Genomic DNA, 230,686 nt, shown 5'->3' with positions numbered 1-230,686 from the left:
GCGGAGTGGAAGGCAAAAAATGGAATTCAATTTATTTTGATGCCCGAAAATACCATTCTTTCCATAAATATAAACATCGGGTTTTGGCTTACAGAGCTTTTTATTGGTCAACTTTTGGTGGAAAACCGCATTATTTAGACCTGCCAAGTATTGGCTGGGATCGAGACGGAAGAACAGGACGTGGTTTTACCCGAAACAGATTTCGCAGTAATGCGCTGATTTATTTTGAAACCGAATATAGAACTGATATCTCAAAAAACGGTTTTTGGGGCGCTGTGTTTTTTACTAATGTTTCCTCTGTTTCAAAGTTAGATACGTATCAATTTAAAAAATGGAATCCAGCCGTTGGAACCGGATTACGCATTAAATGGAACAAGAAAAACAACAGTAATTTAGTCCTTGACTACGGAATTAGTAAAAACGATTGGTCATTGCGATTAGGTTTGGCCGAAAATTTCTAACTTTCCCCAAAATCAATTACAAAAATTTCAATGCAATTATCGGTTATCATTCTTAATTATAATGTGCGTTACTTTCTGGAACAATGTGTTTTAAGTGTTCAGGAAGCAATTGTCAATCTTGATGCCGAAATTATTGTTATTGATAATAATTCGTCTGATGACAGCTGTTTGATGATGAAAACCCAATTTCCAAAAGTAAAACTGATTCAAAACCAGGGAAATTTTGGTTTTCCAAAAGGAAATAATATTGGAGTTGAACAAGCCAGCGGAAAATACATCTGCATTTTAAATCCTGACACCGTTGTTGCCGAAGATACTTTTACCAAGATTTTGGCTTTCGCCGAAGAAAAACAAGATTTAGGAATTATTGGCTGTAAATTAATCGACGGAACCGGAAGCTTTCTGCCTGAAAGTAAACGCGGTATTCCGTCGCCATGGGTTGCTTTTACCAAAATTTTTGGTTTGTATAAAATATTTCCAAAATGGAATCTTTTTAATCAATATTATGCACAGCATTTAAATGAAAATCAAACCGGAAAAGTTGAGATTCTTGTAGGTGCTTTTATGTTTTTGGAAAAAGATTTATACCAAAAATTAAATGGCTTTGATGAAAACTGCTTTATGTATGCAGATGATATTGATTTGTCTTACAGGGCACTTTTACTAAAAAAATCTAATTATTATTATCACGAAACAACCGTTTTACACTATAAAGGAGAAAGTACCGTTAAAGATGAATTGTATATGAAACGTTTTCAGGATGCAATGAATTTTTTCTACCAAAAGCATTTTAAAAAATCATGGTTTTTTAGTTTTTTTATTCAGGTTGGAACCTGGTTTTTTTCATTTATAAAAATGTTTCAGGGAAAACCTAAAATAAAACTGCTGCCAGAAAGTTATATTTTATACTCTGAAAATGAGAATTTGTCTGAAAAGTTGGCTTCGATTTTAGAAAATAAAGTTAGTTTTTTAGATTTCAAAAAAGAAAAAATGGTAAATTCGTCGCTGATTTTAAAGGGAAAAAAGGCAGAGATCATTTTGGATAATCACTATGTTTCATTCAAAAAATGTATCAAAATCATAGAAACTCTTAAAGATAAGAACATTACTTTTAAGATTTTCCCCAAAAACACCAATTTTATTATTGGAAGTAATTCAAGAAACGATAGAGGGGAAATTAGAAAAATTCAGTAAAAATTATATTAAGTGTAATTTATATTTAAATTTTTCAGTAATTTCGCAATCAGAAAATCAAAATCACCCTTTAGAATAATAATATGGCAAGATTTGAATTAAAGCTTCCTAAAATGGGAGAGAGCGTCGCTGAAGCAACCATTACTAACTGGTTGAAAGAAGTGGGAGACAAAATTGAAGCTGATGAAGCTGTACTGGAAATTGCAACTGATAAAGTTGACAGCGAAGTACCAAGTGAAGTATCTGGAATTTTAGTTGAACAATTATTTGGCAAAGATGATTTAGTTCAGGTAGGGCAGACTATTGCAATTATCGAAACTGAAGGTGGTGATGCGCCGGCTGCAACTCCAGCTGTTGAAGCTGCTGCTCCTGCAGAAGCTGTAGAAATCGAAAAAACAATTGAAGCAGTAAAAGAAGAAGTTGCTGCTCCACAGGATTTTTCCGGATCAGAAAAATTCCTTTCTCCTTTAGTAAAAAATATTGCAAAAGAAGAAGGTATTTCTCTTGCTGAATTGGATAATATTCAAGGTTCAGGAAAAGATGCCCGCGTAACCAAAGATGATATTTTAAAATATATAGAAGACCGCAAAGCAGGAATTGTTCAAGCTCCAAAAGTAGTTGAGCAAGCACCAAAAGCAGCGGTTGAAACTCCAAAACCAGCTGTTGAAACTGCGAAAGCGCCAGAACCATTAGTTCAAAAAAGCCAGCAGGCAGTTCCGGTTTCTGTAAATGGTGGTGACGAAATCATTGAAATGGACAGAATGCGTAAACTGATTTCTGGTTACATGGTAGCTTCTGTACAGACTTCGGCACACGTTCAATCATTTATTGAAGTTGACGTAACGAACATTGTAAAATGGAGAGATAAAGTTAAAACGGCTTTTGAAAAGAGAGAAGGCGAGAAGCTGACTTTTACTCCAATTATGATGGAAGCGGTTGCAAAAGCGTTAAAAGATTTCCCTGGAATGAATATTTCTGTTGATGGCGAATATATCATCAAAAAGAAAAATATCAATTTAGGAATGGCGGCTGCGTTACCAAACGGAAATTTAATTGTTCCTGTAATTAAAAACGCTGACCAGTTAAACCTTGTTGGAATGGCAAAAGCGGTTAACGATTTAGGAAACCGTGCAAAAGCAGGAAAACTAAAACCAGACGATACACAAGGCGGAACTTATACGGTAACAAATGTTGGAACTTTTGGAAGTGTTTTTGGAACGCCAATTATCAATCAGCCGCAAGTTGGAATTCTAGCTCTTGGAGCAATTCGTAAAGTTCCTGCGGTTATCGAAACTCCAGAAGGAGATTTTATCGGAATTCGCCAAAAAATGTTCTTATCGCACTCTTACGATCACAGAGTTGTTGACGGAGCATTAGGAGGAAGTTTTGTAAAAAGAGTAGCAGAATATTTAGAAGCTTTTGATATAGACAGAGATTTCTAATTGATTCATAAATAAAATTTAAAACCCGAAAAATTGAAAAGTTTTTCGGGTTTTTTCGTTTGTACGAAAAACAGAAAACCGACTTGTTTTGTTTTAATTTTAAACGTAAAATCAACAAAAAAAGCCAATTTTGGTCAAAAAAATAGAAATTTGGGCGGGAACTTTGGCTTTAAAAATTTACATTTGTAATCTTATAAAAATTAAAAATGGAATTAAAACTTAACAAACCAATCTGCTTTTTTGATCTTGAAACAACTGGAATTGACATCGGTAAAGATCGAATAGTAGAAATTTCAATATTTAAAGTTTTTCCAAACGGAAATAAAGAAAGTAAAACCTGGCTGGTTAATCCAACAATTCCAATTCCTCCACAAACAACAGCCGTTCACGGAATTACGGATGAAAAAGTAGCCAATGAACCTACTTTTGCAGAACTGGCACCGCTGGTTCATAATATGATAAAAGACAGTGATTTGGGAGGTTTTAATTCAGATCGTTTTGATATTCCGTTATTAGCAGAAGAATTACTTCGCGCCGGAGTTGATTTTGATATGAAAAATAAAGTTTCGGTAGATGTTCAGACTATTTTCCATAAAATGGAAGAACGTACTTTAAGTGCTGCTTTGAAGTTTTACTGCGGAAAAAGTCTTGAAAATGCCCACTCTGCAGAAGCAGATACGATGGCAACCTACGAGATTTTGAAAGCGCAGTTAGATCGTTATCCTGAACTGGAAAATGACATGAAATCATTATCTGAATTTACAACCCGTAAAAAAATCGCCGATTTTGCCGGAATGATTGCTTTTGATAAAGACGACGAAGAAATTTTTACTTTCGGAAAACATAAAGGTGCAAAAGTTTTAAAAGTACTGGAAACAGAACCAGGCTATTTCAGCTGGATTCAAAACGCCGATTTTCCTTTGTACACCAAAAAAGTTTTGACAGGAATTAAATTGAGAAAATTAAACACAAAATAAAGTATTCAGTGTTCAGTTTTTAGTGTTCAGTTTTTTTTGAGTGCTAAGTTTTCCTGAACACTAAAAACTGAAAACTGAACACTTAAAATAATGAAGATCATTTGTATCGGTAGAAATTATACCAATCATATTGAAGAATTAAAAAATGAACGTCCGGATGAGCCTGTGGTTTTTATGAAACCAGATTCAGCGGTTTTGTTGAAGCAGCATCCGTTTGTAATTCCGGAATTTTCTCAGGAAGTTCATCACGAATTAGAAATAATTGTGAAAATTAATAAGGTTGGAAAATATATTGAGCCTAAGTTTGCGCACAAATATTATGACGATATTAGTGTAGGTATTGATTTTACTGCCAGAGATTTACAAGATAAATTAAAAGCAAAAGGACTGCCTTGGGAAAAAGCAAAAGCATTTGACGGTTCAGCAGTAATTGGAGATTTTTTACCAAAAAGTGATTTTGTTTCGCTAGAAAATCTTACGTTTGAGCTCAAAAATAATTCTGAAACAGTTCAAAAAGGAAATACGAGTTTTATGCTTTGGAAAATTGATGAATTGGTTTCTTATGTTTCTCAGTTTTTTACCTTAAAAATTGGAGATATTATTTTTACAGGAACGCCAGCAGGTGTTGCGCCGGTAAAACCAAATGATGTTTTGGAAGGCTTTTTAGAAGATAAAAAATTATTCAGAATACAAGTAAAATAATGGCTTTAAAGTATAATCTTTCGAAAGTGTATGCGCTTTCAGACAATGACCCCGAATTTGTAAACGAAATTCTAAAATTATTTGTTACAGAGGTTCCCGAGGATTTGAAACAAATCAAAGAAGGAATCAAGAAAAAGGATCATAAATACGCTTATTCGTATGCGCATAAAATTAAACCTACATTAGACTTAATGGGGTTGAATGTTGCATTTGAAGAAATCCTGCAAGTCGAAGCGTGGACAAAAGCAGAAGGAAAGAAAAAAGATATTATCGAGACTTTTAAAAGTATAAAAGTGCAGGTAAAAGATGCAATTAAAGAAATCAAAAAAGATTTTGACGTCTAAAATTCATATAATTCCGCTTTTTAACTGAAAAGCGGAATCATTTTTCTTGTTTTATTTCAATCCATTTTTCAAGGTTTTAACTTCTCGTTAAAAGATAAAAGAAATTATCTTTTAAATTTTTTCTGCCTCAAATCATTTCCGCAATCCTACTTCATAAATAAACTTATACCTTTATAAGTAAAACTTTTAATACTATGAAAGCAACAATAGTTACCATTGGAGATGAGATTTTAATTGGTCAAATTGTAGATACAAATTCAAATTTTATAGCCAAAGAACTGGATCGAATAGGTGTCGAAACTTATGAAATGATTTCTATAAGTGATGATAAACAGCATATTTTAAACACTTTTGCACAACTGCAAAACAAGGTTGATATTGTAATTATTACCGGAGGTTTAGGTCCGACAAAAGACGATATCACCAAAAAGACTTTCTGTGATTATTTTGATGATCAGCTGGTTGTAAATCCCGAAGTTCTGGCTCACGTAACAGAACTTATTGAAGGTTTTTATAAAAGACCCATTTCGCAGTTAAATAAAGATCAGGCTCTTGTTCCTTCAAAATGCACCGTTCTTCATAATAAAATGGGAACAGCACCGGGAATGTGGATGAAAAAAGAAAATACCGTGTTTGTTTCGCTTCCGGGTGTTCCGTATGAAATGAAATATCTGGTAGAAAATGAGATAATTCCAAAAATTGTAAAAGAATATAAACGTCCTTATATTATTCATAAAACCATTTTAACGTACGGTCAAGGAGAAAGTTTAGTCGCAGAACGTATTGAAAACTGGGAAAATAATCTGCCTGATTTTATCAAACTGGCTTATCTGCCAAATCCCGGACGAGTTCGTCTGCGTATGACTGCCCGCGGAGCAGATAAAGAAGAATTAGAAAAAGCAATCGAAGAAAATGTTCAGTCGCTAGATGCTATAATTCATGATATTATAGTGGGTTATGAAGAAAATGAAACGATTGAAACCGTAGTGGGTAAATTGCTGGCTAAAAATAATAAAACGATTTCTACAGCTGAAAGCTGCACTGGAGGAAAAATTGCTTCGCTTTTGTCATCTGTGCAAGGAGCGTCAAGATATTTTAAAGGAAGTGTTGTTTCGTATGCAACAGAAGCAAAGGTCAATGTTTTGGGCGTATCGCAGGATTTAATAGATCAGTTTTCGGTAGTAAGTGCTGAGGTTGCAGCGGCTATGGCTTTGAATGTGAAAGATATACTCAAAACCGACTATGCAATCGCGACAACCGGGAACGCTGGTCCGTCAAAAGGAGACTCAAATGCTGAAATTGGTGCTGTTTTTATCGCCTTGGCTACACCAGAGGGAGTAATCACAGAAGAATTTAACTTTGGCCAACCACGTGAAAAAGTGATAGATAGAGCAACTATTAAGAGTTTAGAAATATTACAAAAAGAAATTTTAAAAATTGTGCAATAATTTTTTGCTACAATGGTTTATTTTTCTTTTCTTTGCACCCTGATTTTGAATAACGATAAAAGATAAGTATAATGTCAAGAGTTTGTGACCTTACAGGTAAAAGAGCGATGGTAGGAAATAACGTTTCTCACGCTATGAACAAAACTAAGAGAAAGTTTTCTGTAAACTTAGTTAAAAAGCGTTTTTATCTTCCAGAAGAAGATAGATGGATTACTCTTAGAGTAGCAGCATCTACGATAAAAACAATTAATAAAAATGGAATCACTGCTGTTTTGAAAAAAGCACAGTCAGAAGGATTTATCAAATAATCTTTTCCTAAATAAATATATAGCAAGATGGCAAAGAAAGGTAATAGAATCCAGGTAATTTTAGAATGTACTGAGCACAAGACTTCTGGTGTTCCGGGAACTTCTAGATATATTACAACTAAGAACAAAAAAAATACTCCAGACAGATTAGAGATTAAAAAATTTAATCCAATCTTGAAACGTGTAACTGTTCACAAAGAAATTAAGTAATAATTAGAGATTTTTGTAAATCTCAAATGGTTTTGCCATTTAGAGTTTTATAAAAAACTTCAAATAACATTTGAATCATGGCAAAGAAAACCGTAGCATCGTTACAAACATCTTCTAAGAGATTATCAAAAGCCATCAAAATGGTAAAATCTCCTAAAACTGGCGCATATACATTCGTAGAATCTATTATGGCTCCTGAAGAAGTTGATGAATTCTTGAAAAAGAAATAATTACAATTACAATATATAGAAAAGCTACTTTCATTCGGAAGTAGCTTTTTTATTTTTTATATTTGTTTAAAATTTTATAGAAACCAATCAATTTGTGTTTTTTTTAAACATTTGTTCCCATCAGACTCTTTATCTTTACTTGTTTAAAAAAGACAAATAGAAGGATATCGTGTAATTGGGGTTAAATTAAAACAAAAGGCATTCTATAAACATTAAGATTGTTTCAAAACTCTTAGAAACAATCTAAAACTAACAATAAATTAAAAAATGAGTTTTTTTAAAAAATTATTCTCTACCGAAAAAAAAGAGACTTTAGATAAAGGTCTTGAAAAAACAAAAACTACTTTTTTCTCTAAGTTAAGCAAAGCTGTTGCAGGAAAATCTAAAGTCGATGATGATGTTTTGGATAATCTTGAAGAAGTTTTGGTAGCTTCAGATGTTGGTGTAAATACAACATTGAAAATCATCGAAAGAATCGAAAAACGGGTATCTGAAGATAAATATTTAGGAACAGAGGAATTAAATCAAATTCTTCGTGACGAAATTGGCGGCTTATTATCTGAAACCAATAGAGGTGAAGCAACCGAATTTGATATTCCAAAAGATAAAAAACCTTACGTTTTAATGGTTGTGGGAGTTAATGGTGTTGGAAAAACTACAACAATTGGTAAACTGGCTTATCAGTTTAAAAAAGCCGGTTATAAAGTGGTTTTAGGTGCTGCTGATACTTTCCGTGCCGCTGCTATCGATCAGTTACAAGTTTGGGCGGATCGTGTAGGCGTTCCAATCGTAAAACAAAATATGGGAAGCGATCCAGCTTCTGTGGCTTTTGATACTTTGCAGTCTGCTGTGGCTCAAAATGCCGATGTTGTTATTATTGATACTGCCGGTCGTTTGCATAATAAAATCAATTTGATGAACGAACTTACGAAAGTAAAACGTGTTATGCAGAAAGTGGTTGCTGATGCGCCGCACGACGTGCTTTTAGTTTTAGACGGTTCAACAGGTCAAAATGCTTTTGAACAAGCGAAACAATTTACAGCTGCGACAGAAGTAACTTCATTAGCAGTAACAAAATTAGACGGAACAGCAAAAGGCGGTGTAGTAATTGGTATTTCAGATCAGTTTCAAATTCCGGTAAAATATATTGGTGTTGGCGAAGGAATTGAAGATTTACAAGTCTTTAATAAATATGAGTTCGTAGACAGTTTCTTTAAATAATTTATAATGAGTTTTTCTTCTTTTAAAAATATATCGGCTGTTGCTTTTTATTTTGCAAGCGTTATATGTTTTGTTTTTGCAAATATTTTGAGAGATAATAGTCTTTCTTTTTATTACGTTTTATTAGTTCTGGGAATAGGTTTCTTCTTTATGGGAGTTCTTAAAAGACTGCGAACTAAACAGTAATTTATTAATACATTTTTGATGATGAAATATTGCTTTTTCGTTTTTCTTTTTATTGCACTTTCTTGTACAAACAGAAAAAACGAAAGTAATAAAAATCAAAAAGTAATTGTTATTCAGCCCTTAGGTAGTTTTAAAACCCAACAGGCTAAAAAGGTTTTTGAAGAAATTAAAGCTATAAATCCAAAAGTAGTTTTAAGATCAAATATTTCGTTTCCTGAAAACTCCTATTATAAACCAAGGAATAGATACCGTGCTGATAGTATAATTAAAAGTCTTAAAGATAATATTGGCAAAGATTCTGTGATAGTTGGATTATCAAATTCGGATATTAGTACAACTAAAAACGGAATTAAAGATTGGGGTGTAATGGGATTAGGTTATAGACCCGGAAAAGCCTGTGTAGTCTCGGATTTTAGATTATCTGCAAAAAATAAAAATCAACAATTTTATAAATTAGTTTTACATGAATTAGGTCATACAGCGGGTTTACCACATTGCGCAGTAAAAACCTGTTTAATGCGTGATGCTGAAGGAGGGAACCCACTGGATGAAGAAAAAGCTTTTTGTAATGATTGCAAAAGCTTTTTAAAATCTAAAGACTGGCAGTTGATTTAAACTTTGTACTGTCTTTTTATTGATACAATGCACTAATTTTTTCCCATAAAACTTTATCGAAATCAGATAAGGCAAGATTTTCATTATCTGCAGCCTCTCCCATTCTGATAACTACCATATTTTTACTTGGTACAACATATATTTTTTGGTCATTTTTTCCTAAAGCCATAAACATATCGCTTGGCCCGGTTGGAATTATGCTTCCCTGAAAAGTAAGCTGCGATTGCGGTAAATGATAGGAACTTTTACCATTTAGCCACCATAAATATCCGTACCCTAAATTAATGTTTTGTGAAGTTGTTGTTGCTTCATTGAAATAGGCTTCATTTAAAATGATATTATTTTCCCATTTCCCTTTATTCAGCATTAATAGCCCAAAACGTGCCATGCTTCGTGAAGTACTTGCATAAACGCTGTTTACATCAATTTTTAGCCATGTACCATTCATCCCGATTTTGTCTCTTAATTTGGCATTGAAATAATTTTCCCAGGTTTGTCCGCTTGCACTTGCAATAACATCTTGCAGTTTTACATAAACATTATGATAAGCCCATCTTGTCCCTGCATCGGCTTTGTAGATTAGATCTGCAGGATCTACATCATCGGTTGAATCATCAAGCCCGGATGTCATAGTTAGTAAATGTTTGCAGGTAATTTTGTTTTCTTGTGCTAACGTTTCGCTTGTCCAGCCAGTGCCTAAATATTGAGAAACTTTATTATTGATGTTTAGTAAGTTTTCCTGTTGTGCAATTCCGGTAACGGTTGAAGTTAACGTTTTTCCGGCGCTTGCCCAATACCAATTTGTTGAAGCGTTATGTCCGTTGAAGTAGTTTTCTAAAACAATTCGGCCATTTACTAAAATGATGAATGATTTAGAATGTTTTAATTCTAAGTAATCTAGAAGCGGCTGTACAGCACTTTGATTCCATTTTAAATCGGCTATGGATTTTGTTTCCCATGTTGTTCCGGTTAATGGAGGGAAATACATACTTTCTGATGGAGTTGGAACAGGATCTGGTTCTGCTGAATCTTTGCTGCAGCTTATCAATAATAAGGCTGTCAGGATTGTGAAAATAGTTTTGGTCATGGCTTTTATTTTTGGTTTGGGGTTTGACCAAAAATATGTAAAATAGTTTAATGGAGAAGAAAACTTATTTCACATGTTTAACCATGAAGTGTTTTATTTAAGTTCCCACTTTGTACCATCTGTAAAAACCACATAATAAGCTCTTACTTTAACAATACGGTTTGCATCTGTAGAAAAGTCTTCCCAGGTTTTTGATTCGATCTTGCCAGGCTTTAGCAAATTTGAGATCTCTCCGGTAGATCTTCCTTTTCCGTAGAAATATCGGCCATTTGCGGGTTCGTCAAATGAATTTTCGCAATACCATTCCAGTTTAATTGCCTGAATACTCTTTTTACTTGAATTTTTAAAAACGATTTTAATGTCTTTATGATCAGAGTACTGCGCTCTCGATAGGCTGGAAGCTACAATTGTAACTGGTGAATTTTTTGAATTTTTGTTTTGTAAAAAATCATCTTTTAGGGAAGGTGAACTATTTTCTTTTTCTTCAGGCTGATGATAATTATTTATTTGAACATACACAGGTTTTGTGAGTGCAATGGTTTTGGGTTTTGCTTTACTACATCCAAAAATTAAGAGCAGGGTGCTTAATGCTATTATGAAATATTTTTTCATTCTATTTTTAATAAAAGGATTTATGTATAAAAATTTAATTGGAATTATCTTCTTTAAAGGAAAATGTAACTGAAATAATTTTGCTGCAAAAGTCTGACAGATTTGCATTAAAATCTACCATGATATGACATAAGATTGTTAGAATAGGCTTTTTTATAGTCTGTAAAGATTTAGGAAATAAAGTCTTAGAAAAATGAGATAATTATTGATTAAAATATTTCTTTTGAAATTTATAAAGTTACCTTTGTAATTCTCTAAATTTTCTTTTGAAAACGGGAGCCCCTAGCCCTGATGGAAGCGACATCCTTTTATGGCCTCGTCTTTTTAACGAGGCCATAAAAGATATAGCGGACAGCAGGAAACAGCTCCTTATTAATATTATATTTTACTATGAAAAATGCTTTTATGATTTTGGTTTTGTCGCTTTTGTTTGTAAGCTGTAAACAGGAAATAAAACCAGCAGATATTGAAAAACTAAATGGTTACTGGGAAATTGAAAAAGTGGTTTTTGATAAAGGGGAGGAAAAGGCTTATGGCATGAATGAAAACTTTGATTTTTTTAAAATTAAAGGAACAAAAGGGACTCGTACTAAAGTAATGGCGCAGCTTGACGGAACTTTTTTAACTACTGATACTTTTGAAAATGTATCGGTAAGATTTACGGATAAGGGAACTTTTCTGGATTATAATACGGATTATGCTAAATGGAGTGAGGAATTAATCTCGATTTCGGATGAAGAGTTTGTGGTGAAAAATGATCAGAAAAAAGAATATTATTATAAAAAAACGGGACCAATAAATATTTTAAACGATGGCAAAAAGACTAAATAACCAAAGTACGATTGGGGCTGTTTTACAACAAATTATTCAGGTTAATAAATTACAGCCCGGAATGGATCAGATTGATGTAAAAGATGCGTGGGGAAACCTAATGGGAAATGGCGTGAAAACGTATACGAGAAATGTTGTTTTGAAAGGAAGCACACTTTATGTAGAACTTGGCTCAGCAGTTTTAAGAGAGGAATTAAGTCACGGAAAATCTAAAATTATTAAAATGATTAATGAAGAACTAGGTCGTGAAGTTGTTAAAGACGTGGTTTTACGCTGATTTTAAATTGTTATTTGAAACTTAAAAATAAATTTTACACTTCCATAATGGAAGTGTTTTTTTTATGATATATTTGAGCATTAAGTGGTTTTTAATAAATGCCTGATTAATAATAAACAAATAAAAAACAAAACCAAAACATGAAAAAAGTATTACTTATTTTAACCGTATTATTTGCCTTAAACAGTTATTCTCAAAAGAAAAAAGTTGCCGTTGTATCTTTTTATACAGATAAAACAATAGATCTTTCTGAGTTGGGTTTAAATGGATTGGCTGCAATAGCTGATTTAGGAAACAACCCAAATTTTAACCTTTCTCCAATTTTAGAGAAATATCACAATGCATTTTTTAATGATTATGCTAAAAAATTTCCGTTTGATTTACTTCCTGAAACTGAAGTGACTCAGAAGCCGGAATACATTGCTTTTACTCCTAAATTTGCAAGAGAAGGCGGAGAAAGCGGTACTATTATTAATTACCCTGGATATAAATATATTTATGAAGGAATGAATGGTTCTGCCAATGAAGTAGCGTCTGCTCAAATGTTTAAAGAAACAGCTGATGGTGTTTTATTTACAGAAATTCATTTTGCTGTAGTAAAAGGATTCGCTGTTGGCGGAACTGGAACAATAAAAATGAAAGCTTATGCCAGAATCGCTTTATACGATAAAACAGGAAAAAAAGTATTTGCTTTTTCTGAAGGGGCAAACTCTAAGAAAACTGGAACAATCGTAGGTGGAGTTCCTGTTTTAAGTCTTGATAAAGTATTGCCTATGTGCGAAAGTGCATTAGAAGAACTTTTAAAAGATCTTGATGAAAAAGTTGAGAAATTGGTTAAAAAAGCAGATAAGCTTTAATCAGTATTCGATATAAAAAAATCCCGTTTCATTTGAAACGGGATTTTTTTTGTTTATTGAGTTCAGCAATCTAAAATCTAAACTCTGAAATCATAAATTAAAACTGCTCTCTACCAGCAAAGTGGAATGCACCTTCGATTGCAGCATTTTCGTCGCTGTCAGAACCGTGAACTGCATTTTCTCCAATAGAAGTTGCGTATGCTTTACGAATAGTTCCTTCAGCAGCTTCAGCTGGATTTGTAGCTCCAATTAAAGTTCTGAAATCTTCTACTGCGTTGTCTTTTTCTAAAATTGCAGCAACAATTGGTCCACGTGACATGAATTCAACTAATTCTCCGTAGAAAGGTCTTTCTGCGTGAACTGCGTAAAATGCTTTTGCATCAGCTACAGTTAATTGAGTTAATTTTAATGAAACGATTTTGAAACCACCATTAGTGATCATTGCTAAGATATTCCCGATGTGTCCGTTTGCAACAGCATCTGGTTTAATCATTGTAAAAGTTCTATTTGTTGCCATTTTATATTTTATTAAATTTTGTGCAAAAGTAGACTTTTTTTGTGAATTGATTTTAATTAATTCGTAATTAAAACATGATAGAATGATGTTTTAACCAAGAAAAGCTTTTTTTAAAACCATATAAGTTATATAAATTCATTTAAATCGTTGCGTTCAGAAATATCCGCAATAAATAGCATCGTAATTCTAAAATGAACTTATATAACTTATATGGTTTAAAAATTATACTTTGAATATTAATTTGTTTCTGTAGAATATCCATAAAATAAAAGTCCAGATGCAAACGTAAACTAATGCACCGGCTAATGAAGCTGTCATAGGATTGCTGAAAAATGGTGCAATCCAAAAGCTGTACAGGTAATTTAATAAATTAATTTTCTCTTCGGTTTTATGTGGATTTTGAAACTCAATCATTACTAATGCCTGCGGAATTATCTGCGAAGTAAAGAAAACGATCATTGGGTTTACACCCCAAATTAAGAAAGGTTTGAATCCTTTTTTATAATCGGCGATATCAATTATGTAATATAAAATTGCTAAAAATGTTGTGGCTAATCCTGTAGTGTATAAAACATAACTGCTTGTCCAAAGTGATTTGTTTATTGGGAAAACAATATTCCAAAGTAAACCAGCAATGATTAAAGCAACTCCTGCAATTGCCATTTTTTGTGCTTTCTTAGTTTTAGGAGAATTTTGCTGTAATAATTGACCAATTAATAAACCAATAATTCCGTTTACGATTGACGGAAGTGTGCTTAAAATTCCTTCCGGATCCCACGTTACGGTTCCACGATACATATGTCCTTTTAGTAAAACGCTGTCCAGCCATGAAGCAAGATTTGTTCCTTTATCCAGATTTGCGTCGCCAATTCCGGGAACAGGGATTAAAGTCATGATTGCCCAATATCCTAATAACAAAACGATTCCGGTTATGATCTGCGTTTTTTGAGAAGTTTTTAAATACAAAAGAGAAACTACAAAATAAACAATTGCAATTCGTTGTAAAACCCCCGGAAGTCTTACATCACTGTAGGCTTGGATACCGCTGTAAGCGAGAAACAGATAAATTATCAGAATTGAAAATGCCAGAATGTTTTTGATTTTTGAACTGAAATTTCCCATTAAAGCATAACCAACTCCAATAGTAATGGCAAGTCGGCCAATTAAAAGCGGAATTCCTTCCAGTCCGAATAATTGGATTTTCCCGAAAAAGTTGAAGAAAATCCCCAAACAAAGCATTCGCAAAGAACGAATTAAAATTTTGTTGAAAGTGGTGCCGTCATAAAATTTATCAGGCATTGCAAGCGGAACGGCAACTCCCATTATAAAAACGAAAAACGGAAATACTAAATCGGTTGGTGTGCAGCCGTGCCATTCGGCGTGTAATAATGGCGGGAAAACATGGCCCCAGTCTCCGGGGTTGTTTACAATGGTCATTAATAAAATTGTTAGTCCACGAAAGACATCTAGCGAAATTAAGCGTTCTTTTACCATTGGTTTTGGGTAAATTGGTTAGTTAATATTTTTAAAAATCGCTATTTGGTTTGAAATAATAATTTTGAGAAGATAGGTGGTTATTTGGTTCTCAAGAATTATTATATTTTATTATTTTTTCTGCCACGAATTTCACGAATTTACACTAATTTCTATCCTTACAAGAAAATAATTTGTGTAAATTCGTGAAATAGTGGCAAACTATTTTAAATTGTTATGATGTTAAAATTCATTTCTAAAGGTTTCAATTTTTGCAGTAAAAGCGGAACTAACTGTTCGCCTTTTTCCAGATAAAATTCTGAAAAATTACTTTGACGTTCTTGTAAACTATTATTTGGGAATAGTTCACATTGTAAGTCTATTACCCGCTGCAATTGATCGCTTAGTTTTCTTTTTTGTGCTTTTAATAAACGTTTTTCTAAATTTTCAAGACCTTTTGTCTGTTTTACTTCCTGAGCTTTTACAGCTCCAGAAAAAGATTTATCAGTTTGATTTGCTAATTCATAAAGATATTGAAATTGGGTTTTCAATATTTCTTTTTGAGGTGTTAAATCAATTGGAAATGCAGAAATTTTATGTGTAATCGCGTTTACTAAATTTTCTTGTTTGGTAAAAAGATCGCTCCAGCTTAAGTTTAATTGATCTGCTTTTTTTCCTTGTTTTTCGGTTGCCAAAAGAACAGAGTTACGAACCAAAATCATTGGAAAAGTAATTTTTACGGCATCAAAAAAAGATTTTAATTCCAGCCAATACGCAATCTCTCCGCCTCCGCCAATATAACATAGATTTGGAAGAATAATTTCCTCATAAAGCGGACGCATGATAACATTTGGGCTGAATTTTTCAGGATGATTTTCTAATTCAGAAAGAATTTGTTCTTTAGAAAAGGAGATTTTTGTGTTGTTTACAATGTATTTATCTTCTTCAAAAATGATTCTTTCGCGCAGATTATCTTCAATATAAAATAAATTAATCTCACGAGGATTTACCTGAACCGTATAGTCTTTCAATTGTTCAATTGTTTCCTGAACCGCTTTGTATGAAGTCTGTTTTTCTAATTCTTCTTTTGCATACGGAATAAAAGCACGTTTTAAATCGGCATCGTCAGCATCTATAATTACTAAACCGTAATTAGCAAATAAACTGTTCGCTAAAAAACGGGTTGCATCGGCCAGATTATCGTGTTTTAAATAAGCATCTTGAAAAAGCTTTTTTAAAGTATTGGCATTTGTGCTTGAACCTAATTCTAATGAATAAATTTCAAAGAATTCATCTAAACCTTCAGTTGAAAGTCGGCCAACGGGACCGTTACTTTCTTTGTTCCATCTGAATTTTTTTCCTTTAAAATTAAAATAGTTTATTTCTTCAAAATCATGATCTTCTGTCGCCATCCAATAAATGGGAACAAAATTGTACGACGGATATTTCGATTTTAATTCTTTGGTAAGATTAATGGTCGAAATGATTTTATATAAGAAATACAAAGGCCCACTAAATAAATTTAACTGATGTCCGGTTGTAATTGTGAAAGTATTTTCGAGTGCTAAAAGCTCAATATTTTGTTTTGTCGAATCAGAAATTTCGATGCTTTGATATTGCTTTTTTAAAGTGGTAACCAAAGGAATTCGGTTGCTGTTATCAAAGTTACCTGCTTTTTCGGCAATTTGTTTTTCGAAATTCTCCAATGTTGGGAAATTGTTGTACAGCGGTTTCAATTCTGATTTCTGATCTAAATAATCTTGTATCAATTTAGAGAAATATCCAGAAGTTTGATAGCTGATACAGTCGGTAGGCATAATTTTAAATTTATTTTTGACAGCTGTAAATTTAATGAAAATATACAGTTAAAATCGGTTTTAACTATTGCTTAAGATTGATTTTTATTTTTTATTTTAAAGTTCCTATAATCAGGTTTTTAATTTTAAGTAAATTAAACATTGTTTAAAATGTTAAATACATGAAATTTGTTAAAAATACAGAAGTGTTTCGAAACTAATTGTCTTAAATGTGAAATATTAATAACGAAACTATATTTTTGTAAACAAAAAAAGATATACCTGATTTTGCATGGAAACAAACCCTAAAAAAAAGAACTCACTAAAACATGTTCTTTTTGGAAGCCTAATTGGCACCACAATTGAATTTTTTGATTTTTATATTTATGCCAATGCTGCAGTATTGGTTTTTCCTCAATTATTTTTTCCCGGTTCAGATTCGACAATGGCGACTCTGGAATCTTTAGCCACTTTTTCAATTGCGTTTTTATCACGCCCGCTTGGTTCAGCTTTTTTTGGACATTATGGAGATAAAATAGGACGTAAATTTACCTTAGTTGCGGCTTTATTGACGATGGGTATTTCGACTGTTACAATAGGATTTTTGCCAAGTTATGCCAGTATTGGTGTTGCTGCTCCGTTATTATTAATGTTATGCCGATTTGGGCAGGGCGTTGGTTTAGGAGGCGAATGGGGAGGAGCTGTTTTATTAGCTATAGAAAATGCACCACCAAATAAACGTGCCTGGTACGGAATGTTTCCGCAATTGGGAGCTCCAATAGGATTGCTGCTTTCTGGTGGAACTTTTCTATTATTAACCGATTCCATGAGTAATGAAGATTTTATGGATTATGGCTGGAGAATTCCATTTATTGCCAGTTCATTACTAGTTGTTGTTGGTTTTTATATCCGAACAAAAATTACAGAAACTCCATCTTTCGAAAATTCTAAAAAAGAACAGGAAGAAGTTAAAATACCTTTTTTAACAATTGTAAAATCGTATAAAAATCAATTGATTTTTGGAACGTTTGCAGCTATTACAACGTTTTTAGTTTTTTATTTGATGACTGTTTTTACATTAAGCTGGGCTACTTCAGACTTAGGAATTGTAAAAAGAAATGGATTATTAATTCAGTTATTTTCAGTATTGTTTTTTGCCATTTTCATTCCGGTTTCGGCTGTAGTTGCAGATAAAATTGGCCGACGTAAAATGCTTATTATAGCTACAGCGGCTATTGCAATTTTCGGATTTTTCTTTTCTTATTTTTTAAGTTCCGGAAACATTGTTTTAGTTACTACTTTCGCTTGTATCGGAATGGCTTTAATGGGATTCACTTATGGGCCTTTAGGAACTTTTCTGTCGGAGTTGTTTCCAACAAATGTTCGTTATTCTGGAGCATCATTAACGTTTAATTTAGCAGGAATTCTGGGAGCAGCTTTTGCGCCTATGATTGCAATTTGGTTAGCCAAAACTTATGATGTAAGTTATGTTGGTTTGTACTTAACGATTGCTGCAGTTATTTCTTTAGTTTCATTTTTGGTAATTAGCAAGGAGGAACATAAATTTTAAATAATAAAATTCTAAATTTCTTGACATAAAAAAAGGCGCAGGTTTTTAATCTGTGCCTTTTTATTTGAAATTATCTTTTTAAACTAAAATGTCCTCTAAATTCTGTTCCGTTTAATCTTGTAACAGTAAACCAATAATCGGATGCTGGTTCTTGGTGACCCAGATAATTTCCATCCCAAGAAGTATTTGGAGCTAATTCTTTTATTAATTTTCCATAGCGGTCAAATATTCTAATTGCTGTGTTTGGAGCTAAATAAGCAGAATCAATTGTCCAGTGATCATTAAAGTTGTCATTATTTGGTGTAAAGAATTTTGGAAAAGGCAGTTCATCAACAAAATTTATACAATCTGCGGTTGTGGCTCCCAAAATATTTATCACAACAGGAATTCTGTCACTTTCACAATTGCTGATTGTTTGCGAAGCATAATAAATATGTCCGTTTTCAAGTAATGTTGATTCGGATAAAGTACTATTTGAAGAAATACTTTCAAACCATTTTATATTTTGTCCTGTAATATCAATGTCATTAATAGATGCATTTTTTTGGATGCAAAATGTTTGTGGTGAATCTGCAATTGGAATTTGAGTATCCTGAATTTTTACAGTAACGGCAAATCTTTCACTTTCACAATTATTTAGAGTTTGTGTTACATAATAAATGCCGTTTTGCAGTAAAGTTGTTTCTGATAAACTGTTTCCATTTGTTGCTGCATCATACCATTTAAGAGATGTTCCTGTTATAGCAATATTTTCAATTGTAGCAATTTCATCAATACAAAATTGTTTATTATTGTCTCCGGCTGGCAGCGGAGTATCATAAACCCGAACTAAAACAGGAGTTCTATCACCTTCACATCCAATTGTTTGTGAAGCATAGTATGTTCTATTATCTTCTAATAAAGTGGTATTTGGTAAACTGGCAGCAGAGAAATTAGTATCGTACCATTTTATATTTTGCCCAGACATTTGGATGTCGGATAATTTTGCATTTTCTTTCTTGCAGAATTCTGTATTTCCATTTAAGACTGGTGCAGAAGGTGTATTTACTATTGAAACAGTAACTGCAAGTCTCTGGCTTTCACAACTGTTTTCTGTTTGTGATGCATAATAAGTTTGTCCGTTGACAAGATTTGTAGTTTCTGCTAATAAAGAACCGTTACTTACTGCATCATACCATTTTATGGTAGTTCCTGTAACCTGAATATCTGCAATTGTTGGATTTTGTCCGGAACAAAATGGTTGATTTGCATTTCCTGTTGGAGGAAATGTAACCTGAATATTAATTGTAACAGGTACCCTTTCACTTTCGCAGCCATTTATAGTTTGTGAAGCATAATATGTTGCTTTATCCTGAGCTACAGTTGTTGTAGGCACAAGTGTTCCTCCTGTTAGATTACTGTACCATTTTATATTTTGTCCTGTAATTTGGATATCGTTTACTGTAGCATTTTTGTCAACACAGAAAGTTTGTGGAGAATTTGCAATTGGCAATGGCTGGCTTGTAATTGTAACAGTTTGATTTTGAATTGATGTATTTCCGTTTCCGTCGCTGTAATTCCATACAATTGTATAAGTTCCAGGTAAGCTATAAGATAATGGACTTGTAGTTGTTCCTGTAATTTGTCCTGCACAAGCGTCTGTGGCAGTTGGGATTGTTGTAACTGTAGTATGGCAATCTCCAGTTATTATTGGCAGATTGGTAATATCAGGAACTGGTGCCAGAATATCTCCAATTATTACTTCAATATCATAATTCTTTTGACAACCACAGTCATCACTTGCAACTAATTTGTAAGTCCCTTTATTTGCATTTGATACATTATTGATCGTTGGGTTTTGTAAATTACTTGTAAAACCATTAGGTCCTGTCCATGCATAATTATATCCTGAATCAGCATTAAGATTTAATGTACCGCCTATACAAACAGGAGAATTACTGCTTGGGTTCGCATTAATATTACAATTGTTTTCTTCTGAAAACTTCATTAGAAAGAAATTTTTACGACCTAAAATTTCAGGCTGATATGAATTTAAGTCAGCTATTCCATCATTCATTGATGATGTTCCACCAACTACTATTTCTTTATTTTTAACAGTTATTTCTGTTTGAGAATATTGGTCAAATCCTCCAGTGTAGCTTCCCCATATTAAGCTTCCTAATTTAGAGAATTTTCCAATGTATCCACCAGCCATACCAGTTCGTTTATATGCACATAAAGTTGTTATTGAATTATCAATTCCTCCATTACCACCAACATAGATTGAATTATTTGTAAAAGCAAGAGAGTAGATTATTGTATCATAGCCTAAATAGGTTCCCCATAATCTTTGCCCGTTTTGATCCAATTTTGCAAGAAAACCTGTCCAAGAATATGAATTATAATCATCAAAAGAACTTGGTGAGGCAATATTATTAGAACTAGTAGTTTCTCCACCTACATATATATTGTTTTCGTCATCAATTTCGATTGCATGAATTTTTTCTCCAGATTCCCCTCCATAATAGGTACTCCATATTCGATCTCCATTTAAATTTAATTTAAATACTATGCCATCGTCAGATAGATTATTTGTGTAATAAAGATTTTCTTGAAATACTCCCGGTGTAGAAATATTATCTGTACTGTATGAAAGTCCACCAACTGCAATAAAGTTTTCTCCAACTTTAACCGATCTAAATTCATCTGTACCTTTGCCTCCATATAATTTATTCCAAACTATAGTTCCATTAGGGTTAAATTTGGTTATGAAACCATCTCCTATTGGGGTATCAAAAATATTTGTTGAGTGATTTATTGAAAAATATCCCACCATAAAAATATTACCATTTTTATCAATATCAACGCCATAAGCTCCGTCCTCATCTCTTCCTCCATAATATGTACCCCAAAGTCTAACACCTGAAGAGTTAAATTTTACCAAAAAAGCATCATCATATCCACTAAATGAACTTTGGTATGAACCTAATGTGCTAATTTTGGTTGTACTATTTGTTTGGCCTACAATGACCACATTATTTTGAGAATCTGTTCTTACAGCTTTTATTCGATCATATCCTTCTCCTCCATAATAAGAACTCCATAGCCTAAGTCCACTAGAAGAAAATTTTACAATTATTCCGTCTGGAGCCATGCTTTGAGGGTTTCCAATTGTAGTTTGGTGTGCACCCGATGTAGCATATGAAGAATTAGGAACAGAAGTTGATCCTACTAAGTAATTATTACCTAATAAATCAGTCGTACTTCCTCCAAATTCATTACTTCCATAATTTTCGTCATCCCCATAAAATGTTCCCCAAAGTCTTGTTGGTATCGGATCAATCACAATAGTTTTTCCACTTACGTTATCAGAAGAAGAAAACCCATAAACATCCTTCTTAATTTTAGTATATCCAACCTCAATTTCCTTTTTACTCCCTCCATCTTCAATCCAACTCGCAGGAAGTGTTTCCTCCATTTTTCCAAAACGGACATTCATCTGGATTTTATTATCAACCAAATCAGTTTCTGCGCCATTAAATTTTAATTGAATGTCAGAAATTTTTCCATGAGGGTGAATTACAAAATTATATTCAACTGTTTTTTTAGGGTCGTTTGGAATTATAAAAACTACATCAATATTTGGGTAAATATTTTTATAGGTAATTTGTTTAAATTGATAAACACCAATAATGCCTTCTGGTTTATTTGGAATATTGTAATAGTTGTCAAAATCAACAGATTTTTGCTCTGGAATTAATTCAACTTTTGAGTTTGAATTTACAAAGTCAATGTCGATGCGATGGAAAGTATATTCTAATTTGAACTCCTCTTTATCTTTTTCCTGATTATCATGAAAATGGGATTGTTCTTCTCTAGGATTGCGTGGATGATGTTGTATTGGCGTTTTTTTTACTTCATAAACGTCATATGAAAATCCATTTTTTCTTAATTGAACATTAAGTCCGTTAGTATTCAGCAAATATTTAACAGCAGTATTTGGTTTTCCTTTTTGGTCAATAATCTGGCCTTTGTTCTCTTTAAAACCAATTGATTGGTTTTTATTTTGAGAAAATAAATGAATAGTTATTATAAAGAAAACGAAAAGTAATTTATGCTTCATCTGATTAATTTGACTGTCGCAAATGTAATTAAATATCTACAAAACAAAATCAAAAGATCAAAACATAAACCAATAAAATCTTTTCCTAAAAAGTCTCCAAATATCCCGTATTTTTGCAAAAAAATAAATTCTTTTGAAAACGAAACTTTTTGTAATTACACCGCCATTTACCCAACTGAATACTCCGTATCCGGCGACGGCGTATATAAAAGGTTTTCTGAATACAAAAAATATAGAATCGGTTCAGGCAGACTTGGGAATTGATGTGATTTTAGAATTGTTTTCGAAGAAAGGACTTTCTGATTTGTTTCAGATTTCAAGTTCAAAGTTTCAAGTTTTAGGTTCTGAGATCTCAGACAACTCCAAGCGTATTTTTGCTTTGCAGGATGAATATATCAAAACAATTGACCCTGTAATTCAGTTTTTGCAAGGAAAAAATCCAACATTAGCGTTGCAGATTTGTCAGGAAGATTTTCTGCCTGAGGCTTCTCGTTTTGCACAATTAGAAGAACTCGACTGGGCTTTCGGAACAATGGGAACTCAGGATAAAGCAAAACATTTGGCTACTTTGTATCTGGAAGATATTTCGGATTATATTGTAGAATGTGTAGATGAAAATTTTGGCTTTAGCCGATATGCCGAACGTTTAGGCCGAAGTGCTAATTCTTTTGATGAATTATACAATGCTCTGCAGCAAGAACCAACATATATTGATTCGATTTTAATTTCACTTTTAAAAGAAAAGATAGAAGCTGTAAAACCTACATTGTTTTTAATTTCTGTTCCATTTCCTGGAAATTTATACAGCGCATTTAGATCTGCACAATGGGTAAAACAAAATCATCCCGAAATTAAAATTTCAATGGGTGGTGGTTTTCCAAATACTGAATTACGTTCACTTTCGGATAAACGAGTTTTTAAGTTTTTTGATTTTATCACTTTAGATGATGGAGAAGTTCCAATCGAAGAATTAATTTTCAATTTAGAAAACGCAGATTCTGTCACTTCGAGCGAAGCCGAGAAGCGTTTCAAAAGAACCTTTTTATTAGAAAATGGAGAAGTTGTCTACAAAAACAATTCCTTAAAACACGACTACAAACAAGCCTATGTAGGAACGCCGGATTATTCAGATCTTCCTTTGGATAAATACATTTCGGTTATCGAAATTGTAAATCCGATGCATAGAATGTGGAGCGACGGACGTTGGAATAAGCTTACAATGGCTCATGGCTGTTATTGGGGAAAATGTACATTTTGTGACATTTCACTTGATTATATTAAAGTTTACGAGCCCGTTGCGGCAAGTTTACTTTGCAACCGAATGGAAGAATTGATTCTGCAAACGGGTCAAAACGGATTTCATTTTGTTGATGAAGCTGCACCGCCGGCTTTAATGCGTGCATTGGCACTCGAAATCTTAAAACGAAAACTGGCAGTAACCTGGTGGACAAATATTCGATTTGAAAAAAGCTTTTCTAAAGATTTATGTTTATTACTAAAAGCTTCCGGCTGTATTGCCGTTTCCGGTGGTTTAGAAGTGGCTTCAGATAGATTATTGAAATTAATCGACAAAGGTGTAACGGTAGAACAAGTTGCAAAAGTAACCCGAAATTTTACTGAAGCCGGAATTATGGTTCATGCATATTTAATGTACGGATATCCTACGCAAACCATTCAGGAAACGATTGACAGTCTTGAAATGGTTCGCCAATTATTTGAAGCCGGAGTTTTGCAATCAGGATTTTGGCATCAGTTTGCCTTAACTGCTCATAGTCCGGTTGGATTATATCCGGAGCAATTTGGTGTTACTAAAAAAACAGAGGTTATTGGAACTTTTGCCAATAACGATATTGAATATACCGATTCAACAGGAATCAATCACGATAAATTCAGCTTCGGCTTAAAGAAATCTCTTTTCAATTTTATGCATGGAATTTGTTTTGATTACGAACTGCAAGATTGGTTCGATTTCAAGATTCCGAAAACAAAAATTCATCCCGATTTTATTTTTAATGCACTCGAAGAACAAAATGATTTCAATACAAAACCAAATGCGAAAGTTGTTTGGCTTGGCGGAAAACCTTCGGCAGAAATCTTTACAAAATCAAAAAAAGGAAGAAGCTGGGAAATGATGTCGCTGACTTTTCATGGTAAAAAAGAAAGTTTTACCATTCAAACCAGTAAAGAAGAAGGCGATTGGTTAATTGATATTTTGACAAGAATTTCAATTTCGAATACTAAAAATTATACTTTTCAGGAAGTCAAAAATGATTTCGAAATTTCATTAGAAGATTTCGAATTATTTTGGTATTCAAAACCAATCAATACTTTGCGAGAGTTTGGATTGTTAGTTTTATAATAAAAAAATTGAACTAGTTTTTTGTTACCCAATAGTGAAAATCTCTTTCTAAATCATAAGCCATTCTATTTACACTTCTTCTAATTATAAAGTAAGGAATGCCTAACATAATTGACATATGTATAAATAGAAAAGGTAAAAAAATAAAAGTAACATTATCACCTACTGATATCATTCCTGCAATAGATATGAGATAGAAAAAAATTATAAATCCAAAAAAGATAATCATTCTTTTTCTGAAGCCTATAATTTCAACATCAATAGTCAATTTATCATTTTCCTGAATTAAATTTCCGTTTACTTTGGCAAAAGAATGATTCATGTCAAATATTTTTTTTCTCTTTTTCAGCTCAAATGAATTATTTTCAATATTTCCTTTGTATTCATTTTTACTGGATTGAAAAACTTCAAAAGGCACATAACCTAAATCAGATTCATCAACATTGTTTCTAAATTTTTGAATAAAATCTAGTTTTGAAACGGGTAATTGTATTGTAATATCTTTAATTAAGTTTATTTTTCTTAAAAAATTATTCATCTGTTTTTGGTTGGATTAAGAGCCAAATATAGTATAATACTGAAATAGAAAATAGCAAAACAAAACTATTTTTCAGTAAAAACAGAATGTATTTAAGATCAATAATCTATACTAGTTCCGTCACTCGGAATAGCAACTTTATACAAAAGATTGTTCTCAGTCAATGCTTTTCTTAATTCTTCGCGAGTTGTTGGGCAGTGGTTTAAAGCTTCAAGGTGATTGGCAAAAACTTTTCCTGGTGCAAGAGCGGTAAACTTCAAAATATCATTCATTCGCATTAACAAAGGCTGTCCAATATCTAGTCTTGCAGTTCCGCAGGCAACCGTTGCAATATCAGGTTTGAGTTCGATTAATGCTTTTTGAACATCATCTGTAAAAATAGTGTCAGAACTTATATAAACCGATTTTTCGTTTGCAAGTTCAATGTAAAATCCCATTACATTTCCCATCAATTTTGCAATCCAACCGTAACCATGAAGAGCGGGAATTCCAATAATTCTTCCATCTAAAAAAGGCTGAGGTTCCCAATAATTTAAAGTCTGCACAATATTAAGGCCTCTTTGCAAAAGAGTTTTTTCATCTTTAGCGCTGCAGATTACAGGAATGCTTTTTCTTCTTAAAAATACTTCTCCGGCCTTATCAATATGATCCGGATGTAAATGCGTAATTAAACAATGCGTAACATTGCTCAAAATTTCCCTGCTGTTTTTAGGCAGAGCCACTAGAGGATTGCGTTTTGGATTGTAACGAAAAATAGTGAAAGGAGCAATTGTTTTTCTCTTTCCTAACATCGGATCTACAAGAATAACATGCTTTTCTGTCTCAATAACCAATGTGGCATTTCGCAAATGATGTATTTTCATATCTGGAAAATTAGAACTTAAAAATACAAAGATTTTTCAAAATCTATTTACAGATTATTCTTTATTTTTAACAGAATTGTGATTATTTGAAAGAATACACTTTACAATTACGCTATAGAAAATCTAAAACCAATTCCGTGCAGGTTTTCTATCGAAATGCCTTTTTCGTTTGATAAAATTTTACGCAGGCGCGAAATAAAAACATCAAGACTTCTTCCCATAAAATAATCATCAGTTCCCCAAAGTGCAGTTAAAATCTGCTCTCTTTTTAAAACTAAATTTTTATTGTCAAGAAACAGTTTAAGTAATTCGGCTTCACGCTGTGTAAGACCGACTTTTTCTTCTTCATTAAAAAGAATAAAATTTTTGGTATCAAATTGATATTTCCCAATCTCATAAACCGATTTTTCGACTTTATTATTTTTCTGAGAACGTTTCAGGAAAACCTCAATTTTCAAAATTAATTCTTCAATGCTGAAAGGCTTTACCAAATAATCATCGGCACCAAGGCGAAGTCCTTTTATACGATCTTCTTTCAAAGTTTTAGCCGAAAGAAAAATAATCGGAACATCAGTATCAATTTTCCGGACTTCTTCAGCCAGTTCAAAACCGTCCATTTTCGGCATCATAATATCAAAAATACAAATATCAAAATCTTCATTTTTGAAAGTTTCCAAACCAGATTTTCCATTCGTACAATGAACCACTTCATAATTATTTTGTTCCAAATTATCTTTGGTCAAAAACGCCAGCGTTTCGTCATCTTCGGTATAAAGTATCTTGAAATTTTTCATTTCTTATAAGGAATAGACAAAGTTATAGTAACTCCGTTTTCAGTATTATTTTCAGCTTTTATTTTCCAGTTTTGCAAACTGCATATTTCTTTTACGTAATATAAACCAAGTCCAAAACCATTTACTTCATTACTCTTTTCGTTTTGAATTCGGTAAAACTTATCAAATATATAAGATAATTTTTTAGTAGAAATTCCAATCCCGTTATCGACAAACTCCAATTTTAAAATGGAATTCTCCTCATAAATTCTAATCGTAATTTCAGGCTTTTTATTGCAGTATTTTACCGCATTATCTAAAAGGTTGTAAATTAGATTGCCAAAATGAAAAACATCTGTTTCTAATAAATATTCCTGAGAAGGACTTTCAATAGTAATAATCGCTTCAGGATATTTTAACTGAATATTTTCAATCGCCTCTTCAATAATCGGAATAATTAAAACAGGTTCTTTTTTTAATTCCCAAGGCGCATAATCTGATTTGGCAATATTTAAAATCTTCTCAATATGATGATTCAGTTTATTGCTTTGATTAATAATAATCTCCGTATAAGTATGCAGTTTTTTATCGTCCTTAATAGGATTTTGTTCGCTTAAGTATTTCGAAGCAATTAAAATAGAAGACAAAGGTGTTTTAAATTCATGCGTCATATTATTGATAAAATCACGCTGCAATTCAGAATATTTTTTTTGCTGCAAAAGCGTAAAAATCGAATAAACGTAAATCAATAAAATCAAAATCAGCATAATCGAAAGCACAAACCAAAAGCGCATCGAACTAAATAAATAAGTCGTTTCATTCGGGAAACGAACCGCAAAATAGTAGACTAAATTTTTATGCTTCGGGAAATAAACCGTCTTTTTACATTCCGATTTTTTTTTCGATAAAGAAATATAATCGCCATAAATCATTTCATCACTCTGGCAATTATACATCGCATATTCAAAATCAGTCGTAATATTCATTTTTTTGAATTCTGTTTTTAGATAAAATTCTAAAATATCAGGTTCAAAGTCATTGTCGACATTTACAATATAATAATCATTTGAAATTTTCTGCACAGGACTTTGAGCCGGAAGTTCGTGACTGGTCCCTTCATATAGTTTTTTAGCAACCTCAAGAAGAGCGATATGCGCTTTTTGACTCAGCTTTTTCTGCTCTATCGTAAAAGCCTCTTTTGTCCAAAGCAATTGCGCCACCAAAATACTAATAATGGCGACCAATCCCAGAACAATAATACTATTGAGTTTATTAATTTTCAAGAAAACAGACTTTTGAGAGTGTAATATTAATCAAAAATATAGTTAAAAACAGCGATTAACAAGTCATTAACAAACATTTGAAACCGCTTAACAGCGATTTCTTTTTGTCTGAAATATCTTTGTAATGTAAAAATCGAACTATAAACCATTAATATATTTAACTATGAAAATCATCAAAATTTCTATGCTGGTTTTGGCTTTAAGCCTAATGTCTTTTTCAGCAATTGCTCCGGTAAAATCTTTAACAGCTGAAACAAAAATTACAGAAACAGCTTCGACAATTGTTTGGAAAACAGAAACAATCGATGTTGGAGAAATTCCACAAGGAACTCCAAAAGCAATTGTTTATGAATTTAAAAACACAGGGAAAACTGCCGTTGTAATTACACAAGTTCAGGGTTCATGCGGTTGTACAGCAACAGACTACACAAAAGAGCCAATTTTACCTGGTAAATCTGCAAAAGTAACAGCAACTTACAATGCAGCAAACAAAGGCGCTTTTACAAAAACAGTTACCGTAACAACAAGTGCAGAAACTGCTCCAAAAATACTTACGTTAAAAGGAACGGTTATTTAAAAATAAAGGTTAGTTATAAAGTGGAAGCTCCAAATATGTCATGTATTTGGAGTTTTTTTATTTAGAAATTACATCAATACATTTATAAAAACGATTGGTGTAATGTTCAGTAGCAAGTGAAGTGATTGTAACCTGCTGCGCTTTTCCGGAAGAAGCATGAATAAATTTAGACTGCATTCCGTCTGCCTCGCAAATTATGCCAAGATGACCAATTACCGTTTTGTCTTTATACCCATAAAAAACCAAAATATCCCCAACTTTAAAATCTTCAGGCTTTAGCGCCGTTCCTAAATTTTTATAACCGCTTGAACTTCTTGGTAAAGTTATACCAAAATTGCCAAAAACATAACTCACAAAACCAGAACAGTCAAATCCTTTTTCAGGATTACTGCTCGCATATAAATAAGGTGTCCCTAAATATTTTTTGGCAAAAACTATTATAGAATCCCGATCGATTGCTGATTGCTCTTTTTGAATAATATTTTTATTTTTCTCTTTTGCAGTACAAAAAGAAAATAAGATGACGGAAAATATGATGGTGAAAAAGTTGAGTTTCATTTTTTTTAAATAAGAAAAGGTTTAATTGCTAAAGATAGAACGTTATTTTTCAAAATGCAGTATAGATTGTAAGAATTAGCAATTAAATGATGTGTTTACGTGGTGTTTTTTTATTACTTTTTGATGTTTTAGTATCTTTATGTTTATTAAGTTTCAAATATATTTGTGAATCGTATTTATATTTTAACAAATAAATTATGTTTCCAAAAAAAAACGCACTTTTAATTCTGTTTTTGCTGATTTCAATTGTTTCGACATCACAAAACCAGAATACTTTTCTTTATGCCGGAAGAGTTGATAAACTTCAAAATAATCAAGTAATCTTAATAGGAACTGCATCTTCTGTATCTTTTAATTTTGCAGGAAATGAATGTTCAATTTCACTTCAAAGTGTAGATTCTTATGGACATCATAATTATGTTCAGCTGGTTTTAGATGGAAAATATATTGGAAAAATCAGAATCGAAAAAGGAGCTGTTCAGTCATTTCCAATAAAAATAACTTCCAATAAAAAAGAACATCATTTAGAAATCTATAAAAATACCGAAGCTCAAAGTGGCAACATTCTGTTTGCGGGAACAACCGCAAAACTGACTTCAATTTCATCTAAAAAGAAAAAGAAAATCGAATTTATAGGCGATTCAATTACTTGCGGAGCGGCGAGTGACCCGTCAGATATTCCGTGTGATAAAGGCGAATATATGGATCATCATAACGGTTATTATGCTTACGGGCCAAGAATTTCGAGAGAAATAGATGTTGATTATTTAATGAGCTGTGTTTCGGGAATTGGAATTTACAGAAACTGGAACGACGAAAACAAAGACGAATCCATAATGCCAGATGTTTATCCTAATTTATATTTGACAAAAGATCCTTCAAAACCTAAATATGATTTTGCTTTTCAGCCGGATATTATAAGTATTGCTTTAGGAACAAATGATTTTTCTGGTGGAGATGGAAAAAAAGAACGGCTGCCTTTTAATCCCGAAAAATATGTTTCGAATTACATCAATTTTATAAAAATGCTTTACGAACACAATCCAAATGTGCAGATTGTAATTACAAACAGCCCGATGGTAGGTGGAGAAAGAGCCGTTGTTTTTGAAGATTGTCTGAATAAAGTAAAAAACGCTTTCGCGGAAGACAAAACACATAAGCCAATTCAGATTTTCAAATTTAAACCAATGACTCCAAAAGGCTGTTCAGGACATCCTGATGTGGCTGATCATAAAGTTTTGGCAGACGAATATGCTCCATTTTTAAAAAAGCTGTTAAATGAAAAATAATATAATTAAGCTTATTTTCTTTTTTATGATTGCAAATAGCATAACAGCAAATGTTACGCTCCCGAATATTTTTGGAGATAATATGGTTTTACAGCGAAATTCAGAAGTGAAAATTTGGGGTTGGGCAAATCCAAAAGAAGAAATTAAATTAGTTTCGAGCTGGAACAATCAGGAATATAAAGCAGTTACAAATAATCAGGCAAAATGGGAACTTATAATCAAAACCCCTGAAGCCGGCGGACCTTACACGATTTCTATAAAAGGATATACCGAAGTTGTTTTAAAAAATATTTTAATTGGCGAAGTATGGATATGTTCCGGGCAATCAAACATGGAAATGTCGGCAAGTTGGGGAATCGATAACGGCGATGAAGAAGTTAAAAATGCCGCAAATCCGAATATTCGATTTTTTACCGTTTCAAAATCCACGGCAATAACTCCGCAGAATAATGTATTAGGAAATTGGGTTGAATCGACTCCTGAAACAATGAAATATTTCAGTGCCGTTGGTTACTTTTTTGCTAAACGCTTACGCGAAGATTTAAAAAATGTTCCCATCGGATTAATTTCTTCCAACTGGGGTGGAACTCCGGCTGAAATCTGGATGCCGGAAGAAGTGATTCAAAACGATCCGGTTTTATTAGAAAATGCCAAAAAATTATACGAACAAGAATATGGCCCACACCAACCCGGACGTGCCTATAACGCCATGATTGCTCCAATTGTTGGATTTAAAATTGCAGGAACAATTTGGTATCAGGGAGAATCAAATGTTGGTTCTTTGGTTTACGATAAAACGCTTTCGGCTTTGATTACTTCGTGGAGAAAAAACTGGAACGACGAGTTTCCTTTTTATTTCGTTCAGATAGCACCTTACAAAACAGGAACAAATAATTTCTCGAATGTTACGGTTAGAAATTCTCAAAGAAAAATTTTAAAAGAAGTCCCGAAAACAGGAATGGTTATAACTTCAGACATTTCAGATACAATTGATATTCATCCAAAGAATAAAAAATCAGTTGGAATTCGTTTAGCAAATCTGGCTTTAGCCGAAGTTTATAAAGTCAATTCAAATTTGGTAAATGGTCCGCTTTTCAAGGAAATTAAAATCGATAAAAACAAAGTCACAGTTTCTTTTGATTATGCTGAAGTGTTGTATTTTAAAAACAAAATTTCAAATCAATTTGAAGTGGCTGGAACTGATGGAGTTTTCTATCCAGCCGAAGCTTCAATTAAAAATAATCAGGTGATTTTGACAAGCAAAAAAGTAGCTTCTCCAGCAAAAGTGAGATTTGCATGGGGAAATACAATTCAGTCAGATTTGTTTAATAAAGCAAATTTGCCGGCTTCTTGTTTTATTACAGAACTTTAGAGTTTAGATTGTAGATTTTAGATTTTTTTGCCCACGGATTTTACTGATTCAACTGACTTGCGCAGATGTTTTTGCTCGCTTTTGTCAGGCTGAGCGAAGTCGAAGCCACACAATGTATAATTTGAATCTCGCAAAGACGCAAAGGCGCAAAGTTTTAGAAAAAAAGCTTAGAATCTTAGCATCTCAGTCCCGATAGCTATCGGGATAGCACCTTGAAAAAAAACTAAACCACATATGAAAAATAAAAAAATAATAATTATTGGGGTTTTGTCCCTGTTTACTGTTGGAAATATGAATGCACAAAAAAAGCTGTATCTGGATAAAAATAAAACTATTGAGCAAAGAATTGACTTGCTTTTGCCCTTGATGACATTGGAGGAAAAAGTGGGGCAGATGAACCAATACAATGGTTTTTGGGATGTTACGGGACCAGCTCCAAAAGGCGGAACGGCTGAATTAAAATACGAACATTTAAGAAAAGGATTAGTGGGTTCGATGCTTACGGTTCGTGGTGTAAAAGAAGTTCGTGCCGTACAGAAAATTGCAGTTGAAGAAACAAGATTAGGGATTCCGTTAATTATTGGTTTTGACGTAATACATGGCTATAAAACGTTAAGTCCGATTCCGCTGGCAGAAGCGGCGAGTTGGGATTTAGAAGCCATTAAGAAATCGGCGGCAATTGCGGCAGATGAAGCTTCGGCATCTGGAATCAACTGGACGTTTGGACCAAATGTAGATGTGGCAAATGATGCACGTTGGGGACGTGTGATGGAAGGCGCGGGAGAAGATTCATATTTAGGAAGTAAAGTGGGTTACGCCAGAGTAAAAGGTTTTCAAGGGGAAACCATTGCCGATTTAGCCAAAGTAAATACGATTGCAGCTTGTGCAAAACACTTTGCGGCTTACGGTTATGTTGAAGCAGGATTAGAATATAACATTGTGGACATTAGTAATTCTAAATTGTATAATTCAGTTTTGCCTCCTTTTAAAGCGACCGTTGATGCGGGAGTTAGAACATTTATGAATTCGTTTAATACTTTAAATGGTGTTCCCGCAACCGGAAATGCCTTTTTACAAAGAGATATTTTAAAAGGAAAATGGAAGTTCGATGGATTTGTAATTTCAGATTATGCTTCGATTCGTGAAATGATTGCGCACGGATATGCAAAAGATGAAGCCGATGCAACTGCAAAAGCCGTAATTGCCGGTTCTGATATGGATATGGAATCGTATTTGTATGTCGCAAAATTAGTTGATTTAGTAAAATCAGGAAAAGTAAAAGAATCTTTGGTTGACGATGCGGTTCGACGAATTCTTCGTGTAAAATTTGAATTAGGATTATTTGATGATCCGTACAGATATTGCGATGAAAAACGTGAAAAAGCAGTAGTTGGAAGCAAAGCCAATAATGATGGCGTTTTAGATATGGCAAAAAAATCTATCGTATTATTAAAGAACGAAAAGAATTTATTGCCGCTAAAAAAAGCAGGAAAAAAAATTGCTTTGATTGGAGCTTTGGCAAACGATAAAAACAGTCCGCTGGGAAGTTGGAGAATTGCTGCTGATGATAATACAGCGGTTTCGGTTTTAGAAGGAATGCAGCAATATAAAGACAATCAATTGGTTTTTGAAAAAGGAGTTGATTTATTGAAGCAAAAAGCAACTTTCTTAACGGAGACTGTTTTCAATACAACTGACAAAAGCGGATTTGAAGCTGCAAAAATAGCGGCAAAAAATGCTGATGTTGTAGTAATGGTTTTAGGTGAATACGGTTTTCAAAGCGGAGAGGGAAGAAGTAGAACTGATTTGAATTTGCCAGGTTTACAGCAAGAATTATTAGAAGAAATTTATAAAGTAAATCCAAATATAGTTTTGGTTTTAAATAACGGACGTCCGTTGAGTATTCCGTGGGCGGCAGAAAATGTTCCGGCAATTGTAGAAGCGTGGCAATTAGGAACGCAAACCGGAAATGCTGTTGCGCAGGTTTTATACGGAGATTATAACCCAAGTGGAAAACTGCCAATGTCGTTTCCAAGAAATGTAGGTCAGGTTCCAATTTATTATAATAAATACAGTACAGGAAGACCAACAGACAGTGACAAAAATGTTTTCTGGTCGCATTATATGGATGTAGAGAAAACGCCTCAATTTCCGTTTGGTTTTGGTTTGAGTTATACGAAATTCGAATATAAAAACCTGAAATTGAATAAAACTGCTTTTGCAAAAGGAGAAAATGTAGAACTAAGCGTTGAGGTTACAAACACTGGGAATTATGATGGAAAAGAAGTAGTTCAGTTATATATTCATGATGAATATGCGAGTATCGTTCGCCCGATAAAAGAATTAAAAGGATTTGAATTGGTAAGCCTGAAAAGAGGTGAAACTAAAACGGTAACTTTTACTTTAACAGAGAAAGAGCTTGGTTTTTATGATAATGAAGGAAATTATTTAGTTGAACCTGGAACTTTTAAAATTATGGTTGGAGGAAGTTCTGATCAAGGTTTGCAAGACGGTTTTGAGATAAAAGAATAAAAGTTTTTGCCACAAAGGCGCTAAGGCGTGAAGTTTTTTTTCGCCACGAATTCACGAATTAATTGTTTAAAAATTCGTGAATTCGTGGCGAATTATTTTTAACTAATAAATTTCTAAAATCATTAATTCATCATTTAAAATAAATGATATAATAATTTCCTTTTTTGAAATTAAAAGTTCAGCTATTTGTTTTGTATTTTTATTGAAAGTCTTTAATATAATGACTTTTGGAGGAGCACCTTTTAGAAGTAATAATTTTTCAAAATCATCATCATGTGTTAGAATAATAAAATTGTTTTTTCTGGCATACTCCCAAATTTCTAAATCTTTTGCAGGTTGATTTACAGGAATATCTTTAGAGTGAAAACAATCAGGAAAATCATTCTCGATAAGTTTGATTATTCTCCAGGAAATATTGGCATCCAAAAGTAATTTCATTATGCTGCAATTATTTTTGTAATATTTTCTCTATTAGCTGCAAAAGCTAAAGCGGCGAGAATATGTTCTTTATTTAATTCAGGAAAATCTTCAATAATTTCTTCGAAAGACATTCCTGTAGAAAGCCAAGAAAGAATATCTGAAACACAAATTCTGGTTCCTGTAATTACAGGCTTGCCAAATCTTATATCAGGATTTATTGAAATCAAATTTTGCCAGTTATTATTCATAATTTTATAATTTAAACAAATTTACAAAATTAAAGTCAATTATTATTTCAGCTTATTTGGCCAAAGCCCTTTTGATTGTGTTAATATTTTCATCCAGCTAAAGCTGGACGCAACTCACCTTATATTAAAATTAAACTTTGCGACTCTGCGACTTTGCGAGATTAATTCATAATATAAAATTTTCTCTCGCAGATTTAGCAAATTAGGCAGATTTTTTATCTCCCAAATCAGCAAAATCTGCGGGAGTTTTTTTGTATTTTTAAATTCTATTAAAACTCCAACCTTTAAACTAAAACAATGAAATATAACAGATGCGGAAGAAGCGGTTTATTACTTCCAGAAATTTCCTTAGGATTATGGCATAACTTCGGTTCAGTAGATAATTTTGAAAATGCTGAAAGTATCGCTGTAGAAGCTTTTGATAAAGGAATTACCCATTTTGATTTAGCTAATAATTACGGTCCGGTTCCGGGTTCTGCCGAGGAAAATTTCGGTAAAATATTATGGCATAATTTTCAGGGAAATCTGCGTGATGAGATCGTGATTTCTACAAAAGCAGGTTATACGATGTGGAATGGACCTTACGGAGACTGGGGTTCCAGAAAGTATTTATTGTCAAGTTTAGATCAGAGTTTGAAAAGAATGAACGTTGATTATGTAGATATTTTTTATTCGCACCGTCCCGATCCTGAAACACCGATTGAAGAAACCATGATGGCGCTTGATCATGCTGTTAGAAGTGGAAAAGCCTTGTATGTTGGAATCAGTAATTATTCGGCAGAGCAGACTCGTGTTGCGGTTGATGTTTTAAAACAACTGGGAACGCCTTGCTTAATTCATCAGGCTAAATATTCAATGCTGGAACGCTGGGTAGAAAATGGTTTATTAGATGTTTTAGAAGAAAAAGGAGTGGGCTGTATTGCATTTTCGCCTTTGGCACAAGGACTTTTAACAGATAAATATTTAAACGGAATTCCGGAAAATTCAAGAGCGCATAATCCAAACGGGCATTTGAAAGAAAATGAAGTTACACAAGAAAGAATTCAGAAATTAATTCAGCTGAATGAAATTGCTCAAAACAGAAACCAATCTTTAGCACAATTGGCTTTGGCCTGGCTTCAAAAAGACAAACGAATTACTTCTGTTTTAATTGGTGCGAGTTCTGTAAAACAATTGTGTAATAATATTGATTGTTTGCAAAATACAGTGTTTGCAGAAGATGAATTGAATGCAATTGAAAAGATTTTAGCATAGCAATAATTCTAGACAAAGATAATCGTAGAGACGCACAGCAGTGCGTCTAACGTCCGGTTTACGTCGCTTATATTCGTTGCGCATAAGACGCACTGCTGTGCGTCTCTACGGAAGATAGGGATGAATAATATTTTTATTTTTTCAATTGTAAACGTCGCGTATATTCGTTGCGCATAAGACGCACTGCTGTGCGTCTCTACGTAAAATAGGGGATGAATAATATGTTGTTTATATTTTACAATAATATTGACACAGGCTTTTATATGTTCTTAAATTACTTATATGGTTTAAGATTCCTTTATTTTTTCAATTTTAAATTATAATCTTTTACAATTTTCAATGTCGATTTGTCCGAAGAAAAAACAGAATTCAAACCTTGTGGTTCTTGCGGTGGATCTGTAGTTAACGGATCGCCGGGATTCCATTTTCCGTCTTTATTAATTGCTTTTCCTTTACCGCCAAATCCCCAGAAATTTGCGGCTTGCAGCGGACCATTATTTTTTACACTTTCGGCAACTCGACTAAAAATATAATTGTAGAAAATATCCCGATTTGCAACAGAAGATGCTGCACTTAAATTCTCATTTTCTCTCGGCAGACCAAATTCTTCAATAATTATCGGGCGTTTTAGATTATTAGCCACTTTTATGTGGTCATCAATATATTTTCCGGCATTTTCTAAAGTTGTCGGAAGTGTTTTTTCGGCATTATCTGCTTTAAACCAATTCCAGTTTTTTGGCCAAATATGCATCGTCAAATAATCGATATTCGGATTCTGATGCGTACGTTCAAAAATTTCCATGCTGTCATTTGAACTGTTTTTACCTTCAGAACCAGTCGAGATTAAGTGGTTTTTGTCTAAGCTGTCAATTAAATCGACAATGTTATTTAGCCAAACTGTGAATTTTGTTTCGTTTTCTGGCGTAAAAGTTCGCGGTTCATTTCCAACCTGCCACGCCATAATGGTATTATCTTCGATATATTTCTTTTTAGAATAGGAATTTGTTCTTCCAATAATAAATTTCACATGATTTTCTAAACCTTTCATACAAGGTTCGCAGCTATGAAATTGTTCTGTATACGACATAAATTGCGTCCACGTATTAGGCGGAATAGCCGGAACCGGAATTGGACCTTTTCCATTCCATTCTAAATACTGTGACATTCCGCCAGACCATTCCCAGTTGTTTGTCAAATACAAAACGGCATAAATTTTACGTTTGCTCATTTCACTGATTAAGAAATCAAGTCCGTCGAGTAAATCTTCATCATATTTTCCCTGCTCGTATTGTAATGCCGGACGAACAGTAAAATCGTATTTCCCTCCATCACCGCCGACTAAAATTCTTAGATTATCGATTCCGTTTTTTTGCAGTAAATCAAGTTCGCGAAGTAACCTTTTTCGGTCACCCACTTTTTTTGAAGCCAATAAACTTCCGTACCAATAATTGGTTCCAATATAAGCATATGGTTTATCACCTTTATAAAATTGGTTTCCTTTTACCGTAATTCGTTCCTGCGCCTGACAAGCGATTGCGGAGAAAATTAAAGCAAAGCTGAGGTGTTTTAGAAATCTGTTTTTCATTGTTTATTTTTTAGTTGTGTGTTAGATGGTACACTGATTTTACTGATTTGAACAGGTGAAAGCAGATTTTTTATTATTTACATTGTTTATAAAATAACCGTGAAAATCCGTTTCATATGTGTAATCCGTGTGCCATCTAAACAAAAGTATTATTTCGGCATTTCATACATTTTTGGCAGGGAATTCAATAACGCCGATTTTGTTTTGGTACTAAAAGTTTTAAAATCTGCAGCATTTGAAACTGAACCATTCGGAACATAATATCCATCGCTGTTATTGTTCCAAAACATTACATAACTTACCTGAATATCATTTGCTGTTAAAGCATCATATAAATAAGTTGAAAACCAGTTTGTAACTGGCGGAATTGAACTCGTCACTCTGTAACCCGTTTCGGTTAAAGCAGCGATTTTTACTTTCGTTTTAGCAATGTCAGAGATCATTTTCAGTTTTGCATTGGCTTTACTGGAACCTGTTGCACCTTGATTATTGAAATCTCCGTAATTGTCCATTCCTAGAATATCTACATATTTATCGCCGGGATATCGGCTTAAATAACTGGTTTCTGTTGTATATGAATTGTCTGGAGAAAAAGCATATAAAATGTTATGAACGCCTTTTGTGTTTTTTAAATAATCAACTGTAAATTGATACGCTTGTTTGTATTCGTCGGCAGTGCAATAATTTGCGCCCCACCAAAACCAGCTTCCGTCAAATTCATGAAAAGGTCTGAAAATTATCGGAATCAATTCGCCGTTTGAGCCTTTTAAGTTTAAAACTACGCTGGCTACTTTATCTAGTTTTTTCTTGTACCATTCGTTATTGGTTCCGCCCGGTAAAATACTTTTAAAAGCGGTTGCTTTTTCCTGTGCAGACATATCGGCGGCATAGAAAGATTCGTCTTTAAAAGGTTCTCTAATATGCCAGCTGAAGGTATTGATTATGCCTTTCGCGTAAGCGGCTATAACATCGTTTGTAATTTTTATTTCTTGCTGATAAAACCAGTTATCTGCCTGATTATTATTGTTTTTATCGGTAATAAACATAAAATCTGAACCTAAAATAGCAGGATCAAAACCTGTATTTTTTTTGATATCAGAATCTCCGACTGCATCTTGATAAAAGCCATTAAAAGCATCTTGCTGACCAATGGCCACTTTAGTTTGTGCCAGTCTTTTTAAGTTGTAAAATAAAGCTGTGGTTTCTTTAGTTGCATTTGCATCAACCATATAAGTTGGTGCGTTTTGTGTTGTTAAAGGATCGCTTTGCGTTGGAGGATCTACTATAATTATCGTTTCGTCCTCTGTTTCGTTATCTGAAGAACAGCTTGCAAATGCTAAAATCGATAAGCTTATGCAGGCTATTTTTAATATTGTTTTTTTCATCTTTTATTTTTCGGGAGTTACTGAGTTTTGTTTTAAATACTCTTCTTCTAAAAGAGTGGTAACTTTTACATCATCAAAATAAATGGTGCCGTTGGTTTGTGCGAGCGCAAGCATAATGCGGACTTTTTTTGCGTCGGCTGGAATTTTTACCGTTTTTTTATAATTCGTCCATTCGGTTGTTCCTTTTACCTGGGCAAAAGTTTCGGATGTAATTTTTTTATCGCTTAAGGTTGTAAACTCAGCAATTGCTGCACCAGCTTTGTAGGCTTCTTTTTGCTCTTCGATACTTTCAGATTTAATCCAAACGCTGAATTCCAGTGCATAAATATTTTTTGGGATGTTTATCGTTTGGTCAACGGCTTTCCATTCGGCACCAACAAACTGATTGATTGCGGCGCAGCTTTTTCCTGATTTTTTATCATAAGGAGTAATATAGGCCGCGTCGCTGCCGTTCCAGTTGACAAACTCATATTCGAAACCGGGATTTTTGACAAGGCTGCCTTGTGCATTTGTTATTGTAGTTAGAAATAATAAACTAAAAAGAAAAAGTGTTTTCATAAGCAATATTTTTAATGCAATTAGTTGATTATTAGTCTAATTTGTAAAATAAGTTTTAACATATAGGAACATAGATTTATACTTAACTTAAAAAAGATTAAAGAAAGAAACAAGTTTCTCACACATAGCCTATATGTATTAATGCAAGTGAAACGTCTTTGAAGACAAAGAGAAGCTATGTTTCTATGTGTTCAAATTAATTTCACTCAACGATTTTAAAGTTTTTAATCTTTAATTCTCTGAATCAATTCCATACAAGCGCGGCTGTTATGATAAGGGCATTTCCAGAATCCGGCTTTGTCTTTTTCTATTAAAGAATAATCTCTGTAAACTCCCCAAAACCATTCGCCATTTTTCAGGTCAAGAATGTATTTTTTTATGAATTTCCAGTTTTTAAAAACGATTTCCAGATAATTTTCATTTCCGGTTAATTGATAAGCGTTGTAAAAACCAATTAAAGCTTCGGCCTGAACCCACCAATGTTTTTCGGCAATTAATTCGTCTTTTTCAGGATCAAATTCATACCATAAACCTCCGTCAGCATCTAATCCTTCTTTGGTAACTTCGGCAATTTGAACGGCGTGTTTTCTATAATTGGCAACTAAATTTTCTTTTTCTAAAATCTCGGCACATTGTAATAAAAGCCAAGCCGCTTCGATATCGTGTCCGTATGAAATTACGTCTGGTTTTTCGATCCAGTTTTCATCAAAAAATAAACGAAGATGCCCGGTTTCGGTATTTATAAAATGCTTTTCTATTGTTTCTAATAATTCGATGCTGTTTTTTCGAAGCGTTTCATCTTTCCATACTTTATACAAATTGGCATACGCTTCAATAATATGTAAATGCGTGTTCATTGTCTTTTTTTCGTTGGCATCTTTATCGCTCAAACGCAAATCTTCAATAGGCTGCCAATTTCTTGTAAAAGCTTCGAGATACCCTTTATTTACAGGATCATAACTATGTTCCTGAATTTTGAAATATAAATTTTTGGCTATTTCTAAAGCTTTTTCATCTTTAGAAATAGCATAATATTCGGTTAAACCATAAATCGCAAATGCTAGGGCATAGATTTGATTTTTGGTATCTTTCGGTGTTTTATCAACATTAATACTCCAAAATAAACCTCCAAATTCAGCGTCATAAAAATATTTTGAAAGAAAATCAAAAGCTCTTTCGGCAATCTTTTTATGACTTTCTTTTTTGGTAACTTGGTAACTTGACGAAAAAGTCCAAAGAATTCTCGAATTTAAAACAGCGCCTTTTTCTGCATTGGCAATTAGGTGATCGTTAAAATCAATCTGACCAATAAAACCTTCGTTTTGAGTATCAAGTGTATATTTTATCCAATAATTTAAAATAGAATCGAGTTCTGTTGTTAGTTCTGTTTTTAGCTGTTTTACAGTTGTACACACGATACTTAAATTGCGTTATTTTTTTCAATTTGATTGATGATAGTTTCTACTGAACCTGCAGAAATAAATGTGTCTGCGGGAGTATTGATCACATAATCAACTAATTTTTCTACAGAAGAAACGGCAACGTGCATTCTTGTATCTGATGATGCATAATAAACGTAAACGGTTCCGTCGGTATCTTCGATCCATCCATTTGAAAATAAAACATTCGATACATCGCCAACTCTTTCAATTCCTTCCGGGCCCATAAAATGTCCGGCCGGAACGTGTGTTACTTTCGAAATATCATTCAAATCGGTCATGAACATATACAAGGTGTAGCGCAATCCTGCAGCGGTATTACGAACGCCGTGAGCCAGATGCAACCATCCTTTTTCTGTTTTGATTGGGGCAGGGCCAAGACCATTTTTTAATTCGTAAATGGTGTGGTATTGTTTTCCGAAGATAATTCTTTCTTCCTTTACAGCCGGATTTGTCATATCGTCAACATATCCTAAACCAATTCCGCCTCCGCTTCCAACGTCAATAAATCCGTCTTGCGGACGTGTGTATAAGGCGTATTTTCCGTTTACGAATTCCGGATGCAAAACAACATTTCGCTGTTGTCCGGTATTTGAAATTAAGTCCGGTAATCTTTCCCAATTTACTAAATCTTTTGAACGTACAATTCCTGCATTGGCTACAGCCGAACTTGTATCGCTTTTTGGTGCTTTTGGATCTTTTCTTTCGGTACAAAAAATACCGTAAACCCAGCCGTCTTCATGGTTGATTAAACGCATGTCGTAGACGTTTGTGTCTGGTTCTTCGGTTTGCGGAATTACGCAGGGTTTGTCCCAAAATTTGAAATTATCTACTCCGTTTGGACTTTCGGCAATGGCAAAAAATGATTTTCTGTCAATTCCTTCTACACGAACTGCCAAAAGATATTTTCCGTTCCATTTCATTGCTCCGGCATTGAAAGCGGCGTTTACGCCAATTCGTTCCTGTAAAAACGGATTTGTTTTTTCGTTTAAATCAAAACGCCAGTTCAACGGAACGTGAGATGCGGTAACAACAGGGTTTTTATAGCGTTGATAAATCCCGTTTCCAGCATTTTCTTCCGGAGTATTTTTTCGTTCGATTAGTGCTTTATGTTCTTTTTCTAATGCTGCTTTTCGATCCAGAAAAGTAGTCGAAGAGGTTATTGTTGTCATTTTTGATTCGGTATCTGATTTATTTTTATTTTGTTTGGTCTCTTTTTTCGTTTAAATCTTGTTCTATCGTTTGCAGTTTTTCTTCAGATAAAGGATAGAATAATATAAAAGCGACTGATATTGCGGCTGCGATTGCAGGGAGTATACTTAACATTAATTGAATTCCGTTTTGGGTTACGGCAGTTTGTTCCACATTGGCCTGAAAACCATAATAACCTAAAAGCCATCCGGTTCCGGCTCCGCCAATGGTCCACCCAAATTTTTGTGACATGGATGAGGCTGAGAAAACCAATCCGGTTGCTCTGCGGCCTTGTTTCCATTCTGAATAATCGGCACTGTCTGCATACATTGACCAGATTAATGGGAAAATGCAGCCTGCACAAATACTGATTAAAACCTGAAAACTCATAATTAGAAGAACGTCTTCTTTTCCGAAGAAATAGAAGGCTAAACTTAAAATGGAAGCGATTGCCATTGCACCAAAAAAGGTGTTCTTTTTACCCATTTTATTGGCGATAGGAGTAGCGATAATTACACCGATGATATTCGCCGCTTGTCCCAAAACCAAATAAATGGAAGTTGGCGTCATGTGGAAATCTGTTCCAAAAAGCGAAAAGTCGAAATTTACAGAACTGCTTACATAATATTTAAAATAATAAACTGCAGCGCCGTCTCTGATCGAGTTAAAAACTAAAGTTCCAATTCCGGCTCCTAGTAGAATCCACCACGGTTTATTTTTTAATAGATCTTTTAAATCTTCTTTTAAGTTAGATTGTTCGTTTTCGATAGGTTTTACTCTTTCTTTTGTAAAGAAAAAACAAGCCCAGAAAAATGCTGTTGTAATTACTCCAAATACAATAATTGTTGCCAGCCAGCCTGTTTTAGAATTTAGGCTTCCGCCGAAATAATTTACAAGTGGTTCAATTAACCAAAGCGCCAAAAGACTTCCGCCAAAAGCGAAAACCATTCTGTAGGATGATAATGTGTTTCTGTCTTTTCGGTCAGATGACATTACGCCTAAAAGTGAGGCGTACGGAACGTTGATTAAGGAATAAATCATCATCATTAAGGAATAGGTTACGTAGGCGTAAATTATTTTTCCTTTTTCGTCAAAATCCGGTGTGTAAAAAGTTAAAACTCCAATTACAGCAAAAGGAATTGCAACCCATAAAAGATAAGGTCTGAATTTTCCCCATTTAGTTTTTGTTCTGTCGGCAATGATTCCAACAATTGGATCAAAGCAAGAATCCCATATTCTGGTAATCAAGAACATGGTTCCTACAACGGCAGGTGCCAATCCGAAAACGTCGGTATAGAAAAACAGAAGATACATGCTAAAGATTTTCCAGAACATTGATGACGCAGCGTCTCCAAGTCCGTAACCGATTTTTTCTTTTAAACTAATTTTGTCGTGCATTGGTTATTTTTTAAAGGTTGTAAAGTTTAATTTGGGGCAATTATTTTAATGTTTCGTTGTGTTGTTTTTTGACGCGGATAAAACGGATTTACTTCGTAAAAACGCGGATAAAAACAGATTTTATTTTTGAATTCTTTGGCACGCAGATGACGCGGATTTTTAATTTTTAATTCTCAATTTTTAATTTTTTTTAAGTCTTTTTCAAATAAGGTTTTGTCGAGATTGTAATATTCTATAAAATCTTTTTCGCTTGTCTGACCTTTGAATGGTGCGTAATAATGCATTTTTTGTTCTTTTTCCTGCCAGCCGTGATTTCTCCATAATAAAACATAGGATATTTTATAATCACCAATGGCTTTTGAAAAAGTTTCTGTCCACCATTTTGGGTCTGGAATTGCTTCGTAACCCGCTTCGGCAACGGCAATTAATTTGTGTTTTTCTAAACCAATTTCATTTAAAATTTTAAGCTGATTTTGAACTTCTTGTATAAATTTTGTTCCTTCTTTGTCATTGTTGTTTTGATACGAATCGAAGCTTAAAATATCGGCAAAATCATCTCCGGGATAATTGGTTAAAAAATCTTCTTTTGAGCTGAAACTTCCTGTGTTGTAAACATAAATTAAATTATGTACACCTTTTTTCTGCAGGTATTCAAATGTAAATTTCCATGCGTTTTTGAATTCTTCAGGAGTGCAATTTCCTTTTCCCCACCAAAACCAGCCTCCGGAAAGTTCGTGATATGGTCTAAACAGAATTGGAATATTTTTTCCTTTTTTATCTTTTAAGGATAGAAGAAAATTTGCCGCTTTGTCTAACCATGCAATAAATTTTTGATGATTTTCTCCGCCTGGTAGAATCGTTTTTAAGGAGTTTGGCGTATTATCCCACGCACTTTTTCCGGTTGCAGGATTATCAAAATGCCAGCTTATAGTTGAGATTCCGCCTCTTTCGTTGGCCTCAATAATATATTGTTTCATTTTAGCGAAAGGAATTCCGTCTATATTATTGGCATCGTCTTTTTCTAAACCTGCAATGTCCCAGCCGTAAAGAGCTGGATAATCTCCCACAACATCTTTTATGTCGCTTCTTCCGTTTTCATATTTCCAGTTTACGCCGTATGCTAAATCATCCTGATGTCCAAAAAGATAACCGCTTTGTGTAAGCTGATTCAGTTTTTTATACAGAGAAATGGTTTCAGGTGTTGCTTTTTTATCTGAAAGTGACAAATTCGTATTACTATTAATAGACTGTGCAGAACAAGAAGTTCCTAGTAATGCAGTGGCTAAAAGATTAAAAAAGTATTTTTTCATTTTTGAAAATATTGTTTTTCAGTGCGTTCTCAATTTCTGATTTGAAATTGTCAACTTGTTTCTGAAACTGAATTTGTCTATTTGTAATTCGATATTGTTTTACTTATAAAATTATTAAAACTATAAAAAGTTTGAGTATTAAAAATGATTAATGTTTATTATTAATACTGATTTTGTAAAGTTGATAATTCTATTTTTCAAAGATAAATGTATGTTTATAGCGTAATTAATATTATTTTATCAATTATATATCATATTATTGCAGGAAAAAATCAACTGATATCATTTAAAAACAGTTTTAAGAGATGAGTACTGCTAAAAATTTTTATAGAGAAATCGCTCCGCTTTCTGCCGGAGATAGTTTTTTGGTGTTTGACAGAGTTAAAGATAGTTTTGATTTTCCGGTTCATTATCATCCTGAATTTGAGATCAATTTTATTTTAAACGGAAAAGGGGTAAGGCGTGTTGTAGGTGATAATATTGAAGAAATTGATAATGTTGAATTGGTTTTGATTGGACCAAATTTATACCACGGCTGGGAATTAAATAAATGTACCAATAAAAAAATACACGAAATTACGATTCAGTTTCATAATGATTTATTTCATGAATCTTTGCTGGCCAGACGTATTATGAATCCAATTCGGGATATGTTTAACAGATCTATTCACGGAATTTTATTTTCTAAAAAAACTGCCGAAGAATTAACTCCAAGATTGGTAAGGCTTTCTAAATTAGACGGTATGGACTATTTCCTGGAAATTACTTCCTTATTATATGATCTTGCCAATTCGAGAAACCAGCGTTTACTTTCTACTTATACTGTTGATTATGATAAGTTTGATGATTATGATAAAATGAAATTGGTTTACGAATATGTGCAAAAACATTTTGCTGATAAAATTACTTTAGATGATGTGGCAAGTGTTGCGAGTATGTCAATAATTTCTTTTAATCGTTTTATTAAAAAGCGTACGGGGAAAACTTTTGTCAATTATATTAATGATATCCGGATAGGATATGCTGCCCGCTGGCTTGTTGAAAAAGATATGAGCGTTTCTGAAGTGGCTTTTAAATCTGGCTTTAATAATATTGCGAACTTCAATCGTAGCTTTAAGGCTATTAAAAACTGCACACCTAGTCAATATCGTGAGGATTTTTCTGGATTAAAACGTATTTTGTAGTGATACTTTTTTTGCACAAATAAATATTATTTTTAACGAAAACGTTTGATTTTTACGATTTCGTTAACTTTTCTTTATAGATTATGGTTGTTAAGGGTAGCTTCATTGCGAATAATTCAATATTTATATGGTTTTATTTTATTATGTGTTTTTTTAAGGAGATATAGTAAAAATATTATCATTAAATGATGTAATACTATCGATTTGATAATCTCATCTGTTATAGATTTGTTAAATAATTTCGAAGTAAAAGATACCCTTACTGCTGAATTATGAATTGAACAAATTTAAACTAACCAAACACTTATTATGAAAAAACTAATGACTAACTTTATTCATTGGAACGCTAACCACAGAGCGGTTCCTCTGATTTTATTTTTGTTACTGACAAGTAATTATATTGCTGCTCAGGTTAAAGTATCGGGAACGGTATCTGATGAAAAAGGTTTATCGATTCCTGGTGCCAATATTTCGATAGCAGGATCAAAGACAACTACTTCAACTGATTTTGACGGAAAATATTCTATTGATGTTCCTGCAAATGGAACTTTAGTATATTCCTTTATCGGATTTAATACGCAAAGAGTTGCAGTTGATGGTAAAAAAACAATCAATGTAATTTTAAAATCAAGTGCTGAAGACTTAAAAGATGTAGTTGTAATTGGTTACGGTACACAAAAGAGAAAAGATGTAAACAGTGCTATTTCCAGTATTAGTTCAAAAGATATTGAAAACCTAAAAGTTGCTTCGTTTGATCAAATGATGCAGGGTAAAGCAGCGGGGGTTGTTGTAAATAGTAACTCTGGTGAGCCTGGAAGTAACGTTTCGGTAAGAATTAGAGGGGTTTCGTCTTTAACAGGAACAAACGAACCTTTGTATGTAATTGATGGTGTGCCAATTTCGGGAGATGCAAGAAACTCATCTACTTCTGGAAGAAATGCTCAGGGAAATTCTAACTTTTCTAATAATGGTAATATCACGCAAAGCCCTTTAGCGCTAATTAATCCAAGTGATATTGAATCTATTGATATTTTAAAAGATGCTTCGGCAACAGCTATTTACGGTTCTCGTGGTGCAAATGGTGTTGTAATTGTAACTACAAAATCTGGTAAAAAAGGTACTGGTAAATTATCTTTCGAGAATTCTTATACTATAAGTAACCTTCCAAAGAAACTTCATTCAATGAATTTGCAGCAATATGCGGCGCATCAAAATGCTTTATCTTCAGTTTATGATCCAACTTCTTACAGACCAGAATTTGCTCATCCTGAACTTTTAGGAAAAGGTACTGACTGGCAGGATGCTATTTATGAAACAGGATTTATGAGTTCAAATCAGCTTTCTTTTTCAGGTGGTAAAGAAGGAGTGAATTATTATATCTCAGGAGGAGTTTTAAATCAGGAAGGAATTGTTATTGAATCTGGATTTAAAAGATACAATTTTAGAGCAAACATTGATGCTAAAGTAAATTCATTTATAAAAGTTGGAGTTAATGTTAGCGGTGCAATTACAGATGAAAAATTAACGCTAAACGGACAGTTTAACGGAGTTGTGGCAACTTCATTATTAGCAACTCCGGATGTTGCGGTTAGAGAACTTTCGGGAGCTTTTGCCGGACCGCCTGCTGGTGGAGCAACATCATTTGTTAACCCGGTTGCGACTTCTTTATTAGGATCAAATACTTTGGTTAGAAAAAACTACTCAGGAAATTTCTATACTCAGGTTGATATCGTAAAAGGTTTGGATTATCGTTTTGAAGCAGGTGGTTATATATATGACAATTTAGGAGAAAGATTTGATCCAATGTATTCTTTGGGGAATGCAGTAAAAAGTTTTGCTAATTTATATCACAATCCTTCTACGGGTAATTCATGGAACTTAAAAAACATGCTTACGTATAGAAACACTATTGGCAGACATAATTTTACGATTCTTGCGGTTCAGGAGTCAAACAGAGCGCACTGGGAAGGATATACAATAACAGGTTATGGTTATAAAGATAATAATGATAAATCATTAGCGGCTTCTGATTTATCAAAAGCGGTTACAAGTGGAGTTTATTCAGGAACTCAGACTTTGGCTTCTTATTTAGGAAGGGTGGTTTATGACTTTGGTGATAAATACAGTGTTACCGGAGCAGTTAGAACAGATGGATCTTCAAAATTTTTCGTAGGAAATAAATGGGGTGTTTTTAGTTCTGCGAGCGGTTCATGGAAACTTTCTCATGAGGATTTTATGGAAAGTACCAGAAAATATGTTGACAATATTAAATTGAGAGTAGGCTGGGGACAAACTGGTAATAACCAGATTGGTAATAATCTATACGATTCTAACCTGCATTTAATTAATAGTACAATGGGAACGTCTTACCTGCCATCAAATACAGCTAATAAAGATTTGAAATGGGAAACTCAGGAGCAGACGAATTTAGGATTAGATTTTACAATGTTTGACTCTAAACTTTCTGCAACGATCGATGTGTATCAAAAAGTTTCTAAAGATTTCTTGTATCAGGTTCCTTTGCCAAACTTCCTTTCTGGAGGTGGTGATTATGAAGGTGGTGTAAATCCTCCATCTTTTAACCTTGGAAGTATGAAAAACAGAGGTATTGAGGTTACACTTAATTATACACAGCAATTCACGCCAAACTTTTCATGGAATGCAAGTGCAAACTTTACAAAATATGAAAATGAGGTTACGAATATGGCGGGCTTAAACATTGTAAAAACAATGGGAACATTAGCTTATAATACAGTAACAGTATCAAGAACTCAGGAAGGTTTGCCAATAGGTTCATTTATAGGTTATCAAGCAACAGGAATTTACAGAACAGACGAAGATTTATTGACTTATGGTCACGAAACTGCAGGTGGAACAAGAGTGGTGCTGAAAAACGGAACCAATTCATTATTGCCAAACTTTGTAAAAGGAGATGTTATTTATAAAGATCAAAACAATGATGGTATTATTGACACTAAAGATTTAGTTACGATTGGAAATCCAAATCCAAAATTCACTTACGGATTTACAAACAACTTTAAATACAAAAATGTTGATTTGTCTATTTTCCTTCAGGGAACTGCCGGAAACAAACTGATGAATTTAACTCGTATGTCTGGTACTTTGAATAGTAATTTAGGGACTAATTATTTAACTGATGCTGCTGATTTTTATTCTGCAGATAATTTAGATGCTTCACTGCCTAGACCTTCTGCTTACAATGATATCAACAATGCAGTTTCGTCAAGAATTATCGAAGACGGTTCTTACTTAAGAATTCAGAATGTAACTTTAGGGTATTCACTTCCTTCTGACATCATCTCAAAAATAAAATTAACAAGATTGAGAGTTTACGCTTCTGGACAAAACTTATACACTTTTACCAAATATAAAGGATACGATCCTGAAGTTGGTTCTTATAATCAGGATGCATTATTATCTGGTGTTGATAATGGTCGTTATCCTGTGCCTAGACAAATATCTTTTGGTTTTAATGTTGAATTTTAATACGAAATTAATATGAAAAATATAATAAAAAGAGGTGGTGCCGTAGCTTTGACACTACTGATGTTAATATCTTCTTCTTGCTCTCAGGACTTTTTAGATGTGCCTGCAGAAGGAGTGCCAACAATAGGAAACTATTACGATTCTGATGTAAAACTGGACAATGCAAGTAACGGACTTTACGGCATTGTTTGGTTTAATATGAACAAGGAAGGCTTTTATGGTATTACAGATGTTATATCTGGTAATATGTATGCAGGACCTTATAACGAGTTTGGTAAATTCACAGATTTAAGTTTTACAAATTCACAGTCTTTTATTGGAGATTCATGGAGATCTTGTTTTGGGGCTGTTGCAAATTGTAACACCTATATAGGTTTACTGCCTCAAAGTGTTGGGCCGGATGTAAGCAGTGAAGCGTTAAACAATGCTTTAGGTGAAATGCACTTTATCAGAGCTTTTTCATATTTCTTTTTGGTAAGATTATGGGGAAATGTACCTATTATTGAAAACAATGCCGATTATTCTAAGAATTTTGTGATTCCAAGTAATCCTGTAGCAGATGTTTATACGTTTATAGAGAACGATTTAAAATTTGCCATTGCTAATTTAAGATCTAAAAACAGAGGATCTGACTATGCCTCAAATGCACACGTTTCAAGCGGTTCTGCAAAAGCACTATTGGCAAAAGTATATTTATATCAAAAGAAATATGAATTGGCAAGAGCTTTGGCTCAGGAAGTAATCAACAGCGGAGAATTTAAATTATTAGGCGGAGATGAACTTCCAACTAAATCTTTTGCTGACTTATGGCTTCAAAAAAATAATAATAATGAAGAGTCTATCTTTTCATGGCAATGGACTGGTGCAGGAACGTACTTTGAAGGAAACTTTTCAAACACATTATTTGCTCCGGAGAACAGATTGGTTGAAACTTCCTATTCAGGACAAATTGCACCGTCTCAGGATTTAATTCATAATGTTTATGAGCCGGGCGATAAAAGAAGAGCAGAAACATTCATGCTTCCTGGAGATTATTATCCAAACTTAACATATGCACAAACACTTGCAGTAGATTCTCCAAAACTTTTAGGATATACTTTTGAAGAAGAAAACGAAGCTCAGAATTCTGGAGCTGGTTTGAAAAAATATGTAATCGGAAAAGAAAATTTACCAATAACAGGACCATTCAACGCACCATTTAACGGAGAAAGCAGTATGAATAGTTATATGATGCGTTATGCTGAATTATTATTGATTCATGCCGAGGCTATTTTAGGTTCGCAAACCGGAAGCACTTCAGATCCTGCAGCCTTAAAATCATTTAATGCAGTTCGTAAAAGAGCGGGTCTGCCAATAAAAGCGTCTATTTCATTTGATGATATCTTTAAAGAAAGACGTGCAGAATTAGCTTGCGAAGGAGATTATTATTTTGATTTAGGACGTTTGCCATTTGCAAAAGCAAAAGCAATTTTAGAAGCTCAAAACAGAGGAGATAAAGAAACGCCAAAACACATTACAATTTCGGCAACAAATCTTTTACTGCCTTATCCGGCAGATGATTTAATTAAAAATCCAAAATTAACAGAAGTAGCACCGTATACTTTTAAATAATTTTTAAAAATAAAAATATGAAAAATATAAAAATTGTTTCGTTAGCAGCATGCATGGCATGGATGTTATCTTTAATGCTTTTTACTTCATGCTCAAGTGATGACAGCAGTGCTGAGGCTTCTACTGGTGCGCCTGTAATAGAATCTGTTATGCCTTCAGGTTATAATGCAGATGGAACCCTTAAACCTTTAACTCCGGTAACATTAGTAGATCCAAAAAACTATTATGTAATTCACGGAAAAGGATTGCTTACCACAAAAAAAGTATACTTTAATGACTTCGATACTTATTTCAGACCAACGTTTGTAACCGATACAGATATCATTATATTGGTAGATGAAGATACGCCTTATGCGAATGCTTCTAATCAGTTAAAAGTGGTTACAGATAGAGGAACTGTTGTTTATAATTTGACAGTTGCGCCTCCGGTACCTACATTTAGTGGTTTTAATTCTATCAATTGTGCAGAGGGTGATCAGGTAATAATAAAAGGTAAATATTTCTTAAATCCTGTAGTTACTTTGGCAGAAACAGCAACACAGCCTGCAGTTCCTGTTACCGTAGTATCTTCAACTTTAGAGCAAATCGTAGTTAAAATCCCGGCAAATGCAAATCACAGATATCTTTCTGTAGCCAATATATCTGGAGCAGCCGTATCAAAAGAAGCGATAGGAACAGCCTTGTATGATGATATGTTATATGGTATGCAATGGGGAGGCCCGTGGGCAGGCAAAGGAGTTAATTTTGCTTATGACAAAGATTCTTATCAGGGCGAAAAATCATGGCAGTGGGAATTTGGTCAATGGGATGGAGGAAACTGGGGCTTCAATGTCGATTTAACTCCATACAAAGCATTGCGTATCGCTATAAAAGGAACAAAAACCGGACGCGTTAATTTTAGTGTAAACGGCGGTGTAAATTATGTTTTACCTGTTACAAGCACATGGGTTTATCTGGAAATTCCTTTTAGCGATTTAGGAAACCCGACAAGTCTTACAATGCTTACATTCCAGGAATCAAATAATGATGGAGGTAATACGGTATTATTTGATGATATAGGATTCGTATTAAAATAAATAAAATTGCTTTTTTGAGTTAGTTTAAGATATTCCCTAATTGAAAAGTTAGGGAATATCTTTTTATAATGTCTTTTTAAATTTTATAAAATGAAGAAAATTATTTTAGGATTAGCTTTATGTGCTTCAATTTTCGGCTTCAGCCAAGGGAATACACATACACAGGCAGCAGGAAAATTTGAAGGTTTAGCCATGACGCCGCCAATGGGATGGAATTCGTGGAATACTTTTGCAACCAATATTGATGAAAAGTTAGTAAAAGAAACAGCAGATATAATGGTTTCATCAGGATTAGCGGCAGCGGGTTACAATTATATTGTATTAGACGACGGCTGGATGACCAGAGAACGCGATGCAAATGGAGATTTAGTTCCTGATCCCGTTAAATTTCCAAGCGGAATGAAAGCGCTGATTGATTACGTACACAGCAAAGGCTTAAAATTTGGCTTGTACAATTGTGCGGGAACGCAAACCTGCGCAGGATATCCGGGAACGCGCGGCTACGAATATCAGGATGCCCGTTTTTATGCTAAATTAGGAATCGACTTTTTAAAATACGATTGGTGTAACACGAAAGGAATAACTGCTCCAGAAGCATATACAACAATGAGCAGCGCATTAAAAACTGCCGGAAGACCAATTGTTTTCAGTCTTTGCGAATGGGGAGACAATCAGCCGTGGGAGTGGGGAAAACCTGTTGGAAATCTTTGGAGAATTTCCGGAGATATTTATCCTTGTTTTGACTGCGAATTTAAACATCCTGAAAATTGGTCGTCTTGGGGATTTATGAAAATAGCCGAAATGCGAAAAGACATTCGTAAATATTCCGGTCCAGATCATTGGAATGATTTTGATATGATGGAAGTTGGAAACGAAATGAACGATACCGAAGATAAATCGCATTTTGCTATGTGGTGTATGTTATCATCGCCATTATTTACTGGAAATGATTATAGAAAAATGTCTAAAGAAACATTGGCTATTTTAACCAATAAAGAATTAATCGCTGTAAATCAGGATAAATTAGGAATTCAGGGTTTCAAACATTCTGCAGAAGATGGTTTAGAAGTTTGGGTTAAACCTCTTTCAGATGGAAATTGGGCCGTTACTTTTTTAAACAGAAGTGAGGCTACTAAAAAAATTAATTTCGATTGGAAAAAGAATGCAATAAAAGATGTAGATTTCGGCTATGAAGCTGATTTTAATAAAACTACATTCAAATTAAAGAATCTTTGGACAAATAAAGATTCAGGAAATACGAAAAAGAATTTTACAGCAGAATTAGCTTCACATGATTGCATAACATTAAAATTGTCTCTTTAAAATTGTCTCTTTAAAATTTAAATTTATGATGAGGTTTAAAAAATCAACTACGATTTTATTCTTATTAGTATGCTGCTTAGCACAAGCGCAATTTGTGAAAAAACATGGTCAATTAAGTCTTCAGGGAACTCAGTTAGTAGATAAAAACAATGAACCCATTGTTTTGCGAGGATTAAGTTTCGGGTGGCATAGTATGTGGCCGAGATTTTATAACGAAAAAGCTGTAAGCTGGCTTAAAAAGGATTTCAACTGCAATGTCGTACGTGCCGCAATGGGAATCGAACTCGGAGATTACTCCTATACTAATGATCCTCAGTTTTCAAAAGAAAAAATAGAAGCCGTAATTAATGGTGCTATAAAATCTGATATCTATGTAATTATCGATTGGCACAGTCATAATGTTAATTTAAAACAAGCAAAAGCATTTTTTGCAGAAATGTCCCAAAAGTACTCCAAGTACCCTAACATTATATATGAGATATTTAACGAACCCGATTATGAAACCTGGTGGGAAGTAAAAACCTATGCTGAAGAAGTAATACAGGTAATTAGAGAAAATGACCCAAACAATATTATATTAGTAGGATCGCCGCATTGGGATCAGGATGTTGACCTTCCGGCAGAAGATCCAATTTTAGGATACAATAATATAATGTATACCATGCATTTTTATGCCGCAACGCACGGCAAGGAATTAAGAGACCGAACAGATCAGGCATTAAAAAGAGGTACTCCTATTTTTATCTCTGAATCTGCCGGGATGGAGGCTTCTGGCGACGGACCTTTAAATGTAAAAGCATGGCAGGAATATATTGACTGGATGGAATCAAAAAAGTTAAGCTGGATAACATGGTCAGTTTCAGATAAAGATGAAACTTGTTCCATTTTACAAAAAACAGCAAAATCTGATGGAAAGTGGAAAGATGAAGATTTAAAAGAATCCGGAATTAAGGTTCGGGAATTTTTAAGAAAATATAATACGCAAGAATAAAAAAACTCTTTTATATAATAAGGAAGCCTGTTCAAATTTGAACAGGCTTTTTTATTTTATGAACCATTTTTTGAGCCTTGAATTACATCTTCAATAGTTGTTTTTAGCGATTTGTTTTTGTAGGAATTTTTCATTAAGCTTTGATGTTGTTGGTTTTTGGAAGATTAATGTCTTTATTTTTAGTTTTATGTTTTGTTTTTAAACATACCCCTAAAAAAATATGGGGTAATACTTTTTAAAAGTATTTTTAAGATGATTTTAAGTCTTTTTTTGGTGTGTTAATTTAGTTTAACCCTTGTTTTTTGGTTTAAAACATCAAAAATGTGTTGTTGAATTTTCAAAAACAAAACGCTATAAATGTCAAATAACGATTATTGGCAGTTTAATTTTTGTAATCCATAATTCTTCGCTATAAAAGCCAAAAAAGTACTTTCCAATTATTCTACTCATACAAAAGTTAATAAATTCGCTAATGAAAATGAAGAGGTTTTAGGGGGAGATTCAAGGTTTTAAAAAATGACTTATACTATTAAATAGATATATAAACGATTAACTAACCAAAATCAAATTAATAACTAAAAACCAATTAACACATGAAAAAAGTATTTTACATTTTAACTGCCACTTTAACGAGTTCTTTTGCTTTTGCACAAGAGGATGAAAAAGCAACTTCACCAGCAACTACATGGGGAGGGTCTGCGGACGCTTACTATAAATATGATTTTTCTAAACAAATGAACGGATTAACGAGCTTTACCAACTCTCAGGATTCGTTTGAATTAGGAATGGCTTCGATTGAAGCTAGTCATACTTTCGGAAAAGCTTCTGTTTTTGTAGACTTAGGTTTCGGAAAAAGAGCAGGAGAGTTCTCATACAATGAAACAACAGATAAAGATATAAACGCTAAATTTTTAATTAAACAATTATATTTCACTTACCAAATTACTGAAGAATTTAAAGTTGTTGCCGGTAGCTTTGGTACACATATAGGTTATGAAGTATTAGATGCCGTAGACAATAAAAACTACAGTATGTCTTATGCTTTCTCTTATGGACCATTTTTTAATACTGGGGTTAAAGCACAATATACAGCTGGTAAATTCACTGCTATGTTTGGTATAACTAACCCAACAGATTTTAAATCGGCAATGGATGCTGGTTCTACTCAAAAAACGTATATCGGACAAGTAGGTTTTGTGGGTGATACAGGAAGTGCTTATTTAAACTTTACATCTGGAAGTACAAATCCAATTCCTGGAAGTACAATACCAGTATCAAACGAAAATAAAACTCAGTTCGATTTGACTGCTTCTAAAACAATAAGCGACAGTTTCGGACTTGGATTTAATGCAACTTACGCTAAAACGAAACATGATTTCGATAGTACTTTAGATGGTGAGTGGTTCTCATTAGTAGGATATGCAAATTATTCATTCAGCCCATCTTTGCTTTTAGCATACAGAGTTGAATATTTTGATGCAAAAGATGCTGCTCCAAGTTTAGGAACATTAACTGGATCTAATGTATTTGCAAACACAGTTTCATTAAACTATAAAGTTGGAAAACTAACAATAATTCCTGAGTTAAGATACGATGCTGCTTCTGAAGATATTTTCTTAGACAGCGATGCTGCTCCAACTGGAGGATCATTCTTCGCTTTGCTTGCTACAACATACTCTTTCTAGAGATAAAGATTGATATTTTTTTTTTTTTTGGAGCTGTCGAAACATACTAATGTTTTGGCAGCTTTTTTATTTGTTTTTTTGCCACAGATTAAAAGGATTAAAAGGATTTTTTTCTGCCACGAATTTCACTAATTTTCACGAATTAAATTTTGCTTAACTTTTAGATCATTACACAAAGTATCGTTAATGAAATTTCTTAACAGAAACCTTGAAATTCATTTCTTGCAAACAGTTTACACCACAAATAATTAGTGAAAATTCGTGAAATTCGTGGCAAAAAAAACATCAACCCAAAGAGTAAAAAATCTTTTTAATCTTTTTAATCTGTGGCAAAACTTAAATTACCAGCATAAAAAAAGCGCATTTCTAAACCTTTAGAAATGCACTTTTTATGTCTTTTAAAAAACTATTTATTGCAGTTGTTTTTTGTATATAGAATATATCGTGTCAATTGTTTTGCGGTCAAGCGTTGCAGTTGCATCTGTTTGGATATAGTGCAATTTAAAAGCCTGAATGGCTGCAGAAAGATTCTTAGTGTTATAACCAATAATTCTCAAGGCAGGTTCGATTTTAAAGTCGAACGGCGCTTCTTCTAGAACTTCATCCGGCCAGATTCCAAAACCTTTTTCTGCTAATGTTTTCCACGGAAATAAAGCACTAGGATCTTGTTTTCTTCCCGGAGCAATATCAGCATGACCTAAAAAGTTTTGAGTCGGAATATTGTAATCCTTTTTAAGTTTTGTCAATAATGCCACTAAACTGTTGATTTGTGCTTCAGTAAAAGGTTTGAAACCATTATTGTCTAATTCAATTCCTATAGAAGAAGAATTTAAATCAGTATTTTTTCCCCAGGTTGATGCTCCCGCATGCCAAGCTCTTAAATAATCGTTCAGCATTTGAACCACTTTTCCATTCTCAGAAATCACATAATGAGCGCTAACCTGAGTTTTGGTTTTAGTAAAAGTGTTTATAGTCTGCTGAACAGAATCCTGAGCAGTATGATGAATGATAACAAAACTTGGTTTTCTTAAGTTGAAGTTTACAGTTCCAATCCATTCTGTGCTAATTCCGTTTAATAAGGCAGTTGAACCTGTTTTAGACAATGTATCTTTTATAATACCTAATTGAGAAGCATAAGTAGTGTCAATAATCAACGGACTTACCGGAGGAATTGTTTGTGCTTCTTTGCTTGTAATTTGATTCTCTAAGGTCTTTAATTGCTGGTCATAAGCTTTTTCAGTATGCTTATATGGATTTGTTGAGCAAGAAGTAATGATAATTGCTAAAAACAAATAACAAAAATGTTTTTTTGCCATGGTTGGTTACATTTTATAATAGAATTAGAACAATTATTCCTGAACTTTTTCAGCTGGTTTTTCTTCTTCCTTATTATCTTTTGAATCTTTATCTTTTTTCTTTTTTGATTTTGACTTTTTAATTTCTTTAAAGTCAGCCATAAAGTTTTTGTACTTCTCGATTTGATCAGGATTTAAAAAAGCAGTTATTTTTTTGTCCATGCTTTCTTTTAGAGCTTTTAGCTGCTCCATTTTCTCGTCCTGGCTGCTGCTTTCATTTTTTATAAGAATTCCTTGTTCTCTCAAACTTTCAGAAAAAACATTTGTAATCGCAATTACCTGGAGTTCATCAAGATTTACAACAGGTTTCATTTGTTCAACGATCTTACCGGCAGTTTCCTCAACAGGTATTTCTTTAGGTTTGCTGGTATTGCCTTGCGGACCTCCCATCATGCTTCTGTCCATGCCCATTCCGCCGCCTCTTCCGTAGCCGCCTCCACCATAGCCATTGCCGTAACCATTACCATATCCGTTTCCGTATTGAGCCGAAGCAAAATTGAAACAGAATAATGTAAAAACTAATAGAATTAAGTTTTGAGTAGCTTTCATAAAGTTGTTTTGTCTAAGGTTAGCACTAGTTTTACGGTAAATTTAAGCAGGTTCTCCGTATAAATCAAATTCTGTTGCTTCAATTATCTTGATATTAACAAATTCGCCTGTTTTTACGTAATGTTTAGACGCATCTATTAAAACTTCGTTATCAACATCCGGACTGTCAAACTCCGTTCTTCCCACAAAATGAGCACCTTCTTTTCTGTCAATAATACATCTAAAAACTTGTCCAACTTTCTCTTGGTTCAAATCCCATGAAATCTGCGATTGTAATTCCATGATTTCATTTGCTCTTGCTTGTTTTACATCATCCGGAACATTATCCTCTAATAAATAAGCATGTGTATTTTCTTCATGAGAATAAGCAAAACAGCCCATTCTGTCAAACTTCATTTCCTGAACAAAATCTTTTAAGATTTCGAAATCTTCCTGCGTTTCACCAGGATATCCAACAATTAAAGTAGTTCTAATTGCCATTCCGGGAACAGCAGCACGGAAATCTTTTAATAATTGTGTTGTTTTAGCCTGAGTTGTACCGCGACGCATCGATTTCAAAATTGAATCTGAAATATGCTGCAACGGAATATCAATATAATTACAAATCTTAGGTTCTCGCTTCATTAATTCCAAAACATCCATTGGGAAACCAGTAGGATAAGCATAATGCAAACGAATCCACTCAATTCCTTCAACAGCTGCTAAAGCTTCTAACAATTCTGCCAGATTTCTCTTTTTATAAAGATCTAAACCGTAATACGTTAAATCCTGAGCAATTAGTATTAATTCTTTAACGCCATTTTTAGCTAAACCTTGTGCTTCCTTAACTAATTTTTCAATTGGCTGCGAAACGTGAGAACCACGCATCAACGGAATTGCACAAAAACTGCAAGGTCTGTCGCATCCTTCAGCTATTTTTAAGTAAGCATAGTTTTTAGGAGTCGTAGTCAATCTTTCTCCTAATAATTCATGTTTATAATCAGCTCCTAAAGCTTTCAATAATTGAGGTAATTCAGTAGTACCAAAATATTGATCAACATTTGGGATTTCTTTTTCTAAATCAGGTCTGTAACGCTCAGATAAACATCCGGTTACAAAAACTTTATCAACTAATCCTTTGTCTTTTTTGTCTGCATATTCCAAAATCATGTTTACTGATTCCGCTTTCGCATTATCAATAAAGCCACAAGTGTTAATTACAATAATGTTTCCTTCATCCTTAGTAGCCTCATGAGTTACTTCTTTTCCGTTTGCACGAAGCTGACCCATAAGTACTTCACTATCATATACATTTTTTGAACACCCAAGAGTGATTACGTTAATTTTGTTCTTTTTTAAAGACTTGGTTCTCATACTTTTATAAATTGGAGTGCAAAATTACACTTTTTTATTCAAACACCGCTTGTTTCGGTTTCTTTTAGGTGTTTTTTATGAAGGGCTTTTTGATATTTTGTGTCAAAAAAAATCCGCCAAGTAAAAACCTGACGGAAATTTCCATTCATCTATTTAATTTTAATTACAATTCAAATAATAAAGTCAAAGAAACATTATTCAGTGTTGAGGTAATGTTTGCTCCATCAGTAAATCCTTGAGAAAAGAACCCTTGGTTAGATTTTCTTTCCGCATAAGCATAAGCTAAGTCTAATTTAGTTGCTCCAAAGTTATACCCTAAACCTGCAGAAAAGCTGTTCAGGTCTCCCACTGTTGTTCCGTTTTTATAAGGACTTCCTTCAAAACGATATCCTCCTCTAAGGCTTAATTGTTTTATTTTAAATTCGGCACCAACTCTTAATTCGCCATTAGTGGTTAATTCATCGCTTATGTAGCCATTTGTAGTTCTAAAATCTGGATCATTTGTTGGTTTGAATTTTGCATTACTGTAGTCTTTGATAGAGTAGTCAACACTAATTAAACCTGATTTACCAAATATGTAGGCTCCACTAAAAGTAAATTTCCCTGGAGTTTGTAAAGTGTAAGGTTCGTAAACGTTTATTGTATTAGGATTTAAATTATAAAAATTCTGTACCCCGCCTGTAGCCTCTGTGGTAGTATAAACGCTTTGAGATAATTCATCATATAATTCGTACCAAGTATTTGATTCGTATGCTAATCCAAGTCTAAAAGCTTCAGTAACCTTAGCGATTGCTCCTAGTTGAAAAGAGAATCCATTACCATAAGTGTATAATTCATTGTTGAATGTTACATCAGAAATAGTTGGTGTTCCGGTAAGGGGAGCATTGTTGAACTCATAAAAACTACTTGATCTTCTGTAATCAGTCACATGTACATTTAAGTTTGCACCGAAATAAATACGATCATTATATGATGTTGCAATGTTGAAGCTTACTTTACTATTGTAGCCTCTTTCGTAAATATTATTTTCCTGATAATAACTTTGCCCAGGTTGTAATCCTGGTACATTACTTGTGTACTGCGTGTTTTCGTCGTCATTCGGATTTACAGGTAGTATAATTTTTCCATTAACTCCAAATCCGGTTTGCTGTTCATAGTAAAATTGATCAGCGTATGGAATTTTCGTTGCATCACCTAAAGCAGTTCCATTTGCATAGGATAAGAAATAATTAGCTATAGAATTATTAGGGTTTCTTCCCGCAGAAAAAGTATTGTTGTTAAAATTATTTGTGTTTTCATAGCTGGCTCCAATTGCAATTTTATTCCATCCTTTATTGTTAGGGTTTCTGTCTTTGAAAACAAAAACTCCGCCAGCCTGATTTAGTATGAAAGAATTGTCTTTGTCTTGGGTTTCCCCATCGTTAAAATATTTCGAGCCATTATTAATGTTTTGATTACTCAATGTAATTCCAACTTGATTGTTGTTGAAAATTGCAGATCCCGCCGGATTCACTGTTGTAGCAGATAAATCACCGCCCACAGCTCCAAAAGCACCACTCATTGCTCTAAATCTTGCAGTTCCGGTTATGTTATCTTGTGAATATCGTAAAGCATCAGAAACATCCTGAGAATGTGAGACGCTGACAGTTAGTCCTGTAATTAAAAGGAATAATATTTTTTTCATTTGGGTAGATTTTTAAATATATAAACTAGATGTGGAAAAGGAGGAAAATGTTACCTTCTTCCACCTCCGCCTCCGCCGTATGATCTTCCGCCGCCACCGCCGCCAGATGATCTCATGCTTCCGCCACCGCCACTGTTCATTGAGCGTGATGGGCTAGGAGAGTAGGTTCTCGAAGTGCTTCCGTTGTTACCATTGCTGTAACTTCTTGTGTTAGTAGTTGTGCCAGATCTTCTGTTAGAATAATCGTAGCTGTTACTTTGACCTTGAGAATAACTTCTTCTGTTTGTAAATGTTGGACTGCCAGAATTATAAGTTCTTCCGTTTACAGCAGAGCTTCTTCTGTAATCAGAATAACCGTTAGATCTGTTAGTGTAGTTTCTGTTTGTTGTATAGCTTCCTCTGTTAGTATAGTTTCTGCTGTTTACAAAGTTTCTGTTTGTAGCATAACTTCTGTTTGAAGCATAGTTTCTGCCTCCGTAGTAAGCTGCAGATCCTCTTCTTCCGTAGCTGTAAGAGTAGTTACCGTAGTAACCGCCGCCCCAGTATCCAGGATAGCCCCATCCAGGTCCCCAATATCCAGGGTATCCCCAAGCGTAACCAGGATATCCCCAGTAGCCGCCCCAATAACCGCCATATCCCCATCCGTATCCGTAATAAGGGTATCCCCATCCAAATCCGAATGACCATGTTGGGTCAGAGTAAACGTTTACTGAAACATCAGAATTACTGCTTCCCCAAGCCGGATAAGAAGCTACAGCAGCTGTTTGTGTACTGTCGCTTTCAGAATAATTACCATAATTGTCTACATCTGTAAAAATTTCTGTAGGCTGGTTGTCGTCTTGCAGAGACTTGAAGTAGTCTTTATATTGATTGTTTGTGTTTGTGGTATTTGTTTGAGCATATCTGTTGGTAGAATTACCATATACTCCATCATTATCATTATATGAAGTGTTTTGGTAAGAACCACAGGATACTGCTAGAAAACTCAGTAATCCAATTAAGTAAAAAGAACTTGAGTTTTGGCGGAGAGTAATATAAGTTTTCATATCTGTGGTGTTTTTTATTGTTGCACATTACAAAAATAGTTAGTTTTGTCAAACTATTTAGTTAAAATTATTAAAACAAAATTTGTGCCAAACTATATAATATGAGTAAGAACCTTACTACGCGATCAGAAGATTATTCTAAATGGTATAATGAGCTGGTTGTCAAAGCAGATTTAGCTGAAAATTCAGGAGTTAGAGGGTGTATGGTGATCAAACCGTACGGATATGCAATTTGGGAAAAAATGCAGGCAGAGTTAGATAGAATGTTTAAAGAAACAGGACATCAAAATGCTTACTTTCCTTTATTTGTTCCTAAAAGCATGTTTGAAGCTGAGGAGAAGAATGCAGAAGGATTTGCAAAAGAGTGTGCTGTTGTAACACACTATAGATTAAAGAATGATCCGGATAAACCAGGGAAATTAATAGTTGACCCTAATGCAAAATTAGAAGAAGAACTTATTGTTCGTCCTACGAGTGAGGCAATTATCTGGTCTACATATAAAGGATGGGTTCAGTCTTATAGAGATTTACCTTTATTAATTAACCAATGGGCAAATGTGGTTCGTTGGGAAATGCGTACGCGTTTGTTTTTAAGAACTGCTGAATTTTTATGGCAGGAAGGACATACGGCTCATGCTACAAAAGCAGAAGCAATAGAAGAATCTGAGAAAATGATGAATGTATATGCTGATTTTGCAGAAAACTTCATGGCGATTCCGGTTATAAAAGGTTTTAAAACCGAAACAGAACGTTTTGCCGGTGCAGATGAAACGTATTGTATTGAGGCATTAATGCAGGACGGGAAGGCGTTACAGGCTGGAACTTCTCACTTTTTAGGTCAGAACTTTGCAAAAGCTTTTGATGTAAAATTTGCTAACTCAGAAGGAAAACAAGAATATGTTTGGGGAACTTCTTGGGGAGTTTCTACCCGTTTAATGGGAGCTTTAGTAATGACACATTCTGATGATCAGGGATTGGTGCTTCCTCCAAACTTAGCACCGATACAAGTTGTGATTGTTCCTATTCATAAAACAGATGAACAGCTGGCTGAAATTACGACAGCGGTTAATGAATTGACTGCTAAATTGAGAAAACTGAAGATTTCAGTTAAATATGATGACAGAACAACGCAAAAACCAGGATTCAAATTTGCTGAATGGGAATTAAAAGGTGTTCCTGTTAGAATTGCTGTTGGACCAAAAGATCTGCAAAACGGAACTTTTGAGGTGGCGAGACGTGATACATTGACAAAAGAAGTTGTTTCTGGAGACGGAATCGTAAATTATATTAATGACTTGTTAGAGCAAATTCAAACGGATTTATTTAACAAAGCATTAGACTATCGTAATACACATATTACGGAAGTGAATAATTTTGAGGAATTTAAAGAAATTTTAGAAGGTAAAGGCGGCTTTGTTTCGGCTCATTGGGACGGAACTGCAGCAACCGAAGAAAAAATAAAAGATTTGACAAAAGCGACGATTCGCTGCATCCCTTTAGATGCTGTAGAAGAGGCGGGAACCTGTGTGTTTACTGGGAATCCTTCTTCAAAAAGAGTGCTTTTTGCTAAGGCTTATTAAAAATTTTTAATTTTTTTTACATCAGGTATTGTACATCTTAAAAATAGTTGTATTTTTGCATCCGCATTAGAGAAACACGGTCCGTTCGTCTATCGGTTAGGACGCCAGGTTTTCATCCTGGTAAGGGGGGTTCGATTCCCCCACGGACTACTTTTTTTTTCTGCAAAATAAGTTATTATACTTGATGTTAATGGTCCGTTCGTCTATCGGTTAGGACGCCAGGTTTTCATCCTGGTAAGGGGGGTTCGATTCCCCCACGGACTACAATTTCAATTTTATTTAAATTGAAGAAAACTTAGAATGAAACTGGTCTGTTCGTCTAGGGGTTAGGACTCCAGGCTTTCGTCCTGGTAACAGGGGTTCGATTCCCTTACAGACTACAAAATTAGTTGTAAATAAGTTTTGTAAAATAAAAATTGGTGTCTCGGTTTTTGTTTTATTAGTTAAAACCAAAGTGATTGTTTTACAATTGTGGGAGGTTTTTCTTTTTTAACTAGTATTTATAATTATTATTACATCTAAAATTAAAAGAAAATGGCAAATCATAAGTCAGCATTAAAAAGAATCAGAAGTAACGAAAAAAGAAGAGTTCTTAACAGATATCAACACAAAACTACTCGTAATGCTATTAAAGCATTAAGAATAGCTACTGATAAAGCTGATGCAGCTGCAAAATTATCAACTGTAATCTCTATGATTGATAAATTAGCTAAAAAGAACATCATTCATGATAATAAAGCTTCTAACTTGAAGTCTAAATTAACTAAGCATGTTGCTAAATTGTAATTAATTACAATTTCCTAAATATACAAAAAGTCCTCTTTTAGAGGACTTTTTTTGTTTTCATCATATTGAAAATTCCAATTAAAAAATTCCAAATTCCAATATTTTGAAATTCCAATCTGGAGTTTAATTTTAAAATAAGAAAAATCCAAATTTCAATACTTTTTTAAAGTTGAAATTTGGATTTTTTATATAGTAGGTTTATTTTGTTTGGAATTTGGAATTTCAAATATTGGAATTTACCAATCTATGTGATTTTCTTTTTAAGATATTCAAGCATAGCCTGAGTAATAGGTTTTGAAAGAAAGTCTATTATGATTGGATATTTTTTTGCTTTCGCTAAATCATCGGGATCAATTGTAGAAGATAATACAATGACTTTTGCAGTGTTGAATTCGGCATAATCAGCAGAAGTAAAATGATCCAGAAATTCCCAGCCTCCCATTACAGGCATATTTAAATCCAAAAAAATTAATTCCGGCTTTTTATTTACTTTGTTTTTATTGTTGGTGTATTTTAAAGTATTAAAATGGTGTAATGCTTCTTCGCCATTTTGAGCAGTAATAATTTCATGCGAAAATGAAGATTTTGAAATTACTTTTTTGCATAACATCAACGTAATTGGATCGTCGTCAATGCATAAAATTTGCTCAAGCATAATGTATTAATTTTTAAATGTTATAGTAAATGTGGTGCCTTTATTGACTTCACTATCAATACTAATTGTTCCTCCCATAGTCTCTACCTGAGATTTTACAAGATACAAACCTAATCCTTTACTGTCAGGATAATTATGAAATCTTTGATAAAGTCCAAAAACTTTGTCGCGGTTTCTTTCCAGATCAATTCCAATTCCGTTATCCTTAAAGGTTAAAATGGCATGATGATCTATTTGATCTGCTGTAATTGATATTTTTAATTTTCTGTTTTCAGATTTGTATTTTATAGAATTGGTAAGCAGATTCAATAAAATGCTCTCAATATAAGCTTTATTGGTAATTAAAAGCGGAACTCTGTCAAATTTTAATTTGATAATTGGTTTATGTAATTCAATTTGAAAAGACAGCTGGCTAAAAACATTTTCAAAAACTTCTTTTAAAGAAACCTCTTCTTTTTGCATAGAAGGGTTGTCTTTTATGATAATCACTTTTACTAAATCATTTATGGTTTCATTTAATAAATGAGTTGATTTTGTAAAACCAGCCAAAATTTCTTCCAGTTCTTCATTTTCGATTGGAATATCTTCAATAAGATTTAAAAGTCCGATTAAATTAGATAATGGCGCACGAAGGTTATGTGATGTTATATAAGAGAATTGTTTTAAGTCTTTATTGTTTTGTGTAAGTTCTCTAATAAGATGCTCTTTTTCTGTTTCCAGTTTCTTTTCGTCTGTAATATCTCTCTGGATTGAAATCCAGTGTGTGATTGCTCCTTCATTATTAAAAATAGGAATCATTGCAAAACGTACCCAATATTCTTCTTGAGTTTTGGTATACGTTATGGTTTCAATTACACATTCTTCTTCATCTTTTATTGCCCGCAAAAGTTTTTTTAATTCTTCCGAATCAGATTTTGGACCTTTAAATATATTGGTTGATTTCCCGATAATTTCATTAGACTGATAGCCGGACATTTGTGAAAATGCAGGATTTACGTAAACAATTTTCGGTATTTTGCGATCTTGTGAGTTGGCTTCGGTAATTAAAATCGAATCTTTAGATTGTGTAATTACGGTTTCTAAAAGTTTTAATCGCTGTTCTTCTTCTTTTTGTTTGGTAATATCCTGGATTGCTCCAATCATTCTAATAGCTCTTCCGTTTTCATCTTTTAGTAAAAAACCTCGGTCTAAAACATATTTATAAGTTCCGTCGGCACATCTAAATCGGTATTGATCCTGCCATTTTTCTGTTTTTTGTTCGATAAAAGAATATAATTTGATCGACATTCGAATGCTGTCTTCAGGATGAATTTTATCAAACCACCATTTTGAAGTCTTTCCAACTTCTTCCGGATTATAGCCAAAAACGCTCTCAATTCCCTTGTTCCAATTTATGGTATCTTCCTGAATTTTCCAGTCCCAAATAGTGTCACTTGTCGCTTTTGCAACAATATCATATTTTTCGTTTGACTCTTTAATTTCCTCGTTTGTGCTTTTTAATTTCTGAAAAACAGAAATATTTTTAGTCTCATTTGTTGAGAGTATATATTTGAAAATGAATGCGGTAGATATTATAAAAAAGACGTCCTTTGCAAAAAAGAAGTAAGAGTATTTTGCTTCAAAAAAGTAGTCTATGAGTAAATTATGACAGACTATTGCCATAATTAGCGATATGATAACGTAAACGAGAGTAATTTGGAGAGTTTTACTTTTCATTACTCAAATATAGTTAAATTAACTATAATTAAACAATAACTAAAGTTCATTTTAGGGTGCAAATTAACACTAGATTAATGAACTAATTACTTGTATATACGCAAACTATCGCAGAAACGTTTTTTTTATCAAAATAAAGTGTACTTTTGCACCCATTAAAAATCACAAATGGAATCTATTAGAAATATTGCAATTATTGCCCACGTCGATCACGGTAAAACCACTTTGGTTGATAAAATTATGTATCACTGTCAATTATTTCGTGACAACGAAAATACAGGTGATTTAATTCTTGATAATAACGATTTAGAGCGTGAGAGAGGTATTACTATTACTTCTAAAAACGTTTCTGTTCAATACAAAGGAACAAAAATCAATATTATCGATACTCCTGGCCACGCGGATTTTGGAGGTGAAGTAGAACGTGTATTGAACATGGCCGATGGTGTATGTTTACTAGTGGATGCCTTTGAAGGTCCTATGCCGCAAACTCGTTTTGTATTACAAAAAGCTATTGACTTAGGTTTGAAGCCTTGTGTAGTTATCAATAAAGTTGATAAAGAGAACTGTACTCCGGAAGAAGTTCATGAGAAAGTTTTTGATTTAATGTTTGAATTAGGTGCTACAGAAGAGCAATTAGATTTCCCAACTGTTTATGGTTCTGCTAAAAACAACTGGATGTCTGATGATTGGAGAAACCAAACTGAAAACATTGAGCCTTTATTAGACATGGTTATTGCTAATGTACCTGCTCCTAAAGTATCAGAAGGAACACCGCAAATGTTAATTACATCTTTGGATTTCTCTGCTTTTACCGGACGTATCGCTATTGGTCGTTTAGAAAGAGGTATCTTGAAAGAAGGTATGGCAATATCTTTAGTAAAAAGAGACGGTACTGTAACGAAATCAAGAATCAAAGAATTACATACTTTTGAAGGTCTTGGACGTAAAAAAGTTACAGAAGTTATTGCAGGTGATATTTGTGCTGTAGTTGGTATTGAAGGTTTTGAAATTGGAGATACTATTGCAGATAACGAAAACCCTGAAGGTTTAGCTTCTATCGCTATTGATGAGCCTACAATGAGTATGTTGTTTACAATCAATGACTCACCTTTCTTTGGTAAAGAAGGTAAATTTGTAACTTCTCGTCATATTAGAGAAAGATTGACAAAAGAATTAGAGAAAAACTTAGCTATGAAGTTAGGTGAAACTGATTCTGCAGATAAATTCATGGTTTTTGGCCGTGGAGTACTTCACTTATCTGTTCTTATTGAAACAATGAGAAGAGAAGGTTATGAGTTACAAATTGGTCAGCCTCAAGTTATCATCAAAGAAATTGATGGTAAAAAATGTGAGCCAATTGAGGAATTAACAATCGATTTACCAGAAAACCTTTCAGGTAGAGCAGTTGAATTCGTAACAGTTCGTAAAGGTGAAATGTTAAGTATGGAAACTAAAGGTGAGCGTATGATTATTAAATTTAATATTCCATCTCGTGGAATTATTGGTTTAAGAAATCAATTGCTTACAGCTACTGCTGGTGAGGCTATTATGTCACACCGTTTCATTGGATATGAGCCTTTCAAAGGAGAAATTTCAGGACGTAACAAAGGGTCATTAATTTCTATGGAAAAAGGAAAAGCAATTCCTTATTCTATCGATAAATTACAAGATCGTGGTAAGTTTTTCGTTGAACCAAATGCTGAAATTTACGAAGGTCAGGTAATTGGAGAAAACTCTCGTGGAGATGATATGTGTGTAAACGTAACGAAAGAGAAAAAACAATCTAACGTTCGTTCTTCTGGAAATGATGAAAAAGCGAGAATCATCCCGCCAATTATTTTCTCTCTTGAAGAAGCTTTAGAGTACATTCAAAAAGATGAATACGTAGAGGTTACACCAAAATCTATTCGTTTGAGAAAAATCTATTTGACAGAAACTGATAGAAAAAGATTTAAAATCTAATTAGATTTAATTTCAATATAAAAATCCCAAATTCCATTAGGAGTTTGGGATTTTTTTTATGGTTCAAATTCGAATCTTTTATAAATTGGAATTTGGAATTTAAGTATTGGAATTTTTAAAACCGATATTATTGGAATTTGGAATTTAAATATTGGAATTTAAAAAAAAATTATCTTTTCAAACTAAAATGTCCTTTCACATTTTTGCCGTCTGCAAAAATTAAAGTAAACCAATAATCATCAGAAGGAAGCGGCTGTCCGTTAAAAATACCGTTCCATCCCGGACTGTTTTGGTTCATTTGTTTTAAAAGTTTTCCGTAGCGGTCAAAAATATTTAAAGTATAATTTGGTAACAAATTAGAATCTCCAATAAGCCATAAGTCATTGAAAGTATCGCCGTTTGGAGTAAAAAATCTAGGATAATCTAAAACATAAACCACAAAAGCATTAGATAATCCGCAGCCGTTTTTATCTCTTGCCACTGCCGTGTAAGTTCCTGCAGGTACGCTTGTAAATAACGGTTCGTTTTGAAAAGTTGTTCCGTCTAATGAAAATTCATAATTTCCAACTCCGGTATATTCGATAGAAACAGAGTTTTCATTTCCTGAAAAATCTTTTACAACTGCATTCGTTATAATAGCAGGTTCAGATAAAATAACCTTAAAGTCTTTTGTTTTTTCGCAACCATTTGCATCTGTTACCGTTACAGAGTAATCGCCGGGAGTAGTAACTACCAAAGTATTAGTATTATTTGTTGGTGCAGTATTCCATGAATAACTCCTAAAACCAGCTGCTACAGACAAAGTTGTATTTCCGTTTTGACATAAAAACGCAGTTTCATCTTGAAAATTTGGCGGATCAAAAGTATTAACCACGAGATTGACTGGTACAACATCATAACAATCTGGACCATTTACGACTCTTGCATATATTCTTTGATTAAAAGCCGTTGTATTTTTAAAGATATTTGGTAATGGATTTATTTCAACCAAAGCATCATTTGCATTTAAATAATAACTAGCAATCAATCCGCTTGGAAGTCCGGCAGTTAGTACTGGTGTAACTTCTGTATTTAAATCAAATTGATAAAGTCCGTCCTGAATTTCGTCTCGGTCACAAGTAGCTATCGGACTCGGATCTGGAATTGAGGTAGGTGCAATTTTTAAAGTTACTTCGGCAATTTTAAAACAGCCAAATTCATTTTCTAATCTCGCATACACAATTTGATCTGCATATTTATTGATATACATTTCTGGCTTTACAATTTTACTTGTTTTAGCCTGTGCCTGTGCTAATGTTTCATAATAGCCTTCATTAATAATGTAAGCCGCATTATTTTTAACAATATTGTTGGCTTTATCTAAGTTAAAAATTGAAATTCCATCTGTATTGTCATCGCATTGAAATAAAGAAGTATTGGAGGAAAGAATTTCCGGTGCGTAATCAATTTTTATTTCACCTGAAAGTACACACGTTGTACCAATAACAGTAGCTTCAACTCTATAATTTCCTGCACTTGTAACTTTATATGTTGAGTTTGTACCAAGAATATTAGTCGGGTCATTTTTTCTGAACCATTTAAAAGTATAAGTGGCAGGATCAAGATTGCTGTTTAGATCGATTTCTTCTCCAAAACAAGCAGGATTATTTGTGGCAGTTGTACGATCTTGCCCCAATAAAATTTTTGATGCAAAACTTCCCGCTTCAAGGAAAATGGCAGATTCCAGATATCGATATGTATCATCTGCCACTACTAATTTTACATGATATGTTTTTCCTGTTGTTACGGTAGTCTGCGCGGTCATAACAGTTGTTTGTCCGGCATAATTTACCGGACTTGTATTGTTATTTAAACCATGAAAATAATTTTCATTTGAAGCCGCACAGCCTTGATAGTTAATTCCGCCGGGTCTTGTTCCGGGTTCAATTTTCGGACGAATATTTATAGACGAAACAGGCGTAGTAGTATTAGGTAATACAGCCAAATTTTTATATGGATCAGTTGTTCCGACTTCTTTAATTAAAAAAGCAAATCCATCTGAAAACTCACAAGGATAATCGTACTGATATTCATTTGAAGCAAAAATATAATTAAAGCTCAATGCACTTGTATAAGCAATAAAATCAAATTCTAATACTGTTGAATTTATAGAATGAATACCTAATATTTGATCAAGGTCGCTGTCACCAAGCCAGTTAGGGCTATCACTGCTTGTTAAGTCACTAACAAAAGGCCCAACAGCACTTTCGGCAGTTGATGTTGCCAAAACTATTCCTTCAGCAAAAGGAAAATTACTTCCGTTGCTGTTAAAATAACCAAAACTCTGTTTTCCAGGCCTGAAAGTATCTCCGTTACCGGTTGAATTTGTAGCAGCAGCACATGAATTATTCACTAGAATATCTTCAATAAGCTGCTGCGGTGTTTTTTGATCATCAACAGTAATAAACTGCGCATTTACCTTCGTAGATAAACAGCATAAAAATAAAATAATTAAAAAACTTTTTGCCTGATTCATAGTATAACAAATATACTATAAATCCCGATTTTTTAATAATTTGTAAGAAAAATATACAAATAAAAATGTCCAGATTAATACAATTAGAATTGCAAAGTAGCTTACGCTATAATCGATATCAGTATTAATTCCCATTTGTGTTCCAATATTCTTAACGATAGATAATCTTGGACCAGGATTAACAATTAAATTAGCCATTGATTCTAACGGAAGAAACTGTGTAATTTTCTCATCGGTATTGCTATCCGGGAAAACAGTAAAGGCAAGATAACCTCTAATTATGGCTTCGATTATATTCCAAACTAAAAGAAAACCTAATGCAAAAGCCGATCTTTTTACCAAAATTCCAAGAAATAAACAGAATGAAAAGAATCCGGTTAACTTTACAAAAAAGGCCAGAAGATAATCTAAATCACTAAAAATAATATCAAGTTCAGTATAGGAAGAAAAAATTAAACCTAATATCAAACTCATCACAAATATAAAGACAGTTGAAGCAGCTGAAAATAAAACTACAGTTAGGAATTTCGAGAGAATAAATTCTTTTTTACTCAAGCCATCAATTAAATTTTGTTTAAGTGTTCCATAGCTGTATTCGTTAGCCATCATGGAAACAATTACAATAGCAAGAAATAATTTCAAGATAGCGGCAACATAAGTATTAAAGTGCCATATAAAAGGGAAGTTAAAAATTCCCATTTCGGCCAAGTGAAATTTAAGCGGACCAAGATTAAACTTTATTGAAGCAATTAAGGCTATAAAGGAAAGTAAAATAAAATAAGTTAAAGTAAGAATACGGCTGGCTTTATTCATCCAGATTTTTTGTAATTCTATAGAGATAAGTCTTTTCATGGCTTAGTTAGATTTTTGGATTGGTATTTTTGGTTAATTCTAAAAATTGGGCTTCCAAACTATTTTTACGTTTGACCAAATGACTTAAAATAATATTTTTTGAAAATAAAAACTGATTCAATTCTTGAGCAGATAAATCGGCTTTTAAGTAAACCAAAACTTTTCCATCTTCGTCCTTAACTTCTGCAACCGCCTGATGGCTGTGTAAAGCAGATTTCAGCGCCAGATTATCATCTGAAGAAATTTCAAAGAAACCTTCATTTGCAGACATTCCATCTACAGAACCAGAATATAAAACTTCGCCTTTTCTTAAAACAACAACGTGCGAACAAACTTTTTCGACTTCGTCTAATAAATGTGAAGCCAGTAAAATGGTAGTTCCCTGCGATGCAATTTCTTTAATAATATCTCTAATTTGATGAATTCCCTGCGGATCTAACCCATTCGTTGGTTCATCTAAAATCAAAATTTCAGGATCGTTTAAAAGTGCCGATGCAATTGCTAAGCGCTGTTTCATTCCCAAAGAAAAAGTACTGAATTTGCTGTTTTTTCTTTCAGATAAACCAACAAGATCAAGCTTTTCTCCAATTTTAGAATAATTGATGCTTTTAATTTTGCAGACTAATTTTAGGTTTTCTTCGGCGGTCATGTACGGATAAAAGTTCGGACGCTCGATAATAGCGCCTACTTTTTTCAAAGCTTCATGCGTTTGTACATTTCCGTCAAACCATTTATAATCGCCTGATGTTTTGTTGACAACATTTAAAACAATTCCTAAAGTGGTTGATTTTCCACTTCCGTTAGGGCCCAGGATTCCGTAGACGTGGCCTTTTTGTATGCTAAAAGATACATTTTTAAGCGCCTGAATGCGCCCGTATCTTTTACTGAGATTCTGAATAGTAAGGATGGTTTCCAAATTTATTTCGGTTTTAGTTTTTAGTATGACGATTCAAATTCTATATTGTTACGCCAAATTTATTTTTATCATCTTATTGATGTAAATTTGTAATAAAGATATTCAAAATGAGCGAACCGTTGATGGTGTTAAAGAAACCTTCTTTTCCTTTAACACAGCCACTTTTAAGTTATTTAGACAGATACGAGCGTATATCGAAAGTATCTGTGTTTTATGATGACTTATTGCGATTTTCAGGTTCGGTTAATGTTTACGATAAAAACGAAACTGATACTTTATGGATTCGGGTTTATTACAATGAATTTGAACGAAATGAAATTGACCTCAATTTAAAGAAAATCTATTCCCTTTTGCATTCTGATGGAAACAGCGAAATTATTCAGTTTCTAAATATTGATGCCATCGACTATTGTACATTCGGAAATTCAAAACCTTTTAGAATTAAAGTCCGTAATATTCTCAACGATAACTACGTTCACTTTTATATTAAAAAAGCCGATGCTTCAAGAATTTACGGCTTAGAATTAGAAGATATTCTTTCGCCGGATAAAATCAACTTTTTGGTTTATAACGACACTTTAATTGAAGAACATATCATTGGGATTCCCGGAGATGTTTTTATGGATACGCTGCTTGATAAATGTACCGAAATGGAAAAAGCACAAATCGCCAAAGAATTCGTTAAGTTTAACGAACGTTGTATGATCAGGCTTTTGGGCGATATGAGAGCGTATAATTATGTAATTGTACCAATTCACGATTTTGATCAGGTCGTTTATAAAATTCGTCCTATCGATTTTGACCAGCAATGTTACGAAGGAAATTTCAAAGTATATCGTCCGCAGTTTTTTAAAGAAAACTCTCCGATGATTCAGCTGATTAAAGAGAAGTTAGAAGAACGTTCTATCATTCAATATAAAGATGAAGAAAGAGCGATTTTGGCAAAACGAATCCATTCTGCCGAAAACAGAATTAAGAAATTATTGAATATTATGTGTCACGATACCATTTCGACAGAGGAACATCTAAACCAATTAAAAATGGAATTGTACCGATACACAAACGATATGAAGTTTAAAAACGCAAGATCAATGGGACACATCATGCAGGCCGCTTTTGAATTCATCATTCGTAATTTTAAAAACACAAACTTAGTTTAAAGGATTAAACCATATAAGTTATATAAGTTCATTAAAGCAAAACCTGAATTTCTTGTATTTCTTATTACTTATATGATTTAAAAAAGTCAATTCAAGTCCATAAGTAAAAACTTAAATTTTCTTATATAACTTATATGGTTCAAAAAAAATCAAATCTTATGAAAAAATCTTTTTTAATAGCCGTTTCTATTGTTTTATTAGCTTGTCAGCAGCAATCTGGTGATGATTTGAAAACGCTTTATTCGCTTCCGAAGAAATTAAAAGAAGTTTCTGGAATTACGTATTTCCCGGAAACAAATGTGATTTATACTTTGGAAGACAGCGGAAATAAAAATGCCATTTATGCCATTAATTCGAAAGGGAAATTAGAAAAGACAATTACGATTTCAAATGCCGAAAATGTGGATTGGGAAGATATTACCAAAGATAAAACAGGAAATATTTACATTGGCGATTTCGGAAACAACGATAACGAACGCAGAGATTTGTGCATTTATAAAGTAGCCAAAAATCAACTGAATAAAGAGCAGGCTTCCGCCGAATATAAAATCTCATTCTCGTATCCGGAACAAACTGAATTTCCTCCAAAGAAAAAAGAAATGTTTTATGATGTTGAAGGTTTCTTTGAGCACAACGGTTATTTTTATCTTTTCACCAAAAACCGAAGCAAAGGTTTTGACGGAACTGCTTTTATCTATAAAATCAAAAATGCAAAAGGAACTCAAAAAGCAGTTAAAATAGGAGAGTTTAAAACCTGCAGTAATTATAATCATTGTGTTTTAACAAGCGCCACGATAAGTCCCGACGGCAAAAAAGTAGTTTTATTAAGCCACGATAAAATAGTTTTATTTAAAGGTTTTAAAGGAGATTTATTCCACAAAGGAACCCAAACCGAAATAAGCCTAAACCACTTCTCTCAAAAAGAAGCCATCGTTTTTAAAGACAACAACACCTTACTCGTAGCCGACGAAAAAACAAACAAAATAGGAGGAAACGTTTATGAATTTAGACTCTAAGTTACTAAGATTCTAAGATGCTAAGAAAAAAAAGTTTGCCACGAATTACACAAATTTTCACTAATTTTTTATTTAAAATTAATTCGTGAAAATTTGTGTAATTCGTGGCAAAAAAACCTTTGAACCTTTGTCGCTCTGAACCTTTTTTTAAAAACTATACGCTGCTCCAAAAATAACCCTTCCAACTTCATCGGGAGATTTAAAATAAGAGATTCTGGCAGTTAAAACATTAATAGCATTCAGCCAAAGTCCGCCGCCGTAATCCTGATGCCATTTTTTAGAATCTTCACCGTCAAGCCAAACTCTTCCGTAGTCAAAACCACCTAAAATTCCGTACGTAAACGGAGCAATCGTTTTACGGATTTTACCCAGACTCAAACGCAAATCAGAGCTTTGAGAGAAATAAGAGCTTCCTAAAAAGCGCTCATTTCTAAAACCTCTTAAATCAGTATCACCCCCCAAAGCAGCTCCCTGATAAAATTCGTAGTTATTGTTAAAAATGGCTTTTCCTTTTACATAAGTTGCTAAAACCAGTTTTCCGTTATGATCCAATTTATGTGTAAATCCTAAAAAACTTTCCAGCGTTGGGAAATTTTTCTTCGTGTCATCTAAATCTGTTGTCCAGGTTGCAGCAATCATGAAAGCCATTCCCAGAGTTGGTTTAGCAGCAAAATCAGAATTTTTGAAAAGATATTTCACTTTTAAACTTCCGTAATTTTGACTGTTAAATACATCAGGGTTTACAATATTCGGAATATCGATAAATCTGTTTTCTGTTTCTTCAACCGTCATTCTCTGGAAAATAGGCTGAATGCTGAACTCACTTCCATATCTTCCTACGTGGCGAATGGCAGTTGAGGCATTAAATTTACGAATACGAACACGATTATAATCCATACTAAGATTATCATCATATTGAGATTCATTTCCGTAACCAAAATAATTCATCGCAAAATTTGGTGTCGTATAAAGAGATTCAACATCAATAACCCATTTACCTAATAATCCGGGGAAATGTGCCACATAATTAAACTCTAAACCTCCGGTTGCGAAATAGTAAAAAGCATTTAAAACATGTCTCTGCGTATACGGATTTTGCTTAAAGTTATTTACTGTATAATTTAAGTTAATACCTAATTTTACACCATCATCCGGATTAAAACCAATATTTGGTAAACCGGAAACAACATTATATTTAGGTTTTTGAAAATTGTACAAGTTAACATCGTAATCGTCTGTTAACTGAGTTTGGGTTTTAGAATCAAGGTTATACGTGTTTTCTTTTGATTTGAAATCGTAAACAATAACCTTTCTTCCGTTTTCAATATTGTAAGTATCATTGTTTTGACCACCAATTAAACGGACTTTAATTCTCGATTTTTGATCGCCTTTTACTTCAAAAACATCATTATCATCTAAACCATAAATCCATAAATTTTTAGTTTTAGCGTCATGTACTGTTTTAGTATAAACTAATTCATCGCCTTCTTTTTTCACTCTGAAAACCTGAATTTCAATGCTTTTTCGGGCATTATGATTTAAAACAAACTTGTCTTTTTTATCTGTTCCGGCAATCATAACCGTTTTACTTAAAACATCAGAATATTTTACGGCATATTCCTGAAGCTCTCTTTTTCTGTTTTTCAATTTTCGAATGATTTCATCAACCGTTCCATCCTGAACCTCTTTTGGCATAGCTTTAAAAGCATTTTCTATATCGCTGTCAGATAAACTTTCCTGAATAAATTTAGCCTGTTCAATCCAGTCTTTTTCTTCTGCCGTTTTTAAAAAAGCCAAATCCATAGGATAAGGTTCCCTGCTCAGCCATTTTACATTACCAATTTTGTCTTTAAAAGTACGCATATGGCGTAATGCGGGAATGTTCATTAAAATAGAAAGCAGCGCACCGTCATATTTTGCAAAAGCCTGATCTCTGTCTCTGGGAATTGGTCTGTAAATAACTTTACCATCTTTTTTAAACTCTGCCCAGCGCCATTGATCAGCGTGACGATCCCAATCGCCAATAAGCATATCAAACAAACGGGCTTTAATATATTCTTTTTCGTCAACCGAATATTTTTCATCTTTATGAAGATTCATCATCATATCATCTGTACTGATAATATTACTCGGATTTCCAAAGTTTTTAGCGTCTAAATGATTATCAGCAGGTCTTTCCTCAATCATATACAATTGATCTCCATAACCTGCGTTAAATTCGCCTAAACCTTTTTGTTTGGGAATATAATATAAAACCGGATTGGTATGCAAAAGACCAATTTTGTCTGACATACTGCCAGTTACAAATGGAGCATATGGATGTGAGGTCGTATAAAAATCAAATAAGAAACTTTCTGTATAAGTATCTTCAAAATCATTAACAATGTATTGATCTTTAAAAGCTACAGATTGTAAAAATACCGATGCACTTTTTTTCATGCCGCGCATTACATATTCACGGTTTTTTGAATCAGACATTCTTAAAGAAACAGATTGATGTCCGCCGCCTTCGCGAATAGGTTTTAATCCGCCTTTTAAAGTATCTAAAGTGGCTACTTTTATATCAATAGGCATGCTGTAATATTTTCTGTAATGCTGCCCGAATAAAAATCTGTGAAACATACTTTTATCTGTCATTTTTGCTGAATAGATAGAAGTTGTAATTCTTGGAGGAAAATTATTAGAGATATCTGATGCCCAGTTAATTTCTTTTGCTTTTATAATTTCTTTTTCAAAAAGCAGTTTTTCTTTATTGTTTTCATTTCCGTAAAAAGAAACTTTCGCGTCACCGCTTTTATATAAAGTTAAAGCTGCATAACCGTTTCCGCCATACGAAAAATCAAATGGATTTATGGCTCTTGCAGCTTCCGATTTTGATCCTGCACCGCTGATAATCTGCTGAATATTTTCTTTGCTGATATACTGCAGGTTATGATCGTGACCAGAAACTACAATTACATTTCGCTGTTTTTGCAAAAGTGTTTTTATTCGTTTTGCATAAATGGTATATTGTTTATTTTGAAGATCCTGCGGACTTACTCCGGACGTTTTCCTCAATAAATTAATAAAAGATCCAATTACCGGAAGCGGGATTTTTTTCTCTAGCGGAAATAATTGTTTTTCCCAGGAATATTGACCGCCGTGACTTCCGTTACTCAATAAAGGATGGTGAATGGCTAAAACAACTGTTTTTTCCTGATTTTTGTTTAAGATACTTTCCAGTTCCTTAAAAAAATCTTCTCTCGTTTTTATGTCACAATTATCGTTTATTGTGGGGTGATTATCCCAATCTTCCAGAAACCATTCGCTGTCAATAGTTACTAAAGTTGTAATGCTGTCAATTTTTACATCTTCGATTGGGCAGGATTTTCTTGGCAGAAAAGCCTTTTTATCATTTAAATTTTTTGTCACAAAATCGGCCTGCAATTCTAAACCTTTTATGCCACTGTACCAATCGTGGTTTCCGGGAATAAAAATTGTTTTTCCTTTAAATCCCTTAGCTAATTTTAACTGGTTCGTCAATTTTGTTTCTGCCAAAGCTTTGTTATCAGTATTGTCAGTAGGAAAACCTTTAGGATAAATATTGTCTCCTAAAAAAAGTAAAGTCGATTTTTTACTCGCTTTTTTTAGCTTTTGGTGTAAAAGCTCAAGTGTTTGCTGTGCCTGCTCTTGATCAGCATTTCCGGCATCTCCAACAAGATAAAAAGTATTGGCAATTTTTATAGTATCTGTTGCGTTTTCTGTTTCGTTAGCACTAACATCTTTTCCGTACTGCGCCTTATGTGTGGCACAAGAATAAATAAATGTTAAAGTTATAATTGCTAATGAAAATTTTTTAACCTTAGCAATAAAATGATTATCCAAAAACAATTTCATAATTTAGTGGTATAAAAATATTCTTTTATGAACCTAATAGAACAATCCGAGGATTTCGTCGGTAATTTACTCAAAGATAAACTTTCTAATTTATATTCTTACCATAATTTTAACCATACTTTCACAGTAGTTTCAGCCGTAAAAGAGCTTTGCAAAAAGGAAGATGTAGAAAGTGATGACAAAGAGGCACTTTTAGTTGCAGCCTGGTTTCATGATACAGGATATATTCAAGGTTATGAAGATCATGAAGCTAAGAGCGTAAAGATTGCTGTTGATTTTTTAAAAGAAAAAGGAAAATCTGAAAAGTTTATCGAATTGGTTTCCAGTTTGATTTTGGCTACAGCCAAAGATTACTATCCAAAAACGCATTTGGAAAAAATAATTAAAGATGCTGATTATGCCCATTTAATGGGAACAGAATATGTTACAACCTGCGAATTACTACGTTTAGAATTGAAAAATACAGGAATTGTAAATTTTTCTAATGCTGAATGGACAAAGGAAAACCTGAATTTTTTACTGAATAAACATAGATTCTACACGGATTATGCTTTAAAAAAATGGCAGCCTTTAAAAGAAAAGAACCTTATTTTGATTCAGAAAAAAATAAATAAGCAGGAATTGAAAGCGGCGGAAGAACTTGAAAAAGAAACCAAAAAAAGCGAAAAAGTAGAAAAACCAGATCGCGGTGTTGATACCTTATTTCGCGTTACGCTTGGAAATCATACCCGTTTAAGCGGAATTGCGGATAGTAAAGCGAATATTTTATTATCTGTAAATGCAATTATTATTTCGATTGCACTTTCGTCTATTATTCCAAAATTAGACAGTCCGAAAAATGCACATTTAGTTATCCCGACATTTATTATGCTGATGTCAAGCGTAATCACTATTATTTTTGCGATTCTTTCCACACGACCAAAAGTAACTTCGGGTGTTTTTACAAGAGAAGATATCGAGAATAAAAAGATTAATTTATTGTTTTTTGGAAATTTCTACAAAATGCCTTTAGAAGAATACGACTGGGCAATGAACGAAATGATGAAAGACCGCGATTATCTTTATTCGAACATGATTAAAGATTTATATTATCTGGGATTGGTTTTACAGCGAAAATATAACTTGCTTCGTATTGCTTATAACCTATTTATGTTTGGAATTATTGTTACTGTAATTGCGTTTGTAATTGCTTTTAAATCAATTTAAATTTTATAATGCGTAAAAATTAGACGCGGATGAAACGGATTCGCTTCGCGAAAACGCGGATAAAAACAGATTTTTTTCTGTTATTATCCGCGTTAAATATTTATCCGTATAATCTGCGTCTTCGCGAAGCGAATCCGTTTCATCCGCGTTCTTTGTCTATAAAATTTAAACACATAGAAACATAGGTTTTTATGGGGAATGAAAAAGATATAAAAAGAAAACAAGTTTTCTAACACATAGCTATGTTTGTTTAGACAAGTGAAACGCCTTTTTTAAGTTTCAAAAGTCTATGTTTTTATGTGTTAAATTATAAATTCAAAGAAAAAGCCCAACTTTTAGTTGAGCTCATCTAATAAATCCTGATAAGTAATTTTCTTTATTTTTGAATTATTTACGTTATTAATCACTTTTACACGAATTGCTTTTAAACCAGAAACTCCCTGAAGATCTTCGACTTCAAATTGTTCTATTGACGGTTCTAAAACTTTTTTGTGCTGCAAATATTTGATGTATTTTAAATATTCAGCTTCTTCACTGTTTTGAGAATATACAATTGTAATTTTCTCTTTTTCGGTAATTCTTTCGTTTGTTCCCTTAATGTTCGATTTATCGATACGTTTTTTAACGACCTCATATCTTGCATTATAAGTTCCGTCAACATCAAAACGTTTTTCATCCATTCTAAAACGAATAGAAAGCGGCGAACTAAAAACCAAAATCAGCGAAGTAACATCTAACTCATACGGAAGCGATTCCTTAAGCTGATGATGCTCTAATTCCATTTCGCATAAAGTCTGTAACTGCCACAAACGTAAATTGTGCAGGTACATAATATCAAACGGTTTTGTTGGCGAAATCGAAGCTCCAATATATAAGTTATGCTCAACACCATCCGTTTTAAAACGTTCGTAATAATGCGGATAAATTTGCTGTGCTTCAACCTGTTTTTTATCTAATACAGAAGCCAGTCTTTTGTTGATAATCGACATCGCATTGTCAAACTTCTTTCTTTCCTGATAAAACATTCCGGTTTTTTCGTCCAGACTTTCAAAGTACAATTCTTCTAACTGTTTATTTTTAGCATTGTCTTTGGTGTTTTTCAGTATCGGATGAATTTCGTCTTCGATATAACGCTGAATATGTTGCTCCATATCTGCTTTTAGCGGAAAATCCAATTCACTTCGAAGTGATTCCAATTCGAATTTTCTTTGCTCTAAAAGTACCAGGTTTGAATTTGGCTTTTGATTATCGAAAATTTCCAAAAGAGCCGTAAGCTGATTTTTCAAGTCAATTTTAACCGTTTCATTTCGGTGTTCAGAGGAACCTTTAATATCAATTTGTCCGTATAATGGGAATACATTTTTAAATACAATTTCCTTAAAAATATAATCTTTCGTGTGATTTATATTTTGGAAATAGTTTTGAGATTCTTTTCTGAATTTCCAGTAAACGCTTGGGTGAATCGTAGTATATTCACGTTGAATAATAGCTTCAACCTGATGCTGCATATCTGTATTATAACGATCAATAGTATCTGTTAAATACGGTAAAACCAATTCTAGTTTTGTTGCATTTACGCTGTTTAACTCACGAATATTATCAGAAACCAATTCAACAACGCCTAATAAATGATCGTCTTTTATAACCGGTGCAAAAACACAGCTTTGAATTCCCTGACTTAATAAATGCTCGCCAAGTTTTGGGTTTGAAGATTCTTCGATAAACTTTTTCACATTTGAAATTACAAACGGTTCCTTTTTATCTAAAAGATTTTCAAATGAACATCCAAAAAAAGCATTTTTACAATCTACTTCCTGTGTAGATGAAAGTAAAAAACTCTGCATTTGGTTGTCAAACTTTATTGGTCGTACAAATTTTTCTTCTTCAGGATTATAGATAATAAAACCAACTTTTAAACTCGGAATTTTAAAAATAGACCTGAAGATGTTTTCTATAATATCTGTAGAAGCAACTCTTGAAGTTTCCGGTTTTAAAAGATTACTTTTTAAATTGGAAATTGCACTTTCTGTAGTTGCATCAAATAAAGAAACAATCCCGAAACCTTTTAAAATCCAGCTTCTTGGCGGGAATTTAGATTTCCATAAATCGATATCATTATAGTTATCAATCAAAATATCAATATCGTCCTGTGTAAGCTGCGGTGCATTTTCTGTTGGAGTGATTTCCATGAAATCGGCATTATAGAGAATACGATAATGTTTTTCTACACCTTCTTCATCTGGAATATCATAGAAAAAAGGTTTATTAAAATCAATATTTTGATGATAATAAGCGCTTAAAATCAAACAGCAATTATTAATATAGAATTGGTGATCATCAAAATCACGAATTTCCATGTAAAATTCATCACCGGCATTACGCAATATTTTCTTGAAACGTTCTGTATAATTAAATGATATATTTTGAAAAGGTATTGTTATGGCTTTTATTTCATTGTTTGTTAAAGAAGTAGGGAATAAGTCAGCAGCAATGTTTTTAATTAATGCTTCATTATCCTTAATAGTACTGTAATCGCGAATTCCTGTTCTGAATTCCGGGTACGCTTCAATTTCTTTTAAAATCGCTTTGGCGTAGTTAGATCGGTAATCAACATTAGATAAAGCAATCTGCTCAAAAGATTCAATTAGTTTATGAAATGAGATTATCGTTTCGAAAGGACTTTCGGCTGGTAAAAGACGATCCATCTGTTTTTTTGTTTTTAGAAATACAAAATTAAGCATAAATTAAGAATTGGCGACATTTTACGATTTGTTTCCTTTATGGTTACATAGATATAAACCCTTATAAAATGGCACTTTCAGAAGTGAATAATTATTTTAACAAAAAATTAACTTTAATAATAACGGAACGATCGTTCCGTTATTATATCTTTGTACCATAATAATTGAATAATCAATAACTTAAATAACAAATAAAATGAAAAATTTAGAAAACAAAGTAGCTATTGTAACAGGTGGAAATAGTGGAATTGGATACGCAGCAGCAGCTGATTTAGTATCAAAAGGGGCAAAAGTAATTGTAACAGGAAGAAACAAAGAAGCTTTGGCAAAAGCCGAAACAGAATTAAACGTTACCGGAATCGTTGCAGATCAATCTGATTTAAAATCTATTGACAGTTTAGTAGAACAAGTAAAAGCACAATTTGGAAAAGTAGATATTCTGTTTTTAAATGCTGGAATCGCAGCTTTTGCTCCAGTAGATTCAGCTTCTGAAGATCATTATGACAGTATTATGAACGTGAATGTAAAAGGAGTTTATTTTACAGTTCAAAAAGTATTGCCAATTTTAAACGATGGCGGATCTATTATTTTTAATACTTCTGTAAATGCTCAATTAGGAATGCCGGGTTCAAGTGTATATGGAGCAAGTAAAGCAGCAGTTTTATCATTAAACAGAATATTTGCAGCAGAATTAGCACCAAGAAAAATCAGAGTAAATGCAGTTTCTCCTGGTCCAATCGAAACACCTTTGTATGGTAAAGTTGGTTTAGAAAAAGAAGAAGTGGAAGGTTTAGGAGCTGCTTTAGGTCAAAAAATCTTATTGAAACGTTTTGGACAAGCTTCTGAGGTTGCAAAAACAATTAGTTTCCTTGCTTCTGCTGATTCTTCTTTCATTACAGGAACAGAAATTGTGGTTGACGGCGGACTTACTGTAAACACAGTATTATAATTTTTTTGACTTATTCAGGAACGATTGTTCCGTTTAATTCTTATATTTGTAAAGAAATTTAATTTTGATGTAATGGCTAGAACGAAGGAATTTAATGAAGATCAGGCTTTAGATAAAGCAATTGAAATTTTTTGGCACAAAGGTTACAACGGAACATCTGCTCAGGATTTGGTAACACATTTAGGTTTAAGCCGCTCTAGTTTGTATGATACTTTTGGCGACAAACAAAAGTTATTTTCAAAATCTTTGCAGCGCTATCAACAGCAGAATCAAGATGCTGTAAAAGAGCTTTTGGATAAATCTGAAAATGTCAAAGAAACATTGCATGCTATTTTTAAACAAGCAGTTATAGAAAGCCTCGAAGACAGAATTACAAAAGGCTGTTTTATGGTAAATTCTTCTGTAGAATTAGCCATGCACGATGAAGACATTGCAAAAATTGTAAAAAGCAACAGCCACACAATGGAAGAAGTTTTTACAAATGCAGTGAAAAAAGGGCAGGAGGCAGGACATATTTCCAAACAGTTAGATGCGAAAATTTTAGCCCGATTCATCTTTAATAATTATTCCGGAATTAGGGTTTTGGCCCGCGCCGGAGAAAGAGATAAACAAGTTTATGATGATATTGTAAAAGCAGTTTTTTCCCTTTTATAATATCGAAAATAAGAACAATAAAAAAATGGCAATTACATTTTGTAACTGCCATTTTTTGTTTTAAGTAAGTAATAGAAAATGAAAACTTCTTAGCTTTTTTCTTCTTTATTGAAATACACTAAGTAGTAATACATTTGTTTTTCTTCATCCCAGCCTTTTTCAACAAATTTTTCTGCACTTTCAGGATTGATAAAATCCATTTTAATCTGAATGTGTGTATCCAGGTTAATTACGTTTTTAATCGATTTTCTGGCGTCAGAAACTGCTGCGTTAGCAATTGGGAATGAGGTTACATCTTCGATGCTGTATTTTTCTCCTTTATCAACTTTATAATTTTTGAATTCAGGAATCAAGTCTGGATTGTCTAATACTTCATTCAGGAAATTTTGCTCTTCAAACTGATCATTTTTAGCGAAATAATTCACAGATCGGTTCATAAACATAACTTCTTCTTTTTTGTCTTCTGCTGGTAAAACCACATCTTTTGCGAAGTTTTGGCAGAATTTTAAATATTTCTTAGTGATGAAGTTTTCGTCTTCAAAAGCGTCTACAGATAAAAAGTGCTCTAACCAGTAACGCGCGTCGTAACGGTTGCTATCTACAGTTAGAATTTTGTATCCTTCTTCTTTTTTATAGTTAAAAATCAAACATCCTTTATCTAATTTGCTCAGGTTGATTCCTTGCTGCAAAATCATTTCCAGGTTGCTGTTTTTTTCTTCAAATTGTAAAAAGTCTGCTTGCAATTCGCTTTTAAAAATCCCGATTGCGTCAACTACATTATTATCAATACTTAAGTTTGTTAAGTACGTTACATAAACCTCTCCGTTTTTAATATGCGGATGATTCGACTGTTCAAATAAATGCGTCGTGATTTTTTTTGAAATCTCTTGTAAATTAGAAGGATTAGCAAAAATCTCCGTTGCATATTTAAACATGTCGTTGTAATCCAAGTCCACTTCGTGCGCAAACTGATAATAGTTTTCTTCTTTCTCTCTAAAAGGTTTAAAGAAGTACTCTTTTATCAAAGGCACAATTTCATCATTTAGATTAAATGGCTGCTCTGATAAAAAAATAGCTTCGTTACGGCTTTTGTTCCCTACGCGGTGTATCGCAAGCGTCTCGATGTGGGTGTTGAATAAATTTATCATGTGTTATTTAGGTTCAGAGTTACAGAGGTTCAAAGGGACAAAGGTTATTTTCTGTCTTTTATTTTTCTGATAAAAGAGCTTAACATTCGTTCTATTTCTCTGCTTTCTCCATTTATTTTATTGAATTGATACTCGGTTATATATTTTAAATTGAATGAAATTTCAAGCTGAGTCTGCATTTCAAACAATGATGAAATTGAAATATTTAAGAATCTCAAATAATCATTATTTCCATCTCTTCCATATCCCTCAGCAATATTACTCGGTATTGATATAGAACATCTCCTAATTTGTGAAGATAGTCCATAAATTTCTTCTTTCGGGAATGAATTTGTTAATTGGTAAATTTCGGTAACTAAGTTCATTGATTTTTGCCAAATCAGAAGGTCTCTAAAAGTATTCATATTTTGTATTTAAAAATAAAACACAAAAATAAAAATATTCATACAATAAAGAATCGAAGACTCTAAGAAAACCTCTGAACCTTTGCCTCTCTGAACCTCTGTCCCTTAAAAAATCAATTCCAATTTTCCTCAAATCCATAATCTTCAAAGCTGTCATCGCCTTCGAACATATCAAGATCATCTTCGTCTAAATCATCTTCAAATTCTCCGTAGATGTCGTTGTGCATATCATCTGCTTCGAAGTTTTTTTCAAGCGCTTCGTCCGGCATTTCTCCGTGAGAGAATAAAGTTTCAGGATACGTTGCTCCAACTGCTTCATCTTCAACTGCAGCTAGTTCAACTAAGAAAGTCCACATACTGATGAAATCATAAACGTAGATAATCTTAGTATTTTCTTTATCTAAAATACTAGATAGCGGATAATCGTTCATGGTTCTTTGTTCACCCGGAACATCGCCAGTATCAAAAAGAGGAATTTCATCTTCCTGATTCCAAGTCTCGTCACAAGTATAAAATGAAGCAACTTCTGATCCGTCAAAACCAAAAGCGTTGAAGATCGCATTGTGTAAATCCTCAAGCGTATCGTCTTCAAGAATAGCAATGTCTCTAAAAATATCTTCTTCGGCGTCTAGAATTACTCTAAATTTATAAACCATAATCTTTGTTTTTATTGAGAGGTCAAAGGTAAAATATAAAAAACGAAATACGAATTGTGAATTACGATTTGTTGAAAAGATTTTTTCAGCTTTCTGATTATATGGCGTCGATTGTCAGGCTGAGCGAAGTCGAAGCCTCGATCCAATAGGAGCGCCCTTCGACTTCGCTCAGGGGCGACAATCGTTATACTTCACATTCCTGCAAGGTTTTCAAAACCTTGTAGGTTTCAGGTATTGCTCAAGTTATACCTACAAGGTTTTGAAAACCTTGCAGGAGCAGACAAGAGTATTACTTCCCAGTCAATCTCTTTCTAATTTTATGATAATGTTTGTGGTACGTACTATGGCTAGGATAACTTCTGCTTGAAGTCATATTATTAAAAATCAACGCCGTTAAAAGTAAAATAAGTACGCCGCTTAAAACAGGAGAAAGCACATACATATATCCCAAGGCTTTTACTTTTTCTGTTCCAATAACAGCAATTAAAGCCGTTGCGCCTCCCGGCGGATGAAGTGTTTTAGTAATCTGCATTAAAATTATAGCAATAGAAACTGCCAGCGGAGCAGCAATATACATAATATCCGGAACGAGTTTATGGACAGTTACACCTACAAGAGCAGAAATTACATGTCCGCCAACTAAATTTCGAGGCTGAGAAAACGGACTTTGAATAATTCCATAAACCAAAACGCTCGAAGCTCCAAAAGAACCAATTAAATAAACAGCATCGCTACCGGAAAAGTGAATCGATTGTACGTAAGCCAGAATTCCAATTCCAACAAACGATCCTAAAAAAGACCAAAAATGTTCCTTGTAATCAATTAAAGTTTCTTTATAAAGAATGTAACGTGTTTTGCGATAGCTTCTTTTAATTTTAGGAGTGGGCATAATGATATAATTTGTGGTATTTTTTGCCACAGATTTATAATCCTTTTAATCTGTGAAATCTGTGGCCTAAAAAAAATATTTATTTCGTTAAGCTTGGGGCATAACTATATACTGTATAAGGATAAAGTGTTTTTGCTGTGTATTTTGAAATTAAACAAACAACAAGAATCGGTAAAAACAACGTATAATCGTTCGTTAATCCGCATACTAAAAATATTGCTGTAAACGGAGCATGAATACTGGCGCTCAAAACAGCCGCCATTCCAATAATCATAAAGTTAACCGGAATTACATTGACATGGAAAAAGCTGTTTAAAACCGAAGCCAGTAATAATCCTAAGAAAGCCCCAATAAACAGACTCGGAGCAAAAACGCCGCCGTCGCCGCCAGAAGCTAATGTTATAGAAGTTACAATTGGTTTTAGAATTAAAATTCCGATGAATGTTAAAGCTAATGTTATCGTTAGTGGAATTTGTGCAGTATTTCCAAAAATGCCTTTTATAGCGTGATAACCTTCACCATATAATTGAGGAAAAAGAAATAACGAAATACTTAAAACTGCAGAGCCTATAATGATTTTATAATAATGCGTTCCGATTTTCCCAAATTGAGATTTAAAAAACAAAACACATTTGGTTAAGTAAACCGAATTCATTCCGGCTAAAATTCCTAAAAGAATAAAATACGGAATGGCTTTTAAATGCCAGGTTTCAATAGAAACGGCAAACAAAGGTTCTTCTTTTAAAATAGAAAGTAGACCAAAGGCAACTGAAACCGCAATTACATTTGAAATGATAAAAGCTCGTGTCACTTTTCTGGAAATAACTTCAAGAGCAAATAAAATTCCCGCAATTGGACTGCTGAAAAGTGCAGTTACTCCGGCAGCAACTCCGGCGCAGATTAATTCTGTTTTGTACTGACGGAAAACATTTTCTTTTTCGTGTGCAACGGAACCAATTGTGGCTGTGGCAACTACGGTAGAAACTTCGATTCCGGTTGAACCTCCAAAAACAACAGTCAATAATCCGTTGATAAAGTGTGATGGGATTTTATAGGATGGAAGATTTTTTGTGGTTTGTGTACTTTCAAATACTTCTTTGATTCCCTTGTTTTCTTTTTTCTTAAAAAGATATTGCCTCAAAAAATAAATTACAGACAATCCGAAAACCGGAAAAAGGATATAAAATAATGGGTTTACGGAAACTTGATGAAAGAAAATTTCTTCGTAATATTCCGTAATTTTTTTAAGTGAAATTCCGAGGAAAGCTGAAAGGAAGCCAATTAAAATAGAAACAATAACTAATTTTCGGAATTTAATGAATTGATGATTTTTTTTGATTTGCGCCGTTTTATTCATCAGAAGTGATTTTGTAGTCGCAGGATTTTATTTGCGATTTCACAAAATTAGGTAATCAAATCTGTTTTTTAATAATAATCGTTCCTTATTATATGTTAAAATTATTAAAATAAGAAAATTCTTTCAGTTTGTTTTTGCGAATATAACGGTATAAAAGAATCTCGCAAAGTCGCAGAGTCGCAAAGTTTTTTAAGTTTTCTTTGCGACTTCGCGACTTTGCGAGATTAAATATTTTCTACTTACCTTTCATAAAACTCTATCGGCAGTAAATCAGGATCTGCGATAAAAGTAAAACGTTTTTCAGTCGTTTCATCAATTCGTATTGGTTCAGATTCTATGTTTTTTGAAGTCAAAAAAGCAACGGTTTCATTTAGGTTAATTACTTCAAATGCTAAATGACGTAAACCAACTGCTTCTGGTCTTGAAGGTCTTTTTGGCGGATCTGGAAATGAAAACAATTCAATTACATAAATTCCATTTAAAGCTAAGTCTAATTTATACGACTGGCGTTCTTCTCTGTAAATTTCTCTGATAACTGTTAAACCTAAAATTTCGGTGTAAAAGGTTTTTGATTTTTGATAATCAGAGCATAAAATGGCAATATGGTGAACTTTATTTAGGGTAAGCATTAAAATATTATTTAAATTAAAATCTATGAAGTAATAATATCAATTTTTGAATCTAATTCTTGAAAATCTTTATCATTAGTAACAATTTTATAATTGTTTAATTTTGATAATTCAAAAATGTAAGCATCATTGAAGTCTATAGATTTAAAATTTTCTAATACGCTATTAATATTAATGCAGTGAAAACTATCAGGTATTGATTGTACATTTGGAAGGCTTAGAATCTTGCTAACTGATTTTGTTATGACATCTACAGAGTTTTTGTATTCTTTACTTCCTACGAAATTAACTTTGAATTTTGCATTCGCAATTTTTTCAATAGATAACCATTGATTGTAATTTCTTCGTAGTAAGACATTTGCATATTCAGATATTATAATTGAAGAAATAAAAATAGGATTATCTTTTGTTATTAAATCTTCTAAAAGTTTAGAGTATTTTTTTTGATCACTACTTTGAAAATCTGCAATAGTTCCAAAAAGTAAAAGCCAAACATTTGTATCAAAAAAAAATTGGTCAGTGAAACCAATTTTAAAATCTTGAATTTTAATCGTCGCCATAAATTGCATTATTAGAATTTTTTTCAAAATTTTCTTTGTTCGCAAAATATTCTTTGGCTCTTTGAATTACATCTTTAAATAAACTTCGATCTTCTAATTCTACATTTTTAAGCTTTAAATATTCATTTAGAAAATCAGGTGTATATTCTTTTTTACCGTATAATTTCCCTATCGCAGCATTCAAAAATGCCGTGATCATTATTGTTATTCCAGCAAAATCTAATTCTACTTTTTCTTTTTTTTGCAGACATAAATCGATCATTTTGAATATCTTTTCTCCATTTTCAGTTGATACTGCAAGCTCCGAATTAATTATATCTTTAATAATTAGACGCTTCATAGTAATATAATTATTTCATTAATAATTGTGCGCAAAGTTACACCTTTTAAAATATATTTTCAAAATCCTCTTCTTCACTTTTTAAAGAGTAATAATTAGAATCATTTAGATTAAATTTAATATTTACAATTGTTCCTTCAAAAATAGATGCCAATTTCTTTTTTGTAACATTTTCATTCTTATATTCATAAAATCCATCAGATGAAATTACTTGAATTTTCCCTTTGTTATACTTTATAAATTCAAAAATTACTGCAAGGCCTAATCCTCCTGAAGTATCACCACTTTTAGTTGTATTACCTTTTTTCATTGCCCACTCAATTGCATCTGCAGCATTTAGATCTTCATTATGGAATGCAGAAACATTCTGTTTAATGTTTACACCTTTATCAACTATTGTGAAATGTAATGGTTTGTCAGGCTTCCTAGGATAAAATTGTCCGCAACTATGTATATAATCGCATTGTCCATGAGTCCTAGCATTCTCATAAATTTCAAATATATTCCTAGTAATCTCTTTTCCCAATTTTTCACTATGAGAAGGGAATTGTTGTTTTTTTAAAAGTTCTTCTTGTATATATTTATTGAATCCAATATCATCATTTGGAGTAAATTTTTGATATTTTAAAACAGTATTGTTGAAATCTGATATTTTTTGAAATCCAAAAGGAAGTAAAAATTCATTTTTTCTTAAAATTGTTTCTACTTGTGGTTGAATGTTTATTATTTTAATGATATTTCTTTTGGCCTCTAGCATTTCAAAAATTGTTCCAATTAAAGCACATAAATTTGCTTCAAGGAAAGTAACTCTACTAAAGTCAAAGGTAATCTCAGTATTTTTAACATAGTTATATTTGTTTAGCCAACTTATTATATAATTATAACCTTCAAATTCACTTCTAATGTCATTCGGAATTGTTATAGTCATTGTTCCACTATTTAAATCAAATATAACTAAATTACAATTTAAAAAATTATAATTTAATGATATAAGTGTTTATTTGTCTTTTATATGAAGATTTAAAGTGTTAAAGATTGATTTAATTTTCGGATTACTTTTGCCGGATTTCCAACGGCTAATGAATTGTCTGGAATGTCTTTTGTTACAATAGACCCTGCACCGATAACACAGCCTTTTCCAATTGTAACACCTGGACAAATAACAGAATTTCCGCCAATCCAGCAATCGTCGCCAATTGTAACCGGATATGCATTTTCCAGTGATTTTCTCAATTCAGCGTCAAGCGGATGTGATGCGGTATATATTTGAACATTTGGCGCAATAAATACATTTGATCCAATATTTACTGGAGCACAATCTAAAACAACGCAATTCACATTAAAATAAACGTTTTCTCCGCAAAAAATATTATAACCATAATCACAATGAAAAGGCGGTTCGATGTAAAAACCAGCTCCAGTATTGGGAATCAGTTCTTTTAAAATTTCTTTTGCTTTTTTGGTAACTCTGTATTCTTTTACATTTAAACTGTGTAAAAGATTTTTTGCAGTTCGGCGGCCTTTTACTAATTCCGAGTCAAAAGCGTTGTAATATTCACCCGAAATCATTTTTTCTTTTTCTGTTTTCATATACAGTATTACATTTTCGTCTTAGCGATTTTCTCATGAATTTTTACAGTTTCCTGCAAAGCGGCGGTGCAGTACCAAGGCGTTAATTCGGCTTCAAGTAAATTGGCTTTTATGGCAGGATCTGTTGCCACGAGCGCTTTGGCTTCGTCAACAGTTTCTACGTTAAAAACATAAATGCCTCTATAATTTCTGTCGTTTTTCATGAAAGGCCCAGCAACAACTAGTTTTCCTTCTTTTGCGAGTTTATTAATGTTTGCCATATGTCCTTCAAACAATTTTTTGGTTTCTTCTTTTGAAGCCGTCGTATTTGTTCCCGATTTTAAAAGACAGAAGACATACTTTTTCATTCCGTATTCATCGGCATTCAGGGATTTTGCCAAATTTTCATCGAATTTAACTTCGGTTTCTTGTGAAAAACCGATTGTATTCATCAATAAAAAACCGATGATAAAAAGTGAGTTTTTCATATGATATTTATTTAAAATGGCTCTCAATTTTGTCATTCCGAGGAACGAGGAATCTTCACAAGTAGCTCGACAAGGATTGGCGATTTTGAGTATGGAGTTTCTTACGAAGATTCCTCGTTCCTCGGAATGACAAGATTGCCAAAAAAGCAAAATCTATGTTTCTATGTGTTTAATAATTTTTTCAAAATAACAATCTGTCCCAAATGATAAACGTCATGCTGGATAATTCCGTGAATATCTTCATAAAAATTATGATTATTATTTTGATCTATTTTCTCGAAATCCGCATCATTAAAATTACTCAAACAATCATTCCACATTTCCTGAGATTTTGCCAGACTTTGCAGTGATTGTTCCCAGGCCGGCTCTGATGAATCTAAAATGGGTACAAAATAATTATGATCGGGAGTTGTGATTATTTCACCCTGAACACGTTTTAATATGTTTCTTCTCCATTGAATTAAGTGATTGACAATTTCCCAAATTGTGTTTAAATTTGGATTGATTTTTTTATAAGCCTGAGCTGCAGTTACATCTTTTAGAGTATCTGCTAAGGTAACTTCAAGCCACGGATTTCCATTATAAATGGATTGATACAAGTTTGAAACTCTTTTACTTTCTGACATGATTAACGATGTTTTTCAATTTCTAGCTAAGATACAAATTAGTATTTTACAACTCATCCTTAAAATTCTACAATTGGGTTATTATATATTTTTTAACAGGAAATGTTAAAATACATTTGCCTCATCAAAAACCAATATCATGAAAACCAGAATTACTTTTATTTTATTATTACTAAGCACTTTTACTTTTGCACAAAATGTTATCTCAGGAAAAGTTTTGGATCAAAAAGGAAAACCAGTTGCCGGAGCGAATATTTATATAGACGGAACTTATGACGGAGCAACAAGTTCTGAAACTGGAGATTTCTCTTTTGAAACTTCTGCAGCAGGAAATCAGTTTTTAGTAGTAAGCTTTTTACTTTTCGAAACTTTCAAAAAAGAAATTGATGTTGCCAACTACAAAGATCAAATTGTAAAACTAAGAGAAAATGTAAATGCTCTGGATGCTGTTGTGATTACAGCCGGAACTTTAGAATCTGGCGATAAAGCAAGAGTTTCGGTTTTAAAGCCTTTAGATATTGTAACAACAGCAGGTTCGGCAGGAAATATTGTTGCCGCTTTGCAGACTTTGCCGGGAACACAAAGTGTGGGCGAGGACGGACGTTTGTTTGTACGTGGAGGTGAAGCCAGCGAAACTCAGACTTTTGTTGACGGAATTCGCGTGGCACAGCCGTACGGAGCAACAACTAATAATTTACCAACAAGAAGCCGTTTTTCTCCTTTTTTATTCAGCGGAATTGCTTTTTCTACAGGAGGTTACTCTGCAGAATATGGTGAAGCTTTATCGAGTGTTTTACTTTTAAATACGCAGGACGAACCAGATCATAATAAAACAGATATTGGTTTAATGACGGTTGGTTTGAGTTTAGGAAATACTCAAAAATGGACAAAAAGTTCGTTAAGTGTAAATATGGCTTATATTAATTTAGCGCCTTATCAAGCTGTAATTCCACAGAATGTTGACTGGAATAATCCGTATCAATCTCTTGGAGGTGAAACAGTTTATCGATACAATTTTACAAACGGAATCTTTAAATTATATGCTGCTTTTGATTCTGAAAAATTCGATTTGAATCAGAAAAATATCAACTTCGAAAATCCTATCAGAACAGATTTAAACAATAATAACTTCTATTTAAATTCTTCTTATAAAGGAACTTTTGGAACGGGATGGCAGTTAACTTCTGGAATTAGTTACGGTTACAGCAAAAACAAAACGAAATACGATATCAACGATATTAATACAGATGAAAATGCAGCGCAGTTGAAATTGAAACTTGGAAAAAAAGTTTCAAACTATTTCAAATTGTCTTTTGGAGCGGATTATTTCATTACCAAATTCAATGAAAATTTTGATGACAATATTTCTATTGATGTTAAAAACGGATATGATTCTAACATTTTTGCAGCTTATACCGAAGCAGATATTTTATTCTCTAAAAAACTGGCAATGAAAGTTGGTTTGAGATATTCGAACAACAGTTTATTAAACGAAAATAATATTGCGCCGAGAGCTTCATTGGCATATAAAGTTTCAAAAAGCAGTCAATTTTCATTTGCCTACGGAGATTTTTCTCAAACACCTGTTGTAGATTATATTAAGTATTCAAAATACCATCAATTTGAAAGTGAAAAAGCACAGCATTATATTTTAAATTATCAGTTTACACAGCCGGGACAAACTTTTAGAGCCGAAGCTTATTATAAAGATTACACCAATTTAGTGCAATACGATACGAGAGATATTCAGTACAATTCGGTTTTCAATAATAACGGAAAAGGGTATGCAAAAGGATTGGATTTATTTTGGAGAGACAGTAATTTGTATAAAAACTTAGAATATTGGATTTCCTATTCTTACATCGATTCTGAAAGACAATACAAGAATTTCCCAACAATGGCAACGCCAAGTTTTATTGCAAATCACACATTGTCTGTAGTAACCAAATATTTCATTACCGATTGGAAATCACAAATTGGATTCACAAACAGTTACAGTTCAGGTCGTCCGTATAACGATCCAAACCAAACGCAATTCATGAACGGAAAAACAAAATCATATAATAGTTTGAGCTTTAACTGGGCGTATTTATTGACAACACAAAAAATCCTTTATTTCTCAGTTTCAAACCTTTTAGGAACGCAGAATATTTTTGGATACGATTACGCAAAATTACCAGATCCAAACGGAGTGTATAACAGACAAGCAATTACACCAACCGCAGATAGATTTTTCTTCGTAGGTTTCTTCTGGACGATCAGTCAAAATAAGAGCGAGAATCAGTTGAAGAATCTTTAGTTTGAGGTACAGAGGTTCAAAGTGACAAAGGTTCAGAGGTTTTTGAAATGATAATTTTTTAAGTTTTTAGAATAAAAACCTTTGTCGCTTTGCACCTCTGAACCTTTGCATCTTAAAAAGAAACAATTCAGCAGCAAAAATCAACAACTCAGTATTATTTAATTTTAAAAGAGTAAAATCAGATATACTTTTGAAGTATAAAATTAAAGGTTCAGAGGGACAAAGGAACTAAGGTTCAAAGTCTCTTCAAAACTAAAAAGGATAAAACCTTTGCTGCTTTGAACCTCTGCACCTTTGAACCTTAAAAAAAAAGAGTTTTAATCATCAACAAAAAAACTTAGAATCTCAGTCACTTAGAATCTTAGAAACTTAAAAAAAAGAGAAATCATGACCAAAATTATTACACTAATCACGTTATTTATCTGCAGCTTAATGTCTGCTCAAAATGTAAAATTAACTGTTGCTGTTTCAGGTATAAAAAACAATACAGGAATTGTAAAAGTAGGTTTGTACAACTCAGACGGTACATTTCTAAAAACGACGTACAAAAGCCTTTCTTCTGAAATTAAAAATAATGAAGCGGTTGTGACATTTGACAATCTTCCGGCAGGAGAATACGCAATTTCAACGTATCACGATGAAAATAATAACGGGAAACTGGATAGAAACGCTATGGGAATTCCGTCTGAAGATTATGCAGCTTCAAACAATGCAAAAGGATTTATGGGGCCGCCTGCCTATAAAGATGCTAAATTTGTTATAGCAAAAGATTCAAAAATTGAAATTGTATTATAAATTAGTAACTAACAAACAAATCAAAATAACCATTTAAATACTTATAAAATGAAAAAAATCATCACTTTAATCGCATTATTTGTTGTAGTAATAAGTTCAGCTCAAACTCAATTTGAACAAGGAATGACTAAGGCTTTCGCACTTTGGAAAGAAGGAAAAACTACAGAAGCTTCGGCATTATTTGAAAGAATTGCTTCTGCTGATAAAACCAGTTATCTGCCAAATTATTATATTGCTTTAATGAATGCAACAGCGGTTTTTACTGAAAAGGATAAAACAAAAATTGATCTTCTTTTAACTAAAGCGCAAGATGCATTAGATGTAGAATTTATAAAAGATCAAAACAATGCTGAACTTTATGCTTTGCAAGCTTTAATTTATACAGGATATGTTGTGGCTGACCCAATGACAAACGGAATGAAATATTCGGCTAAAGTAATGGAAGCTTACGCAAAAGGAAAAGCGATCGACCCAAACAACCCAAGAATTGTTTTTGGTGAAGCTGATTACCAAATAGGAGGTGCAAAATGGACAGGTGTTGATACAAAACCACTTTGTGCTCAGGTTGATAAAGCTGTAGAACTTTTTGCTACTTTTAAACCAGAAACTCCTTTTTCTCCTAAATGGGGATTAGACAGAGCTTTGGAAACTCAAAAAAATTGTAAATAATTTATAAAAAAATAAAAGAATGACCTTAAAACCAAATCTATTAAAAGCGTTTTTAATTGGCGGAGTAGTATTTTTATTTTCCTTCCTGATTCGCTTTGCATCATTTGGAACTGCAGTTTTTACCAAAGATTTGTACATCTATTTTTTGTACTGCATGTTGTACAGCGTTGTTTTGTACGTGGTAAATGCTTCTCTATTTGTGTATTTAGATAAGGTTTTTGAAGGAGCAAACAGATTTTCTGCCAGAAGAATTTTTATAGGGTTTATAAGTTCATTTTTCATTTCGCTTTTCGTCATTTTTATACTACGCATTTTCACGCAGGTTGTTATAGAAAGACGCCCGTTATTAAGCTTTTTGGCAAATGAAGATCCGGCAAATTACATAGAATCTTCGGTCATTACTTTTATCGTTTTGCTGATATTTCACGCATTACATTTTTACAAATTATATCAGGAAAATAAGGTTATACAGCAAAAGATAATTGCGGGAACGGCAAACGCCAAATTCGAAAGTTTAAAAAATCAAATCGACCCGCATTTTCTTTTTAACAGTTTAAATGTTCTTAGTTCTTTAATTGAAGAAAATCCGGATAATGCACAGCGGTTCACCACTTCTTTATCTAAAATTTACAGATATGTTTTAGAACAAAAAGATAAAGAACTGGTTTCTGTAGAAGATGAATTATCATTTGCAAAAACTTATATGAATCTGCTGAAAATGCGTTTCGAAAACAGTTTGTTTTACGAACTGCCAGCAGGAAATATAAATCCGGATGCCAAAGTGGTTCCGCTTTCTTTACAGCTTTTACTGGAAAATACAGTAAAACACAATGTGGTAAGCGAACAGAAACCATTACATATTAGAATTTTTATTGACAAAGATTATTTGGTTATTCAAAATGATCTACAGAAAAAAGAAGTTCTGCAGGACAGGCAAGGCGTTGGATTGCAGAATATTGTAAACCGTTACGGAATTATAACCGACAGAAAAGTGCTGATTGAGCAGGATGAAAAGAACTTCTCGGTTAAGATTCCAATTTTAACTAAACAAATTGCAGTTATGGACATTAGTACAGAATATAATGATGAAGCAAAAGCGTATTACAGAGCTAAAAAGAGAGTAGAAGAGTTGAAAGGATTTTATGGAAACGTAATTTCATATTTATGTGTGATTCCATTTTTAGTTTTCATCAATTTAAAATTTTCACCAGGATTTCAATGGTTTTGGTTCTCGGCTTTAGGATGGGGATTTGGAGTTGCGATGCATGCTTTTAAAGTTTTTGGTTACAGCTCTGATTGGGAAGAACGAAAAATCAGAGAGATTTTAGAGAAAGAAAATAATCAAAAAACCTGGAAATAATGACGGAAAAGAATTATGCCGAAGGTGAAAGATATTATCAGGCTCAAAAAAGAGTAAAAGAACTAAGAGAATTTTATGAACATCTCACAGTATATGTACTTGTAAATCCAATTGTAATTGTGGTTAATCTTATGACTTCACCGGGATATTTATGGTTTATATGGTGTTTAATGGGATGGGGAATAGGAGTTGTTTTACACGGATTAAAGGTTTTTAACCTTCCGCCTTTTTTTAATAAAAAATGGGAGGAAAGAAAAATCAGGGAAATTTTAGAGAAAGAACGCAATCAAAAAACTTGGGAATAATGGAAACAAATTCTAATAATAGTTCAGAAGAAAATGTTTTGAAAGAGCTGGCAAGTAAAAAAGTGCTGAAACTAAAATCATTTTACAAACACACTTTTCTGTATGCCGCTGCAATGATTCTTTATGTATTGAAAGAATATACAGAATTACCATTAAACTTCTTTCCGATACATTTTTTAAACGGAGTTGTAGTAATTATTTGGTCTGCTGTATATGTAGGTTCCGCAATTGATATGTTTGTTTCTTTCAAAATATTCGGCAAGGAATGGGAAGAAAGAAAATTGAGAAGCCTTTTAGAAAAGAAAAATAGAACACAAAAATGGGAGTAATCATGGAAATGAATTTTAATGAAGATGATAAATACTTTTTAGCAAAAAAGAAAGTAGAAAGTATTAAAGGATTTTACGGAAATCTTGTTGCTTATATTTTAGTAAACGCAATTTTGATTTTCATTAATCTATATACTTCACCAAAATATTTATGGTTTTTCTGGCCGTTAATGTGGTGGGGAATTGGAGTTGTTTTTCATGGATTAAAGGTTTTTGAAGTATTTCCGGTTTTAGGAAAAGACTGGGAAGAAAGAAAAATCAAAGAGTTTATGGAAAAGGAAAAAGAGAATAAAAATAAATGGAAATAATTTTAAAGAAATAAATATTATGGGACGTTTTAGAAGACGCATGTACGAAGAATATGCACACGAATTCAGCACAGACGAAAATTATAATAATGCTTATAGAAAAGTTAAAAGGTTAAAAGGTTTTTACTCGCATTTAAGAGTTTATCTTATTGTGAATGTAATCATTATAATCGCAAATTTAAACCGGGATATTTTTAGCGAAAATATTCATGAAAGCGGATTAATGGACTGGCAGACTTATTCAACAGCATTTTTCTGGGGAATTGGTTTATTGGCGCACGCAATGTCTGTTTTTGGACGTGATCTTTTCTTTAGCGACGATTGGGAGCAAAAGAAAATCCAAAAATATATGGAGAAAGAAGCCGCGAATACAAATAAATGGGAGTAACTTTGAAATACTATTTTTTCTAAATTTTGTATATAGTAAATGATCACATTAATTATAGAAGACGAAAAACCAGCGGCAAGATTGCTGCAAAGAAAACTTGAAAAGTTAGACGTTACCGTAGAAACGATGCTTCATTCGGTTGAAGAATCAGTTCATTGGTTTAGCAATAACCAGCATCCGGATTTAATTTTTCTGGATATACAATTATCAGATGGATTGTCGTTTGAAATTTTTGAAAAAATAGATATTAAAAGCGCTATCATTTTTACTACAGCTTATGATGAATATGCATTAAAAGCGTTTAAACTAAATAGCATAGATTATCTTCTAAAACCAATTGACGAAGATGATCTCGAAGCAGCGGTTTCAAAATTTAAATCCCGACTTCCGAAAACAGCTTCTGAAACTTCAAACGTGCAGCTTGATTTTGAACAGATTCGCCAAATGCTGTCAAATCCTTTTGAAAAAACATACAAAAAGAGATTCACAGTTAAAATCGGCCAGCACTTAAAAGTAATTACTACAGAAGAAATTGAATGTTTTTTTAGTGAAAATAAAGGAACATACATCCATACTTATGACAATCGAAATTATTTAATCGATTCGACTTTAGAGATTCTGGAGCAGGAATTAGACAAAAAGGATTTCTTCCGCGTAAGCAGAAAATTTATTGTTCCGCTTCAGGCCATTAAAGAAATTCAGGTGTATACCAATTCACGTTTAAAAGTAATTTTACCAACTTACAAAGAAGATGAGGTTATTGTAAGTCGTGAAAAAGTGCAGGATTTTAAAACCTGGCTGGGGTAAAATAGATTTGTTTAAATGATGAACACATACGTCTCTACGGAACGTATGTGTTCATCATTATTATTTCTGACGGATTGAAATCCGTCTCTACACTATTGACCGTTCCTTCGGAACTTTTACGATCTATGATTGTCATTTTATCGGAATCTTTTAAATTATCCCAATAAAGAGCCAGAGGCTCGATTTATATTGTAGGGCCGGATTTCAATCCGGTTAACGAAACGTAATTTTTTTATTTTATTCAAACATTATTTGCTCAATCGGTGCAATGTATATGTCATGGCACTCAAAAGGAAAAACGCCATAATTTGGTGAATTAATCCTAAAGCCAAAGGCACGCTGTATAATAAAGTAAAAACACCAAGAAGGAATTGTATAAAAACAAAAACTACCAAAGTGTTGATTCCGTTTGCCTGTGTATTAGTAAGTGTATATTTTTTGCTTTTGAAGAAAAGAAAAAGAATAATCCCAACTACAAAATAAGCAAAAGTTCTGTGTACAAACTGAACACCGCTTTTCCCTTCAATTAAATTTTTAATCAAACTAGATTGCTCAATAAAAACCGATTCGTGAATAAATTCTCCATCACTCATTAAAGGCCAGTGATTATGGATTAATCCGGCGTTTAGTCCAGCAACAAATCCGCCATAGATAATTTGAATTAATAAAGCAACTAAAGCATATCTGGCGATTTTGCGAAGCGGTAATATTTTATTAATATTTCTTTCAGGATAAATCAAATCCAGCGCCACCCAAAGCGTATATGCAAAAGTTATAAAAGCAAAAGTTAAGTGTAAGGAAAGTCTAAAATGACTCACATCCGGATTATCAATTAATCCGCTTCGAACCATAAACCATCCCAAAAATCCTTGAAAAGCTCCCATTGCTAAAAGAACAATACATTTTTTTATTGTTGGGGTGTCTAATTTTTTTCTGATTAAGAAATAAACAAAAGGTACAAAGAAAACCAATCCAATTATACGCCCAATGAAACGGTGAAACCATTCCCAGAAATAAATGAATTTATAATCTGCTAATTGAAAATTGTTGTGAATATTGATTTTTTGATACTCAGGAAACTTTTTATATTCGTCAAAAGCGGCTTGCCATTTTGCATCAGTTAATGGTGGAAATGTGTCGGTTACCAAATGCCAGTCCGTCATTGATAAACCTGAATTGGTCAAACGTGTGATTCCGCCCACGACAACCATTAAAAATAATAAAACACAACCTGATAGTAACCAAATGATTACTGATTTATTCTCTTTTTTCATTCTTTTCCGATTAATTCGATTTCGTTTGTTTTGTTTATTTTTCTTAAGTAGATTCTTGAAATAAATATATTTAGAATACTATTTAGCAGAATAATTATTAATAATGTAATGACCCTTCCTCCGTTTGTAATATCATCAATATCAAGATGCATTAAATCTATTAAAACAGCATTTTGAAAAAATAAATAGAATGTTATTACTAGTGCTAATAAAAGAAGACTAATAAATACAAATATTAGTTTGTGTCTTATTTGATTTTTATTGTTGTTTTTTAACTTCTTAATGAAAAGAAGATTTAGAATTGTAATCATTATCAAAAGCACAATTAAAAAAACAAAACCTAAAATATCCATTATTTTTTTAGAGTTAAATTTAACTTCGCAGCTCTTTTAATCACAAAATCATACGCAGCCTGATATTCATTTGGAATATCACCTTCTAAAATAGCTTCTTTTACAGCTTCTTTTAAAACTCCAATTTCACGAGAAGGTTTCAAATCAAACATTTCCATAATTTCTTCGCCGGAAATTGGCGGTTGAAAATTACGAACATGATCGCGTTCTTCGACTTCAACAATTTTCTTGCGAACAATTTCAAAGTTTTTATGATATTTCTTAAACTTTGCTGGATTTTTGGTTGTGATATCAGCTTCGCATAAAGTCATTAAATCCTCAACATCTTCACCGGCATCAAAAACCAAACGACGAACTGCGCTGTCGGTTACAATATCCTGCGCCAAAACAATTGGACGTGAACTCATAATCACCATTTTTTGCACAAATTTCATTTTGTGATTCAACGGCATGTGTAAACGCTCGAATATTTTTTTTGCCATTTTTCCACCCAAAAATTCATGTCCGTGAAAAGTCCAGCCTTGTTTTTTGTTGAAACGTTTTGTTGGCGCTTTTCCAATATCGTGCAATAAAGCGGACCAGCGTAACCAAACATCATCTGTATTTGGACAAATATTGTCAACCACTTCAAGCGTATGGTAAAAGTTGTTTTTATGTGTATAACCTTCGATTTCTTCTACTTGATTCAATGCCGTCAATTCAGGTAAGATTAAATCTAAAAGTCCGGTTTTATATAAAAGTAAAAATCCTGTTGACGGTTTTGGTGTAGAAAGAATTTTGTTTAATTCGTCTACAATTCTTTCACCTGAAATAATCTTGATACGATCTGCATTTTTGGTAATCGCATTCAAAGAATTTTCTTCAATTTCGAAATTCAACTGCGTTGCAAAACGAATAGCACGAAGCATTCGCAGCGGATCATCAGAATAAGTAATATCCGGATCCAAAGGCGTTTTGATGGTTTTACTTTCTAAATGCGCCAATCCATTAAACGGATCTAAAAGATCTCCGAAGTTGTTTTTATTTAAAGATAAAGCCAAAGCGTTGATCGTAAAATCACGACGGTTTTGGTCATCCTGAAGTGTTCCGTTTTCTACAATCGGATTTCGGCTGTCGAAATTATAAGATTCTTTTCGGGCACCAACAAATTCAATATCAGTATCTTCAAAACGAAGCATTGCTGTTCCGTAAGTTTTAAAAACCTGAACTTTTGGTTTGTTCGGAAGTAAGTCTGAAACTTTAAGCGCTAATTCGATGCCGCTTCCAACTGCTACAACATCGATGTCTTTTTTAGAACCTCGGTTTAAAAGCAAATCACGAACGAAACCTCCTATCACATAAGAGTCTACATTTAATTCCTGAGAAGCTTTCGAAATAATATCGAAGATTTTGTTTTGTAAAGCAGTTTTATAATTTGTTTGTATAGCCACGAATTCACTAATTTTTGAATAAAGATGATTTCAATTTTCGAAGAAAAGAAATGCATGCAAATTTACAACATAGAAAATCCCTATTATAATCTATAGCTCACTTTTTTGAACAATTTCATATTTTGATGCGTTGATTTTTATGAATTGAGAAAGGGCTGCCACGAATTACACGAATTTTCACGAATTAATTTTTTTTTCTGCCACAGATTATAAGGATGAAAAGGATTAAAAAAATCTGTGGAAATCACTTTAATTTGTTGCTAAAAATCTTCGCAATCTGCATTAAAAAATAATTCGTGAAAATTCGTGGCAGAAAAATATAGCCACAGATTAAAAGGATTAAAAAGATTAAAAAATCTGTGGAAATCTTTTTAATCTGTGGCAAAAATCTTCGCAATCTATGTGAAAGAATAATTCGTGAAAATTCGTGTAATTCGTGGCAGAAAAAATTATACAACAATAAAACAAATCAATTGCAATAACATATTTTTAAAAATTCAATTTGTATTTTTGAATCATATAAAAATGCACAAATGAAAATTGTTATATCGCCGGCGAAATCACTGAATTTCGAAAAAGAATTACCTACAACTCAACATACTGAACCTTCATTTTTAAAAGAAGCGCGTCAGGTTCATAAAATACTAAAAGGAAAAAAGCCTGCTGAATTATCCCATTTAATGTCAATTTCAGACAAACTTGCCGATTTAAACTGGAAACGAAACCAAGACTGGAAAACACCATTTACGGTTGAAAATGCCCGTCCAGCAGTTTATACTTTTGATGGAGATGTTTATACAGGTTTAGATGCTTATTCAATTCCGTTAGAAAAATTAGATGTCCTTCAGGATAAACTTAGAATTTTATCCGGACTTTACGGCGTTTTAAAACCGCTTGATTTAATGCAGGCATATCGTTTAGAAATGGGAACAAAATTACCTGTTGGCGATTATAAAAACCTGCATGAATTTTGGAAACCTGTTGTTACAAAAGCTCTAAATAAAGAATTGGTAAAAGGAGAATTATTCGTGAATTTAGCCAGTAACGAATATTTTTCGGCAGTTGATGTAAAAGCTTTAAAAGTTCCTGTAATCACTCCGGATTTTAAAGATTACAAAGATGGAAAATTAAAAATGATCAGCTTCTTTGCAAAGAAGGCGAGAGGTATGATGGTTCGTTATATTATTGATACAAATGCTGAAACTATTGATGACTTAAAAGGTTTTAACTACGAAGGTTATCATTTTGATGCAAATCTTTCAAAAGGAAATCATTTGGTTTTCACGAGGTAAATTTTGAGGGACAAAGGTTCAAAGTTACAAAGGTTCGGAGGTTTTTAAGGGTTCTGAGTTATTAAGATGCTAAGGTTCTAAAATTTTTTGCAAGAGAGCCGAAGGCTCGGAACATATTGTAGGCAGGGATTTCAATCCCTGAAGATTTCAACAATATTGATGAAGATTTTAATCTCTGAATATTTTGTGAATGCAAATAACAACAAAAAAATAAACGCCGAATTCTAAATTGAATTCGGCGTTTCTGCGTATTATAAAATTATTATTATTAGTGCATTGCGTCGCCTGCGCTAATCTTGTTCTTCCCTTTTTTGATAAAGAGAATAATCGGTATACAACATAAAAACATAATTCCCAAGTACATAAAAATATCCATGTAAGCTAAAACAGTACTTTGTTTTAAGACTGAATATTCTATTCCCTGATAAGCTTTTTTAAGTGCAACATCTGCGCTATATCCTTTGGACATAAAAGCGTGCTGCATTCCTGCGATACGCTGTTGAACATCATATCTTGCAGGATCTAAATTGTTAATTAAATCAACTCTGTGTTCCTGGCTAAAACGTGTGATGAAAGTGGTAATAATTGCAATACCAAATGAACCTCCTAACTGACGCATCATTCCGGTAAAAGCAGCTCCTTCACCAATTTGTTTTCCTTTTAAAGTTGAAAGCGAAAGTGTTGTAATTGGAACGAAAAGTAATCCAAGACCAATTCCTCTCAATATCAATGGCCAATACATATGTTCTACACCAGTATCTGGCGTCATGCGAGTCTGCATCATAAAGGTAAAGAAGAAGAAAACTAAAAATCCAACTCCAACCATATAACCTTGCGGAACACCTTTTTGAATCATATTTCCAACAAATGGCATCATAATCGCCGTTGTAATCGATCCCGGTATTAATAATAATCCTGCATCAGTTGCTGTCCATCCTAAAATCGACTGCGTATAAATCGGGATAATTAAAGTTGAACCATATAATCCGAAACCCAGAATGAAACACATTACAGTTCCAATTCTTAAATTTCCATCTTTTAAAACACTTAAGTTTACAATTGGATGTTTGTAAGTCAGCTCTCTCCAAATAAAAAGAACTAATCCTAAAACAGTCACAACACTTAAAGTTACAATAAGTGAATCGTTAAACCAGTCGTCCTGCTGTCCGTGTTCAAGAACGAATTGTAAAGAACCAATAAAGGCGCTCAACAAGAAAATCCCCCACCAGTCAACCTGATTTGCTTTTAATTTCTCACCATATTTCGGACTTCTTACGAAAGTTAAAGCCAAAATAGTAGCGATAATTCCAAGCGGAATATTAATGTAAAAGATATAAGGCCAAGAATAATTATCTACTAAATATCCTCCCAAAGGCGGACCCAAAGTTGGACCTACAATTACACCCATTCCGTAAATTGCCTGTGCCATACCACGTTTTGCAACCGGATAACTCTCTGTAATAATCGTTTGGGCTGTTACAAGTAACGCTCCACCACCCATACCTTGTACGAATCGAAAGGCTACAAGTTCCCAAATATTACTGGCATTTCCACACAAAAAGGAACAAACTGTAAATATAATGATAGAAGCCACAAAATAATTACGTCTTCCAAATTGCTGTGATAACCAGCTCGTCATTGGTATTACAATAACATTCGCAATTGCGTATGCTGTAATAACCCACGCCACATCGGTCAAGGTAGCACCAAGACTTCCGCGCATGTCTGTTAGAGCTACGTTTACAATCGTCGTATCTACAATTTCCAGCAAAGCACAAAGTACTGCCGTAATGGTAATAATAACGCGTCGGTAACCGTATTCTACTAAATCGTCGTCTGCTTGTACTGCTGTTGCCATTTATTTATTTTAAATGTACGTCTACGTCAACATTCATTCCCGGTCTTAAAAGTTTTACTTTTTCAGGATCGTTTGCTTGATCTAAACTAATTTTTACTGGTAATCTCTGAATTGTTTTTACGAAGTTTCCTGTAGCATTATCAGGAGGTAATAATGAAAAACGTGATCCTGTTGCTGGAGAAAATGAAGTTACAGTACCTTTAAACTCATAGTTAGGATAAGCATCAACTTTTAAACTTACTTTTTGCCCCACAACCATTTTGTTTAATTGTGTTTCTTTAAAATTAGCTACAACCCAAGCTTCAGTATTGTTGATGATGTAGAATAAAGATTGTCCCGGCTGAACTAATTGTCCCGGCTGAATATCAACTTTAGAAACCTGACCATCAATAGCCGCTGTAACTACTGTATAGCTTAAGTTTAAGTGCGCAACATCAAGCATTGTTTTCGCTTTTTTGATGTTTGCTGCAGCAACTTCTGTTTGTTTATCAGAAACTTTAGATTTTGACTGAATAACCGATTTTTGATAAGAAGTCGCTCTTTGTTGTTGTTCTAAAACACGTACTTGATTTTCAGCTTCATCTTTTGCAGTTTGAGCTTGTTCAAATTGTTGTTTTGTAATAGTATGTGTTTTGTATAAATTGCTGTAACGGTTAAAATCGTTTGTAAGCTGTCTCAATCTAATTTTAGCACTTTCGATAGAACCACCTGCAGATCTCATTTGAGCGTCTGAAACAGAGATGCTTGCATAAGCACTTCCAATATCAGCTTTTGCAGCTTCGTATTGACCTTCAGCTCCTAATAATGCAGCATTTGCTTCATCGATTTTTAACTGATAATCTCTTTTATCGATAGTAAATAAAGTATCTCCTTTTTTTACATAGTCATTATCTTTCACATACACTTTGCTGATATATCCTGATACTCTCGGAATAATTGGGTTCATTTTTTTCTCAATTTGAGCATCATCCGTTTCTTCGTGAGCCAATGAGTGTAAGTATTTTGATATTCCGTAAGTTCCTCCCACTAAAACCAAAACGGTTAGTATGATGATGAATTTTTTATTTGTCTTTTTCTTTTCCATGAGAGCTTCGATTATATTTTAGAAAGATTGAATGATTGTGATAATTGTCCTGATACTGAAAGTAATTCGTAATATTTTTGAATAATAGTTGCTTTTGCTACAGCAGTATTGATTTTTGCACTTAACTGCTCAACATCGGCTTCAACAAGATCATTGGTATCTGCAAGACCATTGTCGAATTTATCTTTTACAAGTCTGTAGTTTTCTGTAGCTTGTTGAAATGCTTCTTCATAAACCACACTTTGATTGATCGCTAAGTCATAATCTTCAATAGATTTTTGAACTTCAACTTTAATGCGGTCCGTCATAATAGCTTCAGTATTTTTTACTTCAAGAGCTTTACTTTCTGCTTCTTTTACGTGTGCGCTGTTTTTCAGAATTCCAGATAAATCATAAGATAAACCTAAACCAAAATTCATAGCATATTTCACCGTAATAATGTCTTTAAGGTCTAAAGCGGTATAACCTCCTAGCAATGAAATTGTTGGATAATATCCTGCTTTTGCAATCTTAACATTAGCCTCTGAAGCTTTTTGCTGTAAACGAATAGCCTCTAAATCTTTTCTGCTTTCAAGTGCCAAAGCATCAGATGTTGGAGCACCAGTTGTTTTTAAGTTAAAGAAATCATCTTCGTTAACCTGAATTTTTACAGATGGCTCTAATTTAAGTAAGGTCGTTAAATAAAAGTTGATATTGTTGATGTTGTTATTTGCTTCATCAATAGATAATTGCGTTTTTGAAACCAGTAACTGTGCTTTCAATAAATCATTTCTTGGAATGATTCCGTTTTTCTCTAATTCGATAAAATCAGTAACACGCTGTTTAGCACTTTTTTGATTCTCTGTTAAAACATCTAAAGTTTTTTGTGCTTTGTATAATGCGGTGTAATAAGTAATTACTTTTAAAGCAACATCTTCTTTTGTTTTAGCAGCAGTAACGCTTTCCGCTTCATATAAGCTTTCGTAAGCGTCAATACTATTCTGGATTTTAAATCCTGCAAAAAGAGGTAAACTTAAATTTGCCATTCCAAGCATTGCACGATCCGGAGAAGCTAAAGAAGCACTTTCTCCCTGATTTGGCAGATCGATCGAAGCTTTTGTTAATCGCTGATACTGACCTGAAATTTTTAAATCTGGATATTGGTTATTCTTAACCGTTTGTAATTCATATTTCTTTGAGTTTACCTTAGTGTTGGCAAGCGTAACTTCGTTACTCTTTTCCCAGGCCATTTTTACGGCTTCATCTAAAGTTAAACTTGTTTTTTCTTGTGCTTCTATTGAAGAGATTCCTATAAAGAAAACTCCAAAGAGCATTAATTGACTAATTTTCATAAACAAGTAGCGCTTTTATAGTTTGTTGAATGTGCTTTGTAAGACTGTTTTTAATGTAATCGTTGTATAACGTTTCTGTTTTTAGATTTAAGAGTTCTTCAAAAAATGATTTGTTCATGTGAAAATGAAAAAAAGTTCCCATAATCGTTGGCGTAATCAACGGAATAATGACATCTTTTCTAAAAATCCCTTTTGACTGGCCTTCTTTGATAATCATTTCCAAAGATTTTAGATTTCCCTTTTTCAGCTCTGTAAAAGCGGCAAGACTTTCTTCTCTTTTTTTAGAATTAAGTTCGAAATGTAAAACTCTGAAAATCCCTCTGTTACAATTAATTCGATTGATATAAATTTCGACTAATTTATTGACTTTATCAAGAGGATGAAGATCTTCGTGTTGTAAACTTTCGATTTGCAGTTTTAAATCGGCTGTTTTATGAATGATTAAAGATTCCAGTAATTTATCTTTTGAACCGAAATAATAGGAAACCATGGCAATATTAATTTTTGCATGTTTCGAAATATCCCGTATAGACGTCCCCTCAAATCCTTTCTCAGAAAATAGCTTTTCAGCAACATTAAGAATCTGAATTTTTTTATCGTTTAGTTCGATGTGTGACATGGTATTGTTTCTAATCGGATACAAAATTAAACACTTGTTTAATTTAAACACTTGTTTAATTTTGTTTTAACATAATATTAACATAAAACGGTTTCGTTTTTTTGAGCAAAAAAAAAGCTGAAACACTTAGTATTTCAGCTTTGTTAGTTTTTTTGTCATTCCGAGGAACGAGGAATCGCACTCGTAATTCGACAAAGATTGGCGACTTTGTTTGTGGAGTTTCTAGTGTGATTCCTCGTTCCTCGGAATGACAAGCTAGACTTTATTGTATATGTTTATCGAATCTCTCCAACAAATTCCTCAATTTTCCCACTTCCACTTTCGCTTAAATGTTTTATAAAAGCACTTCCAATAATAGCACCTTTTGCATATTTAGTGGCCTGATTGAAAGTTTCTTTATTTGAAATCCCGAAACCAACGATTTGAGGATTTTTTAAATTTAAATTTGAAATTCTTTCGAAATAACTTTCTTGAACATTTCCAAAACCAGACTGAGATCCCGTAACACTTGCAGAACTTACCATATAAATAAATCCGTTTGAAACGCTGTCAATAAAACGAATACGTTCATCTGAAGTTTGCGGCGTAATCAGGAACACATTAATTAATCCGTATTTTTCGAAAATCGCTTTATACTCTTCAGCATAAACATCAACCGGAAGATCTGGAATAATTAGCCCGTCGATTCCAATTTCAGCACATTTTTGACAAAAAGCTTCAACTCCGTATTGTAACATCGGATTAAAATATCCCATAATAATTAACGGAATTTTTACGCTTTCGCGGATGTTTTTCAACTGATCGAAAAGAATTTCAGTAGTCATTCCGTTATGAAGCGCCTGTGTAGAACTCGCCTGAATTGTTGGTCCGTCTGCCAAAGGATCACTAAACGGAAGTCCAATTTCGATTAAATCAACACCATTTTTTTCTAAATCCTGAATAATCTGCACGGTATCATTTAAGTTAGGATATCCCGCAGAAAAATAGATCGAAAGTATCTTTTTATCTTCTTGTAATTTTTGAGTTATTCTGTTCATCTTTAATATCTTTTTTCTCCTGCAAGGTTTTTAAAACCTTGTAGGTGTTTATATTTTTAAGTAATTTATTTATACCTACAAGGTTTTAAAAACCTTGCAGGAGTCTTTGCTAGTCAATAATGATTTGAGTTGTCCAACTATCATTTTGGTTTTCGACCAATAATAATCCGGAATCTGAATCATTCATCTGACCAATTAATTCTCCTTTATTATTCCAAAATGCACTTTGACCTGCCGAAGGAGAGCCCCAGGATTCACCGCTGAAATTTGACATCAAAACATTCATTTGATGCTTTTCGGCGTAATTTTGCAAGTCTCGATACGCATTCGGAATTCCGTTTGGTGAAAAGAAAATGCTGGCAATATAAATATCAGTTTCTCTCTTTTTTGCATTTTCCGGATGCAGCGGATTATCAATATCAGCGCAAATGGCAAATGAAATCTTTTGATTTTCAATTGAAATAATTGGATTGTTATCAAAAGAAGATTGAAAATATTCATCTTCGCCTTCGTGTAAAAACTGCTTCGTATAAATGGAAACCGAATTATCCGGAGAAATTACAAATTCGCCAATAAATAAATTGGAGCCAATTTGAATAGGTGCTCCGGCAATAATTATAATATTATTTTCTACAGCTAATTGTTGCAAATACTCCAAACGCGAATCGTTTTTTTGGAAAGCTAATTTTTGTGCATGTTCTCTTTCATAGCCTGTAATAGACATTTCAGGAAATGCAATTAATTGTGCTTTATTTTTTACAGCCAATTCGATAAGGCGATAATGATCTGATAAATTAGCATTGATATCTCCTCGGGTTGGTTTTGTTTGCGCGGCTGCTAGAATCATGTTAATTATTAATTTTCTGTATAAATCCAAGCCTGTATTCCAGACTTTAATCTTACCTGAACTCTTTTATACGAGTTCGATTCAAATATATCTACTTTAGCCAGATCTGTATTTGAAATTGTATAAACAACCCCATATATAATATCTGAAAGATCATCACTGGGAACCGCTACTACATAATCAGCCATTCCAAATTCTTCTTCTATTTGAAGGCTTTTTAATTTATAGCCAAGAAGCTGGTCTGCAGTGCCCGTTAATACTTTATTGAAGATCTGCATTTGAATTTGTTTTGATCGTAATGTTCCGTAAGAGAATAACTTTTCCATATCTAATTTTTTCTCGTTATTTATTTGCGTTAGCGAATGCCCAAATTACGATTTTTATTACAATTTAAAATAGTCAATATAATTATCTAAATCTTTATCACCGCGGCCAGAAAGACTAATAACGACAACATCTGTAGGTTTAAATTTCTTTTGGTCTAAAACTGCAAATGCGTGCGCACTTTCAATCGCTGGAATAATTCCTTCTAATTTTGTCAATTGCAAACCAGCATTCATAGCATCATCGTCGGTTACAGAGAAAAATTCGCCGCGTCCGGTTTGTGCTAAATGCGCATGTAAAGGCCCAACTCCGGGATAATCTAATCCTGCCGAAATGGAATACGGTTCAGTAATTTGCCCGTCTGGAGTTTGCATTAAAAGCGTTTTACAACCGTGAATAACGCCCACTTTTCCTAATTTGCTGGTTGCAGCGCTATGGCCGCTGTCAACACCTTTTCCGGCAGCTTCAACAGCAATAATTCCAACTTCTGGTTCATGTAAAAAATGATAATACGTTCCTGCAGCGTTACTTCCGCCGCCAATACAAGCAACCACATAATCAGGATTTTCACGTCCTTCTTTTTCTTTTAACTGCCATTTTATTTCTTCTGAAATAATACTCTGAAAACGTGTCACCATATCAGGATAAGGATGAGGTCCAATCGCCGATCCGATAATATAATGTGTGTCAACCGGATTATTAATCCAATCGCGAATCGCCTCGTTTGTAGCATCTTTTAAAGTTCGTGAACCCGAAAGTGCCGGACGAACTTCTGCGCCTAACATTTTCATACGAGCCACGTTTGGTGCCTGACGCGCAATGTCAATTTCACCCATATAAACGATACATTCAATTCCCATTAAAGCGCAAACTGTTGCTGTTGCTACGCCGTGTTGACCCGCTCCGGTTTCGGCAATAATTCTTTTTTTACCCAAACGTTTTGCTAATAAAATCTGCCCAATTGTATTGTTGACTTTGTGCGCTCCGGTGTGATTTAAATCTTCTCTTTTTAGATAGACTTTTGTGTTGTATTTTTCAGATAATCGCTTTGCAAAATACAACGGACTTGGGCGTCCTACATAATCTTTCAGCAATTGGTTGAACTCAGCTTTAAAATCTGGTTCATCCATTATGCTTAGGTATTTTTGACGTAGTTCTTCTACATTTGGATAGAGCATTTCAGGAATGTAAGCTCCTCCAAATTCTCCGTAATATCCTTTTTCGTTGACGTTAAAACTCATTTTGTTTAAAGTTTAAAAGTTGGCAACATCAAATTTTCGTTTGAAATTGCTAAATAAATTTCTGTTTTTCAGCCCTGGTTCGATTTCAAATTTACTATTTACATCGATAGCATAAATAGGCAAATTGCTTTTTGAAATTTCTTCAATGGCTTTTAATTCGTTAATTCCGATTCCGCCACTCAAAAAGAACGGTTTATCCGAATTGTATTTTTTTAATATCGTCCAGTCAAATGTTGTTCCGTTTCCGCCCGGTAGTTTCCCTTTTGTGTCAAATAGAAAATAATCGCAGACTGATTCAAAAGGTTTTATCACTTCAAAATCAAATTTTTCATCGGCAGAAAATGCTTTAATGATTTCGATTTTTTTTGGCAAATTATTTTTCAGTTCCGATACAAATTCAACGGATTCATTTCCATGTAACTGAACGGCTTGCAAATTGTATTTTATTACTTTTTCCAGAATTTCTTCCTGACTTTGGTTTACAAAAACGCCCACTTTTTTGATTGTTTTTATAAGTTCAGGAATGGTTCCGTTAAAATATCGTGCGGATTTTTCCCAGAAAATAAATCCCATATAATCGGGTAGGAGCGCTCCTACTTCGAGAATGTTTTCGGGATATTTCATGCCGCATATTTTGAGTTTCATTTCGTTGTGGTTTTTTAACGCAAAGAGCGCTAAGTTTTTTTTCTTTTGTATTGTGTTTAAAATGCGAAAAAGTTCGCAAAGCTTTGTGTTTGTTTTTTGCCACGAAGGCACTAAGCCACAATGGTTTTATTTTCTGCCACGAATTTCACTAATTTTCACTAATTCAATTCGTGCTAATTTGTGTAATTCGTGGCGAACTATTTAAGCTTTTAAATTATTTATAAATTCCGTTGCGGCTTGTCCGGCGTTATCGGTTTTCATGAAGTTTTCTCCAATTAGGAAACCTTTGTAGCCGTAAGGTTTTAATTCTTGGATGGCTTCAATTGATGAAATTCCGCTTTCGGAAACTTTTACAAAATCATCTGGAATTTGCGATGCCAATTGTTTACTGAAATCTAAGCTTACTTCAAATGTTTTTAGGTTTCTGTTGTTTACACCAATCATGTCTAAAGTAGGCATAATCGATTTTTCCAGTTCTTCCTGATTGTGAACTTCTAACAGAACTTCTAAATCTAACTTTTTTGCAAATTCAGATAATGATCTGATTTCTTCGCGGGTTAAAACTGCGGCGATTAGAAGAATCAAATCAGCTCCGTGTGCTTTTGCTTCTAAAATTTGGTATTCATCGACAATAAATTCTTTTCGCAAAAGCGGAATATTTACACTTGCTCTTGCCAAAAGTAAATCGTCAAGAGAACCTCCAAAATATTTTCCATCCGTTAAAACCGAAATTCCGCAAGCTCCGGCATTTTCGTAGCCTTTAACTACTTCTTCAACTGTAAAATTGTGATTGATAACTGATTTTGAAGGAGAACGACGTTTGTGTTCTGCAATAATTCCAGTCGAACTTGCTTTTAGTTTCTGACTTAATGAAATCGTTTCTTTTCCAAAAAATACCGAAGCTTCTAATTGAGAAACCGGAATGATTGATTTTTTGAGAACGACTTCTCGTTTTTTATCAAATATTATTTTATCTAAAATATTCATTGTTGTTGTTTTGCCACAAAGTCACAAAGACGCAAATTTATTAGTGCTAATTCGTGAAATTTGTGTTTGTTTTTTATTTACTTAATTCCTGTAACGTTTGTAATGCTTTTAATCCTTTTCCAGACAATAAACTTTCTTTTGCTAGTTCAAATCCTTCAAGTGGAGAACATTTTGTAACGGTTGCAATTGCCATTGCAGCATTGGCACAAACTACATTGTTTTGTGCTTCGTTTCCTTTTCCAGAAATGATATTCGTAAATATTTCAGCCGATTCTTCGATGGTGTTTCCGCCTTCAATTTCAGTTTGAGATAAAAGTCTAACGCCAAAATCTTCCGGTTTTAGCATTCCTTCCATATGCGATGTTATCGTTTTGGTTGGACCTGTTAAAGAGATTTCATCATATCCGTCAAGCGAATGCAAAATAGTAAAATTGATATCGGTATTTTGATATAAATAAGCATACATTCTGGCTAATTCAAGATTGAAAACCCCAACCAATTGATTTTGTGGAAACGATGGATTTACCATTGGCCCCAACATATTGAAGAATGTTTTTACTGCTAATTCTTTACGGATTGGGCCAACATTTTTCATTGCCGGGTGAAATAGGGGAGCGTGTAAAACGCAAATTCCTGCTTTATCAATACATTTTTCTAAAAACGAAGGATCGTTGCTGAATTTAATTCCCATTTTTTCCATTACGTTACTCGATCCAGAAATGGATGAAACACCATAATTTCCATGTTTGGCAACTTTAATTCCCGCTCCAGCCGAAACAAAAGAAGCTAAAGTCGAGATATTGAAAGTGTCTTTTCCGTCACCGCCCGTTCCGCATAAATCGATTGTATTGTAAGCTGATAAATCAACGCGAACACATAATTCTAATAAAGCTTCACGAAATCCCGAAAGTTCATCGATCGTAATGCTTCGCATCATAAATACAGTCAAAAATGCCGAAATCTGACTCGGATTGTATTGACCTGTTGATATATTAATCAAAACATCTTTTGCTTCTTCTTTAGAAAGCACTTCGTGATTGATTAATTTGTTTAATATAGTTTTCATTTTTTCTTTTAAGTTGCTAAGGTTCTAAGATGCTAAGTTTCTGAGTTTTTTTACTGTGACTGTAAACTGCGACTGAATACTGTAAACTAGCTTTTAATCCAATTCTCTAAAATCCTTTTTCCTTTTGGCGTAAGCACACTTTCAGGGTGAAACTGAACGCCTCTTACGTCAAATTTTTTGTGTCTTAATGACATGATCTGTCCGTTTTCGTCAATTGAAGTTGCTTCTAAAACTTCTGGTAAATTGCTGTCTACAACCCATGAATGATATCTTCCGACTTCGAATTCATTTCCTAAACCTTCAAATAAAGTTTCATCTGAAACTACTGTTTTTACATGTGTCGAAACGCCGTGATATACTTTATCAAGGTTAGAAAGTGTTCCGCCAAAAACTTCTCCAATTGCCTGTTGTCCTAAACAAACGCCAAGAATGCTTTTGGTTGGTGCATATTTTTCGATTACTGCTTTTAATAAACCTGCTTCATCAGGAATTCCAGGTCCTGGCGAAAGTAATATTTTATCGAAAGAAGCGATTTCGTCAATTTCGAATTCGTCGTTTCTATAAACCGTTACTTCGCAGTTTAAATCTTCGAGATAGTGTACTAAATTATAAGTGAAACTATCGTAATTGTCTATAACTAATATTTTTTTCATTTTTTCTAAGGTTCTAAGTTGCTAAGATTCTAAGACACTAAGTTTTCAAACCGTTACTGAAAACTGGGACTGAGACTGACAACTATTTTTTATTTATTTTTCTCGAACGTACTTCTCAGTAATAATTCTATCGATTCCTAATTTTTCTACTTTTTCAACTCCTTTTTGAGTTAAGGTGTCGTTTTTGATTTTTATTACAAACTCAAATTTTCCATTTTCCCATTGACGGTTGTTGAAGTACTCCAGATTCTCAGTATAAATACTATCCTTTAAAGTATATTTTCCGCCTCCGCCAAAGAATACTGCATTTGTTGAATCTTTACCATTATTTAAATCATGATTGAAAAAAGCAAAATGTGTATCGTTTATAATTTTAATCATTTTTGTTTTTGAATTGAAAGTTGAAAAAGTTGAATCTTTTTCAGTCGTTTCTGCAGATATCAGACGCCAGGTTCCTTTAATTGGATTCTCCTTTTTTTCAAAATTACAAGAGGTTATAGTAATGATTAAAACTAGAATTGATAATGCTTTTTTCATGGTTTTTATGGTTTTATTCTTTGTTTGTTAATTGTTTTAGGTTTTACCAATCTTTGTCTCCAACGGTTGAAACCGTTGGCTATGTTTATATAGTATTCCTTTTATAGTTTGCTTTTCAAACATTGCCCGAGGTTTCAACCTCGGGAGACATTGCTGATCATTCTGTGTTACTGTGACAGAAAACTGCGACTGAAAACTATATTTTCTCCGCCATTTCCAGCGCTGTATTCAATGCTCTTAATTTATTATAAACTTCCTGCATTTCACTTTCTTCATCAGAACTTGCTACGATTCCGGCGCCGGCTTGACAATGCAATTGGTGATTTTTTGAAAGGAAAGTTCGAATCATAATGGCGTGATTAAAGTTTCCGTTAAAATCCATGAAACCAATTGCGCCGCCGTAGAAATTACGATTTGTTTTTTCATAATCTTCGATCAATTGCATGGCTCTGTGTTTCGGTGCGCCGCTCAAAGTTCCGGCTGGGAAAGTATCGGCAACAACCTGCATTGTCGTCGCTTTTTCGTGTAAATGCCCGGTTACTTTAGAAACCAAGTGGATTACGTGGGAGAAAAACTGAACTTCTCTGTATTTCTCTACATTTACATCGTGACCATTTCGGCTTAAATCGTTTCTTGCCAAATCGACAAGCATTACGTGTTCGCTGTTTTCTTTTTTATCTTCTGAAAGTTCTTTGGCTAAAAGCGCATCACGTTCGTCATTTCCAGTTCTTTTGAAAGTTCCGGCAATTGGATGAATTTCGGCTTTTCTGTTTTTTACGATAATTTGTGCTTCGGGCGAAGACCCAAATATTTTGAAATCTCCATAATCAAAAAAGAATAGGTAGGGAGATGGGTTGATGCTTCTTAAGGCTCTGTAAACATTGAATTCGTCACCTTTAAAACCTTGTGTAAAACGACGAGATAAAACTAACTGAAAAACGTCTCCACGGAAACAGTGTTTTTTTGCTAAAGCAACATTGTGTTTAAATTCTTCATCAGTTAAGTTTGAGAAACCTTCGCCTTCTTTTGAAAATTTATATGAAGCAATATTTCTTGATTGCAGTAATTGTTCGATTACAGCAATGTTGTTTGTTCCATCAACGCTGTGGCAGAAAATATACGCTTCGTTTTTAAAGTGATTGATAGCGATGATGTTTTGATAAACGGCATAAAAAACGTCCGGAATTGAGGTTGCATTGTCTTTTTTGGCTATTGAAACTTTCTCAAAATAACGAACGGCATCGTAAGAAATGTATCCGAATAATCCGTTATTGATGAATTTAAAATCGTTTTTCTCCGATTGAAATTTGCTTGAGAATTCCTGAATTACTTCTGGAATATTTGTTGAAGCATCAATTTTAATTTGTTCCGAAGTTCCGTCAGGAAAAGTTTTTGAAATCGTTTCGTTTTCGATTTTAATCGTTGCAATCGGGTTGCAGCAAACGTAAGAGAAACTGTTGTCATTTCCGTGATAATCACTACTTTCTAATAATAAACTATTAGGAAATTTATCTCTTATTTTAAAATATATACTAACCGGCGTGATGGTGTCTGCCAGAATTTGTTTGTAATGTGTGTTGAGTATAAAAGGTTTCAAAGTATGTTGTTTTTTAGTTTTTAATATTTCTCTGCTAAAGTTTCGACCAAAAAAAAGGGCTTGTCGTGATGACAAGCCCTTTTTGTTTATAGTTTTGAAAATACCATAGGAAGCTTAGTTCACGACGTTTGACGTAAATTGTTCCACCACCAAGTATTGTTCATTAATGTTTTCATTTCTTTATTTTGATGTGACAAAGATATAAATGTAATTTGAATTAGAATACATAAAATTTCAAAAAAAACTTTTCTAATTTTCGAAATTTGTTAAATTTTAAATTCTAAAACCTGCTTAAGGCCTTAATTTCCAATCGCAATCGTATTGTTTACATTTGCTCTAAAATCTGGATTTCCTTTGATATTTGGCATTGTAAACAACTCACTATTCTTCCATTTTGAGTATTCTATCCCGGAATTTGGGTTATAATAATTTTGAATTGCGGAATCAGAACTAGATGATTCACTTGTAATTCCGCCGTTGCAATTGTTTACAATTATGTTTTTGAAACTCATTTTTGATAAGTTTTCATTTCCATCTCCAATATTGCTTTCTAATAAAACAAAAGGAGAAAAACCAGAAACAATACTGTTGGTTAAACTAAAAAAAGTATTTTCTCTAATATGAACAGATTCTCTAACCAAACCTTGGTTGTTTTCTTCAAGATTAACTAAAGTGATATTAGTTGCAGTGATTTTTGTCATTTTTTTACTCATATCCGTATTTTGAATCTTGTCGTACGAATCGACTTCAAAACATCTTGAACCAGAGATATCTGATGAAAAAGGATGACGAATAGCAATACTGTTGCTGATGCTGATTTGTGCGCCTTGCGTAAAATCGAAATCATCATCAGTAGTTCTATATGAAATTAAGTTGTTCATATTTAAATCTCCGCCATAACATTCAAAAGAATCATCGTTTGAAAAACTGATCTGAATATTGCTTAAAATTGTTTTTCTTCCAATTCCAGCCAGTGAAAGTCCGTTAAGTTCTTTTTCTGAACTCAATTTTCTACCAGCAAATTCTATTCTGACATATTTTAAAATACCTGAATTATCTTCGGCATCCTGACCTCCATAATGATTTATTATTGGATCTAAAGTAAAAGGAAGTGTGTGAAGCCCGCCAAGAAAATTAATTGGCGCTTTTCCTAAAATGATAATTCCGCCCCAGTCACCCGGACGTCTGTCTGCAATTTCTTTGTTTGAAGTAAAAATGATTGGATCTGTTTCTAGACCTTCGGCCACAATTTTTGCACCATTTGAAATAACAAGAGTTCCACAGGTTTTATCATCGCCTCGTATTACAGTTCCGGGTTCGATAGTTAAAGTTGCATTGTTTGTCACGTAAACAATCCCTACTAATTGATATGTATTTCGTTTTACTAATCTGGTATCTTTATCAATTGTTCCTGCAATTATGTTGGTCGCTTCGCTATATTCCATTTTTGCCGGATTAAAATTGGTCCAATTGTTCATCCAGTTATTAGTACCAATTATTCCTTTTGTTTGTTGTTGAGCTTGAAGTAAAAAAGTGCTTAGAAGTGTAATTATTATAACACGTATTTTTGTTTTCATAACTATAATTTTAATTTCTAGTTTTGGATTTTTAATTTCCTCAAAATTAGACCCCGAATGTTAATCAATACGGGGATAGTTATTATGAAAGTGTTATTTTATGGTTAAGAATGTTATGCTTTTGAAAAGAAATAAAAAAGAAAAACCCCAATAGAATCAACTATTGGGGTTTTTCTTATATATGAATTAGGTAAGCCTAAAATTAGAATTTTAAAGCTACTGTTAATTCGAAATCATCGCTGATAGTTTTGTCTCCTAAACCTTCGAAGAAACTTCCAGAACCGTATTTAATATCATATTTAGTTCTGTCAACTTTAAATGCAGTTGTAGCAGTGTTTCCGCTTACAGTGATATCAAAAGTTACTGGTTTAGTAATTCCTTTAATAGTTAAATCAGCAGTTACTGTGTAAACGTCAGCAGATTTAGCACCAATAGTTTTGAAAACTAATTTTGAAGTTGGGAATTTTTCAGTTCCAAAGAAATCGTCAGCTTTTAAGTGACCGTTTAATTTACCTTGGTATTCTCCAGTTAAATCTGTAGAAGTTAATGAAGTCATATCAACTGTAAAGCTTCCTCCAACTAATTTTTTTCCTTTGAAAACTACAGCACCTTCTTTAAAGTTTACTGTTCCAGAGTGCTCTCCAGTTACTTTTTTACCTACCCATTTGATAGTAGACGCTTTTACGTCGATTTTTTTAGTTTGTGCGTTTACTGAGATACCAGCTGCTGCTACGAATAATGCAATTGCAATTGTCTTTAAATTTTTCATGTTGTAAAATTGAATTTGATTAATAATAATTATATAGTGATAAATAATTCCTCGTGAGATTTTCTAACTTTTTTGAAATGCTGAGTATCATCCTCATCATGTCTGTAACCTACAGCAGCAATTACTGTAGCACTTAGGCCAAGTTTGTCAAAACCTAAGATTTTGTTGAATTCTGCCGCATTAAAACCTTCCATTGGAGTAGCATCAATTTTTAGTTCTGAAGCTGCAGCTAATAAAGTTCCTAAAGCAATATAAGTTTGTTTTGCTGTCCATGTATTTTTAGCATCGTCAGATAAGTTTGCCACTGTACCTTTCATCATATCGCCAAATCCAGCCAATGCATCAGCAGGAATACCTCTTGTTTCGCTGATATTGTTTATATAACTGTCTACAGAATGTGCTCCAAGATTTACATCATTTGCAAATACAAATATTTGCGATGCATCTGTAAGCTGTGTTTGTCCGTAAGCAGCAGCTTTTAATTGTTCTCTAATTTCCGGATTTTCTACAATAACAACTCTGTAAGGCTGTAGTCCGTATGAAGAAGCACTTAATCTAACGGCTTCTTTAATAGTATTTAAATCTGCTGAAGAAACTTTTTTAGATGCATCATATTTTTTAGTTGCATATCTCCAGTTTAAATTATCTAATAGTGTACTCATAATTTTAATTTTGTTGGGTTCGGTATTTTTCTAATAATGTGTTTAATAATTCTAATTCTTCTGGGCTTATATTCTTGGCAAACAAACGCTCGTGCTCATCTACCTTTGGGTCTAATTCTTTTAAAATATCTAATCCTTTCTGTGTAATCAAAACCTCAATTTTGCGTCGGTTTCCCGGACAGACATTTCTTGTTACTAAATCTTTCAGCAATAATTTATCTACTAATCGGGTTGTATTACTTGTTTTAGCCAGCATACGTTCCTGTATCACACACATATTAGCAGGTTTTCCTTTTTGTCCTCTTAATATACGCAATACATTATATTGCTCTCCAGATAAATCATACGGTTTCATCAACTCGCTGAAATGATCCTGAATCACATTTTGTGTGTACATGATATTCAGAATAACTTTTTTCGCATTATCCATCTTAACTGTACTTTTAATAACCTCTTCAATTGTCATAGTCGTAAGTGTATAATTTGTATATACAAATGTAGAAGTTTTAATAGTTGTATATACAAATGTCATGTTAATTTTTTGTTAATTCAAAATGACATCAATTTTGAATGAAAAAAGTTAGAATAAAAATAGTTTATTTTTTAGTTTTAAAATGTTGATTTTTAAATATTTAACTAAAAATTAAAATTGTCGGTATAAATTCTATCAAAGTTGTCAAACTTTGAAAAGACTTATTGAAATTCGGACAAAAGAAAGCCCTTTGTAGTTTTTTTGAAATTTAAAACTTCGTTATTTATCCAGTTTTCGTCATGTCCAAATTCTTTAGCAAGAAGTTTTGCTACTTTTTCTGAAGATTGAATCGCTGCTCTTGCATCTAAAAACAATAAACGAACACGTCTCGCTAAAATATCATCTACAGTTCTTGCCATTTCATATCGAATCGCCCAAAGCACTTCTGCCATAGTAAATTCGTGATCAGGATGTACTTTTTCCTTTAATTCAGGATTGTTTTGTTGTAATTCGATTATGCTAGGAATATCAGAACCATAGATATACAAATGATTTTCTCTGTCTAAAGTCGTCGTAGTTTTATTTCCATGAATGGGAAGGTGTTCTGTAACACATGATTTTTTAGGCAGTTTACCAATAGTAATTGCTTTGTTTATAATATCCTCAGCGATTTTTCTGTACGTTGTCCATTTTCCTCCCGTAATCGTTATTAAACCCGTTTCGGATACAATAATTTTATGGCTTCGGGAAACTTCCTTGGTTTTTTTGCCTTCTTCTTCGGGCGCTGCCAAAGGACGTAAACCTGCAAAAACAGATAAAACATCTGCTCTGGTAGGTTTTTTTGCTAAAAAGTGTTGGGCTGTTTCTAGCACAAATTTGATTTCGCTTTCTAAAGCAACAGGTTCTAAACTTTGTTTTTTAATTAAAGTATCTGTTGTGCCTACTACAATTCGGTTATGCCAGGGCACAGCAAATAAAACTCGTCCGTCACTTGTTTTTGGAATCATCAAAGCATGATCTCCGGGTAAAAAAGATTTATCAAACACAAGATGAATTCCCTGACTGGGAACGATATATTTTTTATAAACAGTATCGTTTAGTTTCATTATGGCATTTGTAAATACTCCGGTAGCATTTATAATTGCAGCGCCTTTTAAGTTGTATTTATCTCCAGTTTCCTGATCTTCTACTTCAACACCAATAACCTGATTTTTAACGTCTTTAATTAAATTTACAACTTTTGTATAGTTTAAAATGCAAGCTCCTTTTTCTACAGCAGTTTGAGCGATATTAATGGCTAAACGTGAATCATCAAATTGTCCGTCATGATAAATAACACCATTTAGCAAACCAGCTTCTTCTACGTTAGGAAGCATTTCGATTGTTTTTTTCCTAGAAATATATTTTGAACGTCCTAAACTTAATCGTCCCGCCAATAAATCATAAACAGTTAATCCAATAGTATAAATGAAAGTGCTCCACCAATTGTAATTCGGAATCACAAAAGATTGGTTTTTTACTAAGTGACCCGCATTTTTAGCTATTAAACCTCTTTCTTTCAGCGCTTCAATCACCAAGTGAATATTTCCCTGTTCCAGATAACGCACGCCGCCATGAATCAGTTTAGTACTTCTGCTCGAAGTTCCTTTTGCAAAATCAACCGCTTCAAGTAAAATTGTTTTGTATCCTCTGCTTGCGGCATCAAGAGCAGTTCCTAAACCGCTGGCACCGCCTCCAATTACAATTACATCCCATTTTTCAGTGTTCTTTAATATCAATAGCTGTTCTGAACGGTTCATAAATTAGGTTCTATTTTGGGATTTATTGTTTAAAGCAAACTTAACGAAACGAAATTAGATTTAGATGAAGAAATATCTTAGTTGTTAAAATTTGTTTCAAGTTTCAGGTTTCAAGTTGATTTACTAGGCTTTAAAAATAAACCCGACAGGTTTTTAAAACCTGTCGGGTTTGACGTAGATTATATTTTCGTTTAAGTTAATCTAAAGACAATTTTTAATATTCCGTTAGGAATATTTCGTCGGTAGAAAAAAAATAGAATTGTTTTGCATTGTGTCCTGTAGGGGACACTTGTTTCAACAGAATAAACGCTTGGCTCGTTAATCAAACGTTCCTACGGAACGTATAACGCAACTCAAATTTAATTCTACCAACCAGACATTCCTACGGAATGAATAGGGCTTATTTCTTTTAAGTTTCGTTAAGCAACTTGAAACTTTAAACAAATTTTAATGAGGAAGTTTGTCTTTTATCAAACCATAAAACCAGGTTCCTGCAATGGCACTTAATAAAGTAACAAAAATCACAGTTGCGCCAGTTCCAATTTGAGCGAAAAGCGGCCCCGGACAAGCTCCGGTAATTGCCCATCCAAAACCAAATAACAATCCGCCATAGATTTGTCCTTTATTGAAAGTCTTTGGCTGAATTTCTATTTTCTCGCCTTGAAGCGTTTTAATATTGAATTTTTTTATGATGAAAACCGAGATAACGCCAACAGCAACTGCGCTCCCAATTACACCATACATAAAGAATGACTGTAAGTGGAACATTTCCTGAATGCGAAACCAGCTGATGATTTCAGCCTTTACAAATACAATCCCGAAAAAGATTCCAACAATTAAATATTTAAGATTTGAAAATCCTGATTCTTTTTTATGACTTGCGTTTATTCCTTCTCCGTCAATATTTTTATTTTCTAAATTGCTCATTTTTGAAATTTTAAAGTGAAAGAATATAAGGTAAAATCAAAAGTGACATTACAAAACCACCAATCATAAAACAGATTGTAGCTACTAATGAAGGCCATTGTAAATTTGATAATCCCATAATAGCGTGTCCGCTCGTGCATCCGCCAGCATAACGTGTTCCGAAACCAACTAAAAATCCACCCACAACAATCATAATGAATCCGCGAAGCGTTAATAAACTTTCCCATGAAAATAACTGCGAAGGAACCAAACCAGAATGATCTGTGATTCCGTAAGATGATAATTGCTGTGAAAGTTCTGGAGTAATTTGAACGTCATTTGGGTTTGAAAGAAAGTAAGTCGCAATAACACCGCCAAGAAATATTCCCAAAACAAAGAATAAATTCCAGCTTTCTTTTTTCCAGTCGTATTTAAAAAACGAAATATTTGCCGGAATACAAGCCGCGCAAATATGACGAAGGGAAGAACTAATCCCGAAAGATTTATTTCCGATAATCAATAAAATAGGAACAGTCAGACCAATCAACGGGCCCGCAACGTACCAAGGCCAAGGTTCTTGAATAATTTCTAATATACTCATAATTAAAATTAAGTGTTTTGTTTTTTTACCATTAAGATATTAAGTTAATTAAGTTGGAATGCTTAATTTTTCCTAACCTTCTTTGAAAAGTTTCATTAAGCTCAAAAACTTAATTAACTTAATATCTTAATGGTAAAACTTTTATTTATGCTTTTAAAACCTTACTCTGACAAACGAAATCTGATTTTGGGATTTCAGTTTTTGCGATGGCTCCAAAACCGCCGTCAATTTCGCTAAAATTTCTGAAACCGCGAGCCTGCAAAATCGAAGCTGCAATCATACTGCGGTAACCACCTGCGCAATGTAAATAAAAATGTTCATTTGGATTAATGTCTTTTACCCAGTCATTAATATAAGCAAGAGGTTTGCTGTACGCATCTTCAATATGTTCTGCTTCGTATTCCGTTTCTTTACGAACGTCAATAACTTTATCTTCTTTGATATTAAATTGAGTTGCAAATTGTTCTGCAGAAATTCGGTTAACGGTATCAATTTCAAAACCGGCTTTTTCCCAAGCTTCAAAACCGCCTTCTAAATGTCCGATAATTGAATCAAAACCAACACGGCTTAAGCGTGTAACGGTTTCTTCTTCAAGACCTAATTCGGTTACTAATATAATAGGTTGTTTTACATCGCCCACTAAAGTTCCAACCCACGGAGCAAAATCTCCGTTGATTCCAATATTAATAGACTGCGGAATAAATCCTTTGGCAAAATCGCCGCTTTTTCGGGTATCTAAAATCAAGGCTCCAGTTTCTTCGGCGACAGCCTCAAAATCTTTTGCATCAATTGCTTTCATTCCGTTATGTAAAACCGTTTCAAAACTTTCGTAACCTTGTTTGTTCATGGCAACGTTCATGCTGAAATAAGCTGGTGGAGGTAATAACCCGTCTGTTACTTCTTCAATAAATTCAGCTTCCGTCATATCCGAACGCAAAGCATAATTCGTAGCTTTTTGATTTCCAATAGTTGAAACTGTTTCTTTGCTCATGTTTTTTCCGCAGGCACTTCCGGCACCGTGCGCAGGATAAACGATTACGTCATCATTCAGCGTCATAATTTTATCTCTTAAAGAATGAAATAAAATCCCGGCTAATTGATCCTGAGTCATTCCTGCTGCTTTTTGAGCCAAATCCGGACGACCAACATCGCCTATGAATAAAGTGTCACCAGAAAAAATCGCATAATCTTTTCCGTCCTGGTCAATCAATAAATAAGTAGTGCTTTCCATGGTATGACCCGGAGTATGCAATGCTTTTATGGTCACATTTCCAAGTTTAAATTCCTGTCCGTCTTTTGCAGAAATACAGTCAAATTCGCAGACAGCATTTGGTCCGTAAACAATTGGAGCTTCTGTTTCCTTGCTTAAATCAATATGTCCCGAAACGAAATCAGCGTGAAAATGCGTTTCAAAAATGTATTTCAGTTTAACATTGTCGCGTTCTAAACGATCTAAATAAGGCTGGATTTCTCTTAACGGATCAATAATAGCTGCTTCTCCGTTTGAAGTTATATAGTATGCACCTTGTGCGAGGCATCCGGTGTAAATTTGTTCTATTTTCATGATATGAATTGAAAAATATTGGGAATACAAAGATAACTCTGTTTTCTTTTAAAATAGGTGACTAATGTTACAGAAATTTGATTTTTGTGTAAAAAGAAGAAATTTAACCATATAAGTGATATAAGCAAATTTAAGGTGCCGCGTAATTTTCGTTTTGCTAAAATGAACTTATATAACTTATATGGTGCAAAAAAAAATCTACGTAATTTTACAACTAATGAAAATTATTGATATGAATACAGCAGACTTATTAGATCAAATTGCCTTTATAAAAGAAATTGATAAAGTAAAATATATCCAGCGTAAAACGAAGCTGTTTAACAGCGACCGATGTGAAAATGATGCCGAACACAGCTGGCATTTGGCTTTAATGGCTATTGTTTTGGCAGAACACTCCAATCAACCCATCGATGTTTTAAAAGTGGTAAAAATGGTTTTGATTCATGATATTGTAGAAATAGATGCCGGAGATGTTTTTATGTATGATACGCTGAAAAATCATGATAATACAGATGAAGAACGATTAGCCGCGAATCGTATTTTTGGTTTACTGCCTAAAAAACAAGCTGAAGACTTTATAACTATTTGGGAAGAATTTGAAGCCGGAGAAACCAACGAAGCCAAATTTGCAAGATCTATGGACAGATTAGAACCTTTACTGCAAAATACTTCTAACAACGGCGGAACATGGAAAGAGTTTGACGTAAAGTATAATAAAGTTTACGAGAAAAAGAGCGTTATAAAAAATGGTTCAACATCTTTATGGAATTATGCCGAAGGTTTGATAAACGAAAGTGTAGAAAAAGGAATTTTAAAAAAATAATCAAATTAATCCGCGTAATTAAATATAGCCTGCGGTTTTAACCGCAGGAAACGTATGGGAATATGCATCGTGTTCCCACGGTTGAAACCGCGGGCTATGTTTAAATGCGTATAGCTATACATAATCTTGTCATTTCGACCGAAGGGAGAAATCGCACACGATGATCTACAAAGATTGGCGATTTTGTTTGTGGAGTTTCAAGTGCGATTTCTCCCTTCGGTCGAAATGACAAACTTTGGCTTCAAATATTAAGTGTCATTTATACTTTTAAATTGTTGAAAAGTTTAACAAATATCAAGCGATAAACTTTTTTTAAAGAGGCATAATTCGGGTAGTAATGGTTAAATTTGTGAAACCTCATAAAACAATACCACTTTATGGAAGAAATGCTCTTTTATGATCGAATGCAATTCGCGTTCACCATTACTTTTCATTATCTTTTTCCACAACTTACAATGGGTCTTTCGCTCATTATTGTTTACTTCAAATGGAAATACTTAAAAACTAACGACGAACAATACAATCACGCCACTCATTTTTGGATGAAAATCTTCGCTCTCAATTTTGCAATGGGCGTTGTAACCGGAATTCCAATGGAATTTCAATTTGGGACGAACTGGGCAAAATTCTCCGAATTAACAGGCGGAATCATTGGGCAAACGCTTGCAATGGAAGGAATGTTTTCCTTCTTTCTCGAATCTTCTTTTCTTGGAATATTTTTATTTGGAGAAAAACTCCTCGGACATAAATGGCATTTTGTAACCGGATTATTAATCATGATTGGTTCCTGGGCCAGCGGATTTTTAATTATTGCAACACATTCGTGGATGCAGAATCCGGTGGGTTATGAAATTCTCGAAAACGGAAAATTTGTTCTGAATAATTTTCAGGCTTTATTTTTAAATCCGTGGCTTTGGCCTTCTTATTTGCACAATCAGGCTGCATCTTTAGTAACAAGTTCGTTTGTTGTGGCCGGAATTGGCGCTTTCTATATTTTAAGTCAGAAGAATGTTTCTTTTGGAAAATTGTTCCTAAAAACGGGAGTTATCTTCGGATTGATTTCTAGTGTTATTGTGGCAGTACCAACGGGAGATTTACTGGCCAAAAATGTTGTGAAATATCAACCTGTAACTTTCGCCGGAATGGAAGGAATTTTCCATACCGAAGAAAGAGGCTCTGAAATTGTTTTAATTGGTCAGCCCGATGTAAAAGACAAAAAACTCGATAATAAAATTGCCGTTCCTAATATTTTGAGTTTCCTGACTTACGGAAACTGGGATCAGGAAATTAAAGGTTTAGATCAGTTTGAAGAAGATTTACACCCAACCAATATTTCGGGATTGTATTATGCCTATCATATTATGGTGGGACTCGGAACGGTTTTTATTGGGTTAATGGTGCTTTCACTTTTTCAATTAATAAGAGGGAAATTATTTGAAACCAAATGGATTTTATGGTCGCTTATGTTTATGATGCCGTTTCCGTATATCGCAAATACAACAGGCTGGTACACGGCCGAATTAGGAAGACAGCCCTGGCTGGTTTATAATTTACTGCGAACGGCCGCCGGAGCTTCACCAACGGTTTCATCAGGGAATACCTTGTTTACATTACTTGGATTTATTGGTTTATACCTTTTACTGGGAATGTTGTTTTTACTTTTGATTGGAAAAATTATCAATAAAGGGCCGCACCATGTGGAACTTTCAACAGAAAAAATATAAGTATGGAATTTTTTTGGTACGTAGTTTTAATGGGAATTCTGGCTGTTTATCTGGTTTTAGACGGTTATGATTTTGGGGCAGGAATTATTCATTTATTTTTTGCCGATACAGAAAAAGATAAAAAAGCAATTACGAGTGCAATTGGGCCGTTTTGGGACGCTAACGAAGTTTGGCTGATTGCGGCCGGAGGGGTTTTGTTTTTTGCTTTTCCAACTTTATACGCTTCTTCTTTCAGCGGATTTTATTTGCCTTTGATTATGATTTTGTGGCTTTTGATTTTCCGTGCTATCGGATTGGAAATGCGCGGACAGATTCATAACGCCATGTGGGAAACCATTTGGGATAAAGCTTTCGGGATTGCGAGTTTACTTTTAGCGTTGTTTTTTGGAATTGCTTTGGGAAATATTGTTCGCGGCGTCAATCTCGGAATGGTGCAAAATGGAGTTTCTACTCAAGAAGCACATTATTTCTTTCTTCCTTTGTGGAATCCAACTTTTAGTCCGCAGGCAAATGAATTGGGAATTATTGACTGGTTTACGCTTTTCCTTGGAATTGTGAGTACTGTTGCTTTAACAATTCACGGTGCGAACTGGATTATTTATAAAACGAATTCATCTCTAAACCCGAAGCTTAAAAAAGTTGTTTTTGCATTGAATATTGTTCTGTTGGTTTTAGTTTGTATTTCATTGCAGGTTTGGCATTTTATTGAACCAAAACCGTTTCATAATTTCGTTGAAAATCCTATTCTTTGGTTTTTCCCGCTTTTGACTTTTGTTGGAATTCTGGGATTATTCAAAGTGCGTTCGTTTCAAAAAGACGGTTACGGATTTATGTTTTCTACTTTCTTTTTAGTTGGTGGATTTGCTTCGACAGCAGTTTCGATTTTTCCGAATGTTCTGCCTTCAACAAATAAAGTAAATCCGTCGTTAACGATTTATAATACTGCCGCCGGAGAATACGGATTAAACGCCGGAATGAGCTGGTTTTTTGTGGCTTTGTTTCTTGTGATAATTTATTTTATTATTCAGTATCGCGTTTTTAGCGGGAAAATGGATGATGTTGGGTATGGGGAACATTGATTTTTTTTAGCCACGAATTGCACAAATTTTCACGAATTATTCTATCTCTTTTAAAATGAAAAATCTAGCTCTGACAGCGTTGACTTTAACTTGTGCTTTATTGATAAGTTGCGAAAAACAAAATGGAAATTTACTTGAAAAACAAAATGCATTATTGCAGAAAAAAAATGATTCTTTAAGTCGAAAACTAGAAATTGCAGAGGAAGCAATTGTTATTTTACAAGATAAAAATTATTGGTATGATCCTGAGTATGATAATGCTGAATTTAAAAAGAAAGGCATTGCTGATCCAGAAAAATTTATAGTTGATGAATTAGAGAAAAAAACAGAACTAATTCCGTTACAACCGGCTTTAGGAGGAAATATGTCTTTTGGAAAAATTAACCTCTTAGGAAATAAATTCTTAATTGCAGAATATTGAGATGGACATGTTCAAGGAAAAAGTATTTATAATTATAAATTAAATGATTCTGGAAATTTAGAATTTAAGCTTATAGGATCTGAAGAAAATTAGATAATTGTTTTTATATAATTTAATTGCCTCCAGTTTTAACTGGAGGTTTTTTTATTGATACTCAGAAAAGGCTTTAGCCAAAATCGTAAAGTTTGGCTAAAGCCTTTTATTTATTTAGATTTGTTTACCTCCAGCTAAAGCTGGAGGCAATTGAAAATAGTATGGAAATTGTAAAGTTTAAAAATTGGAAATTTGGAGTTGATAAAGCTTTAACAATTGGGAATTATTCCAATATTATTGCAGGTGGAGCTGAATCATGCCTATGTAGTGATTGCAAAAATTACATTCAAAATCGTGAAAATGTTTTTCCTGAAGAAGTTAAAACCTTGTTTTTAAATCTAGGAGTTGACTATAATAAAGAAGTTGAAATTTTATCATATCAAATTTTACCAAATGGATTTCATCATATAGCAGGATGGTTTCATTTTAAAGGCAAAATTATTAATGGTAAAGATTGCAAAAAAGATATTGAAAATGGAAGTTTTCAAATTGAGCTAACTCATATTGATAATAATTTTTCAATAGGTTTTTGCGAGCAAGACAGCCTTACGTTTTTTAAAAATAAAGATGGATTGATTCAGATCGAATTTGAAACCTATATTCCTTGGGTTATTGATAAAAATTTAGAAATTTAATATTGATATGAAATCAATTGTCTCCAGTTTTAACTGGAGGTTTTTTTATTGATACTCAGAAAAGGCTTTAGTCAAAATCGTAAAGTTTGGCTAAAGCCTTTTATTTATATAGATTTGTTTATATCCAGTTTAAGCTGGAGGCAATTAATAAAACTACTTACATCTATTCTAAATCGTAACTTAAACTTCATGGAAGACCTGACATCATTTATTGAAAATATTAATCAGAAAGTCGTTTTGTTGCCAGACGAAATGGATGCTTTATTGTCTGAGTTTAAAGTGCGAAAAATAAAGAAAAGGCAGTTTATTGTACAACCGGAATTTGTAAATAAACAGAGGACTTATGTGCTCGAAGGAGCTTTTCGCGCTTATGTTGTAGATGAAAAAGGAAACGAGCATACAATTCAGTTTGCTATCGAAGACTGGTGGATAGCGGATTATAATAGTTATATATACCAAACTCCGGCAACGATGTTTATAGTCGCCTTAGAAGACAGCGTGATTCTGCAAATAAATCATGAAGCAGAACAGAAACTAAAATCTTTATCTCATAATCTTGAAACATTATTTCGTATAATGGCCGAAAAGTCGGCGGCATTTTTTGCGCGTCGTATTATTGCAACGCTTACGCAAAATGCAGAAGAACGTTATACGGAGTTTCTGGAAAAGTTTCCAAAAGTTGCGCAAAGACTGCCGCAATACGCCCTCGCGTCTTATCTTAATATGACTACAGAGTTTTTATCGAAAATACGTAATGAAAAAGTAAAGAAAAAAGGTTGAACTAGTTCAACCTTTTTTCCTAAGATACTTCAACTTTTCAGCTTCACTTAATACCCAACTTTGCTTTATCAATTAACAACGTATAATTAATAAAGTTAAAATGGAAAATTCACAAAAATTAAAAGGTAAAGTAGCCTTAATAACAGGCGCATCAAAAGGTATAGGTGCCGGAATCGCTAAAGCATATGCAAATCAGGGCGCAACAGTAGTTGTCAATTACGCTAGTAATAAGAATGATGCCGACAGAGTTGTTGAAGAAATAACGACTAATGGCGGAAAAGCAATTGCAATACAAGGTAATGTTGAAAAAGCGGCTGATGTAAAACGCATTTTTGAAGAAATTGTAAAATCATTTGGTAAGCTTGATATTTTGGTAAATAATGCCGGTGTTTACAGTTTTGCAGGTATTGATGATATTACTGAAGAATCTTTTCATCGTATGTTTAACATTAATGTTTTGGGAAGTATATTGACGATTCAGCAAGCGGCGAAATTATTTGGAGATAACGGCGGTGCTATTATTAATGTTGGTTCGATTGTTTCAACGCTTGACATGCCAACTACATTGGTTTACACTCAAACGAAATATGCTGTTGATGCCATGACGCGTATTCTTGCGAAAGAATTTGGACCAAAGAAAATACGTGTCAATTCTATTAATCCCGGACTGATCGAAACGGAAGGTTCTCATAGTTCTGGAGTTATGAACGGAGATGCAGAAAAATGGCACGTGTCTGAAACACCTCTGGCTCGTGTAGGGAAACCTGAGGATATTGCAAAAGTTGCTGTATTTCTTGCTTCTGAAGATTCATATTGGATTACTGGCGAAACTATCGCTGTTTCTGGCGGACAACGCTAAGTAAATTTTAGTATAAGATTAATTGCCTCCAGCTTTAGCTGGAGGTTTTTTATTGATATTGAGAAGGCTTTAGCCCAAATCGTAAAGTTTGGCTAAAGCCTTTATTTATATAGATTTGTTTATCTCCAGCTAATTTATTGAAAAACTATAAGTTATTTATCCTGGTTTGCGTTAGGGATAGAAGCGGTATCCTTTTTGTTTTTTCTTTAAAAACAAAAAGATACAAGCGGATAGCCCGGCCGAAGGTAACGCCCAAAAACTTCTCATTATTTTTTAAATGTATTTTAGACTTCACGTTAAAAATTTTTTAATATAATTTTTACAAATATTGTATTTGGTTGGGATTTTCTTAGTTTTGTTAGAAGAGAAATAATTAAAATTTTAGAAAATGTATAATTGTTTTGATATAGCGAAGTACTTCATAGAATTGGCAAAAGCAGAAGGGCAAGGACTTGACCCAATGAAATTGCTAAAGCTTACTTATATTTCGGATGGATGGCATTTGGGAATTACCGGAAAGCCGCTTTTTGATAATGAAATTCAGGCGTGGAAATATGGCGCCGTTATTCCAGATTTATATTATGCCATACGAATGTTTGGGAAAGATCCTGTTGATCCGTTTTTGTTAAATATTTCTGCAAAAACTCCATTAAAAGAGGAGGATAAAGAATTCCTGAAAAAAATCTGGGATAATTACAAAGGTTTATCGGGATTGCAGCTTTCGGCATTAACGCATGAAGAGGGAAGTCCGTGGTGGCAAACCTGGGACGGATCGCATGATGTTGTAATTGGGAATGATTTAATTAAAGAATATTATCAGCAAAAATTGAATAGTTAATGGAAAAGACTTTAGCAGAAAAATTACCCGAAAGTGCTTTAGGAAATGATATTATTAATGTTCCAAAAGATGTAACGAAAGAGGCTGAAAAAGAAGCTCATTTAATGAGACCTTACGATCCAAAAAGCCATTCTGAATATATTGAACTTAAAAGATTTGAAATAGAACAGGCAAACGAAAGTCTGGAACGAAAGCTGAGACAGGAAAATGCTAAAAAAGCTTTTATTTTTTCGTCAAGATGGGCTATTTTTATTGCTCTTGTTATTTTATTGCACGGAGCTGGAACATCGTATAAATTCTTTATTTTATCGCAAACCGAATTTTTATTTGTTGTAGGAACTTTAACGACTTCAATATTTACTTTTTATACTTTGGTTTTGAGGTATTTGTTTTATAGAAAACCAGCTAAAACTGCCGAGAAGAAAATAGCTTAAATAATTCAAGTTCCTAGTTAATAAAGTGTAGTCCCTACGGGACAAAAATTGACATGAATAAATTGATTTCTACCAATATGTAATCTCTCCGAGATATTTTTTTGTTACTCGTTAGGAGTTAAATATTGGTAGAATAAATTGATTTCTACCAATATGTAATCTCTCCGAGATATTTTTTTGTTACTCCGTTAGGAGTTAAATATTGGTAGAATAAATTGATTTCTACCAATATATAATCTCTCCGAGATATTTTTTTTGTTACTCCGTTAGGAGTTAAATATTGGTAGTAGAATAATAAAATCTACCAGAAAAAATATCCCGTAGGGATTAAACTTTTTTAGAGCCAATTTATTTATTGAATTATTAGACTAGCAACTTGAATTAAATAGTTTCATCTTTGTCAAAGTTTAAAACTTTGACAAAGATTATCTAAAAGTAAAAAAGATACTATTTTTATTTAGTATTATTTTTTTTGTCAGAAAAATTATATTTTTGTTTGGATTAAAAGACACGAAATTGTATCGTACATAAGACAAATGTGTATTTTACCAAACCAATAATTTTTTCGGGAAATTTTAAATATCTTTGAATTATGAGCACAGAAACCAGACCCAGAAATATAGGACGTAACATAAGCCGAATAAGAGAGCTTCGTGGAATGAAACAAGGAGCACTTGCGGATGCCATTGGCACAAGCCAGCAGACTATTTCCAGTATTGAAACCAGCGAAACTGTTGATTTTGAAAAATTGGTACAAATTGCAAAAGCACTTGGCGTGACAGTAGAAGCTATTGAAAATTTTACAGAAGAATCTGTTTTTAATTTTTTTAATAATTTTTACGATAATAGTTCAAGTCAGGGAAATAGTTTTAATCAAGGCATGTATGCTACTTTTAATCCTTTAGATAAAGTGGTTGAACTTTATGAACGTTTAGTTCAGGCCGAAAAAGAAAAGGTGGAATACTTAGAAAAGCTTTTGAAAAAATAACCATTATCATTGTCATTTCGACCGAAGGGAGAAATCGCAAGCGGGATTCGACAAAGATTGACGACATTCTTTACGGATCTTCTTGTGCGATTTCTCCCTTCAGTCGAAATGACAAAAATCAACTTAAACCTGAGTTTTTATCAAAATTATTTAAAGAAAAAAATCTGCTAATCTGCCAAATCTGCGAGAGAAAATAATCTCTAAAACAAAACCTCTTTAGCAATTATATAAAATCCCATTACGAGAACAAACCAGCCAAAAAGCGGTTTTAGTTTAGTTCCGTCGATTTTTTTAGAAAGCTGACTTCCAATTAACATTCCGAGAAGTGCCATTCCCGAAACGCCTAATAAAAAAGTATAATCTATTGGAGTTCCTATATATAAATCTCCTCCAAAACCTATTGAAGAATTGATTGTAATAATCAATAATGAAGTTCCAACGGCTTGTTTCATAGGTAATTTTGCAAAAAACAAAAGTGCAGGAATAATCAAAAATCCGCCGCCAGCACCAAGAAATCCGGTTACAATTCCCACTAAAAATCCAATGAAACTTAATTGAATATAATTGGTTTCGGTGCTTTTTGCTTCCGAAAGGTTTTTCCGAATCATCGAAATCGCCGCTGTTATCATTAAAACCGAAAAGACAATCATAATTAGAAAATCTTTTGAAACGGTATAAGACGCTACAGAAAAAAGTGTCGCAGCAATTTGAGGAAATATAACTTCGCGAATAATTAAAATAGAAATAACAGAAGGAATCGCAAAATACAAAGCTGATTTCAGTTTAAGATTTCCCATTTTATAATGGCTGTAACTTCCGAATAAAGCGGTTAAGCCAACAATAAATAAGGAATAAGAAGTGGCCTGATCTGGATTTACCTTAAATAAATACACCAAAATAGGAATTGTCAATATCGATCCACCACCGCCAATTAAACCCAGCGAAACCCCGATAATGATTGAAGCAAAATATCCTAAATATTCCATTGCATTTATTTTTATGCAAAGTTGCTTCGTTAATTATGAATCTACAGTAACATTTATCACATAGGGATTTTTTTTAGCCCACGGGTTTTACGGATTAAACGGGTTTTCGCTGATGTTTTGTCACATTGAGCGAAGTCGAAATGCTTTGCGGGTTCTCGACTTCGCTCGAACTGACACTCTTAAATAATTAATCTGTGTAAACCCGTTTCATCCGTAAAATCTGTGGGCAATATCACTTTAATAACTCAATCTGGTTTCGGTTTAGTTTGACCAAACCTCGTTGTTCCATTTTTTTTAGTAATCTGGAAACAACTTCTCTTGAAGTATTTAATTCGGTGGCGATTTCTTGGTGTGAAAGTTTTACTTCAGAACATCCGCAAGCATCAGAATGTCTTTTTAGATAAAATTCCAAACGTTCGTCCATAGAACGGAAAGCGATATTATCGACAACTTCCAGAACTTCTTCAAAACGGCTTCGATACGTTTCAATAACAAATTCATACCATGAACGGTGTTCCATCATCCATTTGTCCATCATTTGCAGCGGAATCATCATTACCGAAACATCTTCAACAACTTTTGCCATGATTTGGCTTTTCTCACTTTTTGCGGTACAGATCATCGAAATGGCGCAGGCTTGTCCGGGCTGCAGGTAATACATTAAAAATTCGCCGCCATCTTCGCCTTCACGATAAATTTTGATTTTTCCTTTTGTAATCAAAACCGTGTTTTTAATATACTGTCCGGTGCGCATTAAAATAGTTCCGGCCTCAAAATCCTGATGGCTTCCGTTTTCTTCAATAGTAGCAATAAGTTCGCTGGAGAAATTAGGAAAGATGGTTTTTAATGAATTTTGCATTTATTATATTTTTTTTGCCACGAATTTCACGAATTTTCACGAATTCATTTAGTGATTATTTTTGAATTGATGACGAATGTTTTTTTTGAAATATTGGATGTCTTTTTTATATGTTGAAAAATATTTTTTTTGGCGCGAATTTTATAAAATTCCAAAAATTAATTCGTGAAAATTCGTGTAATTCGTGGCAAACCATTTTATCAAAAAGAGATTAAATACTATAATTTTTTACAAAGATAATAGATTCAGCTGTCATTAATTGTCAGAAAACTATATTTAAAGGTATTCTGGGCAAATGAAAAAATCCTATTTTCTATCGATTTTCTAGGGTGTATTTTTAAAAATAGTAAGTAAATTTGTGTTTCACTGATTATAATACTTTCTCTAAAACGTTTTCTGAGAATAATAATCGAAATCGCATTTGGTACGTTTTTAATTAATAGAAACGTCGTAATTTTACAAAAACACATTTATTATGAATTTATCACAAGAAGATTGGGTTAATCAGCTTGCTGCTGACGAGAATGCAGTTATACTGGACGTAAGAACTGAAGACGAATTTAATGATGGCTATATTGAAAATGCTTTAAACATTGATATCAATAAAGGTCAGGGTTTTATTTATGAAATCGAAGAATTAGATAAAAACAAAAACTACTACGTGTATTGTCGTTCTGGAGCCAGAAGTGCGAAAGCATGCCAGGTTATGAATGAGTTAGGCATCGAAAATGCCTATAATCTGCTAGGCGGAATCCTGGACTGGGAAGGCGAAACCGTACAACCATAAAATGAAAAAGAGGCATACAAAAGCCTCTTTTTTCATTAAACCGCTATTAATAACCAAATAAAAATTACCAGATTATGAGTTTAATTCCAGAAGAGTTTGAAATTAAAAGCCTTATAAATCAAGACACTTATCTTGTAAATGGAGAATTAAAACAATGGACAGGACAAACCACACCTGTTTTTTCGACTATTTCTTCTACAGAAAAATATACGCCGACATTATTAGGATCTATTCCGTTTATGGCAGAAGCAGAAGCTGCCGAAGTTGTTGAAGCTGCAAATGCGGCCTACAATAAAGGGCAGGGATTATGGCCAACTATGAAAGTAGCGGACCGTATTAAATGCATGGAGAATTTCGTTAGCCAAATGAAAGAAACCCGCGAAGAAGTTGTGAAACTTTTAATGTGGGAAATTGGAAAAAACCTTGGCGATTCTCAAAAAGAATTTGACAGAACTGTCGAATATATTTATGATACGATTGCCAGCTACAAAGAATTAAAAGGACGAAGTGCACATTTTGAAAAAGTGCAGGGTGTAAACGCCATGATTCGCCGCGGACCTCTTGGAGTGGTTTTATGTCTTGGCCCATACAATTATCCTTTAAACGAAACTTTCTCTTTATTGATTCCGGCTTTAATTATGGGTAACACCGTAATCTTTAAACCGGCTAAACATGGTGTATTATGTATTTCGCCATTGTTAGAAGCTTTTAGAAGCAGTTTTCCAAAAGGTGTTATCAATATTGTTTACGGTAGAGGTAGAGAAGTAGCTTCTCCAATTATGAAATCGGGTAAAATTGATGTTTTGGCATTAATTGGAAACAGTAAATCGGCGATTGCTTTACAAGATCAGCATCCTAATAAAAACAGACTTCGTTTAATTTTAGGATTAGAAGCTAAAAACCCGGCGATTATTCTTCCAGATGCCGATTTAGATTTGGCAATTCAGGAATGTATTACAGGAACTTTGTCTTTCAACGGACAGCGTTGTACGGCATTAAAAGTTTTATATGTTCACGAATCAATTATAGAAGAGTTTAACAAAAGATTCTCTGAAAAAGTAGACGCATTACAATTTGGAAATCCGTGGGAAAAAGGAGCTGCGTTGACACCGCTTCCAGAAACAGATAAACCAAAATATATTCAGGGATTAATTGACGATGCAACGAGTAAAGGAGCAAAAATCCTGAATGAAAAAGGAGGAAAACATACCGATAATTTTATTTTCCCAGCCGTTTTATATCCGGTAAACAGCAAAATGCGTGTGTATCACGAAGAGCAATTTGGCCCCATAGTTCCGGTTATTTCTTTTAAAGATATTCAGCAGCCGTTAGAAGATATGGCCGAATCTAATTACGGACAGCAGGTAAGTTTGTTCGGAAAAGATATTAAAACCCTTGCACCGCTTATCGATGCTTTGGTAAACTTAGTATGCCGCGTGAACTTAAACAGTTCTTGCCAAAGAGGTCCGGATGCTTTCCCATTTACAGGTCGTAAAGATTCTGCTGTTGGTACTTTAAGTATTCCAGATGCTTTGCGTTCTTTCTCAATTCGTACGTTTGTCGCTTCAAAAGATATCGCTTATAACAATGAAATTTTGCAGGAATTGCTAAACAGCAAGGAATCAAACTTCATTAATACCGACTATATTTTGTAGTATCAAGGTTATATATTAATTGTAGATACCGTCTTTTTCTTCTTGAATTAGGCGGTTTTTCTTTTTTTAAGTTGCTGAGATTCTGAGTTTGATTTTTATAACTTGGAAGATAAATTTTATCAATTTTGTAACTTTATTTTAAAAACGCGGTCTTATATAAAACACTTAAATTTTATAAAACCAAAAACCAGCTTATGAAAAAAACATTATTTCAATTTGCATTTATAGCTTTTTTGTTTTTGGCACAAACGGGCTTTGCACAAGAGCTTTATATGCCAAGAAATATTAAAGAGGCTTACGCCAAAGGAACTCGCTCTAAAGACGGGAAACCCGGAAAAAACTACTGGCAGAACCACGGAAAATATACAATGGATATTACCGTTGATGCCAAAACAAAATTGGTGAGCGGAACAGAAACAATCGTTTACGAAAACAATAGTAACGATAGTTTAAGAAATCTTGCGATTCGGTTTGTAAATAATCTTCATAAACCTTCTTCACCAAGAGGAGGAAGCGTAAGTGACGATTTTTTAAGTAACGGATTAACAATTACGTCTCTAAAAGTAGCCGACGTAGTCTATAAAGAAGATGCCAGAAGCTGGGGAACTGTGGGGAATGTGAAATTGAAAAAAGCAATTGCACCACATTCTAAAATCACCATTAATATTGACTGGAATTATCCTTTATCAAAAGAAAGCGGAAGAGAAGGACAAATTGACGAAACTACATTTTTTGTAGCGTATAGTTATCCTAGAGTTTCTGTTTTTGATGATTATAACGGCTGGGACAGAATATCACATACAGATCGTCAGGAATTCTACAATGATTTCAACGATTATGTTTACTCTGTAAAAGCACCAAAAAATTATGTGGTTTATGCAACCGGAGATTTCTTAAATCCAGATGAGGTTTTACAGCCTGAGTTTGCAGCACGTTTGAAAAAATCATACGTAACAGATGAAATCATGCATATTGCAAACGAACAGGAAATGAAAAACGGTGTCGTAACCAAACAAAACGAATGGAATATCTGGAAATTTGAAGTTAAAAATATTTCAGATGTATGTTTTGGTTTAAGCGATCATTATTTATGGGATGCGAGCAGCGTTGTGGTAGATAAAAAAACAAATCGCCGCGCCAGTGTACAGGCAGCTTATGATGTAAAAGGAACTGATTTTGTAAATTCAATAAAAAACAATCAATATGCTTTAGACTGGTTTTCTAATAACTGGCCTGGAGTTCCGTATCCGTTTTCTAAAATGACAGCTTTTCAGGGTTTTGCAGATATGGAATACCCAATGATGTGTAACGATTCACAAATGAATGATCCAAAATTTGCTCAATTAGTTCAGGATCATGAAGTAGCACATACTTATTTTCCTTTTTATATGGGAATCAACGAAACGCGTTATGCTTTTATGGACGAAGGCTGGGCAACCACTTTTGAATATTTAATTGGAATTGCAGAACACGGAAAAGAAGCTGCAGATAAATTTTATAAAGAATTTAGAGTTGAGCAATACATTAACGATAAATCAACAGAAGAAGATCAGCCAATCATTTCAATGTCTACACAAGTTTCTGGCCCGGGTTATGGAAACAACTCATACGGAAAAGCTTCTCTTTCTTATATAGCTTTAAAAGATTTACTTGGAGATGATTTATTCAAAAAATCACTGCACCATTATATGGATACGTGGAATGGAAAACATCCAATTCCGTGGGATTATTTTAATTCGATGAACACAGGTTCAGGAAAAAACCTGAATTGGTTTTTCAATAACTGGTTTTTTACAAATAATTATATTGATCTTTCTGTTAAAGACGTTTCAAAAAATACAGTTGCTATAGAAAACAAAGGAGGTTTTGCCATTCCGTTTGATGTAAATATTGTTTATACTGATGATTCAACAGAAACGGTTCATCAAACTCCGGCAGTTTGGGAGAAAAATCAAAATTCAGTTTCAGTTGCTTTAAGCAGTAAAAAGCAAATTAAAAAAGTTACGCTTGATGGCGGGATCTTTATGGATGCTACGCCTGACAATAATATCTGGGCAGCCAAATAAAAAACTTAAAAGCCGTCTTTTTCTAATGATTAAGGCGGTTTTTTTTTAAATAAAATATAAAAATGTCAGGAGAAAAAAATCTTCAAAAATTACTTAAAACAATGAAACCTGAACACAAACAAGGCGATTATGTTTTTTGTAAAATTGATACATTAGAGAATTTCAACCTAGATGAAGTTGAAATGTTTTTTAGGGAAAAAGAGGCTATAACTATTATTTTAAAAGAAGAAATAGCAGTAAAGCTGAAACTGAATTACTTTGTAGTAATGTCGTGGATAACGCTTACGGTACATTCTTCGCTGGAAGCTGTGGGCTTAACAGCCGCATTTTCAAAAGCACTTTCAGACCATAATATAAGCTGTAATGTTGTTGCAGCATTTTATCACGACCATATTTTTGTCAATAAAAAAGATGTCACAAAAGCAATGCAAATTTTAATTTCATTTTCAAATTAAATTTAAATCAGATTAAACTTATTTTTTATTTCACTTTGTAAGAAAAATATTCTAATATTGCAAAATAAAAATAAAGTTTAAACAGATGAAAAATTATTTGATTCTTGTCATTTTGCTTTTTTCAGTAAAAGGTATAGCGCAAAATGCTTCAAAGGAAACATTTCAGAAAAATAAATACGAATTAGCCCTTTCTTATTTAAAGAAATCAGAGTATGTAAAAGCTCTTGATTTGTTTTCATTGGCATCTAAAATTAAACCGGAAAGCGAAATTGGGCAGGAATCATTAAAAGAGATAGATACCTTAAAAGAAATTTTAAGGAAAGATGTTTTAGAAAAAATAAGCGGAACATGGTTAGTTACAGGCGATAAACCAATTTGGACTCTTAAAGCTAATGAAGATTTTAAAAAACAAAAAGTTGATAAATTAGTAGAAGTAGCGCAGGATAAAATCTTATTTTATGAACAGGATCGTAAATCAAAGGTAAAAACACTAGTCAAAACGGAGGATTTACTTTACTTTAATGATGATAGATCAGATTCTTTATATTCGGCATTTATTTTATCAGACGGAAGGGTTTGGGATTGTCTTTTAAATGATGATAATAAAGTAATGCGTGCCATTAACATAGGGAAATACGGAAAAAAAGGAGTCAAGAAAATAACCGAAAATAATTCTGAAGTTTATTTTATAAGAGAGAAGTAATTCAAAAAATCAATATAATTGAAAAAGGAATCTGTTTTAAGATTCCCTTTTTATTTTAAAATTGATGTAATTTTGAACTTTCAGAAATAAACATAAAATGGAAATTAAATCAATTCAAGCTTCAGATACCTGGCAGATAAGACACGAAGTAATGTGGCCGGATCAGCCTTTTGAATTTGTACAATTAGAAGAAGACAATTCAGGATTTCATTTTGGAGTTTTTGAAGATCATCAATTAGTTTCTATAATTTCCTGTTTTATTGAAGGTAAAGAAATGCAGTTTCGAAAATTAGCTACTTTATCAGCATTTCAGGGAAAAGGAATTGCTTCTCATCTTTTAGAATATATTTTACAATTTGCTAAAGAAAGGGATTTAGAAAAAGTTTGGTGCAATGCCAGAACCAATAAAAAGTCTTTTTATGAAAAATTTGGAATGAAAGATACTTTTAAAACTTTCACCAAAGCCGGACAGGAATATACCATTATGGAAATCAATTTCTTAAAATAGATTCCTACATTCTGCTAACAATTTAATAGTAAGATGTTTATTGTCTTAAAATACTTTAAAAAACGTCGTTTTTGAATGTAATTTTAATGTAATAAAAAAATGAAAACGTTTTCGTTTTATATAACTGTTAAACCTTGTTAAAAATTCTTTTTTTGTTTTGATAGTTTTACTACTTTCGCACCCAAATGAGAAAGTTAATAGTATTTTTAGTATTCATGAATTTGCTTCTGCTGGGCGGAGGCCAATATCTTAATGCAAATACTTTTTCTCATCATCATAATCTTTCACAGAAACACAGAGTTAAATTCACGAGCCAGGATCGTGGAACTTCTATAATTGAAGATGCCGATGTTGATCTTGAAGAAGATCTGTTAGGAAATGATGATGCTTTACTTACGAATAAGCTTTTTGCTGCTTCGTACAGCTTAGTAGACAATTTGTATCTGGCACTTTCAGATCAGTCTGCTGCGAATGATTCCAATCGTTTTAAAATTTTTGCGCCTTCTTTAGGGCATTCAAATCCTATCTACATTACTCAACGAGTATTAAGAATTTGATTTTACAGTATACATCGGTTACCTAAGTCGTGATCTCCATATCTCGTTGATGTATATTTTTTTTTTACTTCTGCTTATATGAAAATTAAGTTCTGACTTCAGGCTGGCTGATGCATTTTATCATTTAAGAAATCATTATTCCAAGCATTCAATCGCTTAATTTCCAAACTAAATCATGAAAAAAATTATCGTGTTCACGGGCTTGTTTGCCCTAGTGTGCCTAACTAGCTGTACATCTAAAAAGGAAGAAAAAGAAGAAGTAGAAAAATTCACGGTTACAAATCCGGTAAGAATTGATACTTCATTTACAAAACAATACGTTTCGCAGATTAAGTCTGTTCGAAATATCGAAATTCGCGCCCAGGAAAAAGGGTTTTTACAAAACATTTATGTTGATGAAGGACAGTTTGTAAAAGCGGGTCAGCTGTTGTTCAGAATTATGCCAAACATGTATCAGGCAGAATTATTGAAAGCACAAGCTGAACAAAAATCAGTAGAAATCGAACTGCAAAATTCTAAGTTACTTGCAGATAAAAATATCGTTTCTAAAAACGAATTGAGCGTTGCTCAGGCAAAATTGCAATCTGCAAAAGCAGAAGTTGCATTAGCAAAACTTCATTTATCATTCACAGAAATCAGAGCTCCGTTTGACGGAACAATCGACAGAATTCCTTTAAAATTAGGAAGTCTTATCGACGAAGGTGAATTATTGACAAGCCTTTCAGACAACAGTCAAATGTTTGCTTACTTCAATGTTTCTGAGCCAGAATATCTTCAGTATCAGACAAATGTTAAAGATCGTGCCGAAAACAAAGTGAATTTGGTTTTAGCTAATGGAGATACTTTTAAAGAAAAAGGTAATGTAGAAGTTATCGAAAGTGAATTTGACAATGAAACTGGAAATATTGCTTTTAGAGCAAGATTCCCAAATTCGGCAAAATTGCTTAGAAACGGAGAAACAGGACAAGTTCAAATGATGGTTCCTCTTAAAAATGCAATCGTAATTCCGCAAAAAGCAACTTACGAAATTCAGGATAAAAAATATGTTTTTATAGTTGACAAAAATGATAAAGTAAGTTCAAAAGAGATCACTATTACAGGAGAAATCCCTGATTTGTATGTGATTAAAACGGGACTTAATGAAAATGATAAAATCTTACTTGAAGGTGTTCAGAAAGTAAAAGAAAATGACAAAATCAAATACGAATTTGAGTCTCCTAAAAAGGTAATTAATAACCTGCGCTTAAAAGCAGAATAGTTATTTGTTTTTATAGTTTCATCCCGATAGCTATCGGGACAGGTTTCAAGTTCGCACTGAAAACCTGAAACCTTAAACTTGAAACCTGAAACCCTTTTTTAAACTTCAAATAAGTTTAATCATTAAAAAAATATAAAAATGTTTAATAAATTTATTCAAAGACCCGTATTGTCGATAGTAATATCGCTGATTATTGTCTTTTTGGGAGTATTGTCGGTATTGAATTTACCAATTACCCAATTCCCTTCGATTTCTCCTCCTATGGTAAACGTTACTGCGGATTACCCTGGATCGAATGGAGAGCTTATGATTAAATCTGTTGTAATTCCGTTGGAAAGAGCCTTAAACGGTGTTCCGGGAATGAAATATATGACTTCTGATGCCGGAAATGATGGTGAAGCAAGTATTCAGGTTGTATTTAACTTAGGAACAGATCCTAATCAGGCAGCGATTAACGTTCAAAACCGTGTGGCTTCGGTTACTAATAAACTTCCACCTTTAGTAATTAGAGAAGGTATTAAGATTACACGAGAAGTTCCGAGTATGTTGATGTACGTGAACCTTTATAGTACGGACAAAAATACCGACATGAAGTTCTTGTACAACTATGCTGATATCAACGTATTATCTGAATTAAAAAGGGTAAATGGAGTTGGTTCAGGAGATATCTTAGGAACACGTGAATATGCCATGCGTATTTGGTTGAAACCAGATCGTATGTTAGCGTATAAAATTTCTGCTGATGAGGTAATGGAAGCATTATCAAGTCAGAGTTTGGAAGCTTCTCCGGGTAAAACGGGAGAAAGTTCTGGTAAACGTTCTCAGGCATTTGAATATGTATTGAAATATTCTGGACGTTTTACAACAAAAGAGCAATATGGAAATATTGTGGTAAGATCGAATGCTAACGGAGAACTTTTGCGTTTGAAAGATATTGCAAATGTTGAATTTGGAAGCTCGATGTATGATATCTATTCTAACTTGAACGGAAAACCTTCTGCAGCGATTGTATTAAAACAATCTTTTGGAAGTAATGCGAATCAGGTTATTGAAGATGTAAAAGCTAAACTGGAAAAAATCAAGCAAAAATTCCCAAAAGGAATGAATTATGAAATCTCTTATGACGTTTCTAAATTCCTTGATGCTTCTATCGAAAAAGTAATTCATACTCTTATTGAAGCTTTTATTTTAGTTGGTATAGTAGTTTTCCTTTTCTTAGGAGACTGGCGTTCTACGGTAATTCCGGCAATTGCGGTACCCGTTTCATTGGTTGGAACATTTGTGTTCATGACATTCTTTGATATTTCATTGAACTTAATTACGTTGTTTGCTTTAGTATTAGCAATTGGGGTCGTCGTCGATGATGCGATTGTGGTAATCGAAGCCGTTCACGCCAAGATGGAAGAAGAACATCTTTCACCATTAAAAGCGACTAAAAAAGCAATGCACGAAATCGCAGGAGCAATTATTGCGATTACGTTCCTGATGGCGGCGGTATTTATTCCGGTTGCGTTTATGTCTGGTCCTGTTGGAGTTTTCTACAGACAGTTCTCGATTACAATGGCAACAGCGATTATTCTTTCTGGTATTGTGGCTTTGACTTTAACGCCTGCACTTTGTGCGATGATGTTAAAAAATAATCACGGTAAACCTAAAAAGAGAACTCCAGTAAACATATTTATTGATGGTTTTAACAACAAGTTTAACCTTGCACAAGGTAAATACCAAAATGTATTAGGCAAAATTGTAAACAGAAGAGCTGTTACAATTATCGCACTTCTTGGTTTCTGTGCCGGAACATGGTTAATCAGCAGCACGGTTCCTTCTGGATTTATCCCGAATGAGGATCAGGGAATGTTTTACGCTATTATTCAAACACCTCCGGGTTCATCATTAGAAAGAACAAATGATGTTGCCTTGAAGCTTCAAAAAATATCAGAAACTGTAGAAGGAGTAAAATCAGTATCTGCATTAGCGGGTTATGAAATTTTGACAGAAGGTACAGGATCAAACGCGGGAACATGTTTGATCAACTTAGAAGACTGGAATGATCGTAAACAATCGGTTCAGGAAATTATGACGGAACTGGAAGAAAAGTCAAAAGATATTGCAGGCGCAAATATTGAGTTTTTCCAACCGCCGGCGGTACCAGGATATGGAGCTGCGGGAGGATTTGAGCTTCGTTTATTAGATAAAACAGGTACTACAGATTTCAAAAAACTGGAAGAAGTTAATAAGGAGTTTGTTGAAGAATTGAACAAACGTCCAGAGTTATCTAACGTATTCAGTTTCTTTAGTGCGAGTTTCCCTCAGTATATGATGAAAGTTGATAATGATTTGGCACAGCAAAAAGGAGTTTCTATTGAAAACGCCATGAACACTTTGTCAACTCTTGTGGGAAGTAACTACGAGATCAGTTTCATTAAATACGGTATTAACTATAAAGTAATCGTTCAGGCTGCTCCGGAATATCGTGCACAGCCAGATGATATTCTGAAATTATACGTGAAAAATAATCGTGATGAAATGGTTCCTTTCTCTGCTTTTATGAAGTTAGAAAAAGTATACGGACTTTCGGAAATTACGAGACATAACATGTACACTTCTACAGAGATTAGTGGTGGACCTGCTCCGGGATACAGTTCTGGTACAGCTATTAAAATCATTCAGGAAATAGCAGCTAAAAAATTACCTAGAGGTTATGATATTGACTGGGCAGGTATTTCTGCCGATGAGGTTGCACAAGGTAATCAGGCAATTTGGGTATTCTTAATCTGTTTAGGATTCGTTTATTTGGTATTAGCAGCTCAGTATGAAAGTTTTATTTTACCATTATCTGTAATTCTTTCTTTACCTGCGGGTATTTTTGGAGCTTTCCTTTTATTGAAAGTTGCAGGATTAGAAAACAATATTTATGCGCAGGTTGCCATGGTAATGCTTATTGGTTTATTAGGTAAAAATGCCGTATTGATTGTAGAGTTTGCGATACAAAGGCACGCAGCCGGAAGAACCGTTTTAGAAGCTGCAATGGAAGGAGCAAAAGCAAGGTTCCGTCCTATTTTGATGACTTCATTTGCGTTTATTGCGGGATTATTACCGCTTGCATTTGCAACTGGTCCGGGTAAAATTGGTAACAGAACTATTGGTACTGCGGCCGCTGGAGGTATGCTTATAGGAACTATTTGCGGAGTATTTGTAATTCCGGGCTTGTATTACATATTTGCCAAAATTGCTGAGAAACACAAACTGGTAAAACATGAAGAAGAAAATCCATTAACAGAAGAAATTGATAACAATCATGTATAAAGTTAAATTATATCAATACAGTATTGCATTGGGTTTATGTCTTGCCGTGGCAGGATGTAAAGCCCCTGCAGCTGAAACAGCAAGTACAAGCGCTCCGGTTCCGGAAGCATTTGGAAGCGTAAAATCGCAGGACACAACAAATACATCGACTTTAAAATGGAAAGATTTCTTTAAGGATCAAAACCTTGTAGAGTTGATTGATGTTGCCTTAAAAAACAATCAGGAACTGAATATGACTTTGCAGGAAATTGAAATTGCAAAGAATGATATCAGAGTTCGTAAAGGGGCGCTATTGCCAACTGTCGGCGTTCGTGCCGGTGCAGGAATCGAAAAAGTAGGACGTTACACAAGCCAGGGTGCGGGTGATGCAACAACAGAAATTAAACCGGGAATCGAAACTCCAGATCCGTTACCGGATTATACCATTGCAGCTTATGCAAACTGGGAAGTAGATATCTGGAAAAAACTGCGTAATTCTAAAAAAGCAGCTGTAAACCGTTATTTAGCTACAGTTGAAGGTAAAAATTTTGTGATTACAAACCTTATTGCTGAGATTGCTGATAATTATTATGAATTATTAGCTTTAGACAGCCAATTAGAGATTGTAAAACAAACGATTACTTTACAGACAAACGCTTTAGAAATTGTAAAAATTCAAAAACAAGCGGCGAGAGCAACTGAACTTGGAGTTCAGAAATTTCAGGCTGAGGTTTTAACTTCAAAAAGTCTGGAGTTTGATATTTTGCAGAAAATAAAAGAGAACGAAAACAAAATCAACTTTTTGTTAGGACGATATCCACAGGATATTAAAAGAGACAAAACCAATTTTACAGATTTGCTTCCGGCAGCTGTAAACTCTGGAATTCCATCTCAATTATTAACAAATCGTCCAGATGTTAAACAAGCAGAATTAGAATTGGTTGCTGCAAAATTAGATGTAAAAGTCGCTCGTGCAGAATTTTATCCTTCATTAGATATTTCAGTAGCTTTTGGAGTTCAGGCTTTTAAACCATCTTATTTGTTTACATTCCCTGAATCGATTTTATATTCATTAGCCGGAGATATTGCTGCGCCGTTAATTAACAGAAATGCGATTAAAGCAGAATTTTCTAGTGCTAATGCAAGACAGCTTCAGGCGTTGTACAATTACGATCGTACCATCCTGAATGCATATTTAGAAGTTTCAACCCAGCTTTCTAAAATTGATAATCTTCAAAAAGGTTACGATTTAAAATCACAGCAAGTTGACGCTTTAAATAAATCAATTGATGTTTCAAACGATTTGTTTAAATCAGCAAGAGTAGATTATTTTGAGGTTTTAATGACGCAAAGAGATGCATTAGAAGCTAAATTAGAATTAATAGATACTAAAAAAGAACAATTAAATGCTGCAGTTCATGTTTACAGAGACCTGGGCGGCGGATGGAAATAATATTGCCTGTTAATTTGTAGAGAAAAAGCCTTTCGGAAATTAAATTCTGAAAGGCTTTTTTATTTGTTATTTAAAGAATAGTCAAACCTATCTCTTTATATGTTTTTAAAATTTCATCTTCAGGAGAAATGTTGGTAACCAAAACGTCGATATCTGTAATTGGAGAAATATAATAAGCTTCTGCCGTTCCTACTTTTTCAATAGAACTCAGTGCAATAACAAAATTAGAATTCTGAATCATGCTTTTTTTAATTTGAGAATCATCATATAAAACGCCTGTAATACCACGCTCGTGATGAATACTGCAAATTCCCAGAATACAAACATCTGCTCTAAAATTTCGTAAAAAATCGATTGTGTCGATTCCAGAAGTTGTAAAAGAGGTTTTACTCATTAATCCTCCGGCAAAAATTAATTCGATATTTGGTAAATCTTCCACTAATAAAGCAACGGGAAAACTGTTTGTAACAACGGTTAATTTTAAATCATAAGGAAAACTTGAAACCAAAGCTACAGAAGTTGTTCCGCCATCAATAAAAACAACTTGTCCGTCTTTTAGATAGGAAATCGCTTTTTCGGCAATAATCTTTTTATTTTCAACATCATGTTTTTCTCTTTTTCTATAATGCAAAGGAATTGGAGAAGGAGCAACCGCGCCTCCGCGAACGGCTTTTAAAAGTCCCTGATCTGAAAGTTCTTTTAAATCACGTCGAATAGTATCTTCTGAAACACTTAAATATTCACTTAATTCTATAGATGTTACCCGATGTTCTTTAGATAAATATTCTAATATAACCTGTTGACGCTCTTCCTTTTTCATTTTAATTGCGGTTTTATATTGCAAAAATAAGTTAAAAATTGCAATATATTGCAATTTTTGCATAATTTTACCGCAAAATAAATTTACAATGAGAAAGAAAACAATTGCAATAGATATGGATGGTGTACTTGCCGACATTGACGCACAATTAATTGACCATTACAATAAAGCTCACGGAACTACTTTATCAAAGGAAAGTATGAAAGGATTATCTTCTGATGTTGCTTTTAAAGAAAGAGATTTTATTCATAAACTTTTGCATTCAGAAAACTTCTTTAGAACATTGCCTGTAATGCCCGATGCTGTTGAAAGTTTACTTGAATTGGATAAAGATTTTGAAATCTTTATTGTGTCTGCCGCAACAGAATTTCCTATTTCACTTTCAGAAAAAATGGCCTGGCTTGCGGAGCATTTTCCTTTTATTAAATGGGATAATATTATTTTATGCGGCAGCAAAAGAATTATCAATACCGATTATATGATTGATGATCATTGCAAAAATTTAGATTATTGTATGGGAAAACCTATTATGTTCACTGCATTTCATAATGTGAATCAAGATCATCATATAAGAGTAAATAACTGGAAAGAAGCCGTTGCGTTTTTAAAGGAAACATTATAAGCTGTAAAGGTTATAATTTTATTGTTTTTTGAAGAGAAAAGCCTTTTAGAAGAAATTCTGAAAGGCTTTTTATATTTAAAAAGCTTTCGTGGTTATACTGAAAAATAGCAGTCAGATCAATAAAAATATTTATATTTATAAAATAATAAAGATTATTTTTATGAAAAAAGTTCTACTGTTATTAATCGTTTTTTGCCTTTTTGGATGCAAAAAATTTGTTGTTTCGTTTGAACAGCCTACAGATATGAAGTTAGATAATTTAAAGCTGGAAGTGCTTCTGGATAAAGAGAAAGTTCAGGATATTAACTTAAAAGCGGCAAAGGGATTACCTTCTTATGAAACAGCTGATTTGCCAGTTTCTGACGAAGGAAAACACCAGCTTCAGATAAAAGTAAGGGACACAGTATTTAATTATGAAATAAAGTATCCCGAAGAAAGATATATTATGGTAACTGCGCATTTAAAAACGAATGGTAAAATCCATGTTGGAATTTTAAAACAATCTTATAAATATAGATTTCATTAATCGCAAAGTTCGCAAAGCTAATATTTAAAATAAAGCTTTGCGAACTTTTGCGGTTTCTAAAAATATTTAAATAAAATACCTTGCTCCCGATAGCTATCGGGATTGCGGTTAAATTATCAAGGAGGGGTTAAGATAAAAAATCTTTAAACCACAATCCTGAGTTTTTGATGGTTCTTTTTTGTGTTTCGAAATCCACGTGAATTAATCCGAAGCGGGCATTATAACCTTCTGCCCATTCAAAGTTATCGGTTAAACTCCACACAAAATAACCTTCTACATTTAAACCTTCTTCTCTTGCTTTTAAGATTTGTTCTAAGTTATCCTGAATAAAGTGTGTTCGTTTTATATCGAATACTTTTCCGTTTGTAACAGTGTCTGGAAAAGCAGCACCATTTTCTGTAATGATAATTTTTTTGATGCCTTTGTATTCGTTGAATTTTTTTAGAACGTGATACAATGCCGGCGGATAAACTTCCCAGCCCATATCAGTTGAAATTACATTTCGTTTTTCGGCACTTATTAATTCAGCACCAATGTACGGAATCAACATGGCCGATTTTACAACTTCACGAGTATAACATTGTAATCCGATGAAATCAAAATCGAAATCGAGATTGTTTAAATCATCTTCTAAAATATAATTATTAAGCTTTTTAAGCACCGGAAGATCTTTTTGCGGATATCCCAATCCTAAAATTGGCTCAATAAAAGTTCGGTTTAATAAAGTATCTACACGTTTTGCGGCTTCAACATCTTTTTGACTATCTGTTGCCGGTTCAATATGTGTACATGAAAAGGTAGTCCCGATATTAGCATTCGGAACTTTGTTTCGCAATATTTTCGCGCCCGCAGCCGTAGCCAGCGTTACGTGATGCATGGCTTTTAGATAATTGGTAATTCCCTTTTTTCCAGGCGCATGAATACCTAAAAAATAGCCAGCTCCGGTAAATACTGAAGGTTCATTAATGACCATCCAGTTTTTTACACGATCGCCAAAATACTGGGTACAAACTTCAACATATTCTGAAAACCAGGAAACCGATTCGCGGTTTGTCCAGCCTCCTTTTAATTCGAGTTCATGTGGTAAATCCCAATGATAAATAGTAATCCAGGGTTCTATTCCAGATGCCAGTAAGGAGTCGATAATTTTATTGTAATAATCTATTCCGGCTTGATTTACAGGATGAGTTCCCGTTGGCATAATTCGCGTCCAGCTGATAGAGAACCTAAAATTCGGAATATTTAATTCCTTTATTAAATCAATATCACCCTGATAAGAATTATAAAAATCGCAGGCGGTTAGAGCATGATGTCCGTTTTTTATTTTTCCTTTTTGAGAAGTAAAAACATCCCAGATAGAAGAACCTTTTCCGTCAGAATCATGTGCTCCTTCAATTTGGAAAGCGGCGGTAGAAACACCCCACAAGAAATCTTCACCAAATTGGTTTTTGTTCAAAAATGAGTTTTCAATTTTATTCATTCAATAGTACTTTCCTTTATTTTTAAACTGCTTATTAATGAAGGAAAGAAGATTGCATAGCTCTTAAAAAAAGCCATTCTTTGAATGATACCAGGAAATTTAGGTTAAAGAATTTCATAACGATTAGTTTTATTCAAATTACTAAAACTAATGTGAATTTATTGTAAAGCCATTATTATCAAATAATTAAATAAAAAATGGGAAGATAAATCAATCTTCCCATCCACAAAGAGTTAAACCAAGGCCCTGAGCTTGTTTGAGTGATGTTTTGACCACTTCCTGCCTGCAGGATGATAAACCCCGGCAATGTTCTTTATAATGATATTTTTTCGATCCGCTTGATCCGCAGATATAAACACTGCTATCCGGAGAAGAAAAAGAGCTTAAAAAAACAAAAAATAAGAGTAAAGCATATTTCATTAGTGTATTTTTATTTGACAATTAAATTGTATTCGTTTCCTTTTTTATCAGTTGCTTTTAATTTTCCGTATGCGATCCATTCGGTATTAATTTCTATTTCGGCAACTGTGTCCGTTAAAATTCCGGCGCCATATTTTCCCTGCACGTTAATATTTCCAAAAACCGAATCGCCTGTTGCATTTATTCCTTTTACATCATAATTGTATTCATAGTTTCCAGAATTTCCGGTTCTGTATTCATAATGATACGTTTTATTTACATGATATGTTTTTGCTTCTTCTGGCGTAATTGTTTTACGATCGTCTGCTGTAATTACCGGTTTATAAAATGTATTGATTTGCGGTGGAGGCGGTGCAGAGGCTTTTTCGCAGGAATAAAATGTAAATAATAAAAATAAGATGAGGTAGTTTTTTGACATAGGCTTTTGTGGTATTTGGTTAGACTTAAAATCCTATTTTTAAATATTTTATAGTTTTTAAAGCAACGATAAATCTAATTAGAATTATGCTCTTTAAAATGAGTACTTATACGGGTTTTATAGATTAAATTAAATTTATTTTAGATGAAATAATTTTAAACTTGGAGAAATTCTGGACTTAATTATTTAGAAGAATGACTCCAAGTTTAGGTTTTTAAAATTGTAAATTTTGTTGATTATCTACATTCAGGTAATTCTAATAGGTTATTTTTTTCTGTAGTATCAGCTTCTGTTTTTAGATATTTATTACCATTTGCAGTTGTTGCAATAATTACATTTACTCTTTGTCCATAAACATTATTGACATAGAATAACCATTTTTTATTTTCTATTCCTTGTATTGCTTCGGCTAAAGTTAATTTCCATTTTGTTCCATCAGGATTTAATCCGCCAATGTTTTGAATACGTTCATGTATATTATATCTATCAGATTTATTTATACATTTAATTTCATGTGAATCTGCCATTTTTATTGATTTAAATTATTATTAGTTTAGTATATTTCCGATTTCAACTTCATAAGTATTACAGTTTTGGATATCAAGTCCCATAATATCAACGGTTTTTTCTGAACCAGCAGCAAAATTTACCGCATTGCCAATTCCTGTTCCTACTATATTTCCATCCTTATCATAAAAGGTAGCTTTTAAGTCCAAGTAAGTGATTAACTCATTTGTATTGTTTCTTAATCTACAATGTATTATATAGGAATTAAATGATGAATCATATTTTGCAGACTGTTTTATAATTTCTACATCAGGTACGGAGCTTTCTGCGTTGGAAATTGTAGTTGAGCTATTTTTATAATTCTTTTTGTTATCATCTCCACTTCCAAATGCGATGAAGATAAATCCTGCAAGTGTTAGTGCAGAAAATAAGTGTTGTATTTTTCTTTTCATTAGTGTATTAAATTTATGGTTATTGATTTTCGATAAGTTATAAATGGTAAAATTGTTCCTAAGAGATACATGAGAAGATCTGAAGAATCGAAAGTGCCGGGAACAAATTTTATAAGCTGTCCTAATTCAGAAATAATAGAGATTATTGGAATTATGAAAATCCAAAATAGATTTTCATTTTTAATTTTGTTTTTCCATAAAAACAAGACGAGACTTACATATGAAAACATCCATAAACCGTCAGGCAGAGAATAAAGAATAATATTTGGAAGATTATTTGAATAGTTAGCAGTAAAACTTCTTAGATTATTTATAATGTTCAATATTCTTAGTTTGTCAAACCAATCGAACATTTTCAATGTTGAAGTTCTAAATAAGATATATATTAAACTTCCACATAGTAATGTGAAAATATGCCCGATATATAATTGTTTGACTTTCATTGGTTTTTTATTTTATTCAAATGTAAAACCAATAAAAATCAGTGTATTATGGAAATCCGTAATGTGGTAAATTTTTTAAAAGAAGTTTTTATGAAACTTGTTTAAACAGAAAAAAGAGGACAATGAAGTTCCTCTTAAAAAAAAATAGATTTTGTTTTTTTATTCTTTTTCTAAAATAAAATCTTTAATGATTTTATCCATATTTGAAGGAAGGTCGGCATTTTTAATTTCGAAATGTTTTATTTTCATATCAGTAAGCCATTTACTCCAGTATTCTTTAATCACTTTTTCTTCGTATGGATTATTTTTACTTGGATTTATCCCTAAAACTAAAACTTCAAGATTAGATAAATCTTTATCAATTTTAATAAATCCCAATTTTTTATCCTCAAATTTTTTCTGCCAGTCGTTTGTATTTAAACCATTTTGTTTAATTAACTGCGGGGTTAAATAATTGGATAAATTTCCATCTTTAATTTGCGTTCCTTCATAAAACATATACCCGTCGGTTAAAATAATCAGGATATTTCTATAATCCTTTTCAATGCATTGATCTTGTACTTTGCTGTCAAAAAAATTCCAGATATCAGAACCAATATATTTATCATCTTTAATCGCCGATTCATAAATTGATGCCGTTTTTGATGAATAAGTATTGTTTATAGAATTGAGAAATTCTTTTGAAGCATTGTCTTTGTCAACCGTAATTCTTAACTGTTTGGAAATAGAATTAATTTCAGGATTTTCAGGTTCCGGATTAAAGAACAACTGCATTTTGTCATCAATCTGCCTCATTCTTTTTGATTTTAAATGCTGAGTAAAAGCTTCAGAAACCGTTTTGATATATCCTAAATCTCTCTCATAGATTTCCATTGTTGGATTTGGATTTTTTTTAAGGCTTATTCTGTCTGATAAATCAACAAGAATACTAATGTTATAATTTTCTGAAACTGAACTTTTAACAGCGGTTTCTTTTTCTTCATTTTTGGGTTCTTCTTTGCATGAAAAAAATAAAATCAATAATAATGACAAGGCCATTTTGAGTAAAGTATTTTTCATAATATTAGTTTTTAAAATACACTAAATGTTGAAAATCGGGATCGACTAAATTTAATTTTCCAAGATGTTCTTCAGATAAATTTTCACAGCCTTCCAGTAATTCTACTTTTTCTTTATGAGGCAGAGCAATTTCGGTATTTATAGCCTGAAACCATCCTTCTTTATATTGATGATGATAGTGCAGATATTCTTTTACAGGAAAAACAAAACCATCTATTTTAGATTGAAGTTCAGAGATTTTTCCATTAATGGTCACAATCTGCTGTTTGAAATCGTTGGTTTTATTGATGTATTCTGCTTTTAATTTTTCAAGGTTTAGTAAGTTTTCTTTTTTTCCTCTAATAAAAGCTCTGATTTTATCAATGTTTTCAAACTCTTTCATGACAAAATCAAACACAAGTCCCCAGATAATATAAACTACAAATCCGGCAAATATGATCATCCAGAATTCTGGCTGTCCAAGAGCAATGTTTAAATTGTATGGCGAAGATTCGGTTGTTTTATTAAACTCGTATATTTTTTTCTCAATGATGTAAGCCAAAAGAGAATCGAATAAAAAGGTAATGGCAAAAAGGGAAATTAATCTAAGTATGTTTTTGAAGCCTTTTCCTTTTTGAACCATATGAATTACGTAACCTAATCCCATAAAAACAAACGGAATTGTAACGACCAAAACTCCTTCGAGCCAGCTTGCTTTAAAGGCATTTGTAAAAGCATCGGCATCAAAAATTGCGGCGGTTAAACTGTCATTTGAAAATTCTTTGAAAAAAGCAGAATAAGAGGCCGAAATATAAAACACCAAAACATAAAGTGTAATGGGCAGCAGCAGAATCAAACCAATATAAAATTGTGCCTTTAAACCTTTTCCTTCTTCAATTCCGTATTTATCAGGATTTCGTTTTACCTCGATAATTTCGTTTTTTATCTGGTCGATATTTTCATTGATATCCTGTTCTTTCTTTTCATAAATACCAATTGCAGCTTCAGATTTTTTCAGCTCCGTTCTGTTTTTTTCCTGTTCTTCGCGGTAAGGCTGTTTTAATCGGTCTTGCTCCATTTTTTGTTTTCGACATTGATCTTCAAAACTCATATATAAATTTTGAAGACAAGCTTTTAAAACAATAGGTTTTCCGGTTGCTTTTACAGATGCTGCGAAACCGCTTTGATAATATGTTATTCTAATTTGTTCTCTGTCTTCTTCATTTTCTTCGAAAATTTTAAAAGAAGAATCCTCAGATTTTTTTAAACTAAATAATTGGGTAAGTGTTTTCATAACTTAAGAGTTTAGTTGACTAATAATTTCTTCTTTTCCGATGTTTTTCTGAACGCAGCCAATAAGATAATCAGATAAATCATTTATGTTTTCTTCCAGAAAATCAAACTTTCGGCAATACTTTCTGAGCATATTTAGTTCATCATCGGTCACTTTTTCATCGGCCCAAATAATTCGGGTTAGATCATACAGATATTCAATTTTTGTGTTTAAAGATTCAGGAACAATGAATTCTGTATTAACAGGATTTAGAAAAAGTTTATCTAATTCTTCTTTCGGAATTCCTCTTTCATCAGCAAAATGATACAGCATTTGAAGTTCTAATACATCAAATTGATCATCGGATAATGCCATTTGATATAATCTCAAAAAATGGCTTTTTAGTTCTAGTGTTATCATGGTTTTTGGATAATTTTTGGGTTTATCTAATTAGTCTTTCAGCAATTTCCTCTTTATCAATTATTATTTGTGAAGGAAGAATCATCTGAATTTCGTTATTAATTGGATTTTGAAAAATTGAAAAGTTTCCTCTGCAGTTTTTATATCGAAATTGAAATGCTTTTAATCCCTTTATTAATCCTTCGTTTTGAGTTGTTTCAAAAACATAATGAGAACAGGATTTTTTAAAAATGCATTTTCTTCTTTTAGACTGAGGAATTAAAATCCAATACATTCGAATAATTAATAAGATGAAATATTTCATTTTATTTTTCGAAAACAATTAAGTGAGTGAAAAGCGTTTGGGCGGGTCTTGCTCCAAATCCAAAACATCCTATTTCAGCATTAACAAAAGTTGTAATGTTTTCTACTCTGACATATTTCCAACCTTGTTCGGTATGATATTTTATTGCGCTTTCTAATTGTTCGGCAATTTGCGTTGATGTGTTTTTCTTTAAATCGATTGAAGCGGCGAAAGGTATTACTTTGAATTCCATAACTTTTTGATTTTAATTAATATTTAAATTGATTTTAATAATTCAAACTTAAACCTATTTGAAACCAGTATTTTACGGAAATCCATAATCCATAAATTTATCTTGAAGAAATAAAAAAAGCCCCCGAAGGAGCTTGAAATAATAATATAAAAAGGAAATTAAATAATCCCCATATCCTTTGTAATAGAAACCAAATGAACGGTATTATTCGCTTTAAAAAAGTCTTTGAGTTTAGACAATCTTTTTTCTACGGCGCTTTTGCTGTTGGGTTTGATATCGGTGCTTTTAAAAATTTCTATTATTTCATCTTGCGAAGTTCCGGCAGATAAAAATTTCAGAATTTTAATATCGACATCGTCAATTTCGTAATTGTTTTTTTCCTGAAGAGCAGAAGCAACTTCGGGAGAAATAAATATCTGATCAGAAGTTGAAATTATATTGATTGCTTTTTTTAATTCTTCGATACTATTTAAACCTTTCAGGACAAAACCATCTATTTCGGCATTATCAAAAAGAGATTTAATACGGTAACTTTTATCTTCTACAGAATAAGCAATAATTTTAATATTAGGCTGCAGCTCGCGAACTTTTTGAACCAGCTCATCTCCATTAGCAATATCCGATTTACGATGATCTGTTTTAAACGAAAGATCACTGATTAACAAATCATAAGGTTCATTTTGCTGAATGGCAGCGCGTATTTTTAAAAACGCTTCGTCACAAAATTTAGAGTGTTGAAAATCTTCAATATTTAAATCTTTTAAAACTTGCTGAATTCCTAAGTTCATTGCATCAAGATCTTCGGCTATTATTACTTTTTTAAACATAGGCTTTTATTTAGGCATTGTTATATTTACTTTAAAACCTTTATCTGGTTCAGTTTCAAAAGTAATAGTTCCTTTTATGGCCAGAATACGGTTTTCCATATTTTGTAAACCATTTTTTATAATTTTTGATTTTTCACAGCCTTTTCCATTGTCTTTATAATCTATCAGCAAAGTATTTTGAGCATTTTCAAATTTCAAAACAACTAATTGAGCCTGGCTGTGTTTTTTCATATTGACCATTAATTCATGCAATACACGCTGAATTGCTATCTTTTTTAAATCTTCAATAGAATCCCAATTTACCTTTTCGATATTCGTAATAATAACATTAGTCTTATCACTATTATAGGTAGAAAGCATTTCTTTTAAATTATCTGAGTAATTTGATCCGGTGTCGATATCATTATTTTCTCTGGAAATACCGCGCACACGACTGTAAATATGATCGAGTTTTTGCAGTAAAGTTTCTTTTGTATTTTGAATTTCCAGCGGTTGTGTCTGGGTAAAAGTTATGGTATTAAAAACATCATTGGCCAGTTCATCGTGAATGTCTTTTGCAATTCTGGTTTCGGTATCGTACGCGGTTTTTATCTTTTCGATTCGGTTTCTATTTTGATAAAACTTCCTTAAATATAACAATAGAAAGAAAAGCGATACAATCCCGATTATGAAAAATATTCTTTGGTATTTTACTTTTTGAAGTGATAATTCATTTTCTATTTTTTCTAATCGAAGTTTTTGATTTTCGTCTTTTTCTTTTTTAGAATCGTATTTTATTTTAGCAAACTTGTTTTTAAAGTTGTTTCTAATTTTGATTATGCTGTCATTTATTGAAATATACTGCTGGGCATATTTTGTACCTGAACCATTAGAAATTAAAAATGATAATGCCTTCAAACGTTCATCAACACTATTTAGATTAGTAGAAATTTCGTAAGCTTTTTTAGCATTTTCATTTGATTTTTGAATGTTTGTTTTTGCGTAAAATTCTGCTAAATGAAGATGGCTTTCAATACTTCCGTATAAATCATCTGCTTTTGTTCTTAACTCAAGACTTTCATTCATTAGTTGAAGTCCTTTTTCATTTAAGCCTTTTTTAAAATAGGCAAATCCGAGATTATCAATTACTCTTGCTTTACTTTTTACAAATTTATCGAATGCTTTAGTTTCTAAAATTCCTTCCAGAATTTTAACAGCCTTGTCGTATTTTTTCTGTTTAATATAAACAACGGCAATATTGTTTAGTGGAGATTGTTTGGATGCGACATCTTTTGAGTCGTTAATTGCCTGATTATAATAAAATATGGCATCGTCATAAATGGAAAGTTCCTTGTCCGCAATTCCGAAGAAATTATTGATTGCAGCACTGTAAATATCCTTTTTTTTAATAAAAGGCAAAGCTTCTGTAAATGTCTCTTTACTTCCGTAATAATCGCCGTTTATTTGTTGTATATAACCCATTTGAATTAAATTGTAGACAACATTGGTACTGTCTTTTAAATTTTCAAATGTAATTTTTGATTTATTGAAGTAGTAAAATGCACTATTGTAATTGCTTTTTTGAAATTGTTCTGTGGCTTTTTGCTGTATTGCTTTAGCTTCTTTTTCATTCTTATTGGGTTTAAGCAATACATTTGTTTTTTCCTCACAGGAAAGAAAAAGAAGAAAGATAAAAAAACAAAAAAACGGGGATCGTAACATAAAGATTACTTTCCCCGAAATTAGTCATTTATTAAAAATAACAGAATTTATTTGTTATTTTTTTGGTGGTGGAAGATTAATTGGATCATCACCAGGACCATCTGGTTCGCTTGCTTGTATGCTGTCTCGAACCACATCTCTTTTTATTTCAGATTTTTTATTCGTTGTATCAAATTCGTCAGCAGTACAAGAAAATAATGTAGTTGACAATAGCGCGCACGCTCCCAATAAATATAATGATTTCATTTTTTTAAAATTTAAAAATTAGACATAGGCATTGCTGGCCGGAACTTTTCCGGGTTTTTGGTTGAGTGCAATACCAAATTTTGTTTGGGAAGTGAAGTGCGTAGAACAGTAAGATTTTTATTTATACTTCCCGGATAAACTCCGTCTTACGGTTTTCCACACTTTTTGAATAAACTAGTTTTGTACATTTGTTTTTGACCTGCAGATCAAAGCGCTAACTAATTTTGTTGAAGCAAAGTAACGGCGGTTGTAGAGCAGTATTGATATGGAATTCCGGGATTTCCGATTTAGTTTTTTGTAATCCTTAGAATTCCTTAAAATTCCTTGAAATTCCAAAAAAAAACATGAGCTTATGAATAACATTACTCTGGAAGACTTATATAAAAAGGCTGTTATAAAACAGTATGAAGAAGTAAAAAATGGAGAAGATTACATTTATCTGAGTGCGCCAACAAGAGGAAAACTCAATAAATTATGTTGGGAAATATTTGAAACAAAACCTGTTTCTAAAGATGATCAAGTAGTTTTTAATACTCTGTTAGGATTTCCTTTTGATCTAAACACAAAAAATAAATTTAGAAGTAATACAAATCAATTTAGGCCAATTGAAACTTTTCTTAAAGGAGAAACTGATCCAGATAAAATGGAAGTTGTAGATCTTGCGGCTATACTTGTTGATTTTCAATTGAGACCTTTTAACAAGTTTAGAAAACAAATTGATCCGGATGATTTAGAATTAATAAATGATCTTAGAGATACCAAATTTTTTAGTCCACAAAATTCTTCTGATGATTTGACAGATGAGGTGAAAAACGAAAATGTTATTGATCCAAAAATTGAAGAGCCAGAAGAAAATCAAAGTGAGGAATCTGAACCTATTCCAGTTGAAGCATCAGAACCAAATTTTGTTACTGAAAAAACTGAATCATTTCAAAATCAAAGATCAACGTCAGCGCAAGTAGTATCGCCTATATCAACTTTTGTTAACATAGGCAAACCACCAAGTAAGATATGGAGATATTTAGGAATTACAGCAGTTATTGCTGGATTAGGTTTTATCATTTATTTAGCCTTACTAAAAAATGATTGCATGCAATGGTCTGGTGACCATTATGAAGAAGTAAGCTGTGATTTGAAAATGGAAGGAATAGGAACATTTAACGCGCCTGAACCTTATGATGAAAGAATTATTGATCTTCGAAGAATTAAGGTTTGCGATACAACAACCTTTTTTAAAAATGAAAAAGCTGTTGTTTGGTACGCTAAGGTGGGAGATAGTGTTGAGTTTTTTAATACCCATGGAATGCATCCGGAAAACGGCAGAGCTTTAAGACCAATAACTCCCTATATTATCCATAAATATGTGGTAAAAAAATAAATCTCTTGAGGAATACAGACTTTTCGAAAAAAATGCGATTTATGTAAAATATTCGTAAAATCATGGAAATTTATGTAAGATTATACTTTTAATTTAGCATTATTAAATTAAATCAATATAAAAACAAATCGACATGAAAAGTAAAAACATATTATTCGTATTAGCCTTAAGCTTGGGAATGTTTGCTACGTCTTGTAGTAACGATGATAATGAAGGAGAAACAATTGTACCGTTAGCAGGAAAATATAATCTAAGTAAAACCGGAACAATTGTAAATGGAAATGAAGTATTAGTGGATGCAGCGGAAAATCAAGAAGGATGTACTGCCAATAGAGATTATTTAGATCTAAGGGTAAGTAACGCAGCAGTGATTGGTGATTATAGCGGTGAGAATTGTGCTTTGGTAGAAACTACAGGAACTTATGTAAGATCACATAATGATTTAACAATAACTGTTGGCAATGTAAGTTCAACGAGTGACATTATGAACCTTACTAATAAAGAACTGAAAATTAAAGACAAAACTACAGGTATAATTACAGTTTATACCAGATAAGAAATTGGTTTTAAGGTAAATTCTTAATTCGAAGAATCAGGAATAAAAACGGAAATGACTTAGTAAAGTTATTTCCGTTTTTTTTTTTATGAATTTTAGGGAAGAATTATTGCAGCGGAATGTAAATATCAAACGAAGCGCCTTTATTTTTTTCGCCTTTTGCCGTAATGATTCCGTTATGGTTTTCAACGATTTTTTTTACGATTGCAAGACCAATTCCGGTTCCGGTATACTGATCCCTTCCGTGTAAACGCTGGAAAACATCAAAGATTTTTTTACTGTATTGTGCTTCAAAACCAATTCCGTTGTCTGAAACAGTAATATGGCAATAGCGGGTTTCTTTAGCTAAAGCATCTACCTTAAAATGGGAACCTTTTGCAATTTCGCTGTTAATTTTTATTACGGCCGGAATATCCGGCTTTGAAAATTTAAGTGAATTGCTGATTAAATTATAAAGCAGCTGTCTAAACTGAAAGGGGATAATATTTATTTCGCCAATATCGTTGTTTTCAATCACCGCATTTTTTTGCTCCAGTTCTTCTTTAAGATCCTCTCTTACTTCATCAATTATATTTGAAAGATTCGCTTTTTCAAATATTCTTTCCTGGATATTTGTTCTCGAATACGAAAGCAAATCATTAATTAAAGTCTGCATACGCTTCGCAGCATTTTGCATTCTTTTGAATTTATCTTTTCCGGAATCTGATAAATTTTCAAATTCCTTATCCAGAATCTGTGATGCAAAAGTTTGAATTTTCCGAAGCGGTTCCTGCAAATCATGACTTGAAATATAAGCAAAAGACTGAAGCTCTTTGTTCATGTGTTCCAGTTCAGCATTTTTTTGTTCCAGCTCTAAGGCATTCCTTTCAATTTTATCGTCGGCTCTTTTTTTCTCGGTTAAGTCGTGCGTAACTTTCGAAAAACCAATTACATCATTGTTCTTATTATGAATCGCTGTGATTACAACACTAGCCCAAAATAAATTTCCGTTTTTGCGAACACGCCAGCCTTGATGCACGGCACGGCCTTTTTCTCTGGCCAATTCGAGTAAAGTATTAGGAACATTATTTTTTTGATCTTCAGGCGTATAGAAAACGCCAAAATATTTTCCGGTTATTTCTTGTGCTTTATAACCTTTAATTTTTTCGGCTCCTACATTCCAGTTTTCAACAATTCCCTTATGATTTAAATACAAGATCGCATAATCCTGAACTTCCTCGATCATTAAATGATAACGTTCTTCGCTTTTTTTAAGCGAATCATACATTTGGCTCAACTCTTTGGTTCTCGCCGTAACTTGCTGCTCAAGTTCATGTGTAAAAGCTTTTTCGGTATGAATATCCGTAAAAGCACCAACCCATTTAATGATTTTATTATTTTCATCCAGAACAGGTTCACCAATAACGGCATGCCATCTGTAGCTTCCGTCTTTTCTTAAAACCCTTACATCAGTTCTGTAAACCTGTCCGGTTTCTAAACTGTGCGTCCAAATTTTGATATTTTCCTCATAATCATCAGGATGAATCATCGCTTTCCATTCCGTTTCTCCCGCAGGTTTTATTCCGGTATATTCTTCCCATTTTCCAGAAGTAAATAACGCATTTCCTTTTTCATCAGTTTCCCAGATTAACTGCGGAATACTTTCTGTTAAAGAGCGGAAACGTTTTTCACTTTCTTCAATTTTCTTTCGGGTTTCAACTTTTTCCGTTACATCGATTATTGTGGCCCTGATTCCAGAAACACTATTGTCTGTTTCATATATTGGAGCATATTCAAAATCAATATAAAAAAGCTGTTCGCCATTATTTCCGTTAATAAGTATTGGCGATTCAATTTCAGAATGTGTTTTTCCCGTAGCAAAAACTTCATTCAATAATTGACTGTATTTTTGAGTGAGAAGTTCCGGGAAAATTTCAAATAGTTTTTTACCCTGAACATCACTTTCTTTTTTGTTCCAAATAGTTTCAAGTAAAGCTAAATTAGCGATTTCAACAACCATTTCGCTGCCTTTCAAAATAGCTTTTGGAACAGGAGACTGCATCACGAGATTTCTAAATCTTTTTTCACTTTGTTCTACTTCCTGCTGGTGTTTTTTCTCGGCAGTAATATCTCTAATTGTTCCAATTAATTTCTCCGGATTACCATTTTCATCGTAAAAAACTTTTCCCCTTCCTTCAATCCAGTGAATCGATTTATCTAGCCATATTGTACGTACTTCATAATGAAGTGCTCCTAAACTAAGTGCATCTTTGAAACCTTTGTTTCTAATATGCATATCATCCGGATGCAAATGCTGCAACAATTGTTCGTGCGACAACATAATTTCTTCTTTGTAACCGCCAATAATTTCAAGATATCTTTGCGAATAACGGGGTTCTCGTGTTTTTACATTTAATTCCCAGGTTCCTAATTCGCTGGCTTCAACAATAATATTTAAGCGTTCCTCGTTTTGTTCTATTTTTTTACGGGCTTCGACTTTTTCTGTTACTTCTGTTACAGTAACAATTATACCCGTAATTTCACCATTTTCTTCTCTTAAAGGATGATAAAGAAAATCAAAATACCAAATACCTAATTTTCCATATCGATTTAAAGGAATGGGAACTTCATTACCATGATAAGGAATACCGGTAGTTAAAACATTTTTTAATAAGGAATCAACAGTATCTTTTACTTCAGGCAGAGAATCAAATAATGGTTTGCCCACAAAATCTTCTTCTTCTCGTGCAACCAGTTTAAGATAATCCTCATTTGCAGATTCAACAATATAATCCGGCCCCCGTAAAATAGTAATCCCAATTGGCGCTTGTTTTACAGTATCACGGAAACGTTTGTCTGCAATTTCAATTTTTTTAGAGGCAAGATGTAAATCAGTAACTTCTGCAGCTGTATTCATAACAGCATAGACATTTCCGTTTGTATCAAAAAGAGGGGTAAAACTATAATTGAAATAAAAAGTTTCAAGTTTATTGTTTATCGTGATATCAATTTGAGCGTTTTTATTATGAAAAGATTTTCCGGTTTTTAAAACACCCAGAACCTGTTCAAAAACCGACTGATTGTTGAGTTCCGGCAGAATTTCGCGATAGGATTTTCCAATTACATCATGACCTTTTCCCCAAACTTTTATAATAGATTCATTAGCGAGTTCAATACGCATTTCTTCTCCCACATAAACTGCAATAGGAAAAGGGGCATTTTCAACCAATTGTCTTATTTTTTGTTCACTTTCCTCAAGTTTGGAACGCGCTTCAACCTGATCTATAACTTCTTTTTTCTTTGCCGTAGTTTCAATAACGGTTACTAAAACACCGCCAACTTCGCCATTTTCAATTCGGATGGGAGAATAAGAAAAATCAAAATAACACGTTTCTACAATTCCGTTTTTATTTAAAGGAACAACAAAATCAGGAAAAGAAACTGATTTTCCCTGCATTGCCTCTTCAAACATTGGCTCTGTAATATTCCAGATTTCTGAGAATGTATCTTTGGGAGAATTTCCTAAAGCCTGAGGATGTTTTTCAGAACCAATAATTTTTAAAAAAGCATCATTGTATAACTGCGTAAAATCTTTTCCCCAGGCAATGTACATTCCAAAAGGATTATTGAGCATAACAGAAGTTATGGTTCGCAGACTTTGAGGCCAGTTTTCAGGGTCACCTAAAGGAGTTTTGCTCCAGTCTTTGAACCGAATTAATACTCCCATTTCACCGCCATCGGCTAGAAAATAATGTCCCTTATGTTCTTGGCTCATTCAATATAAATTAGGGTTGAATTATATAATGCGCTCTTTCAGGCTGTTTAAAATTATTTTGAGAAGCTGCGATAAGTGCATTTTCAATAACGGTTTTTAGTTTTGAAAAATCGCCGGGTTTTCGAATATAAAATGTAGCGCCCATATCGTAGGTTACATCTACAATTTTGGTATCAAGAGAAGTTGAAAATATAATAATAGGGAAATCTTTTAATCTTTCAATCCGTCTGATTTCTGTAAGGCATTCAGATCCATTTTTTTTAGGCATGTTTAAATCCAGAAAAAGAACATCAGGAAGATCCTTTCCAGAATTATCATCTAAAAAATTCATTAACTGAACGCCGTCATTTACAGTTACAAGAGTTGTTGCAAGCGACAGTTCATCAAGAGCTTCTTCAAAAAAAGAGCAGTCATCATCGTCGTCGTCAGCAAGTAAAATTTTGTAAATCTGTTGGTTCATGCAGTATAAAATGTTTAAAAAATAGAAACAAAAATGAATTGTTTTGTGCTAAGATAAAATTAATTTTCGCAGGAAAATTACTTATATACCTATAAAATTAACTCATTTAAATTAAAATCTGAAAAGATTCTCTCTTAATAATTTGATACATAGTTCTTTTGTAAGTAAAAGTTTTCATTTTTTTTAAAATAAAATTACAATTATAAAAACTATCAAAACCAAATACAATTTTTGAATTAAGGATGCGTTTTTATATTCTGCGACACTTCTTCGCGCTTTCAAAAACCCCTTATTTTACTGCTGTTTACACACAAAAAACTGTATAAACATTCTACAAAGTGTAAAATTATTACACACCTTACTTTATGTAATAATTCGTAAACCGCTTAAATCCAGCTTAAAACCTAAATGGCACAACGCTTGCAAATTGGGAACATGTCACTCTTTAATTTTTTTTGGTGTTTACTTAAGAAAAATGCAAAGAAAGACCATTTGATAAAAGCCATTTTAGAGAATTAATACAAACAAAAGGACATGGAAAGCGAAACAATTATCTCAAAACAATTTTATACAGGAGGCGATATCAGCAGCGAAGTAATCAGCCCTTCTATTTTTAAAATAAACAACAACTCAACCAAAAAACATATAGAAAGACCAAAAAGCCTTTTTGGTTTCATGGTTCTTGCCGCAACATTTTTATTATTAATTGCAGGATCTCTTTTAGTTGTTCAATTGCAGCCTGATTTTGATCAGCTGCATTTAGAAAGATTAAACTCAACCGGAGGAATAATTTTTCTTGCTATTACAGTAGCCTTATTTCTTTTTAAAGGCGGAATGTTTTTGTACAATGTAGTTCTGTATTTCAAATACAAACCAATCGAATCTGTATCAGATGAATTACTGCCAACTTGTACTGTAATTGTTCCTGCTTACAACGAAGGGAAATTAGTTTATGAAACTTTAATGAGTCTGGCCGAAAGTGATTTTCCGGCTCATAAATTAGAACTTTTAGCAATCGATGATGGAAGTAAAGACGATACGTGGTACTGGATTCAACAGGCAAAATTAAAATTAGGCGATCGTGTTTCTATTTTCCAACAGCCGCAAAACAAAGGAAAACGTCACGCTTTATACCGTGGATTTAATTTAGGAAAAGGAGAAATCTTTGTAACTGTTGATTCTGACTCAATCGTTAAAAAAGATACTTTAAGAAACTTAGTAAGTCCATTTGTAGTAGATGAAAAATGCGGAGCCGTTGCAGGAAACGTTCAGGTTTTGAACAATGAAAAAGCAATTTTACCAAAAATGCTAAACGTAAGTTTTGTAATGAGTTTTGAATTCATGCGTTCTGCCGAAAGTGCATTAGGTTCTGTACTTTGTACGCCTGGAGCTTTAGCAGCTTACAAAAGAACAGCTGTTTTTGCCTGCCTGCCAGAATGGATTGACCAGACTTTTATGGGACAGCCGTCAGACATTGGAGAAGACCGTGCCATGACCAATATGATTTTAAAACAAGGACATCATGTATTGTTTCAGCGTAATGCCTATGTATTGACAAACGTTCCCGAAGATTATACTGGATTGTACAAAATGTTCATTAGATGGGGAAGAAGCAATGTTCGTGAAAACATTATGATGGCAAAATATGTTTGGAAAGATTTTAGAAAAGAATCTAAAGTGGGAGCAAGACTTTTGTATACAGAACAATTTATAAGAATATTAATGACCTATCCGTTTTTTATATTCATGATCTATTTTATTGCAGTACATCCGTTATTGTTCATCAGTTCTGCGCTTTTAGGAATATTGCTGGTATCAAGCTTTTCAGTTTTATTCTATGCAAAAAGATATTCATTAGGCGAAGCATTTTGGGCCTATTCATATAGTGTTTTCTATACCTTTTCATTGTTCTGGATTGCACCTTACTCAATTATTACAGTTCGTAAAAAAGGCTGGTTGACACGAGGATAATAAATTCCACTGACTACTATTATATATTAATCCGAAAAACTCCTGTTCCACTAACAGGAGTTTTTTTATGGTATTAAAGAGATTAATTTTTATCATTCCATAGGAATGTTTCGCAGGTAGAAAAAAATAAAGATCAGCCGCATTTGCGTTTCGTAGGAACGTTTGATAATTCAGATTATTAAAAAAAAAGTGAATCAAACGTTCCTACGGAACGTAAAACCATTATAACAATATAATTTTTCTACCGATGAAATGTTCCTACGGAACAAAGAAAGATGTAAAATAATAAAGAGGCTGTCTCAAAGTCGGACAGCCTCTTTTTTATAATTATTTTGTTTTTTTAGTGACTTAATTGGTCACTTTTTGATATTCGATTTATCATTCCATAGGAATGTTTCGTAGGTAGAAAAAAATAGTGACCAGCCGCATTTGCGTTCCGTAGGAACGTTTGATAATTCAGATTATTAAAAAAAAGTGAATCAGACGTTTTTACGGAACGTAATCCATTATAACAATATAATTTTCTACAAATGAAATGTTCCTGCAGAACAAAGAAAGATGTAAAATAATAAAGAGGCAGTCTCAAAGTCGAGACAGCCTCTTTTTCTATAATTTTTTGTTTTTTTTAGTGACTTAATCGGTCACTTTTTGATATTCGATTTATCATTCCATAGGAATGTTTCGTAGGTAGAAAAAAATAGTGACCAGCCGCATTTGCGTTCCGTAGGAACGTTTGATAATTCAGATTATTAAAAAAAAGCCAATCAGACGTTCCTACGGAACGTAATCCTTTATAACAATATAATTTTCTACCAATGAAATGTTCCTACAGAACAAGAAAAGATGTAAAATAATAAAGAAGCTGTTTCAAAAGGCGAGGCAGTTTTTTTCTAAACGATTTGATATAAAATTAAACCAAATTTTTATTTAGCTTTCGCCAAAGAAAAACAGAAACTGCATTTACAAAAGCCAAAATCCATAAAACAGGACTTGTAAAAAAGCTTTCATAACTTCGTCCGTTTGGAATTTCAACAAAAGGAACCGTAATAATGACATCTAGAAACAAAGCCGTAAGCGACATTATAATTCCGAGTTTTAAACCGCTCATTTTATAATTTTTCAGATAATAAAACTTCGCTGCGCCAATAGCGAAAAACACAATACAAATCGCCACAATAACCGACTGCCAGAAAAAGGAATCTTTTACAACGGGAATTTGTTCTAAAATATAAAAGGAAAAACTAACCGCAAACCAAACCAAAATCCCCGAAAAAATAGCTCTGATATATTTCATCTTTTTAATTTTCAGGATTCCAAATTCCGGTTTTGGCTGTTTCTTCCGCGTAAGCGTTAAAATCTTTCGCTTTTCTGCCCAAAACTTTTTCAATATCAAAAGTCACACTCGAATTTCTTCCGTCTAAAACCTGTTCAAAAAGATAATTTACAAGCCAAATGTGATCATCAGGAATTTGATATTCTTTCAGCATCTGCGTATATTCTTCTAAACTCAAACTCTGAAAACTAATATTTCTGCCGCTTGCATGGGCAATTTCGTTTACCGCATCTTTAAAAGTCAATAATCTTGGTCCGGTTAATTCATACGTTTTTCCGTTATGACTTTCGTTTAAAAGTGCAGCCGTAACAACATCGGCAATATCATCGGCATCTGTAAAAGGTTCAAGTGCTTCGGCTCTTGGCAAAGCAACAATTCCGTACAAAATTGGATCTAAAAAGAAACTTTCGCTAAAGTTTTGGTTGAACCAGCTGGCGCGGATAATCGTCCAGTTTTTGGCATTCTTCTTTACGATTTCTTCGCAAACCTGCGCTTCTTGTTCGCCTCTTCCAGAAAGTAAAACTATTTTCTGCACGCCAGATTTTGTGGCAAGATTAGTGAAATTTTCTATCGCATTTGCAGCAAAAGGAACTGCTAAATCCGGTTGAAAAGTAATATAAACCGTGTCAATATCTTTTACAACATTTTCCCAGGTTTCCGGTTTTTCCCAATCAAATGGAATTTTCTCATTTCGTGAACCTAAACGAAGTTCAACTTCAGCATTGTTTTCTAATCTTGATGCAACTCTGCTTCCTGTTTTTCCGGTAGAACCCAGAACTAAAATTTTGGTTTTCATATCAATATCGTTTTAAATGATTACTGATACAAAGTTGCCGAGATTAAAAAAGAATCATTTGTCGTAAAAGAATTATGATTTGTTTGAAAAGAATTGCTGTTTTACATCATTTGGGCGCATGCTGAATTTTTTATGAAAAGCATTCGAAAACGAACTCAAACTTTCATACCCAACTTCCCAAGCCGATTCCTGAACTGTTTTTTCGCTTTCGCGGAGTAATTCATACGCTTTATTCAACCGTTCTTCCTGAACATATTTAAAAACCGGAATCCCGAAAAGTTCTTTGAAATTTTTCTTTAATTTATTGCTGTTTAAACCCACCATTTGTGACAATTGAGTTATAGAAGGCGGCGTAGAATAATGCGTCGTTACAATTTCCTTTGCCTGAAAAAGTTTGTTTTTATCAATCTCTGATAATTCCGATTTTTTATCAGAAGCTAAAAGTCCGTAGAAATGCGCCAAAAGTTCATTGATCTGACTTTTTAAAAACAGTAAACGTGTATTTCCGGTATACGATGTATTAAAGATTTTTTGAACCGCTAACTGCATTTCAAGCGTCATATAAAAAGAAGGGCCTTTTACAAAATGCTCTTTCGGGTTTAATAACTGCGGTAAATAATTTTCGAAAATCTCCCTTTCAGCCTGCGGAAGTGTATTTAAATTTTTAAGTTTTGTAAAAATACTAATAGACTGCAAAGGTTTGTCTGGCTCAATTTTATGGGAGAATTCAACTTTTTGATTTCCGAAGAAACAAATGGCCAAACCCGTTGTGTTCATTAAATATTTTGTCTGATTATTATGCTTGATTTCCAGCTCAACATTGCCCGAACCATAAAAAGCAAAACCTACGGCATCGCCATCAATTTCACATTTCTGGACTATAGTTTTAGTCGTATTAGATTGCTCTACTAAAACAATACAATCGTGTAATTCTATAATATCGGTTGTCATAATTGAGGTTGAGGTTTGAATAAAAAGCATGAAAAGTTACTATTTATTTTTTAAATAGATATTATTCAATAGCAGGCGATCAATTGCTTATTTTTGTAGAACGGCAAGTTATTAATTAAAATTTTATGAGCGAATTAATTGGATTTAACGTCAGAGTCTATGCGTTTTGTGTAAATGATAACAAGGTTTTAGCGCTACACGAAAGTTATGCCGGATCAAACATTTGCAAACTGCCGGGCGGCGGACTTGAATTTGGCGAAGGAACAATTGATTGTCTGCACAGAGAATTTATGGAAGAACTAAACTTAAAAATAGAAGTTGTAAAACATATTTACACACAAGAAAATTTTATAGTTTCCAGAATGAAAGATAACAGGCAGATTTTTACTATTTATTATCAGGTTAAGATTTTGAATATGGAAGAATTAAATATTCAAATTCCAACTATTGAAAAATTAGAATGGTTTGATATGAATTCAGAAGCTTGTCCGCTCGTTCTTCCTACCGATAAAATTGCTTTTGAAAAATTAAAATTGGATTATTTTCTTTAATAATTGCCTCGTTTTCTCTTTTAAAATAAAAATATAAACCCTTGATTTTGCTTGACTTTTAATGATTTATGAAAAATAAATTAAAAAAAGTTTGCAAATTTAGACCGATCGGTCTAAATTTGTAGTGTCAAAATGAAAAAGATTATGAGTAAAGCAGAACGTACAAAACAGTTTATTATTGAAAAATCGGCTGCGATTATCAACAAAAAAGGAATGGCCGGAACTTCTCTAAGCGACATTATGGAAGCCACAAAGCTGGCAAAAGGCGGTATTTACGGAAATTTTGAAAGCAAAGAAGAAATTTGTAAAGAATCGTTTTTGTATTTAAGATCGCAGTTAGCAGCCAAATTAGACAATGCGGTTTCGCAGGGAAAAACAGCAAAAGAAAAGCTTTATAAATTATTGGCAGTTTATGAAAATAAAGATAACATGATGGACGGCTGTCCAATTTTAAATTTTGGAATTGAAGCAGATGATACAAACCCGGCTATAAAAGAGCAGGTTAAAAGAGCTATTCTCTCAGCGCATAAAAGATATACGGATATAATTGAATTGGGAGTTGAAAACAAAGAACTTTTGGCAGAAATCAACCCTGAAAAATTTGCTATAATGGCATTTTCGATGATAGAAGGTGCTATTTTGTGCCGAAAAGTTTTTGATAATAACGACCAAATGGAAGTTGTTTTAGAAATCTTAAAAAACGAATTTGAAAGATATGTTATCTAACATATTTTTTTTAAAATATTTTAGACCGATTGGTCTATTTTGTAATAAATAAATTAATAATTAGAATGAGAAATTTAAAAGAGGATCACAAAGGATTCAGTACCATATTGGCTTTAGCCTTAATTCCGTTATCAGGATTTGCAACAGATATTTATCTGCCATCGCTTCCGGCAATGACAAAAGATTTAAATGTTTCGGCATCAGCCATTCAGCTTACATTAGTATTTTTTATGTTCAGCCTCGGCATCAGCCAAATTTTTATTGGCAGTATATTAGACAGTTTCGGGCGTTTTAAAATCAGCATTGCATCGCTTGCCGTGTTCTCAATAGCCAGTTTTGTTATTGCACTCGTTCCAGATATTTATGTAATCTATGCCATGCGTATCATTCAGGGAATCGCCATTGCTTTTATCGTAATTGCAAAACGTGCTTATTTTGTCGATTTATTTAAAGGCGAAAAATTAAAAAGCTATATCAGTTTGTTTTCTATCATTTGGGCCAGCGCACCTATTATGGCACCATTTTTAGGTGGATACCTGGAACATAGTTTCGGCTGGAAATCTAATTTCTATTTCCTTGGCGGATTATCACTGCTTATGTTACTTTTAGAACTTCGCCATAGTGGAGAAACCATAAAAGAACTGCATCCGTTTAAATTTAAAGCCATTACCAATACGTATTCAAACATGCTGAAATCGGTAGATTTTACTTTAGGATTCGTAATTCTGGGAATCACTTTTGCGATCGTTATCATGTTCAATTTAACCAGTCCGTTTATCATAGAACGCATTTTTGGATATTCGGCCATAACAACAGGTTACAGTGCTTTATTATCTGGATTATCCGTTATGATTGGCGGAATCACGGCAAAATCGATGATCAAAAAACCTTTGGCAAAAAAAGTGGGAACAGCCATAGCCATTCAGCTAATTTTGGCTTTGCTGATGATTTTTACTTCTTCTTTAGAAAGTAATATTTACACTTTGGTCATTTTTACAATGGGACTGAATATCTGCGGCGGTTTTATATACAATATTGTTTTGGGTTATTGTTTAAGCCGATTCTCCAAAAATGCCGGAGTTGCCAGCGGATTAACCGGCGGAGGAGCTTATATGGTAAGTGCTCTTTTTAGCTATAGTTTTGTGAATATATACGCTGTAAAAAGTCAGTTTTTATTAGGATTAGCAAACATCTCTTTGCTTGCAATTGTGGGTATCGTTTTTATCATTTTCAATAAATACAGATTGAAAAACTAAGCTTCAAAATTACTATAAAAAGATGCCTTTAAAATTGAGTTTTTAAAGGCATCTTTTTTGGTTTTAAAATTTAAACACAATATTATTTGTAGTATAATATTTATTTATGCTCAAACACATTTAATCTTTTGTCAAAATAACTCAAAAACCTGTACTAAAAAACTTTCAAAATATTAAAATTTTGTGTTCGAACACATTTTTTCTAATTATTTTCTTTCAAATTACAATACAATATTTACTTTAGTCAGAAATAAGCTTTTTTATGTGATTCAAAAAGAACAAAATAGAACATTAAATTGATGTTTTTAGTTCTAAAATTGAAAGGCAGAAAAGGCGTATTTGAAATAGAAAATATTGCAATATTCTATCTATAATTTTTTTTAGTTGTTAACCCAAAATATCAAAATTATGAAAGTCAAGAAAATTACATTTTTTATTTTAATGTGTTTTGTACAAGGTTTTTCGCAAACCTATGTATCAACAACAGGAAACGATACAACCGGTACGGGAACCGCCGCGCTCCCGTATAAAACCATTGTAAAAGGAGTTCAGGCCGCGCCATCTGGAGGAACAGTTTTAGTGCTTTCCGGAACGTATGCCGTAACGGGACCAATTTTTGTTGGAAAGCCATTAACCATTCAAAAAAGCGGATCTGGCGCCGTTGTTGTAAATGCTTCAGGATGGACAAGTACTGATACGTATGTTTTAGGAATTGTGAATACAAGCAATGTTACTATTGATGGTTTAACGATTTCGAACAAAATTGGAAACGGAAGTAAAGGAATCTGGATTTTAGCCAATTCTGGTGCAACAGCCAATTTGAATAACATTACAATCAAAAATTGTATTGTTAAAAATATCGGCTGGATTAGCAATAATCTTTCGGCGATTCCTGCAAACAGCGGTATTGTTACCAATGCCATAAAAGTCGACGGAGGAAACGGAACATATGCCATTACAAACGTAAAAATCGAAACTAATGAAGTTGCAAATTGCGCAACAGGCTGGGGAGAAGCTGTAACCGTAACTGGAAACGTAAACGGATTTTCGGTTTCAGGGAACACAGTTTATGACATTGCCAATATTGGAATCGTGGCCGCAGGAAATTATTTATCAACTGGAGCAGCAAGCAATAATCAGGCACGAAATGGTATCATTGCGTCAAACGAAGTTTTTAATTGTATGAGTGCCGTTGCAAACAGCGCAGGTATTTATGTCGATGGCGCTTTAAATTGTACGGTACAAAGAAATGAAGTGTACAGATGTGGAGTAGGGCTCTCTGTAGGTGCAGAACAAAATACTTCAACCGGAAACGGAGGTCTTTCTACAGGACATATTGTAAACAACAATTCGGTTTATAACAATGTTATAACCGGAGCTATTTTTGGAGGCGTTAATGGTTCTGGTTATACTACAAGCGTGGGAAATACCAAAATCTTCAACAATACTTTTTACAAAAACAGAACCGGAGCAACGATTAACGGAGTTACTACTATTCAGGGAACTGCAGTTTCTACATTAGCCGATATTTACGGTGGAGAAGTGCATTTTCAAAACAGTTCGGGAATTATATACAAAAACAATATTATGTATGCGACAACGGGTAAAAAAGCATTTTTAGCTTCTTACGGATATACGATTTCAAGTTTTGTTTCGAACTACAATTTATATTACAGAGAAACAAATACTGACTTTATCATCGACTTAACGGGAACAAGTTTTAACGGAAGTTCTACAACCGGATCGTATAATGCGGCGCAGTTTGCCACAGCAACCGGACAAGATGTAAATTCTGTAGTTGGTTTACCAGGATTTACAAACGCTGCTGCTTTTAATTTTACGCTGGCTTCGGGAGCTTTTGCTACTGATAAAGGTGATCCAACGTATAGTAGTACAAATTCGGGAACTTTAGATTTCGACGATGATATTCGAAAAAGAAATGGAAGAATTGATATTGGTTGTTCAGAATTACAAACAGGATCGACCTCCAAAAAAGCAGCAACTACAGTAGCTGCCGAAGAACAAATTGCCCCAAGCTTTTCTGTTTTCCCAAATCCTGCTTCAGATGAAATCAATATCAATTTCGGAAAAAGTGTCAATTCAGCCCATATTATTTTATTGGATTTAAACGGAAGAGAACTTTTAAAACAAGATTTCAGTTCGGTTGAATCAGCAAGAATTAATATTTCAAGTTTGAAGGTCAATTCACAATTAATAATTCTTCAAATTAATGCCGATAACGAAATAACGCACAATAAAATTTACTTAAAATAATACTATTGAGGAGCAGAAGAATTTTTTCTTTTGCTCCTTTCTATTTTTTTCAAAATTCCGTACCTTTTTAGAATGAAAAATTACAATGTAAACCGAATCGAGAAAAACATTTTACAAATAAATGGTTTGGGTGATAATCCTTTTTGGGATAAAGCAGAAACATTAACCGATTTTACTTCGCCCTGGAGTGATTTAGAACCTGAAAAAATCGAATTCAGATCTTTATGGGATACTGAAAATATTTATTTCTGCTACAAGGTTTACGATGATAACATTCACATTGACAGACAAGACGATTCTATTGACAGCATTGGAGAATCTGATAGAGTTGAGATATTCTTTAGAACTGATGAAAACCTAAATCCTTATTATTGTTTAGAAATTGATCCTACGCCAAGAGTAATGGATTTTATTGCTTCTCCTAAAAAGAAATTTGACTTTGACTGGAATTGGCCAGAAAATAATCTGTCGGTAAAATCAAGTATAAAAAGCGATCATTTTATTGTAGAATTCGCCATAAGCATTCAATCGCTGAAAAACTTTCATTTAATAAAAGATAACATTATTGAAACCGGGATTTTCAGGGCGAAATACATCAAACAGGAAAATAAATTATTTGAACCAACCTGGATTACATGGGTAAACCCAAATACAGAAACTCCAAATTTTCATATAGCCAGTTCTTTTGGAAAACTAATTTTAGGCTAGCTACATAAAACATAGCCAGTGGTTTCAACCACTGGGACGCAATGTGAGCACAATGAATTATCATAACTCGTTTCCCACGGTTGAAACCGCGGGCTATATTTGCCAATCTTTGATGGATATTTTTAAACACATAGAGACATAGGTTTTTTGTGTTTTAAAGAAAAGTGTTTTAAATTTTGAAACGCTGACTTTAGGCTATCTATAAAAACATAGCCAGTGGTTTCAACCACTGGGACGCAATGTGAGCACAATGAATTATCATAATTCGTTTCCCACGGTTGAAACCGCGGGCTATATTTGCCAATCTTTGGTGGATATTTTAACGTATAGAGACATAGCTTTTCTACACAATCTTGTCATTCCGAGGAACGAGGAATCTTCACAAGAAACTCTACAAAGATTGGCGATTCTCCATGCGGAGTTACTCGCGAAGATCTCTCCTTCGTCGAGATGACAAGATTGTGTAGAAAAGCTATGTTTGTTAATGCAAGTGAAACGCCTTTTAACCGCAACAAAACCTATGTGTTAAAAAAAGAACTCTATAAAAAATAATCCTTAGCGTTCTCCGTATTTACAATATCAATTGGAAGTAATTTTTCAGGACTTATCTCTTTCTCAAAAATAAAATGCTCAATTAAACTTGTAGTTCCTAAATACGCCTGACGTTTCGGGTTTTGATGAATCAAAAAATCAATCGTTTTATTATTCAGATATTCCAAATTATTTTCTAATAAATCGTAACCCACAAGCGCGATTTTCTTTTCAGGATTTTTGGCAATAATTTTTGCAACCTGATACGCTTTAGAAGTCGTTACAAAAAGACCTTCAATAGCTGGATTTGATTCCAGATATTCTTTTAAAGTAGTTTTAAATTGAGGATGTTTTACTTTAAAGGTTTTAATTTCGAATTTTCCGGTTTCCAGATTTTCAAAATAATCCCTGAAACCTTTCTCTTTTTCCTGCATGTGAATGGCATTTTCGTAATCTTCATCAATATGAACAATTGCGATTGTACCTTTCTTAATCAATAAATCTAATAAACGTGCAGCAATTCTTCCGCTTTGAAATAAATCCTGTCCAACAAAACTTTTTATCGCACTCGATTTAAGCTGATTATTAAAAATACTCGAAATAATACCTTTAGAATTATAAGTTTCAATAGCGTCAAGAGCTTCTTTATGGAATAACGGCACAAGCAAAACCGCATCTGGAGAAGAATTTAATACGTTTTGATTCGTTTCTACAAAAGAAGCCGTACTTGTAGGATCAAACAGGAAAATCTCCACTTTTACGTTAAAAGATTTAAACTCTTTTTTGGCATCGTTTATACCATCAATACAAGGCTGCCAATACGGATCGTTTGCAGAATCAGGAATAAGGACACAAATCGAGTAAATCTGAGTTTTCTTTAAACTTCGTGCCATTAAATTAGGCTGATAATCAATTCTGTCCAGAACTTCATTCACCTTTTTCAGGGCATCTTCAGACACTTTTCCTCTTTTATGCAAAACACGGTCAACAGTCCCTTTTGAAACTCCTGCAAGTTCTGCAATATCCTTAATTGTATAAATCTTATCCATATAGAAACAAATATATATAAAAATCAAATATGAGAAAATATTAAATTACATGTGTTCGAAAACATTTTTATTGTGTTCGAGCACATTTTAACACAATTTTCTTTTTTTATAAAATATTAATATATACTTTAGCCGAATATTAATCATTACTCATCATATTAACGATATAATTGTCAGATTAATATTTATTTTTCGATTTATAAGAGAAATTTTCAATATCTAAAAATTGCAAAATAATCGCTTTTACAAAATCATTTTTAAAAGCCGAAAAACGACCAAAAACCTTAAAAATAATAACCAATTAATAATACTATTTAAATGAGCAAAAGTAAACCTACTCTCGTGATCCTGGCGGCAGGTATTGGAAGTCGATATGGAGGATTAAAACAGTTAGATACATTTACGCCCGAAGGAGATACCATTATGGATTTTTCGATATATGATGCATTGCAGGCAGGTTTTGGAAAATTTGTATTTATTATAAGTAAAAACATCGAAGAAGAGTGCAAAGAGATATTCAATAAAAAATTAGAAGGAAAAGCTGAGGTAGGATATGTTTTTCAGGAAATTGAAAATGTACCGCCGCAATACTTAAATCCGGAAAGAAAAAAACCGTGGGGAACCGGACACGCACTTTTAATGGCAAAAGATGAAGTAACCGAAAACTTCGCAATCATAAACGCCGATGATTTTTACGGAAAGGAAGCTTTTGAAATCATGGCAAAAGCCTTGACTGAATTAGATAAAGAATCATACAATTTTAATATGATGGCATATCTTTTAAAAAATACCGTTTCAGATCATGGCTTTGTTTCCAGAGGTGAATGTCAGGTTGATGAAAATAATTACTTGACGGATGTTACAGAACGTACGCATATCGAAAAAATAGACGGGAAATTAATGCGTAAAGACGATAACGGAGCATTTATTCCTATTGATGAAAATACAATCGTTTCTATGAATTTTTGGGGCTTTACACCAAAATGTTTTGAATTTGGAGGTGCACTTTTTGAGCAATTCCTAAAAGAAAACGAACACGATTTAAAAGCCGAGTTTTTTATTACATCTGTCGTAAATGAGATTTTAAAATCAGATAATGCGTCTGTCGAAGTACTTCAGTCCAATGCAAAATGGTTTGGAGTAACCTATAAAGAGGATAAAGAAATAGTAAAAAAAGAAATTGAAAAGTTAAGAGCGCAAAAAGTTTATCCAACAAATCTTTGGTAATATGACAGCCGAACAACTAAAATTTATATTCGAACAGTTTGACCATATCGAGGTTTTTAAAACCTTCGAAGAACTGTCTTCCGGTCATATTAATGACACGTATTTACTAACGACTCAAAGTGGTAAACAATTTATTTTACAGCGTATTAACGAAGGTGTTTTTAAAGATGTTCCGGGATTAATTGCTAATAAAGTAAGCGTTAGTAAACATTTACAGAAAAAATTAAAAAATTTATCTGAAGCTGAATTAAAGCGCAGGGTTTTAACTTTTATCGGAACAAAAAAAGGCATTTTTTATTATCAGGACAAAGATGGAAATTTCTGGAATGTAATGGTTTATATTGAAGGAAGTTTGACTTTTGAAACCGTAAACAATGAAGAAATTGCATACGAAGGAGGAAAGCTTTTTGGTGAATTTTTAAACCTGACAAGCGATTTTGACGCCAGAAAATTGACAGAAGTAATTCCGAATTTTCATAATATGGCATTTCGTTATTCGCAGTTTGATACCGCTTTAAAAGAAGCTTCAGAACAAAGAATTGAGCAGGCAAAAATATTAATTCAAAATGTTCAGGATTTAAAAGAAGAAATGCATATTCTTCAAAATCTAAAAGACGCTAAAAAAATTAAACTTAGAGTAACGCACAACGATACAAAAATCTCCAACGCACTTTTTGACCAAAACAAAAAAGGACTTTGTGTGATTGATACAGATACGGTTATGCCGGGAATTATTCACTATGATTTTGGAGACGCAATAAGAACAATCTGCAACACAGCAGCCGAAGATGAACAAAATCTTGATTTGGTAAACTTCAATTTAGAGTTTTACAAAGCATATGTAAAAGGATTTTTAGAAAAGACAAATTCATCGCTTTCAACATTGGAAATAAAATATCTTCCGCTTGGTGCCAAAACAATGACTTTTATAATGGCACTTCGGTTTTTAACGGATTTCCTAAATGATGATGTGTATTATAAAACAGAATATCCGGAACATAATTTAGATCGTTCAAGAAACCAATTCAAATTGATTGAAAGCCTTACCGAACAATTCAGGGAAATGGAAGATTATAATTTGAATTTCATTGGATCATTAAAATAAAAAAGATGAAAAAATATGTAATTACCGGAGGTGCCGGTTTTATAGGAAGCCATATTGCCGAACATTTATCGAATCAAGGACACCAAGTTTTGATACTTGATAGTCTTAGAACGGGATTCGAACACAACCTAAACGGATTAAATGTTGAATTTGTAAAAGGTGACATTCGCGATGAAAATTTGGTTAATGAAGTGATAAGCGGAGCAAGCGGTGTTTTTCATTTAGCAGCTTTAGTAAGCGTTCCCGAATCTCTTTTGAAAATCAAAGAATGTATCGAAATCAATACTATCGGAACAATTAATATTCTCGAAGCAGCAAAAAATAATACCGATTGTAAAGTTGTATTGTCAACATCGGCAGCGAATTATGGAAACAATCCGGTTTTACCAAAAGTTGAAACCATGTTTCCGGAACCAATGACACCGTACGCAATCACCAAATTAGACGGCGAATATTATTTAAAAATGTATTTAGATCAATATCAGGTTCCAACCGCATCTTTAAGATATTTCAATGTTTTTGGTCCGCGTCAAAATCCAGAATCGGCTTATGCGGCGGCTGTGCCAATTTTTATTAATAAAGCACTTCAAAATGAACAGATAATCATTTATGGAGACGGTTCGCAGACAAGAGATTTTATTTATGTAAAAGATGTAGTAAAAGCTAATATTCTCGCTTCGCAAAAAGGAAATGAAACTTATAATGTCGCTTTAGGACACAGCACATCGGTTTTAGAATTGGCCGAAAAAATTATAAAAATCACCAATTCTAAATCTCAGATCAAATTTTTAGACGAAAGACCTGGCGATATTAAACATTCAAAAGCCAATCCTGAAAAATTTAATCAGTTAGGGTTTAAGCCAGAATACACAATTGATCAGGCATTAGAAGAAACCATTCTTTTTTACCATCAGGAATTAGTCAGCAAATAATTTTTAGACAAAAAATACAATGCATGAGAATATTTAAACACATAGAAACATAGGTTTAAATATGTATAAAAAAGAATACCAAAGAAACAAGTTTCCACACATAGCCTATGTTTGTTAATGCAAGTGAAACGCCTTTAAGCGCAACAAAAAACTATGTTCCTATGTGTTAAAATAATGACAACAAAAGACAAACCAAACAAAAACCAAAAATATGTCACAAATCGATCTTACCTTAAAAAAAGAGCAAAACAGCACTTTGATTCCCATGGTTATTTTAACCTCTTTGTTTTTTATTTTTGGATTCGTAACCTGGTTGAACGGGCCGCTGATTCCATTTTTTAAATTAGCGTGTGAACTAACCGAATCACAATCGTATTTTGTGACGTTTGCCTTTTATATTGCCTATTTTGTAATGGCGATTCCGTCTTCATTTTTAATCGAAAAAGTAGGTTACAAAAACGGAATTTCATTAGGATTGGGAGTAATTGCTGTTGGAGCACTTTTGTTTTATCCCGCCGCCGCATCAAGAACTTTTGGATTTTTCCTCATCGCATTATTTGTAATGGGAACCGGTTTAGCCGTTTTACAGACAGCAGCAAATCCGTATGTCGTTGTAATTGGCCCGCGCGAAAGTGCCGCAGCAAGAATCAGTGTTTTAGGAATTGCCAATAAACTGGCAGGTTTTCTGGCTCCGTTATTATTGACTTCTTTGGTTTTATCTAATATTGGAGATTATTCTGCAGATAAGATTGCCGTTATGACTTCGGTTCAAAAAGAAAGTGCTTTAGATGCGTTGGCTTTGCAATTGCAGACTCCGTATATCTATATGGCAGTAATTATGGTGGTTTTGGCTGTTTTGGTAAAATTTTCTCCACTTCCTGAAATCAATTTAGACGATGAAGGACAAGTAGAACATTTAAGTATTTTCAAACAAATAAAACAAGCCTTCAAACATCCGCAATTGGTTTTTGGTGTAATTACTTTAATGGTTTATATCGCCGCAGAAGTTTTGGCCGGAGATTCCATCGGCGGATTTGGAAAACAATTGGGAGTTTATGGCGAAAGCGGTTCTTTTTACTTAAAACTGACTTCATTCACCATGACTTTTATGGTTATCGGATATATTTTAGGAATTACTTTGATTCCAAAATATGTTTCGCAGGTTTCTGCCTTAAAAGTATCAGGATTTTTAGGACTTATTTTGGTTGCCTTAATCGTAATACTTTCTCCAAAAATTATGATTCAGTTACCGGGAATTCCACAATTGCCTGTAATAATTATTCTAGTTGCTTTATTAGGTTTAGCAAACGCACTTTGTTGGCCGGCAATTTGGCCAATGGCGCTTCAGGATTTAGGAGGATATACAAAAATTGGTGGCGCAATTCTAATTATGGGAATTATCGGCGGAGCAATTTTCCCGTTATTTTACGGTTTACTTGCCGATACAATCAACACTTCAAATGCATCCGAAGGAATCACCGAAACTGCAAAAAGTGGAAATCAATTAGCGTATTTAATATTATTACCAGCCTATTTAATGATTGTGTTTTTTGCTTTCAAAGGGCATAAATACAGGAAATGGTAATTAACCCAAAGTAGGGTCATTGCGAGGAACGAAGCAACCGCACTAAAAAACTCGACAAAGATTGACGACTTAGTTTGCGGAGTTTCTAGTGCGATCTCTCCTTCGTCGAGATGACAAGATTGGGAGTAACCTTATAGAACACAAACATTTCATTTAAAAATAAAAAAGCACTCAAACACCCACATTTGAAGTGCTCCAGCTCAACTCATGCCTTTTTTAACCCAAAAGACATTCAAAAAAATAAATCAAACATATTAAAAACATCCACAATGTTAAAAAGTAAAATAGACAAAGCAACCGGTTTTGAAAAACGCTTCGAAAACATCAACACCGTTGTTTTTGAAAATTCAGGTGAAGCTTCAAAAGCTGTTGCGCAGGAAATTGCAGCTTTAATTCAGTTAAAACAAAAAGAAAATAAACCTTGTATTTTGGGACTTGCAACAGGTTCTTCTCCAAAAGGATTGTATGCAGAACTGGTAAGACTTCATAAAGAAGAAGGATTGAGTTTTAAAAACGTAATTAGTTTCAACTTGGATGAATATTATCCAATGGAACCTAACTCAATCAACAGTTACGTTCGTTTTATGAAAGAACTTTTGTTTGACCATGTTGATATTTTACCTGAAAACGCGCATGTTCCAGACGGACTTTTAACAAAAGAACAGATTGCAGATTACTGCCACGAATACGAAGCTAAAATTGAAGCTTTAGGCGGAATCGATTTGCAGATTCTGGGAATTGGAGGAAACGGACATATTGGTTTTAACGAATCCGGTTCACTTCAAAACTCAAAAACAAGATTAGTCGCTTTAGATCATATTACAAGAGTTGCCGCAAGCAAAGATTTCTTCGGATTAAACAATACACCAAGAACAGCAATAACGCTTGGAGTTAAAAAAATCATGGAAGCCAAAAGAGTAATTCTTTTAGCTTGGGGAGAAGGAAAAGCAAATATTGTAAAAAGATCTGTTGAGGATGAAGTTACAAACAGAGTTCCAGCTTCTTTTTTACAAGAACATGATGATGCGGTTTTTATTTTAGATAAAGAAGCTTCTTCGAAATTAACGAGAATAAACAAACCTTGGCTGGTAGAAAAAATTGTCTGGACAGATAAATTAACTCGTAAAGCAGTTCTAGGATTGGCACTTGATCTTAAAAAGCCAATTTTAATGCTTACCGACGCCGATTATATCGAAAACGGAATGAGCGATTTACTAGCAGATTCTGGCCCGGCATACGACATCAATATTAAAATATTCAATAAACTTCAAAACACAATCACAGGCTGGCCTGGAGGAAAACCAAATGCGGAAGATACCAACCGTCCTGAAAGAGCAGAACCAGCAAAAAAACGTGTATTGATTTTCAGTCCGCATCCTGATGATGATATTATCAGTATGGGAGGAACTTTTATGCGTCTGCAGGAACAGGGACATGAAGTTCATGTGGCTTATCAGACTTCTGGAAATATCGCTGTCGCGGATGATGAAGCATTACGTTTTGCAAGATTCGTGATTGATTACAATGAAAAATTCAATATTAAAAGCGAAGAAGCAGATAACATTTATAAAAAAGCACAAACGTTTTTAGAAAATAAAAAGAACAGTGAAATTGATATTCCAGAGGTAAGATACATTAAAGGATTAATCAGAAAAGGAGAGGCGAGAGCAACAAGTCATTTTGTTGGTTTGACTGATGATCAGATTCACTTTATGGAACTTCCATTTTATGAAACCGGAACTATTGAAAAGAAACCAATCGGACAAGAGGATATTCAATTGACAATGGATTTAATCGAAAAAATCAAACCGCATCAAATCTATGCTGCAGGAGATTTAGCAGATCCGCACGGAACGCATAAAGTTTGTCTGGATGCGATTTTTGAGGCTGTAAAAGCTTTAAAACCAAAACCGTTTATGAACGACTGCTGGTTATGGTTATACAGAGGAGCTTGGCAGGAATGGGGAATTGATGAGGTTGAAATGGCAGTGCCAATGAGCCCTGACCAAGTTTTAGCAAAACGTCACGGAATCTTCAAACACCAATCTCAAAAAGACGGAGTTGTTTTCCAGGGGACAGATGCCAGAGAATTTTGGCAGAGAGCCGAAGACCGAAACCGAGAAACCGCACAAGTCTACCAACAAATGGGACTTTCAAGCTACGCAGCAATGGAGGCTTTTGTGAGATGGCACTTTTGAGTGTTCAGTGTTCAGGATTTAGTGTTCAGTAACTGGTTTTACTAAACATATACATGATTAAAAGCTGAAAACTAAATCCTGAACACTGAACACTATTTTTTTAATCTGTGGCAAAAAATAAAAATAATAATAAGTAAAAATGGCATTAATAAAATCAATTTCAGGAATACGAGGCACAATTGGCGGGGTTGTCAATGAAAATTTGACTCCCGTAAATGCGGTCAAATTTGCCGCAGCTTACGGAATGTGGCTTAAAAGTGAAAACTTAAATCAATCATTAACCGTAATTATAGGGAGAGATGCCCGAATTTCTGGAGAAATGATCAGCAATCTGGTTTCGAATACGCTTACGGGTTTAGGAATTAATGTGGTTGATATTGGTTTATCAACAACACCAACTGTTGAGGTTGCGGTAACATTAGATAAAGTAGATGGCGGAATCATCATCACGGCAAGTCATAATCCAAAACAGTGGAACGCTTTAAAATTACTAAATCATAAAGGAGAATTTTTAAATGCTGAGGCTGGAGAAAAAATCCTGAAAATCGCAGAAGATGAAAATTTTCTATTTGCAGAAGTAGACGATTTAGGAAAATACGAAAAGAAAGAAGGTTATATCGAAAAACACATTGACGAAGTTTTAAAATTAGCTTTAGTTGATGTTGAAGCCATTAAAAAAGCCAATTTCAAAGTGGTTGTAGATGCTGTTAATTCTACGGGAGGAATTGCGATTCCGAGTTTATTGGAAAAATTGGGAGTTGAATGCGTGAAATTATATTGTGAACCAAACGGACATTTTCCGCATAATCCGGAACCTTTAAAAGAACATTTGACAGATATTTCAGAATTGGTCGTAACAGAAAAAGCCGATTTCGGAATAGTGGTTGATCCTGATGTTGATCGTCTGGCGATTATTTGCGAAGACGGTTCAATGTTTGGCGAAGAATACACTTTGGTCGCTTGCGCCGATTATGTTTTGGGAAAAACAAAAGGCGATACGGTTTCTAATTTATCCTCTTCGAGGGCATTACGAGATATTACTTTAAAGCATGGCGGTAGATATCAGGCAAGTGCGGTTGGCGAAGTAAATGTTGTCGAACTTATGAAAACTACAAATGCTATAATTGGAGGAGAAGGCAACGGCGGAATTATTTATCCGTCATCACATTACGGACGAGATTCGTTAGTTGGAACGGCGTTGTTTTTATCGCATTTGGCAAAGGAAAAAGTTTCGTGCAAAACGCTTCGAGAAAGCTATCCTGATTATTATATGAGCAAAAGTAAAATTGAGTTAACACCGGAAATTAATGTCGATGAAATTTTGGAAAAAATCACTCAAAAATTCAAAAATGAAAACCCAAATTGTATCGATGGCGTTAAAATAGATTTTGACGAAGAATGGGTGCATTTAAGAAAATCAAATACAGAACCAATCATTAGAATTTATACCGAAAGTAACTCGCAGAAAAATGCAGATGAACTGGCAGAAAAATTCATCTCGGTCATTAAAGAATTACTGTAAAATAATCGTTCAAAATTGATTTTGGCTTAAATATAATTTTCATTCAAAATCGAATAAAGTGCTGATTTTAAAATAATAAAAAAATCATTTAACTGCGATTTTTAATTAAATGGATATCAAAATAAATGATTTGGTTTTCGATTGATAATAAAATTTTTTAGATAAATTTTTAAATTCTTACAAGATAAATATTTGAAAATGATAAGAATTTAATAATACTTTTTCTAAAAAATGTGCTCGAAAACACTTTTTTTATGTGTACGAACACATTTTTTCGATTTTGCCATTGTTTATTAAAAAATATTATTTAGTTTAGCCATAGTTAAGTCAAAAAACAGCTTTTTTTCATCCATTTTTTTAAGCTTAAAAATCAATTTTAAAATTCAAAAAAGGACTTCCTGAAAAATAAATAAGCAGCTGATTTTTAAAAGAAAAAAATAAAATAAGAATATCAATTAAGAAAAATAACCAAACGAAAACAAAAACAAAAAACAGACAAAAATTATGAATTCAAAAAAAACATAACCGACCCATTTCGCTTTGTGTTTGAAAAAGCCTTAACCAATTTTTACTCACGCAAAGTTTGCTTTTCACATTAACCATTAAACTAACCAGAATAATATGAAAAAAAGTAACAAGTTACTATACAGTAACTATCAGGAAATAAAATTTAATTTAAAGACATTACTCACGGTCTTATTTCTGATAGTTTCTGTTTTTAAAGTAAGCGCGGTTTCTTCTACAGAAAATGATAAGAAATCAGAAATTATAAACAAAGAGTCAGAAGCAGATATAACAATTAAAGGAACTGTCTTAGATGAATTAGGACAGCCAATGATTGGTGTTACCATTTTGCCGAAAGGATCATCAAGAGGAACAACAACTGATTTTGACGGAAGTTATACAATCGTAGTTCCTGCTGCTACAGAAGCCCTTTTGTTTTCTTATGTAGGATATGAAACAAAAGAAGTTGCAATTGCTGGGCAAACCACAATTAAAGTCTCATTAGTACCATCGTCAAAAAGTTTAAATGAGGTTATTATTGTAGGTTACGGAACTCAAAAGAAGAAAAATGTATTAGGAGCAATGTCTTCTGTAAAAGGAGAAACGCTTACTTTATCTTCAGCGCCATCAGTTTTAACAGCACTTCAGGGAAAAGTGGCGGGTTTGCAAATCGTACAAAACAGTGCTCAGCCAGGTGGTGGATTTAATATTCAGATTCGTGGTGCGGGTTCTATTAATGCAAGCAACGATCCTTTAGTTGTTATTGATGGATTTCCGGTTACAAATTTACAACAGCCGGGAACAGGAAACCGTTATGATGGTGGTACGCAGAGTATCTTAAACTCATTTAACCCAAATGATATCGAATCTATAGAGGTTTTAAAAGATGCCAGTGCTTCTGCAATTTATGGTGCAAGAGCTGCAAATGGTGTCATTATGATTACGACCAAAAAAGGAAAAGAAGGAGATGTAAGAGTTGATTATTCTGGTTCTTATTCGTATCAAAAATACAATGATAGTTATGAGGTGCTGGATTTGCAGGAATGGATGCAGCTAAGAAATGACGCTGCCAGAGAAAACTGGGAATTTATTAATAAAGTATATCCATATTCTCCAAAAACATTAGAAGAAGCAAATGCTGCTCCTGTTAACGGAATTCCGTTTAAAAGATTCTACTCTGACGAGCAGATCAGAAATGCCGGAAAAGGAACAGACTGGCTTGGACTAGTGACGAGAGACGGAATGGTTCAGCAAAATAATCTTTCTATACGAGGCGGGACAAAATCGACTAAATATTTTTTATCAGGAAACTTATTCAATCAGGAAGGGATTGTTAAAAATTCAGGATTAAAAAGAAGTACGGTTCATTTTAGTATTGATCAAAAATTAACTGATTATGTCACTTTTGGAATGAACATGACTAAAAGCCGAATCAAAAATCAAAACTCACAATTAGGCGGTGATCAATTTGAAAATTCAGGAATTATAAGATCTGCTATACAGCAAAGTCCAAATATTGAAGCAATTGATGAATTTGGTAATTATCCAATTAACCCGGATAATGCTTTAGAACCAAATCCATACTCATTGTTAACAATTACAGACGAAGGAGTAATAGACAGAACACTGACCAATTTTTATGCAGAAATAAAACCATTAAAAGGTCTTACTGCAAGAGTTCAGGCAGGTTTTGATCAGGGCGAGACAAGCAGAGGTAATTATTTGCCAAGAACGACACTGTATGGACAATTAGAAAATGGTAAAGCAACTTTCAATACACAAAAAAAGAATGATGATTTACTAGATGTTATATTAACCTATAATACAAAAATTGGAGATGACAACTCTTTTACTTTTATGGCAGGTTATTCTCAGTCAACCTACAGAAATGAAAGAGCATCATTAGGAAACAGTAATTTTATCACAGATGCTTTTTTATGGCATAATATGAATGCGGGAGCAGGAACAAAATTAACTACATCATCAAAAAATGAAGACAGTTACCGTTCCTATTTTTCAAGAGTAAACTACTCTTATAAAGACAAATATCTGTTAACTTCTACCATCCGTCGTGACGGAGTAAGTTTCTTTGCAGCAAATAAAAAATATGCTTTGTTTCCATCAATTTCGGTGGGTTGGGATGTGTCGCAAGAACCATTCATGAAAGGTATTACAGATTATGTGTCACAACTTAAACTGCGATTTGGTTATGGTTCTGTAGGTAATTCTGCCGGACTTTCTAAAGGGGCATTTTATGCACAGCCAGCTTATTTAAATTCAGATGAATCAATTTGGACTGGAGTATTTGCCAGCAGATTAGAAAATCCTGATTTGAAATGGGAAACAACGACAGAAAAGAATTTTGGTGTTGATTTTGAATTATTAAACAGAAGAATATCAGGTTCGGTAGAGGTATATGAAAGAGTTGTTTCTGATTTATTAATGGAAAAACCTATTAATAGTTATCATGAAATCAATACTGTTTGGGCAAATATAGGCAGTACACAAACTAAAGGTGTTGAGGTTACTTTAACTTCAAAAAATATCGATACTCAGGATTTTAAATGGAATACAACTTTTACATATTCACAATATAAAACGAATTGGAAAGAAAGAGCTCCAGACTGGAAACCTTCAGTATATATGAGTTACAACGATCCGGTACGTGCACAATATAGCCAGATTGCAGATGGTATTATGCAGATTGGAGAAGTAGTTCCTGCACAGCCAGATTTATATCCGGGGCAAATTAAAATAAAAGATCTTAACGGTTTTGTTAGAGATGCATCTGGAAATCCGGTTACAGATGAAAAAGGAGTGTTTTTAAGAACCGGAGCACCAGACGGAAAAATTGACGAAGCCGATACTGTTTTACTGGGCTCTGCAGATCCTGATTTTTCTGCAGGTTTAAGTAATACAATTATCTGGAAAAACTTCCAATTGAATTTTGTTTTTAATGGAATGTTTGGACGAAAAATTGTAGATCAAACCGATTTTACTTATGGCGTAACTGCAGTAGGAGTAGCGCAAAACGGAAGAAATGCATTAAGAAGTGTTTACGACAGATGGACACCGGATAATCCAACAAACACACGTCCGGGTTCACACTTTGGATATACACAATACGGTTCAGGTGATTTCTTTATGCAGGATGCTTCGTTTGTTCGTTTACAAAGCGTATCGCTTAGTTACAATTTTCCACAAAGATGGTTTGGTAAATACATACAGGGAGCAGCCATTAGACTTGATGGGCAAAACCTTTTTACCATTACAAAATATGATGGTATAGATCCTGAAACAGATGGTTATGCAGCAGCATATCCAAATGTAAAAACATACACAGTAGGAATTGATCTTAAGTTTTAATCAAAAAGACATGAAAAATTTAAAAAATTATACAATAGTTTTACTATTACTAGTTTTCTCAGGATGTAATGAAGATATTGAGTCTATCAATTACGATGAGATTAATCCGAGTATATTTCCTAAATCGGAAGCTGATGTTCAGGCAATAGTAGCTTCTGCGTACTATCCGTTAAGAGGTTCTTACGGAAACGGTATTCATTCTACTTCAGAAAACGGATTAATGTTTATACTTGATGCCACAACAGAAATTCTTCAGGGACCTTACGGCGTACAGCAGGAAGCATCATTACACAGCTACAAAGCCAGTTCTACATCTTTTACAAGATTTTATGACGTGTTCTACAACAAAATAAGCAGTATGACTTTGAGCATTGACAGAATACAGAATGCCAATGTAAACGAGCTGGTTAAGAAAAATGCTATTGCCGAAATTAAATGTGCAAGAGGATTATTAGCCTATGAACTTTTTGATCTATATGGACCGCTTGTTGTTGCGCCTCTTGAGATTCTTAAAAGTCCTTTGAACGAAGTGCCTTTGGCCAGACTTTCAAATGCAGAAATGGTAAGCTTTATTGAAAAAGACCTTAAAGAAGCCGCAGCAGATTTAAAAGCTCCGGGCGACACACCATACGGAAGATTCAGTAACGGAATGGCAAGAATGGTTCTGATAAGATTATATCTGCATGAAAAAAGATGGGCAGATGTTGAAGAACAAGCGAATGCAATCATGGCAATGAACTACTACGGATTAGACGCAGATTATGTTGGATTATGGGATGTTAAACCTCCTGTTAACAGCAAAGAAGTAATTTGGGCAGTTCCGGCAGATTATGCAGGAACAAGTGAAAACCAATGGCAGTTAATGGTATTGCCGGCTAATTATCCTGAACGCGGTGGTTATGGAACTATTCAAAGTTCATGGAAATTTTATGATTCTTTTGAAGCAACAGATATTCGTAAAACGGCACTTATTGCCGAGTTTACAGGAACAGATGGTGTAACGTACAACAGGGCAAATCCTGCAAACTATATGCAGTTAGGGCCAATTCCGTTAAAAATTCATCCCGATGCCGCCAGAACAACAGCTTTAACAACAGTAGATATTGTGGTATATCGTTATGCAGATGTAATATTATCAAAAGCAGAAGCATTGGTAAACAAAACCGGAACGCCAACACAAGAAGCAATTGACTTGGTAAACATCGTGAGAAAAAGAGCTAAAATCAGTGAAATTCAATTAGCTAATTACAACACGCTTGCTAAATTCAATGATATGATTCTTTTAGAAAGATCACACGAATACTGGTGCGAAAACGGACAATATCGTTCAGACTTAATCAGACACGGAAAATATACAGAACATGCTCTTGACTTAAATGGCGCAGCAAGTCAAAGTGCTCCATACAAAGCGTTGTTCCCATTTTCTTTAGACAGAATAAGTGAAGGGAAAGGTAAATTTATTCAGAATCCTGGATATAATTAATTAGAAGACGGCAATCACAATTGGTGAAGGAATAAAATAAATCAGATAATTTAATTATACAAAAAATGAAAAATTTACTAATGTTAATCTGCCTTTTTCTGAATGTCGCGTCAAGCTGTCAAAGCGATGGAGGTGACAAAAATGAAGGAGGCGAACAAGTAAACGGAGTTGAAAAAGTAACTTACACCGCTTCAAACGAAGTGTTCACAAATCCTGAGCGTGGATTTATGCATACATGGCAGGTAAATTCTGAAGGAGCAGTAATGACCGCAGCCTCTTTAAATAATCTGAAAAAAGAAAACGTAAGCCTTATTTTGCGTTTGTATTATTTGGAAAAGTTTAAAACTTCGGCTTTAAGCCAGACACAATTAGATCTTATCAAAACCGATTTTACACGTTTGAGAGAATCAGGTTTAAAATGTGTTTTACGTTTTGCGTATACAGATGCACAAGATGGTACAGATGCTTCTGTAGCTGTTATCTCTGGACATTTAGATCAGTTGAAACCAATTCTGGAAGAAAACAAAGACGTCATTGCTTTTGTTCAGGCAGGATTTGTTGGAGCTTGGGGAGAATGGTATTATACTACAAACCAGCTTACAACGCCGGCAAACAAAAAACTGATTATAGACAAACTTTTAGCCTCTTTTCCAAAAGAAGTAAAAATTCAGTTAAGAACTCCAAAAATCAAACAAGACTATGTTGCAACTACAATTGCAATGGACGCGAACGTTGGTTACGGAACTTCAAATACAGCTCGTTTAGGGTTTCATAATGACTGTTTTATGGCAAGCGTAGACGATTATGGAACATACATAGATATCACTTCCGAAAAAACATACATAAGCAACGAAGCACTTTATGTACCAACAGGAGGAGAAACTTGTCCGCCAACAGATGTTCCGCTGGCAAGCTGTACTACGGCCGAAAAAGAAATGACAATGTTAAAATGGACGTATTTAAACCTTGATTATTACGGTCCGGTTCTGCAGGAATGGAGAAACAACAACTGTTTTACAGATTTTGAAAGAAAACTGGGTTACAGGCTTTCATTAGCATCGTCAAGTCTTAAAAAAGAAGCAGTTTTAAATGGAACTTTAGAGTTTCAAGCATTGTTGAATAATGGTGGTTTTGCTCCGGTTTACAATCCTAAAAATGCTTATTTAATATTAAGAGCGACTTCTGGCGGAACAGTTTACAAGAAAAAATTAAACTTCGATGTTAGAAAAGTAGTGCCAAGAGTAACGTACGATTTAAAAGAATCGGTGAGCTTATCCGGAATTCCGGCAGGAACTTATGAATTGTTATTAAAAATAGAAGACAGTTCAACAAAACTAGTTGACAGACCAGATTATTGTATTCGTTTTGCCAATACAGGAGTTTGGGAAGCCGCAACTGGATTCAATAAATTATCACAAACGGTTATCATTAAATAGTTATCAAAACATTTAAATTAAAAACCATGAAAAAAATAAAACTAACCAAATACATAACATTGCTTGTTGCTATGTTATTGCTAACGGCTTGTTCGAGCGATAGTGCATCATCAGACGATTCGGCAACAAAACCAACCGCAGACTTTTCATTTACAAATGATGGAAGTACGTTTACCTTTACCAATCTTTCTACAAACGGTACAAATTACAGATGGGATTTTGGAGATTTATATTATACATCTGGAGAAAAAGATCCGGTTTACACTTATAAAATTGGAGGCGAAATCAGAGTTTCTTTGACCGTAACCAACGATAAAGGAGAAGAAGCTTTTATCACTAAAACCATAACTGCCCCAAGAATTATCATCATCGACATTAAAATCGACGGAAAATTTACAGATTGGGATGATGTTGCCGTAACAGATCAAAATACATCAGGAAACGGTTCAATCCAGAAAATTAAAATCTGGGCTGGAGGTCCAAATGTAAATGTGTATTTAGAAGGAAACAAAAAAATGCTAATGGAATTGGTTGACATGTACATCAATACCGATGGAAATACGCAAACAGGGTTTTTACACAGCAATTGGGCACAAGGTTCAGGAGCCGAATTTTTATTTGAAGGTCCGGTAGTAACTAACGGCTGGGGACAATTCTACAACCACACCGATCCAAACGGAGGCTGGGGCTGGGCTGGAATTGCAGGATCTGGAGCAAATTTAAAAGCGTCATCAATTGTGAGTTTAAACGACACCACAAATGCGATAGAATTCAGTATTCCGAAAACACAGTTAGGAACATTAACAGGTTCAATAGGTATTGCCATTACCGAAATGAATGGAGGATGGGGATTAGTTGCCAATTTCCCGGAAGCGCCTAAGTTCTCTACATTACAATTGTAGTTTGTCATCGATAGCCGGTCAAAATGTGCCATTTGGCGAAGAGTTTTTTGGAGATTAATTTTTTAAGCCAAATGGCATAAGCTATCGAGTTTAGATAATTAAAATAATCCCAGTTGATTAAATATAAAACTGGGATTATTTTTAAAAAAGAAATAGAAAATAATATGACTAAAACAATTGCCAATAACCGATTAATGTCTGTAGACGTACTGCGAGGATTTGATCTTTTGATGATTATAGTAGCAGACCGATTTTTCTATAATTTGAATACAGCGGCAAATACCAGTTTAACAAAAACGCTGGCCGACCAGTTCGAACATCCGGAATGGATTGGTTTTCATTTGTATGATGTCATAATGCCCTTATTCTTATTTGTTGTAGGCGTTGTAATTCCGTTTTCTTTAGGAAACAGAAGCAAAGAAACGTATTCAGATTTTAAATTATACAGACACATTTTAAAACGATTTCTAGTACTGTTTATATTAGGCTGGATCGTGCAGGGAAATCTTCTGGAACTGAATATTTCAAAGTTTCACATCTTTAGTAATACACTTCAGGCTATTGCAGTTGGATATTTATTTTCGTGTATTGCATATTTAAATTTGTCAAGAAAAGGAAGATACATCTTCTTTGTAGTTTGTCTTGTTTTGTATGCTGTATTATTATCAATTCCAAGTTACTTTGGTCACACTTTCGAATTATTACCAGAAAAAAATCTTCCCATATTTATCGATCAGCAGGCTTTTGGATCGTTTTACGATCAAACACAGTATTCCTGGCTTTTAACAGGTTTAGGATTTACAGCCACAACATTATCAGGATTGTTTGCAGGAGAATTGCTTTTATCATCTCTTTCAAGAAAAAAAATAGCACAATATCTTTTCCTAATCGGAGTAGCCGCAATTATTCTTTCATTAATAATTGGCATCTGGCATCCTATTATTAAAAAAATATGGACAAGTTCATTTGTAATTTTTTCATCAGGAATCAGCTTTGTTTTATTAGCTTTATTCTATTGGCTTGTCGACGTTCAGGGTTATACAAAATGGGCTTATCCATTTCGGGTAATCGGTTTAAATGCGATTGCAGCTTATGTTGGCTCGCATGTTTTTAATTTCTCCTTAATCGCCAAGCAGATTTTCTTTGGTTTTGAACAATTTACAGGAGCTTATTATGATGCATTTTGCGATTTAGCCGGATTCGGAATTCTTTATTTCATACTTTGGTACATGCACAAAAACAAAACCTATATAAAAGTGTAATAAAACAAATTGTTACAAATAAAAACGTTCAAACAAAAATATCACTAAAATAAAAAAAATGAAAAGTTTAAGATTTTTACTAATAGCACTTTTGCTATTCAAAGTCTGCGACACATCGGCGCAGCTTATTAAAACAAAAGCACCAAAAAGAGACAAAGGACAAACAGATGTTTTGCGTTTAGCAACTCCTGCAATTCCGCACGTTCGTGTAGCAGTTATTGGTCTGGGAATGCGCGGTACTGGCGCCGTAGGACGTATTCCGCATGTTCCCGGAGTAGAAATTGTAGCCTTATGCGATATGCTCGAAGAAAGAACAAAAGCAGCAAACGATACTTTAGCTAAACTTGGAGCCCCAAAAGCACAGGAATTTTTTGGAGAAGATGCCTGGAAAAAAGTAACAAAATTAGACAACGTTGATTTAGTTTATATTGTAACCGACTGGAAACACCATGCTAATATTGCAGTGCAAGCCATGAAAGATGGAAAGCATGTAGCTGTAGAAGTTCCCGGAGCTTTAACCATGAACGAAATCTGGGATATAATTGATACTTCAGAAAAAACACGTAAACACTGCATGATGCTGGAAAACTGTGTGTATGATTTCTTCGAATTAACAACATTAAACATGGCACAACAAGGCGTATTCGGAGAAATTCTTCATGCGGAAGGTTCTTATATTCACGGATTACAGCCATATTGGGGAAATTACTGGAACAACTGGAGAATGGATTATAACCGTAAACACAGAGGAGATATTTACCCAACTCACGGAATGGGCCCGGCTTGTTTAGCCCTAAATATTCATAGAGGAGATAAAATGAATTTTCTGGTTTCAATGGATACAAAAGCAGTTGGAAATCCTGCCTTCATTAAAGAAAAAACAGGCGAAGTCGTAACTGACTTTAGAAACGGAGATCACACGATGACAATGATTCGTACCGAAATGGGAAAAACAATCCAGATTCAGCATGATGTTACAAGCCCAAGACCTTACAGCAGAATGTATCAATTATCTGGAACAAAAGGTTTTGCTAATAAATATCCGGTAGAAGGTTATGCAATCGATGCCAAAGAAGTTGGAGCAGAAATTTCTAAAAACTATCAAAATCTTAATGCAGAAGAATATGTTTCGGAAGATGTGAAAAAGATTTTAATGGAAAAATATAAAAACCCAATCGTAAAAGATATCGAAGAACTGGCTAAAAAAGTCGGCGGCCACGGCGGAATGGATTTTATAATGGATTACAGAATGTTTTATTGTCTGCAAAAAGGACTTCCGCTTGATATGGATGTTTACGATTTAGCCGAATGGTCTTGCTTAAGCCCTTTAACAGAAATCTCTTTAGACCATAATTCAGCTCCGGTAGAAATCCCTGATTTTACCCGAGGAAGCTGGAAAAAATTAAATACAGTTGAATTTTCGAAATAAACTACAATACTTTTTAGTAAGCATTTAGTTTTTATTGTTAATATTTGTTAGTTATCTAAAATGCCTGTAAATCCACAATTTGCAGGCATTTTTTGTATAAAGGATTCAAAATCTTATCATTAGTTTAAAAATATTTTTTAATCATTTGATTAAATCTCTTGTTTAATTAAAAATCATTTATATCTTTGCCAAACATTTACAAAATTATGGCCCCAAAAAGCAAAGACGCAAGTACCGAAGAAAAGATAAAAGAAGCAGCAAGAATAGTATTTACACAAAAAGGATATTCTGCCACGCGTACTCGTGATATTGCCGAAGAAGCAGGAATTAATCTGGCGCTTTTAAATTATTATTTCAGAAGTAAAGAAAAACTTTTTGAATTGGTAATGTCTGAGAAAGTAGCAAAATTATTTGGTGTAATTGCACCTATAGTGAATGGTGATACAACTTCAATAGAAGAAAAAGTAACCTTGATAGCCGATAATTATATTACGATGTTACTTCAAAATCCAGGTTTGCCATTATTTGTTTTAAGCGAAATAAGAAATAATCCCGAACATTTTGGGAACAAAGTACAAGCCGGAAAATTATTGACCGAATCCATTTTTGTAAAACAATTGAAAGAAAGAAAACCGGATATTAATCCGCTGCATTTTATAATCAATTTATTATCAATGTGTATTTTTCCTTTTATAGCAAAACCGGTTTTAGAATCAGCCGGAGTTATGACACCAAGTCAAATGAATGATTTTGCAGAAGAAAGAAAAACATTGATTGTACAATGGTTTAAAGCTATGATGAACTCCTAGCTATTTTTTTGGACTAAATTTAATCAAATGATTAAAACGAAATATTAAAAATTAAAAAGTTGAATATGAAAAGGTTATTAGTAGTTATATTGGTTTTTATACCCATATTTCATTTTTATGCACAGCAAAACGACAAGTTATTACGACTGCAGGATTGTTACACATTAGCAGAAGAAAATTATCCGTTATCTAAAAAACGAGATTTAATTGCCAAAAGCAGTGAATTTACAATTGATAATATTGCCAAAGGATATTATCCCAAATTCGACATCTTTGGTCAGGCAACGTATCAGTCAGATGTTACAAAACTGCCAGTTAGTCTTCCTGGCGTTGAGGTTCCCATTTTGAATAAAGATCAGTATCGCGCTTACGCAGAAGTAAATCAGCTGCTTTATGACGGAGGAAATTTAAAACAGCAGAAAGAAGTTGTAGAAAAACAAACAAAAGTTTCAGAACAGCAGCTTCAGGTTGATTTATATGCAGTAAAACAAAAAGTTACCGAACTTTATTTTGGAATATTGGTTTTTGATGAACAGCTGCATCAAAATGATTTACTAAAAAACGATATCAATATCGGAATCAAAACCGTTCAGGCACAATTGAATAATGGAACCGCATACCGAAGCAGTTTAGATTTGCTTAAAGCAGAATATCTAAAAGCCGACCAAACTGCAATTGGAATTCGCAATTATAAAAAAGCCTATTTAGATATGCTGGGGCTTTTCATCAATTCAGAATTATCTCCAGACACAAAATTAGAAACACCTGAAAATATTGTAAATTCAATTGAAATTAATCGCCCTGAATTACAGCTTTTTAAATACAGAAATGAAAGTCTGGAATTAGGTAAAAAAGCAGTTGATATTGCTAATCTACCCAAGTTCAATTTCTTCGTGCAGGGCGGTTACGGAAATCCGGGACTCAATATGCTCGAAGTGGGCTGGAAATCCTATTACATTGGTGGAGTACGACTTAACTGGTCTTTAACGGGACTTTATACAGATAAAAAGCAAAAACAAATTATCGACATTAATAAGCAGCAGCTAGAAGTCGACAAAGAAGTTTTTCTTTTCAATACCAATCAATCCATAAAACAGCAAAGTGCAGAAATAACAAAACTCGAAGAATATCTGGTTTCTGACAATGAAATTATAACACTGAGAAACAATGTCAAAAAAGCCGCATTGGCACAATTAGACAATGGCGTAATTGATTCCAGCGATTATCTGCGAGAAGTAAACGAAGAAAACGCAGCCACGCAAAACAAAATTATTCATGAAACAGATTTGCTTTTGGCAAAATACAGACAAAAATTAATAACCGGTAATTAAGCATAAGATGAAAAAAATAGCATTTATACTAATAGCAGCAACAGCAATATCATGTTCTGATAATAAGAACGAATTTGATGCAACAGGAACTTTTGAAGCCGTAGAAACCATTATTCCGGCAGAAGCGGGCGGTATAATCAAAGAATTAAAAGTTGAAGAAGGGAATATTTTAAAAGAAAACCAAGTCGTAGGTTACATTGACACCATACAGCTTTCACTGAAACGCGACCAGCTTTTGGCACAAATTAAAGCAACGCAGAGTAAAAAACCAGATATCAATTCGCAATTAGATGTTTACAGAGAAGAACTAAAACAAGCCAAATTAGACCAGCAGCGCATGCAGAATCTCGTAAAAGCCGATGCCGCAACGAGAAAACAACTCGATGATGCCACGACAAAAGTTTCGGTTATTCAAAAACAAATTACCGCTTTACAAACGCAGCTTAATATCAGCACAACCGGAATTGACGATGAAACCCAAACCTTAAAAGTTCAGATAAGTCAAATTCAGGATCAGCTGGCTAAATCGAAAATTGTCAATAAAACGAACGGAACAGTTTTGACAAAATATGCTGAAGTAGGAGAGATGGCAACTATTGGTAAACCGCTTTATAAAATAGCAGATTTATCAACAATAAATTTAAGAGTTTATATTACCGGAGATCAATTGCCGGGCGTAAAATTAAACGACAATGTAAAAGTTTTTGTAGATGATACAAACAAAACCTACAAAGAATACAGCGGTGTTGTAGAATGGATTAGTGATAAAGCGGAGTTTACACCAAAAACAATTCAAACAAAAGACGAACGTGCTAATTTGGTTTACGCAGTTAAAGTGAGAGTTAAAAATGATGGTTATTTGAAAATTGGAATGTATGGTGAAATCAAACTCAAACTTTCAAAATAATGGAATCCGTTGTTGTAAAAAATATTACCAAAACCTACGGAAAGGAAAAAAAGGTCGCCGTAAATGATGTTTCATTTTCGGTAAACAAAGGCGAACTTTTTGGATTAATCGGCCCGGACGGCGCAGGAAAAACCAGTATTTTCAGAATACTGACCACGGTTTTACTGGCAGATAGCGGTTCGGCTTCAATTGACGGGTTGGATGTCGTAAAAGAGTTTAAATCCATTAGAAATACCATTGGCTATATGCCGGGAAAATTTTCCTTGTATCAGGATTTAACCGTTGAAGAAAACCTGAATTTTTTCGCCACGTTATTCGGAACTACCATTGAAGAAAATTACAATTTGATCAAAGATATTTATGTTCAGATTGAACCTTTTAAAACCCGAAGAGCAGGAAAATTATCAGGCGGAATGAAACAAAAACTGGCTTTATGCTGTGCCTTAATCCATAAACCAAATGTTTTATTTCTGGACGAACCTACAACCGGAGTTGATCCTGTTTCCAGAAAGGAATTTTGGGAAATGCTCCAAAAACTGAAAAAACAGAATATTACGATTATTGTTTCGACACCATATATGGATGAAGCCAATCTTTGTGACCGTATTGCATTGATTCAGGACGGAAAAATTCTTTCAATCGACAGTCCGAAAAATATAATCCAGAATTATACAGATGCGCTTTTTGCCGTAAAAGCAGATAATATGTATTCGCTTTTAAAAGCTTTGGCAATATACCCAAATCGGTTAATGAGTTATGCTTTTGGAGAATTTGCTCATTTTTCTTTCAAAGAAAATCCGGACAAAGCAGATTTGTTAGAGTTTTTGGAAACAAAAGGAATTAAAAATATAGAGATAAAAGAAGCTGCCGTAACGATTGAAGACAGTTTTATTAAGCTCTTAAGTTAATATGGTTTTTTAAACACATAGGAACATAAACATAGAGTGTTCATTTAACTCATTTTTTTAAACATAGCCAGTGGTTTCAACCACTGGAAACGCATCGTGATTATCCTGCGTCCCAGTGGTTGAAACCACTGGCTATATTAAATATAATGTCATTTTAAAACATCTCTATCTATGTTTGTTTAAACAAGTGAAACGCCTTTTCAACTCAACGAATATCTATGTTTCTATGTGTTTAAAAAATTAAGCAACAGAAAAAAAATATGAACGAGAAAGTAATTTCGTGCAAAGCATTAACCAAACGATTTGGAGATTTTACCGCCGTAGATGCCATCACTTTTGAAGTGGAAAAAGGAGAAATTTTCGGATTTCTCGGTGCAAACGGCGCAGGTAAAACAACAGCCATGAGAATGCTTTGCGGTTTATCGAACCCAACATCCGGCGAAGCAAAAATTGCAGGTTTTGATATTTATAAAGAAACCGAAAAAATAAAGAAAAGTATAGGATATATGAGTCAGAAATTCTCGTTGTACGATGATTTGACGGTTCAGGAAAACATTACCTTTTTTGCCGGAATTTATGGTTTAAGTGATAAAGCCATCAAAGAAAACAGTGCCGCACTTTTGAAACAATTAGGAATGGAAGATCAGGCAGACAAAAGAGTAAGTTCACTTCCGTTAGGATGGAAACAAAAATTGGCTTTTTCAACCGCGATTATTCATAAACCAGAAATCGTATTTCTGGATGAACCAACAGGCGGCGTAGATCCTGTAACGCGCCGACAATTTTGGGATTTGATTTACGAAGCATCCGGAAACGGAATTACCATTTTTGTAACCACACATTATATGGACGAAGCTGAATATTGTAACAGAGTTTCGATAATGGTCGACGGAAAAGTAGAAGCACTCGATACGCCTACAAACCTAAAAAAACAATTTAGCGTAACCACAATGGATGAGGTATTTTATCATCTTGCCAGAGAAGCGAAACGCGGAGAATAGCTATTCGTCCTGCAAGGTTTTCAAAACCTTGTAGGTATTAAGAATAGACCATATTCTAAATGAATTCCATCCTGCAAGGTTTCCAAAACCTTGTAGGTCTAAGTATAATGTGCACCAAATAATAGCATACCTACAAGGTTTTGAAAACCTTGCAGGAGAAGATAAAGTTCGAAAAAAAAAGAAAAATAATCCGAATATGAAACAGTTTCTAACATTCGTAAAAAAAGAATTTTTGCACGTGTTGCGTGACAAAAAAACACTGCTGATTCTCTTTGGAATGCCGGTAGTGCAGATTCTTATTTTTGGTTTTGCTTTAACCAATGAAGTAAAAAACTCCCAAATAGTAGTCGTTGATTATGCCAAAGATATTGCCTCACAAGAAATCATTACTAAAATAGAAGCAAGCCGTTATTTTGAAATTAGAAAAAGCCTTGTCGGAAGCAAAGAACTCGAAGCCGCTTTTAGAACCGGAGAAATTAAAATGGCAATTATATTTCCCGAAGGATTTAATAACCAGCTTTTGCATCAAAATAAAGCACAGATTCAGGTTTTGGCCGATGCATCAGACCCAAATAATGCGACAACTTTGACCAATTATGTTTCATCAATTATAAACGATTATCAGGCACAATTGAATCAGGAAAATACTGTGCTGTTGCAGATAAAACCCGAAGTAAAAATGCTATACAATCCGCAGTTAAAAGGCGCGCCAAATTTTGTTCCCGGCGTTATGGCCTTGGTTTTAATGCTAGTCTGCGTAATGATGACGGCAATTGCTATTGTAAAAGAAAAAGAAACCGGAACCATGGAAATTCTTTTGGTTTCGCCTTTTAAACCCTTAATGGTAATACTTTCAAAAGCAGTTCCGTATCTTTTACTTTCAATGGTAAATGTAGTTTCCATTTTATTATTGAGCATTTTTGTGCTCGATTTGCCAATTGCTGGAAACATACTTTTACTTTTTGCAGAAAGCACGTTGTTTATCATAACCTGTTTGACTTTAGGGATTTTTATTTCAGTTAAAACAGATTCGCAGCAAACCGCCATGTTGATTTCATTATTGGGAATGCTTTTGCCAACCTTACTTTTCAGCGGATTTATGTTTCCTATCGAAAATATGCCTCTGCCTTTGCAGTGGTTTTCAAATGTTGTGCCTTCAAAATGGTATTACATTATCGTAAAAGGAATTATGATAAAAGGATTAGGATTTTCCTATGTCTGGAAAGAAACTTTAATCCTGTTCGGAATCACTATTTTCTTATTGATCATAAGTCTTAAAAGCTTTAAAATACGTTTGTCATGAGAATCATCAAATTTTTACTCATCAAAGAGTTCAAACAAATATTTCGTAACCGCGCCATTTTAGCCGTGATTATGGTAATGCCCGTTATGCAGCTTATTATTTTGCCGCTTGCCGCCAATTATGAAATCAAAAATATTAATCTGGCCGTGGTTGACAACGATCGATCTGATTATTCAAGAGATTTAATCAATCAGGTTATTGCTTCAGGATACTTCAAATTAAGAACTTATAACGATTCGTATAAACAAGCGTTCACTCAATTAGAAGAAGACAATGCCGATTTAATTCTGGAAATTCCACACGGATTTGAAGAAGATCTTATTAAAGAAAATAAACAGCAGCTTTTTATTGGAGTAAACGCCATTAACGGGACAAAAGCCGGATTAGGTGCCGGTTATATCAGCGATATTATTAGAGAATACAATAACGGTTTACGCAAAAAAATGAATGTTCCCACAAGTTTTAATGCAATGCCCGTAATTGAAATTACATCATCAAACTGGTATAATCCGCATTTAAATTACCAATTGTATATGGTTCCGGGAATCCTGGCTATTTTAGTTACACTTGTTGGCGGTTTTCTTTCGGCATTAAATATTGTAAAAGAAAAAGAAGCCGGAACAATCGAACAGATTAATGTTTCTCCGGTCAAAAAATATCATTTTATTTTAGGGAAATTAATTCCGTTCTGGATTCTTGGCAATGTAGTTTTTACATTAGGATTATTAGTTGGCTGGATTTTTTACGGAATAATTCCAGTCGGAAATCTTTTGGTTTTATACGCTTTTATCGCCGTTTATTTACTCGCCATTTTAGGTTTCGGATTATTGGTTTCTACAATTTGCGACACACAGCAGCAAGCCATGCTTATTATGTTCTTTTTTGTAATGATTTTTGTTTTAATGGGCGGTTTGTTTACACCAATAGACAGTATGCCGGATTGGGCAAAAACAGTTTCAAAATTCAACCCGATAAGTTATTTTATTGATGTAATGCGAATGGTTGTTATAAAAGGAAGTGGTTTTAAAGATGTTCAAAAACACATTTTGGTGATTATAGGTTTTGCCATTGTTTTGAATATTGCCGCCGTTTTAAATTATAGAAAAACATCTTAAATAATTTAAAAAACTAAAGCCTTGATTTTAATGTCAAGGCTTTAGTTTTTTTGATTAAACAGTTTTTAAAATGCCGCCATCAGCGCGTAAACAAGAACCATTTGTTGCAATCGAAAGCGGACTTGAAAGATAAGCCGCAAGAGAAGCAATTTCGTTTGGATTAATAAAACGCTGTAACAAAGAATCCGGATTTGTTTGCTGAATAATAGCACTTTTCATTTGTTCGACTTCTATATTTTGTAATGAAGCAATATGTTCAATTGTCGCTGCAACACCATCAGAATAAGTTGGACCGCCTAAAATCGTATTTACCGTAACTTCTGTTCCCTTTGTTAATTTAGACAAACCATTACTTACAGCCATCATAGATGCTTTTGTCATTCCGTAATGAATCATGTTTCCGGGAATATTCACTCCAGATTCACTGCTGATAAAAATAATCCGCCCTGAATTCTTCTCCAGCATCTTCGGTAAAAGTTTTTGAGAAAGAAGAACACCACTCATCACATTAATATCAAAAATTCGGTACCAATCTTCCTCTTCAATATCTTCAAAAGCCTTTAATTCAAAAACGCCAACATTATTAATTAAGATATCAATATTGTCTAATTTGCTTAATAAATTTGAAACTTCTTCTTTATTGCTAAAATCAGCTTTTATTCCAGAAACAATTGCATCAGGAAATTCAGCTTTTAATTTTTGTACAGCAAGATTTGTTTTTTCTTCATTTCGTCCGTTAATGATAACTTCTGCTTTTTCATTTAATAACTGCTTTGCAATTGCAAAACCAATTCCCTGAGTTGAACCGCTTATAAAAGCCTTTTTTCCTTCTAATTTTAAATTCATTTTTATTGTTTTAATTTTGTAACGATTGATACATAAATAGTCAAAAAAATTAGCTGAGAACAGCTAATTGCATTTCGATTTGATTTTTCAAGACATTTCTGTCAGGATACATTCGGCGCAGCGTATTCAATCCGCACCAAAAAGTGATCAAATATTTCCCTAATATTTCGGGAGCCGTTATTGTTTGTAAAGTTCCATTTGCCTGTTCAAGCTTTATTGCCTGCGTAAACATTTCTTCCACTTCTTTTAAAATCTGCACGGCATTGGCTTCTAGTTTTTCATCAATAAAAGTCATTTCAACAACTGTATTAGCAATAATACAGCCTTTAAGATGTTCGTTTTCATCCGCGGAAGCGATACTTCTAAAAAAATCCTTAATCAATTCTAAAGGAGAATCGCTTTTATTTAATTCAATTTTAAAAGCATCAAAAGCTAATCGGCGTTCTTCAATGGCTTTTTGAAAAACCTCTTTTTTACCGCCTTTAAACGTATTATAAAAACTTCCGGCTCCGGCTCCGGTTGCTTTTTGCAAGTCGCTCAATGAAGTAGCGCTGTATCCTTTTTGCCAAAAAACTTCCTGAGCTTTCTTTATAATATTAGCATCTTCATAAATTGTCGGTCTTCCTCGCATCGCAGATTTATTTTGTAATGATCGGTACAAAATTATGCAAAAAATAAGTTGGATTCAAAATTTTGAGTGATTTTTAAAAATCAGTTAAGAGATTTTTTGAATTGAAGCGGCGTTAAATTGGTTTTCTTTTTAAAGAGTTTGCTAAACGACTGCGAATATTCGAAACCCAATGAAAAGGCAATTTCGTTTACACTTAAACTCGTTGTCGAAAGCAGTTGTTTTGATTTTTCAATAATATGATTTTGAATGTATTGCTGCGTATTTAAACCTGTAATATTTCGAAGTAAATCACTTAAATAACTGGCAGAAATATTTAATTCCTTCGATAAATACTGCACCGTAGGAAGTCCTTTTACAACAGGATTTTCTTTCTCAAAATAATCAAATAATAATTCCTCTAATCTGCTTAATAAATCATGTGCAGCGGTTTTTCGGGTAATAAACTGCCTGCCGTAAAATCGGTTAATATAATTAAGAATCAAGTCCAGATGCGCCACAATCAAATCCTGGCTGTAATGATCAATATTGTTTTTCAGTTCGTCCTGCATTTGCTTTAAAAGCCCTGAAATAATTACATCTTCCTTATCAGAAAGATGTAATGCCTCTGCAATGGAATAAGAAAAAAATCCGTAATTATTAATCGTTTTTCCTAAAGGATAATTTCGAATTAAATCAGTTTTAAAAACCAGCATAAAACCCATAACAGGATTATCATTGGTCTGCGTAACCGAAAATATCTGATCTGGTTTTGTGAGCGTTATCATTCCTTCATCAAAATCATAATCACGCTGTCCGTATTTAAATTTTCCGTTAACGCCTTTTTTCAAAGTAATGCAGTAAAAATCATTCGAAAAATGTTCCCAGATATCGCTGTGTTTGTAACTCAGTAAAGCAAAATCAATGACGCTGACCAAAGGATGATCTGGCTTGGGAAGCGCAAATAAATGATGCAGTTCTGAAATACTTTTGATTTTATGTGGAACCGATTTTTTCATCTAAACAAATTTACAAATTAATCGAAATTAGTAGCAAACGAAAGATGTTTCCATGATTCCATTTCTTCGGCTTCGGTTTTTCGATGCTCGATAATTGAATTATAACTGTCATTTCCTAAAGGAAGATGCACAGGCGGATTTTCTAATTGGGTAACATCAATTAATATTTTAGCCAGTTTTTTTGGGTCGCCGGGCTGGTTTCCGTCAAAACTTTTCAGCATATTTACGTGTTGTTCTACATTGTAAACGGCAATTTTATTTTTGGCCTGCGCCAAAGTGCTGTCGCTCATAAAACTCGTTCTAAACATTCCCGGCGCAATCGCAGTAACTTTAATGTCGAATTGTTTTGCCTCTTGTGCCAAAGCTTCAGAAAGTCCGATAACGGCAAATTTTGCTGCATTATAACTTCCCGTATTCGCATAACCAATATAGCCCATATTGGAAGCAATATTCAAGATATGTCCTGATTTTTGCTGACGCAGAAAGGGCATCACATTTCGAATCACATTTACGGTTCCAAATAAATTGACATCGATTGTTTTACGGAATTCTTCGTCGTTTATTTCTTCCATACTTCCCACTAAATAATAACCCGCATTATTCAGGACAACATCAATTTTTCCGAAAGTATCAATTGTAGTTTGAATCGCGTTTTTTACTGCTGCATCATTTGTAATATCAACATGAAGCGGAAGGAAGTTTTCATTTTGATTTCCAATTTGGTCGATTAACTCTTTTAAATTTCGGGAAGTTGCGGCTACTTTATCGCCATTTTTTAAAACTGCATTTACGGCTTCAAGTCCCATTCCTTTTGATGCTCCGGTTATAAACCATACTTTTTGACTGCTCATAATTTTTTGTGTTTAATTATCAAGCAAAATTCAAAAAAAGAAAACTTTAAAAAGTGTTCAAATTCAGGACTTTTGTGTTCCAATCGCTTCAATCGACTGGCATAAAATAGCAACTGCTTTTTCCATTTCTTCCTTTTCTAAATGTCCAAAACCTAATCTTGTAGCAGTTACATCTTTGGTTTGGTATAAAATAGTTTTGGGCAGAAACAAATCATTTTTGGCACATTCTTTTTGCAACGTAATCAAATTGAATTTATCAAGCCATTCAATCCAAACTGCTAAACCCCGCGCCGGAACTTTAAATTTAATTTTTCCTTTCAGCTTTTCATTCAATAAGGAAACAAAATAATCCCGACGTTCTTTGTAGATTTTTTTATTTTTCTTCGAAAGCCGATGCACTTCGCCTTCGTTAATCCATTCCGTTAAAACCTGTTCTTTTAAAACATCAATTCCAGGTTCGAGTATATTTTGGTGTTTTTCTAATTCAGAAATAAATTCGGGCGGTGCGGCCACAAAACCATAACTAAATCCAGACGGAAGCGATCTTCCAAATGACCCAATATAAACCACTTTTTGATTGGAATCAAAAGCGGCTAAAGGCAAAATAGGATTATTATCGTAATGAAAATCAAAATCGTAATCGTCTTCCAGAATCACAAATCCGTATTGATTGGCAAGTTCCAGTAATTCCTTTCTTCTTTTGGCACTTAAAGAAATTGTCGTTGGATAATTATAATTGGAAGTCAGATATAAAACCCTGATTTTGGTTTCTTCACAAATTTCTTTTAACCGATTCGTATCAATTCCGTCGGGATCAACGGGAATTGTAATAATCTGCGCTCCGGTATTCGTCAAAGTCATGTTCGAAATATAATATCCCGGAGAAGCTACAACAACTTTATCGCCCGGAGAAATCAACACTTTTGTAACCAGATACAAACTAATTTCATGACTGCTTGTTGTCAATAAATCTGCGGTAGAAATTCGTAAACCGCGCGTAAGATTGAGGTAATTCGAGAAATGCGTTTTAAAATTCAAATGTGACCGAATTTGAATCTGCTCGTATGTTTTGGATGTTTTCTGTCTTTTTAATTTTGAAACATAAAGTCGCGCCAGAATATCATTTTGAACCAGTCTTAAATCCGGCATTCCATCATTAAACTGATACGGAAGAGTACTGGTTTCGGTAGGATTTTCAAGAATAGTCGAACGTTTGAATTCAAAACCAATATTGATTTCCTGCGTTTTATTTTCTTTTGGAACAATAAATTCGGCGTTACTTTTTTCTTTATGCTGAGAAAGGATAAAAGTTCCTTTATTAGGAAGTGTTTCAATCCAGCCCTGAGATTCTAAATCCTGAAAAGCCTTTATTAAAGTGTTTCGGTTTACGGCTAAAAGTTTACATAAAATGCGTGTTCCCGGAAGTTTTGTTCCTTCTGGAAGAAATCCCGTTTGGATCGCTTTTATAAATTCAAAAACGATCTGCAGGTAAATTGCCGTGCTTTCTTCTGGCTTAAGCAAGATAAAGCTTTTAAAAGGAATTTGAACCGGACCACTCATAATTACAAAACTGGTATACTTTATTAGTACGGCAAGATACTACTTTTGCAAAAAAATTAAACCCAGAATGAAAAAAATCTATTTTGCTGTTACAGCATTAATATGTACCAACTTTTACGCCCAGACAAAAAAGGATTCAATTATAGAAATTGATGAGGTGATTATTCATGAAAACCGATTAAGCACGCCAATTTCAAAACAAAACAGAAACGTTTATGTTATTAGCAACGAAACGATTAAGAAATTACCGGGAAGAACGCTTCAGGAAGTTTTGCAATATGCAAACGGAGTTGACATTAGACAAAGAGGACCTTTTGGAGGACAGGCCGATATAAGTGTAGACGGAGGAAGTTTTGAGCAGACTGTTGTTTTGTTAAATGGTGCGAAAATAATTGACTCTCAAACGGCTCACAATATGCTTAATCTGCCGCTTCCGGTTGAAGCAATTGAAAGAATCGAAATTTTACGTGGCCCTGCTGCGAGAATCTTCGGAATCAACAGCTTAACGGGAGCGATTAATATTATTACTAAAAAGCCAACAAAATCGGGAGTTTTACTAAGTACTTATGCGGGTTCTAATTTTGAGAAAGATTCTGACGATACGGGAGATACATTTTTTGGAACCGGAGTTCAGGTTGGAGCTGTTTTAGGAAAAGAAAAGCAACAGCATTCTATTTTTGCATCGCACGATAAAAGCAACGGATATCGCTATAATACAGGATTTGAAAACAATAAAATCTTGTATCAGGGAAATGTTCAGGTGAATGATTCTAACGAAATTTTAGGTTCGTTTGGTTATGTAAAAAACGGATTTGGAGCTAACGGATTTTACGCTGCACCGGGCGATAAAAATTCTACAGAAATAGTGCAGACAACTTTTGCTAATATTCAGTCGAAACATTCTATTACGGAAAACTGGAAAATTATGCCAAGAGTTACGTACAGATACAATTATGATGATTACAGATATTTAGGAAATAACAACCTGAATGCAGGAAGAAGTCAGCATTATACCAATTCTATTGCGGCAGAATTAAATTCTTCTATCAAAACTGAAAAAGGTGAAATTGGTTTTGGTGCCGAATTCAGAAATGAAGATATTCATTCCTCAAACATTGGCGATCACGATCGTGAAAATGTAGGCATTTATGCAGAATACAAAACGTATTTATTTGAGAAACTGAACGTGAATTTAGGAACTTATCTTAATTATAATTCAGATTATAAATGGCAGATTTATCCAGGGCTTGATGCAAGTTACGAGTTGACAAACGAGTTTAAGGTTATTGCTAATGTGGGGACTAGTCAAAGGATTCCTTCGTTTACAGACTTGTACTTGAATCAGCGTCCGGGAAATATTGGAAATCCGGATTTGGAATCTGAAAATGCTTTTCAAAGTGAATTCGGGTTTAAATTCAACAGAAAATCTTTAAACTTAAACGTGAATTATTTTTACAGAGAAATAAGCAATTATATCGACTGGACAAGAATGGTGACAACGGTGCCGTGGCAAAGTCAAAACTACGGTGATTTAATTACTAACGGAATCAATATGCGCGGATCATACAGTTTTAATTTTTCTGATGATTCAAAAATGAATTTCACTTTAGGCTATTCTTACTTAGATTCTAAATTTAAAGATACCCGCGACGAACCGTATTCTAAATATCTGATTTCGTCTTTAAAACATCAGGTAACTAATACAATAGATTTTCAGCATAAAGATTTCTCTGTTTTACTGGCAACCCGTTTTAACGAAAGAGTTACCGGAGCTTCTTACTGGATTAATGACGCCAGAATTAGTCAGTCTATTAAAAAGTTTACCATTTTTATTGATGCACAAAACATTTTCAATACTACTTATTATGAAATTGGAGCATTTCCTTTGCCGGCAAGATGGTTCAGTTTAGGCGCAAAATTTGTTACTTTTTAAATACAAAGGTTAGTTATAAAAAGGGGAAAGGTATTCGATATCTTTCCCCTTTTTTTGGATCATTTTTCTTTTAGAAAAAAGTAAGAAAAAAAATAAAAAAAGGTATGTATTGCGGATAATTAAATAAAATCAGATCTATAAATTTGTGTCAAGTACCACAAGAAATAACATTTTAGAATCCTATTAAACCCAAAACATATGTCTGATTTTTTAAAACAATTTGGAGAAGATCTTAAAAAGAACGTACCTGGTTTTATCGCAGTTTCTGTAGCAGAAATCAAAAGCGGAATGTCTTATTATTCACAATCAGCTTTTAGCGATTTTGATCCGGAACTCGCATCTGCCTATAATCTTGAAGTCGTCAAAGCAGAAATGAATGCCATAAGAGCTTTAAAATTACAAGGTCAGGTTGTTGATAACGTTATGATTACGCTTACTTCTCAAATTCATATTATTGATGTTTCTGATAATGGAGAATATTTTATTTATTTGGCAGTAGACTCGACCAAAGCCAATTTGGGTATGACAAAATCTATATTGAATAAGTATAAAAAAGAAATAGCCCACAAACTGTAATTGCATTTTTTATAATTTTAAAAGAGGATTTTCTAATTTGAATTTCCTCTTTTTTATGGAAAATCGTTTTTTGTAAGCAAAGATTTATTTTATATTTAGTTTCAGAAAAGCGATTTTTTATAATGGAATTACGGCAATATTTCGAAAAATACAATGAAGAAGAAACCTGCATTGAGGAATTTAAAAACAAACGACTGGAAAACGGTTTGGTTTGTAAAAAGTGCGGGCATAATTCCCATTCTTTCAGAACAGTCGATTTAAAATTTCAATGTAAAAAATGCAAAAACAGAATCAGTCTTCGATCCGGAACCGTGATGGAAAACTCCAATTTACCCTTTAGATACTGGATGATTTGTATTGAATTAATGACACTTTCTAAAAAGAAATTCTCCATTTTACAATTGCAATATCTTTTAGGACACAAACGCTACGAACCTATTTGGCTGATGGTTCAGAAAATCCGTTTGGTGATGCATAAACGAGACGAAAAATATATGTTACGTGCTTATTCTGAGTTTGATTCTGAATTTCTAAAGGAAATTGAAAAACTTACTTTTTCAAAAAAGAAATAAAGTAAAACTTGGTTTCATATTATAATCTGCAACATTAAATCCTTTAAGCATAACGCACAGCCTTTTTATCTTTGTTATACTCCTGTTTAGACTTTCTTTTAAATAAGTAAACTAAGATTTATGAGTACGATTAAAAAAGGTTTTCTATTATTATTTTGTGCAGCGTTTATACAAATTGCTAAAGCACAGGATGCTCCGTATTCCATTGGTTTTATTCCCGCATCAATTGAAGAGGGAGATATTGCTTTCCCAATTTATGAAAAATGGCATTTAAGCGGACAGGCCGATTTTCAATTGGTGACACAAGGTGCATATACCAATGGAAATCCTTTTGCTTATACACAGCGTGTTGTAGTTAGGCCGTGGCTTATTTATTCAGGATTTAAAAATATAAAACTGTGGCTGGGTTATGCTCACAATCAAAAATATGCCGTAGAAGAAGCCGGAAATTATGAAACCTTAGAAAACAGGCTTATTGTAATGGGAACTTTTTCTCAGGATATGCCAAAAGGTTCCATTTTTGAACAAGTGCGTTTTGAAACCAAATTTTTTGATGACAGAAACGGAGTTCATCAAACAATTCCGAGATTAAGAGCCAGATTTGGTGTAAATCATTTTCTGCGTCAAACTAAAGAAAAACCTATATTTTTAGCACCAAACATTGGCTATTATACAGAATTGATGCTAAAGTTTGCCTCAAAAGATTATGCCGAAGAGCATTTTGATATTTTTAGATTATCAGTTTACTACACGGCAGGTATAACGCCCAATATCCATTTTCTGGCAGGCATCATTGGTCAGATGCAGCTGCGTGCTAACGGAAATCAGTTTGATGTGTATTACGGGCCAATGGTTTCTGTAAAATACAGTATCACACCTAAAGAAAGAGAAACTTTTGACAGCGTCGACGGCGGTGCTGATTAATTTAATTTAGTTCTCGAAAAGACTTCTTAATTTTTTAAATAAACTTATTTTACCAATTCCTGTATCATTTTTTTCAGGATAGTTCTATCTTTGCGCCAGATTTTGGTCTGTTTTTTCAAATTTAATGAAAAAACAGTTAAAAGGGAATCAGGTGTAAATCCTGAACAGACCCGCTACTGTAAGTTCTATATAAGTCTTTAAACACTACTATTGCCATTGTCCCGATTTTGCGGATGAGAAGGCTGTTTTAAAGATGGAACAAGTCAGGAGACCTGCCACAATCACATAGTTTAAGACTTTCGTGGAATAAAGTTGACAACAAGAATTGACCTGTTATTTACATAACAGGATTATCTCTTTTTGCTATTACATCCCGAAGTTTATTTAATTAATTGGTGATGTATTATAGAAAAAAAATACTCTTATTCGTTTTCATACTTTTTGCTCCGTTTGTACTTCATTCGCAAGTAGAAACTGATAGTCTGCGGGTTTTAAAAGAAGTAATCTTAAAAGGAAAACCCTATCAGGAAGTTATTCCCGTGCAGACACTTTCGGGAAAATTACTCGAAAATTTGTCGAGCCATAATGTTGCCGATGCTCTTCGGTATTTTGCCGGAACCCAAATAAAAGATTACGGAGGACTTGGCGGACTTAAAACCGTTGATGTTCGTAACATGGGAACACATCACGTAGGTGTTTTTTATGACGGAATACAATTAGGAAACGCACAAAACGGCGTTACCGATTTAGGGAAATATTCTCTCGACGATATGGAATCGCTAACGATGTATAACGGACAGAAAAGCGAAATATTCCAATCAGCAAAAGACTTTGCGGCGGCTTCTACGATTTATCTACGAACAAAACGTCCGGTTTTTATTGGCGATAAAAAAACAAATCTATTAGTACGTTTCAAGACAATGTCCATTAATTATTTTGATCCGTCTTTTAGATGGGAACAAAAATTAAGTGACAAAGTCGGTATGAGTTTTAGTTCTGAATACATAAAATCGAACGGAGAATATAAATTCAGATACAAAAGAAACAATCTCGACGGAACAATCGCTTACGATACAACAGCCACAAGACATAATAGTGATATTGAAGCTTTACGAGTAGAATCTGGTCTTTACGGAAAAATAAACAAAGGTTCCTGGGATGCTAAAGTATATTATTACGATTCCCACAGAGGAGCGCCGGGCGCAATTGTAGAAAATAAATTCTCCGACGGTTTCAGGCAATATGACAAGAATTTTTTCACGCAGGCATTTTTGGTAAAAGACTTTACCGAAAAATATAAATTTCAGGCAAGGGCAAAATTCGCTTACGATTACACACATTATGTCGCCAGAGATACCACGAATATATTAGGAGAAACGGTAACCGAAGGTGCACAGTCTGACGATAGTTATTATCAGCAGGAATATTATATCTCGGCAGTCAATATGTACAGCATTTTGTCAAATTGGGATGTTTCGCTGTCTACAGATTTTCAATACAACCGATTAAACGCTACAAGAAGAGGAATCCAGACTCAATTCTCTTACCCGCAGCGTTATACTACATTAATTTCTTTAGCCAGTACTTACAGAATTGGAGGTTTTAAAGCTTTAGGGAGCGTTATTGGCACAAACGTTCAGGAAGAAGTTCGCTACAACGCAAAAGCTCCAGATAAAACAGAATTTACTCCGGCCTTATTTCTAGGTTACGCACCATTTAAAAACTACGATTTTAATTTAAGAGCGTTTGCAAAACGAATTTTCAGAATGCCCACTTTCAACGATTTGTATTATACCATGATTGGTTCAAGCACTTTGCGACCAGAATATATGAATCAGTACGATGTTGGATTCACGTATAATTTTCCTCAGAATAAAGGCTTTTTCGACAAATTCTCTTTTCAGTTAGACGGTTATTACACCAATACAAAAGATAAAATAATCGCCGCGCCAACCGGAAATCTTTTCCGCTGGATGATGACGAATATCGGACAGGTGAAAGGAAAAGGAATAGAATCTGTTTTGAATATGGGAACGCATTTTGGTAAAGTAAATCTTGCTGCAAATCTTACTTACACGTATTCTGAAAGTAAAGATTATACCAAATTTGGCGGTCTTGAATTATCCTCTTACGGAGACCAAATTCCGTATACACCGTGGCATAGCGGTTCAGGAATCTTAAATGCCGATTATGAAACCTGGAATTTCAACTACAGTTTTATTTATGTTGGGAAACGCTATAACGGAAATGTCAATAACATAAAAATTAATGAAGTTCAGCCGTGGTATACTCATGATTTAGCCGTTCAAAAATTATTTGCATTTCAGAATTACAAATTAAAGGGCGCAGTAGAACTCAACAATGTTCTCAACCAAAATTATGAAGTGATATACAATTATCCAATGCCGGGCCGCACAGTGAAATTTATAATAAGTATTGAGCTATGAAAAAGATAACCGCAAAAATAATTCTCAGTTTATGTATCATTCTGGCTTTTGCTTCCTGCAGAGAAGATGAAACCATTTTTCCGTCAACAGATAAAAGTGTTGCTGCGCCAAGAAGTGACGGGAATATTGAAGGTTTTTATCTTTTGAACGAAGGAAATATGGGAATGAACCGCGCCAGTATTGACGTTTTTAATTACAGAACCGGAAATTACACGACCGATATTTATTCCGAAAGAAATCCAACGGTTGTAAAAGAATTAGGCGATGTTGGAAATGATATTAAGATTTACGGGAATAAAGTCTACGCCGTAATCAATTGTTCCAACAAAGTTGAGGTCATAGAAAAATGGACAGCAAAACGCATCAAAAAAATTGATATTCCCAATTGCCGTTATGTGACTTTTTATAAAGATAAAGCTTATGTGAGTTCGTATTCTGGTCCTGTAGCAATTGATCCAAATGCAGAAATTGGTTTTGTTGCCGAAATCGATACAACATCTTTAGAAATAAAAAGAAAAGTAACCGTTGGCTATCAGCCTGAACAAATGGTAGTTCATAACGGAAAATTGTATGTAGCAAATTCCGGAGGTTACAGAGTTCCAAATTATGACCGAACTGTTTCTGTAATTGATTTGGAAACTTTCAAAGAAATAAAAAAAATAGATGTCGGCATCAATTTGTACAGCATGCAGATTGACAGCCGCGGTGATATTTATGTGAGTTCCAGAGGAGATTATTACAACACGCCTTCGAATCTTTTTGTAATTGATACCAAAACCGATGAGAAAAAAATGCAGCTCGACATTCCGGTTTCAGACACTTGTCTGGTCGACGATTTACTTTATTTCTATAGCGTATCGTGGAGTTACTTAACCAACAGTAATAAAATTATCTATGGAATCCTTGATACAAAAACCAAACAAATAATCACAGATAGAATTATTACAGACGGCACAGAAAAGCAAATTATGATTCCATACGGACTTCAGGTAAATCCCGAAACAAAAGAGATTTATATAACCGATGCCCAGAATTATGTTGTAACAGGTTACATCTATTGCTTTACACCAGAAGGCAAATTAAAGTGGAAAACAACGGCTGGAAATATTCCTGCGCATATCGCTTTTATCACTAAGAAGTAAAGTGTAAAAAACTAATTATCATAAAATGAAAACAATTCCTTTTAAAATTTTAAAAACCACATTGCTGTCAATTCTCTTTTTGGGATTCATTGCTTGTGAAACCGATAAGGAAGAAGACAATGTAGAAATTCCAGCAGAAGTACTAAAAGAATCTTATTCAATTGACCGATTTAAAGTGCTGAATATTGTGCCAAATCTTCCGGCGAATTCAAAATTAACCTGGATTGCAAATGAAGATTCTTTGCTTTCGCAGAATTCACAATTGGATTTTATTAGTCCGTATTTAAAAAATTACAAGCTGACTTTAAAAGTAGAAATTAACGGAACTGTCAAAACCTATACATCAACTATCAATGTTGTACAAGAAACAAAAGCGTACAGTAAATATATTTCGAATGTATTTGATTTTCGTCCGGCAGCTGGTCAGTTTACGAATACAATTCCGGAATATATAACCGGAAATACGCAAAGTAATCTTATCAGTGCGGCAAAAAAAGCACTTGTTGGTTCAAATACGACTATGATTTCATTAGGCGGTTTTGGCGGTTATGTTGTTTTTGGATTTGATCATACAATTCCAAATATGGCTGGACGCGATTTTAAAGTTTTAGGAAATGCATTTTGGGGAAATCAGGCAAATGAAGCACGTTTTGGATCTTGCGAAGCGGGAATTATTTCTGTGGCTTACGACAAAAATAAAAACGGAAAACCCGATGAAGATGAATGGTACGAAATAGCAGGAAGTGAATACTTTAAAAACACAACGTTAAAGAATTTCAGCATTACTTATTTTAAACCAGATCCCAACAAAACTCCAATTGTAGCTGAAGGAAATGAATCCTGGCAAATGGATTCTGAATATATCAAATGGCAGGATAATTTGGGGAATTCCGGCTATAAATCTAAAAATATATTCCACGAACAAAGTTATTATCCGCTTTGGATTTCTGAGGCTTCTTATACGCTGAAAGGAACAAAAATAGCAGACAATTTTTACGATCAAAGCGGCGCAGGAAATTACTGGGTAGGGAAATCTTTTGATTTTGGCTATGCCGATAATGCTCCAAATAATGACGAAGCATCAAATATTGACATTGCCTGGGCCGTAGATAAAAACGGAAATTATGTAAAACTTCCCGGAATAGATTTCATTAAAATACATACAGCAATCAATCAGGAAGCGGGCTGGCTGGGAGAAGTTTCTACAGAAGTAGCGGGAGCTTACGACTTATATCTAAACTAATAAATTTTTTAAATCAACTATAATATGAAGAAAAATTACTTTTTAATACTACTATTATTATTTGCATTCTTTACCAATGCACAGGTATCGGTACAAGGTGTTCCGCGAAATGATATTCAGCAAAAATCATCGGTTAAAAAGCTGACGAGTAAAAAAACGGCTAGTGCAGCAGATTTTGCTCAAATTAAATATTGGGTAGGAACAGGAGCAAATCAAGCAGCTTTTGTGGTACAATGGAACGACGAGAAAAATGCCGATGCCTTAGTTTGGGGTTTTAAATGGGATGGAAATGCAACGGGAGAAGATATGCTCAAAGCAATTGCAAAAGCAGATCACCGTTTTTTTACTCTTTTATATCAGGGAACACAATTTGGATCTGCAATTGGCGGACTTGGTTTTGATTTGAACGGAGCTAACACAAACGGACTTTATAAAGATAAAAATGTAACGTATCCGTATTATCCGGTAAACGGAATTGTAAATACGACAGAATACGATTTTGATTTATATACGCCTATTGACGCGGCAGATCATTGGCAGTCTGGCTGGACAAGCAACGGATATTGGTCGTATTGGGTAAAAAATCCAACCGATACTGAATTTGGTTATTCTGGTTTGGGAGCAAGCAGCCGTGTTTTAGAAAACGGTTCATGGGATGTTTGGAATTATAATCCGGGATTTAATTCGTTTGATATTGCGTCAACTTTTACTGCGGTAGCGCCATACGTTGCGGCAACAGATTTTACTGCGGGTTATTTCTTGGTAAACGAAGAATGGTTTGGACACACCAACGGATCTGTAAATTTTGTGAATGCTGACGGAAATATTAGTTACCGTGTTTACAGTGCGACAAACAGCAGTCAGGCTTTTGGGGCAACAACGCAGTATGGAACAATTTATGGAGATAAGTTTTACTTTATTTCAAAGCAAGCTTCAGATGGAGGAGACAGTCAATATACTCCGGGTGGAAGATTGGTTGTTGCGAATGCGAAAACGATGAAGAAAATCGCCGGATTTAATGATATTGGCGGGGGCGATGGACGTTCGTTTGTTGGTGTTGATGAAAAGACAGGTTATATTGGTGCTTCAAACGGAGTTTTTCTTTTTGATATTGCCAATCTAAAAGTGGGAAGCCTAGTAACAGGAACAGGCGGCGGAAGTCAGTATTCCGGACAAATAGGAAACATGATTCGTACTTCTCATTATGTATTTGCTGTAAAACAAAATGCAGGAATTCTGGTTATTGATCCAGCGACAAATAGTGTAAAAACTACTATTACCGGAGCATTTCATTCTGTAGTTCAGGCGAAAGACGGAAGTGTTTGGGGAATTCAGAATCAGAAATTAATTAATATTAATGAAACAACTTTTGCCCTAACAGAATATGCAATTCCAACTACGAAATATTTAGGATCTTGGGGAGCATGGAACGCAGGAAGTTTTACCTACAGCAATCAGCAGAATGCTTTGTATTGGATAAATTCTATTAATAGTTTTAATTCAGGAACACAAATTGTAAAGTTTGATGTTGCCACAAAAACGTTCAATGAGAATTTTGCAGTAATTCCGGGACAAACAGGAACTTTTAAACAAATTCCTTACGGTGCGGCATTGCGTATTGATCCGGTTTCTGATAAATTAATTCTGAATACAACAGAAAGCGGATTTGGAGCGCATTACCAAAAAAACTGGATTCATACTTTTGATAACAAAGGAGTTTTAACAAACACTAAAATTTTAGATGATTATTACTGGTTTCCTGCTATGACTGTTTTTCCGGATAATGCTTCGCCAGTAATTAGTGCGGCTTTGCCTTCAGAAGTTTCAGTAAAAAATGCAACCGTAATTGATTTAAAAAATATTGTTTCGGATGCCGATAATTTATCTCTTGCCATTGCAAAATCGGTAAAATCAAATAGTGATGCACAAATTGTTACAGCGGTAATAAATGAAAAAGACGAGTTGGTTTTAACACCAAAAAAGACTGGAAATGCGACAGTTGTAATCAGTTTTAATTCGAATGGTAAATTCGTTGAAAAATCAATTACTGTTAAAGCATCAATTAATTTAGGAACAGAGGAATTTACAAAAGTAAAACTGTCAGTTTATCCTAATCCGGTTTCTGAAATCCTGAATATTCAAACAGAAGATGAAGTATTAGGCGTGAATGTTTATGACATTTCAGGAAAAGCAATTAATGCTGAGGTTAATTATAAACAAATTAACGTAAGTTCTTTAATAAAAGGATTATACATTATAAAGGTTGTAACTGATAAAGCTAGTTATGTACAAAAGTTTATTAAAAATTAATCTTTGAATAAAACAAAAACCGAACCCCTTTATGAATTCAATAAAGGGGTTTTTTAATTTAAATCATTTTGATCCTTATAATGAAGATTGAAAAAAATACAGCATTTAGTGTGAAATTATAAAGCGGAATGAATCATAAATAATTACTTTATTTATGCCATAAAATTAATTATATTAGCATTAGCATAGCAATAAAAAATATTCATTACACTAAAATGCTGCGATGGAATTAACAGAAAATAATGATTTTTTTGAAACTGTTTTTAATTCTGCTGCAAACGGAATCGCAGTTATAAAGTCTTTGTATAACGATAAAGGCGAAATAGAAGACTTTTCTATACTAGTTTTTAATACTTACACCAAAAAATGGATTGGTGATATCGAATACAAAAACAAACGGTTCAGTGTTGTTTTTCCCACGATAAAAAAAAATGGTATTCTGGAAAGATTTATTGAAGCAGCCCAAACCGGAGTAACAGCTAATTTTGAACGCTGGTATGATGGAGAGGGAATACAGCTTTGGTTTCGGTTTACGGCTGTAAAACAAGATGAATTACTCATTGTAACCACAGAAGATATAACCGAAAGAAAAAAAGCAGAAATTACACTCAACAATGCTTTAACAGCTGCAGAAAAACAAAAAAGACTTTACGACTCCATCACAAGTACAACACCGGATTTGGTCTATGTATTTGATTTATCATACAAGTTTACATATGCCAATAAAGCCTTGCTTACCATGTGGGGAAAATCAGCAGAAGATGCCATTGGAAAAGGTTTAAGAGAAAATGGATATGAAGAATGGCATGCTGCAATGCATGAAAGAGAAATTGACGAAGTTGTTGCTTCTAAAAAATCTATTAGGGGAACAGTTTCTTTTCCGCATGCAGAACTGGGCAAAAGAATTTACGATTATATTTTTGCCCCGGTTTTAAATGAAAAAGGAGAAGTAGAAGCTATTGCAGGTACGACGCGTGATATTACTGAAATAAAACTGGCAGAGGAACAGCAGTTTTTATCCCGAAAAAAAATAGAAGAAAGCGAAGCCCGATTAAAATCTATGATCGATCAAACGCCGTCTCCAACTTTGGTGTTAATGGGTGACAATTTGGTAATCGAGCAGATTAACAAACATATGCTCACCCTGATTGGTCGCGACGAGGAAATAATAGGCATGCCGCTGATTGAAGTTTTGCCCGAATTAAAAGGGCAGTACGTTTGGACTCAGGTTCAAAATGTTTATAATAAAGGAATTTCTTTTGACCAGAGTGAAGTCCTGGTTCAGCATAACCGTACAGGTATAATGGTCGATTATTACTATAATCTGGCCTATCGCCCTTTAGTGGAAGATGGAAAAATAACCGGTATGATTCAGGTAGCGGTTGATGTTACACAGCAGGTAGTGGCCCGAAAAAAGATGGAGGAAAGTGAAACCCGTTTCCGCGCTTTGGTTAATGCTTCATCTGATATGGTGTACAGCATGAATGCAGACTGGACAATAATGCGAACCATGGAAGGAAGCAGATTTTTATCTGATGTTGAAGAACCAACTATAAATTGGTTTGATAAATACATTCATCCGGATGATAAGCAAATAGTACTGAATCATATTAAGGAATCAATAGCAAACAAAAGTGTTTTTGAATTAGAATACAGAGTTTTAAACGCAGATGGATCATTAGGATGGACTTTTTCAAGGGCAATCCCAATATTAGACCATGAAAATAATATAATTGAATGGTTTGGTGCAGCAAGTGATATTACTTCGCAAAAAGAGGTAGAGCAGATTATTAAGGAAAGCGAAGAAAAATTCAGACTTCTTGCAGATTTGGTACCGCAAATTATCTGGACCGGACAACCGGATGGTTTTGTCGATTATTATAATAAACGCTGGTATGAATATACCGGTTTTGAAGAAAATGAATTTGGAGATACAAGCTGGACTCCTTTCCTGCATCCGGATGATGTTGATCTGGTATTGGGATATTGGTATCAAAGCGTTCAAAAAGGTACTGCATATCAAATTGAACTGCGATTAAAAAATGGAGATACAGGAGAATTCAGATGGTTTTTAAGTAAAGCAGTACCTATAAAAGATGGATCGGGAGCGATTGTCAAATGGTTTGGTACCTGCACCGATATTCATGAACAAAAAACGATTACTGAAAAACTGGAAGTTCTGGTTGAAAACAGAACGAAAGAATTAAAACGTTCCAACGAAGATTTACAGCAGTTTGCACATGTGGCGTCTCATGATTTAAAAGAACCGGTAAGAAAAATTAAAACATTTACAAGCAGGCTGGAAGATCATCTTGATGGAAAGTTAGACGAATCTGCAAGCAGGTTTATAGAGAGAATTCACGTTGCGACAGATCGTATGTACAATATGATTGATGGCGTTTTGGCATATTCTAAAATCAATGCCGATTTGCAGAAACCAACTTTGGTTGATCTCAATAAGGTTATAAAAAATATTGAAATTGATTTAGAAATCATTTTGCAAAAAACAGGCGGGAAAATTCATTATCACGATCTCCCAACAATTGAAGGAGCTTTGGTACTTCTTTATCAGCTTTTTTATAATCTTATTAATAATTCTATTAAGTTTGCCAAAAATGAAACGCCGCCTGAAATTATATTATCATCAAAAATAGTTACTCAGGAGGATAAAAGTCTTGCTGTAATTACAGTGAAAGATAACGGAATTGGCTTTGAATCTGCACAGGCAGAGCGGATATTTGAAACTTTTACGCGTCTCAATTCCAAAGATAGTTACGAAGGAACCGGCTTAGGATTATCACTTTGTAAAAAAATAGCAGAACGGCATGGAGGAAATATTGTTGCAGAAGGTAATACAAAAGGTGCCGCTTTTATTGTAACACTCCCTTTAAAACAAAATGAAAATGATATTTAGATTATGGAAAAGAAAATAATTTTATTGGCTGATGATGATATCGATGATACAGAAATGTTTTGTGAGGCATTAGAAGATGTAAATGAAAATGTTGTATGTCATTGTGCCGTTAATGGTGTAGAAATATTTGAAATATTAAAGACAATTGATGAAAAACCGGAACTTATTTTTCTGGATCTCAATATGCCGATTATGAATGGCTGGAACTGTTTGGAATTATTAAAAAAAGATCCGGCGTATCAGGATATACCCGTAATTATGATTTCGACATCGTCGCATAAAAAGGATATGGAAGCAGCTGCAAGTTTAGGGTCGATTTGCTATTTTGTCAAGCCAAATAATTTTAATGATTTAAAAGAAATATTAAGGGTGATTACCTCTAATTTAGGATCCGGCTTAAAGGATGCAATTGTTAATTCACTCAGCAAAGGTTCCAAACATATTTTTACCTGCAGCGATAATTGATTACGAATTTAATTCAGACTTCTAAATTCTATTGGCGTTTTCCCTGTTTTTTGCTTGAACAGTTTATTGAAATACTGCGGATATTCAAACCCTAATGAATAGGCAATTTCGCTGACCGATTTATCACTGTTTAATAAAACATTTTTGGCTTCTTCAATTAAATAAAAATGAATATGGTCCTGAGTATTTTTGCCCGTTTCTTTTTTGAGCAGATCACTTAAATAACTTGGTGAAAGATGTACTTGTTCTGCCAGAAATTTTACAGTTGGTAATCCTTTTTCGGTATTGCTTTTTGAATTAAAATATCCGGTCAGTATTTTTTCAATTTCAGTAACTACAGAATTATTCGAACTTTTTCGGGTAATAAACTGTCTTCCGTAAAAACGGGAACAATAATTCAACAGCAGTTCAATTGTAGAAACGATAATATCCTGACTGTGTATATCGATGTTTTCTTTTAATTCTCCTTCAATTTTAAGAACACAATCGTATAAAATTTGTTTTTCTTTCTCTGACATATGAAGTGCTTCAGACATGTCGTATGAAAAAAAACTATAATCCTTTAATTTATTATTTAAAGAAGTTGCCCTGATGAGGTCCGGATGAAAAAATAATCCCCAGCCCATCATAGCTGGTGAAACCTCAATATCCTCGTCCATTTCGAGAACTTGATTTGGAGCCACACAAATCAAACTTCCATCTTGAAAATCAATGATTTTTCGTCCGTATTTGATATTATTTCTATTGTAGTTTTTGAATATCAATCCGTAGAAATCTGGAGAAATTTTAGTGTCTTCCGTAATCTGCTCTTTTACCTCACTAAAATCTACCACGGCAATAAGAGGGTGCAGAATAGGAGTTTCCAGATGAAAAAAACGGAACAAATCTGAAATTGTTTGTAAATGTATAAATGCGCTCATAACAGGATCATTAATGTAAAGATACAATTTTTAAAAGACCTATAAGAATCACCACGTTCTGATGATTCTAATAGGTTTATCAGTTTAAAATTTAAAGTCCGAATTGTGCTCTCATTCCGCCAATAAATGTTTCATCATCCAATTGTTTACGGTTTTCAATAATGACTTTTGCGTCTTCTCCGGCGTGATATCTTAATTTATTTGTACCGTCTGTTGCTGCTTCATAAATTACTTCAGCCACCAAACTTGCAGGCGAAGCAGTATCAAATAAAGCAGGCAAAGCGTCCATTACTTTTCCAACCATGCTTTGATATTCGGTAAAAATTTCGTCGTTGCTAAAGTCAAACGAACGTCCGGCAAAATCAGTTGCAATTGCTCCAGGTTCTATAATTTTTACTTTTCCTCCAAATTGTTCCACTTCAAAACTTAAGGATTCAGAAATACCTTCAACAGCAAATTTAGTTCCGTGATATAAAGCGCCAAGTGGAAAAGTCATTTTACCTCCAATTGAAGAAATATTGATGATAATTCCATTTTTATTTTCACGAAAGTGCGGTAATAAAGCTTTAGTAACATCAAGAAGTCCAATAACATTAGTATCAAACTGACGTACAATTTTTTCTCTCGAAAAAGATTCTAAAGTACCATAAGCGCCATATCCGGCATTATTTAATAATACATCAATTTTACCAAATTTAGAGATCCCGGCCTTTACCGCATTCTCGATAGATTGTAAATCCAATACATCAAGGTTAGTAACAAAAACATTCTGTAATGCTTGTAATTCTGTTTCGTTTTCAGGATTACGCATTGTAGCGATAACATTCCATCCTTTTGATTGAAATAATTTTGCAGTTTCTTTTCCAATTCCGCTGCTTGCTCCTGTAATTAAAATTGTTTTGTCCATTTTTTTAGCTATTAAATTAATAGTGTAAAGGTCTAAACAGAAGAGCTGTTACGAATAATACTAATTCGGGCAATTTGTATTCTTTTTACGGATTTTGAAATTACTGTTTCATTCCATTAGGAATGTTTCGTTGGTAGATAAAAATAAAAGTCAGCCACATTTACGTTCTGTAGGAACGTTTGATGTGCCCGATTATTAAAAAACGATGTCAAAATCAAACGTTCCTACAGAACGTAAACGATGATAACAATATATTTTTCTACCGACGATATGTTCCTACAGAACAAAGAGATATAACTTGTTATTTTTTGATATCCCGTTATCATTCCATAGGAATGGTTCGTTGGTAGATAAAATAAAGGTCAGCTACATTTACGTTACGTAGGAACGTTTGATATGCCAGATTATTAAAAAACGATATCAAAATCAAACGTTCCTACGGAACGTAAACGGTAATAAAAATATATTTTTTCTACCAATGAAATGTTCCTACGGAACAAAGAGATATAACTTGTTATTTTTGGATATCCCGTTATCATTCCATAGGAATGTTTCGTTGGTAGATAAAATAAAGGTCGTCGCATTTACGTTCCGTAGGAACGTTTGAAATGCCAGATTATTAAAAAACGATGTCAAAATCAAACGTTCCTACGGGACGTAACGATTATAACAATATATTTTTCTACCAATGAAATGTTCCTACGGAACAAAGAGATATAACTTGTTATTTTTTGATATCCCGTTACATTCCATAGGAATGTCTCGTTGGTAGATAAAATAAAGGTCGTCGCATTTACGTTCCGTAAGAACGTTTGATGTGCCCTATTATTAAAAAACGATGCAAAAATCAACGTTCCTTCAGAACATAAACGATGATAACAATATAATTTTTCTACCGACGAGATGTTCCTATGGAACAAAGAAATATATAAAATTAAAAAGCCTGTAAACATAATGTTTACAGGCTTTTTAATATGTTTTTAAAACAAATTTCCTAATTCGTTCCTGCAGCAATTTTATCTACAAGAAATAATAATTCTCCAGAAACTGGTTTAATCAACTGCATCGGGTACAGTGTTGGATTAAATTCTCCGGTTGTTACTTCTTTTAAAGCATTTATTTTTTTCTCTCCAAAAGCAACTACGACGATTTTCTCCGCTTTATTAATTAACGGCGCAGTCAGCGTAATACGATACATTTTTTGAGGAGCTAAATAATAAGCATCAACCCATTTTGTTTGTTCGTTTAATACCGCTTCACCAGGAAAAAGAGAAGCCGTGTGTCCGTCGTCTCCCATTCCTAATAAGATAAGGTCAAATTTTCCTTCATCACCTAAAACAGTTCTAATAGACTGCTCGTAAGTAACAGCAAAATCTTCTGGCGTAACACCATCTTTGTACATTTCAAAAATGTTTTCTGCCGGAACAGGAACGTGGCTTAATAATGTTGAATAAGACATTTTTGCATTACTCAAATCATCATTTAGCGGAACCCATCGTTCATCACCCCAAAATATAAAAACTTTACTCCAGTCAATTTTTGTTTTGTAAGCATCAGAAGCTAATAACTTGTAAATTCCTGCAGGAGAAGAACCTCCGGTAAGAACAGCAGTAAATTTGCCTTTTTCGGCAATAGCTTTCTGAGCTGATTCCACAAAAAGGTCCGCTGCTTTCGTATTAATTTCTTCTGTTGTATTATAAATCTGTATCATTTAAAACTTCTTCTTTTGTTTGTGTATTCGGAATCCATTTGTGTCCTTGGCGGGCCAACAATTCGTCAGCTTCTTCAGGGCCCCAGCTTCCTGCTTTGTAATTAGGAAAACCAACAGGTGCCGTAGTTTTCCAAACTTGTTGAATTGTATCAATAGCATCCCAGGCTTCTTCTACCTGATCCCAACGCATAAATAGGGTAGGATCTCCTAACAATGCATCTGCAATTAAAGTTTCATAAGCTTCCGGAGACATAGTAGAACAAGCGAAATAGTCAAATACCATTTCTGCAGGTCTTAACGAAAGCGAAAGCCCCGGTTTTTTGGTCATAAACTGCAATTTAATATCCATTG

205 protein-coding genes, 3 tRNA genes, 1 pseudogene and 1 riboswitch (2 of these 210 running past the window's edge) are annotated in these 230,686 nt (G+C 33.6%); of the genes and pseudogenes, 109 read left to right on the top strand and 100 right to left on the bottom strand.

Annotated features, from left to right (window positions below; all coding sequences use genetic code 11):
- The 12 genes from NLJ00_RS24650 to NLJ00_RS24595 form a co-directional block, all read left to right on the top strand.
- Positions 1–461, top strand: the 3' portion of a protein-coding gene (locus NLJ00_RS24650) for a BamA/TamA family outer membrane protein (protein WP_256635782.1). Its footprint begins 721 nt before the window's first position; 461 of the gene's 1,182 nt are visible here — the last part of the coding sequence; the start codon falls outside the window, past its left edge; the stop codon is at positions 459–461.
- A 30-nt stretch (positions 462–491) separates the two neighbouring features.
- The gene (locus tag NLJ00_RS24645) at positions 492–1,655 is read left to right on the top strand and encodes a glycosyltransferase family 2 protein (protein WP_256635781.1); all 1,164 of its coding nucleotides are present in this window, start codon (positions 492–494) and stop codon (positions 1,653–1,655) included.
- A gap of 83 nt (positions 1,656–1,738) precedes the next feature.
- Entirely contained in the window at positions 1,739–3,097 is a 1,359-nt protein-coding gene (locus NLJ00_RS24640; protein WP_256635780.1) for a dihydrolipoamide acetyltransferase family protein, read from the top strand.
- A gap of 206 nt (positions 3,098–3,303) precedes the next feature.
- Positions 3,304–4,074 (top strand): 3'-5' exonuclease, encoded by a 771-nt coding sequence (locus NLJ00_RS24635; protein WP_053473803.1) that lies wholly within the window; start codon positions 3,304–3,306, stop codon positions 4,072–4,074.
- 90 nt (positions 4,075–4,164) lie between these two features.
- On the top strand, positions 4,165–4,776 hold the full coding sequence (locus tag NLJ00_RS24630; protein WP_053473804.1) for a fumarylacetoacetate hydrolase family protein: 612 nt from the start codon (positions 4,165–4,167) through the stop codon (positions 4,774–4,776).
- Complete coding sequence (locus NLJ00_RS24625; RefSeq protein ID WP_053473805.1) at positions 4,776–5,120, top strand: Hpt domain-containing protein; 345 nt, start codon at positions 4,776–4,778, stop codon at positions 5,118–5,120. Before NLJ00_RS24630 ends, NLJ00_RS24625 begins: the two co-directional genes overlap by 1 nt.
- Positions 5,121–5,314: 194 nt before the next feature.
- The gene (locus NLJ00_RS24620; RefSeq protein ID WP_256635779.1) at positions 5,315–6,568 is read left to right on the top strand and encodes a competence/damage-inducible protein A; all 1,254 of its coding nucleotides are present in this window, start codon (positions 5,315–5,317) and stop codon (positions 6,566–6,568) included.
- Between the two features lie 71 nt (positions 6,569–6,639).
- A complete protein-coding gene (gene rpmB, locus NLJ00_RS24615) occupies positions 6,640–6,876 on the top strand; it encodes a 50S ribosomal protein L28 (RefSeq protein ID WP_008468080.1) in 237 nt (78 codons plus the stop codon).
- A 27-nt stretch (positions 6,877–6,903) separates the two neighbouring features.
- The gene (rpmG, locus tag NLJ00_RS24610; RefSeq protein WP_008253902.1) at positions 6,904–7,086 is read left to right on the top strand and encodes a 50S ribosomal protein L33; all 183 of its coding nucleotides are present in this window, start codon (positions 6,904–6,906) and stop codon (positions 7,084–7,086) included.
- 77 nt (positions 7,087–7,163) lie between these two features.
- Positions 7,164–7,316, top strand: coding sequence for a DUF4295 domain-containing protein (locus NLJ00_RS24605; protein ID WP_008468081.1), 153 nt, complete (start codon positions 7,164–7,166; stop codon positions 7,314–7,316).
- A gap of 267 nt (positions 7,317–7,583) precedes the next feature.
- Complete coding sequence (ftsY, locus tag NLJ00_RS24600; RefSeq protein WP_256635778.1) at positions 7,584–8,537, top strand: signal recognition particle-docking protein FtsY; 954 nt, start codon at positions 7,584–7,586, stop codon at positions 8,535–8,537.
- 204 nt (positions 8,538–8,741) lie between these two features.
- Positions 8,742–9,338 carry a Zn-dependent protease gene (locus NLJ00_RS24595; RefSeq protein ID WP_256635777.1) on the top strand — a complete coding sequence of 199 codons (597 nt, stop codon included), beginning with the start codon at positions 8,742–8,744 and terminating at the stop codon, positions 9,336–9,338.
- 16 nt (positions 9,339–9,354) lie between these two features.
- On the opposite strand, the gene NLJ00_RS24590 is transcribed toward NLJ00_RS24595, so the two are convergent.
- Together NLJ00_RS24590 and NLJ00_RS24585 are read right to left on the bottom strand one after the other, a co-directional pair.
- Complete coding sequence (locus tag NLJ00_RS24590; RefSeq protein WP_256635776.1) at positions 9,355–10,425, bottom strand: serine hydrolase domain-containing protein; 1,071 nt, start codon at positions 10,423–10,425, stop codon at positions 9,355–9,357.
- Positions 10,426–10,518: 93 nt separating this feature from the next.
- Positions 10,519–11,037 (bottom strand): putative periplasmic lipoprotein, encoded by a 519-nt coding sequence (locus tag NLJ00_RS24585; protein ID WP_256635775.1) that lies wholly within the window; start codon positions 11,035–11,037, stop codon positions 10,519–10,521.
- A gap of 390 nt (positions 11,038–11,427) precedes the next feature.
- Between NLJ00_RS24585 and NLJ00_RS24580 the strand changes: the two genes are divergently transcribed.
- From NLJ00_RS24580 to NLJ00_RS24570, 3 genes are all read left to right on the top strand, one after another.
- Entirely contained in the window at positions 11,428–11,868 is a 441-nt protein-coding gene (locus NLJ00_RS24580) for a hypothetical protein (RefSeq protein ID WP_256635774.1), read from the top strand.
- On the top strand, positions 11,849–12,145 hold the full coding sequence (locus NLJ00_RS24575) for a DUF721 domain-containing protein (protein ID WP_256635773.1): 297 nt from the start codon (positions 11,849–11,851) through the stop codon (positions 12,143–12,145). Before NLJ00_RS24580 ends, NLJ00_RS24575 begins: the two co-directional genes overlap by 20 nt.
- A gap of 140 nt (positions 12,146–12,285) precedes the next feature.
- Positions 12,286–13,002 carry a hypothetical protein gene (locus tag NLJ00_RS24570; RefSeq protein WP_256635772.1) on the top strand — a complete coding sequence of 239 codons (717 nt, stop codon included), beginning with the start codon at positions 12,286–12,288 and terminating at the stop codon, positions 13,000–13,002.
- Between the two features lie 97 nt (positions 13,003–13,099).
- Here the strand turns inward: NLJ00_RS24570 and NLJ00_RS24565 are convergent, their stop codons facing one another.
- The 3 genes from NLJ00_RS24565 to bshC form a co-directional block, all read right to left on the bottom strand.
- Positions 13,100–13,519, bottom strand: a complete 420-nt coding sequence (locus NLJ00_RS24565; protein ID WP_031456090.1) for a nucleoside-diphosphate kinase — start codon at positions 13,517–13,519, stop codon at positions 13,100–13,102.
- Between the two features lie 222 nt (positions 13,520–13,741).
- Entirely contained in the window at positions 13,742–15,013 is a 1,272-nt protein-coding gene (locus NLJ00_RS24560; protein WP_256635771.1) for an acyltransferase family protein, read from the bottom strand.
- 206 nt (positions 15,014–15,219) lie between these two features.
- The gene (gene bshC / locus NLJ00_RS24555) at positions 15,220–16,809 is read right to left on the bottom strand and encodes a bacillithiol biosynthesis cysteine-adding enzyme BshC (protein ID WP_256635770.1); all 1,590 of its coding nucleotides are present in this window, start codon (positions 16,807–16,809) and stop codon (positions 15,220–15,222) included.
- 271 nt (positions 16,810–17,080) lie between these two features.
- Between bshC and NLJ00_RS24550 the strand changes: the two genes are divergently transcribed.
- A complete protein-coding gene (locus NLJ00_RS24550) occupies positions 17,081–18,358 on the top strand; it encodes an MFS transporter (protein WP_256635769.1) in 1,278 nt (425 codons plus the stop codon).
- Between the two features lie 70 nt (positions 18,359–18,428).
- Here the strand turns inward: NLJ00_RS24550 and NLJ00_RS24545 are convergent, their stop codons facing one another.
- Positions 18,429–22,460, bottom strand: coding sequence for a DUF7948 domain-containing protein (locus NLJ00_RS24545; protein ID WP_256635768.1), 4,032 nt, complete (start codon positions 22,458–22,460; stop codon positions 18,429–18,431).
- Positions 22,461–22,593: 133 nt separating this feature from the next.
- Here NLJ00_RS24545 and NLJ00_RS24540 point away from each other — a divergent pair, with 133 nt between their 5' ends.
- A complete protein-coding gene (locus NLJ00_RS24540; RefSeq protein ID WP_256635767.1) occupies positions 22,594–24,819 on the top strand; it encodes a B12-binding domain-containing radical SAM protein in 2,226 nt (741 codons plus the stop codon).
- Between the two features lie 13 nt (positions 24,820–24,832).
- On the opposite strand, the gene NLJ00_RS24535 is transcribed toward NLJ00_RS24540, so the two are convergent.
- The 4 genes from NLJ00_RS24535 to NLJ00_RS24520 form a co-directional block, all read right to left on the bottom strand.
- Complete coding sequence (locus NLJ00_RS24535) at positions 24,833–25,357, bottom strand: hypothetical protein (protein WP_256635766.1); 525 nt, start codon at positions 25,355–25,357, stop codon at positions 24,833–24,835.
- Positions 25,358–25,455: 98 nt separating this feature from the next.
- Entirely contained in the window at positions 25,456–26,220 is a 765-nt protein-coding gene (locus NLJ00_RS24530) for an MBL fold metallo-hydrolase (protein ID WP_256635765.1), read from the bottom strand.
- A gap of 107 nt (positions 26,221–26,327) precedes the next feature.
- Positions 26,328–27,014 (bottom strand): response regulator transcription factor, encoded by a 687-nt coding sequence (locus tag NLJ00_RS24525; RefSeq protein WP_256635764.1) that lies wholly within the window; start codon positions 27,012–27,014, stop codon positions 26,328–26,330.
- Positions 27,011–28,276 carry a sensor histidine kinase gene (locus NLJ00_RS24520; protein WP_256635763.1) on the bottom strand — a complete coding sequence of 422 codons (1,266 nt, stop codon included), beginning with the start codon at positions 28,274–28,276 and terminating at the stop codon, positions 27,011–27,013. Before NLJ00_RS24520 ends, NLJ00_RS24525 begins: the two co-directional genes overlap by 4 nt.
- Positions 28,277–28,439: 163 nt before the next feature.
- On the opposite strand from NLJ00_RS24520, the gene NLJ00_RS24515 reads away from it, so the two are divergent.
- On the top strand, positions 28,440–28,853 hold the full coding sequence (locus tag NLJ00_RS24515) for a DUF1573 domain-containing protein (protein ID WP_256635762.1): 414 nt from the start codon (positions 28,440–28,442) through the stop codon (positions 28,851–28,853).
- 57 nt (positions 28,854–28,910) lie between these two features.
- Here NLJ00_RS24515 and NLJ00_RS24510 read toward each other — a convergent pair whose 3' ends face one another.
- Positions 28,911–29,411 carry a C40 family peptidase gene (locus tag NLJ00_RS24510; RefSeq protein ID WP_256635761.1) on the bottom strand — a complete coding sequence of 167 codons (501 nt, stop codon included), beginning with the start codon at positions 29,409–29,411 and terminating at the stop codon, positions 28,911–28,913.
- Between the two features lie 197 nt (positions 29,412–29,608).
- Here NLJ00_RS24510 and NLJ00_RS24505 point away from each other — a divergent pair, with 197 nt between their 5' ends.
- The 3 genes from NLJ00_RS24505 to bglX all read left to right on the top strand — a co-directional run bounded on the left by NLJ00_RS24505 (position 29,609) and on the right by bglX (position 34,604).
- Entirely contained in the window at positions 29,609–30,700 is a 1,092-nt protein-coding gene (locus NLJ00_RS24505; RefSeq protein WP_256635760.1) for an SGNH/GDSL hydrolase family protein, read from the top strand.
- Positions 30,690–32,072: a sialate O-acetylesterase gene (locus tag NLJ00_RS24500; RefSeq protein ID WP_256635759.1), complete on the top strand. Its 1,383-nt coding sequence runs from the start codon at positions 30,690–30,692 to the stop codon at positions 32,070–32,072. The genes NLJ00_RS24505 and NLJ00_RS24500 overlap by 11 nt, the downstream gene beginning before the upstream one ends.
- Before the next feature lie 234 nt (positions 32,073–32,306).
- Positions 32,307–34,604: a beta-glucosidase BglX gene (bglX, locus tag NLJ00_RS24495; protein WP_256635758.1), complete on the top strand. Its 2,298-nt coding sequence runs from the start codon at positions 32,307–32,309 to the stop codon at positions 34,602–34,604.
- A gap of 102 nt (positions 34,605–34,706) precedes the next feature.
- Here bglX and NLJ00_RS24490 read toward each other — a convergent pair whose 3' ends face one another.
- Both NLJ00_RS24490 and NLJ00_RS24485 read right to left on the bottom strand, forming a co-directional pair.
- Positions 34,707–35,042 (bottom strand): DUF5615 family PIN-like protein, encoded by a 336-nt coding sequence (locus NLJ00_RS24490; RefSeq protein WP_053473829.1) that lies wholly within the window; start codon positions 35,040–35,042, stop codon positions 34,707–34,709.
- Positions 35,042–35,272 carry a DUF433 domain-containing protein gene (locus NLJ00_RS24485; protein WP_053473830.1) on the bottom strand — a complete coding sequence of 77 codons (231 nt, stop codon included), beginning with the start codon at positions 35,270–35,272 and terminating at the stop codon, positions 35,042–35,044. The genes NLJ00_RS24490 and NLJ00_RS24485 overlap by 1 nt, the downstream gene beginning before the upstream one ends.
- Before the next feature lie 297 nt (positions 35,273–35,569).
- Here NLJ00_RS24485 and NLJ00_RS24480 point away from each other — a divergent pair, with 297 nt between their 5' ends.
- Positions 35,570–36,526, top strand: coding sequence for an aldo/keto reductase (locus NLJ00_RS24480; RefSeq protein WP_256635757.1), 957 nt, complete (start codon positions 35,570–35,572; stop codon positions 36,524–36,526).
- A 298-nt stretch (positions 36,527–36,824) separates the two neighbouring features.
- Here the strand turns inward: NLJ00_RS24480 and NLJ00_RS24475 are convergent, their stop codons facing one another.
- From NLJ00_RS24475 to NLJ00_RS24445, 7 genes are all read right to left on the bottom strand, one after another.
- Positions 36,825–38,111, bottom strand: coding sequence for a glycoside hydrolase 5 family protein (locus tag NLJ00_RS24475; protein WP_256635756.1), 1,287 nt, complete (start codon positions 38,109–38,111; stop codon positions 36,825–36,827).
- Between the two features lie 149 nt (positions 38,112–38,260).
- On the bottom strand, positions 38,261–39,496 hold the full coding sequence (locus tag NLJ00_RS24470; protein WP_256635755.1) for a glycoside hydrolase family 26 protein: 1,236 nt from the start codon (positions 39,494–39,496) through the stop codon (positions 38,261–38,263).
- Positions 39,497–39,499: 3 nt separating this feature from the next.
- Complete coding sequence (locus tag NLJ00_RS24465) at positions 39,500–40,054, bottom strand: hypothetical protein (protein ID WP_256635754.1); 555 nt, start codon at positions 40,052–40,054, stop codon at positions 39,500–39,502.
- Positions 40,055–40,278: 224 nt separating this feature from the next.
- Positions 40,279–41,469 (bottom strand): AGE family epimerase/isomerase, encoded by a 1,191-nt coding sequence (locus NLJ00_RS24460; RefSeq protein WP_256635753.1) that lies wholly within the window; start codon positions 41,467–41,469, stop codon positions 40,279–40,281.
- Positions 41,470–41,474: 5 nt separating this feature from the next.
- The gene (locus NLJ00_RS24455; RefSeq protein WP_256635752.1) at positions 41,475–42,665 is read right to left on the bottom strand and encodes a glycoside hydrolase family 130 protein; all 1,191 of its coding nucleotides are present in this window, start codon (positions 42,663–42,665) and stop codon (positions 41,475–41,477) included.
- 25 nt (positions 42,666–42,690) lie between these two features.
- Positions 42,691–44,082 (bottom strand): MFS transporter, encoded by a 1,392-nt coding sequence (locus NLJ00_RS24450; protein ID WP_256635751.1) that lies wholly within the window; start codon positions 44,080–44,082, stop codon positions 42,691–42,693.
- A 173-nt stretch (positions 44,083–44,255) separates the two neighbouring features.
- Complete coding sequence (locus tag NLJ00_RS24445) at positions 44,256–45,392, bottom strand: glycoside hydrolase family 26 protein (protein ID WP_256635750.1); 1,137 nt, start codon at positions 45,390–45,392, stop codon at positions 44,256–44,258.
- A 305-nt stretch (positions 45,393–45,697) separates the two neighbouring features.
- On the opposite strand from NLJ00_RS24445, the gene NLJ00_RS24440 reads away from it, so the two are divergent.
- The 7 genes from NLJ00_RS24440 to NLJ00_RS24410 all read left to right on the top strand — a co-directional run bounded on the left by NLJ00_RS24440 (position 45,698) and on the right by NLJ00_RS24410 (position 56,769).
- Positions 45,698–46,576: a helix-turn-helix domain-containing protein gene (locus NLJ00_RS24440; protein WP_053473839.1), complete on the top strand. Its 879-nt coding sequence runs from the start codon at positions 45,698–45,700 to the stop codon at positions 46,574–46,576.
- Between the two features lie 309 nt (positions 46,577–46,885).
- Positions 46,886–50,083, top strand: a complete 3,198-nt coding sequence (locus NLJ00_RS24435; RefSeq protein WP_256635749.1) for a SusC/RagA family TonB-linked outer membrane protein — start codon at positions 46,886–46,888, stop codon at positions 50,081–50,083.
- A 12-nt stretch (positions 50,084–50,095) separates the two neighbouring features.
- Positions 50,096–51,694: a RagB/SusD family nutrient uptake outer membrane protein gene (locus NLJ00_RS24430; protein WP_256635748.1), complete on the top strand. Its 1,599-nt coding sequence runs from the start codon at positions 50,096–50,098 to the stop codon at positions 51,692–51,694.
- A gap of 17 nt (positions 51,695–51,711) precedes the next feature.
- Positions 51,712–52,770, top strand: coding sequence for a hypothetical protein (locus tag NLJ00_RS24425; protein WP_256635747.1), 1,059 nt, complete (start codon positions 51,712–51,714; stop codon positions 52,768–52,770).
- A gap of 90 nt (positions 52,771–52,860) precedes the next feature.
- The gene (locus tag NLJ00_RS24420; RefSeq protein WP_256635746.1) at positions 52,861–54,093 is read left to right on the top strand and encodes a glycoside hydrolase family 27 protein; all 1,233 of its coding nucleotides are present in this window, start codon (positions 52,861–52,863) and stop codon (positions 54,091–54,093) included.
- Positions 54,094–54,118: 25 nt separating this feature from the next.
- Positions 54,119–55,084, top strand: coding sequence for a glycoside hydrolase family 5 protein (locus tag NLJ00_RS24415; RefSeq protein WP_256635745.1), 966 nt, complete (start codon positions 54,119–54,121; stop codon positions 55,082–55,084).
- 593 nt (positions 55,085–55,677) lie between these two features.
- The gene (locus NLJ00_RS24410; RefSeq protein ID WP_256635744.1) at positions 55,678–56,769 is read left to right on the top strand and encodes an outer membrane beta-barrel protein; all 1,092 of its coding nucleotides are present in this window, start codon (positions 55,678–55,680) and stop codon (positions 56,767–56,769) included.
- A gap of 410 nt (positions 56,770–57,179) precedes the next feature.
- On the opposite strand, the gene NLJ00_RS24405 is transcribed toward NLJ00_RS24410, so the two are convergent.
- From NLJ00_RS24405 to NLJ00_RS24385, 5 genes are all read right to left on the bottom strand, one after another.
- Positions 57,180–58,085, bottom strand: a complete 906-nt coding sequence (locus NLJ00_RS24405; protein WP_053473845.1) for an N-acetylmuramoyl-L-alanine amidase — start codon at positions 58,083–58,085, stop codon at positions 57,180–57,182.
- A 33-nt stretch (positions 58,086–58,118) separates the two neighbouring features.
- On the bottom strand, positions 58,119–58,673 hold the full coding sequence (locus NLJ00_RS24400; RefSeq protein ID WP_053473846.1) for a hypothetical protein: 555 nt from the start codon (positions 58,671–58,673) through the stop codon (positions 58,119–58,121).
- A 42-nt stretch (positions 58,674–58,715) separates the two neighbouring features.
- Positions 58,716–60,026, bottom strand: a complete 1,311-nt coding sequence (gene rimO, locus NLJ00_RS24395; protein WP_053473847.1) for a 30S ribosomal protein S12 methylthiotransferase RimO — start codon at positions 60,024–60,026, stop codon at positions 58,716–58,718.
- Between the two features lie 163 nt (positions 60,027–60,189).
- Positions 60,190–61,710, bottom strand: coding sequence for an OmpP1/FadL family transporter (locus NLJ00_RS24390; RefSeq protein WP_256635743.1), 1,521 nt, complete (start codon positions 61,708–61,710; stop codon positions 60,190–60,192).
- Between the two features lie 50 nt (positions 61,711–61,760).
- Positions 61,761–62,756: a hypothetical protein gene (locus tag NLJ00_RS24385; protein WP_256635742.1), complete on the bottom strand. Its 996-nt coding sequence runs from the start codon at positions 62,754–62,756 to the stop codon at positions 61,761–61,763.
- A gap of 101 nt (positions 62,757–62,857) precedes the next feature.
- Between NLJ00_RS24385 and proS the strand changes: the two genes are divergently transcribed.
- The 5 genes from proS (at position 62,858) to rpsT (ending at position 65,122) form a co-directional block, all read left to right on the top strand.
- Positions 62,858–64,336, top strand: coding sequence for a proline--tRNA ligase (proS, locus tag NLJ00_RS24380; protein ID WP_256635741.1), 1,479 nt, complete (start codon positions 62,858–62,860; stop codon positions 64,334–64,336).
- Positions 64,337–64,414: 78 nt separating this feature from the next.
- A tRNA-Glu gene (locus tag NLJ00_RS24375) sits at positions 64,415–64,486 on the top strand.
- Between the two features lie 42 nt (positions 64,487–64,528).
- Positions 64,529–64,600, top strand: a tRNA-Glu gene (locus tag NLJ00_RS24370).
- Between the two features lie 44 nt (positions 64,601–64,644).
- Positions 64,645–64,716: transfer RNA gene (locus NLJ00_RS24365), tRNA-Glu, on the top strand.
- Positions 64,717–64,870: 154 nt separating this feature from the next.
- Positions 64,871–65,122 (top strand): 30S ribosomal protein S20, encoded by a 252-nt coding sequence (gene rpsT, locus NLJ00_RS24360; protein ID WP_053473851.1) that lies wholly within the window; start codon positions 64,871–64,873, stop codon positions 65,120–65,122.
- A gap of 244 nt (positions 65,123–65,366) precedes the next feature.
- Here the strand turns inward: rpsT and NLJ00_RS24355 are convergent, their stop codons facing one another.
- Positions 65,367–65,777, bottom strand: coding sequence for a response regulator (locus NLJ00_RS24355; protein ID WP_053473852.1), 411 nt, complete (start codon positions 65,775–65,777; stop codon positions 65,367–65,369).
- Positions 65,778–65,783: 6 nt separating this feature from the next.
- On the bottom strand, positions 65,784–67,439 hold the full coding sequence (locus tag NLJ00_RS24350) for a PAS domain-containing sensor histidine kinase (protein WP_235992075.1): 1,656 nt from the start codon (positions 67,437–67,439) through the stop codon (positions 65,784–65,786).
- Between the two features lie 222 nt (positions 67,440–67,661).
- Here NLJ00_RS24350 and typA point away from each other — a divergent pair, with 222 nt between their 5' ends.
- Positions 67,662–69,458, top strand: a complete 1,797-nt coding sequence (gene typA / locus NLJ00_RS24345; protein ID WP_053473854.1) for a translational GTPase TypA — start codon at positions 67,662–67,664, stop codon at positions 69,456–69,458.
- A 169-nt stretch (positions 69,459–69,627) separates the two neighbouring features.
- On the opposite strand, the gene NLJ00_RS24340 is transcribed toward typA, so the two are convergent.
- The 3 genes from NLJ00_RS24340 to NLJ00_RS24330 are packed head-to-tail and all read right to left on the bottom strand — an operon-like array spanning position 69,628 to position 73,741.
- A complete protein-coding gene (locus NLJ00_RS24340; protein ID WP_256635740.1) occupies positions 69,628–71,973 on the bottom strand; it encodes a T9SS type B sorting domain-containing protein in 2,346 nt (781 codons plus the stop codon).
- Positions 71,974–71,988: 15 nt separating this feature from the next.
- Positions 71,989–72,825 carry an ABC transporter permease gene (locus NLJ00_RS24335; protein WP_256635739.1) on the bottom strand — a complete coding sequence of 279 codons (837 nt, stop codon included), beginning with the start codon at positions 72,823–72,825 and terminating at the stop codon, positions 71,989–71,991.
- Between the two features lie 7 nt (positions 72,826–72,832).
- Complete coding sequence (locus NLJ00_RS24330) at positions 72,833–73,741, bottom strand: ABC transporter ATP-binding protein (protein WP_053473857.1); 909 nt, start codon at positions 73,739–73,741, stop codon at positions 72,833–72,835.
- A 107-nt stretch (positions 73,742–73,848) separates the two neighbouring features.
- Here NLJ00_RS24330 and NLJ00_RS24325 point away from each other — a divergent pair, with 107 nt between their 5' ends.
- A complete protein-coding gene (locus tag NLJ00_RS24325) occupies positions 73,849–74,901 on the top strand; it encodes a hypothetical protein (RefSeq protein ID WP_256635738.1) in 1,053 nt (350 codons plus the stop codon).
- 158 nt (positions 74,902–75,059) lie between these two features.
- Positions 75,060–75,917 (top strand): SdiA-regulated/phytase-like domain-containing protein, encoded by an 858-nt coding sequence (locus tag NLJ00_RS24320; RefSeq protein ID WP_256635737.1) that lies wholly within the window; start codon positions 75,060–75,062, stop codon positions 75,915–75,917.
- A gap of 147 nt (positions 75,918–76,064) precedes the next feature.
- Here the strand turns inward: NLJ00_RS24320 and NLJ00_RS24315 are convergent, their stop codons facing one another.
- Complete coding sequence (locus tag NLJ00_RS24315) at positions 76,065–79,793, bottom strand: metallophosphoesterase (protein WP_256635736.1); 3,729 nt, start codon at positions 79,791–79,793, stop codon at positions 76,065–76,067.
- A 27-nt stretch (positions 79,794–79,820) separates the two neighbouring features.
- Between NLJ00_RS24315 and NLJ00_RS24310 the strand changes: the two genes are divergently transcribed.
- Positions 79,821–80,999 (top strand): Pycsar system effector family protein, encoded by a 1,179-nt coding sequence (locus tag NLJ00_RS24310; RefSeq protein ID WP_053473860.1) that lies wholly within the window; start codon positions 79,821–79,823, stop codon positions 80,997–80,999.
- Positions 81,000–81,334: 335 nt separating this feature from the next.
- Here the strand turns inward: NLJ00_RS24310 and NLJ00_RS24305 are convergent, their stop codons facing one another.
- Positions 81,335–83,704 carry a GAF domain-containing protein gene (locus tag NLJ00_RS24305; RefSeq protein ID WP_256635735.1) on the bottom strand — a complete coding sequence of 790 codons (2,370 nt, stop codon included), beginning with the start codon at positions 83,702–83,704 and terminating at the stop codon, positions 81,335–81,337.
- A gap of 232 nt (positions 83,705–83,936) precedes the next feature.
- On the opposite strand from NLJ00_RS24305, the gene NLJ00_RS24300 reads away from it, so the two are divergent.
- A complete protein-coding gene (locus tag NLJ00_RS24300) occupies positions 83,937–84,689 on the top strand; it encodes an SDR family oxidoreductase (protein WP_256635734.1) in 753 nt (250 codons plus the stop codon).
- A gap of 72 nt (positions 84,690–84,761) precedes the next feature.
- A complete protein-coding gene (locus tag NLJ00_RS24295) occupies positions 84,762–85,343 on the top strand; it encodes a TetR/AcrR family transcriptional regulator (RefSeq protein WP_180859541.1) in 582 nt (193 codons plus the stop codon).
- A gap of 89 nt (positions 85,344–85,432) precedes the next feature.
- On the opposite strand, the gene NLJ00_RS24290 is transcribed toward NLJ00_RS24295, so the two are convergent.
- From NLJ00_RS24290 to NLJ00_RS24235, 12 genes are all read right to left on the bottom strand, one after another.
- On the bottom strand, positions 85,433–86,491 hold the full coding sequence (locus tag NLJ00_RS24290; protein ID WP_053473864.1) for a nucleoid-associated protein: 1,059 nt from the start codon (positions 86,489–86,491) through the stop codon (positions 85,433–85,435).
- 44 nt (positions 86,492–86,535) lie between these two features.
- A complete protein-coding gene (locus NLJ00_RS24285; protein ID WP_232679028.1) occupies positions 86,536–86,895 on the bottom strand; it encodes a four helix bundle protein in 360 nt (119 codons plus the stop codon).
- A 113-nt stretch (positions 86,896–87,008) separates the two neighbouring features.
- Positions 87,009–87,551 (bottom strand): IS1096 element passenger TnpR family protein, encoded by a 543-nt coding sequence (locus NLJ00_RS24280; RefSeq protein ID WP_053473866.1) that lies wholly within the window; start codon positions 87,549–87,551, stop codon positions 87,009–87,011.
- 289 nt (positions 87,552–87,840) lie between these two features.
- Positions 87,841–88,440 carry an HPP family protein gene (locus tag NLJ00_RS24275; RefSeq protein ID WP_256637493.1) on the bottom strand — a complete coding sequence of 200 codons (600 nt, stop codon included), beginning with the start codon at positions 88,438–88,440 and terminating at the stop codon, positions 87,841–87,843.
- A 79-nt stretch (positions 88,441–88,519) separates the two neighbouring features.
- The gene (locus NLJ00_RS24270) at positions 88,520–89,797 is read right to left on the bottom strand and encodes a chloride channel protein (protein ID WP_256635733.1); all 1,278 of its coding nucleotides are present in this window, start codon (positions 89,795–89,797) and stop codon (positions 88,520–88,522) included.
- 239 nt (positions 89,798–90,036) lie between these two features.
- Entirely contained in the window at positions 90,037–90,426 is a 390-nt protein-coding gene (gloA2, locus tag NLJ00_RS24265) for an SMU1112c/YaeR family gloxylase I-like metalloprotein (RefSeq protein WP_256635732.1), read from the bottom strand.
- A gap of 23 nt (positions 90,427–90,449) precedes the next feature.
- Positions 90,450–90,986, bottom strand: a complete 537-nt coding sequence (locus NLJ00_RS24260) for a PIN domain-containing protein (protein ID WP_256635731.1) — start codon at positions 90,984–90,986, stop codon at positions 90,450–90,452.
- Positions 90,973–91,326 carry an STAS-like domain-containing protein gene (locus NLJ00_RS24255; protein WP_256635730.1) on the bottom strand — a complete coding sequence of 118 codons (354 nt, stop codon included), beginning with the start codon at positions 91,324–91,326 and terminating at the stop codon, positions 90,973–90,975. Before NLJ00_RS24255 ends, NLJ00_RS24260 begins: the two co-directional genes overlap by 14 nt.
- A 46-nt stretch (positions 91,327–91,372) precedes the next feature.
- The gene (locus NLJ00_RS24250) at positions 91,373–92,254 is read right to left on the bottom strand and encodes a hypothetical protein (RefSeq protein WP_256635729.1); all 882 of its coding nucleotides are present in this window, start codon (positions 92,252–92,254) and stop codon (positions 91,373–91,375) included.
- A gap of 92 nt (positions 92,255–92,346) precedes the next feature.
- A complete protein-coding gene (locus tag NLJ00_RS24245; protein WP_256635728.1) occupies positions 92,347–92,916 on the bottom strand; it encodes a sugar O-acetyltransferase in 570 nt (189 codons plus the stop codon).
- 8 nt (positions 92,917–92,924) lie between these two features.
- Entirely contained in the window at positions 92,925–93,383 is a 459-nt protein-coding gene (locus NLJ00_RS24240; protein WP_256635727.1) for a YciI family protein, read from the bottom strand.
- A 161-nt stretch (positions 93,384–93,544) separates the two neighbouring features.
- The gene (locus tag NLJ00_RS24235; protein WP_180857986.1) at positions 93,545–94,009 is read right to left on the bottom strand and encodes a DinB family protein; all 465 of its coding nucleotides are present in this window, start codon (positions 94,007–94,009) and stop codon (positions 93,545–93,547) included.
- Positions 94,010–94,148: 139 nt separating this feature from the next.
- Between NLJ00_RS24235 and NLJ00_RS24230 the strand changes: the two genes are divergently transcribed.
- From NLJ00_RS24230 to NLJ00_RS24190, 9 genes are all read left to right on the top strand, one after another.
- A complete protein-coding gene (locus NLJ00_RS24230) occupies positions 94,149–96,308 on the top strand; it encodes a TonB-dependent receptor (protein ID WP_256635726.1) in 2,160 nt (719 codons plus the stop codon).
- Positions 96,309–96,695: 387 nt separating this feature from the next.
- The gene (locus NLJ00_RS24225) at positions 96,696–97,103 is read left to right on the top strand and encodes a DUF2141 domain-containing protein (protein WP_180857990.1); all 408 of its coding nucleotides are present in this window, start codon (positions 96,696–96,698) and stop codon (positions 97,101–97,103) included.
- A gap of 48 nt (positions 97,104–97,151) precedes the next feature.
- Positions 97,152–97,772 carry a hypothetical protein gene (locus NLJ00_RS24220; protein ID WP_053473875.1) on the top strand — a complete coding sequence of 207 codons (621 nt, stop codon included), beginning with the start codon at positions 97,152–97,154 and terminating at the stop codon, positions 97,770–97,772.
- Between the two features lie 19 nt (positions 97,773–97,791).
- Positions 97,792–99,132: a histidine kinase gene (locus tag NLJ00_RS24215; RefSeq protein WP_053473876.1), complete on the top strand. Its 1,341-nt coding sequence runs from the start codon at positions 97,792–97,794 to the stop codon at positions 99,130–99,132.
- On the top strand, positions 99,132–99,437 hold the full coding sequence (locus NLJ00_RS24210; protein ID WP_256635725.1) for a 2TM domain-containing protein: 306 nt from the start codon (positions 99,132–99,134) through the stop codon (positions 99,435–99,437). The genes NLJ00_RS24215 and NLJ00_RS24210 overlap by 1 nt, the downstream gene beginning before the upstream one ends.
- Positions 99,437–99,766 carry a 2TM domain-containing protein gene (locus tag NLJ00_RS24205; protein ID WP_053473878.1) on the top strand — a complete coding sequence of 110 codons (330 nt, stop codon included), beginning with the start codon at positions 99,437–99,439 and terminating at the stop codon, positions 99,764–99,766. The genes NLJ00_RS24210 and NLJ00_RS24205 overlap by 1 nt, the downstream gene beginning before the upstream one ends.
- Entirely contained in the window at positions 99,757–100,074 is a 318-nt protein-coding gene (locus NLJ00_RS24200; protein WP_053473879.1) for a 2TM domain-containing protein, read from the top strand. The genes NLJ00_RS24205 and NLJ00_RS24200 overlap by 10 nt, the downstream gene beginning before the upstream one ends.
- Positions 100,075–100,093: 19 nt before the next feature.
- Positions 100,094–100,462, top strand: a complete 369-nt coding sequence (locus NLJ00_RS24195) for a 2TM domain-containing protein (RefSeq protein ID WP_180857996.1) — start codon at positions 100,094–100,096, stop codon at positions 100,460–100,462.
- A gap of 39 nt (positions 100,463–100,501) precedes the next feature.
- Positions 100,502–101,269, top strand: a complete 768-nt coding sequence (locus NLJ00_RS24190) for a LytR/AlgR family response regulator transcription factor (protein WP_053473881.1) — start codon at positions 100,502–100,504, stop codon at positions 101,267–101,269.
- A gap of 248 nt (positions 101,270–101,517) precedes the next feature.
- On the opposite strand, the gene NLJ00_RS24185 is transcribed toward NLJ00_RS24190, so the two are convergent.
- Genes NLJ00_RS24185 through NLJ00_RS24175 form a run of 3 tightly spaced genes read right to left on the bottom strand, consistent with a single transcriptional unit; the run spans position 101,518 to position 104,326 of the window.
- The gene (locus NLJ00_RS24185; RefSeq protein ID WP_256635724.1) at positions 101,518–102,543 is read right to left on the bottom strand and encodes a COX15/CtaA family protein; all 1,026 of its coding nucleotides are present in this window, start codon (positions 102,541–102,543) and stop codon (positions 101,518–101,520) included.
- Positions 102,540–102,896 carry a hypothetical protein gene (locus tag NLJ00_RS24180; protein WP_256635723.1) on the bottom strand — a complete coding sequence of 119 codons (357 nt, stop codon included), beginning with the start codon at positions 102,894–102,896 and terminating at the stop codon, positions 102,540–102,542. Before NLJ00_RS24180 ends, NLJ00_RS24185 begins: the two co-directional genes overlap by 4 nt.
- Complete coding sequence (locus NLJ00_RS24175) at positions 102,896–104,326, bottom strand: CCA tRNA nucleotidyltransferase (RefSeq protein WP_256635722.1); 1,431 nt, start codon at positions 104,324–104,326, stop codon at positions 102,896–102,898. Before NLJ00_RS24175 ends, NLJ00_RS24180 begins: the two co-directional genes overlap by 1 nt.
- Positions 104,327–104,859: 533 nt before the next feature.
- Between NLJ00_RS24175 and yaaA the strand changes: the two genes are divergently transcribed.
- Positions 104,860–105,618 carry a peroxide stress protein YaaA gene (gene yaaA / locus NLJ00_RS24170; protein ID WP_256635721.1) on the top strand — a complete coding sequence of 253 codons (759 nt, stop codon included), beginning with the start codon at positions 104,860–104,862 and terminating at the stop codon, positions 105,616–105,618.
- A 268-nt stretch (positions 105,619–105,886) separates the two neighbouring features.
- Here yaaA and NLJ00_RS24165 read toward each other — a convergent pair whose 3' ends face one another.
- From NLJ00_RS24165 to NLJ00_RS24060, 22 genes are all read right to left on the bottom strand, one after another.
- Complete coding sequence (locus NLJ00_RS24165; protein WP_256635720.1) at positions 105,887–107,476, bottom strand: MDR family MFS transporter; 1,590 nt, start codon at positions 107,474–107,476, stop codon at positions 105,887–105,889.
- A gap of 4 nt (positions 107,477–107,480) precedes the next feature.
- On the bottom strand, positions 107,481–108,560 hold the full coding sequence (locus NLJ00_RS24160; protein ID WP_256635719.1) for an HlyD family secretion protein: 1,080 nt from the start codon (positions 108,558–108,560) through the stop codon (positions 107,481–107,483).
- A gap of 11 nt (positions 108,561–108,571) precedes the next feature.
- Positions 108,572–109,891, bottom strand: a complete 1,320-nt coding sequence (locus NLJ00_RS24155) for a TolC family protein (protein WP_256635718.1) — start codon at positions 109,889–109,891, stop codon at positions 108,572–108,574.
- Positions 109,881–110,510, bottom strand: coding sequence for a TetR/AcrR family transcriptional regulator (locus tag NLJ00_RS24150; RefSeq protein ID WP_180858006.1), 630 nt, complete (start codon positions 110,508–110,510; stop codon positions 109,881–109,883). Before NLJ00_RS24150 ends, NLJ00_RS24155 begins: the two co-directional genes overlap by 11 nt.
- Before the next feature lie 275 nt (positions 110,511–110,785).
- Complete coding sequence (trpA, locus tag NLJ00_RS24145; protein ID WP_256635717.1) at positions 110,786–111,547, bottom strand: tryptophan synthase subunit alpha; 762 nt, start codon at positions 111,545–111,547, stop codon at positions 110,786–110,788.
- A gap of 109 nt (positions 111,548–111,656) precedes the next feature.
- Entirely contained in the window at positions 111,657–112,394 is a 738-nt protein-coding gene (locus tag NLJ00_RS24140) for a carbon-nitrogen hydrolase family protein (protein ID WP_256635716.1), read from the bottom strand.
- A gap of 8 nt (positions 112,395–112,402) precedes the next feature.
- Entirely contained in the window at positions 112,403–112,720 is a 318-nt protein-coding gene (locus NLJ00_RS24135; protein ID WP_256635715.1) for a gamma-glutamylcyclotransferase family protein, read from the bottom strand.
- 57 nt (positions 112,721–112,777) lie between these two features.
- Positions 112,778–113,959, bottom strand: coding sequence for a tryptophan synthase subunit beta (gene trpB, locus NLJ00_RS24130; RefSeq protein ID WP_132989783.1), 1,182 nt, complete (start codon positions 113,957–113,959; stop codon positions 112,778–112,780).
- 12 nt (positions 113,960–113,971) lie between these two features.
- Positions 113,972–114,604 (bottom strand): phosphoribosylanthranilate isomerase, encoded by a 633-nt coding sequence (locus NLJ00_RS24125; protein WP_256635714.1) that lies wholly within the window; start codon positions 114,602–114,604, stop codon positions 113,972–113,974.
- 201 nt (positions 114,605–114,805) lie between these two features.
- Positions 114,806–115,591 carry an indole-3-glycerol phosphate synthase TrpC gene (gene trpC, locus NLJ00_RS24120; RefSeq protein WP_256635713.1) on the bottom strand — a complete coding sequence of 262 codons (786 nt, stop codon included), beginning with the start codon at positions 115,589–115,591 and terminating at the stop codon, positions 114,806–114,808.
- 73 nt (positions 115,592–115,664) lie between these two features.
- Positions 115,665–116,657 (bottom strand): anthranilate phosphoribosyltransferase, encoded by a 993-nt coding sequence (gene trpD / locus NLJ00_RS24115; RefSeq protein ID WP_256635712.1) that lies wholly within the window; start codon positions 116,655–116,657, stop codon positions 115,665–115,667.
- An 86-nt stretch (positions 116,658–116,743) separates the two neighbouring features.
- The gene (locus tag NLJ00_RS24110) at positions 116,744–117,310 is read right to left on the bottom strand and encodes an anthranilate synthase component II (RefSeq protein WP_256635711.1); all 567 of its coding nucleotides are present in this window, start codon (positions 117,308–117,310) and stop codon (positions 116,744–116,746) included.
- A gap of 93 nt (positions 117,311–117,403) precedes the next feature.
- A complete protein-coding gene (locus NLJ00_RS24105) occupies positions 117,404–117,847 on the bottom strand; it encodes a hypothetical protein (RefSeq protein ID WP_256635710.1) in 444 nt (147 codons plus the stop codon).
- A 196-nt stretch (positions 117,848–118,043) separates the two neighbouring features.
- The gene (locus tag NLJ00_RS24100; protein ID WP_256635709.1) at positions 118,044–119,444 is read right to left on the bottom strand and encodes an anthranilate synthase component I family protein; all 1,401 of its coding nucleotides are present in this window, start codon (positions 119,442–119,444) and stop codon (positions 118,044–118,046) included.
- A gap of 299 nt (positions 119,445–119,743) precedes the next feature.
- Positions 119,744–121,021, bottom strand: a complete 1,278-nt coding sequence (locus tag NLJ00_RS24095) for a hypothetical protein (RefSeq protein ID WP_256635708.1) — start codon at positions 121,019–121,021, stop codon at positions 119,744–119,746.
- A gap of 202 nt (positions 121,022–121,223) precedes the next feature.
- On the bottom strand, positions 121,224–121,790 hold the full coding sequence (locus NLJ00_RS24090) for a YceI family protein (RefSeq protein ID WP_073484587.1): 567 nt from the start codon (positions 121,788–121,790) through the stop codon (positions 121,224–121,226).
- 29 nt (positions 121,791–121,819) lie between these two features.
- Positions 121,820–122,452: an NAD(P)H-dependent oxidoreductase gene (locus NLJ00_RS24085; RefSeq protein WP_256635707.1), complete on the bottom strand. Its 633-nt coding sequence runs from the start codon at positions 122,450–122,452 to the stop codon at positions 121,820–121,822.
- Positions 122,453–122,456: 4 nt separating this feature from the next.
- Positions 122,457–122,918, bottom strand: a complete 462-nt coding sequence (locus tag NLJ00_RS24080) for a MarR family winged helix-turn-helix transcriptional regulator (protein ID WP_256637492.1) — start codon at positions 122,916–122,918, stop codon at positions 122,457–122,459.
- 227 nt (positions 122,919–123,145) lie between these two features.
- On the bottom strand, positions 123,146–124,723 hold the full coding sequence (locus NLJ00_RS24075; RefSeq protein WP_256635706.1) for a glycerol-3-phosphate dehydrogenase/oxidase: 1,578 nt from the start codon (positions 124,721–124,723) through the stop codon (positions 123,146–123,148).
- A gap of 447 nt (positions 124,724–125,170) precedes the next feature.
- Positions 125,171–125,650, bottom strand: coding sequence for a DUF6691 family protein (locus NLJ00_RS24070; RefSeq protein WP_256635705.1), 480 nt, complete (start codon positions 125,648–125,650; stop codon positions 125,171–125,173).
- A 10-nt stretch (positions 125,651–125,660) separates the two neighbouring features.
- Positions 125,661–126,230: a YeeE/YedE family protein gene (locus tag NLJ00_RS24065; RefSeq protein WP_408611595.1), complete on the bottom strand. Its 570-nt coding sequence runs from the start codon at positions 126,228–126,230 to the stop codon at positions 125,661–125,663.
- 145 nt (positions 126,231–126,375) lie between these two features.
- Positions 126,376–127,794, bottom strand: coding sequence for an MBL fold metallo-hydrolase (locus tag NLJ00_RS24060; protein ID WP_256635704.1), 1,419 nt, complete (start codon positions 127,792–127,794; stop codon positions 126,376–126,378).
- 232 nt (positions 127,795–128,026) lie between these two features.
- Between NLJ00_RS24060 and NLJ00_RS24055 the strand changes: the two genes are divergently transcribed.
- From NLJ00_RS24055 to NLJ00_RS24010, 10 genes are all read left to right on the top strand, one after another.
- A complete protein-coding gene (locus tag NLJ00_RS24055; RefSeq protein WP_256635703.1) occupies positions 128,027–128,617 on the top strand; it encodes an HD domain-containing protein in 591 nt (196 codons plus the stop codon).
- Between the two features lie 377 nt (positions 128,618–128,994).
- Positions 128,995–130,341 carry a cytochrome ubiquinol oxidase subunit I gene (locus NLJ00_RS24050; protein ID WP_256635702.1) on the top strand — a complete coding sequence of 449 codons (1,347 nt, stop codon included), beginning with the start codon at positions 128,995–128,997 and terminating at the stop codon, positions 130,339–130,341.
- Between the two features lie 2 nt (positions 130,342–130,343).
- Positions 130,344–131,420 carry a cytochrome d ubiquinol oxidase subunit II gene (cydB, locus tag NLJ00_RS24045; protein ID WP_256635701.1) on the top strand — a complete coding sequence of 359 codons (1,077 nt, stop codon included), beginning with the start codon at positions 130,344–130,346 and terminating at the stop codon, positions 131,418–131,420.
- A 55-nt stretch (positions 131,421–131,475) separates the two neighbouring features.
- The gene (locus tag NLJ00_RS24040) at positions 131,476–131,841 is read left to right on the top strand and encodes a hypothetical protein (protein WP_256635700.1); all 366 of its coding nucleotides are present in this window, start codon (positions 131,476–131,478) and stop codon (positions 131,839–131,841) included.
- 185 nt (positions 131,842–132,026) lie between these two features.
- Positions 132,027–132,569 carry a hypothetical protein gene (locus tag NLJ00_RS24035; RefSeq protein ID WP_256635699.1) on the top strand — a complete coding sequence of 181 codons (543 nt, stop codon included), beginning with the start codon at positions 132,027–132,029 and terminating at the stop codon, positions 132,567–132,569.
- A 189-nt stretch (positions 132,570–132,758) separates the two neighbouring features.
- Entirely contained in the window at positions 132,759–133,349 is a 591-nt protein-coding gene (locus tag NLJ00_RS24030) for a Crp/Fnr family transcriptional regulator (RefSeq protein ID WP_256635698.1), read from the top strand.
- A gap of 100 nt (positions 133,350–133,449) precedes the next feature.
- Complete coding sequence (locus NLJ00_RS24025) at positions 133,450–134,208, top strand: SDR family NAD(P)-dependent oxidoreductase (protein WP_256635697.1); 759 nt, start codon at positions 133,450–133,452, stop codon at positions 134,206–134,208.
- Positions 134,209–134,596: 388 nt separating this feature from the next.
- Positions 134,597–135,046: a Panacea domain-containing protein gene (locus tag NLJ00_RS24020; protein ID WP_053473917.1), complete on the top strand. Its 450-nt coding sequence runs from the start codon at positions 134,597–134,599 to the stop codon at positions 135,044–135,046.
- On the top strand, positions 135,046–135,480 hold the full coding sequence (locus NLJ00_RS24015; RefSeq protein WP_256635696.1) for a hypothetical protein: 435 nt from the start codon (positions 135,046–135,048) through the stop codon (positions 135,478–135,480). Before NLJ00_RS24020 ends, NLJ00_RS24015 begins: the two co-directional genes overlap by 1 nt.
- Before the next feature lie 592 nt (positions 135,481–136,072).
- Complete coding sequence (locus tag NLJ00_RS24010; RefSeq protein WP_053473919.1) at positions 136,073–136,468, top strand: helix-turn-helix domain-containing protein; 396 nt, start codon at positions 136,073–136,075, stop codon at positions 136,466–136,468.
- A 200-nt stretch (positions 136,469–136,668) separates the two neighbouring features.
- Here NLJ00_RS24010 and NLJ00_RS24005 read toward each other — a convergent pair whose 3' ends face one another.
- Positions 136,669–137,454: a sulfite exporter TauE/SafE family protein gene (locus tag NLJ00_RS24005; protein WP_256635695.1), complete on the bottom strand. Its 786-nt coding sequence runs from the start codon at positions 137,452–137,454 to the stop codon at positions 136,669–136,671.
- Positions 137,455–137,686: 232 nt separating this feature from the next.
- Positions 137,687–138,313, bottom strand: a complete 627-nt coding sequence (locus NLJ00_RS24000) for a Crp/Fnr family transcriptional regulator (protein ID WP_053473921.1) — start codon at positions 138,311–138,313, stop codon at positions 137,687–137,689.
- Positions 138,314–138,788: 475 nt separating this feature from the next.
- Between NLJ00_RS24000 and NLJ00_RS23995 the strand changes: the two genes are divergently transcribed.
- From NLJ00_RS23995 to NLJ00_RS23950, 10 genes are all read left to right on the top strand, one after another.
- Positions 138,789–139,100 (top strand): rhodanese-like domain-containing protein, encoded by a 312-nt coding sequence (locus NLJ00_RS23995; protein WP_053473922.1) that lies wholly within the window; start codon positions 138,789–138,791, stop codon positions 139,098–139,100.
- Between the two features lie 74 nt (positions 139,101–139,174).
- The gene (locus tag NLJ00_RS23990; RefSeq protein ID WP_256635694.1) at positions 139,175–140,755 is read left to right on the top strand and encodes an NADP-dependent glyceraldehyde-3-phosphate dehydrogenase; all 1,581 of its coding nucleotides are present in this window, start codon (positions 139,175–139,177) and stop codon (positions 140,753–140,755) included.
- Positions 140,756–140,949: 194 nt separating this feature from the next.
- Positions 140,950–142,821: a M1 family metallopeptidase gene (locus tag NLJ00_RS23985; protein ID WP_256635693.1), complete on the top strand. Its 1,872-nt coding sequence runs from the start codon at positions 140,950–140,952 to the stop codon at positions 142,819–142,821.
- 62 nt (positions 142,822–142,883) lie between these two features.
- Complete coding sequence (locus NLJ00_RS23980) at positions 142,884–143,276, top strand: ACT domain-containing protein (RefSeq protein ID WP_256635692.1); 393 nt, start codon at positions 142,884–142,886, stop codon at positions 143,274–143,276.
- 85 nt (positions 143,277–143,361) lie between these two features.
- The gene (locus tag NLJ00_RS23975) at positions 143,362–143,979 is read left to right on the top strand and encodes a hypothetical protein (RefSeq protein WP_256635691.1); all 618 of its coding nucleotides are present in this window, start codon (positions 143,362–143,364) and stop codon (positions 143,977–143,979) included.
- A gap of 97 nt (positions 143,980–144,076) precedes the next feature.
- The gene (locus NLJ00_RS23970) at positions 144,077–144,487 is read left to right on the top strand and encodes a GNAT family N-acetyltransferase (protein WP_256635690.1); all 411 of its coding nucleotides are present in this window, start codon (positions 144,077–144,079) and stop codon (positions 144,485–144,487) included.
- A 185-nt stretch (positions 144,488–144,672) separates the two neighbouring features.
- Positions 144,673–145,044 carry a hypothetical protein gene (locus tag NLJ00_RS23965; protein WP_256635689.1) on the top strand — a complete coding sequence of 124 codons (372 nt, stop codon included), beginning with the start codon at positions 144,673–144,675 and terminating at the stop codon, positions 145,042–145,044.
- 175 nt (positions 145,045–145,219) lie between these two features.
- Positions 145,220–146,302 carry an efflux RND transporter periplasmic adaptor subunit gene (locus NLJ00_RS23960; RefSeq protein WP_256635688.1) on the top strand — a complete coding sequence of 361 codons (1,083 nt, stop codon included), beginning with the start codon at positions 145,220–145,222 and terminating at the stop codon, positions 146,300–146,302.
- Between the two features lie 138 nt (positions 146,303–146,440).
- Complete coding sequence (locus tag NLJ00_RS23955; protein WP_256635687.1) at positions 146,441–149,608, top strand: efflux RND transporter permease subunit; 3,168 nt, start codon at positions 146,441–146,443, stop codon at positions 149,606–149,608.
- Entirely contained in the window at positions 149,601–151,040 is a 1,440-nt protein-coding gene (locus tag NLJ00_RS23950) for a TolC family protein (RefSeq protein WP_256635686.1), read from the top strand. The genes NLJ00_RS23955 and NLJ00_RS23950 overlap by 8 nt, the downstream gene beginning before the upstream one ends.
- 70 nt (positions 151,041–151,110) lie before the next feature.
- Here the strand turns inward: NLJ00_RS23950 and NLJ00_RS23945 are convergent, their stop codons facing one another.
- A complete protein-coding gene (locus NLJ00_RS23945; RefSeq protein WP_256635685.1) occupies positions 151,111–151,860 on the bottom strand; it encodes a DeoR/GlpR family DNA-binding transcription regulator in 750 nt (249 codons plus the stop codon).
- Between the two features lie 88 nt (positions 151,861–151,948).
- Between NLJ00_RS23945 and NLJ00_RS23940 the strand changes: the two genes are divergently transcribed.
- Complete coding sequence (locus NLJ00_RS23940; protein ID WP_256635684.1) at positions 151,949–152,482, top strand: 5' nucleotidase, NT5C type; 534 nt, start codon at positions 151,949–151,951, stop codon at positions 152,480–152,482.
- Between the two features lie 160 nt (positions 152,483–152,642).
- Positions 152,643–153,008 carry a hypothetical protein gene (locus tag NLJ00_RS23935; protein WP_256635683.1) on the top strand — a complete coding sequence of 122 codons (366 nt, stop codon included), beginning with the start codon at positions 152,643–152,645 and terminating at the stop codon, positions 153,006–153,008.
- 127 nt (positions 153,009–153,135) lie between these two features.
- Here NLJ00_RS23935 and NLJ00_RS23930 read toward each other — a convergent pair whose 3' ends face one another.
- From NLJ00_RS23930 to NLJ00_RS23870, 13 genes are all read right to left on the bottom strand, one after another.
- The gene (locus NLJ00_RS23930; RefSeq protein WP_256635682.1) at positions 153,136–154,488 is read right to left on the bottom strand and encodes a GH1 family beta-glucosidase; all 1,353 of its coding nucleotides are present in this window, start codon (positions 154,486–154,488) and stop codon (positions 153,136–153,138) included.
- A gap of 430 nt (positions 154,489–154,918) precedes the next feature.
- The gene (locus NLJ00_RS23925) at positions 154,919–155,326 is read right to left on the bottom strand and encodes a hypothetical protein (protein ID WP_256635681.1); all 408 of its coding nucleotides are present in this window, start codon (positions 155,324–155,326) and stop codon (positions 154,919–154,921) included.
- Positions 155,327–155,562: 236 nt separating this feature from the next.
- Positions 155,563–155,853 carry a DUF3892 domain-containing protein gene (locus NLJ00_RS23920; protein WP_256635680.1) on the bottom strand — a complete coding sequence of 97 codons (291 nt, stop codon included), beginning with the start codon at positions 155,851–155,853 and terminating at the stop codon, positions 155,563–155,565.
- Between the two features lie 21 nt (positions 155,854–155,874).
- Positions 155,875–156,285: an FxLYD domain-containing protein gene (locus NLJ00_RS23915; protein ID WP_256635679.1), complete on the bottom strand. Its 411-nt coding sequence runs from the start codon at positions 156,283–156,285 to the stop codon at positions 155,875–155,877.
- A complete protein-coding gene (locus NLJ00_RS23910) occupies positions 156,285–156,728 on the bottom strand; it encodes a hypothetical protein (protein ID WP_256635678.1) in 444 nt (147 codons plus the stop codon). Before NLJ00_RS23910 ends, NLJ00_RS23915 begins: the two co-directional genes overlap by 1 nt.
- Positions 156,729–156,887: 159 nt before the next feature.
- Complete coding sequence (locus NLJ00_RS23905; RefSeq protein WP_256635677.1) at positions 156,888–157,787, bottom strand: hypothetical protein; 900 nt, start codon at positions 157,785–157,787, stop codon at positions 156,888–156,890.
- A gap of 4 nt (positions 157,788–157,791) precedes the next feature.
- Positions 157,792–159,060: an ABC transporter permease gene (locus NLJ00_RS23900; RefSeq protein ID WP_256635676.1), complete on the bottom strand. Its 1,269-nt coding sequence runs from the start codon at positions 159,058–159,060 to the stop codon at positions 157,792–157,794.
- A 3-nt stretch (positions 159,061–159,063) separates the two neighbouring features.
- Positions 159,064–159,459 (bottom strand): tellurite resistance TerB family protein, encoded by a 396-nt coding sequence (locus tag NLJ00_RS23895; RefSeq protein ID WP_180858089.1) that lies wholly within the window; start codon positions 159,457–159,459, stop codon positions 159,064–159,066.
- 22 nt (positions 159,460–159,481) lie between these two features.
- Entirely contained in the window at positions 159,482–159,763 is a 282-nt protein-coding gene (gene yidD / locus NLJ00_RS23890) for a membrane protein insertion efficiency factor YidD (protein WP_256635675.1), read from the bottom strand.
- A gap of 1 nt (position 159,764) precedes the next feature.
- A complete protein-coding gene (locus NLJ00_RS23885) occupies positions 159,765–159,995 on the bottom strand; it encodes a hypothetical protein (protein WP_053473943.1) in 231 nt (76 codons plus the stop codon).
- A 158-nt stretch (positions 159,996–160,153) separates the two neighbouring features.
- Entirely contained in the window at positions 160,154–160,822 is a 669-nt protein-coding gene (locus tag NLJ00_RS23880; protein WP_256635674.1) for a response regulator, read from the bottom strand.
- A 6-nt stretch (positions 160,823–160,828) separates the two neighbouring features.
- On the bottom strand, positions 160,829–162,523 hold the full coding sequence (locus NLJ00_RS23875) for a tetratricopeptide repeat-containing sensor histidine kinase (RefSeq protein WP_256635673.1): 1,695 nt from the start codon (positions 162,521–162,523) through the stop codon (positions 160,829–160,831).
- Between the two features lie 54 nt (positions 162,524–162,577).
- Positions 162,578–162,769: a hypothetical protein gene (locus NLJ00_RS23870; protein ID WP_256635672.1), complete on the bottom strand. Its 192-nt coding sequence runs from the start codon at positions 162,767–162,769 to the stop codon at positions 162,578–162,580.
- Positions 162,770–163,121: 352 nt separating this feature from the next.
- Between NLJ00_RS23870 and NLJ00_RS23865 the strand changes: the two genes are divergently transcribed.
- Both NLJ00_RS23865 and NLJ00_RS23860 read left to right on the top strand, forming a co-directional pair.
- The gene (locus tag NLJ00_RS23865; protein WP_256635671.1) at positions 163,122–164,147 is read left to right on the top strand and encodes a hypothetical protein; all 1,026 of its coding nucleotides are present in this window, start codon (positions 163,122–163,124) and stop codon (positions 164,145–164,147) included.
- Between the two features lie 178 nt (positions 164,148–164,325).
- The gene (locus NLJ00_RS23860) at positions 164,326–164,703 is read left to right on the top strand and encodes a lipocalin family protein (protein ID WP_235992044.1); all 378 of its coding nucleotides are present in this window, start codon (positions 164,326–164,328) and stop codon (positions 164,701–164,703) included.
- A gap of 106 nt (positions 164,704–164,809) precedes the next feature.
- Here NLJ00_RS23860 and NLJ00_RS23855 read toward each other — a convergent pair whose 3' ends face one another.
- Both NLJ00_RS23855 and NLJ00_RS23850 read right to left on the bottom strand, forming a co-directional pair.
- A complete protein-coding gene (locus NLJ00_RS23855) occupies positions 164,810–168,457 on the bottom strand; it encodes a PAS domain-containing sensor histidine kinase (protein WP_256635670.1) in 3,648 nt (1,215 codons plus the stop codon).
- 10 nt (positions 168,458–168,467) lie between these two features.
- Positions 168,468–168,917 carry a response regulator gene (locus tag NLJ00_RS23850; RefSeq protein WP_053473950.1) on the bottom strand — a complete coding sequence of 150 codons (450 nt, stop codon included), beginning with the start codon at positions 168,915–168,917 and terminating at the stop codon, positions 168,468–168,470.
- Positions 168,918–169,451: 534 nt separating this feature from the next.
- Here NLJ00_RS23850 and NLJ00_RS23845 point away from each other — a divergent pair.
- Positions 169,452–170,888, top strand: a complete 1,437-nt coding sequence (locus NLJ00_RS23845; RefSeq protein ID WP_256635669.1) for a glycosyltransferase — start codon at positions 169,452–169,454, stop codon at positions 170,886–170,888.
- A 910-nt stretch (positions 170,889–171,798) separates the two neighbouring features.
- On the opposite strand, the gene NLJ00_RS23840 is transcribed toward NLJ00_RS23845, so the two are convergent.
- From NLJ00_RS23840 to NLJ00_RS23830, 3 genes are all read right to left on the bottom strand, one after another.
- On the bottom strand, positions 171,799–172,182 hold the full coding sequence (locus tag NLJ00_RS23840) for a DUF5367 family protein (protein ID WP_256635668.1): 384 nt from the start codon (positions 172,180–172,182) through the stop codon (positions 171,799–171,801).
- Positions 172,183–172,186: 4 nt separating this feature from the next.
- On the bottom strand, positions 172,187–173,017 hold the full coding sequence (locus NLJ00_RS23835; protein ID WP_256635667.1) for a Rossmann-fold NAD(P)-binding domain-containing protein: 831 nt from the start codon (positions 173,015–173,017) through the stop codon (positions 172,187–172,189).
- Positions 173,018–173,089: 72 nt separating this feature from the next.
- The gene (locus NLJ00_RS23830) at positions 173,090–173,968 is read right to left on the bottom strand and encodes a helix-turn-helix domain-containing protein (RefSeq protein ID WP_256635666.1); all 879 of its coding nucleotides are present in this window, start codon (positions 173,966–173,968) and stop codon (positions 173,090–173,092) included.
- Positions 173,969–174,093: 125 nt separating this feature from the next.
- Between NLJ00_RS23830 and NLJ00_RS23825 the strand changes: the two genes are divergently transcribed.
- The 5 genes from NLJ00_RS23825 (at position 174,094) to NLJ00_RS23805 (ending at position 179,483) form a co-directional block, all read left to right on the top strand.
- Complete coding sequence (locus NLJ00_RS23825) at positions 174,094–174,519, top strand: NUDIX domain-containing protein (RefSeq protein WP_256635665.1); 426 nt, start codon at positions 174,094–174,096, stop codon at positions 174,517–174,519.
- Between the two features lie 144 nt (positions 174,520–174,663).
- Positions 174,664–175,245 carry a TetR/AcrR family transcriptional regulator gene (locus NLJ00_RS23820; protein WP_256635664.1) on the top strand — a complete coding sequence of 194 codons (582 nt, stop codon included), beginning with the start codon at positions 174,664–174,666 and terminating at the stop codon, positions 175,243–175,245.
- A 65-nt stretch (positions 175,246–175,310) separates the two neighbouring features.
- Positions 175,311–176,501, top strand: a complete 1,191-nt coding sequence (locus NLJ00_RS23815) for an MFS transporter (RefSeq protein WP_256635663.1) — start codon at positions 175,311–175,313, stop codon at positions 176,499–176,501.
- 408 nt (positions 176,502–176,909) lie between these two features.
- Entirely contained in the window at positions 176,910–178,775 is a 1,866-nt protein-coding gene (locus tag NLJ00_RS23810; RefSeq protein ID WP_256635662.1) for a T9SS type A sorting domain-containing protein, read from the top strand.
- A gap of 72 nt (positions 178,776–178,847) precedes the next feature.
- Positions 178,848–179,483: a carbohydrate-binding family 9-like protein gene (locus NLJ00_RS23805; RefSeq protein ID WP_256635661.1), complete on the top strand. Its 636-nt coding sequence runs from the start codon at positions 178,848–178,850 to the stop codon at positions 179,481–179,483.
- Positions 179,484–180,022: 539 nt separating this feature from the next.
- Here NLJ00_RS23805 and NLJ00_RS23800 read toward each other — a convergent pair.
- The gene (locus NLJ00_RS23800; protein WP_180858122.1) at positions 180,023–181,063 is read right to left on the bottom strand and encodes a LacI family DNA-binding transcriptional regulator; all 1,041 of its coding nucleotides are present in this window, start codon (positions 181,061–181,063) and stop codon (positions 180,023–180,025) included.
- A 318-nt stretch (positions 181,064–181,381) separates the two neighbouring features.
- On the opposite strand from NLJ00_RS23800, the gene NLJ00_RS23795 reads away from it, so the two are divergent.
- The 19 genes from NLJ00_RS23795 (at position 181,382) to NLJ00_RS23705 (ending at position 207,388) form a co-directional block, all read left to right on the top strand.
- Positions 181,382–182,290: a sugar phosphate nucleotidyltransferase gene (locus NLJ00_RS23795; RefSeq protein WP_053473962.1), complete on the top strand. Its 909-nt coding sequence runs from the start codon at positions 181,382–181,384 to the stop codon at positions 182,288–182,290.
- Position 182,291: 1 nt separating this feature from the next.
- On the top strand, positions 182,292–183,395 hold the full coding sequence (locus NLJ00_RS23790) for a phosphotransferase enzyme family protein (RefSeq protein ID WP_053473963.1): 1,104 nt from the start codon (positions 182,292–182,294) through the stop codon (positions 183,393–183,395).
- A gap of 5 nt (positions 183,396–183,400) precedes the next feature.
- Positions 183,401–184,327 (top strand): NAD-dependent epimerase/dehydratase family protein, encoded by a 927-nt coding sequence (locus tag NLJ00_RS23785; protein WP_256635660.1) that lies wholly within the window; start codon positions 183,401–183,403, stop codon positions 184,325–184,327.
- A gap of 211 nt (positions 184,328–184,538) precedes the next feature.
- A complete protein-coding gene (locus NLJ00_RS23780) occupies positions 184,539–185,912 on the top strand; it encodes a sugar MFS transporter (protein WP_256635659.1) in 1,374 nt (457 codons plus the stop codon).
- 269 nt (positions 185,913–186,181) lie between these two features.
- Positions 186,182–188,110, top strand: coding sequence for a glucosamine-6-phosphate deaminase (gene nagB, locus NLJ00_RS23775; protein ID WP_256635658.1), 1,929 nt, complete (start codon positions 186,182–186,184; stop codon positions 188,108–188,110).
- Positions 188,111–188,249: 139 nt separating this feature from the next.
- Positions 188,250–189,632, top strand: a complete 1,383-nt coding sequence (glmM, locus tag NLJ00_RS23770; RefSeq protein ID WP_256635657.1) for a phosphoglucosamine mutase — start codon at positions 188,250–188,252, stop codon at positions 189,630–189,632.
- Positions 189,633–190,253: 621 nt separating this feature from the next.
- Positions 190,254–193,502 (top strand): SusC/RagA family TonB-linked outer membrane protein, encoded by a 3,249-nt coding sequence (locus NLJ00_RS23765; protein ID WP_053474213.1) that lies wholly within the window; start codon positions 190,254–190,256, stop codon positions 193,500–193,502.
- Between the two features lie 10 nt (positions 193,503–193,512).
- Positions 193,513–194,985: a RagB/SusD family nutrient uptake outer membrane protein gene (locus NLJ00_RS23760; RefSeq protein ID WP_256635656.1), complete on the top strand. Its 1,473-nt coding sequence runs from the start codon at positions 193,513–193,515 to the stop codon at positions 194,983–194,985.
- Between the two features lie 65 nt (positions 194,986–195,050).
- Entirely contained in the window at positions 195,051–196,421 is a 1,371-nt protein-coding gene (locus NLJ00_RS23755) for a DUF4832 domain-containing protein (RefSeq protein WP_256635655.1), read from the top strand.
- 26 nt (positions 196,422–196,447) lie between these two features.
- The gene (locus tag NLJ00_RS23750; protein ID WP_256635654.1) at positions 196,448–197,323 is read left to right on the top strand and encodes a PKD domain-containing protein; all 876 of its coding nucleotides are present in this window, start codon (positions 196,448–196,450) and stop codon (positions 197,321–197,323) included.
- A gap of 113 nt (positions 197,324–197,436) precedes the next feature.
- Positions 197,437–198,585 (top strand): acyltransferase family protein, encoded by a 1,149-nt coding sequence (locus tag NLJ00_RS23745; protein WP_256635653.1) that lies wholly within the window; start codon positions 197,437–197,439, stop codon positions 198,583–198,585.
- 58 nt (positions 198,586–198,643) lie between these two features.
- Positions 198,644–200,014: a Gfo/Idh/MocA family protein gene (locus NLJ00_RS23740; RefSeq protein ID WP_256635652.1), complete on the top strand. Its 1,371-nt coding sequence runs from the start codon at positions 198,644–198,646 to the stop codon at positions 200,012–200,014.
- 206 nt (positions 200,015–200,220) lie between these two features.
- On the top strand, positions 200,221–200,823 hold the full coding sequence (locus tag NLJ00_RS23735) for a TetR/AcrR family transcriptional regulator (protein ID WP_256635651.1): 603 nt from the start codon (positions 200,221–200,223) through the stop codon (positions 200,821–200,823).
- A gap of 65 nt (positions 200,824–200,888) precedes the next feature.
- Entirely contained in the window at positions 200,889–202,154 is a 1,266-nt protein-coding gene (locus tag NLJ00_RS23730) for a TolC family protein (protein ID WP_256635650.1), read from the top strand.
- Between the two features lie 7 nt (positions 202,155–202,161).
- Entirely contained in the window at positions 202,162–203,061 is a 900-nt protein-coding gene (locus NLJ00_RS23725; RefSeq protein WP_256635649.1) for an HlyD family secretion protein, read from the top strand.
- Complete coding sequence (locus tag NLJ00_RS23720) at positions 203,061–203,969, top strand: ABC transporter ATP-binding protein (protein WP_256635648.1); 909 nt, start codon at positions 203,061–203,063, stop codon at positions 203,967–203,969. Before NLJ00_RS23725 ends, NLJ00_RS23720 begins: the two co-directional genes overlap by 1 nt.
- 260 nt (positions 203,970–204,229) lie before the next feature.
- Positions 204,230–204,970 carry an ABC transporter ATP-binding protein gene (locus NLJ00_RS23715; protein ID WP_180858153.1) on the top strand — a complete coding sequence of 247 codons (741 nt, stop codon included), beginning with the start codon at positions 204,230–204,232 and terminating at the stop codon, positions 204,968–204,970.
- A 196-nt stretch (positions 204,971–205,166) separates the two neighbouring features.
- Positions 205,167–206,273: an ABC transporter permease gene (locus NLJ00_RS23710; protein WP_256635647.1), complete on the top strand. Its 1,107-nt coding sequence runs from the start codon at positions 205,167–205,169 to the stop codon at positions 206,271–206,273.
- A complete protein-coding gene (locus NLJ00_RS23705) occupies positions 206,270–207,388 on the top strand; it encodes an ABC transporter permease (protein WP_256635646.1) in 1,119 nt (372 codons plus the stop codon). The genes NLJ00_RS23710 and NLJ00_RS23705 overlap by 4 nt, the downstream gene beginning before the upstream one ends.
- Before the next feature lie 54 nt (positions 207,389–207,442).
- Here NLJ00_RS23705 and NLJ00_RS23700 read toward each other — a convergent pair whose 3' ends face one another.
- From NLJ00_RS23700 to NLJ00_RS23680, 5 genes are all read right to left on the bottom strand, one after another.
- Complete coding sequence (locus NLJ00_RS23700) at positions 207,443–208,234, bottom strand: SDR family NAD(P)-dependent oxidoreductase (protein WP_256635645.1); 792 nt, start codon at positions 208,232–208,234, stop codon at positions 207,443–207,445.
- Positions 208,235–208,283: 49 nt separating this feature from the next.
- On the bottom strand, positions 208,284–208,865 hold the full coding sequence (locus tag NLJ00_RS23695; protein WP_256635644.1) for a TetR/AcrR family transcriptional regulator: 582 nt from the start codon (positions 208,863–208,865) through the stop codon (positions 208,284–208,286).
- 80 nt (positions 208,866–208,945) lie between these two features.
- Positions 208,946–209,860 (bottom strand): helix-turn-helix domain-containing protein, encoded by a 915-nt coding sequence (locus NLJ00_RS23690; RefSeq protein WP_256635643.1) that lies wholly within the window; start codon positions 209,858–209,860, stop codon positions 208,946–208,948.
- Positions 209,861–209,877: 17 nt separating this feature from the next.
- Entirely contained in the window at positions 209,878–210,711 is an 834-nt protein-coding gene (locus tag NLJ00_RS23685) for an SDR family NAD(P)-dependent oxidoreductase (protein ID WP_256635642.1), read from the bottom strand.
- Positions 210,712–210,774: 63 nt separating this feature from the next.
- Positions 210,775–212,232, bottom strand: coding sequence for an aminotransferase-like domain-containing protein (locus NLJ00_RS23680; RefSeq protein ID WP_256635641.1), 1,458 nt, complete (start codon positions 212,230–212,232; stop codon positions 210,775–210,777).
- Positions 212,233–212,338: 106 nt separating this feature from the next.
- On the opposite strand from NLJ00_RS23680, the gene NLJ00_RS23675 reads away from it, so the two are divergent.
- The 10 genes and pseudogenes from NLJ00_RS23675 to NLJ00_RS23630 all read left to right on the top strand — a co-directional run bounded on the left by NLJ00_RS23675 (position 212,339) and on the right by NLJ00_RS23630 (position 226,797).
- Complete coding sequence (locus NLJ00_RS23675; protein ID WP_256635640.1) at positions 212,339–214,204, top strand: TonB-dependent receptor plug domain-containing protein; 1,866 nt, start codon at positions 212,339–212,341, stop codon at positions 214,202–214,204.
- Between the two features lie 198 nt (positions 214,205–214,402).
- Positions 214,403–214,780 carry a hypothetical protein gene (locus tag NLJ00_RS23670; protein WP_053474230.1) on the top strand — a complete coding sequence of 126 codons (378 nt, stop codon included), beginning with the start codon at positions 214,403–214,405 and terminating at the stop codon, positions 214,778–214,780.
- Positions 214,781–214,902: 122 nt separating this feature from the next.
- Positions 214,903–215,349: pseudogene (locus tag NLJ00_RS23665) on the top strand (transposase); the annotation flags it as partial.
- A gap of 123 nt (positions 215,350–215,472) precedes the next feature.
- A complete protein-coding gene (locus tag NLJ00_RS23660) occupies positions 215,473–216,276 on the top strand; it encodes a DUF2490 domain-containing protein (protein WP_256635639.1) in 804 nt (267 codons plus the stop codon).
- Positions 216,277–216,362: 86 nt separating this feature from the next.
- Positions 216,363–216,570, top strand: a riboswitch (cobalamin riboswitch).
- A gap of 104 nt (positions 216,571–216,674) precedes the next feature.
- Positions 216,675–218,723, top strand: coding sequence for a TonB-dependent receptor (locus tag NLJ00_RS23655; RefSeq protein WP_256635638.1), 2,049 nt, complete (start codon positions 216,675–216,677; stop codon positions 218,721–218,723).
- Positions 218,720–219,865 carry a DUF5074 domain-containing protein gene (locus NLJ00_RS23650; protein WP_256635637.1) on the top strand — a complete coding sequence of 382 codons (1,146 nt, stop codon included), beginning with the start codon at positions 218,720–218,722 and terminating at the stop codon, positions 219,863–219,865. Before NLJ00_RS23655 ends, NLJ00_RS23650 begins: the two co-directional genes overlap by 4 nt.
- A gap of 25 nt (positions 219,866–219,890) precedes the next feature.
- On the top strand, positions 219,891–221,108 hold the full coding sequence (locus tag NLJ00_RS23645; protein ID WP_256635636.1) for a cell surface protein: 1,218 nt from the start codon (positions 219,891–219,893) through the stop codon (positions 221,106–221,108).
- A 24-nt stretch (positions 221,109–221,132) separates the two neighbouring features.
- On the top strand, positions 221,133–223,418 hold the full coding sequence (locus NLJ00_RS23640) for a T9SS type A sorting domain-containing protein (protein ID WP_256635635.1): 2,286 nt from the start codon (positions 221,133–221,135) through the stop codon (positions 223,416–223,418).
- Positions 223,419–223,641: 223 nt separating this feature from the next.
- Positions 223,642–226,332, top strand: coding sequence for a PAS domain S-box protein (locus tag NLJ00_RS23635; RefSeq protein ID WP_256635634.1), 2,691 nt, complete (start codon positions 223,642–223,644; stop codon positions 226,330–226,332).
- A 3-nt stretch (positions 226,333–226,335) separates the two neighbouring features.
- On the top strand, positions 226,336–226,797 hold the full coding sequence (locus tag NLJ00_RS23630; protein ID WP_053474238.1) for a response regulator: 462 nt from the start codon (positions 226,336–226,338) through the stop codon (positions 226,795–226,797).
- An 8-nt stretch (positions 226,798–226,805) separates the two neighbouring features.
- Here the strand turns inward: NLJ00_RS23630 and NLJ00_RS23625 are convergent, their stop codons facing one another.
- The 4 genes from NLJ00_RS23625 to zwf all read right to left on the bottom strand — a co-directional run.
- The gene (locus NLJ00_RS23625; protein ID WP_256635633.1) at positions 226,806–227,717 is read right to left on the bottom strand and encodes a helix-turn-helix domain-containing protein; all 912 of its coding nucleotides are present in this window, start codon (positions 227,715–227,717) and stop codon (positions 226,806–226,808) included.
- Between the two features lie 91 nt (positions 227,718–227,808).
- The gene (locus NLJ00_RS23620; RefSeq protein WP_256635632.1) at positions 227,809–228,624 is read right to left on the bottom strand and encodes an SDR family oxidoreductase; all 816 of its coding nucleotides are present in this window, start codon (positions 228,622–228,624) and stop codon (positions 227,809–227,811) included.
- Positions 228,625–229,618: 994 nt separating this feature from the next.
- Positions 229,619–230,335 (bottom strand): 6-phosphogluconolactonase, encoded by a 717-nt coding sequence (gene pgl / locus NLJ00_RS23615; RefSeq protein WP_256635631.1) that lies wholly within the window; start codon positions 230,333–230,335, stop codon positions 229,619–229,621.
- A protein-coding gene (gene zwf / locus NLJ00_RS23610; RefSeq protein ID WP_256635630.1) for a glucose-6-phosphate dehydrogenase crosses the window boundary here: on the bottom strand, positions 230,319–230,686 show its final stretch. Its footprint extends 1,162 nt past the window's final position; the window shows 368 of its 1,530 coding nt (coding positions 1,163–1,530); its start codon lies off the right edge, out of view; the stop codon is at positions 230,319–230,321. Before zwf ends, pgl begins: the two co-directional genes overlap by 17 nt.

Origin of the sequence: Flavobacterium panici (genome assembly GCF_024499525.1) — a bacterium.
In the GTDB taxonomy this organism is placed as follows: domain Bacteria; phylum Bacteroidota; class Bacteroidia; order Flavobacteriales; family Flavobacteriaceae; genus Flavobacterium; species Flavobacterium panici.
Note: the sequence above shows the minus strand (reverse complement) of the source record. Positions and strands in the feature narration are given on the sequence as shown.

What these genes read in the sequence shown, in the direction of transcription:
- NLJ00_RS24570 (WP_256635772.1), top strand. Translation starts at nt 12,286, where the DNA reads ATGAAAAAAGTATTACTTATTTTAACCGTATTATTTGCCTTAAACAGT.
- gloA2 (WP_256635732.1), bottom strand. Translation starts at nt 90,426, where the DNA reads ATGCTTACCCTAAATAAAGTTCACCATATTGCCATTTTATGCTCTGAT.
- NLJ00_RS24415 (WP_256635745.1), top strand. Translation starts at nt 54,119, where the DNA reads ATGATGAGGTTTAAAAAATCAACTACGATTTTATTCTTATTAGTATGC.
- NLJ00_RS23985 (WP_256635693.1), top strand. Translation starts at nt 140,950, where the DNA reads ATGAAAAAAACATTATTTCAATTTGCATTTATAGCTTTTTTGTTTTTG.
- NLJ00_RS23800 (WP_180858122.1), bottom strand. Translation starts at nt 181,063, where the DNA reads ATGGATAAGATTTATACAATTAAGGATATTGCAGAACTTGCAGGAGTT.
- NLJ00_RS23840 (WP_256635668.1), bottom strand. Translation starts at nt 172,182, where the DNA reads ATGAAATATATCAGAGCTATTTTTTCGGGGATTTTGGTTTGGTTTGCG.
- NLJ00_RS23870 (WP_256635672.1), bottom strand. Translation starts at nt 162,769, where the DNA reads ATGAAATCATTATATTTATTGGGAGCGTGCGCGCTATTGTCAACTACA.
- NLJ00_RS24625 (WP_053473805.1), top strand. Translation starts at nt 4,776, where the DNA reads ATGGCTTTAAAGTATAATCTTTCGAAAGTGTATGCGCTTTCAGACAAT.
- proS (WP_256635741.1), top strand. Translation starts at nt 62,858, where the DNA reads ATGAGTAAGAACCTTACTACGCGATCAGAAGATTATTCTAAATGGTAT.
- NLJ00_RS24190 (WP_053473881.1), top strand. Translation starts at nt 100,502, where the DNA reads ATGATCACATTAATTATAGAAGACGAAAAACCAGCGGCAAGATTGCTG.
- NLJ00_RS24385 (WP_256635742.1), bottom strand. Translation starts at nt 62,756, where the DNA reads ATGAAAACTTATATTACTCTCCGCCAAAACTCAAGTTCTTTTTACTTA.
- NLJ00_RS23730 (WP_256635650.1), top strand. Translation starts at nt 200,889, where the DNA reads ATGAAAAGGTTATTAGTAGTTATATTGGTTTTTATACCCATATTTCAT.
- NLJ00_RS23935 (WP_256635683.1), top strand. Translation starts at nt 152,643, where the DNA reads ATGAAAAAAGTTCTACTGTTATTAATCGTTTTTTGCCTTTTTGGATGC.
- NLJ00_RS24480 (WP_256635757.1), top strand. Translation starts at nt 35,570, where the DNA reads ATGAAATATAACAGATGCGGAAGAAGCGGTTTATTACTTCCAGAAATT.
- NLJ00_RS24525 (WP_256635764.1), bottom strand. Translation starts at nt 27,014, where the DNA reads ATGAAAAATTTCAAGATACTTTATACCGAAGATGACGAAACGCTGGCG.
- NLJ00_RS24085 (WP_256635707.1), bottom strand. Translation starts at nt 122,452, where the DNA reads ATGAGTACACTATTAGATAATTTAAACTGGAGATATGCAACTAAAAAA.
- NLJ00_RS24550 (WP_256635769.1), top strand. Translation starts at nt 17,081, where the DNA reads ATGGAAACAAACCCTAAAAAAAAGAACTCACTAAAACATGTTCTTTTT.
- NLJ00_RS24340 (WP_256635740.1), bottom strand. Translation starts at nt 71,973, where the DNA reads ATGAATCAGGCAAAAAGTTTTTTAATTATTTTATTTTTATGCTGTTTA.
- NLJ00_RS23975 (WP_256635691.1), top strand. Translation starts at nt 143,362, where the DNA reads ATGAAAAATTATTTGATTCTTGTCATTTTGCTTTTTTCAGTAAAAGGT.
- NLJ00_RS23710 (WP_256635647.1), top strand. Translation starts at nt 205,167, where the DNA reads ATGAAACAGTTTCTAACATTCGTAAAAAAAGAATTTTTGCACGTGTTG.
- NLJ00_RS24320 (WP_256635737.1), top strand. Translation starts at nt 75,060, where the DNA reads ATGAAAAAATCTTTTTTAATAGCCGTTTCTATTGTTTTATTAGCTTGT.
- NLJ00_RS23965 (WP_256635689.1), top strand. Translation starts at nt 144,673, where the DNA reads ATGAGAAAGTTAATAGTATTTTTAGTATTCATGAATTTGCTTCTGCTG.
- trpB (WP_132989783.1), bottom strand. Translation starts at nt 113,959, where the DNA reads ATGAGTTTTAACGTCAACGAAAAAGGATATTACGGAGAATTTGGAGGA.
- NLJ00_RS23695 (WP_256635644.1), bottom strand. Translation starts at nt 208,865, where the DNA reads ATGCGAGGAAGACCGACAATTTATGAAGATGCTAATATTATAAAGAAA.
- NLJ00_RS24635 (WP_053473803.1), top strand. Translation starts at nt 3,304, where the DNA reads ATGGAATTAAAACTTAACAAACCAATCTGCTTTTTTGATCTTGAAACA.
- NLJ00_RS24250 (WP_256635729.1), bottom strand. Translation starts at nt 92,254, where the DNA reads ATGACTATAACAATTCCGAATGACATTAGAAGTGAATTTGAAGGTTAT.
- NLJ00_RS24160 (WP_256635719.1), bottom strand. Translation starts at nt 108,560, where the DNA reads ATGGAAAAGAAAAAGACAAATAAAAAATTCATCATCATACTAACCGTT.
- NLJ00_RS24180 (WP_256635723.1), bottom strand. Translation starts at nt 102,896, where the DNA reads ATGGATATTTTAGGTTTTGTTTTTTTAATTGTGCTTTTGATAATGATT.
- NLJ00_RS24165 (WP_256635720.1), bottom strand. Translation starts at nt 107,476, where the DNA reads ATGGCAACAGCAGTACAAGCAGACGACGATTTAGTAGAATACGGTTAC.
- NLJ00_RS24005 (WP_256635695.1), bottom strand. Translation starts at nt 137,454, where the DNA reads ATGGAATATTTAGGATATTTTGCTTCAATCATTATCGGGGTTTCGCTG.
- NLJ00_RS23930 (WP_256635682.1), bottom strand. Translation starts at nt 154,488, where the DNA reads ATGAATAAAATTGAAAACTCATTTTTGAACAAAAACCAATTTGGTGAA.
- NLJ00_RS23990 (WP_256635694.1), top strand. Translation starts at nt 139,175, where the DNA reads ATGAGTTTAATTCCAGAAGAGTTTGAAATTAAAAGCCTTATAAATCAA.
- NLJ00_RS24065 (WP_408611595.1), bottom strand. Translation starts at nt 126,230, where the DNA reads ATGAGTATATTAGAAATTATTCAAGAACCTTGGCCTTGGTACGTTGCG.
- NLJ00_RS24315 (WP_256635736.1), bottom strand. Translation starts at nt 79,793, where the DNA reads ATGAAATTGTTTTTGGATAATCATTTTATTGCTAAGGTTAAAAAATTT.
- NLJ00_RS23895 (WP_180858089.1), bottom strand. Translation starts at nt 159,459, where the DNA reads ATGATAACACTAGAACTAAAAAGCCATTTTTTGAGATTATATCAAATG.
- NLJ00_RS24310 (WP_053473860.1), top strand. Translation starts at nt 79,821, where the DNA reads ATGAACCTAATAGAACAATCCGAGGATTTCGTCGGTAATTTACTCAAA.
- NLJ00_RS23630 (WP_053474238.1), top strand. Translation starts at nt 226,336, where the DNA reads ATGGAAAAGAAAATAATTTTATTGGCTGATGATGATATCGATGATACA.
- NLJ00_RS23625 (WP_256635633.1), bottom strand. Translation starts at nt 227,717, where the DNA reads ATGAGCGCATTTATACATTTACAAACAATTTCAGATTTGTTCCGTTTT.
- trpC (WP_256635713.1), bottom strand. Translation starts at nt 115,591, where the DNA reads ATGAATATTTTAGATAAAATAATATTTGATAAAAAACGAGAAGTCGTT.
- yidD (WP_256635675.1), bottom strand. Translation starts at nt 159,763, where the DNA reads ATGAAATATTTCATCTTATTAATTATTCGAATGTATTGGATTTTAATT.
- NLJ00_RS24090 (WP_073484587.1), bottom strand. Translation starts at nt 121,790, where the DNA reads ATGAAAAATTTAAAGACAATTGCAATTGCATTATTCGTAGCAGCAGCT.
- NLJ00_RS23740 (WP_256635652.1), top strand. Translation starts at nt 198,644, where the DNA reads ATGAAAAGTTTAAGATTTTTACTAATAGCACTTTTGCTATTCAAAGTC.
- NLJ00_RS23850 (WP_053473950.1), bottom strand. Translation starts at nt 168,917, where the DNA reads ATGAACCAACAGATTTACAAAATTTTACTTGCTGACGACGACGATGAT.
- NLJ00_RS24405 (WP_053473845.1), bottom strand. Translation starts at nt 58,085, where the DNA reads ATGGCAAAAAAACATTTTTGTTATTTGTTTTTAGCAATTATCATTACT.
- NLJ00_RS24410 (WP_256635744.1), top strand. Translation starts at nt 55,678, where the DNA reads ATGAAAAAAGTATTTTACATTTTAACTGCCACTTTAACGAGTTCTTTT.
- NLJ00_RS23700 (WP_256635645.1), bottom strand. Translation starts at nt 208,234, where the DNA reads ATGAATTTAAAATTAGAAGGAAAAAAGGCTTTTATAAGCGGTTCAACT.
- NLJ00_RS24275 (WP_256637493.1), bottom strand. Translation starts at nt 88,440, where the DNA reads ATGCCCACTCCTAAAATTAAAAGAAGCTATCGCAAAACACGTTACATT.
- NLJ00_RS24205 (WP_053473878.1), top strand. Translation starts at nt 99,437, where the DNA reads ATGGAAACAAATTCTAATAATAGTTCAGAAGAAAATGTTTTGAAAGAG.
- NLJ00_RS24225 (WP_180857990.1), top strand. Translation starts at nt 96,696, where the DNA reads ATGACCAAAATTATTACACTAATCACGTTATTTATCTGCAGCTTAATG.
- NLJ00_RS24030 (WP_256635698.1), top strand. Translation starts at nt 132,759, where the DNA reads ATGGAAGACCTGACATCATTTATTGAAAATATTAATCAGAAAGTCGTT.
- NLJ00_RS24150 (WP_180858006.1), bottom strand. Translation starts at nt 110,510, where the DNA reads ATGTCACACATCGAACTAAACGATAAAAAAATTCAGATTCTTAATGTT.
- NLJ00_RS23920 (WP_256635680.1), bottom strand. Translation starts at nt 155,853, where the DNA reads ATGGCAGATTCACATGAAATTAAATGTATAAATAAATCTGATAGATAT.
- NLJ00_RS24125 (WP_256635714.1), bottom strand. Translation starts at nt 114,604, where the DNA reads ATGAAACTCAAAATATGCGGCATGAAATATCCCGAAAACATTCTCGAA.
- NLJ00_RS24210 (WP_256635725.1), top strand. Translation starts at nt 99,132, where the DNA reads ATGACGGAAAAGAATTATGCCGAAGGTGAAAGATATTATCAGGCTCAA.
- NLJ00_RS24400 (WP_053473846.1), bottom strand. Translation starts at nt 58,673, where the DNA reads ATGAAAGCTACTCAAAACTTAATTCTATTAGTTTTTACATTATTCTGT.
- NLJ00_RS23940 (WP_256635684.1), top strand. Translation starts at nt 151,949, where the DNA reads ATGAGAAAGAAAACAATTGCAATAGATATGGATGGTGTACTTGCCGAC.
- NLJ00_RS24470 (WP_256635755.1), bottom strand. Translation starts at nt 39,496, where the DNA reads ATGAAAAAAACAATATTAAAAATAGCCTGCATAAGCTTATCGATTTTA.
- NLJ00_RS24435 (WP_256635749.1), top strand. Translation starts at nt 46,886, where the DNA reads ATGAAAAAACTAATGACTAACTTTATTCATTGGAACGCTAACCACAGA.
- NLJ00_RS23655 (WP_256635638.1), top strand. Translation starts at nt 216,675, where the DNA reads ATGTATTATAGAAAAAAAATACTCTTATTCGTTTTCATACTTTTTGCT.
- NLJ00_RS23660 (WP_256635639.1), top strand. Translation starts at nt 215,473, where the DNA reads ATGAGTACGATTAAAAAAGGTTTTCTATTATTATTTTGTGCAGCGTTT.
- NLJ00_RS23720 (WP_256635648.1), top strand. Translation starts at nt 203,061, where the DNA reads ATGGAATCCGTTGTTGTAAAAAATATTACCAAAACCTACGGAAAGGAA.
- NLJ00_RS24020 (WP_053473917.1), top strand. Translation starts at nt 134,597, where the DNA reads ATGTATAATTGTTTTGATATAGCGAAGTACTTCATAGAATTGGCAAAA.
- NLJ00_RS23760 (WP_256635656.1), top strand. Translation starts at nt 193,513, where the DNA reads ATGAAAAATTTAAAAAATTATACAATAGTTTTACTATTACTAGTTTTC.
- NLJ00_RS24295 (WP_180859541.1), top strand. Translation starts at nt 84,762, where the DNA reads ATGGCTAGAACGAAGGAATTTAATGAAGATCAGGCTTTAGATAAAGCA.
- NLJ00_RS24450 (WP_256635751.1), bottom strand. Translation starts at nt 44,082, where the DNA reads ATGCACGACAAAATTAGTTTAAAAGAAAAAATCGGTTACGGACTTGGA.
- NLJ00_RS24325 (WP_256635738.1), top strand. Translation starts at nt 73,849, where the DNA reads ATGAGCGAACCGTTGATGGTGTTAAAGAAACCTTCTTTTCCTTTAACA.
- NLJ00_RS23855 (WP_256635670.1), bottom strand. Translation starts at nt 168,457, where the DNA reads ATGAGCCAAGAACATAAGGGACATTATTTTCTAGCCGATGGCGGTGAA.
- NLJ00_RS24215 (WP_053473876.1), top strand. Translation starts at nt 97,792, where the DNA reads ATGACCTTAAAACCAAATCTATTAAAAGCGTTTTTAATTGGCGGAGTA.
- NLJ00_RS24285 (WP_232679028.1), bottom strand. Translation starts at nt 86,895, where the DNA reads ATGAATACTTTTAGAGACCTTCTGATTTGGCAAAAATCAATGAACTTA.
- NLJ00_RS23765 (WP_053474213.1), top strand. Translation starts at nt 190,254, where the DNA reads ATGAAAAAAAGTAACAAGTTACTATACAGTAACTATCAGGAAATAAAA.
- NLJ00_RS23880 (WP_256635674.1), bottom strand. Translation starts at nt 160,822, where the DNA reads ATGTTTAAAAAAGTAATAATAGCCGAAGATCTTGATGCAATGAACTTA.
- NLJ00_RS24530 (WP_256635765.1), bottom strand. Translation starts at nt 26,220, where the DNA reads ATGAAAATACATCATTTGCGAAATGCCACATTGGTTATTGAGACAGAA.
- NLJ00_RS24110 (WP_256635711.1), bottom strand. Translation starts at nt 117,310, where the DNA reads ATGAAAAAAATATTAGTTATAGACAATTACGATAGTTTCACTTATAAT.
- NLJ00_RS23835 (WP_256635667.1), bottom strand. Translation starts at nt 173,017, where the DNA reads ATGAAAACCAAAATTTTAGTTCTGGGTTCTACCGGAAAAACAGGAAGC.
- ftsY (WP_256635778.1), top strand. Translation starts at nt 7,584, where the DNA reads ATGAGTTTTTTTAAAAAATTATTCTCTACCGAAAAAAAAGAGACTTTA.
- NLJ00_RS23980 (WP_256635692.1), top strand. Translation starts at nt 142,884, where the DNA reads ATGTCAGGAGAAAAAAATCTTCAAAAATTACTTAAAACAATGAAACCT.
- yaaA (WP_256635721.1), top strand. Translation starts at nt 104,860, where the DNA reads ATGAAAATTGTTATATCGCCGGCGAAATCACTGAATTTCGAAAAAGAA.
- NLJ00_RS24080 (WP_256637492.1), bottom strand. Translation starts at nt 122,918, where the DNA reads ATGACAATTGAAGAGGTTATTAAAAGTACAGTTAAGATGGATAATGCG.
- NLJ00_RS24260 (WP_256635731.1), bottom strand. Translation starts at nt 90,986, where the DNA reads ATGGCGACGATTAAAATTCAAGATTTTAAAATTGGTTTCACTGACCAA.
- NLJ00_RS24440 (WP_053473839.1), top strand. Translation starts at nt 45,698, where the DNA reads ATGAGTACTGCTAAAAATTTTTATAGAGAAATCGCTCCGCTTTCTGCC.
- NLJ00_RS24335 (WP_256635739.1), bottom strand. Translation starts at nt 72,825, where the DNA reads ATGAAAAGACTTATCTCTATAGAATTACAAAAAATCTGGATGAATAAA.
- NLJ00_RS24595 (WP_256635777.1), top strand. Translation starts at nt 8,742, where the DNA reads ATGATGAAATATTGCTTTTTCGTTTTTCTTTTTATTGCACTTTCTTGT.
- NLJ00_RS23955 (WP_256635687.1), top strand. Translation starts at nt 146,441, where the DNA reads ATGTTTAATAAATTTATTCAAAGACCCGTATTGTCGATAGTAATATCG.
- NLJ00_RS24645 (WP_256635781.1), top strand. Translation starts at nt 492, where the DNA reads ATGCAATTATCGGTTATCATTCTTAATTATAATGTGCGTTACTTTCTG.
- NLJ00_RS23875 (WP_256635673.1), bottom strand. Translation starts at nt 162,523, where the DNA reads ATGTTACGATCCCCGTTTTTTTGTTTTTTTATCTTTCTTCTTTTTCTT.
- NLJ00_RS23845 (WP_256635669.1), top strand. Translation starts at nt 169,452, where the DNA reads ATGGAAAGCGAAACAATTATCTCAAAACAATTTTATACAGGAGGCGAT.
- NLJ00_RS23820 (WP_256635664.1), top strand. Translation starts at nt 174,664, where the DNA reads ATGAGTAAAGCAGAACGTACAAAACAGTTTATTATTGAAAAATCGGCT.
- typA (WP_053473854.1), top strand. Translation starts at nt 67,662, where the DNA reads ATGGAATCTATTAGAAATATTGCAATTATTGCCCACGTCGATCACGGT.
- NLJ00_RS23685 (WP_256635642.1), bottom strand. Translation starts at nt 210,711, where the DNA reads ATGAGCAGTCAAAAAGTATGGTTTATAACCGGAGCATCAAAAGGAATG.
- NLJ00_RS23640 (WP_256635635.1), top strand. Translation starts at nt 221,133, where the DNA reads ATGAAGAAAAATTACTTTTTAATACTACTATTATTATTTGCATTCTTT.
- NLJ00_RS24245 (WP_256635728.1), bottom strand. Translation starts at nt 92,916, where the DNA reads ATGAAAACAGAAAAAGAAAAAATGATTTCGGGTGAATATTACAACGCT.
- NLJ00_RS24585 (WP_256635775.1), bottom strand. Translation starts at nt 11,037, where the DNA reads ATGAAAAAATATTTCATAATAGCATTAAGCACCCTGCTCTTAATTTTT.
- NLJ00_RS23705 (WP_256635646.1), top strand. Translation starts at nt 206,270, where the DNA reads ATGAGAATCATCAAATTTTTACTCATCAAAGAGTTCAAACAAATATTT.
- NLJ00_RS24200 (WP_053473879.1), top strand. Translation starts at nt 99,757, where the DNA reads ATGGGAGTAATCATGGAAATGAATTTTAATGAAGATGATAAATACTTT.
- NLJ00_RS24290 (WP_053473864.1), bottom strand. Translation starts at nt 86,491, where the DNA reads ATGATAAATTTATTCAACACCCACATCGAGACGCTTGCGATACACCGC.
- NLJ00_RS23755 (WP_256635655.1), top strand. Translation starts at nt 195,051, where the DNA reads ATGAAAAATTTACTAATGTTAATCTGCCTTTTTCTGAATGTCGCGTCA.
- NLJ00_RS23960 (WP_256635688.1), top strand. Translation starts at nt 145,220, where the DNA reads ATGAAAAAAATTATCGTGTTCACGGGCTTGTTTGCCCTAGTGTGCCTA.
- NLJ00_RS24015 (WP_256635696.1), top strand. Translation starts at nt 135,046, where the DNA reads ATGGAAAAGACTTTAGCAGAAAAATTACCCGAAAGTGCTTTAGGAAAT.
- NLJ00_RS23725 (WP_256635649.1), top strand. Translation starts at nt 202,162, where the DNA reads ATGAAAAAAATAGCATTTATACTAATAGCAGCAACAGCAATATCATGT.
- trpD (WP_256635712.1), bottom strand. Translation starts at nt 116,657, where the DNA reads ATGAAAACTATATTAAACAAATTAATCAATCACGAAGTGCTTTCTAAA.
- NLJ00_RS24425 (WP_256635747.1), top strand. Translation starts at nt 51,712, where the DNA reads ATGAAAAATATAAAAATTGTTTCGTTAGCAGCATGCATGGCATGGATG.
- NLJ00_RS24430 (WP_256635748.1), top strand. Translation starts at nt 50,096, where the DNA reads ATGAAAAATATAATAAAAAGAGGTGGTGCCGTAGCTTTGACACTACTG.
- NLJ00_RS24140 (WP_256635716.1), bottom strand. Translation starts at nt 112,394, where the DNA reads ATGATTCTAGCAGCCGCGCAAACAAAACCAACCCGAGGAGATATCAAT.
- NLJ00_RS24640 (WP_256635780.1), top strand. Translation starts at nt 1,739, where the DNA reads ATGGCAAGATTTGAATTAAAGCTTCCTAAAATGGGAGAGAGCGTCGCT.
- NLJ00_RS23635 (WP_256635634.1), top strand. Translation starts at nt 223,642, where the DNA reads ATGGAATTAACAGAAAATAATGATTTTTTTGAAACTGTTTTTAATTCT.
- NLJ00_RS24270 (WP_256635733.1), bottom strand. Translation starts at nt 89,797, where the DNA reads ATGAATAAAACGGCGCAAATCAAAAAAAATCATCAATTCATTAAATTC.
- NLJ00_RS24070 (WP_256635705.1), bottom strand. Translation starts at nt 125,650, where the DNA reads ATGAGCAATTTAGAAAATAAAAATATTGACGGAGAAGGAATAAACGCA.
- NLJ00_RS23945 (WP_256635685.1), bottom strand. Translation starts at nt 151,860, where the DNA reads ATGAAAAAGGAAGAGCGTCAACAGGTTATATTAGAATATTTATCTAAA.
- NLJ00_RS23825 (WP_256635665.1), top strand. Translation starts at nt 174,094, where the DNA reads ATGAGCGAATTAATTGGATTTAACGTCAGAGTCTATGCGTTTTGTGTA.
- NLJ00_RS23645 (WP_256635636.1), top strand. Translation starts at nt 219,891, where the DNA reads ATGAAAACAATTCCTTTTAAAATTTTAAAAACCACATTGCTGTCAATT.
- NLJ00_RS23780 (WP_256635659.1), top strand. Translation starts at nt 184,539, where the DNA reads ATGTCACAAATCGATCTTACCTTAAAAAAAGAGCAAAACAGCACTTTG.
- NLJ00_RS24350 (WP_235992075.1), bottom strand. Translation starts at nt 67,439, where the DNA reads ATGGCAATAGTCTGTCATAATTTACTCATAGACTACTTTTTTGAAGCA.
- NLJ00_RS23925 (WP_256635681.1), bottom strand. Translation starts at nt 155,326, where the DNA reads ATGTCAAAAAACTACCTCATCTTATTTTTATTATTTACATTTTATTCC.
- NLJ00_RS24485 (WP_053473830.1), bottom strand. Translation starts at nt 35,272, where the DNA reads ATGAATAATAACTGGCAAAATTTGATTTCAATAAATCCTGATATAAGA.
- NLJ00_RS24475 (WP_256635756.1), bottom strand. Translation starts at nt 38,111, where the DNA reads ATGAAAAACAGATTTCTAAAACACCTCAGCTTTGCTTTAATTTTCTCC.
- trpA (WP_256635717.1), bottom strand. Translation starts at nt 111,547, where the DNA reads ATGAACAGAATAACTCAAAAATTACAAGAAGATAAAAAGATACTTTCG.
- NLJ00_RS24135 (WP_256635715.1), bottom strand. Translation starts at nt 112,720, where the DNA reads ATGGAAAAGTTATTCTCTTACGGAACATTACGATCAAAACAAATTCAA.
- rpsT (WP_053473851.1), top strand. Translation starts at nt 64,871, where the DNA reads ATGGCAAATCATAAGTCAGCATTAAAAAGAATCAGAAGTAACGAAAAA.
- NLJ00_RS24575 (WP_256635773.1), top strand. Translation starts at nt 11,849, where the DNA reads ATGGCAAAAAGACTAAATAACCAAAGTACGATTGGGGCTGTTTTACAA.
- NLJ00_RS23810 (WP_256635662.1), top strand. Translation starts at nt 176,910, where the DNA reads ATGAAAGTCAAGAAAATTACATTTTTTATTTTAATGTGTTTTGTACAA.
- NLJ00_RS23805 (WP_256635661.1), top strand. Translation starts at nt 178,848, where the DNA reads ATGAAAAATTACAATGTAAACCGAATCGAGAAAAACATTTTACAAATA.
- NLJ00_RS24465 (WP_256635754.1), bottom strand. Translation starts at nt 40,054, where the DNA reads ATGAAAACACTTTTTCTTTTTAGTTTATTATTTCTAACTACAATAACA.
- NLJ00_RS23865 (WP_256635671.1), top strand. Translation starts at nt 163,122, where the DNA reads ATGAATAACATTACTCTGGAAGACTTATATAAAAAGGCTGTTATAAAA.
- NLJ00_RS24280 (WP_053473866.1), bottom strand. Translation starts at nt 87,551, where the DNA reads ATGGTTTATAAATTTAGAGTAATTCTAGACGCCGAAGAAGATATTTTT.
- bshC (WP_256635770.1), bottom strand. Translation starts at nt 16,809, where the DNA reads ATGCCTACCGACTGTATCAGCTATCAAACTTCTGGATATTTCTCTAAA.
- NLJ00_RS24490 (WP_053473829.1), bottom strand. Translation starts at nt 35,042, where the DNA reads ATGAAATTACTTTTGGATGCCAATATTTCCTGGAGAATAATCAAACTT.
- NLJ00_RS23905 (WP_256635677.1), bottom strand. Translation starts at nt 157,787, where the DNA reads ATGAAAAATACTTTACTCAAAATGGCCTTGTCATTATTATTGATTTTA.
- NLJ00_RS24040 (WP_256635700.1), top strand. Translation starts at nt 131,476, where the DNA reads ATGAAAAATCTAGCTCTGACAGCGTTGACTTTAACTTGTGCTTTATTG.
- rpmG (WP_008253902.1), top strand. Translation starts at nt 6,904, where the DNA reads ATGGCAAAGAAAGGTAATAGAATCCAGGTAATTTTAGAATGTACTGAG.
- NLJ00_RS24445 (WP_256635750.1), bottom strand. Translation starts at nt 45,392, where the DNA reads ATGAAAAAATACTTTTTTAATCTTTTAGCCACTGCATTACTAGGAACT.
- NLJ00_RS23900 (WP_256635676.1), bottom strand. Translation starts at nt 159,060, where the DNA reads ATGAAAACACTTACCCAATTATTTAGTTTAAAAAAATCTGAGGATTCT.
- NLJ00_RS23750 (WP_256635654.1), top strand. Translation starts at nt 196,448, where the DNA reads ATGAAAAAAATAAAACTAACCAAATACATAACATTGCTTGTTGCTATG.
- NLJ00_RS23670 (WP_053474230.1), top strand. Translation starts at nt 214,403, where the DNA reads ATGTCTGATTTTTTAAAACAATTTGGAGAAGATCTTAAAAAGAACGTA.
- rpmB (WP_008468080.1), top strand. Translation starts at nt 6,640, where the DNA reads ATGTCAAGAGTTTGTGACCTTACAGGTAAAAGAGCGATGGTAGGAAAT.
- NLJ00_RS24580 (WP_256635774.1), top strand. Translation starts at nt 11,428, where the DNA reads ATGAAAAATGCTTTTATGATTTTGGTTTTGTCGCTTTTGTTTGTAAGC.
- NLJ00_RS23735 (WP_256635651.1), top strand. Translation starts at nt 200,221, where the DNA reads ATGGCCCCAAAAAGCAAAGACGCAAGTACCGAAGAAAAGATAAAAGAA.
- NLJ00_RS24300 (WP_256635734.1), top strand. Translation starts at nt 83,937, where the DNA reads ATGAAAAATTTAGAAAACAAAGTAGCTATTGTAACAGGTGGAAATAGT.
- NLJ00_RS23650 (WP_256635637.1), top strand. Translation starts at nt 218,720, where the DNA reads ATGAAAAAGATAACCGCAAAAATAATTCTCAGTTTATGTATCATTCTG.
- pgl (WP_256635631.1), bottom strand. Translation starts at nt 230,335, where the DNA reads ATGATACAGATTTATAATACAACAGAAGAAATTAATACGAAAGCAGCG.
- NLJ00_RS24010 (WP_053473919.1), top strand. Translation starts at nt 136,073, where the DNA reads ATGAGCACAGAAACCAGACCCAGAAATATAGGACGTAACATAAGCCGA.
- NLJ00_RS24025 (WP_256635697.1), top strand. Translation starts at nt 133,450, where the DNA reads ATGGAAAATTCACAAAAATTAAAAGGTAAAGTAGCCTTAATAACAGGC.
- NLJ00_RS23675 (WP_256635640.1), top strand. Translation starts at nt 212,339, where the DNA reads ATGAAAAAAATCTATTTTGCTGTTACAGCATTAATATGTACCAACTTT.
- glmM (WP_256635657.1), top strand. Translation starts at nt 188,250, where the DNA reads ATGGCATTAATAAAATCAATTTCAGGAATACGAGGCACAATTGGCGGG.
- NLJ00_RS24055 (WP_256635703.1), top strand. Translation starts at nt 128,027, where the DNA reads ATGAATACAGCAGACTTATTAGATCAAATTGCCTTTATAAAAGAAATT.
- NLJ00_RS24510 (WP_256635761.1), bottom strand. Translation starts at nt 29,411, where the DNA reads ATGAAACTCAACTTTTTCACCATCATATTTTCCGTCATCTTATTTTCT.
- NLJ00_RS24060 (WP_256635704.1), bottom strand. Translation starts at nt 127,794, where the DNA reads ATGAAAATAGAACAAATTTACACCGGATGCCTCGCACAAGGTGCATAC.
- NLJ00_RS23815 (WP_256635663.1), top strand. Translation starts at nt 175,311, where the DNA reads ATGAGAAATTTAAAAGAGGATCACAAAGGATTCAGTACCATATTGGCT.
- NLJ00_RS24220 (WP_053473875.1), top strand. Translation starts at nt 97,152, where the DNA reads ATGAAAAAAATCATCACTTTAATCGCATTATTTGTTGTAGTAATAAGT.
- NLJ00_RS23995 (WP_053473922.1), top strand. Translation starts at nt 138,789, where the DNA reads ATGAATTTATCACAAGAAGATTGGGTTAATCAGCTTGCTGCTGACGAG.
- NLJ00_RS24420 (WP_256635746.1), top strand. Translation starts at nt 52,861, where the DNA reads ATGAAGAAAATTATTTTAGGATTAGCTTTATGTGCTTCAATTTTCGGC.
- NLJ00_RS24305 (WP_256635735.1), bottom strand. Translation starts at nt 83,704, where the DNA reads ATGGATCGTCTTTTACCAGCCGAAAGTCCTTTCGAAACGATAATCTCA.
- NLJ00_RS23915 (WP_256635679.1), bottom strand. Translation starts at nt 156,285, where the DNA reads ATGAAAAGAAAAATACAACACTTATTTTCTGCACTAACACTTGCAGGA.
- NLJ00_RS24515 (WP_256635762.1), top strand. Translation starts at nt 28,440, where the DNA reads ATGAAAATCATCAAAATTTCTATGCTGGTTTTGGCTTTAAGCCTAATG.
- NLJ00_RS24390 (WP_256635743.1), bottom strand. Translation starts at nt 61,710, where the DNA reads ATGAAAAAAATATTATTCCTTTTAATTACAGGACTAACTGTCAGCGTC.
- bglX (WP_256635758.1), top strand. Translation starts at nt 32,307, where the DNA reads ATGAAAAATAAAAAAATAATAATTATTGGGGTTTTGTCCCTGTTTACT.
- NLJ00_RS23860 (WP_235992044.1), top strand. Translation starts at nt 164,326, where the DNA reads ATGTTTGCTACGTCTTGTAGTAACGATGATAATGAAGGAGAAACAATT.
- NLJ00_RS24455 (WP_256635752.1), bottom strand. Translation starts at nt 42,665, where the DNA reads ATGACAACAATAACCTCTTCGACTACTTTTCTGGATCGAAAAGCAGCA.
- NLJ00_RS23885 (WP_053473943.1), bottom strand. Translation starts at nt 159,995, where the DNA reads ATGGAATTCAAAGTAATACCTTTCGCCGCTTCAATCGATTTAAAGAAA.
- NLJ00_RS24560 (WP_256635771.1), bottom strand. Translation starts at nt 15,013, where the DNA reads ATGGTAAAAGAACGCTTAATTTCGCTAGATGTCTTTCGTGGACTAACA.
- NLJ00_RS23970 (WP_256635690.1), top strand. Translation starts at nt 144,077, where the DNA reads ATGGAAATTAAATCAATTCAAGCTTCAGATACCTGGCAGATAAGACAC.
- NLJ00_RS24500 (WP_256635759.1), top strand. Translation starts at nt 30,690, where the DNA reads ATGAAAAATAATATAATTAAGCTTATTTTCTTTTTTATGATTGCAAAT.
- NLJ00_RS24630 (WP_053473804.1), top strand. Translation starts at nt 4,165, where the DNA reads ATGAAGATCATTTGTATCGGTAGAAATTATACCAATCATATTGAAGAA.
- NLJ00_RS24000 (WP_053473921.1), bottom strand. Translation starts at nt 138,313, where the DNA reads ATGCAAAATTCATTAAAAACCATCTTTCCTAATTTCTCCAGCGAACTT.
- NLJ00_RS23830 (WP_256635666.1), bottom strand. Translation starts at nt 173,968, where the DNA reads ATGACAACCGATATTATAGAATTACACGATTGTATTGTTTTAGTAGAG.
- NLJ00_RS24230 (WP_256635726.1), top strand. Translation starts at nt 94,149, where the DNA reads ATGAAAACCAGAATTACTTTTATTTTATTATTACTAAGCACTTTTACT.
- NLJ00_RS24155 (WP_256635718.1), bottom strand. Translation starts at nt 109,891, where the DNA reads ATGAAAATTAGTCAATTAATGCTCTTTGGAGTTTTCTTTATAGGAATC.
- NLJ00_RS24565 (WP_031456090.1), bottom strand. Translation starts at nt 13,519, where the DNA reads ATGGCAACAAATAGAACTTTTACAATGATTAAACCAGATGCTGTTGCA.
- NLJ00_RS23950 (WP_256635686.1), top strand. Translation starts at nt 149,601, where the DNA reads ATGTATAAAGTTAAATTATATCAATACAGTATTGCATTGGGTTTATGT.
- NLJ00_RS23790 (WP_053473963.1), top strand. Translation starts at nt 182,292, where the DNA reads ATGACAGCCGAACAACTAAAATTTATATTCGAACAGTTTGACCATATC.
- NLJ00_RS24050 (WP_256635702.1), top strand. Translation starts at nt 128,995, where the DNA reads ATGGAAGAAATGCTCTTTTATGATCGAATGCAATTCGCGTTCACCATT.
- NLJ00_RS24105 (WP_256635710.1), bottom strand. Translation starts at nt 117,847, where the DNA reads ATGAAAAAAGCATTATCAATTCTAGTTTTAATCATTACTATAACCTCT.
- NLJ00_RS24355 (WP_053473852.1), bottom strand. Translation starts at nt 65,777, where the DNA reads ATGCTTGAGCAAATTTTATGCATTGACGACGATCCAATTACGTTGATG.
- NLJ00_RS24620 (WP_256635779.1), top strand. Translation starts at nt 5,315, where the DNA reads ATGAAAGCAACAATAGTTACCATTGGAGATGAGATTTTAATTGGTCAA.
- NLJ00_RS23785 (WP_256635660.1), top strand. Translation starts at nt 183,401, where the DNA reads ATGAAAAAATATGTAATTACCGGAGGTGCCGGTTTTATAGGAAGCCAT.
- NLJ00_RS24095 (WP_256635708.1), bottom strand. Translation starts at nt 121,021, where the DNA reads ATGAAAACAAAAATACGTGTTATAATAATTACACTTCTAAGCACTTTT.
- NLJ00_RS24195 (WP_180857996.1), top strand. Translation starts at nt 100,094, where the DNA reads ATGGGACGTTTTAGAAGACGCATGTACGAAGAATATGCACACGAATTC.
- NLJ00_RS23715 (WP_180858153.1), top strand. Translation starts at nt 204,230, where the DNA reads ATGAACGAGAAAGTAATTTCGTGCAAAGCATTAACCAAACGATTTGGA.
- NLJ00_RS24185 (WP_256635724.1), bottom strand. Translation starts at nt 102,543, where the DNA reads ATGAAAAAAGAGAATAAATCAGTAATCATTTGGTTACTATCAGGTTGT.
- cydB (WP_256635701.1), top strand. Translation starts at nt 130,344, where the DNA reads ATGGAATTTTTTTGGTACGTAGTTTTAATGGGAATTCTGGCTGTTTAT.
- NLJ00_RS23910 (WP_256635678.1), bottom strand. Translation starts at nt 156,728, where the DNA reads ATGAAAGTCAAACAATTATATATCGGGCATATTTTCACATTACTATGT.
- NLJ00_RS24505 (WP_256635760.1), top strand. Translation starts at nt 29,609, where the DNA reads ATGTTTCCAAAAAAAAACGCACTTTTAATTCTGTTTTTGCTGATTTCA.
- NLJ00_RS23795 (WP_053473962.1), top strand. Translation starts at nt 181,382, where the DNA reads ATGAGCAAAAGTAAACCTACTCTCGTGATCCTGGCGGCAGGTATTGGA.
- NLJ00_RS24590 (WP_256635776.1), bottom strand. Translation starts at nt 10,425, where the DNA reads ATGACCAAAACTATTTTCACAATCCTGACAGCCTTATTATTGATAAGC.
- NLJ00_RS24255 (WP_256635730.1), bottom strand. Translation starts at nt 91,326, where the DNA reads ATGAAGCGTCTAATTATTAAAGATATAATTAATTCGGAGCTTGCAGTA.
- NLJ00_RS24235 (WP_180857986.1), bottom strand. Translation starts at nt 94,009, where the DNA reads ATGTCAGAAAGTAAAAGAGTTTCAAACTTGTATCAATCCATTTATAAT.
- NLJ00_RS23620 (WP_256635632.1), bottom strand. Translation starts at nt 228,624, where the DNA reads ATGGACAAAACAATTTTAATTACAGGAGCAAGCAGCGGAATTGGAAAA.
- nagB (WP_256635658.1), top strand. Translation starts at nt 186,182, where the DNA reads ATGTTAAAAAGTAAAATAGACAAAGCAACCGGTTTTGAAAAACGCTTC.
- NLJ00_RS23690 (WP_256635643.1), bottom strand. Translation starts at nt 209,860, where the DNA reads ATGAAAAAATCGGTTCCACATAAAATCAAAAGTATTTCAGAACTGCAT.
- NLJ00_RS24075 (WP_256635706.1), bottom strand. Translation starts at nt 124,723, where the DNA reads ATGAACCGTTCAGAACAGCTATTGATATTAAAGAACACTGAAAAATGG.
- NLJ00_RS24605 (WP_008468081.1), top strand. Translation starts at nt 7,164, where the DNA reads ATGGCAAAGAAAACCGTAGCATCGTTACAAACATCTTCTAAGAGATTA.
- rimO (WP_053473847.1), bottom strand. Translation starts at nt 60,026, where the DNA reads ATGAGAACCAAGTCTTTAAAAAAGAACAAAATTAACGTAATCACTCTT.
- NLJ00_RS24545 (WP_256635768.1), bottom strand. Translation starts at nt 22,460, where the DNA reads ATGAAGCATAAATTACTTTTCGTTTTCTTTATAATAACTATTCATTTA.
- NLJ00_RS24535 (WP_256635766.1), bottom strand. Translation starts at nt 25,357, where the DNA reads ATGAATAATTTTTTAAGAAAAATAAACTTAATTAAAGATATTACAATA.
- NLJ00_RS24240 (WP_256635727.1), bottom strand. Translation starts at nt 93,383, where the DNA reads ATGAAAAACTCACTTTTTATCATCGGTTTTTTATTGATGAATACAATC.